The organism is Rhodobacter sp. NTK016B (genome assembly GCF_017303295.1).
In the GTDB taxonomy this organism is placed as follows: Bacteria; Pseudomonadota; Alphaproteobacteria; order Rhodobacterales; family Rhodobacteraceae; genus Pararhodobacter.
The window spans coordinates 1-164,133 of the sequence record NZ_JAFKOK010000014.1 but is presented as its reverse complement, the minus strand read 5'-3'; the positions used below and the strand labels follow the sequence as shown (position 1 = coordinate 164,133).

Sequence of the window (164,133 nt, the reverse complement as noted above, 5' to 3'; positions counted from 1 at the left end):
TATTTGGCGAAGCCAAAGAGGGGGGCAGACAGCCCCCCTCCTTCCGTTCATCCTGCAAGCCGGACGCTCAGCGCGCGGCGAGGTAGCGGCCCACGAAGGCGTTGGAATAGCCGATCGTGCCTTCGCGGAAGGGCTCGTAGCTGTCCAGCACGCGCGCGGCATCGGGGCTGGCGGCGCGCTGCTCTTCCTTGACCTCTTCCCACGCGGTCTTCATCGCCGAGACCACGTCTTCGGGGAATTCGAGGAACTCCACGCCGCTTTCCTGAAGCGACGTCATCGCGCCCACGTTCATGTAGTCGAACTGAGCCAGCGTCTCCATCGAGCACTGCATGGCAGCGGCTTCGATGATCGCTTTCAGGTCGTCGGGCAGGCCGGCAAAGGCCTCGGTATTCACCACGACCTGCAGCGCCGCGCCGGGTTCGGCATAGGCCGGCGTGTAGCACAGATTGGTGATGCGCTGCAGACCGAAGGCCTGGTCCAGAAGCGGGCCGACCCATTCGGCCGCGTCGATGGCGCCCGATTGCAGCGACTGGAAGATTTCGGTCGCGGGCATCAGGATCGCGTTCACGCCGAGCTTGCGCATCATCTCGCCGCCGAGACCGGCGATGCGCATGTTCAGGCCCTGCAGGTCATCGAGGCTTTCGATCCGGCTCTTGAACCAGCCGCCCGCCTGCGTGCCCGAATTACCCGAGTAGAAGGGCTTGAGGCTGCGTTCGGCATAGATCTCGTCCCAGACTTCTTGCCCGCCGCCCCATTTCAGCCAGGCGAAATGCTCGTTCGCGGTCAGGCCGAAGGGCACGCCGGTGAACCAATGCGCCGAGGCCGTCTTCGAGGCCGCGTAATAGGGCGTGCCATGGCCGATCTGCACGTTGCCCGCCTGCACCGCGTCTTCGACGGCGAAGGGCGGGACCAGTTCGCCCGCGCCGTAGACATTGATCACCATCCGGCCGGACGAGAGTTGCTCGACCAGTTCGGCAAAGCGGGTCGAGTTGGTGCCGACGCCGGGCGCGGCTTTCGGGAAGGACGAGGGCATGTCCCATTCGATGCGCTCTTGCGCCACAGCCGGGGCGGCAAGGCCCACTGCCGCAGCGCCACCGGCTGCGATTCCCGCGCCGCTTTTCAGGAAAGTTCTGCGTTTCATTGTGAAACTCCTCCTCAGTTGAACATCAAATTCGGCAGCCATGTTGCGAGTGCCGGAAAGGTGAAAACCAGCGCCACGGCTATGATCTGAATGAGAACAAAGGGCACCACGCCGCGGTATATGTCCATCGTCGAAATGCCCCGGGGGGCCACGGAGCGGAAATAAAACAGCGCGAAGCCGAAGGGCGGCGTCAGGAAGCTGGTTTGCAGGTTCATCGCCATCAGCACCGCGAACCACACCGGCGAGATGTCGCCCGCCAGCACCGCGGGTCCCAGAAGCGGCACGACGATATAGATGATCTCGACCGCTTCGAGGATGAAGCCCAGCAGGAACACGATCACCATGACCGCCAGAAGCGCGCCCATTTCCCCGCCGGGGAATTCGCGCATCAGGTGTTCGACCGCGTGCTCGCCACCGAAGCCCCGGAAGACGAGCGACAGCATCGAAGCGGCGATGACGATGCCGAAGACCATGCCCGAGATCTTGATGGTCTCGACCAGCGTGCCGCCCATCATCCGGCCCCGCACCAGCCGCCAGATCGCCACCACGACGCCCAGAGCCAGCAGCAGCGCCGCCGCGATGCTGACCATCTGCGCAAGGCTGCCCGCGTCGCCGCGTCCAAGGCTCATGCGGATGGCCACCAGCACGAAGGCCGCAAGACCCGCGATGCCGATGATGCTGCGCTCGAGCCGAGACTGGGTGAGCGAGAAGGCCGCCATCAGCCCCGCCCCGACGGCACCGAGGCCCGCAGCCTCGGTCGCGGTGGCGATGCCGCCAAGGATCGAACCCAGCACGGCGAGGATCAGCAGCATCGGCGGCAGGAAGGTGAACAGCACCTCGGTCATCGCCACGGGTTCGTTGCTGATCGCGACCCGGCGCGCGCGGCCCGGTCGCAGGGTGATCAGCAGCCACAGCGCGTAAAGCCCGACCAGTACCAGCCCCGGCACCATCGCGCCGGCGAAGAGATCGGCGACCGAGACCGGCATCGGCGCGAAATTCCCGGCGCGCTGCTGCGCTTCGAGATAGGTATTGCCGATCTGGTCGCCCAGAAGCACCAGCAGGATCGAGGGCGGAATGATCTGTCCCAACGTTCCCGCCGCGCAGATCAGCCCGGCGGCCTGCCGCTTGGGCACGCCCGCTTCCAGCATCGGCGTCAGGGCGATCAGCACCAGCATTACCACCGTGGCGCCGATGATGCCGGTCGATGCGGCGATGATGGCGCTGAAGGCCAGAACCGCCAGCCCCATGCCCAGCGGCGAGCCGCCCAGCAGGCGCGCCAGCACCCGCAGCATCCGCTCGGCCAGCTGCGCACGCTCAAGGAAGACGCCCATCAGCACGAAGAGCGGGACGGCCATCAGCAACGTGTTGTTCATCACCCCCAGCACTCGGGCAGGGAAGTTGCTGAGGAAGGCGAGGTTGAACAGGTCGAACTGACCGGCAATCACCGCGAGGACCAGCGGCACGCCCGAAATCGCCAGCATCGCCGGAATGCCCGACAGGATTCCGCCGAACAGGGCGAGGAACAAGACGATCAGCATCCATTCCTGTCCGCTCATGCCTCGGGCCCCCTCAGCACGGCCGCAAGGCCCTGGATAATCATCAGAACGGCCGCCACCGGCAGCGCGGTTTTCACCAGATACATGCCGCCCAGCCCGCCCGGCGTGGTGCTGCCTTCGCCAATCTGCCACGAGAAGACGATCTCGCTCCAGCCGGCCCAGACGATCAGGCCGAAGACCGGCACGAGGAACAGCGCCCATGCGGCCCAGTCGGCCAGCCACATATAGCGCGGCGACAGGCGCTCCGAGAGAACCTCGACCCGCACGTGGCCTGCGCGCGCATGGCACAGCGGCACGGCAAGGATCAGCAGCACGGAAAAGGCATAGGCCGCGAGGTCCTGCATCTTGATCGAGCCGGTGCCGAAGCCGTATCGCAGCACGACATTGAGCAGCACCATCAGCACCAGCGTGCCGCCTGCCGCCATGGCCAGCCACAGCGTCAGCCGGTCAAGGCCACGCGCAAGCGCCAGATATCCCCGGACCAAGATTTATCCCCCATCCCTGTTTTGTGCACACTACCAACGCTGTACGCGTCCGTCTGTCAAGGCGAGCGGGCTATTCGCGGGCGTGGTCAGGCCTCGGGATCGGGGGGCTTGATGGCGTTCAGGCTGGGTCGCGGGGCGGGGCGCGTCAGGATGAAAAGCGTCACCGCGCCCAGCGTTACCGCCTGTATCAGCAGCACATGGGCGGGCAGACGCATGAACACGCTCAGCGCAAAGGTCGCGCCGATGGCGATCATCGCCATGGTCTTGGCGCGCGGCGAGATCGCGCCCTCGGCCCGCCAGTCGCGGATGGGCGGGCCGAAGCGGGGATGCTCGACCAGCCACATTTCAAGCCGGGGCGAAGAGCGCGCGAAACAGAAGGCCGCCAACAGCAGCAGGGGCGTTGTCGGGACCAGCGGCAGCACGATGCCGACGATGCCCACCGCCAGCGCGAAGCCGCCCGCCACACTCCACAGGATTCTGAACATGCCGCCTCCGCGCTCTGTGCCCGTTACATAGCGCGGTCAGGCGCGCGCGACAGGGGGCGCAACGGACCTTGGCCCCTAGAACTCGGTATGGCGCATGACGTGGCGGGCATGGCCGACGATCAGCGGATCAGGCGTGCCGACAACCTCGGGGTCCTTGCCGGGATAATCGAGTGTCGTCAGGAAATGCCTCATGCAGTTCAACCGTGCGCGCTTCTTGTCCTTCGACTTGATGATGGTCCAGGGCGCATCGGCGGTGTCGGTGTAGAAGAACATCGCCTCCTTGGCGGCGGTGTATTCGTCCCACAGGTTCAGCGACGCCTTGTCGATCGGCGAGAGCTTCCAGCGCTTGAGCGGGTCGACCTCGCGCTGCGCGAAGCGGCGGCGCTGTTCGTCGGGGGTGACCGAAAACCAGAATTTGTAAAGCCGGATGCCCGAGCGCACGAGCATCCGCTCAAGCTCGGGCGCCTGCCGCATGAATTCGAGATATTCCTCGGGCGTGCAGAACCCCATCACCCGTTCGACACCCGCGCGGTTGTACCAAGAGCGGTCATAGAACACCATTTCGCCCTGCGTCGGCAGATGTTCGAGATAGCGCTGGAAATACCATTGGCCGCGTTCGGTTTCCGAGGGTTTGTTCAGCGCCACGACGCGCGCGAACCGGGGGTTCAGATGCTCGGTGAACCGCTTGATCGTGCCGCCCTTGCCGGCGGCATCGCGGCCCTCGAACAGAATGACGAATTTCTGGCCGGTTTCCTGCGCCCAGAGCTGCACTTTCAGCAATTCGGCCTGCAGGCGCGTTTTCTCAAGCTCGTAGGGCCGCCGCGCCATCTTGTGCGGATAGGGATAATGCGTGCTCTCGAAAGCGGCTCTGAGCGCCTCGGGTGAGGGCGGCGCGGTTTTGGGCTGTGGCGCGGTCTCGGTCGGGGTAATGGGCGCAGGGGGGTTCTGATCATCCATGCAATGCTCCTGAGGCTGGCAACCGCGTGCAAGAATAGACCAATACGCTGAATCCGGCCTTGATTTCGCGCAAGCCCCCCGCCATTCAGGCCTCCCCGCGACCAGCATTGGTTAACGTTAGCGCAGACACCTGCTTGTGAAATAATCTTGCGCGCGCTATCCCACGGCGGGAACGATTAGATCGGGCGGCGCCTCGCCCGGCCCTTGAAACGGAGGACCAACGTGAAGATCGGGGCACCGAAAGAAATATTCCCGGGTGAAAACCGGGTCGCCATGACGCCGGACTCGGCGCAACAACTTCAGAAACTGGGGCATAGCTGCATCATCGAAACGGGGGCGGGTGCCGCTGCCGGGTTCGAGGACGCGGCCTATGAAGCGGCGGGGGTGGAAATCGCGCCTTCGGCCGAGGCTCTCTTCGAGGCGGCGGATGTCGTCGTGAAGGTGCGCGAAGCCACCACGGACGAAATGAACCGCCTGCGCGCTGATCAAACGCTGATCGCCTTCTTCTGGCCGGCACAGAATGCCGAGATGCTGGAACTGGCCAAGGAAAAGGGCACCACCGTCGTCGCGATGGACATGGTCCCGCGTATCAGCCGCGCGCAGAAGATGGACGCGCTGTCGTCGATGGCCAATATCGCCGGCTACCGCGCGGTGATTGAGGCGGGCAACAATTTTGGCCGCTTCTTCACCGGGCAGGTGACGGCGGCGGGCAAGGTCCCGCCGGCGAAGGTGCTGGTGGTCGGTGCGGGCGTGGCCGGTCTGGCCGCGATCGGCACCTCGACCAGCCTTGGCGCGATCACGCTGGCCTTCGACGTGCGGCCCGAAGTGGCCGAACAGATCGAATCGATGGGCGCTGAGTTCGTCTATCTCGATTTCGAAGAGCAGGCTCAGGACGGCGCCGCGACCGGCGGCTATGCCGCGCCCTCGTCGCCAGAATTCCGCGAGAAACAGCTCGAGAAATTCCGCGAACTGGCGCCCGAAGTCGATATCGTCATCACCACCGCCCTGATCCCCGGCCGTCCGGCGCCCAAGCTGTGGACCGAGGACATGGTCGGCCTGATGAAGCGCGGCTCGGTCATCGTCGATCTGGCGGCGGAGAAGGGCGGCAATTGCGACCTGACCGTCAAGGACGAGAAGATCGTCACCGAGAACGGCGTGACCATCGTCGGCTATACCGACTTCCCCAGCCGGATGGGCACGCAGGCGTCGACGCTTTATTCCAACAATATCCGCCACATGCTGACGGATCTGACGCCCGGCAAGGACGGCGTCATCAACCATAACATGGAAGATGACGTGATCCGCGGCGCCACCGTGGCGCATGCGGGCGAGATCACATTCCCGCCGCCGCCGCCCAAGGTTCAGGCCATCGCCGCACAAAAGCGCGAGAAGCCGAAGGAACTGACGGCGGAAGAAAAGCGCGCGCAGGAAGTGGCCGCGTTCAAGGCACAGACCAAGCAGCAGGTGACCCTGCTGGGCGCGGGCGGCGTGCTGCTGCTGCTGGCGGGCTTCTTCGCGCCGGCCAGCTTCATGTCGCACTTCATCGTCTTCGTGCTGGCCTGCTATGTCGGCTTCCAGGTGATCTGGAGCGTCTCGCATTCGCTGCACACGCCGCTGATGGCCGTCACCAATGCGATCTCGTCGATCATCATCCTCGGTGCGCTGATGCAGATCGGTTCGGGCAGCTGGCTGGTGATGATCCTTGCCTCGCTGTCGGTCTTCATGGCTGGCATCAACATTTTCGGTGGCTTCATGGTCACCCGGCGCATGCTCGCCATGTTCCAGAAGTCGTAAGGGGAGCGGTAAGACATGGAATACGGTTTCACCACCGCCGCTTACGTCGTTGCGGCTGTTCTGTTCATTCAATCGCTGGGCGGCCTGTCCAATCAGGAAAGCGCCAAGCGCGCGGTCTGGTACGGCATCGTCGGCATGGCGCTGGCGGTTGTCGCCACGCTCATGGGCCCCGGCGCGGGCAACTGGGTGCTGTCGCTCATCCTGATCGCCATCGGCGGCGGGATTGGCTGGGTCGTGGCACAGCGCGTGCAGATGACCGAGATGCCGCAGCTTGTGGCGGCGATGCACTCGCTCGTCGGTCTGGCGGCGGTCTTCATCGGCTTCAACGCGCAATTCGAAATGGTGCGCGTTGCTGCAATGCAGGCCGCGGGTGACGCAGCTGCGCTGGACATGCTGACCGGCTTTGCCGCCAAGGTGGCCGAGAAAACGACGGCCGAGATCGCGGTCCTGAAGGTCGAGGTGTTCCTCGGCGTCTTCATCGGTGCCGTCACCTTCACCGGCTCGGTCATTGCCTATGGCAAGCTTTCGGGCAAGGTGAACTCGGCCGCGACCAAGCTGCCGGGCGGCCATATGCTCAATGCGGGCGCGGCGCTGATCTCGATCCTGCTGCTGATCCTGTACTTCCAGGGCTTCGGCACCTGGACGCTGATGCTGATGACGCTGCTGGCCTTCTTCATCGGCTATCACCTGATCATGGGCATCGGCGGCGCCGACATGCCGGTCGTGGTGTCGATGCTCAACAGCTATTCGGGCTGGGCGGCGGCGGCGATCGGCTTTTCGCTGTCCAACGACCTGCTGATCGTGGTGGGCGCGCTGGTCGGTTCGTCGGGGGCGATCCTGTCCTACATCATGTGCAAGGCGATGAACCGCTCGTTCGTCTCGGTCATTCTTGGTGGTTTCGGCGGAAGCTCGGGCCCGGCGATGGAGATCGAGGGCGAGCAGATCGCCATCGACGCCGACGGCGTGGCCTCGGCGCTGAACGAGGCCGACTCGGTCATCATCGTGCCGGGTTATGGCATGGCGGTGGCGCAGGCGCAGCAGGCTGTCAGCGAGCTGACGCGCAAGCTGCGGGCCAAGGGCAAGAATGTGCGTTTCGCGATCCACCCGGTCGCGGGGCGTCTGCCGGGGCATATGAACGTGCTGCTGGCCGAGGCCAAGGTTCCTTACGACATCGTGCTGGAAATGGACGAGATCAATGAGGACTTCCCGGAAACGGACGTGGTGATCGTCATCGGCTCGAACGACATCGTGAACCCGGCGGCGCAGGAAGATCCCAACTCGCCCATAGCCGGCATGCCGGTGCTGGAAGTCTGGAGAGCCAAGCAGGTCTTCGTGTCGAAGCGCGGGCAGGGCACGGGCTATTCGGGTATCGAAAACCCGCTGTTCTACAAGGAGAACACGCGCATGTTCTATGGCGACGCCAAGAAGTCGCTCGATGCGCTGATGCCGATGGTCGAATGATCCAGACGCAGATCGAACGCGGAAACGGGGGGCTTTGGCCCCCCGTTTTCATTTGCTGCGGGCTCGTCGTCGATGGGGCAGGCATGGGCTTCGGGGCGTCATGGAGGGTCACAGGATGCGACGGGTCAGCCCGTAGGGCAGGGCGAGCCCGGGGTCCGTGCAAGCCGTGTGCCCCCGTCGCGCCCGGCACGACGCCAGGAGCAGGCCCATCAACATACGGGAAGTTACCTCTCCGCTCGGTGCGTCATCGATGTCTGGTGAGCGACTCTGTAGCGGCACAAACGAAAACCGGCGCCCTTTCGGGCGCCGGTGAGTGTCTTGGGCAGGGATCTTGGGTCGATCCGCGATCAGCCCGGATGGGCCTGCAGATAAGCGATGATCGCGGCGCGGTCCTCGGCGTCGCGCAGGCCACGGAAGCCCATCCGCGTGCCGCGCATATAGCCGCGCGGATCTTCCAGATAGGCGTCGAGCGTCTCGGGCGTCCAGATCAACCCGCCTTCGCCTGCTTCCTGCATGACCGGCGAATAGCGGAAGCCATCGACCGAGGCGGCGTGACGACCGACCACCCCGTTCAGAACCGGGCCGGTGGCGTTGCGGGCATTGTCGCCGACCTGGTGGCAGCTGCGGCACTGGCGCCAGACGCCCTCACCGGCAGCGACCAGCTCGGGATCGGGGGCCATGTCGGCGGCGGCCTCTTGCACCGGGGCGTCTTCGGCGGGTGCCTCCTCGGTGACTGCCGCGTCTTCCGCGCCATCCTCTGTGCCGCTCGCCATCGCCGTGCGATCGGGCGGAAGGACAGTGATCACCCCTTCGGGCGTCGATTGCAGATCGGTCGAGCGCCGCGTCACGTGAACAGCCGGGCCGCAATCGCTCATGCAGGCTTCCTGCGTGAAGATCGGGAACTCGGTCTCGACACGGTCATCGACATAGAAGCCCTCGGCATTGGGCATCACCACATCGGTGAAATTCTCCCGCGTCAGGACGAAGTCGTCATCCACGATCCCGTTGGAATAGAGGATATAGGCGGTGATCGCATACGTATCGTCCGCCGACAGGATCTGCGCGTTGCCGAAGGGCATCGAACGATGGACGTAATCCCACACGGTCGACAGATAGGGCCAGTAACTGCCCACCGTCTTGACCGGACGGCGATTGGTCAGCGTGTCCTCGCCGCCGGCAATGACCGGATAGGCGCCTGCGCCCTCGCCGAAATCGCCGTGACAGGCGGCGCAATTCTCGACCCACAGATCTTCGCCGGTGAAGACATCGCCTTCGCCCTCGGGCAGGCCGGTGCCGTCGGGCTCGACCGCCACGTCCCAGGCTGCGATTTCCTCGGGCAGGGCGGCGCGGCCCAGATTGAAGGTCTGGGCGACAGCAGGAAGCGCCAGAGAGGTCAGCGCGGTTGCCGCCAGAAGCTTAAGAACCGACTTCGACATTTTCCACCGCTCCGTTTTCGTAGACAGCCCAGGTCTGGATGCCGTTGTTGTGGTAAACCGAGTTGAGCCCCCGGATCTCGCGCAGCGCGTCCTTGGTGGGCTGCACGTAACCCGTGTCGTCCATCGCGCGCGATTGCAGCAGCATGGGCGAGCCATCCCACTCGATATCGAGATAGAAGCGCGACAAGGCGTTTCGGCCGCCTTGCGTGCCGATCCGCGCGGTCTGCCAGTTGACGCCACCATCAAGCGAGATATCGACCCGTTCGATCGCGCCGCGACCCGACCAGGCAAGCCCGGTGATGACCAGCGGGCCCGCGCCGTGCAGGATGGGTTTTTGCGGCGAGGGCGAAGTAATGACCGATTTCGCATCCATGGCCCAGGTCCATTTCCGGGCGCGGCCATCGGGCATGAGGTCGGTGTATTTCGACGTCTCTTCGCGGGCCTCGACGGCGGAATGGTTGACGCCGATCCGGCGCAGCCATTTGACCCACATGTTGCCTTCCCAGCCCGGCACGACCAGACGCACGGGATAGCCATGCTCTTTGCGCAGCGCCTCGCCATTGGCGGTCATCGCGACCAGCACATCGTCCATCGCCTTTTCCAAGGGGATCGAGCGGCCGTTCGACGAGGCATCGGCGCCTTCGACAAAGATCCACTGGCCTTCGGGCTGAACGCCCGCCTCTTCCAGCAGCAGCCGCAGCGGGATGCCGGAATATTCCATGTTGTGGATCATGCCATGCGTGAACTGCGCGCCGTTCAGTTGCGCGCCCGCCCATTCCATGCCGCTATTGGCCGCGCATTCGCAGAAATAGACGTGGTTTTCGCGCGGGAAGCGCTGCAGATCTTCCCAAGTGAAGACCAGCGGCCGGTCCACCAGCCCGGTGATCATCAGCCGGTAATCGTCTTTCGACAGCTCGATCGCGCCGGAATGGTGACGCTCGAAGGCGCAACCGGCAGGCGTGATCGTGCCGTCCAGCGCGTGGATCGGCGTGAAGTTGATCGAGCTGATCGGATCGGCGGTCAGCCATGACACGGTGCGGCGCACAACGTCGTCCTCAAAGCGGATGGGCATCCCGTAGGGCGTGGCGTCCACGCCCTCGCCGGTCATCGAGGCCCAGTCCTGAACCTCGGTGATCAGCGGATCGGCCTCTTGCGCGGCGGCGGCGCCACCCAGCGCGGCCCCACCGGCGGCCAGTCCTGCGGTTCTCAGGAAACCGCGGCGGCTGACACCCCCGGTTTCGCGCCCGTCGTCACCCAGCATGTCGGTCATGACGCTTGCTCCTTTGTCTTCAGATGCCGGTCACGGTGACCGAGCCGTTGGGCTCGGCCGATACGCGGCCCAGTTTGCGGATGTGATCTTCCACGACGTCCCAGATCATCGGCCCCTCGGTCCCCTCGTTGACCGAGGCCCAGCCGCCCACCGTGTAGCTGCGCGCGGGATCCAGCGCCTCGCCGGTTCTGAGCAGGGTCAGGCCGGTGATGCGCTCGCCGATGGGTTTCGAGATGTCGATCGCATAGGCAAGCCCGCCCAGCCGCACCATGTCGCCGCCCTGTTGGTAATAGGGATCGGTGTTGAACAGGTTGTCGGCCACGTCCTCAAGGATCGTGTGGATGAATTCGCCCGTCATCTCGGTGCGGTAAACCTGTCCGTAGGTCATCGAAGTAACGTTGTGGATGTCTTCGCGCGTGATCGCGTCGCCCGGCATCAGGCTGGCCCCCCAGCGGACGCCCGGCGACATGGCGATTTCGGTGTCGCGCTCGCTCATCACCGCGTCGCAGATCAGGTTGTCCCAGGTGCCTGCGAAATTGCCCCGGCGATACAGCAGGCTGTCGGTATGGCCGACGACCTCTTCCATCTGCTCGGCATAGGGCGCGCGCTCGGTCTCGATGATCGCGGCCATGTCGGCATCGGGCGTGATGATGTCCGAGAAGATCGGGATCAGCTTGTGGCGGAAGCCCATCATCTGCCCGTCGCGCACATCCAGATCCAGACGGGTGACGAACTTGCCGTGGCTGCCCGACGCGATAAGCAGCGTCTCGCCCACCAGAAGCGGCTCGGGCAGGGCGTCGTGGGTGTGGCCGGTCAGGATCACATCGATCCCCTGCACGCGGCCTGCCATCTTGCGGTCCACGTCGAAGCCGTTATGCGACAGCACGATCACCACATCGGCGCCCTCGGCCCGGACTTCGTTCACCATCTCCTGCATACGCTCGTCGCGGATGCCGAAGCTGAATTCGGGGAACATCCAGCGCGGGTTGGCGATCGGGGTATAGGGGAAGGCCTGCCCGATCACCGCGACCTTCACGCCGCCCCGGTCGAACCACGTATAATTGGGGAAGTCGTCGTAATGCTCGTCCCATTCGGCGTCGAAGATATTCTGGCCGAGGAACGGGAAATTCAGCTGGTCGACCAGTTCCAGCACCCGGTCGGTGCCAAAGGTCCATTCCCAGTGCGAGGTCATCGCCTCGACCCCCAGCGCGTGCATGACATTGACCATGTCCTGCCCACGGCTCAGATACGAGGACATCGAGCCGTGCCACGTATCGCCGCCGTCGAGGATGATCGCCTCGGGCCGGTCGGCGCGGATCGCTTTCACCACGGTCGCGACGCGGTCCATGCCCCCCATCTTGCCGTATTCGCGGCCAAGGGCCACGAAATCGGGATAGGTCAGCGCATAGGCGTCGCGCGATTGCGGCGCGATATTGTAGAGGTTCAGGAAGTCCTGACCCGTGACATGCGGCGGCTGGCCCCGCACCTCGCCCACACCGAAATTGAATTCGGGCTCGCGAAACCAGATCGGTTTGAGCTGGGCGTGAACGTCGGTGATGTGGACCAGCGACAGGTTGCCGAACGTGTCGAACCGCAAAAGGTCATCTTGCGTCAGGGCCTGCTGCGCGGCCAGTTTCGACCAGTTGCCAAGACCGGAGGCGCCGTAGATCGCGGATGCGGCCACCGATGCCTGAAGGAATTCGCGGCGGGAAATCATGGGGCCTCCTGGGCGGGTGCAGGTTGAAGACGGGCAGGACGAGAGGGATGCCAATCTTCATAGGTGTGAATGTAGATGGCTGGTAGCACAAAAACGCCTTCGAGCCGGGGAGGGGACGGGGCCGCGTCAGGCGGCCCCGTTCGGGGATCAGGTTGGGGTATCGCGCTGCGCGTCCGGTCAGGGGCGCTGCGCGGGCCAAAGGGTCACGGACGAACCGAGACGCCTTCGATATCGAGGCCCATCCCGCGCGAGGCGACGTAAAGCTCAAGCGCGCGGAACTCTTCCGAGCCTTCGGCGAAGGTCTCGGCGCGCGTGTCGCGGATACAGCCCCGGAAGCGGTTATGGATCGACACCATGCCGGCATTTTTCAGACGGTAGGTCGGAAAGCCGGTGATCTGGCCCTGGCTGAGATGGTCGGCCCGGATGTTCAGCCCATAGCTTTCCTCGTGGCACGAGGCGCAGGACAGTTCGAGCTGGCCGAAGCGGGTATAGTAGATCTCCTGACCCTGCTCCCAATAGGGGGCAGCGGGGCCGTCGATCTGCACCGCAACAGGCATGCCGCGCGACTGAAGCGAGATGAACGAGGTCATCGAGGTCATCTCGTCGCCGCTCCAGCGCCATTCCTCGGCGCCCATCCGTTCGGTCCGGCAGTTGTTGATGTAGTTTTCCATCGACCACAATTCGCCGTTGTCGTTCACATGCGGCATCCGCGCGCGAACCCCGGCCATGCTCTCCTCGGCGTCGCCATGGCAATCCATGCAGGACTGCCCCGCGCTGCCGTCGGCCGTTTCCCACAGCTCGGCGCCGACCTCGACCGCCAGCATCGCCGGGTTCTCGAAGTCGTCCGCCTGCAGCGAACGGGTTTCGGCGCTGCGGAACAGCCAGCCGGAATACCGCTCGGGCAGATAGGGCGTCAGGCCGTCATCGCTGGGCGCGCGGACGGTGATCGGGATTTCCCCGTCGATCAGCAGCTCCGCCGTGGGGTCGGGATCGGCCATGGCCGCCCCGCTCCACAGCGCAGCCACGCAGGCCGAGGCGAGCGCCAGTGATTTGGCAGGCTTCAGGTGCTGCATAGTGTCTCCTCCCAGACTTCTGTGGCGCCGGTGTTAGCTGACTTCGAAGGCTTCGGTGGCCGTGTAGACCTCGCCGTTGTCGTCGTACCAGGTGAACAGGAACTCGCCGGATTCGGGCACGAGAGCCTCGAATTCCATATACGGATTGGCCGAGATCGCGGGCTCGAGCGCCACGTCGATCACCATCACGCCGTTATACTCGCAAGTGAAACGGTTGATGATCTGGCGCGGAATCGTCTCGCCGGCCGAATTGCGGCGCTGGCCCGATTCCATGTCGTGGTTGATCAGCGTCTTGACGACGATGGAATCCCCGGCCGAAGCCGAGCGGGGAAGGCGGATGCGGGGTCTGACAGTCATATTCTCAACTCCTGATGGGCGTTAGGGGGCGATCCGGAACCGGATCAGCCGCCGCAGCCGCCGATGGTCACTTTCACTTCGACCGCAGTCGAGGCGAAGCTGCCGTCTTCCATCTTGGCGATCGCCATCACGTCCTGCGTGCGGCCCAGACGGATGCGCGTGGCGACCATCGGTGCGCCCGAACCGGGACCGAAGGTGAAACGCCCGACATTCGGGGTGGGGTTGCCAGTGGCGATCAGGATGATCTCGGTGGCGCCAGGTGCTTCGACTGAAATCGGCACGGTGTTGCCGTTCTCGGCGATTTCGGGGGCGGTGATGGTCACGCCGCCTTCGGCCATGTCGGCACCGCCGGTATAGGCGGTAATCGCTTCTTCGGTGGTCAGGGCATAGGCGCCGGTCACCGGCAGCAACACGGCGGCCGAGGCGCCGATACCGATCGCGATGGTGTCGCGTCTTGTCAGCATGGGAAACTCCTTTTCAACGGGGACGCGCCGGATCAGTCGGTCAGCGTCATCAGATAGGCGAGAGTGTCTTCGATCTGCTGCGCACTCAGCAGCGGGCCGAAGGTCTCGGGATTGGCGGCGCGGCCGGTATAGGCGTCACCGGGACGGATGAACCCGTCGACGCGGTAAAAGGCCGGCATCCGGGTTTCGGGGAACATGTGCTTGGCATCCACAAGGATGCCGCGCAGCTCGGCCTCGGACCAGCGGCTGGCGACGCCGTCGAGCGACGGGCCGATATTGCCCTGGAACTGGACGTCCGGCAGCGAGGTGAATTCATGGCAGGCCACGCAATTGCCGCCGCCGCGATTGGCGATGATCTCGACCCCGGCCGCGGCATCACCGGCAGAGCCGGTCAGCGAGGCGGGAATGGTGACATCGTCCACCCAGGTGACATCACCCGGAGCGACTTGAGCGACCGCGGTGCCGGTCAGGGCGAGTCCGGCGATGAAGAGACCGGTCACAGCTTTCAGCTTCATGGATGTCCTCCCTAGACATTCAGCAGATGGCGCAGCGCTCTCCCAAACGCTTTTGTGAATTCAGTGTAGACGAGGCTTTGCCGACTCAGCAACAGAAAATTCATCTATGTGCATATAGAAAGAACTAATTTCTGCTTTCGCTGCAGTTGCATCCGATTCTTGCTGCGCTGCAGGGGGAAGGGCTTCCGCCCCCTGCCATGCAGGGCTCATCCACGGTCGAGATTGCGCGCGACGTAATGCTGGAAATGCTCGTCGCCCTCGTATCCCTTCTCAAGCACCCATTGCAGCATCAGCCGCGTCGTGCCGCGCTCGAACGCGCCCGGCATCACCATCACGGCGTTCTGCGCGGCGGTGCCCTGTTCGGGGATCGTATCGGGCATGAACAGCATCGTGGGCGTAAAGACCACGCCCCAGCGCACCATCATATCGCGCTCGTCCAGTTCCTCGCCGTCGAAATCGGTGACGGGAATATTGCCGAACAGGTTCATCTGCACGACGAAGAAATCGTCCCGCAGCATCTGCGCGATACGCTCGTCAGTATAGACGTGTTCGTGCATCCGCGTGCAGTAGATGCAGCCGCGCTGTTCGACCAGAACCAGCATACGCTTGCCCGCGTCCCGGGCTTCGGCAAGGTCGTCGCGCATGTCGCGGAAGGTCTCGACCAGCCAGTCGGGCTTGTGCAGCCCGTCCTCGCCCAGCGGCGGAACGGGCAGATCGGCGCGGGCCGGGCGGATCAGCGCCGGGGTGGCGAGCGCCAGCGCGGCGCCGGTCAGAAGGGTACGTCTTGTGGTCATCGTGGTCTCCTCGCGGTCAGCCGATGGCGGTCAGCCACGGCATGGTGTCGATCATCCATTGCGCGACGTAATTGAGGGTGTTGGTGGCAATCAGCACGGCGAACACGATCAGCATCGCGCCCATGACCTTCTCGACATGCTGCAGCTTGTCGCGATGCCGCCCGACCCAGCCCAGAAACGGCCGCGCGAACATCGCCGCGATCACGAAGGGCAGGGTCATCGCCAGCCCGTAGACCGCCAGCAACAGCGTGCCGCGTACAAGGTCGCCCATGCCCGAGGCGATCATCAGGATCGCCGCCAGCGCGGGGCCGACGCAGGGCGTCCAGCCAAAGCCGAAGGCCAGACCCATGACGAAACTGCCAACGATGGATTGCGGGTTGCTCGAGGTTTCGATCCGCGCCTGACGGTACAGAAAGCCGATCTTGAAGACGCCGAGAAAATGCAGCCCGAAAACCAGCAGCACGGCCGCCGCGACCCAGCGCAAGGTGTCCTTCCATTGCAGGAATGCCTGCCCCAGCGCCGTCGCGCCCAGACCCAACAGCATGAAGATCGAGGTGACCCCCAGCGCGAAGGCGATCGACGACAGCACCAGCCGCCGCTGCGCACCGGGCGCCAGACCGTTGTCGTCGCGCAACTCGGACATCGACAATCCGGCCATATAGCACAGGTAGAACGGCACCATAGGCAGGATGCAAGGGGACAGGAACGACAGGAGCCCCGCAAGAGCTGCCCCGCCGAACGAGATATCGAACATGAATTCCTCCCATCGCAGGTTGCGGCGGCGCGCAGGATCGATTCGACCGGATGCGGCCCTTGCCTGATCAACCTGAAAACATTACAATGTTGATATGTGTTTTCGATCCCGTCAACCGGGAATCGCGGCGCGCCTTGCCCGTTCAACGAGATCGGGGCAGGCTCTGCGCGCCGATTGCTGCCACGGAGACGTCCATGCCATCGCCCGAAACCCCGCGCTTTCCGATGCCCACGCCGCGCGCGCTTCCGAAGGGATTCCTGGCCCTGCTGCTGGCGTTTCTGGTTACGCTGAGCGCCCCGCAATCCGCCCGGGCGCAAGATCTGCGGCTGCTGATGATCGAGCAGGTCGGGTGCTATATCTGCGCGGCCTTCAACCGCGATGTGGCCCCTGCTTACGAGGCCTCGGCCGAGGGCGCGCGGGCGCCTTTGATCCGCGCCGATCTGCGCGGGCCGCTGCCCGAGGGCGTGACGCTCGACACCCGGCCCTTCGTGACGCCGACTTTTGTTTTGCTGGGTCCAGACGGGGCCGAGATATCTCGCCTGACCGGCTTTCCGGGCGAAGACTTTTTCTGGCCTTATATCAATGAGATGCTCGATGCGGCCGAGGCCAGCCCAGCCGGATAGCCGGTGTGTCAAAGCGGTGACAGTGCCGGGCTGCGGTCTCGCATCCCGAAACCGTGCGTGCTAGCTTCAAGCCGCATTGGTAAGGACCTGTTTCGTATGGCCATTTGGACAGGCGCGACCGGGTCGGAGGAAGCATGGCGCCGGACGGAAACAAGACTGGGAAAACCGGCGACAACGACCGTGACGAACGGTGGCGCAAAGCCGATTTCTCATGCTCGCCCGCCGCGACCCCCGAAGCCATGGCGCTCGAAGCGCGCGAGGCGGCGGATTTCCTGAAAGCGCTTGGTCATGAAGGCCGGCTGATGATGCTGTATCACCTGTGCGAGCGCGACCGCACCGTGACCGAGCTTGAGCAACTTATCATGTCGCGGCAGGCGGCGGTCAGCCAGCAGCTGGCCCGGCTGCGCCACGAGAAGCTGGTCAGCACGCGGCGCGACGGCAATCAGATCATCTATTCTCTCGCCGATGACCGCGTGCGCGAAATGGTGGCGACGATCCAGCGGCTGTTCCGCAAGCCCTGATCCAGATCAAGGCGGATATTCCTATATCGGCATATTCCCTGCGCCATCGTGTTGCGGAGGAGTTCCCGTGGAAAGTTTCATCGCCTTCGTGGAATGGATCGGCGAGGCCAGGGCCGGTGCGCTGTTTGGCCTTTTGACCGGCATGGTGTTCGGCATCGCCGCCCAACGCTCGAGCTTTTGTCTGCGCGCGGCCACGGTCGAATTCGCCCGGGGGATCATCGGCGGCAAGGTGGCGGTCTGGCTGCTGACCTTCTCGACGGCGATGGTCTGGGTGCAGGGCGCGCAATGGCTGGGCCTTTTCGAAGCCCGCGACGCGCGCATGATGGGCGTGGCGGGCAGCTGGTCGGGGGCGATCATCGGCGGGCTGATGTTCGGCGTGGGCATGGTTCTGGCGCGTGGCTGTTCGGGGCGGCTTCTGGTGCTCGCTGCGACCGGGAACCTGCGCAGCGTCGTGTCGGGGCTGATCTTCGCGGTCGTCGCGCAGATGAGCTTGCATGGCTGGCTTGCGCCGCTGCGCACATGGCTGGCGGGGCTCTGGGTCACGCCGTTCGGCCAGAACCTGAACCTGCTCACGCTGGCGGGCCTGCCCGACGAGGCGGGGCTGGTGCTGGGCCTTGTGCTGGCCGTGGTCGCCATCGTCGTGGCGATCCGCGCGAAAATCGGCGCGCGGGTGCTGATCTTCGCCTCGGGCGTCGGCTTCGCGGTGGCGATGGGCTGGGTGCTGAGCTGGTCGCTGGCCGAGGTGGCGTGGGAGCCGGTCAGCGTGACCTCTGCCACCTTCACCGGACCGTCGGCCAATACGCTGATGTTTTTCCTCGAACCGACCCCGGCGCTGAATTTCGACATCGGGCTGGTGCCCGGCGTGTTCCTTGGCGCGTTCCTGTCGGCGCTGGTGACCCGCGAATTCCGCTTTCAGGGTTTCGAGGGCGAGGCCAATATGCGCCGCTCGATGACCGGCGCGGTGCTGATGGGCTTCGGCGGAATGCTGGCAGGCGGCTGCGCGATCGGCGCGGGCGTGACCGGTGGCTCGATCTTCGTCGCGACCGCGTGGCTGGCGTTGTTTTGCTTCTGGATCGGCGCGATGCTGACCGATCTGTTGTTGGACCAGCGCGGCGCTCAGGGGGCCGCTCTGGTCTGAGGGCCCGGCCGTGGGGCGAGATCACGGGCCAGATAACGGGCGAGGGGCTTCGTCCTTGCGTCGCCCGCCTGCGGCAGGCGCCGCGCGGGCGACCCGGGGGGGGGGGGGGGGGGGGGGGGGGGGGCGGGCCCCCCGCCGGGGGGCGCTGCCCCCCGGACCCCCCGGGATATTTGTTGATTAAAGATGGGGCTTTGGCAGGGCCCGTTTCGGGCGGCTCAGGCCGGAACGAAGCGGTAACCGTCGTTCGTGCGCTCCGTGCGGCCCAGCCCGCCGGGCAGATGGAAGCCTGCGAGCAACATCTGCGACGTGGCGAGCTGATCGAGCAGCGCGGTCCGGGTCGCGGCGGCGGTGGCCGGGTCCTGATCCGAGCCCGAATCCCATTCCGGACGCTCGAAGGCGACATGGTGATTGCCGATCGCGTCGCCCACCACCATCAGGCTGTCCGAGCCGTCGCGAAGTTCGAACCCCATATGGCCAGGGGTGTGGCCAAAGGTGGCGCGGGCGGCGATGCCGGGCAGGATTTCCTGTCCGTCCTCGAAGAAGGTGATGAGATCGGCCACTTCCGCCAGCCGCCGTTCGGCGCCGACCGCGAAGGCCTGCCGCGCCGCACCGATCGTGCTGACGGTGTTGGGATCCATCCAGTAATCGAACTCGGCCCTGCCCATGAGGATCTGCGCCTCGGGCAGGAAGGGATCGCCGAAATCGTCGAGCAGGCCCCAGATGTGATCGGGATGGCCATGGGTGATCACCAGATGGGTGATATCCTCGGGCGCGAGACCCAGTTCGTCGAGCGTGTCAGGCAAAAAGCCGGCGGTGGGCTGGAATTCGGTCCCTGCGCCCACGTCGAACAGGATCACCCTGTCCTCGTGGCGCAGAAGCGTGACATTACAGGGCGGGGTCAGGCTGTCACTATCGATGCCGTAGCGCGCGAGGATCGCGTCGGCCTCGGCGGATGGCATCGGTCCGGTGATGAAGTCGCGCGGCAAAACGAGGTTGCCGTCCGACACCATGTCGATCTGCATACCGCCGATCCGGGTCGAGGCGTGCAGACGCCGGGGTATGAGGCCGGTCGAAAGCAGGGCGGCGCTGGTGGCGAGGCCGCTTTGCAGCAAGGTGCGGCGCGTAATTGTCATGTGGAACTCCCATCAAGTATTGGCCCGCAGGCTGCGCGGGCGGGGCGGAATGGCGGCGCGATGGGAGAGCGTCGACGGAGCCAGAGTACAGGGCCGCTGCGCGAAGGCAAGGGGGCTTGCGTGGGAAGCCGTGGGAGGCATGGCCGCCGATTGTATTCTTTATCTTGCATTCAGACGTCCAAACCGGGAGTCTGGCCGCCAGAATGTCAGGCGGCCAAACGGTCGGGGAGGAGCGTCGTGGAGGGGATCTCGTACGGAATGATGGCGGCCCTTGTCGGGCTTGGCGCGGGGATCGTGCTGGGCTTGTCGGCGCGGCTGGGCAATTTCTGCACGCTGGGTGCCTTGGAAATGGCCGCCTATGGGGGCGACCAGCGGCGGTTGCGGCTGTGGGGGATCGTGCTGGCCGTGGCGATTGCCGGAACTTATCTGGGCGCGCAGGCCGGGATGATCGAGATCGGCGAGACCTTTTATCACCAGATTGCATGGCTGCCGATGGCGTCGGTCGTGGGCGGGCTGATCTTTGGCTATGGCATGGCGCTGGCGGGCAATTGCGGCTTCGGGGCGCTGGTGCGCTTCGGTGGCGGCGATCTGCGCTCGCTCGTGGTCGTTGTGGTGATGGGGATTTTCGGCTTCATCACCCTGTCGGGACCGCTGGCCCCGTTGCGCGTGGCGCTGTTTCCGCAAGAACCGGCGCGCGCACCGCAGGGGATTGCCGTGACGCTGGAATCGGTGCTGGGGCTGCCGCAACTGATGACCGCGCTGATCATCGCGGCGCTGTTCCTGATCTGGGCGCTGGCCTATGGTCCGCTGCGCCGGGCGCCGCGCGACATCGCCTGGGGCGTGGTAGCTGGGCTGGCCATCGTCATGGCGCTTCTGGGAACGAGCTGGATCAATCGCGAGAGCTTCGGCGAAGTCGGGGTCGAGGGGCTGTCCTTTACCGCGCCGGTGGGGCGTACACTGATCTATCTGATGACCTCGACCGCGGGCGGGCTGAATTTCTCGGTGGGCTCGGTGATCGGTGTCATGGCGGGCGCGCTGGCCGGGTCGCTGTGGCGCGGCATGTTCCGCTGGGAAGCCTGCGAGGACCCACGCGAATTGGGCCGTCAGGTGGGCGGCGCGGCGTTGATGGGGATCGGCGGCGTGATCGCGCTGGGATGTTCGGTCGGGCAGGGCGTCAGCGCGTTTGCCACGCTGGCATGGTCGGCGCCGGTCACGCTGGCCGCGATCTGTGCGGGCGCGCTGCTGGGGCTGCGCCGTCTGATCGGTGTGGCAGCCGAATGAAAAAAGGCGCGGCCTCTGCGAAGGGCCGCGCCGATTTTCCGAAGCTAGCGGAGTGGCTTAAGGGATGATGCGCTGATAGCGCACGCCCGAGAGCGAGGCCCCGGCAATCAGCCCGGCCTGACCAAAGACAACCGCAATCACCGGCGAGAACATCGTCGTCGTCTGCACGCCCGCCGAGCCGCCATTCTCCGGCGTGGCATAGCGCAGATCGGCCGAGCCGGCCCAGCCCTCGCCCGCGCGGAAATCGGCCAGCGCCTGCGGCGTCATGAAGAACAGCACATGCGCGTATTGCTGCGCGCCGATCTGAAGGCCGGCGCTCACGCGGGTGGCCGAGTAGTAATCCACCGTCGCGTCGTTGATCCGCAGCGCCCCCTGTCCGAACGAGCCGCCGAGCATGAAGCCCGCTTCGGTCATCAGCGGCATGTAAAGGATGCCCTGCGCGTTCTGGAAGAGTGGCGTCAGTTCGTCATGGTTCTGACGCAGATAGTCGCGGGTAGCGTCGACGCGCGCGTCGAGCCGCTCGGCATTGACGCTGCCAACCGGGTTGCCGCAGGCTGCCAGAAGAGACGCCGCTGCGCCGCCCACCAGCAGGCCACGACGCGAGATCGGACGCGAAAAGCGCGTGTCTTGGGTCATGCTCGTCCTCGTATGTGACGGTCCGGGATCTTGCGCCCCGGTCACCGGAAAACCTGTGGATAATCTTATACACCGAAGCGGGAATCGTGTCACGCCCGCATCGTCCTGCGCGCAGTATTCCAGCCGATGGCGCTGTCAGCCGCGCAAGGCCTTGGCAGCCGCCGGTGCGAAATAGGTCAGCACGCCGTCGCAGCCCGCGCGTTTGAAGCCCAGCAGGCTTTCCAGCATCACCGCCTCGCTCAGCCAGCCGCGCTCGATCGCTCCCGCCAGCATCGCGTATTCGCCCGACACCTGATAGGCGAAGGTGGGCACGCCGAATTCGTCCTTCACGGCGCGGCAGATATCGAGATAGGGCAGGCCGGGTTTGACCATGACCATATCTGCCCCCTCGTCGAGATCGCGCGCGACGCAACGCAGGGCTTCGAGCCGGTTGGCGGGGTTCACCTGATAGGTTTTCTTGTCGCCGACCAGCCGCCCCGAGGCGCCGACGGCATCGCGGAACGGGCCGTAGAAGGCGCTGGCGAACTTGGCGGCGTAGGACAGGATCGCCACCTTTTGGTAGCCCGCCTTTTCGACCGAATTGCGGATCGCGCCGATCCGCCCGTCCATCATGTCGGACGGGCCCAGAATGTCGGCGCCCGCCTCGCATTGCGCGAGCGCCATCTTGACCAACGCCTCGACCGTGCGGTCGTTAACGATTTCCTCGCCTTCAACAAAGCCGTCATGGCCGTTGATGTTATAGGGGTCGAGCGCAATATCCGTCATGACCGCCATATCGGGCAGCTCGGCCTTGAGCATGCGGATCGCGCGGTTGGTCAGGTTCTCGGGGTTCCACGCCTCGGCGCAATCCTCGGTGCGCAGCTCGGCGGCGGTATAGGGGAACAGGCAGATCGCCCCCACGCCCGCCTCATGCGCCTCGGTCGCCTTGCGCATCAGCATGTCGAGTGACAGTCGGTTCACGCCGGGCATCGACGCCACGGGCTCTTCGACGCCGTCTCCCTCGCGGATGAAAACGGGCCAGATCAGATCGGCGGCGCTTACGGCATTCTCGGCCACGAGATCGCGCAGCGCGCTCGTGCGGCGCAGGCGACGAAGGCGGGCGGCGGGGAAGGGGGCGGGGCTGTGCGGGGGCATGGGTTTCTCCCTATCTGCGGGCGTATTGCCACGCTGCGCGGTCAAGCTCAAGCCTTGGACCAATCGCGTCTTGGCCCCGGCGCGAAACCCGATTAGTCAGGGGGGCGCAAAATGAGGCCCTGGTGTGAATCTGACGGACTCGCTTTTCTCCACCATCGACGTCAGGTCGTTCTCGAACCTGTGGTTCTGGCTGGTGCTCGCGGTGGCGTGGTCGAACGTCACCCATTTCGTCATGGGCGTCCCCTTCGACATGGTCCAGCGCGCGCGCAGGCAGGGCGGCGAGGCGATGAGCGAGCTCAACGCCATTGCTGCGATTCAGGCCCGCCGCCGGATCGGCATCCTGCGCAGTTCGGGTGTCTGGCTGGTGGGGTTCTGGATGGCGATCATCACTGGCCTTGGCAATCTCGGCTTTTACCACGGGTTCGAACTGGCGCAGGCGCTTTTCCTGCTCTTCGCGCCGATGTCGCTGGCGGGCTGGATCAGCCTGCGACTGGCGCAGAAGGTCGCGACCGGCACTCTGGTTGATGAGCCGCTGGTGCGCACCATCTTCTGGAATCGCGTCGTCATACAGGCGATTGGCCTTCTGGCCATTCTGGTGACGACGATGTGGGGCATGTGGCACAACCTCTCGGTCAGCGCGCTTGGCGGCTGAAAGCGACGCACGAACGGAAGAAGACACGATGACGGCTGATCGCATCCTCCTGGGCGGAGCGCCCGAAGGCTTTGACGCCGAATTGCTGCGGCGCGAGATGGCCAAGCGCAACGCGCCGGTGATCCATGTCGCGCGCGACGACAAGCGGCTCGACGCGATGCGCACGGCTCTGGGGTTCTTCGCGCCCGATCTGGTGGTGCTGACGCTGCCCGCCTGGGATTGCCTGCCCTATGACCGCGTCTCGCCCAATCCCGAGATCCTCGCCCGGCGCATGGCGACGCTCGCCGCGCTGGCGCAGGGGGTGCCGGGGAATTTCGTCCTGCTGACGACGCTCAATGCCGCGATGCAGAAGCTGCCTGCGCGCGACACCGTCTCGGCAGCCAGCTTCACCGCCTATGTGGGCGGGCAGATCGACGAAAACGCCCTGCGCCAATACCTTGCCCGCATGGGGTATTCGCCCAGCCCGACCGTCACCGAACCCGCCGATTTCGCGGTCCGGGGCGGGATCATCGACATTTTCCCCCCGGGCGATGCCGAGCCTGTGCGGCTCGATCTGTTCGGCGACGTGCTGGACGGGCTGCGTAATTTCGATCCGGCGACGCAGCGCACCACGGGCAAGCTCGACCGGCTCGAACTCGCGCCCGCCTCCGAGGTGATCCTCGATGAGGCCTCGGTCGCGCGGTTCCGTCAGACCTACCGCATCGAATTCGGCGCCGCAGGCTCCGACGATCCGCTTTACGAAGCCGTCAGCGCCCATCGTAAGCATCAGGGGATGGAGCATTGGCTGGGCTTTTTCCACGACCGGCTGGAGACGATCTTCGACTATCTGCCCGACGCCTCGGTGATGCTGGACGACCAGAGCGACGCCGTGCGCGCCGCGCGCTGGGAAACGATCGCAGACCAATACGACAACCGTGTCGAGGCGATGAAAACGAAATCCCGCGTCGATACGGTCTACAAACCCGCCTCGCCCGGTCTTCTTTATCTCGATGATGCGGGCTGGGACGCCGGACTGGCCCATCATCGCGTGGTCCAACTATCGCCGCTGCAACAGCCGCCGGGGCCCGGGGTTCTGGATGCGCAAGGCCGCGCCGGACGCTCATTCTCGCTCGAGCGCCAGCAGCCGGATGTCAATATCTTCAAAGTCTTGCGCGACCATGTTCAAGCCGAACGCAAAGCCCGCAGCGTGGTGTTGGCCTCGTGGTCCGAGGGCGCGCGCGAGCGGCTCAAAGGCCTGCTTGCCGAACACGGGCTGAATGACTCGACGGAAATCCCGGATGCGCGCGCGATCGGTGACAAGGGTCAGGTCTCGCTCGCGATCTGGCCGCTCGAAGCGGGTTTCGTCACGCCCGATCTCTGCGTCATCTCGGAACAGGACGTGCTGGGCGAACGGCTGGTGCGCGCCACGCGCAAGCGCCGCCCTGAGAACTTCCTGACCGAGACGCAAAGCCTCTCGCCCGGCGATCTGGTGGTGCATGTTGATCACGGCGTGGGCCGCTATAACGGGCTGGAAACCATCACCGCGATGGGCGCGCCGCATGAATGTCTGGCGCTGGAATATGCGGGCGGCGACAAGCTGTTCCTGCCGGTCGAGAATATCGAATTGCTCAGCCGTTACGGCCATGAGGAAGGGCTACTCGACAAGCTCGGCGGCGGCGCGTGGCAGGCCAAGAAGGCCAGACTAAAGCAGCGCATCCGCGAGATGGCCGACAAGCTCATCCGGATCGCCGCCGAGCGCGAGCTGCGCAAGGCCCCGGCGCTCAGCCCGCCCGAAGGCATGTGGGAAGCCTTTGCAGCCCGCTTCCCCTATGCCGAGACCGAGGATCAGCTGAAGGCCATCGAAGACGTCATCGACGATTTTGACCGGGGCCGTCCGATGGACCGGCTGATCGTCGGCGATGTGGGTTTCGGCAAGACCGAGGTCGCGATGCGCGCGGCCTTCGTCGCGGCGATGTCGGGTCTGCAGGTCGCCATCGTCTGCCCGACAACGCTGCTCGCGCGGCAGCATTACAACAATTTTGCCGAGCGTTTCCGGGGTTTTCCGCTTGTTGTCAGACAATTGTCGCGCTTCGTTTCGGCCAAGGATTCCAGCGCCACGCGCGCCGGTCTGACCGATGGCACGGTCGACATCGTCGTCGGCACCCACGCGCTGCTGGCCAAGCAGGTCAAGTTCCGCAATCTGGGCCTGATGATCATCGACGAAGAGCAGCATTTCGGCGTCAGCCACAAGGAACGGCTGAAGGAAATGCGCTCGGACGTCCACGTCCTCACCCTGACCGCGACGCCCATCCCGCGCACCCTGCAATTGTCGCTGACCGGCGTCCGGGACCTGTCGCTGATCTCGACCCCGCCTATCGACCGTCTGGCGATCCGCACCTATGTCTCGGAATTCGACACGGTCACCATCCGCGAAGCGCTGCTGCGCGAACGCTTCCGCGGCGGGCAGAGCTTTTATGTCGTCCCGCGCATCAAGGACCTGCCCGAGATCGAGGATTTCCTGCGCGAGCACGTTCCTGAGGTCTCGGTCCTTGTCGCGCATGGCCAGATGGCGGCGGGCGAACTCGACGACCGGATGAACGCCTTCTACGACGGCAAATACGACGTGCTGCTGGCCACGACGATTGTCGAATCCGGTCTCGACATTCCCCGCGCCAATACGATGATCGTGCACCGCGCCGACATGTTCGGCCTGTCGCAACTCTACCAGATCCGCGGCCGCGTCGGGCGCTCGAAAACTCGTGCCTATTGCTATCTGACGACGAAGCCCCGCGTGCCGCTCACCCCGCAGGCCGAGCGTCGGCTCAAGGTTCTGGGCTCTATCGACAGTCTCGGCGCCGGGTTCAACATCGCCAGTCAGGACATGGACCTGCGCGGCGCCGGCAATATCCTTGGCGAAGAACAATCGGGCCATATCAACGAGGTAGGCTACGAGCTTTACCAGAATATGCTCGAAGAAACGATCGCCAAGCTGCGCTCGGGCGAGATGGCGGATCTCTCGGACGGGCAATGGGCGCCGCAGATCAATCTGGGCGTGCCCGTGCTGATCCCGGAAGACTACGTGACCGATCTGGATGTCCGCCTCGGTCTCTATCGCCGGCTATCGACGCTGGAGAACAAGGTCGAATTCGAAGGCTTCGCCGCCGAACTGATCGACCGTTTCGGCCCGCTCCCGCGCGAGGTGAACACGCTCATGGTCGTGGTGCGCATCAAGGCGATGTGCAAGAAAGCCCATATCGCGCGTCTCGATGCCGGGCCGAAAGGCGCGACGGTGCAATTCCATCAGGACAAATTCCCCAATCCCTCGGGTCTTGTGGACTTCCTGCATGGCCAGCCGGGCGCGAAGATCCGCGACAACAAGGTCGTGTTGCCCGCCGACTGGTCTTCGGAAAAGGACAAGCTGCGCGGCGCCTTCGCCATCGCCCGCGATCTCGCCGCGCGCGCAGAACCCTGACCCACGGCTCAACTTGCCCATTCACTTTGTCCCAAATACTCTGGGGGTGAATGGGCTGCAGGCCCAGGGGGGGCAAAGCCCCCTGACGCCCTCTGACAGAAAGGCCCGACATGGCCCGCAACGGAACGCCCATCCTCGCCGTCCTCGTGGATGCCGACAACTCCTCGCCCAAATGGGCCGACGCGATTTTCGAGGAGATCGCCTCGCTGGGCGAAGCCTCGGTGCGTCGCATTTATGGCGATTTCTCGCGCCAGCAGATGTCGGGTTGGCAGGAAAAGCTGCCCGCGCTCGCGCTCGTGCCCCATCACCAGCCCGCCAATACCGTGGGCAAGAACTCGTCCGACATCGCATTGGTGATCGACGCGATGGACCTTTTGCATTCGGGCCGGTTCGACGGCTTCGTGCTGGTCTCTTCGGACAGCGATTTCACCCGCCTCGCCAGCCGGATCCGCGAGCAGGGGCTCGATGTCTACGGCATCGGCCAGCAGAAAACGCCCGAAGCTTTCCGCAAGGCCTGCAAGCGTTTCATCTTCGTCGAGAACGTGATCCGCGAGGCCGAGCCGCGTGAGACGCCTTCGACCAAGGCCCAGCCGCGCGACGCGGTGCCGCTGATCAACGCGGCGATGCAGGCGCTCGACCCTGAGGGCGAATGGTTCCCGCTGGGCCTGATCGGCCAGACGGTCCAAGCGACGCATCCCGATTTCGACAGCCGCTCGTTTGGCTGCGGCAAGCTTTCGGAACTGGTCGAGAAAGCGGGCCGCTATCAGGTGCGCCGTAACGGCGCGCAGGTCGAAGTCCGACGCCGGGACTGACGCCGGGATTGACGCGGGGCTCAGCGCTTGGGCGGGATCGCATACGTCATCGAGGCCCGGGCCAGAACATCGTCCGAGCCTTCGTTGCGGATAAGCACATCGCCCACGGCCAGCGTTTTCCCCAGCTTCAGAAGCCGGGCGGCCCCGATCAGGTCGCGCCCGGCCTCTGGTTTGCGCAGGAAGTCGATATTGGCATTCGTCGTCACGGCCAGCGAGACCGGCCCGATCATCCCCAGCAGCACGGCATACATCGCCAGATCGCCCAGCGTGAACATCGACGGCCCGCTGACCGTTCCGCCGGGCCGCAGATGGCCCTCGCCGATCAGCATCCGCACATCGGCCTCCATCGGCGCCACCCGCTCGATGCGAAAATCGCGGGCGACCTGCGGAAATTCGGCCATCATGAAGGCGTTGAGCGACGCTGCGTCCATTGCGTTGGTCATGCTTTCCTCCCACTCTCCTCGCCGCTAAGGTCAGCGAAAGCTTGGAGGAGGGCAAGATGAGCGACGCCTTGGTTAAGTGTGACGTGACGGAACGGATCGCGGTGCTGACGCTCAATCGCCCGTCCGCGCTGAATGCGCTCTCGGACGCGGTGCTCGCCGTGCTCAAGGACCAGCTGACCGCCATCGCCGGGGATGAAAACGTCAAGGTCGTGGTGATCCGCGGCGCCGGCAAAGTGTTCTGCGCGGGCCACGATCTGAAGGAAATGCAGGCGGGCCGCGCTGCGCCCGATGGCGGGGCGGCCTATTTCGCCGATCTTTTCACCCGCTGCGGCGCGGTCATGCAACTGATCCCGCAGATGCCCCAGCCAGTGATCGCGCAGGTTCACGGCATCGCCACGGCGGCGGGCTGCCAGCTCGTCGCGGCGTGCGACATGGCGGTCGCGGCCGAGGATACGCGCTTCGGGGTGAATGGGGTGAATATCGGCCTGTTCTGCTCGACCCCGATGGTGGCGCTCAGCCGCAACGTACCGCGCAAGCAGGCGTTCGAGATGCTGACCACGGGCGAGTTCATCCCCGCCACCCGCGCCCGTGAGATCGGCCTTGTCAACCGCGTCGCTTCGCCCGACCGGCTCGAAGCCGAGACGATGGCGCTCGCGCAGACCGTCGCCGCGAAGCTGGGCGTGGCGGTCCGGATCGGCAAGCGGGCCTTCTACGAACAGGCGCTGATGCCTCTGGATCAGGCTTATGACTACACCCGCAACGTGATGGTCGAGAACATGCTCGAGCGCGACACGAATGAAGGCATCAACGCCTTCATCGAGAAACGCAAACCCGACTGGCGTGACTGACCCGCGTCCGACGCCACAGTCAAAACGGGAAGGGCGCGCGTTAACCCAAAGTTAACCCGCGCCCATCTTTGTTCCTTAAATATCCTGAGGGTCCGGGGGCAAAGCCCCCGGTCCGCCTTCAGCCAAACACGCGGCGGAAGATCGTGTCGACATGCTTGGTGTGATAGTCCATGTCGAATTTCGCGCGGATCCCGTCTTCGCCCAGGGCCGCCACGACATCCTTGTCGGCCAGCAGCTGCTCCTGAAAATCCACTCGGTCTTCCCAGACTTTCAGCGCGTTACGCTGGACCATGACATAGGCATCCTCGCGCGACACGCCCGCCTGCGTCAGCGCCAGCAGCACGCGCTGCGACATGACCAGACCGGGGAACTTGTTCATGTTGTCGAGCATGTTCTGCGGATAGATGATCATCTTTTCGACCACGCCCGCCAGCCGGTTCAGCGCGAAATCCAGCGTCACGGTCGCATCCGGGCCGATGCCGCGCTCGACCGAGGAATGCGAGATGTCGCGCTCGTGCCAGAGCGCCACGTTCTCCATCGCCGGCACCACCGTCATGCGCACAAGCCGCGCAAGGCCCGTCAGGTTCTCGGTCAGCACCGGGTTCTTCTTGTGCGGCATCGCCGACGAGCCTTTCTGGCCCATCGAGAAGAATTCCGCGCCTTCCAACACCTCGGTGCGCTGCATATGGCGGATCTCGATCGCGACATTCTCGATCGACGAGGCGATGACCCCCAGCGTGGCAAAGAACATCGCGTGACGGTCGCGCGGGATCACCTGCGTCGAGATCGGCTCGGGCTTCAGCCCCAATTTGGCGCAGACATGCTCTTCGACCGCCGGGTCGATATTGGCAAACGTGCCGACCGCGCCCGAGATCGCGCCCGTCGCCACTTCGTCGCGCGCGGCGCGCAGGCGGGCAAGGTTGCGGTCGAACTCGGCATAAAAGCGCGCGAAGGTCAGACCCATTGTCGTGGGTTCGGCATGGATCCCGTGCGAGCGCCCGACGCGAACCGTGTATTTGTGCTCTTCGGCGCGTTTCTTCAGCGCGGCCAGCACTTTCTGGATATCCGCTTCCAAGATGTCGGCGGCGCGCACCAGCTGCACGTTCAGGCAGGTATCGAGCACGTCCGACGAGGTCATGCCCTGATGCACGAAGCGCGCTTCTTCCGAGCCGACATGCTCGGCCAGATGCGTCAGGAAGGCTATGACGTCATGCTTGGTGACGGCCTCGATCTCGTCGATGCGGGCCACGTCGAAATCCACATCCTTGGCTTTCCAGACGGCCTCGGCGTTTTCCTTCGGGATCACCCCCAGCGCGGCCTGCGCGTCACAGGCATGGGCCTCGATCTCGTACCAGATCTTGAACTTGGTCTCGGGCGACCAGATGGCGACCATTTCGGGGCGGGCATAGCGGGGGATCATGGGGAATCCTTCAATTCGGGCGGGGTTGCGGCCTGATAGACCCGGCTGCCCAGCCGTGCAAGTCTCGCACAGGCTTCGGGCGGCCATTGGCCCGGGAATCGGAGGACAAGCCATGCGAGTCGCGGTGATCGGTGCGGGGATATTGGGGGCGTCGGTGGCGCTGCATCTGCGCCAGGGCGGGGCCTCGGTGACGATTTTCGACGCGGGCGAGGCGCAGGCGACGCCCGGCTCTTTCGCGTGGATCAATGCAAGCTGGGGCAATGACGCGGTCTACCGCGCGCTAAGGCTGGCCTCGATGGATCTGTGGCCCGCCCTTGGCGCGGCCTTTCCCGGCGCAGGCTACCGGCGCTGTGGCGGCTTGCTGTGGGATCTGCCCGAACCGGCGCTGCGCGACTTCGCCGAAAGCGTGGGCGATTACGGGCGGCTCGTCGATCGCGCCGCGGCGGCAGATATCGAGCCGGGTCTGCGCGCGCTGCCGGATCTCGCCTTCCACGCCCCGGGCGAGGCGCAGGTCGAGCCGCTGGCCGCTGCCCGTCTGATGGCCGGCGCTGTCGAGCGGTTGCGCGTCCTTGGCATCGACACCCAACAGGGGCGGCCCGCTTTGCGCACGGAAGAAGGCGTGTCGATTTTCGACGCCGTTGTGATCGCGGCGGGCACCGGCAGTGCCGATTTGCTGGCGCCGTTGGGGCTGCAACTGGACATGAGCGCGCCCGAGGGGATGCTGGCCTGGTCCGAGCCGGTGGCGCCCGTCCTGCGCGGCTTGCTGATGATGCCCGACATGCATCTGCGCCAGAATGCCGAAGGCCGGATCGTTCTAGGCGAGGATTTCGGCGGCGGCCCGGGCGGCGAGGGGGCCGAGGAAAAGGCACGCGCTTTGCTGGCTCTGGCGGGGACGCGGCTGGGTGTGCCGCTAACGCTGGCCCGCGTCACCCGCGCCGCGCGACCGGTCCCGGGCGACGGGCGTCCCGCGCTGGGGGCACTGCCGGTTCCGGGGCTTTTCCTGGCTCTCAGTCATTCGGGCGTGACGCTGGCTCCGATTGTCGGTCGCGCGCTGGCCGCCGAAATCCTTACCGGCGCCCGCGATCCGCTGGTCACGCCCTATGCGCCCGAGCGCGTGCTTCAGTCGGCATAGACCCTGAGCGTGGCAAGCTGACCCAGCGGAAGACCCAGCGCCTGCATCGCCGGAACCGAGATCGTGCTGCCCGCCGAAGGGGCCGCGCCCGAAGGCCGCAGCTCGACATCCAGCGTGGCGCCTGACTGCGTCTCGACCCGGCCGGGCTGCGTGGCGGTGACCAGCCCGGTCTCGACCCAGTTGCCCGGCCCACCGGTCGCGCCGATCCCCGCCAGCGTCTCGCCCAGAAGACCGTCCGCGCCCGGCTCGGGCGGCGCGGCAACGCGGCCATCTTCCCCCATGCCGGGGGCGAGGCCCGGCTCAGCGCCCTGTATGCCGGGCCGGCCCTGCGGGCGCATGACCTCGCTGCCGGGGCTTTCGGTGACGGCGACATCGGTCCGGTCGCCGCCGCCGAAGGGGAGCGAAGAACAGGCGGCAAGCAGCGGGGCCAGAGCAAGGGCGAGGGGGATGAAACGCATGCCCGAAGGGTAGCGCTGCCCCCCTCACGCGGCAAGCGCGCGGCGCGTGGAAATCGACGCGCCAGCCTATTCCTTCGTCGACCTTGTCGGGCGCAAGCCGGGAGATTACGTTTCGGTGCCGAGGAGACCCATGTGACCCAGACCGCCCCGCTCATCGACCCCTTCGCGCGCGCGATCCAGTATCTGCGCGTCTCCGTGACCGACCGTTGCGATTTCCGCTGCACCTATTGCATGGCCGAGCACATGACCTTCCTGCCGAAGAAAGAGCTTCTGACGCTGGAAGAACTCGACCGGCTGTGCACGACGTTCATCGGCATGGGGGTGGAAAAGCTGCGCGTCACCGGCGGCGAGCCGCTGGTACGCCGCGGCATCATGACCTTCTTCGAAGGGATGGGGCGCCACCTGTCGTCGGGCAGACTTAAGGAACTGACGCTGACCACCAACGGCTCGCAACTGGCCCGCTTCGCCCAGCCGCTCGCCGATGCCGGGGTGCGGCGCGTCAATGTCTCGCTCGACACGCTCGACGACGACAAATTCGCCGCGATCACTCGCTGGGGCCGGCTGCCGCAGGTGCTCAAAGGCATCGACGCGGCAAAGGCTGCCGGGCTTCGGATCAAGATCAACGTGGTCGCCCTTAAGGGCTTCAACGAAGACGAGCTTTTCCCGATCGTGACATGGTGCGCGGATCAGGATCTGGACCTGACCTTCATCGAAGTCATGCCGATGGGGGACATGTCCGAGGAGGCGCGGCTTGATCAGTATTGGCCGCTCGCCGACCTGCGCACCCGGCTGGCCGAGCGCTACACGCTCACCGAGCTCGCCGAACGCACCGGCGGCCCCGCACGCTATGTCCGGCTCGAAGAAACTGGCCAGAAGATCGGCTTCATCACGCCGCTCACGCATAATTTCTGCGAAAGTTGCAACCGCGTGCGCCTGACCTGCACCGGTGAGCTGTTCATGTGCCTGGGGCAGGAAGACGTGGCAGACCTGCGCGCGCCTTTGCGCGCGTCCGAGGATCCGGAGCTTCTGGAACAGGCGATCCGCGACGCGATCGCGCGCAAGCCCAAAGGCCACGATTTCGACTATTCCCGCCAGAAGGTCGCAGGACAGGTCAGCCGCCACATGAGCCATACCGGCGGCTGACCCCAACCGCGGCGCTTGTATTTCCGTCGAAAAGGGGGGCTGTCTGCCCCCCTCGGCCTTCGGCCTCACCCCCCGAGGATATTTTCGGATTAAAGATGCGCAAGTTTTCTTAAAATTGCGCTGCTCTGTGTCCTGTTCATCTTTAATCCACAAATATCCCGGGGGTCCGGGGGCTGGCCCCCGAGGGCGGAGGCGGGCGCAGCGCCATTATGGGGCGGCTTGATCGCGGGGTTTTCTTCGCCTGTTCAGTAAACTAGGGTCGCGCTCGTCGTGTTGAGGCCGGGAAGGGCGGGACATGGATTTTCTGATGCAATCGACGGTGTTCCACTCACCGGCGATGATCTGGGTGACAATCTTGTCTGTCGGGCTTGTGGGCCTGTCCAAAGGCGGTCTCGGCGGGGCCTTTGCGCTGATGGGCGTGCCCGTGATGTCGCTGGTCATGCCACCGGTCATGGCGGCGGCGGTTCTGTTGCCTGTCTTGCTGACGATGGATGCCGCTAGCCTCTGGATCTGGCGGCATTGGCGCGATGGCGAGGTTTTGCGCGTGATGCTGCCCGCGGCGATGTTCGGCATCGCGGCAGGATGGGCAGCGGCGGCGGTAACGTCCGAGGCCGTGGTGCGCCTTATCGTCGGCTTTGTGGCTTTAGGATTCACCGCGCGGGCCCTGTTGGCGCGTTTCATCGGCACGGCGCCCCGATACGTGCCCGCGATGGGCTGGTTATGGGGCACGATTGCCGGGTTCACCTCGTTCGTGGCGCATGCCGGCGGGCCGCTGTTTCAGATCCAGGTCCTGCCCAAGCGTCTGGATCCCAAGCTTTATACCGGCACGTCGGTCCTGTTCTTCGCGGTGGTCAACGTCGTGAAGGTCGTGCCCTACGCCGCATTGGGCCTGTTCGAGCGCGAGGTGCTTGTCTCGGCCTTGTTGATGCTGCCACTCGCGGTGATCTCGGTGCGCATCGGCGCCGCTGTGATCAAGCGCATGAGCCCCGAGGTTTTCTATCCCTTCACCTATACGATGGTGGCGATCGTCGGCGTCAAGCTGGTCTGGGACGGGCTGTCGGGCTTGTTCTGACCGCGCCCTGTGCAAGCCGTCGCGATCAACCGCCCAGGCCCGCGCGTTGGCGCGCGCGCTCGATCGCGGCAAGCACAGCATCAAGCCGCGTGTGCTGGATCATGTGGCCCGCGCCGGGCAGGGTGACGAGATGCGCGCTGGGAACGCGCTCGGCGAAGGGACGCGCGTGAATGTCGATGCCGACGATCTGGTCGTCTTCGCCGTGGAGCATCTCGATGGGCAGGGTCAGCGTATCGTAGCTTTCGCTCATCTCGACGATATTGGGTAGCAGGTCATTGATTTGCCGGTTATTCGCCGCCTGCGAGTCGCGGCGCAGCGAGAGGACGGCACCGAAGGCCTCGGCGTAGTTCTCCGGCGGGTCCTCGGGCTCGAAAACCTTGGCGATCGGCGCATCGATTGCCGCTTCGGGGGTGAAGGCCGACAAGGCGGCGCGCACGGGCTCGCCCAGAGAGGTCTGGTTCAGGTCATACCAGAAGCTCAGCGTGCCGTCCCAAGGTTCGAGCGCCGCCGCAAGCAGCACCAGCGCGGCGGTTTCGTCCTGCGCTTGCAGGGCCCAGGCGGTGGCGACTGCCCCGCCATAGGAATGGCCCAGCACGATGGGGCGATTCAGGCCGATCTGTTCGGCCGCCTCGCGCAGCACGCGGGCCTGCAGGCGCGGGTCGCTGTCGGCCGGGCCCCAGCTTTCGGAATAGCCAAGCCCGGGGCGGTCGAGAGCGATCACCCGGTAATCGTCTTCGAGCCGCTCCACGAGGTCGATGGTGAAGTCGCGCACATTGCCGTTGGCGCCGTGGATGAGCACGATATCGGGGGCGGTGCCCCGCGGCTGGCCTCGTTCGATAAGGTGAACCCGGTGGCCTTCGACCTCGACGAAACGCCCGATCGGCGGATAGTCGGCCTCCCATTCCGCTTCGCGACTGTCGGCGCGTTCATCGACGAGCGGCCCACAACAGGTCAGCAAGGCCAGCGTACCAAGGATCGGCATCAGGCGGGAAAAGCGCGGGCGTTTGGGGGTGCGGGGCATCGGGCAAAGGATCCGGCAGCGTGTTTCTGGGGTGCGCATTTCAATTAGCCCGGCGCAGGATCGGGTCCAGTCCATGAACGCTGGCGGGTGTCGGCTTGGGGCAAATGCCCCTCGCCTTCGTCAGTTCGCAAGGCCCGTATTGCGACCGGCGCGCCCGCCCCGGCGCCGCGCGGCGCTGAGGGCCGGGGCGCTGGCTGCGGCGAGAAGCGCAGTCATCGGGTGGTCGTCCGAACGCGGGGCCCGGTCTGCGAGGCGCGCCGCCGTCTGCGCGTAATCGGCGCCGGCGGGCAGGCTCAGCGCCCAATCGACAAGGATCGAACGGCATTCCGTTTCGCTAATCCCGTCGAGCTTGTAGGCCTCGCGGATCAGCCCCTTGGGATCGTCGGGATCTTGCTCGGGTTTGGCCATCATGCCTCCAACGCGGCGACGCCGGGCAGGGTCTTGCCTTCCATCCATTCGAGGAAAGCGCCGCCGGCAGTCGAGATATAGGTGAAATCCTTGGCCGCGCCTGCGCGGTTGAGCGCAGCCACGGTATCGCCGCCGCCCGCAACCGAGACCAGCGTGCCGTCCCGGGTCAATTGGGCGGCTTCGGCTGCGGCGGAATTCGTCGCTTTGTCAAAGGGTTCTATCTCGAAGGCACCGAGGGGGCCGTTCCAGATAAGGGTGCGCGAGGTTTTGAAGACATCGACGATCTGCGCCACGCTTTCGGGACCTGCATCGAGGATCATCGCATCGTCGGGGCAGTCGGTGACGATTTCGCTGGGCGCGTTGGCCTTGAACTCGCGCGCGACAACGAGGTCGGTGGGCAGGATCAGACGGCAGCCCAGCGCGCGGGCCTTGTCCATGACCGTGCGCGCGGTATCGGCAAGGTCGTGTTCGCACAGCGATTTCCCCACCGCTTGGCCCTGAGCCGCCAGAAAGGTATTGGCCATGCCGCCACCGATCACCAATGCATCGACTTTCTCGATCAGATTGCCGAGCAGGTCGAGCTTTGTCGAGACCTTGGCGCCGCCGACCACTGCGACAACCGGGCGGGCGGGATTGCCGAGCGCGGCGTCGAGGGCTTTGAGCTCGGCTTCCATGAGGCGACCGGCGCAAGACGGCAGGAGACGCGCGATACCCTCGGTCGAGGCATGGGCGCGGTGCGCGGCCGAAAAGGCGTCGTTGACATAGATGTCACCCAAGGCGGCGAGCGAGGCGGCCATCATCGGGTCGTTCTTTTCTTCGCCGGGATGGAAGCGGGTATTTTCGAGCAGCAGAACATCGCCCGGTTTCATCGCGGATACCGCGTCCTTGGCGGGTTTGCCGATGCAATCCTCGGCGAAGGCCACCGGTTTTCCGAGCCGGGCCTCCAGCGCCGGGCGCACCTGAGCGAGCGACATCTCCGGGACGACCTTTCCCTTAGGCCGGCCGAAATGGGCGAGCAGGACCGCCTTGCCACCGGCCGCGACGATATCGTTGATCGTTGGCAGGATGGCATCGATGCGGGTGAAGTCGCTGACGGCGCCGTTCTCGAATGGCACGTTGATGTCAACGCGAATGAGTGCGGTCTTGTCGGTGACGTCCATCGCGTCCAGGGTCTTGAAGTCCATCTGCTGCTCCTCAGGCGGGTACCCGGGTTTGATGCCCCCGGAGCCGAGGCGCGTCAACCTTGCCCGCCGATCTGCGTCGGATGGTTGCGCAATTCATGGCACCCCGATTGAAAAGAGGCGACCGGTAGAGGGCAGAACGCGGCACGGTCGGTCCAAGCAACCCCGGCGGCTTGGTGCTGAGCAGCGTTACGGCAAACAAGGGCAGGGCGGCGGCGCAAGGCCGTCGCCCCTTTTTCCCGATGTCTCAGGTCAGATGGGCGACCCAGCACCCGAACCCGCCCATAAAGGCCGGAGCCGGGCGCTCGTCGTCACGCGCGTCAAGCGACGTAGCGCGACGACGTGTCACCGCCGGCATGGGCAGTTCCAGTGCGGAATTCGGCCAGGACTTCGGCCAGATCCAGCGATTGCTGGCGCAATTCGTGGATCGCCACGGTGGTTTCCTGCACCATGGCCGCGTTCTGCTGCGTCACGGTGTCGAGCTGGCCCACACCCACGTTGATCTCGGTCACGCTGTGCGCCTGATCGTCTGCAGCCTGCGCCACGGTGGTCATCAGGCTGGCGATTTCGTCGACCTGGATTGCGAATTCCGACAGGGCCGAGCCTGAGCGCCGGACCAGTTCAACGCCATGATTGACCTGTTCGGCGCTGCCGGTGACGAGTTCCTTTATCTCGCGCGCGGCATCCGACGAGCGTTGCGCAAGGCCGCGCACTTCGGAGGCGACGACGGCGAAGCCGCGACCGGCTTCGCCTGCGCGTGCGGCCTCGACCCCGGCATTGAGCGCCAGCAGGTTGGTCTGGAACGAGATATCGTCGATCATCGTGATGATCTGCGAGATTTGCGACGAGCGGTGCTGGATCGCGGCCATGGCATCGATGGCCTCGCGCACGATCGGTTCGCTGACCTGCGCCTTTTCCTGCGCGCCGCGGGCGATGCGTTCGGCTTCGCGCGCGTTGGTGGCGGTTTCGGTGACGCGGGTGCTGATCTGCTGGATCGCTGCTGCCGTCTCTTCCAGCGTGGCGGCCTGCGTTTCGGTGCGTTTCGACAGGTTGTCGGCCGAGCGGGTCATGTCATCGGCGCCCTGACGCATGCGCGAGACGGAGTCGATCACGATATTGATCGTGTCCCGCAGCGAGATCACGGTCTGATTGAAATCCTCGCGCAGCGTTTCGTAACGCTCGCCGAACGGGGTGTCGAACGAGACACCGAGATTGCGGCTGGCAAGGGCAGTCAGGCCGTCGCGCAGGGTCGCGACCACGCGCAACTGCTCTTTGTGGTCGGCTTCGCGCGCCAGCTCGTCTTCATGCGCGATGCGAAGCCGGTCGCGCAGGTCCGAGATATGCCGGGAGAAGTCGCCGATTTCGTCGCCGCGGGTCAGCGACGGGATGTCGCCGTCATAATTGCCCGCTCCGATCTGCGCCAGCGAGTCGGCCAGCCTGCGCATCGGAAGAGAGATGAGTTGGCGCATGATCAGCATCGTCAGCGGGACCATGATGGCAACGACCAGCCCTGCGAGGCCGAGAGAGAACCAGGTGTCGGCATGCGCGCGTTCAAGCGCGGGTTCGGTCGTCCAGAGCGACATAACCCGACCAATCGGTTCTTCCGCATTGCTCGTGACGATCGGCGTCTCCATCATGAAACGGCCATCGCCAAGATCAAAGCGGGTCATTTGCCCGGCTTCGGTTCCCGAGGCGTCGGCAGCGGCGGTCCGAGCGCTTTGCAAAGCCGCCGCGTCGCCGTGAGAGATGAGCGTGTTGCCCGCCTGGTCGGTGACCGTCAGGCCGAGGAGGGAGCTGGCGTCGATTTGCGAGAAGCTCTGGACGAATTCCTCCAGCCGGCCGGTATCGTTGAAGCGCACCGGTGCCGCCGTCTGTTCGGACAGATCGTCGAGCCGCAGCTCGGTGACGTAGTGCATGTTCTCGATCGCATTCCGGCTGGCCGTACCATAGGAGATGGTGAAGCTGGCCGTTTCGACCAAGAGCATCGCGACAACGACGACCGCCGAAATCTTGATGAAGAGCGACAGACGGAAGTTGGTCGCGTCGAGACGCGGCAAGGTCTGGAGAAGTCGCATCGTCGGATCCTTATCCTGTCGCGATCACATCAGTTGCTCGGCATCGACACCGACAGTCATGGCGCCGATCAGGCTGCCCGTATCGGGATCGACCAGCGGGAACGAGATCTGCCCCTGATAGCGGCCGGTCGATTCGTCGAGTTCGATGTCGCTCAGATGCAGGGCGCCGGGGCCCGCGCCGTAGGTTTCGGTGAATTTCGCTTCATCCCCCTGCCAGTAATCCGACGTGGCCGCAGAGACAGCGACATTGAGGCCGACCGCGTCCATCACGATGATTTCGGTGATACGCCCGCGCGAGGCTTCAACTTCGCTGCGCAGATGGTCGGACAGGGCATTGCCCAGAACGGGGGTGATGGTGGGCATGTCGGCCTGGCCCAGTTCAGCCTGCCAGGTGCGGTCGAGCGCGGCGATGCGGTCGCCGTCATAGGACGACGTCACCGCGTTCTGTGCGCGCACGGCGTCGAGGATCGCGGGGTCGCTGCCGAGCGCGCTGAGTTCCGAATTGTAATAGCCTTCGAGCGCCGGGCCGAAATCCTGGGCGAAACCGGCGCTGGCGGTGAGGGTGGCGATCGCGGCGAGAGTGGCCAGTTTCATGTCTTGGTCCCCTGAGAAAACACGCCCAAAAGCCGGACGCGATTCGCACCTTAGGACCGAAGGTTTTAGCGGGCGTTAATTTCGCCCGCCCCCCGAATGACGCCCGGCGACGCGCCGGAACCCGGCCCTCGCGCCGGTCGTCGGGCGCGGGATCGGCGCTGGCGGGATGCCTGCGCAGAGGGCGTTTTGTCGTCGGATTGATGGAAATTCGGGCGGTTTTTGACCCGCGAGCGTTAACAGTACCATCATCTCTTACCATTGCCGAGCGCGCCGGATCGACTACACTTAAGGTGAACAGGGACGGTGGCATGATAAATTATTTCAACGAAATGATGGAAAACGGCGCGGTTAGAGCGCCTTACGCGCATCTGCAGGGCTGGGTCGATCAGATGCCCGCAGAATTGCGCAATCTGAAACAAGCCGAAGCCGAAGCCCTTTTCCGACGGATCGGGATCACCTTCGCGGTTTATGGCGAAGGCGGCGATCCCGACCGGCTGATCCCGTTCGACATGTTCCCGCGGGTGTTCAGCGGACGCGAATGGACGCGGCTCGAGCGCGGTATCAAACAGCGGGCGCGGGCGCTGAATGCGTTCCTTGCCGATGTCTACGATCGCGGTGAAATCGTGCGGGCAGGGCGGATCCCGGCCAAGCTGGTTTATCTCAACGACGCCTATGAGAAAGTCGTGGCGGGCATCAAGCCACCCAAAGGGGTCTACAGCCATATCGTCGGCATCGATCTTGTGCGGACCGGGCCCGACGATTTCTTCGTGCTGGAAGACAATTGCCGCACACCCTCGGGGGTCAGCTACATGCTGGAAAACCGGGAAATCATGATGCGGATGTTCCCCGAACTCTTCAGCACCAACCATATCCAGCCGGTCGAGGCCTATCCCGAGATCCTGCGCCAGACCCTTGCCTCGGTCGCGCCCGAAAAATGCGACCGCGAGCCCAATGTGGTGATCCTGACGCCCGGCCATTTCAACAGCGCGTATTACGAGCATTCCTTCCTTGCCGACATGATGGGGGTCGAGCTGGTCGAGGGGCAGGATCTGTTCGTCGAGGGCGAATTCGTCTGGATGCGCACGACCGAAGGCCCGCGTAAGGTGGATGTGATCTATCGCCGGATCGATGACGCGTTTCTGGACCCGTTGTGTTTCCGGCCGGATTCGATGCTGGGCGTGCCGGGGCTGATGGATGTCTATCGCTCGGGCGGGGTCAGCATCTGCTCGGCCCCCGGTGCCGGGGTCGCGGATGACAAGGCGGTCTACACCTTCGTGCCGGAAATGGTGCGCTTTTATCTGGGCGAAGAGCCGATCCTGAACAACGTGCCGACATGGCAATGCGCCAAGGAGGACGAGTGCAAATACGTGCTCGACAATCTGGGCGAGCTGGTCGTCAAGGAGGTCCATGGCTCGGGCGGATACGGGATGCTGGTGGGGCCCAAATCCACCAAGGAGCAGATCGAGATCTTCCGCGCCAAGATCGAGGCCGATCCCGACAATTACATCGCCCAGCCGACGCTGGCCCTGTCGACCGTGCCCAGCTTCGTCGAGGAAGGCGTGGCGCCGCGGCACGTCGATTTGCGGCCCTATTGCCTTGTGGGCGAGCGGATCGCGCTGGTCCCGGGGGGCCTGACGCGCGTCGCGCTGCGCGAGGGGTCGCTCGTCGTGAACTCGTCGCAGGGCGGCGGGGTCAAGGATACCTGGGTGTTGGCGGAGTAACAGATATGTTGAGTAGAACCGCCGATAACCTGTTCTGGCTGGCCCGCTACATGGAGCGCGCTGAAACCGCTGCCCGGCTTCTGGAAGTGGGGGCGCGGATCGCCATGCTGCCCAATTCCGAACAGGGCTACCGCAACGAATGGGAGGCGCTGCTGCATGCCAATGGCACGCACGACACCTTCATGAAGAAATACGGCGACCCGGTGCAGCGCAACATCGAGAGCCATCTGTTCTTCGACCGCGAGAATCCGTCTTCGGTCATATCCTGCATCACCGCTGCGCGCGAAAACGGGCGCATCGTGCGCACGGCGCTGACGACGCAGATGTGGGACGCGCTGAACACCGCGTTTCAGGAAATGCGCCAGATCGAGCGCGAGCCGCGCTCGGATCAGTCGCTCAACCGTCTGACCGACTGGACGCGGCGGCACTGCGCAATGGTGCGCGGCGCGATGGATACGACCCATCTGCGCAACGATGGCTGGGATTTCCTGAATATCGGCTACTATCTTGAGCGTGCCGACAGCACGGCGCGGCTGCTCGACGTGAAATACTGGGTCCTGCTGCCGCATGCCGATTTCGTGGGTTCGGGGCTGGACAATTACCAATGGCGCACGCTGTTGCGGGCGATGTCGCTGCACCGCGCCTTTCACTGGGCCTATGGCGGCGAGATCACCGCGCGCAAGATCGCCCATTTCCTGATCCTGAACCCGCAGACCCCGCGCGGCCTCGTGCCCTGCGTCGAGGCGCTCAACCTGCATCTCGACCGGCTCGCGCGCTATTACCGCCGCCCGACCGAGGCCCAGAGCGCCGCGCGCAACATGATGGCGCGGATGTTCGAGACCTCGACCGAGACGATCTTTGAAGAGGGGCTGCACGAATTCCTCATGCGCTTTATCTCCGAGATCGGCGATCTCGGCGGGCGGGTCCATGCGGCTTATCTCAATGGGGATGTGCGATGAAACTGACGGTCGAACACGTCACCACCTATATCTACGACCAGCCGGTACGTGGCGTGGTGCAAAGCCACCGCCTGCTGCCGACCCAATGCCTGAACCAGAGCGTGCAAAGCTGGAACGTGACGGTTTCCGACGGCATGATGGGCGGCAGTTTCCGTGACGGTGCGGGCGATTACGTGCAGGGCTGGACGGTTACCGGCCCGGTCGACCGGATCGAGGTCCGCGTCACCGGCAGCGTCACGACGACCGACTGCGCGGGCGTTCTGCGCGGCAATCGCGAATTGCTCTCGCCCATCGCGTGGCTGGGCGAGACCGGCCCGACCATCGCCGATGGCGGACTGAAGGCGCTGGCGGCCAAGGCGTCGGGCGAAACCGGACTGGCGCTGGCGCATGATCTGTCGGCCAAGGTATCGGGTGCGATCGCCTATACGCCGGGCGCGACCGATGCCCATACCACCGCCGCCGAGGCGCTGGAGCAGGGGCAGGGCGTCTGTCAGGACCATGCCCATGCCCTTATCGCCTGCGCGCGGGCGCGCGGAATGCCGGCGCGCTACGTCTCGGGCTATCTGTTTACCGATTCGGACGGCAAGTCGCACGAGGCCGCGCATGCCTGGGCCGAGATCTGGATCGACGGGCTCGGCTGGGTCGGCTTCGACCCCGCCAATGAATGCTGCCCCGATGAGCGGTATATCCGGCTGGGCTGCGGCGCCGATGCCGAGGGCGCGGCCCCGATCCGGGGCATCGCCCGTGGGCCGGGCTCGGAAACCATGGAGATTGCCGTTGCGATCGCGTCGGCGCAACAGTAAGCACGGGCGTTCGCAGGCCCCGGCTGGCGGGGCGCGGCGGGGCTGAGAGGGCCGGTGTAACGTGACCTATTGCGTGGGATTGCTGCTGAAGGCCGGGATGGTTCTGCTGTCTGACACCCGCACCAATGCGGGGCTCGACAATATCGCCACCTACCGCAAGATGTTCACCTTCGAGGAATCGGGCGAGCGCTGCATCGTCATCCTCACGGCGGGCAGCCTGTCGGTCACGCAGACCACGCTGGCCCAGCTCCGCGACGGGATCGAGCATCCCGAGACCGAGGACACGCCCTCGATCATGCAGGCCAACACGATGCTGGAAGTGGCCGAGATCGTCGGCAACACGCTGGCCTCTGTGCGTCAGGATATCGACGCCAAGATGCAGGCCTCGAAGGTTTCGACCGCCGCCTCGATGATCGTCGCAGGCCAGCGCAAGGGGGGGACAATGCGGATGTTCCTCATCTATCCCGAGGGCAATTTCATCGAATCGACCGAAGACACGCCCTATCTTCAGATCGGCGAGCACAAATACGGCAAGCCGATCCTCGACCGCGTGGTCTCGCCCGACACCTCGCTGGAAGACGCGCGCAAGGCGGTCTTCCTGTCGATGGATTCGACACTGCGTTCGAATCTCTCGGTGGGGATGCCGCTCGATTTCGCGGTGATCGAGAAAGACGCCTGCCGCGTCACCCGCAGCGAGCGGATCGAGGCCGAGAACGAATCCTTCCGCGCGATGTCGCAGGCATGGTCCAACGCCCTGCGCGACGGTTTCCAGAAAATCGAGATCTGAGCGGGCGTTCCAGGCGTCGCACCGTCGGTGTGCGGCCCTGCCTTGCCTTGCAAGGGGCATATCTTCTTTCGAACATATCCGAAACAACCGGTGACGGCTTCGTCCGCCGCCGCAACTGGCCAAGCCGCCGGTTTGACCGGCGCAAATGCCGTCAGGATTCGGCATCATATCTTGTGAGATGGCTGGGGCGGTAGGATTCGAACCTACGGTACACGGTACCAAAAACCGTTGCCTTACCACTTGGCTACGCCCCAACTGCGGCGGTGTTTATCCCGCTGAATCGGCCGCCGCAAGAGGGCGCGGGCAAAAAATTAGCGATCATGTTCATGGCCATGACCCGAGCCCTTCGCGCGCTTGCCAGAAGGGCAGCGGACTGCCATCCTGTCTGCACATCGCGGTTGATTGGGGAGCGTCTTGTACCGTCTGGATCGGGAACCGGGAGCGCCAGCGGACGAGAGCCGCGCCCAGGCCGAGGCCGTCGAGCGCCGGCTGACCAAGATTGCCGCCACATTTGAGCACCTTGACGCCGATCATCCTCACCGGGCTTACGGTGATTTCGCCGCCCTCTATCTCAGCACCACGCGGCACTGGCTTGCACGGCTCGCACCATCGCCCGAATCGGTGTTTCCGCTGCATGTCATGCCGCCTTTCTACGCGCTCTATGCCCAGCATGTCGTCGCCCGGATCGACGCCCCACTGAGCCGGATCGCACCGCATTGGCGGGCTTATCATCGGCGCACGCGGTCGTTGCGGCCCGTCTCGGCGCCGCTGGCGCGGTTCCTCGCTCTGGCCAGCGGCATCCGGGCGCATTCGCATGCCGATATGGGCGCGGCGATTCTCGCAGCCGAGCGCAGCAGCGGCATGCGCCTCGATGACCATGCGCGCCATCATATGTTCGATGCGGTCGCGACGCGGGCCTTTGCCGAGGGGGCGCAGGCGGCGCTTGGCTGTTCCCCGATGCTCGAGGTGACGCGGCCGATCTGGCTGCCGGTCTTGCACCATTGGCGCGCCAGCGGCTATCGCCGACAGTGGCGCGACCGCGGGGTTTCGCAGGGCGCGCAGGCAGTGTAGCAGCGCGGGCGACACGCAGGGCATCAGGCAGGAGGTCGGGCATGTGGGATGTGATCGTGCTCGGCGCGGGGGCCGCCGGGCTGATGGCGGGGATCGAAGCCGCGCGCCGGGGCCGCCGCGTGCTGGTGCTCGACCATGCCAAGGCGCCGGGCGAGAAGATCCGCATCTCTGGCGGCGGGCGGTGCAACTTCACCAACCTGCAGATCGCGCCCGAACGATTCCTCAGCCAGAACCCGCGCTTCGCGCTCTCGGCGCTCAGACGCTACACGCAGCACGATTTCATCGCCCGGATCGATCGCGCCGGGATCGCGTGGCACGAAAAGACGCTGGGCCAGCTGTTTTGCGACGGTTCGGCGCGGCAGGTCGTGGACATGCTGTTGCGCGATCTGGCCGAGGCCGGGGGCGAGTTGCGCCTCGGCATCGAGGTCAAGCGCGTGCTCCCGGGTTTCACGGTCGAGACCCGGGATGGCCCGCTCAGGGCCAAGGTCGTGGTGGTGGCGACCGGGGGCAAGTCGATCCCAAAGATGGGCGCGACGGGGCTGGGCTATGACATTGCGCGCGCCTTCGGTCTCGACCTGATCGAGCCGCGCCCGGGCCTTGTGCCGCTGACATTCTCGGATGCGCAGCGCGACGCTATCCAGACGCTGGCGGGGGTCAGCGTGCAGGCGCGCGTGGGGCTCAAGGGCGCGAAGATCGCCTTTGACGAAGGGTTGCTCTTTACCCATCGCGGTTTGTCCGGGCCCTCAATCCTGCAGATTTCCAGCTATTGGCGCGAAGGGCAGGCGATCGAAGTCGACCTAGCCGCCGGCCGCGATATCGCGCAAGAGGCCCAGTCGGCCCGCGCCGAAAGGGGCGCGCGCGAGCTCGCGAATGCGCTCGATCTGCCCGAGAAACTCGCGCGCTCGATCACCGGCCGCGCGGGCCTATCGGGCAAGCTCGCCACCCAGTCGAAAGCGGCGCTGCAAAATCTCGGCGACGCCGTGCATCGCTGGCAGCTCGTGCCCAACGGGACCGAGGGCTGGCGCACTGCCGAAGTGACGCTGGGCGGTGTCGATACCAGGGCACTCGACGCGAAGACGATGCAGGCACGCGCCGTGCCCGGTCTCTATTTCGTGGGCGAGGTGGTCGATGTCACCGGCTGGCTCGGCGGCTATAACTTCCAATGGGCCTGGTCCTCGGGCTGGGCTGCCGGGCAAGCCGCCTGAGCGTTCTTTCACTTTGTCTCAAATAATCAAAAATGGCGGCCCTCACCCGTGAGCCGCCCCGATAAAGGTACATCGGTCCCGTTTGTCCTGCCGGGCCAAAGGCCCGGCCGCGCGGCGCGGGGGCTCGATGCCCCCTTCAGAACCCCCTTCAGAACCCGTTTCAGAACCCGTTTCAGAACCCGTTTCAGAGCCCTTGTCAGAGCCGGTAAAGGTCGCTGAATTTCGCCTCCAGATAATCCATCAGCGGGGCTTCCGACGGCTCGAAACCACTGGCATGGGCGATCGTGTCGCGTGGCTCGCGCAGGCCGCCATGGCGTTGCAGCTTTTCGGTCAGCCATTCGGTCGCGACGGTAGGCCGGCCCTCCGCCAGCGCGGTGTCGATCCCCACCAGATCCTTGCGCAACGCCTTCATCAGGCAGCCCGCATAGACATTGCCCAAAGCATAGGTCGGGAAATAGCCGAACAGACCCACAGACCAGTGCACATCCTGCAGCATTCCGTGCGACGGGCGGTCCACTGCGACACCGAAATCCTTGAGGAACCGGTCGTTCCACGCCGCTTCCAGATCGGCGGGTTTCAGATCGCCCGAGATCAGCGCGCGTTCCAGATCGAAGCGCATCATGATGTGCAGGTTGTAATGCACCTCGTCGCTCTCGGTGCGGATATAGCCCGGCTGCACCCGGTTGACCGCGCCGAAAAACGCCTCGGGATCCAGACCCAGATCGCCGAATTCGTGGCGCATCTGCCCATGCAGCCAGCCCGTGAAGGCGCGCGAACGGCCAACCTGGTTCTCGTAGATCCGGCTCTGGCTTTCATGCACGCCCATCGACACGCCTTCGCCCAACGGCGAATAGCGGTAATCCGGGGCGATATTCTGCTCGTAGCAGGCATGGCCCACTTCGTGGATCGTCGAATAAAGGCAGTTGAACGGATCGCTTTCGGCCACCCTTGTGGTGATGCGCGCATCCGCGCCCGACCCTGATGAAAAGGGATGGACGGCCAGATCGAGCCGCCCATGGGCGAAATCGTAGCCAAAGGTCTCGGCCAGCAGGCGGCTCAGACGCAGCTGCCCTTCGCGCGGGAATTCGCCTTTCAGCGGCGCGGGTTGATACTCCGCGCCCAGCACCTTCTCGCGCAGCGAGACCAGCCGTGTGCGCATCCGCGCGAAGATCTCCGCGACCTCGTCGCCAGTGATGCCGGGTTCGTAATCGTTGAGCAGCGCGTCATAGAGCGCGCCATTCTCGGCCAGCGCCGAGGCTTCCTCGCGCCGCAACTCGATCACCCGCGTGAGGGTGGGCAGGAAATGCGGCACGTCATCGCGTGCGCGGGCCTCGGCCCAGACACCCTGCGCGACCGAGGTCACGCGGGCGATTTCCGAGGCAAGCGCGGCGGGCACGCGGGTATTGCGGGTGTACGAGCGGCGGACATGGCGCAGGATCGCCTCGCCTTTCGCATCGGGGGCGGTGGCCGCTTCCAGCCACTCGCCAAGGCGCGGATCGGTGCGCCGCGCGTGCAGCACTTCCTCCATCGCCGCCATTTCCTCGCCGCGCTGCTCGGCGGCGCCGCGCGGCATGACGGTTTCCTGATCCCAGCCCAGGCGACCCATCACCTGCGACAGGGCCCAGCTGGTGCGCTCATGCGCGACGATTTCGTCGAATGCGGTCATGGTTTATCCCCGGATGGTTCCGCCCAGCGGATACTGGGCCAGATAGCGGGCGCGAATGATCAGCACCCACAGGATGACGGCCATGAACTGGTGCGCGATGCCCAGCTCCAGCGGTGCGCCATGCATCACGGTGACGATGCCCAGCACGATCTGCGCGGTCAGTGCGCCCAGAACCCAGTGGAAGGCCATGCGCGTGCGCGCATAGCTCGACCGGCGGCCCCGGTTCCACGCGATCACGCCGAAGACGAACAGCAGATAGCCCGAGACGCGGTGGATGAACTGCACCGTGCCGTCATTCTCGAAAAGGTTGCGCCAGACAGGGCTCAACTCCCACATCGCCGGCGGCAGTACCGAGCCACCCATCAGCGGCCAGTCGGTATAGCCGCGTCCGGCATCGATCCCTGCGACCAGTGCGCCCAGAATGATCTGCAGGAAAGCGAAATGCATGAGCCCCGTGCCCAGTGAGAACAGTTTCGCCTCGCGCGAGCGTCGGGCCTGGAGCAGCTGCGCCTCGGGCCGGCCCAGCAGGAACATATACCACGCGATGACGCCAAGGATGACGAAAGCCAGCCCCAGATGGGTGGCCAGCCGGTAGCTTGCCACCGTGGTCACGCCTTCGCCCTGCGTCACCCCCGATGAGACCATCCACCAGCCGATCGCCCCCTGAACACCGCCCAGAATACCCGGCACCAGTAGCCGTCCGGTCCACCCCGCCGGGATCTTGCGCAAGGCCAGAAAGGCCAGAAAACCCAGCGCCCAGACCACGCCCACCGCGCGGCCAAGCTGACGATGCGACCATTCCCACCAATAGATCGACTTGAATTCCGACAGCGTCATGTCGGCATTCATCAGGTGGAACTGGTCGATCTGCTGATAGAGGTCGAACTCGGCCTGCCAGTCGGCATCGTTCATCGGCGGCAGGGCGCCGGTCAGCGGCTTCCACTCGGTGATCGACAGACCGGAATCGGTGAGCCGCGTCAGCCCGCCCACGGCGATCATCGCCATGACCATGACGAACAGCACCCCCAGCCAGAGCCGGATCGCGCGCCGCGCGCCCGACGGGGCTTCGATCCCGCCGCTCCGTGCGGGACGGGAGCCGGTCTGTGGTCCTGCCTGGGCGGCGGCTTTGGGCGCTGCGGCGTCCTCGAAGATCGGGCGTTTCGCCATCGGCACACTCCTGTTCTGGCGGCGTCAAGCTATTGCGGGGGTGGGGCGGTATCAAGAGCGCCCGGACCCACCGGTCAGTCTTTGGCGCGCACCAATTGCCGCAGCGCGCCGTGCAGCGTTTGCACTTCCGAACGCGTCATGCCCCAGCGACCCCACATGTTGCGCAGATTGCGCTTCATATGCGGTGCCTTCTCGGGCGGGTGAAAGAACCCGGCCTCTTGCAGACGCCCCTCGAAATGATCGCCCAGCTTCTCGATCTCGACCTGCGTGGCAAGGTCGGTGCCCGCCAGTTCCAGCCGAGCGCCTTCGACCTCCGAGGTCTGGCGCATCCATTCATAAGCCGTCAGCAACACGCATTGCGCGAGGTTGAGCGAATAAAAACCCGGATTGACCGGCACGGTGATGATCGCATTGGCATGGGCCACGTCGTCGTTTTCCAGCCCCGCGCGCTCGGGGCCGAACAACACCGCCACCCGCTTGCCAGCGCCGATCATCGCGCGCGCCTCGGCCATCGCGGTTTCGGGCGTCAGGACGGGCTTCACCAATCCACGCCCGCGCGCGGTGGTGGCGTAGACGTAATCGCAATCGGCGATCGCCCCGGCCACATCGGGAAAGACGGCGGCGTTGTCGAGCACACTCGACGCGCCCGAAGCCATGGCGATTGCCTTGGGATTGGGCCAGCCGTCGCGCGGCGCGATCAGGCGCATGTGCTCGACGCCGAAATTCAGCATCGCCCGCGCCGCGGCGCCGATATTCTCGCCCATCTGCGGACGGGTAAGCACCATCAGGGGGGCGGTGCCGAGGTCGGTGGAAAGCGCGCGCATGATCGGGATCCTTTCGCCCGCCCGATTAACGACCGGCGCCGTGCTTGGCAACCGCAAGCCGTCGGGGGCTCTGCCCCCCGCCACACCGGCTGACGCCGCCGCGCCTCCCCCGGGGATATTTGCAGAGCAAAGATGCGCGGTTAAGGACCTGTTAAGGCCCATCTTTGATCCACAAATATCCTCGGGGGGTGAATTTGCCGCAAGGCAAAGAGGGGGGCAGACAGCCCCCCTCACTTGGTTTCAGCAGCGATAGTGCCGCGTTCAGTGTGCGGCACCGACCGCGCGGCGGGTCATCACGCCCACCAGATGCGCGCGGTATTCGGGCGTGCCGTGCAGATCGCCGATCATCTGATCGGCCGAGGCCGCCAGTCCGTTGAGCGCGTCGGCCGAGAAGTTCGACGACAGCGCCGTTTCGGCCTCGCTCCAGCGGAACACGCCGTTTTCCGATGCTCCGGTGATCGCCACCCGCGCCCCGTCCGCATATTGCGCGACGAAGGCCCCGGTCAGCGCGAAGCGCGACGCGGGCTGGGCGAATTTGGCATAGGCTGCTTTCTGCGGGATCGGGAACTTCACCGAGGTGATGATCTCGCCCTCGTCGAGCGCGGTGGCGAACATGCCCTGGAAGAACTCTTCCGCCGCGATCTCGCGCTTGTCGGTGACGATGGTCGCGCCCGAGGCCAGCGCTGCCGCCGGGTAGCAGGCCGAGGGGTCGTTATTGGCCAGCGAGCCGCCGATCGTGCCGCGGTTGCGCACCATCGGGTCGCCGATCTGGCCTGCCAGTTCCGCCAGCGCCGGGTAATCGGCGGCGGCGTCGCGCGCCACGACCGCGTGCGGCGTGGCGGCGCCGATGACCAGCATGTCGCCGTCGCGGCACACGCCTTTCAGCGCGTCGATCCCGGTCAGCGACACAAGCGTCGCGGGCGCGTTCAGGCGCTGTTTCATCGAGGGCAGCAGGGTCATGCCGCCCGAAAGCGGCTGCGCCTCGTCCCCGGACAGGGCGGCGACCGCATCCTCGACCGAGGCGGGTTTGACGAAGTCGAAATTGTACATTCGGACCTCCTTTACTTGGCGTTCATCGCGGCCCAGACGCGCGAGGGCGAAGCGGGCATGTCGATATGGGTGACGTGGGAATGGCCGCCGCGCTGAAGCGCGTCGATGACCGCGTTGATGACGGCAGGCGGGCTGCCGATGGCGCCGGCCTCGCCGCAGCCCTTCACGCCCAGCGGGTTGTGGGTGCAGGGCGTGACGCAGGAATGGTCGACCGTGTAGTTCGGCACATTGTCCGCGCGCGGCATGGCGTAGTCCATATACGAGCCCGAGACGAGCTGTCCGTCCGCGTCATAGACACAGCGCTCGAGCAAAGCCTGACCGATACCCTGTGCCAGACCGCCATGGACCTGACCCTCGACGATCATCGGGTTCACGACGTTGCCGAAATCGTCGGCGGCGGTGAAGCCGATGATCTCGACCTCGCCGGTATCAGGATCGACCTCGACCTCGCAGCCATAGGCGCCCGAGGGATAGGTGAAGTTGGACGGATCGTAGAACGCCGTCTCTTCCAGCCCCGGTTCCATCGATTCCAGCGGGTAGTTATGCGGCACATAGGCGGCCAGCGTCACGCCCGCCCAGTCCACCGACTTGTCGGTGCCCGCGACGGTGAACTTGCCGTCAGCCAGCTCGATATCCGCTTCCGAAGCTTCGAGCAGGTGGGCGGCAATCTTCTTGGCCTTGTTGATCACCTTGTTGGTGGCCTTGACCAGCGCCGAGCCGCCCACGGCCAGCGAGCGCGAGCCATAGGTGCCCATGCCCATCGGCGTGTTGGCGGTGTCGCCGTGGTTGATCTCGACCTGTCCCGCATCGATGCCGATCATGTCGGCCACGACCTGGGCAAAGGTGGTCTCGTGCCCCTGACCGTGCGAATGCGAGCCGGTATAGATCGAGATCGAGCCGGTCGCGTTCACCCGCACGGTGGCGGATTCGTAAAGACCGGCGCGGGCGCCCAGTTGCCCGACGAGGTTCGACGGCGCGATGCCGCAGGCCTCGATGTAATGGGCGATGCCGAAGCCGCGCAGCTTGCCGCGTTTCTTTGACTCCTCGGCGCGCGCAGCGAAGCCCGCGTAATCCGAAAGCTCGAGCATCTTGTCCATCGTCGCGTCGTAATTCCCGGTGTCGTACTCGACCGCCACGGGGGTGGCATAGGGGAATTGATCGGCCTTGATGAAGTTCTGACGCCGCAGCTCGACCGGATCGACGCCCAGCTCGCGCGCGGCCTTGTCGACGACACGCTCAAGCTGGAACGTGGCCTCGGGGCGGCCTGCGCCGCGATAGGCGTCGACCGGCACGGTGTTGGTGAACACGGCCTTCACGTTCACATAGATAAGCGGCGTGCGGTAATTGCCTGCCATCAGCGTGCCGTGCAGCCAGGTCGGGACCGAGGGCGCGAAGGTCGAGAGATAGGCGCCCATATTGGCATAGGTTTCGGTGCGGATCGCGGTGAAGTTGTTCTCGGCATCGAGCGCGAGCTCGATCTTCGTGACATGGTCGCGGCCATGCGCATCCGACATGAAGGCTTCCGAGCGCGACGAGGTCCATTTCACCGGCCGCTTCAGCTGACGTGCGGCGAAGGTACAGAAGGCTTCCTCGGCATAGTGGAAGATCTTCGCGCCGAAGCCGCCGCCCACATCGGGCGCGACGACACGCAGCTTGTGCTCGGGGATGCCCAGCACGAAGGCGCCCATCAACAGACGGATCACATGCGGGTTCTGCGAGGTGGTGTAGAGCGTGGAATTGTCGTTCCACGGATCGTAATCGCCCACCGCCACGCGCGGCTCCATCGGATTGGCGATGAGCCTCTGGTTGACCAGTTCCAGCGATGTGACATGCGCGGCACTGGCGAAGGCCTCGTCCACGGCGGCCTTGTTTTCCTCGACGAAGCCCCAGTCGTAGCACAGATTCGAGCTCAGCTCGTCATGCACCTTGGGCGCGTCGGCGGACAAAGCGGCCTTCATGTCGACAACGGCGGGCAGGTCCTCGATATCGAGATCGATCGCCTCGGCGGCGTCGCGGGCCTGGTCCAGCGTCTCGGCGATGACCACGGCGATGGGGTCGCCCACATGGCGCACCTTGCCCTCGGCCAGTACCGGGTGCTTGGGTTCCTGCATGGGCTGGCCGTGCTTGTCGGTGATCAGCCAGCCGCAGGGCACGCCGCCCACGCCTTCGAAATCCTTGGCGGTGAAGATGCGGATCACGCCGTCCATCGCCTCGGCGGCGCTGGTGTCGATCGTGTTGATCTTGCCGTGGGCGACCTGCGAGCGCAGGAAAAAGGCATGCGCCTGTCCGCGCAGGTTGATGTCGTCCGTGTAGCGTCCGTTCCCGGTAAGGAAACGAACGTCCTCGCGCCGCTTTGTGCTGGCGCCGATTCCGCCGTCCTTGGGCATGGAATCCCTCCCTGATGTCGATGAATGGTGCGTGAAATCACGCACCCTACAAGTCCTGAGATCCGGCGGGCGACCCGCCAGGGCCCGTCCTTATTCAGCGGCGACCGTGTCGCTCACATCCTGACCCGAGGCCGCCATCACCGCCTTGACGATGTTGTGGTAACCCGTGCAGCGGCAGATATTGCCTTCAAGGTAATGGCGCACCTCGGCCTCGGTGGGTTTGGGGTTCTCGGCCAGAAGCGACGAGGCCGCCATCACCATGCCCGGCGTGCAGAAGCCGCATTGCAGGCCGTGATGGTCCTGAAACGCCTGTTGCAGCGTGTTCAGCGAGCCATCGGCATTCGCCATGCCCTCGATCGTGGTGACGTTGGCGCCCTCGACATCCTGCGCCAGCACCGTGCAGCTTTTCACCGCCTGTCCGTCCACATGCACGACGCAAGCGCCGCACTGGCTGGTATCGCAGCCGACATGGGTACCGGTCAGACCCAGCTCTTCGCGCAGGAACGACGACAGAAGCGTGCGTCCCTCGGCCTGTCCCGACATGGACCGGCCGTTCACGGTCAGTGTAACCTTGGTCATGTATCCCTCCCTTGGATGGCTGCATGAAAGCACGCGCAGGCGAGGGGCGAAATGCCACCTTAGGCGTATTTTGCCCAAAACCGCGATTTTGCGCCGCGACCGGACGGGCAGGGGGCCGATTCCCCCCTTTCTTTGCCTGCCGCATCGCAGTAATGGGGGCGCATCCAATCCCGCCTGCCAATATCGGAGCCGCGCATGAAAGCCGCCGTGATCACCTTCCCGGGTTCCAATTGCGACCGTGACCTTGCCGTGGCCTTCGAAGAGGCCGGCGCCGATGTCACCCGCGTCTGGCACAAGGACGCGACGCTGCCCGAAGGCACCGACATCGTCGGCGTGCCGGGCGGCTTCAGCTTTGGCGATTACCTGCGCTGCGGCGCGATCGCTGCGCGCTCGCCCATCGCCAAGGCCGTCATCGCCCATGCCGAGCGCGGCGGTTACGTGCTGGGCGTGTGCAACGGCTTTCAGGTTCTGTGCGAAACCGGGCTGCTGCCGGGCGTGCTGATGCGCAATGCAGGGCTGAAATTCGTCTGCAAGCCGGTCGCGTTGCGGGTCGAGACCACGGCAAGCGCCTTTACCTCGGCCTATCAGGCGGGCGCCGAGCCGATCATTCCGATCGCCCATCACGACGGCAATTATCAGGCCGACGAGGATACGCTTGCCGCGCTGGAAGGCGAGGGGCGCGTGGCGTTCCGTTATGTCGTCAATCCCAACGGCTCGCGCAACGATATCGCGGGCATTCTGTCGGCCAACCGGCGGGTGCTGGGCATGATGCCCCATCCCGAACGCGCGGTCAGCGCCCAGCATGGCGGCACCGATGGCCGTGCGCTGTTCGACGGCGTGATGGGCGCGTTGGCGCTTACCTGAGGCGTGACGCGGACGCTGTTGCTTGAGCCGCTCGCGGCACCTGCGTAAGTTGCGCCCATGAGCACCGACCCGTCGCACTCGCAATCCGTATCGGTCCTGAGAACAGGGATGCCCGCCTGGGGCAAGGCCCTGATCGGGGCACTGCTGGTCGTAGCGGTGGCGGTGGTCTGGGTGATGGACGACTGGCTGAGCGAAAGTTTCACCGTCGATACCCGCACCCGCGCCGAGTTGCGGCTGGTGCTTTATGCCGGGAATATCGAAGCCGAATTGCAGCGCACGCAGGTGGTGCCGATCCTTCTGGCGCGCGACCCTGTGCTGCGCGAGGCGCTGCAGAATTCGAATTATGCCTCGATCTCGCAATTGCTGATCGGCTTGCAGAGCGAAGTCGGCGCCGCCTCGATCGAGCTGCTGGATACGTCGGGGCGGGTGGTTGCCGCGACCGACCGCAACCGGCTGGGCAGCGTGCGTGGGAGCGAGCCGCTGTTCATCGAAGCCCGGCGTGCCAATGACACGATTTTCAATGTCCGCCAGCGTGATTCGGGCGGCTACGGCTTTGCCTATGCCCGTGCGATCCGCGCGGGCAGTCAGGTGCTGGGCGTGGTCACGGTCGAGGTCGATCTGGCCAAGTTCGAGCGCGCGTGGTCGGGATTTTCGGATGCGGTGGCGGTGCTCGACAGCGAAGGGCGGATCGTTCTGGCGACCGAGCCGCGCTGGCGGGGCCGGACCGAGGCCGAGGCGCTGGCAATGCGCGACGCGCCGACCGCCATCGAATGGGCGCTGCGCTATACCGCCGATCTGGCCGGGCGCGGACCCGATGCCTTCCTGTCGAACGAGGCCGTCCTGCGCTCGGAAACCCGGGTGCAGCACAGGGGCTGGCGGATCATCAGCTTTACGACCTATGACGGCGTGCGCGAGAAGGTGAACGGCGTTCTGGCGCTGATCATCATGGCCTTCGCGCTGCTTCTGGCGATGGTGTTCTACCTGTTTTCCCGCCGGGCCTATTCGCAATCGGCGCTGTTCGAGCAGGAATCGGTCGAGCTGCGTCAGCTCAACCTGCGCCTTCAGCGCGAGATCGCCGCGCGCGAGAAGGTGCAAAAAGAGCTGACCGTGGCCGAGCAGACGCTGGCGCAATCGTCGAAACTGGCGGTTCTGGGCGAAATGTCGGCCGCCGTTAGCCACGAGCTGAACCAGCCGCTCGCGGCGATGAAGACTTATCTGGCGGGCGCGCGGCTGTTGATGACGCGGCGGCGCACCGAAGAGGCGCTGGTCAGCTTCCAGCGCATCGACGACCTGATCGACCGGATGGGTGCGATCACCCGTCAGTTGAAAAGCTTCGCGCGCAAGGGCGGCGATGCCTTTGCCGCGATCGACATCCGCGACTGCGTGACCGAGGCGCTGACGATGATGGAACCCCGCCTGCGCGAGCGCCGGGTTCTGGTTGTACGCACACTGCCCAAGGACCCGGTGCGGGTGATGGGCGACCGGCTGCGGATTGAACAGGTGCTCATCAACCTGATGCGCAACGCGGTCGATGCCACGCAGAACGTCAACGCGCCGCAGATCGACCTGATCCTGACGCAGGGCGATACGGTGACGCTGACGATCAAGGATAACGGGACTGGCATCCGCGATATCGACAAGATCTTCGAACCCTTCCACACTTCGAAAGGGGCGGGCGACGGCGTCGGGCTGGGGCTGGCCATTTCCTCGGGTATCGTGGCCGACCATGGCGGACGGCTGACCGCGCGCAACCTGCCCGAAGGCGGCGCCGCGTTCGAGATCGCTTTGCCGGTTCTGGCCGAGGCGGGGCAGGACAGGGTGGGACAATCCTCTGTGTAGCGTGTCGCGGCGGGATTGGGCCTGCCGCGTTTTCGGCTTATGTTAACGTCTGAATGGATCAGGAGATTGCTGCATGAATGCGGGCAACACCGCTGCACCGGCCGAAAAGGCCACGACTTCGGCACCCAGAACCCCGACGCGGGTGATCGTGATCGATGACGAGCAGGACATGCGCGCCTCGATCAGCCAATGGCTGTCGCTGTCGGGCTTCGAGCCCGAAACCTATGCCGGCGCGGAAGAGGCGCTGGCGCAGATCGGCGTGGATTTCCCCGGTATCGTCGTGACGGATATCCGCATGCCCGGCATGGACGGCATGGCCTTGCTGAAGCGTTTGATGGGGATGGATGCCTCGCTGCCCGTGATCCTGATCACCGGCCATGGCGACGTGCCGATGGCGGTCGAGGCGATGCGACTGGGCGCCTATGATTTCCTTGAGAAGCCCTTCGACCCCGAGCGGATGGCCGATCTGGCCCGCGCGGCGCTGAAAGCGCGCGCGATGGCGCTGGAAAGCCGGGCGCTGCGTCACGAGCTGGCCGATGGTGGGGCGATTATGCACCGGCTTGTCGGTGGCTCGAACGAGATGGTGCGCCTGCGCGAGGATATTCTCGATTACGGGCAGGCCGATGGCCACGTGCTGATCGACGGCGAAACCGGCACCGGCAAGACGCTGGTGGCGCATGCGCTGCACGCCGTGGGGCCGCGCGCCGGGCGCAAATTCGTCAGCGTCTCCTGCGCGGGGATCGAGGACGAGGCGCTGTCGGCCCGTCTGTTCGGTCCGGTGGAATCGGGCGGCCTGCCGCTGGTCGAGGAAGCGCGGGGCGGCACGCTGTGTCTGGAGGATATCGAGGCGATGAGCCCGGTCCTGCAGGGCCGCCTGCTGACCTTCATCAACGACCAGCCCGCGCCGCCGCATACGCGGATCGTGGCGATCTGCAACGATCACAAACCCGGTCGCACGCTGGAAGACGTGTTGCGCCCGGATCTGTACTACCGTCTGGCCGCGATGAAGCTGACCCTGCCGCCGCTCCGGACGCGGGGCGAGGATATTCTGGCCTTGTTCAAGAGCTATGCCACGGATTACGCCGAGGAATACGGCTGCCCCGCCCCGGATCTGAGCGCGCAGGACGCGGCCTATCTGCTGCAGGCGCCGTGGCCGGGCAATATCCGCCAGCTGATCTCGATCGCCGAGCAATCGGTGCTGCAGAGCCGTCGCGGCTCAGGATCGGTCGTGTCGCTGGTGATGGCCGAGAACGAAGCCTCGGGCGGGGCGCTGACGACCGAGGGCAAACCGCTGAAGGACTACGTGGAAGCCTTTGAAAAGACGCTGATCGACAACACGATGCGGCGCCATAAGGGGTCGATCGTCGCGGTGATGGAAGAGCTCTGTCTGCCGCGCCGGACGCTTAACGAAAAGATGGCGAAATACGGGTTGAGCCGGACGGATTACGTCTGACATTCAGCCAAAGGGCAGGGCGGGTTCGCGCAACAGCGGGACCCGCCCTTTCATTTGACGCGAAAGCCGCGTAAAGGGGCGCCGGAAGGCGTCGAATTTCGAAGAATTCGAAACTTTCTTGCGCCGACGTTTCGCGTGCGCATTTTCCATATTGAATAGGACGGGTGTTCCCCCCTATGTTTGTGACAGCTTTGCGATTGGCGCAAAGCCCGAAATTCACAGCCTTACTCTCCCTTCGGGTGAGAAGACGGCGGGATCGGCCCACGGGCCGTAGAACTGCCCGGAGCGGCGCCGCCGCGAGGGCCTGTCATGGACGCAACGCTAGCCGGATGCGTCGGAGCCTGAAACCGTGATGCCACTTGGCGCATCAGCTTTGACTGAGACCGGGACGCGCGAAGGCGCCGCCCGCCGTCGGCTGACGCATGGCATTGCCCATAATTCCCCAAACGACTCTCTGCCGCGCGGCCCTTCGGGGCCGGGTGACGGATTGCGGGGGACACGTGAGAGACTATGGGAAAGAAACTACTTATTGACGCGACACATGCGGAAGAGACCCGCGTTGTCGTTCTGGATGGCAACAAGGTCGAGGAATTCGATTTCGAAACCATCCACAAGCGCCAGCTGGCTGGCAACATCTACCTTGCCAAAGTAACGCGGGTCGAACCCTCGCTGCAGGCCGCTTTCGTCGATTACGGCGGTAACCGGCACGGATTCCTCGCTTTTGCCGAGATTCACCCCGATTATTACCAGATCCCCGTCGCCGACCGTCAGGCGCTCTTGGAAGAAGAGCGCGCGCTGGCCCGCGATCAGGAGGAAGAAACCACCCGCCGCACGCGTCGCCGCCGGGGCGACAAGAACGAGAAGGGTGGCAAGAACGCCAAGGATGACGCCCGCGACGACAATTCCGACGACGAGGCCAGCACGGCCGAAGCGGCGGTGACCGAGACGCAGGGCGCGGAAGCGCCGCAAACGCCGGTCGACGCGCCTGTCGAAGCCGCCACCGAAGCGCCGGTTGCGGATAGCGCCGTCACGGAGACCCCCGTCACGGAGACCGCTGTCGAGGACGTCACGCCCGAGGTTTCGGAAGAGACCGCGCCGGCGATTGAGGCCGAAACCGCCCAGCCGGACGCCGAAGAGGCTCCTGTTGCGGAGGCCGCACCGGAAGAGGCCAAAGCCGAAGACGCCCAGTCTGACGAAACGGCACGCGCCGAAGCGCAGCCCGAAACGGCGTCGGACGAGAGCCCGGATGAAGGCGCGGATGACAAGCCTGCGCCGCGCGCGCCGATGGCCGCCAATTCCGAAGGCATGGAGCATCGCACCTATGGCGCGATGGATATCGTCGAGCTCGACGAAGACGACAGCGCCGAGGCCGATCAGGACGACGCGCATGGCGACGATCACGATCACGCCGACGACAAGGACGACAAGAAACCCTATCGCGCTGCCGATCACGCGGCCGATAACGACAGCGACATCGAATCCGTCGCTGACGAGGACGTTTCCGACGAAGTGCGCCCGCCGCGCCGCTCGCGCGCGCGCCGCTACAAGATTCAGGAAGTGATCAAGGTCCGGCAGATCATGCTGGTCCAGGTCGTCAAGGAAGAGCGCGGCAACAAGGGTGCGGCGCTGACCACCTACCTGTCGCTGGCCGGTCGTTACTGCGTGCTCATGCCCAACACGGCACGGGGCGGCGGCATCAGCCGCAAGATCACCAACGCCGCCGACCGCAAGAAACTCAAGGACATCGCGTCCGAGTTCGACGTGCCGGAAGGCGCGGGGCTGATCATCCGCACGGCGGGGGCCAACCGGACCAAATCCGAGATCAAGCGCGACTATGAATACCTGTTCCGCGTCTGGGAGCAGATCCGCGAGCTGACGCTGAAATCCATCGCGCCCGCGCCGATCTACGAAGAGGGCAACCTCATCAAGCGGTCGATCCGCGATCTGTACAACAAGGATATCGACGAGGTTCTGGTCGAAGGCGAAGCGGGCTACCGCACCGCCAAGGACTTCATGAAGATGATCATGCCGTCCCACGCCAAGAACGTGAAGCTCTATGGCGAGGGTCTGCCGCTCTTCGCGCGCTTTCAGGTCGAGAGCTATCTGGGCCAGATGTTCAACCCGACGGTTCAGCTGAAATCGGGCGGCTACATCGTCATCGGTGTGACCGAAGCGCTGGTCGCCATCGACGTGAACTCGGGCAAGTCGACGCGTGAAGGCTCGATCGAAGACACCGCGCTGAAGACCAACCTCGAAGCCGCTGACGAGGTGGCCCGCCAGTTGCGCCTGCGCGACCTTGCCGGTCTGATCGTGATCGACTTCATCGACATGGAAGAGCGCAAGAACAACGCGGCGGTGGAAAAGCGCCTGAAAGACGCTCTGCGCACCGATCGCGCGCGCATTCAGGTTGGCCGTATCTCGGCCTTCGGCCTTCTCGAGATGAGCCGCCAGCGTCTGCGCCCCGGCATGATCGAGGCGACGACGCAGCCCTGCCAGCATTGCCACGGTACGGGCCTGATCCGCTCGGATAACTCGCTGGCGCTGCAGATCCTGCGCTCGCTGGAAGAAGAAGGGACGCGCAACCGCTCGAAAGAGGTGCTGGTCAAGGCGCCGATCGGGATCGTCAATTACCTGTTCAACACCAAGCGCGAGCATCTGCAGCAGATCGAACTGCGCTATGGCATGGCGATCCGGATCGAAGCGGATCCCTCGTTGATCAGCCCCGATTACTCGATCGAGAAATTCAAGACCGCGACGCGGATCGTGACGGCGCCGACGACTCCGGTCGTGTCGCTGGACGCGAAGACGATGTCCGAACTTGATGATTACGACGTCGAGGATGAAGACGACACCGACGCCGAGGCCGAGGCCGAGGACACCACCGAGGCGAAAGCCGACGAGTCCGGCGAAACCGAGGCCAAGGGCGACGGAAACGAGGATGGCAACGGCGAAGGGGGCAAGCGCAAGCGCCGCCGTCGTCGGCGTCGGCGGGGTGGCCAGTCGAATGGCAACCGCAACGACGGTGACTCCGACGGCGACGATTCATCCGACGATGACAACGGGTCCGAGGACGCGCCTGAGGCCGAACCCGCTGCCGAGCCGGTCGCACAGGCCCCGGCCGAGGCCGTTGCCGAAACCGCCGAGGCTGCACCCACGCCGGTCGAAGAGCCCAAGCCCGCACGGCGTCGCCGGTCGCGTCGCAAGAGCACGGACGCCGAGGGCGAGGCCGCCAAGGACGACGCCAAGCAGGAGGCTTCTGCGGAACCCGTGAGCGAAGCGCCTGCGGAAGCCGCCACCGAGGTCGAGGTCGAAAAGCCCAAACGTCGCCGCGCGCCGCGCCGCAAGAAGGCCGAGATCGAGGCCGAAAAAGCCGCCAAGGCCGAGGAAGCTGCGAAAGCTGCCGAGCCGGTCGCCGCTGCGGGCACAGAAGTGCCGGGCGAGACGCCGAGCGAAGCGCCGGTGGAGACCCCGGTCGAAGCCCCGGTCCCCTCGACGCCCGAGGACGCGCCGGTCACCCCGGTCGAGGCCCCGGACGAGCAGCCCGCCGAAATCCCGGTCGAGGCCCCGGCTGAAACGCCTGCCGAAACCCCGGATGACCGGGCAGCCGAGGCTCCGCTTGACGCGCCCGCGTCGGAAAAGGCGCCGCAGCCTGTGACGCGTGCACAGACCGAGACGGCTCCGGCGCCCGAGACCGCGCCCGAAACGGCCCCTGAGGCGGAACCGGAAGCCGAACCCGCGCCGTCGCGGCCTCGCCGCGCGGGCTGGTGGTCGCGCAAGAGCTGACCACTGAGCGCCTTGGGCGCGGGGCAAGACCTCCGCGACCCGAGGTCGCAATACCAAGAACGTGAGCGCGCCCCCCGTGACGAACGGGGGGCGCTTCGCTATCAGGGGCAGGGGTCCGCATCCGGATCGCGCCCTCAAGACACAGCCGGGAGACGCCACGCCATGTTCGGGATCGACCTGTTCGACGCAGCCTTGCTGCCCGCCCTGATCGTGGCTCTGGCGGCGGGGCTGCTGTCCTTTCTCAGCCCCTGCGTGCTGCCCATCGTGCCGCCCTATCTGGCCTATATGTCGGGTATCTCGATGCGCGACCTGACCGAAAGCCGTGGCATGAGCCCGGCGACGATCCCGGCTTTGTTCTTCGTCATGGGGCTGAGCACGGTGTTCCTGTTTCTGGGCTTCACCGCCTCGTCGCTGGGGCGGCTTTTTCTGGCCTACCGACAGGAATTCGCCATGGCCGCGGGCGTCGTCGTCATGGTGATGGGCCTGCATTTCCTCGGTTTGTTCCGGCTGTCATTCCTGATGCGCGAAGCCCGGTTCGAAGGGGGCAAGGGCGGCTCGGCCTTCGGCGCCTATATGCTGGGACTGGCCTTTGCCTTTGGCTGGACGCCGTGCATCGGGCCTATTCTGGGCATGATCATCACGCTGGCCGCGACCGAAGGGTCGGTGGCGCGCGGCACCGGGCTGCTGGCGGCCTATGCGGTGGGGCTGGGCCTGCCCTTCCTGCTGGCCGCGATCTTCATCACCCGCGCGATGGGCGTGATGAATCGCATCAAGCCGTGGATGGGCGTGGTCGAAAAGGTGATGGGCGCGTTGCTGGTGCTGGTCGGGCTCGCGCTGATCACCGGCTGGCTGGCCGATTTCTCGTTCTGGCTGCTCGACATCTTCCCGGCGCTGGGGCGGATCGGCTGAGGTCGTCTGAGTCTTTGCGACAAGGTGACGGGGCGGGTTTGCGCGCCTTTCGTTTTCGCGTAGCGTGTTGAAAACGCGTGAGGGTAGCATGGGTGACGGGCAGGTAAGGGTGCGCAAGCGGCGGGTGTTCTACGTGCCCGGCTATGACCCGTTCCCGCCCCGGCGCTACCGCGAGTTCTATCGCAAGGAAGGCGCGGCGCAGGCCGATATCTCGGGCTATTCGCTGTCGATGGAAGCCGAGACGGGCAGCGGGCTTTACGTCTGGAAAGTGCGCACCCGGATCGACGGGGCCGAGACCGAGGCGCGTGTGCGCGTGCTGGTCTGGTCGGACCTTGTGCAGGCCTCGATGCGGCGCGGAATTCTGGCCACCTATCTGCTGATGGTGCGGACGCTGTGGATCTTCTTCTCGACCGGCGCACTGAAGGCGATGATCCGGTTGCGGCCCGGCCCGATGCTGACGGGTGCGTGGCCCGTGGGAATGCTGAGCGCGCAGATGCTGGTGGCCCTGCTGGGCTTTGGCGCGGTGTGGTGGGCTGCCCACGCGCTGATCGGCGGATGGGTGGGGCATCTGGTGGGGGTCGCTCTGGGTGCGGGCGCCATGGCGGCGATCCTGATCGGGTTTCGCAGGCTCGATACCAAGTTCTTTGCCTATTACATGCTCTATGATTTCGCGCAGGTGGCGGCGCATCGCGGCGGCTATGGCGCGGATCTGTCCGAACGGCTCGAGGCTTTCGCGGACGAGGTCTCGGCGGCCCTGCGCGACGGCAATGATGAGGTGCTGATCGTCGGCCATTCCTCGGGCGCGGCGCTGGCGGTGACGCTGGCGGCGGCGGTCGAGCGGAGGGGCTTGCCCGAGGACGGTGCGCGGCTGGCGCTGCTGACATTGGGGCAGGCGATCCCGATGCAGGGGTTCCTGCCCGAGGCCACGCGGCTGCGCGCCGATCTCAATCAGCTGGCGCAAAGCGAGTCCGTGACATGGGTCGATGTCACGGCAAGGGGCGACGGCGTGTGTTTCTGGCTGACCGATCCGCCCGCTGTTTGCGGCGTGGCGCCCGAAACCCCGGTCAATCCGCTTGTCTTCAGCGCGGCGTTTTCCGAGACCGTCTCGCCCGAGAAATGGCGGCAGATACGGCGGCAATTCTTCCGCCTGCATATCCAGTATCTCGCCTGTTTCGAACGTCCGCGTGATTACGATTATTTCCAGATCACCGCCGGTCCTTTGTTGCTGGCCGACCGATACCGCGGGCGCATGGCCTCGCCGCAGGTCGAACGGCGGGTCTATTCGCCGCATCGGAGCGTGATGTGAGCCCGATCCTGCCGCCCAAACCCGCCTCGCGCGACGGGCGGTTTGCCTTCTGGCGCTATCTGCGGGCGTTTCGGCGCGACATTCTCAGCGCCAATCCCGAACGGCTTTACCGGGCCAAGATGGCCGAGTTCCGGCTGCCCTTTCTGCACACGTTCCTGACCAACGAACCCGCGCTCTGGCGCCGGGTGCTGATCGAGGACCCTGCGGATTTCCCCAAATCGCCGCGTATGGCGGCGGGGCTTGAGCCGTTGCTGGGGCAGGGGGTGTTTCTGAGCAACGGCGCGCTCTGGCAGCGTCAGCGGCGGATCATCGACCCGGCTTTCGAGGGCGGGCGGTTGCGCGACACCTTTCCGGCAATGCTGGCGGCGGGGCAGGCGGCGGTCGCCCGACTCGGGGCGCTGGCGGGCGACACCCCTGTCGAGATCGAGGCGCAGATGAGCCACGCGACGGCGGATGTGATCTTCCGCACGCTGTTCTCGGTGCCCATTGAGGACGCGGTTGCCAGCGGGGTCTACGCGGCTTTTCGCGACTACCAGCGCACGCAGCCCTTGCTGAACCTCGCGGCCTTTCTACCGCTGCCGCGCTGGATGCCGCGCTTTCACCGGCGCACGACGCGGCGGGCGGCGCGGCGGATCCGCGACCAGATCCGCCAGTTGGTCAAGGCGCGCAGGATCGCCATCGCGGAAGGGCGTGCGCCCGACGATCTGGCGACCAAGATCATGACGATGGCCGATCCCTTGGATGGGCGGGGCTTCGATGATGACGAGATGGTCGATCAGGTGGCGGTGTTTTTCCTTGCCGGGCACGAGACCTCGGCCTCGGTTCTGGGCTGGGCTCTGTACCTGCTGGCGCTCGATCCCGAACTGCAGGAAGCGGTCGCTCAAGAGGCCGCGAGCGTGCTGGGCGCGGCACCCGATTTCGGCGCGGTGAGCCGGTTGAAACAAGCGCGCGACGTGTTCCGCGAGGCGCTGCGGCTGTATCCGCCCGTGCCGATGATGGTGCGCGAGGCGGGTTGCCCGGTGACGTTCCGGGGCCGACGGGTCGGGAAGGGGGCGCAGGTGGTGATCTCGCCTTGGCATCTGGGACGGCATCAGGACATCTGGGACGCGCCCGATGCGTTCTGTCCCGCGCGTTGGCAAAGCGCCGAGGGGCGCGCGGCGGCGCGTGACGGGTTCATTCCGTTTTCGGCTGGACCAAGGGCCTGCCCGGGGGCGGGCTTCGCGATGATCGAGGGGCCGCTGATGCTGGCACAGATCGCGCGGGCCTTCCGGATCACGCCGGCGCCGGGCCCCGCGCCGGTGCCCGTGGCGCAGCTGACGGTGCGTGCGCGCGACGGGATCAGGCTGACGCTTGCGCTGCGCGATCGCTGAGCAATCGTGTGAAACGATTTGCAAAATTGCCAGTTGGTAAGAGTTTTTCTTGGACAGATTGGTAAGATTATTTTACCTCTTGAGGCAGTGACGAAGAATCTGTGAACGGGGCAAGGGCGCGGCGCGCTGCAAAACCCGTCTGACTTGGCACTTCGTCATGGTTCGAGAGAAGAAAAGGCGGCCGGGGAAAAGGGGAGTTTTCCACGGGATTTCCGTCAACAGGGAGAGAGACATGAAAAAAATTCTGACCACCACGGCGCTGGTCGCCGGTATGTTTGCGGGCGGCGCACAGGCGCAGCAAAGCTGGAACCTGCAATCGACCTATCCCGGCTCGCTGCCGCAGCTTGGCACGCTGGGCCAGCGCATCGCCGACCAGATCACCCGCATCACCGGCGGCGAAATCGAAGTGACGTTCCAGAATCCCGGTGGTGTCGTGCCGGCGCTGGAAGTGTTCGACGCGGTGGGGTCGGGCGCGGTCGAGGCCGGCTGGTCGACGCCGGGCTATTGGGCGGGTCGCGTTCCCGCGCTGCAGCTTCTGGCCGCCGTCCCGTTCGGTCCGCAGGCGGGTGAATACCTCGCCTGGCTGAAATTCGGCGGCGGCGAGGAATTCCTCGAAGAGCTTTACGAGCCGCACAACATCAAGTCGATCATCTGCGCCGTCATCGCGCCCGAGGCCTCTGGCTGGTTCCGCGAAGAGATCAACTCGGTCGAGGATTTGCGCGGCCTGTCGATGCGCTTCTTCGGTCTGGGCGCCAAGGTCATGGAGCGTATGGGCGTGTCGACCCAGCTTCTGGCTGGCGGTGACATCTTCCCGGCGCTGGAACTGGGCACGATCGACGCGACCGAGTTCTCGATGCCCGCCATCGACCTCAATCTGGGCTTCTATCAGGTCGCCAGCTATTACTATTTCCCCGGCTGGCACCAGCAATCGACCTTCTTCGACCTGATGATCAACCTTGATCTGTGGGAAGAGCTGGACGAGGACACGCAATTCGCCATCGAGACCGTCTGCGACGCCAATATCGCCTATGGTCTGGCCGAGGGCGAGGCGCTGCAATTCGACGCGCTGCGTGAGCTGGAAGAAGAGCATGGCGTGAATATCCGCCAGTGGTCGGACGAAGATCTGGCCGCGCTGGAAGCCGCCTGGGACGAGGTTGCCGCCGAGCTGGTGGCCGAGGACGAGGATTTCGCGCGCGTCTACGAGAGCTACTCGACCTTCCGGCAGAACTATGCCCGGTGGCGCGAGATCGGCTATCTGGACTGATCGTCTGACGTCCTGAGACTTTGGGGCATCCCGCGTGCGGGATGCCCCTTTCTTGGCACTTTCCTTGCAAACATCGAGAGGCTGCACCGTCATGGGTACGCTTTTGTCGATCATCACCATCGCGGCCTCGGCTGTCATCGTCGTGGTCGATCCAACCTCGCTTTGGGTCTTCTATGCGCTGGGGGCCATCCTTGTGTCGCATCTGGGCGCGTGGCTTCTGCGCGCGCAGCCCGGCTGGTTCTCGGCCGCGACGCTTCTGGGCTGGGCCTCGGTCATGGTGGCCACGCCGCTGGCGCTGCAACGCTCGGATATACGCGCGCTCGAACGCATCGTCCGGCGCGAGCGCGACGGCTGGGAAGAGGCGCAGCGCACGCTCGATTTCTTCGCGCCGCTGGTCGATTACGCGATGCCTCTGTTGATTGCCGTGACGATCTTCTTCGCGGTCATCGCGATTCTGGCGCTTCGCGGCGCGCGCGAGGGATGGGCGCAATACCTGCTCGATGCCTCGAACCAACTGGCGCGCGCCTGCACCATGGTCGGCAAGACCGCTGCGCTGCTGTTCATCCCGATGATGATCATCATCCTCTATGACGTCGCGCAGCGGAAATATCTGGGCTGGAGCCCGGATTTCACGCAGACCGACTGGTACCGGATGTTCACCTCGACCCGGCTGCAAGAGATGGAATGGCATCTGCATGCGGCGCTGTTCCTGTTCGCGCTGGGGTTTGGCTATGTCCGCGATGCGCATGTTCGCATCGAACTGGTGCGCGACATGATGCGGCCCCGGATGCGCGCGTGGATCGAGCTGCTCGGGGCGATGCTGTTCATGGTGCCCTATTGCTACGTGGTCATGGAATACGGCGTCGAGAACGCGATGCGGGCCTACAATATCGGCGAAGGCTCGGACGCGCTGACGGGCCTGCCGCACCGCTTCATCGTCAAGGGAATGCTGCCTGCGGGCTTCGTCTTCGTGGCGCTGGCCGCGCTGTCGGCAGCGTTCAAATGCGTCGTTTATCTGTTCGGGCCGATGCGCCTGCGGCTGCAGGCCGGGCAATATGCCGGCGATACTGAAACCAACGGCCAGACGGCCGAGGCCTGATCGGAAACAAGAGCATGGATACTCTCATTCACTACATGCCGCTGATCATGTTCGCGGTGCTCGCCGTGGTGCTGTTCACCGGCTATCCCGTGGCCTTCATTCTGGGCGGCATCGCGCTGGTCTTCGCCGTTCTGGGCGACTGGGCGGGCGTGTTCAGGCTGGATCAGATCCAGCTGATCCCGCTCAGGATCTATGGCGGGACGATGGCGTCGCTGGTGTTGGTGGCGATCCCGATGTTCACCTTCATGGGCACGATGCTGGAGAAATCCGGCGTCGCCACGGATCTGCTGGAAGCGCTGCAGGTGCTGCTGCGCCGGGTGCCCGGTGGGCTTGCACTGTCGGTCACGCTGATGGGCACGATCATGGCCGCGACCACGGGGATCATCGGCGCGTCGGTCGTGATGATGACGCTGATGGCGCTGCCGGTGATGATGAAGGCGAATTACTCGATCCCACTGGCCACCGGCACGATTGCCGCTTCGGGGACGCTGGGCATCCTGATCCCGCCGTCGATCATGCTGGTCATCATGTCGGACCTGCTGTCGGTGCCGGTGGGGACGGTCTTCATCGCCGCCATCGTGCCGGGGCTGCTTCTGGCGCTGCTCTACACGTTCTACATCTTCTTCCTGTGCCGCTGGAAACCGCATCTGGCACCGCCCATGGCCGAGGATATCGGCCCCTCGACGCGGGCAGAGTTCTGGCGGATGATCTTCCGTTCATTCCTGCCGCCGATCCTGCTGATCGTGGCGGTGCTGGGCTCGATCTTCGCGGGGATCGCCACCCCGACCGAGGCGTCGGGCGTGGGGGCTGCGGGCTCGGTCGTGCTGGCCGCGTTCAACCGCCGCCTGAACTGGGCGACGCTGATGGATGTCTGCGTGCGCTCGGCGCTGACCGGTGCCATGCTGTTCGGCATCTTCGTCGGCGCTACCGCGTTCAGTTTCGTGTTCAAGTCGATCGGCGGGGAAGAGCTGATCATCGAGTTCATCGAAAGCTCGTCGGCGGGTCCGTGGTCGATCCTGTTCGTGCTGATGGCGATGGTTTTCGCGCTGGGGTTCTTCTTCGACTGGATCGAGATCACCCTGATCGTGCTGCCGATCTTCGCGCCGATCGTCGCGCTTCTGGATTTCGGCGGCCATGTCGGCGTCTGGGACGGTGTGTCGACGCCCATCGTGATCTGGTTCCTGATCCTTGTCGCGGTGAACCTGCAAACCAGCTTCCTGACACCGCCCTTCGGGTTTGCGCTGTTCTATCTGAAGGGCGTGGCGCCGCCCGAGGTGAAAATCCAGCAGATCTATGCGGGCATCATCCCCTTCGTGCTGCTGCAGGTGCTGGGTCTGGCGCTGTGCGTCTTCTTCCCTGCGCTGGTTCTGTGGTTGCCAAGCTTCGCTCTGGGCGGCTAGAACCGGCAGACCGGATCATCCGGGCGGGCGGCGGGAATACCGCCGCCCGTTCTCGTTTAGGGACTGCGCCATGCTGCATCTTTTCTTCGATCCGCTGCTTTACGGTTTCGTGTTTCTGGGCCTGTTCACACCCGGACCGAACGTCATCATGCTGACCGCATCGGGCGCGCGCTTCGGTTTCTGGCGCACATTGCCGCATCTGTTCGGCGTGGTGGTGGGCGTGGGCATCACCGCCGGCGTCACGGCGATGGGCGTGGGGGCTGCGGTGCAGGCCTCATCGCTTTTGAACCTGATCCTGCGGCTGGGCGCGGGGGGCTTCATCCTGTGGATGGCGTGGGGGCTGTGGCGCGCCTCGGGCCGGCCCCGCGCGGCGGATGGCCCCGATGCGAAGCCGCTCAGCTTCAGGGGCGCGGTGCTTTTCCAATGGATCAACCCCAAGGTCTGGGCCGTGGCTTTCGCCGCTTCGGCGGGCTACGGCGCGGGGCAAGTGGCGTGGTTCGAAGCCGCACGGCTGGCCACGGCGTTTTCGTCGCTCAACCTGCTCGTCTGCCTGTTCTGGACCGGCGCCGGCACCTTGCTGACCGCACTACTGGCCGCGCCACGCGCGTGGAAGGTGTTCCTGCGGATCATGGCGGTGCTTCTGGGCTTCACCGCGCTTCTGGTTTTCCGGTAACGCGGTTTTTTCTTGAGGCGCCGGGCTGTCCGTGGCCCGATGCGCCCATGAGCGACGACAGACGAGATCCCAAGGCCGAGAAAGAGCGCGACCGCAAACGTCAGCGCAAGATTGCCGCGAATTCCTCGGACAAGGCCGCGCGCAAAAACGCGCCGCGGATCAAGGCGATGGCGAACCGGCAGGTCCGTCGCGCCGACCGGCAGGCGCTGGCCGATCAGCCCGAAGATGCAGCAAGCCAACCCGAAGGTCTTCAGACCCGGCCGCGCCACTGGGGGACTGAGAACGCGGCCGAGCGCCGGGCCGAACGGCAGGCCGAGCGCGCATGGCTCGATGACAATCCAGTCGAAGATCGCAAGGGCCGGGGGCGCGCGCAGCACCGCCCGTGGCGGTCGCAATAGGGTCAGCCGCAGCGTCACGAAGCGCGGACACGGTTTTTCATTTGACCGAATCCCGCTCTCCGGGTTTATTGAACGAGTGTTCAATTCGGGGAGGAGAGGGCATGTTTGCCGCATCCATGACGTTCGATCTGGGCGAGGACGTGAACGCATTGCGCGACACGGTCCATCGCTGGGCGCAGGACCGCGTGAAGCCGATGGCGGCGGATATCGACCGCACCAACGCGTTCCCCAACGAGCTGTGGCCCGAAATGGGCGAGCTGGGGCTTCTGGGGATCACCGTCTCCGAGGAATATGGCGGGGCGGGAATGGGCTATCTGGCCCATGCCGTCGCGGTGGAGGAAATCGCGCGCGCCTCGGCCTCGGTCAGTCTGAGCTACGGCGCGCATTCCAACCTGTGCGTCAACCAGATCAAGCTGAACGGCTCGCCCGAGCAGAAGGCGAAATACCTGCCCGGTCTGGTCAGCGGTCAGGCCATCGGCGCGCTGGCGATGTCCGAAGCGGGCGCGGGGTCGGACGTGGTGTCGATGACGCTGCGGGCCGAGAAGAAGAACGACCGCTTCGTCCTGAACGGGACGAAATACTGGATCACCAACGGCCCCGATGCCGACACGCTGGTGGTCTATGCCAAGACCGACCCGCAGGCGGGATCGAAGGGGATCACGGCGTTCCTTATCGAAAAGAGCATGGCGGGTTTCTCGACCTCGCCGCATTTCGACAAGCTGGGGATGCGCGGCTCGAACACCGCCGAACTGGTCTTCGAGAATGTCGAAGTTCCTTATGAGAATATCCTCGGCGAAGAGGGCAAGGGCGTTCGTGTCCTGATGTCGGGCCTCGATTACGAGCGCGTGGTGCTGGCGGCCATCGGGCCGGGGATCATCGCCGCCTGCCTCGACGAGGTCATGCCTTATATGAAAGAGCGCAAGCAGTTCGGGCAGCCCATCGGGAATTTCCAGCTCATGCAGGGCAAGATCGCCGATATGTACACGGCGATGAACTCGTCGCGCGCCTATGTCTACGAGGTCGCCAAGGCCTGCGACCGGGGCGAGGTGACGCGCGCCGATGCCGCCGCCTGCTGCCTTTATGCCAGCGAACAGGCGATGGTGCAGGCACATCAGGCGGTTCAGGCCATGGGCGGCGCGGGTTTCATGAACGATTCAGCGGTCTCGCGGCTGTTCCGCGACGCAAAGTTGATGGAGATCGGCGCCGGCACCAGCGAAATCCGGCGTATGCTGGTCGGGCGCGAGTTGATGGCGGCGATGTAAGCCGTCCGCTTGCCCGACATGAAGGAGCGATGCCAATGACCCGATCTGTCCCTATCCGCCCGATCCTGGGGGTGCTAGCGACCCTAGCCCTCGGCGGTCCCGCGCAGGCCGAGGCGCCCTATGACAGCTACATGGGCCGTGTCTCGGATTGCGTTGTCAGCGCCGCCTCGCTCGAGGATGCGCGCGCGTGTATCGGCATCGGCACGCAGGCCTGCATGGAGGGTGCGCCCGACGGCCAGACCACGGTCGGCATGATGCAATGCGCACAGGCCGAGGCCGCCGCTTGGGACGTGCTGCTGAACGCGGAGTACCAGCGCGCCCGCGACGTTGCGCGGCAGGGCGACACGGCCGAGACGCAGCCGGAGTTCCAGCGCGCGGCCGAAACCCTGTTGGAAGCGCAGCGGGCGTGGATTGCCTATCGCGACGCCAATTGCGCGATGGAATACGCCCAATGGGGATCGGGCTCGATGCGGATGACGGCGGGGTCGTCGTGTCTTCTGGACATGACCGCCGAGCGTACGCTGGATCTGCGCGCCTATGCCGGGGGCTTCGGCAACCGATGACCCGCCCGATGCTGGCCGCGACCGGGGATCATGAAAGTCTGCGCCGGGACTTCCGCTGGGCCTTGCCCGCACGGCTGAATATGGCGGCGCAGATTTGCGACGACTGGGTCGAACGCGACCCCGAGCGGCTGGCGATTATCGACCTGACGCAGGGCGCGCGGCGCGATGTCAGCTATGGCGACTTGCAGACCCTGTCGCTGCGCGCCGAGGCCGCGCTTCATGCGCATGGCGTCGGGCAGGGGGACCGGGTGGGTGTGCTGCTCAGCCAGTCGCCATGGACAGCGGCGGTCCATATTGCCTGTTGGCGGATCGGCGCAATCTCGGTGCCGTTGTTCACGCTGTTCCGGCACGACGCGCTGGCGGTCCGGATCGAGGATTCCGGCGCGGCGCTGGTCGTCACGGATGACGAAGGCGGGCCCTTGCTGAACGGGCTGGGCGTGGAGGTTCTGCACCTGTCGGACATGCCGGTCAGCGTGGCCGGGCGCCATCCCGGCGCGCAGACCGGACCCGAAGACCCGGCGGTATTGATCTACACTTCGGGCACAACGGGCGCACCCAAGGGCGCACTGCACGGACATCGCGTGCTGACCGGCCATCTGCCGGGTGTCGAGATCAGCCATGACCGGCTGGGTCAGCCCGGCGACGTGCTTTGGACGCCCGCTGACTGGGCGTGGATCGGCGGTCTGTTCGACGTGCTGATGCCGGGGCTGGCGCTGGGGGTGCCGGTGGTCGCGGCGCGGTTGGCGAAATTCACGCCCGAGGCCGCGCGCGACGTGATCCGCGCGGGCACGGTGCGCAACGTGTTCTTCCCGCCGACTGCTTTGCGGATGCTCAGGGCCTCGGACATGGCGCTGCCGGGCCTGCGCTCGGTCGCCTCAGGAGGTGAGCCCTTGGGCGCCGAAATGCTCGACTGGGGCCAGCGGGCTTTTGGGCTGACGATCAACGAATTCTACGGCCAGACCGAATGCAACATGGTGGCGTCGTCTGCCGCCTCCCTTTTCGCGCCGCGTCCGGGCTGCATCGGCAAGCCGGTGCCGGGGTTCGATCTGGCGGTGCTGGGGCCGGACGGGCCCATCGACCGGGGCGAGGGGGATATCGCCATCCGGCGGGGCGCGGCCTCATTGTTTCTGGCCTACTGGAACCGGGCCGAGGCCACGGCCGAAAAATTTCGCGGCGAGTGGATGCTCACCGGCGACCGGGGCGCGTGGGAAGCGGGTTATCTGCGCTTTGTCGGGCGCGAGGATGACGTCATCACTTCGGCCGGCTACCGGATCGGCCCCGCCGAGATCGAGGATTGCCTGCTGCGCCACGCCGCTGTTGCGTCGGCTGCGGTGATTGGCGTGCCCGATGCCGAGCGGACCGAGAGGGTGCGGGCCTATGTTGTGCTCAAGGACGGAGCCGAGGCCGATGAGGAAGCGCTTCGCGCCCATGTCCGCGAGCATCTCTCGGCCCATCTGGTCCCGCGCGAGATCCGGTTTGAGGCGGCGCTGCCGATGACCGTCACGGGCAAGATCATCCGCAAGGAACTGAAACGACGGGCGCTGGAGGGCGACGCATGAAACTGACATCCCAAATCCTCACCGGCTCGGACGCGTTCAAATCCAACCGCGCCGCGCATCTCGACGCGCTGGAACAGGTGGCGCAGGCGGCCGCTCTGGCGGCCGAGGGCGGTGGCGAGAAAGCCCGCGCACGGCATGTGTCGCGCGGCAAGATGCCCCCGCGCGAGCGTGTGGCGAACCTGCTCGATCCCGGTTCGCCCTTTCTGGAAGTGGGCGCAGTCGCGGCGCATGGGATGTATGACGGCGCGGCCCCCGGGGCGGGGGCGATTGCGGGGATCGGGCTGGTGCATGGCCAAGAGGTCATGGTCGTGTGCAACGACGCCACCGTGAAGGGCGGCACCTATTACCCGATGACCGTCAAGAAACACCTGCGCGCGCAGGAAATCGCGGCGGAAAACAACCTGCCCTGCATCTATCTGGTCGATAGCGGTGGCGCTAACCTGCCCAATCAGGACGAGGTCTTTCCCGACCGCGATCATTTCGGGCGCATCTTCTACAATCAGGCCAACATGTCGGCGCGCGGCATCCCGCAGATCGCCGTGGTGATGGGGTCGTGTACCGCCGGCGGCGCCTATGTGCCCGCGATGTCGGATGTGACGATCATCGTGCGCGATCAGGGCACGATCTTTCTGGCCGGGCCGCCGCTGGTCAAGGCCGCGACCGGCGAGGTGGTCAGCGCCGAGGATCTGGGCGGCGGCAAGGTGCATACGCGGCTGTCGGGCGTCGCGGATTATCTGGCCGAGGACGACGCCCATGCGCTGGCGCTGGCACGGCGCGCGGTGGCGCAGCTCAACCGCCGCAAGCCACAAAGCGTGCTGATGCAGGCGCCCGAAGATCCCGCCTATGACCCCGACGAGATCCTCGGCGCCGTGCCCGCCGACCTGCGCACGCCCTATGATATCCGCGAGGTGATCGCGCGGGTGGTGGACGGGTCTTATTTCGACGAGTTCAAGCCGCGCTTCGGCGAGACGCTGGTCACGGGCTTTGCGCATGTGATGGGTTACCCGGTGGGCATCGTCGCCAATAACGGCGTGCTGTTCTCGGAAGCCGCGATCAAGGGCGCGCATTTCGTCGAACTGTGTTCGCAGCGCAAGATCCCCTTGGTTTTCTTGCAGAATATCACCGGCTTCATGGTCGGGCGGAAATACGAGAACGAAGGCATCGCGCGTCACGGGGCGAAGATGGTGACGGCGGTGGCGACGACCTCGGTGCCGAAGATCACGATGCTCGTGGGCGGCTCGTTCGGGGCGGGGAATTACGGCATGGCGGGCCGGGCCTATCAGCCGCGCTTCCTGTGGACCTGGCCCAATAGCCGGATCTCGGTCATGGGGGGCGCGCAGGCGGCGGGCGTTTTGGCCACCGTCAAGCGCGACGGGATCGAGCGCGCGGGGGGAACATGGTCGGCCGAGGACGAGGCCGAGTTCAAACGCCCCACGATCGAGATGTTCGAGCGCCAGTCGCATCCGCTCTATGCCTCGGCCCGGTTGTGGGACGACGGCATCGTCGATCCGCGCAAGACCCGGCAGGTTCTGGCGCTGTCGCTTTCGGCGGCATTGAACGCTCCGATCGAGGACACGCGGTTCGGCGTGTTCCGGATGTGAGGAGGGCGATCATGTCCGGGCTCGGCAGAGACGAATCAGCGCGGCGACCAGAGCGCGGGGACGCTAACCACTTTTTCCCGTTTCGCATGGCGGAACGGGAGCGTTTTCGCAACTTGCTGCCGGGCATGGCTGTCGCGCGTGCCAAACGCCCCCTTGGACGCGCTAAACCCCAACAATACAAGGCTTTCGGCACGGAAACGGGCATCTTTCGCCGCATTCCCGCCTTGATTTCTGGTGATTCTGATCACCATGAACGCACCCGCCTCATCCCGCCGATTTTCCTCGATGCGACATTGCCCGTCGCAAGAGGATCTGAACGGCCTGCGCCGCAGCATGACACGCGAATTCCGCAAGAAGCGGAAGCGCAAGGATTCGCTGGTGCGCCATATCGCGGCGGTGCTTCTGGTCATCATGGTCGTGCCCGTCGCTGCCGCCTTTGCCGGAGCTTCGCGCGAGGCCGAGGGCTGCGCGCTGGTGCAGGTCGTGGATGGCGACACGGTGCAACTGTCCTGCCCGGGCGAAGGGGTTCTGCCGCATCAAGTGATGGGGCTGAGCTCGCCGCCGTTTCTGGGCGCGTCCTGTCTGACCGAAGCTTGGTGGGGCCTGCGTTCGCGCGTGGCGCTGCGGGCGCGGCTATGGCAGGCGTCGCAGGTGCGGTTCGTGACCGAGCCGCGCGCGCGATTGACGGTGATCTATCTCGACGATCGACCCATTCACCGGGTCATAGCACCGGTGCCCGCCAATCTCTGCACGTAAGCGCGGGCGGATTTTCCGACCTTCCTAGCCGTCTGTCCCCTCGCACCGACGCGGGTGGTGAATGGCGTTTGCCCTGTCCTTCAACCGGCCGCGTTTCGCGCGCCGGTTTTTCCTGTCTGACCGGAGAGAGTGATGTTTGACACGATCCTGATTGCCAATCGTGGCGAGATCGCCTGCCGCGTGATCAAGACCGCACAATCGATGGGGCTGCGCTGCGTCGCCGTCTATTCCGAGGCCGATACACAGGCCGCGCATGTTGCGATGGCCGACAGCGCCGTGTGTCTGGGCGGGCCGCGTCCGGCGGACAGCTACCTGCGGGGCGACGCGATCATCGAGGCCGCACGCGCCACTGGCGCGCAGGCGATCCATCCGGGCTATGGCTTCCTGTCCGAAAACCCCGATTTCGTCGACGCGGTCGAAGCGGCGGGCCTTGTGTTCATCGGTCCGTCGGCAAAGGCGATCCGCGCGATGGGGCTCAAGGACGCGGCCAAGGCGCTGATGGAGAAGGCGGGTGTACCCATCGTCCCGGGCTATATGGGCGAGGATCAGGATCCCGCGCATCTGCAAGAGCAGGCCGACGCCATCGGCTATCCGGTGCTGATCAAGGCCGTGGCGGGCGGCGGCGGCAAGGGGATGCGGCTGGTTGAGCGGGCGGGCGATTTCGCCGATGCGCTGGCCTCGGCGCAGGGCGAGGCCGCGACGGCCTTCGGCAACCCGGCGGTCCTGATCGAGAAATACATCGAGCAGCCGCGCCATATCGAGGTGCAGGTCTTCGGTGACGGCACCAAAGCGGTGCATCTGTTCGAGCGCGATTGCTCGCTGCAGCGTCGGCACCAGAAGGTGATCGAAGAAGCGCCCGCGCCCGGCATGACGGAAGACATGCGCGCGGCGATGGGGCAGGCGGCGGTGCGCGCGGCCGAGGCCATCGGCTATAAAGGGGCGGGGACGGTCGAGTTCATCGTCGATGGCTCGCAGGGCCTGCGCCCCGACGGCTTCTGGTTCATGGAGATGAACACCCGCCTGCAGGTCGAACATCCGGTCACAGAGCTGATCACCGGCGTCGATCTGGTCGAATGGCAGTTGCGCGTGGCGGCGGGCGAGAGCCTGCCTTGCGCGCAAGAGGATCTGACCATCTCCGGCCACGCGTTTGAGGCCCGGCTTTATGCCGAGGACGTGCCCGCAGGCTTCCTGCCCGCGACCGGAACCCTGACGCGGCTGGCTTTCCCCGACGGCGCGCGCATCGATTCCGGCGTGCGTCAGGGCGATACGATCAGCCCGTGGTACGATCCGATGATCGCCAAGGTGATCACACATGGCCCGACCCGCGCGGTGGCGCTGTCGCGGCTGAGCGCGGCCTTGTCGGGCACGCAGGTGGCGGGATCGGTGACCAATCTTGAATTCCTCGGCGCGTTGACGCGGCATGAAGGGTTCCGGGCGGGCGACGTGGATACCGGCCTGATCGGGCGCGATATCGACGCTCTGACAGCACAGGAGCCGGTGACATCCCTGCAGGTGGCAAGCGCGGCTCTGGCGGCCTTTGATCCGCGCGACGATGCGTTGACCGGCTTCACGCTCTGGGCGCCGCTGACGCAGGCGCTTGACTTGGTGCAGGGCGATGATCGCTACGCGGTGCGGATGTCGCGGGCGGGTGCGGGCTGGCAGGTGGCCGTTGGCGACGAGACGCTTCAGGCCGAGCGGCGTGCGGATGCGTGGTGGATCGACGGCGCGCGGGCGCCCGAGGCGGCGCGTACGGGCCCGGTCTCGGTCAGCGTCTTCGGTGCGCGCACGCTGCACTTCACCATCCCCGACCCGCTGAGCGTGGCTGAAGTCGCGGGCGCGGGGGCGGGCGTTGTCCTGGCACCGATGCCGGGGCTGGTGAAGGCGGTGTTTGTCTCGGCGGGCGATATGGTGGAAAAGGGCGCGCGTCTGGCGATTCTGGAAGCCATGAAGATGGAACACACGTTGAGTGCCGGGCGCGACGGAAAAGTGGCCGAGATTTTGGCGCAGGCGGGCGATCAGGTCGAGGCCGGCGCTGCGCTGATCGCGCTGGAGGATGAATGACAGACTTGCCCCCGCAACCCCCTGCGGAACTGCCCTCAACCCTTGCCGAATGCGCGGTGGCGGTTCTGAACACGGCCGACGGGCGCGCGAAAACCGCGCTGTCGAAACGCTGTGCTGAGGCATGGTTCGAGGGGCGCAAGGCGGGCCAACCGATGCCGGTCGGGCAGGGCACACCCCCCGATACGCCCGCGCGGCCCGACAAGCCCGAGCTTCTGAATCCGCGCGACATGCCCCGGCGCAGGCCGGGCTCGCCCGCCGGGCGGATCGCGCTTTTGCACGCCGTCGCGCATATCGAACTGAACGCCGTGGACCTGCACTGGGACATCATCGCGCGCTTCACCGATGTGACGATGCCCATCGGGTTCTATGACGACTGGGTCAAGTCGGCGGCGGAAGAATCCAAGCATTTCAACCTTGTCTGCGATGTTCTGGAAAGCATGGGGTCGTCCTACGGCGCCTTGCCCGCCCATGCGTTCATGTGGCGCGCGGCGCTGGACACCAAGGACGATTTCCTGGGCCGGTTGGCGGTCGTGCCGATGGTGCTGGAAGCGCGCGGGCTCGACGTGACGCCGGGTATGATCGAGCTCTTTCGCAAGGCCGGGGTCGAGGATGCGGTCGCGGCGCTGGAGACGATCTATGCCGAAGAAGTGGGCCATGTCGCCTATGGCTCGAAATGGTTTCACTTCCTCTGCGGGCGTCATGACGAGGACCCGAAAGACGCGTTTCACCGGCTGGTGCAGCGCTATTTCCACGGCGCGCTGAAACCACCCTTCAACGAGGAAAAGCGCGCCGAGGCCGGGATCCCGCCCGATTTCTACTGGCCGCTGACGGAAGAACATCGCGAGAACACTCAGCGTTTCGACGCAAACGCGTAAGTGATTCAAACTCGGCGGTTTTTTGCCGAATGCGCCAAGACCCGCCTATGGGGGCGATTCGACATGGGCAAAACGGTTGCTAGGCAAAGGTCTGGCGATTAACAGAGTTCAAGGTTTCGCGTTGACGCGTCGAAGAGGCGTTAAATCGCCCGGATAAAGTGAGGGGAACCCGTGGGGGCCTGGATCGATACTCTGAACGCCGCGCTTGAGCGCTATCTTCCTGAACGCCGTCTGTTTCTCCGCTCGGAGACGACCACTCGTTTCGTCCGGCTGAAACCCACGGCGCAGGCGGTGATCCTGACAGGCACCGTCGCCTACATGGCCTGGAGCCTTGTCGCGACCTCGATCCTGTTCTTCGAAATACTCGGCTCGAACGACCTGCGCGAGAATACCCGCCGCGAGCAGACCTATTTCGAAACCCGGCTCAACGACATGGCCGCGCAACGCGACCGCGCGCTGGCTGAAGCCCAGCAATCGCATGCCCGTTTCGGCGAAGCGATGGACCGCGTGGCGCATATGCAGGCCACGGTGATGGCGGGCGAGCAGCGCAATGCGGAACTGGCGCGCGGTATCGACGCGCTGCAGGCGACGCTGAGCACGGCGCTCGATGAACGCGACGACGCGCTGACGCGGGTGGCCGAACTGGAAGCGCTCGACGCCAATGCCCAGCTTGCCGATGCGAACGAGAATCTGGGTGAGGTTCAGCAGACGCTGGACTTCGTGCTGACCGCCTTGGACCGCACCGCCGCCGAGCGCGAAATGATCCGCGGCATGGCCGAGGGCGCCACGCGCGAAGCGCAGCATCTGGCGCTGGAATACCGGCTGATTCAGGACCGCAACACGCGCATCTTCACCCAGCTTGAACAGGCGGTCGAAGCGTCGATCCAGCCGATCGAGCGGATGTTCAACGCGGCGGGCCTGTCGAGCGAGACGTTGCTGCGGCAGGTGCGCGCGGGTTATCAGTCGCAATCGGCCTCGCTGCAGCCGATCTCGATCTCGACCTCGGGCACGCTGGACCCGGCGAGCGACGAGGTGCGCGCCAATTCGGTTCTGGCCGCGCTGGAAGAAATCGACATGTATCGCATCGCGCTGGCCCGCACGCCCTTCGCATTGCCAGTCAACGGGGCGCGGATGACCTCGCCTTTCGGCTACCGCACCGACCCGATCAATGGCGGGCGTCGCCTTCATGCCGGGCAGGATTGGGGCGGCTCGCGCGGGACCGCGATCCATGCCACGGCGGATGGCGTCGTGACGTTCGCCGGTCGCCAGAGCGGCTATGGCAACATGATCACGATCCGCCATGACTTCGGGTTCGAAACGCGTTATGCGCATTTGAGTAGTATCGCCGTGAGCGAGGGCCAAAGAGTCTCGCGCGGGGAGCGTATCGGTGGTATGGGCTCGACAGGCCGCTCCACCGGGACGCATCTGCACTACGAAATCCGTGTCGGCGGCGATCCCATCAATCCCATGACCTACATAAGGGCAGCACAGAATGTTTTCTAAGAGCAGGATCAACGAGACCGCCGCTCGTCCTGAAGCGGCGCGTCCGACCGAATCGTCTTCGCCCGCGCAACCCTCTTCCGCGTCGCGCCCCAACATGGACTTCGGCGGCTCTGCCGCGCCCGGCGGGGCTCCGAAAAGCAAGCCGGCTGCCTCGGTCCTGTCGGCCGATCTGCAGATCTCGGGCAACCTGCGCACCTCGGGTGATGTGGTCATCGAGGGTGTCGTCGACGGCGATATCCGCGCGCATCTGCTCACCGTGGGTGAAAGCGCCACAATCCGCGGCGAGATCGTCGCCGACGACATCGTCATCAACGGCCGCGTCATCGGTCGGGTTCGCGGGCTGAAAGTGCGCCTGACCTCGACCGCGCGTGTCGAAGGCGACATCATCCACAAGACCATCGCCATTGAATCGGGCGCCCATTTCGAGGGATCGGTTCAGCGTCAGGACGATCCGCTGGCGCAGGCCTCGCAGTCGGCGCCGAGCGCCAGCTCGGGCAATGCGCAGCCGCAGGCCTCGTCCTCGCCGCGCCCGGCGCAAAGCCCGGCTCCGGCCGCCGCTGCCGCGCGCCCTGCTTCGGCCCCGTCCGGTGCGTCTTCGTCGGCGCCCAAAGCGCCTGTCGACAGCAAAGCCGGCGGCAAGTAAGCCGTCATACGGGTTATGTGAATTTGAACGGGGGGCCACAGAGGCCCCCCGTTTTTCGTTTCTGGCCTCAGCGCGTCAGCTTGGGGGCAGAAGGCGCCGATACAGGTGCCATGTCGCGTGGCCGAAAACCGGCAGGACGACGAAAAGGCCCAGAAACAGCGGCACCATGCCGACAAACAACGCCACGGCGATCAGCGCGGCCCAGCCGATCATCGCCGCCGGATTGCGCGTCACGCAGCCAAAGCTGGTGATCATGGCGGTGATGAAATCGACCTCGCGGTCCAGAAGCAGCGGCAGGCTGACCACCGTCAGCGCGTAGAACATCGCCGCCATCACGCCGCCGATGACCGATCCGACCAAGAGCATCATCAACCCATTGGCGCTGAGCAGCATCGACAGGGTCGAGCCGGTGATCGGCGTCAGCCCGAAGAACAGCGCGAAGATGGTGTGGGCGATGAACACCCAGAACATGAAGACCAGCAGGATGAACATCGCCATCGACGGCACCTGCCGGTCCTTCTGCGCGAAGACGATGGCAAAGACCGAGCGCAGGCTCAGCGGCTCGCCCGTCTCCAACCGGCGGCTGACCTCGTACAGGCCGGTCGCGGCGAAGGGGGCGAGGATCGGGAACCCCACGGCAATCGGGATGAACCAGTATTCGGCAGCGGCAGCCGAGAAAATCGCATACATGATCAGCCCGCCCAGCACATAGACCGCGCTGAAGACGAGGCCGTAGAGCGGCGCGCGCGTGAAGTCGCGCCAGCCAAGCGCCAGAACCTGTCTCAAATCTGCGGGCGCGAGGGATTGAGGCTCGGGTATGGGGGATGGCTGTGACGCCAGCCCCGGCGGCGGGTCGGGTTGGATCTCGGTCAAGGTGGTCGCCTCCCAATGCTCGTTCGCGCAAGGGAAGGCTACCTAGCTTGCAAGACCGGATCAATCGCGCCGAACGCGCATGCCCGCGTTCAGTAGCGGTAACCGGCCGTCCGCAGACATTGCGCGTTGTAAAGCGCGTCGCCCGCCGTGGTGGTGTAGCGGCAGCGCCCCGGCAGATTGCGGAAGCCCGCATCGCGCAGGCAATCGGCCCAGTAGCCATCGCGGTGGCCGTCGCCCTGCCGGTAGGTCATGGCGCAATGGGCAGGCAGGGGATCGGCGTATTCGGCGGGCGGATGACCGACGGGCGGGCGGAAACCGGGCCACCACGGATGCACCGGGCGCACGGGATGCCGGGGCGGACGGATGTCGCCGCAATTGCGACCAGCAGGGCAGGGCCTGCCGCAATACAGGTCGAAACAGCGGGTCGGATCATTGATCGCGAAGCCGGGGCCATTGGCGAAAGCGGTGCCCGGGCTGGTCATCGTCACGGCAGCGGCAAGGGCGAGAAGCGGAAGGGTACGGGACATGGGAACTCTCCGAGCGCGGGGTCAAGAGAAGGCTCTTCCCATCATGCCAAGCCGAAGGGGTTCTGGATAGGGCAACACACGCAGAGTTGACGCTACCCGGCACCCGGCAACCTCAGGGGTAGCGCTGTTTCGGGCAGAACGGCCCCCCCGAAAGCCACTGAAAGAATATTTCGCATTCGTGTCCGGGAAAAAATGAACCTTTGGAGGGTTTCAATCGTTCTTACGGTAACACCGCCCACAAAAGGGCGCAGAAATCCGGAGACCGATCCATGAACCGCACCCAGACGAACCGTCCCGCTCTCGATATCTACGACGACCTGATGGCGATCTCGCGTATCGAGGCGTCGATGGCCGTGAAGACCCGCCGCAAGGCTCAGCCCGCCAAGGATTTCAGCCGTCTTGGCGCTTACCTGCCGGGCATCAAGCTGTAACACTTACCCCTGATCGGCCCGGTGCCCGTGGTAACAAGCCCGGGCGCCCGGCCTGAGGGAGAGGGGGGCGCCCTCGGTTATTCTTCGCCCTGGGCGTCGGCGCGGCTTTTACCCGAGACCTGCATGGCCAGCGTGGCAGCCATGAATCCGTCCAGATCCCCGTCCAGAACGCCCTGCGTATCCGAGGTTTCGTGCTGCGTGCGCAGGTCTTTGACCATCTGATAGGGCTGCAGGACGTAGCTGCGGATCTGGTTGCCCCAGCCCGCGCTGCCCTTATTTTCATGCGCCTCGTTGATCGCCGCGTTCCGCTTGTCCAGCTCCATCTGATACAGCCGCGATTTCAGCGCTTTCATGGCGATATCGCGGTTCTGGTGCTGGGACTTTTCCGACGACGTGACCACGATCCCGGTCGGGTGGTGGGTGATCCGCACCGCCGAGTCGGTGGTGTTGACGTGCTGACCACCGGCCCCGGACGAGCGGTAGGTGTCGATGCGGATATCGGCGGGATTGACCTCGATATCGATATTGTCGTCGACCACCGGGTAAACCCAGACCGACGCAAAGGACGTCTCGCGCGTGCCCTTGCCGAAAGGCGAGATTCGCACCAGCCGGTGCACGCCCGATTCCGATTTCAGCCAGCCATAGGCATTCGGGCCGCTGATCTTGTAGGCGCAGGATTTGATCCCGGCCTCGGCACCGCCTTCTTCCGATTGCAGTTCGACCTTGTAGCCGGCTTTCTCGGCCCAGCGGACATACATCCGCTGCAGCATCGACGCCCAGTCGCAGGCCTCGGTCCCGCCGGCGCCGGCGTTGATCTCAAGGAAGGTATCATTGCCGTCGGCCTCGCCGTCGAGCAGCGCTTCCAGTTCCTTGGCGGCGGCTTTTTCTTTCAGCGCGTTGATGGCTTGTTCGGCCTCGGCCACGACTTCGGCGTCGTCTTCCATCTCGCCCAACTCGATCAGCTCGACATTGTCGTTCAGATCGCGGCTGATCGCGTCATAGGTGCCCATCGCGTCCATCAACTGCTGACGCTCGCGCATCAGTTTCTGCGCGCGGACGGGATCGTTCCACAGGTTTGGATCCTCGATCATCGCGTCGAATTCTTCCAGCCGGTGGGCGGCGGTCTCGCGATCCATGCGCTGTGCGAGCAGGGCCAGCGATTTCTTGATCGCTTCGACGCTGTTCTGGGTTTCTGCGCGCATTCAGGTCACCTGTGTCAGCAAAAAGGGATATCGCCAAAGGCGAGGGGGCCGCGATGGCCCCCGGGAAGTCTTCGGACTGATATAATGCCGCGCGCGGGCAGGCAAGGGCAGGGCAGAGATCCGCGCTTACTCGATCTGCTGCATCTCGTGCACGGCGGCGAGCACCTCTTCGGCATGGCCCTTGACGCTGACCTTGGGCCAGATCCGCGCGATATTGCCCTGACCGTCGATCAGGAACGTGGCGCGGGTGATGCCCATGAAGGTCTTGCCATACATCTTCTTTTCGCCCCAGACGCCGTAGCGTTCGCAGATATCGCCTTCGGCATCCGAGACCAGCGTGACGCCCAGATCGTATTTCAGCCCGAACTTTTCCAGCTTGGCGGGCGCGTCTTTGCTGACGCCGATCACCTTGGCGCCGAGTTTCTTGAAGTCGTGGCCCAGCTCGGTGAAATCCTTGGCCTCTTGCGTGCAGCCCGGCGTGTCGGCCTTGGGGTAGAAATACAGCACCACGGGCTGGCCGCGGAATTCCGACAGGGTGATCGTGGCGCCATCCTGCATGGGGGCGGTGAAATCGGGGGCTTGGTCGTCGATGTCCATGGGAGACTCCTTCGTCGTCTCCTAAGTTGTAGTCGAAGTGCCGCGGCGTTAAAGGGCGGCAAGCGGAAATTTGCGGAGAGACCGCATGAAACTGAGCGATTTCGACTTCGACCTGCCCGAAGAGCTGATTGCCACGCGGCCTGTGAAGCCGCGCCCGGCGGCGCGGCTGCTGCTGGCCGAGGGGGAGGCGATCGCCGACCGGCATGTCCGGGATCTTACCGAGATCCTGCAACCGGGCGACCGGCTGGTTCTGAACAATACACGCGTGATCCCCGCTCGGCTGTTCGGCACGCGGACGCGGGCGACGAAAGACGGCTCGGGCGTGGCGCGGATCGAGGCTACTCTTCTGAACCCCGAGCCCGCAGGTGGCTGGCGCGTACTGGCCCGGCCGTTGCGCAAGCTGGCGCTCGGTGACCGCGTCGATTTCGGCGCGGGCCTGACCGCCACCGTCAGCGCGCGCGACGAGACCGAGGCCGTGCTGGATTTCGACCTGAAGGGCCCTGACTTCGACGCCGCGCTCGACGCGGCGGGGCGGATGCCGCTACCCCCCTATATCGAAAGCCGCCGCCCCGCCGATGCGCAGGATGCCGAGGATTACCAGACCGTCTTTGCCCGCGCCCGTGGCGCCGTCGCGGCCCCGACCGCCAGCCTGCATTTCGACGCATCCTTGCTCGACGCGCTCAGGGAAAAAGGCGTCGCGTTTACCGAAGTTACGCTGCATGTCGGCGCGGGGACTTTCCTGCCCGTGAAGGTCGAGGATGTGACAACCCACCGGATGCATGCCGAGTGGGGCGAGGTCACGCCCGAAGCCGCCGACGCGATCAACGCCACAAAGGCCGCAGGCGGCCGGGTGATCCCGGTCGGCACGACGGCGCTGCGCCTGATTGAAAGCGCGGCACGCTCGGGCCGCGTCGAGCCCTGGCGCGGTGAGACGGATATTTTCATCTATCCCGGCTTCGAGTTCCACGCGACAGACGGGTTGATGACCAATTTCCACCTGCCCAAATCGACGCTGCTGATGCTCGTCTCGGCCCTGATGGGCAAGGAGCGGATTGACGCGATCTATGCCCATGCCGTGGTTTCTGGCTACCGTTTCTTCAGCTACGGCGACGCCTCGCTTCTGTTGCCCCGGCGCGACTGAGTATTTGTGGCAGAATGAAAGAGGCGGGCCGGGCTAGACCACCGTATCGCGGTCGGTTTCGGTCAGCAGCCAGTCCTTGAAATGGGCTGTGGCGGGCTTGGGCGTGGCATCGGGTTCGACGAACCAATAGCCGAAGCCCGTCGATGTCTCGGGGCCCAGCGGCACCAGCGCGCCGCTGTCGAGCTCGGGCCGGATCAGGAAAGCGGGCATCAGCGCGACACCCATTCCCGCCGCCGCCGCCTGCGCCAGCGTTGCCACCTGTTCAAGCCGCATCGACGGCGCGGGCAACGCGCCGCGCTGCCCGCTATGCGCCCACCAGTCGGGCCAGGCCTGCGGCCGCGTCGCCAGCGCCAGAAGCGGCTGCCCCGCGACGCCGGGCGTGCCGGGCGCGGCGACCGGGATCACGCGCTCTTCCATCAGCAGCGTCAGTCTCGCGCCGGGCCAGTCTCCGCGCCCCGAATGGATGGCCGCATCAATGCCAGCACCGGCAAGATCGAACTGACCGATCCGCGTGGTGACATGCAGCGTGATCTCGGGGTGGCGGCGCACGAAGCGGGGGATGCGCGGCATCAGCCAGCGGGTGCCGAAGGTGGGCAGGATCGCCAGATGCAGTCCGGGTTCGGGCGTCTGGCCAAGCGCCTCCATCGCGCCCTGTCCCAGCGTGTCGAGGGCCGAGCGCACGGCGCGGGCATAGGCGGCGCCGGCCTCGGTGAGCCGCGCGGCGCGCGCGCCGCGCGTGACCAGCGCCACGCCCAGCTGTCCTTCAAGCTGCGCCACCTGCCGCGAGACCGCGCCCTGCGTCTGCCCCAGATCGCGCGCGGCAGCGGTAAAATTCCCGGTCCGCGCGACAGCGTCAAAGGCCAGAAGCGCGGGCGTATTGGGCAGAAGGCGGCGTTGAAGCATTCCATTCCCTCATAGTTCTATGCCGATTTATCCGTTTTTCGCGCCGCTGTCTCATGGTATTTCGACCCATCCCCAAAACTGAGAGGCCCCCATGTCCGATCGCCCCAAGCTGAAGCCCAAAGACGCCCCCGACCTCGCCCGGTTCCAATGGGACGATGCCCTGCGTCTCGATACCCAGCTGACCGAGGACGAGCGCATGCTGCGCGATGCCGCGCGCGATTTCGCGCAAACGGTGCTGCAGCCGCGCGTGATCAAGGCGTTCCGCGAGGAAACCTCGGACCCGTCGCTGTTCCCGCTGATGGGCGAGGCCGGGCTTCTGGGCGTCACCGTGCCTGAGGAATATGGCGGGCTGGGCGCTGGCTACGTGACCTATGGTCTGGTCGCGCGCGAGATCGAGCGCGTCGATAGCGGCTATCGCTCGATGATGTCGGTGCAAAGCTCGCTGGTGATGTACCCGATCTACGCCTATGGCTCGGAAGAGCAGCGGCAGAAATATCTGCCCGGGCTGGCCTCGGGTCAGCTGATCGGCTGTTTCGGTCTGACCGAACCCGATGCCGGTTCGGACCCGGCGGGGATGAAGACCCGTGCGGTGAAGACCGAGACCGGCTACCGCCTGAACGGCTCGAAAATGTGGATCTCGAACGCGCCCTTCGCCGATGTTTTCGTGGTTTGGGCCAAGTCCGAAGCGCATGGCGGACGCATCCGCGGCTTCGTGCTGGAAAAGGGGATGCAGGGGCTCAGCGCGCCCACGATTGAAGGCAAGCTCAGCTTGCGCGCCTCGACCACCGGCGAAATCGTGATGAACAATGTCGAGGTGGGCGAAGACGCCTTGCTACCCTATGTCGAGGGGCTCAAAGGTCCGTTCGGTTGCCTCAACCGCGCGCGCTACGGCATCGCCTGGGGCGTGATGGGCGCAGCCGAATTCTGCTGGCACGCGGCGCGCCAATACGGGCTCGACCGCAAGCAGTTCGACAAGCCGATCGCAGGCACGCAGCTGTTCCAGAAAAAGCTCGCCGATATGCAGACCGAGATCACCCTGGGCCTGCAGGCGGCGCTTCAGGTCGGACGCCTCCTGGACGAGGCGCAGGGCGCACCCGAGATGATCAGCCTGATCAAACGCAACAATTGCGGCAAGGCGCTGGATATCGCCCGCGTCGCGCGCGACATGCATGGTGGCAACGGAATTTCCGAGGAATTCCAGGTCATCCGCCATATGGTGAACTTGGAAACCGTCAACACCTATGAGGGTACGCATGACGTCCATGCGCTAATCCTCGGCCGCGCGCAGACGGGATTGCAGGCGTTCTTCTGACGCTCGGCTTTTCATTCTGCCCGAAATACTCTCGGGGGGTGAATTTGCCAGATGGCAAAGAGGGGGGCGGAAAGCCCCCCTTCCTCACTCCGCAGCCCGGCGCCGCTGTTTGAGCAAGGGCGCAAGATAATGGCCGGTATGGCTGCCCGCGACCTTGACCACCTCTTCCGGCGTCCCTTCGGCCACGATCTGACCGCCGCCATCACCGCCCTCAGGCCCGATATCGATGATCCAGTCGGCGGTTTTGATGACGTCGAGATTGTGCTCGATCACCACAACGGTATTCCCCTGCTCGACCAGCTCATGCAGCACTTCCAGCAGCTTGCGCACGTCTTCGAAATGCAGGCCGGTGGTTGGTTCATCGAGGATATACAGCGTCTTGCCGGTCGACCGGCGGGCCAGTTCCTTCGACAGCTTGACGCGCTGCGCCTCGCCGCCCGACAGCGTCGTCGCCTGCTGGCCCACCTTGATATAGCCCAGCCCCACGCGCATCAGCGCGTCCATCTTCTCGCGGATCGACGGCACGGCGGTGAAGAAATCCTGTGCTTCCTCGACCGTCATTTCCAGCACGTCGGAAATTGATTTACCCTTGAACAATACCTCGAGCGTCTCGCGATTGTACCGCTTGCCCTTGCAGGTTTCGCAGGTGACATAGACGTCGGGCAGGAAGTTCATTTCGATCTTCAGCACGCCGTCGCCCTGACAGGCCTCGCAACGCCCGCCCTTGACGTTGAACGAAAACCGCCCCGGCTTGTAGCCGCGCGCCTTGGCTTCGGGCAGCCCCGCGAACCAGTCACGGATGGGACCGAAGGCGCCGGTATAAGTGGCCGGGTTCGAGCGCGGCGTGCGGCCGATGGGGCGCTGGTCGATATCGATGACCTTGTCCAGGTGTTGAAGCCCCTGAACGGTTTCGCAGGGCGCGGGAGTCTGGCGCGCACCGTTCAGCCGCATGGAGGCGGTCTTGAACAGCGTCTCGATGGTCAGAGTCGACTTGCCGCCGCCAGACACGCCCGCAACGCAGACGAACTTGCCCAGCGGGAAATCCACCGTCACGTCGCGCAGGTTGTTGCCGTTGGCCTTGACCACGCGGATATGCTTGCCGTTGCCCTCGCGCCGAGTGGCGGGCACGGCGATCTCTCGCGCGCCCGACAGGTATTGCCCGGTCAGGCTGACGGGATCGGCGGCGATTTCTTCGGGCGTACCCTGACTGACGATGCGCCCGCCATGGACGCCCGCGCCGGGGCCGATATCCAGCACGAAATCGGCGGTACGGATCGCGTCCTCGTCATGTTCGACCACAAGCACCGTGTTGCCCTGATCGCGCAGGTTTCTGAGCGTGGTCAGTAGCCGGTCGTTGTCGCGCTGGTGCAGGCCGATGGACGGCTCGTCCAGCACGTAAAGCACGCCGGTCAGCCCCGAGCCGATCTGGCTGGCCAGACGGATCCGCTGGCTTTCACCGCCCGACAACGTCCCCGCCGCGCGGCTCAGCGTCAGGTAATCGAGGCCCACATTCACAAGGAACCCAAGACGTTCGCGGATCTCCTTAAGGATCGCGGTAGCAATCTGGTTTTTCTGCTTCGACAGGTGGTTGGGCGCGTCCTCGATCCAGGTCAGCGCGTCGCGGATCGACATTTCCGAAACCTGGCTGATATGCAGCCCGGCGATCTTGACCGCCAAGGCTTCGGGCTTGAGACGCGCGCCGCCGCAGGCCGAGCAGGGGCGGTTGTTTTGATACCGCTCGAATTCCTCGCGGATATAAGCGGAATCCGTCTCGCGCCAGCGGCGTTCCATGTTGGGAATGACGCCTTCGAAAGCGCGGCTGACCTTGTAGACGCGGCCGGAATCGTCGTAGCGGAAGGCGATCTCTTCGCCGCCCGAGCCATGCAGCAGCACCTCTTTCGCCGCGTCCGGCAGGTCGCGCCACGGCTTCTTGGCGTTGAATTTGTAGTGTTTTGCCAGCGCCTCGATGGTTTGCAGGAAATAGGGCGTCTTGCCCTTGCGCCACGGTGCGATGGCGCCGTCTTCCAGCCGCAGCATCGCATCGGGCACGACAAGCCGTTCGTCGAAAAACAGCTCGACGCCGAGCCCGTCACAGGCGGGGCAGGCGCCGAAGGGCGCGTTGAACGAAAACAGGCGCGGCTCGATCTCGGGGATGGTGAAGCCGCTGACCGGGCAGGCGAAATTCTCGGAGAAGGTGATGCGTTCGGGGTCTTCGCCCTCGGGGGCCGAGGCCATTTCCAGCACGGCGATCCCGTCAGCCAGATCCAGCGCGGTGCGGAAACTGTCGGCCAGCCGCGTTTCGATCCCCTGACGCACGACGATCCGGTCGACCACGACGTCTATATCGTGGCGGAATTTCTTGTCCAACTCGGGCGGGGTGTCGAGCTCGTAGAAGGTGCCGTCGACTTTCACGCGCTGGAAACCCTGCTTGCGCAGTTCCAGCATTTCCTTGCGGTACTCGCCCTTACGGTCGCGCACGATGGGCGCCAGCAGATAGGCGCGGGTGCCGTCTTCCATCTGCAGCACGCGGTCGACCATGTCCTGCACCTGCTGCGCCTCGATGGGCAGGCCGGTGGCGGGCGAATAGGGGGTGCCGGCGCGCGCGAACAACAGGCGCAGGTAATCGTGGATCTCGGTCACCGTGCCGACGGTCGAACGCGGGTTCTTCGAGGTCGTCTTCTGCTCGATGGAAATCGCCGGGCTGAGGCCAGCGATATGATCGACATCGGGCTTTTGCATCATGTCGAGGAACTGACGCGCATAGGCCGACAGCGATTCCACGTAGCGACGCTGACCTTCGGCATAGATCGTGTCGAAGGCGAGCGAGGATTTTCCCGAGCCCGACAGCCCGGTCATCACCACCAGTTTGTCACGCGGGATATCGACATCGACTCCCTTGAGATTGTGTTCGCGCGCGCCGCGGATTTCGATGAACTTCTGTTCCGCCATGTTTTTTCGCTTCCGGCTCGTGTCGTGTTGCGGCCCTCAGCGCGAGCCTTCGGCGCGAAGATAGTGCACGCGCGGCGAGTCTCCAATGGGCCGCAGTGAACAAATAGTAAACTTTGACGGTTCCAGCAGGCGCCCGGACAGATTTTTCCGCCCTGCAGCGAAAGACAAATTCCGTATCTTGAATATTTTCGCCCGGCTTGCTATCTCACACTCAACCGATCCTGTTCATCCCTGCGGAGCCTGACGATGTTCAACCTGTTTTCCTCGCTTATGGGCGGCGCGTCCGCTGTCGATCCCGCCGAGGCCGTCAACGCGGCGAGCGCCAATCGCGCGCTGATCATCGATGTGCGCGAAGAGGCCGAGACGCGGTCGGGCAAAGCCCAGGGCGCGCTGAACCTGCCGCTGAACCGCCTGCACCTGACGGCCGACCCGGCGTCTGGTCATTTCGACAAGCGGCTGGCGGCGGCGCGCAAGGCCGGACATCCGCTGTATCTGTATTGCGCCTCGGGCGCGCGGTCGGGCCGGGCTGCGGGGATCCTGAAGCGGCACGGCTTTGTAGAGGTGTATAACCTCGGCAATCTGGGCGCATGGCAGCGGGGCGGCGGCAAGGTCGTGCGCTGATCTCCGCCTGACCCGACCGGGATCGAAGGATCCTGTTGACGAGCGTGCCGATCATCTGGTTTAGGCGGGACTTCGTTTGCACGGTTCGGGCAAAGCGTTGCCGAGATGCCGCTTTTCAGCCTTCACGTTACTGTAACTGTGCTAGGTGAGAAACGCTTGGACAGACCGGAGCGCCCCAATGCTAAAAGTTCTCGGATCGACTTGGCCCCTGTTGTTCGGGCTGATGCTGCTGATGCTGGGCAACGGCATGCAGGGGACGCTTCTGGGTATCCGCGGCGGGATCGAGGATTTCTCGACCACGCAGATGTCGGTCGTTATGTCGTGCTATTTCGTGGGCTTCCTGTTCGGCTCGCGGCTGGCGCCCGAAATGATCCGCCGGGTCGGGCATGTCCGCGTTTACGCGGCGCTCGGCTCGCTGATTTCGGCGGTGCTGATCCTCTACGCGGCGGCGCCCAACTGGATCGCGTGGTCGGTCATGCGGGTGCTGATTGGCTTCTCGTTTTCGGGCGTCTACATCACTGCCGAGAGCTGGCTCAACAACGCCTCGACCAACGAGACGCGGGGGCAGGCGCTGTCGCTGTACCTGATCGTGCAGATGATCGGCATCATCGCCGCGCAGGCGTTGCTGAATTTCGGCGATCCGTCGGGTTATATCCTGTTCGTCATCCCTTCGGTTCTGGTGTCGCTGTCCTTCACGCCGATCCTGCTGTCGATCTCGCCTGCGCCGGCCTTTGACACGACCAAGCGTCTGAGCTTCAAGGCTCTCTATGAGGCGTCGCCGCTGGGTTGCGTGGGCATGTTCCTGCTGGGCGGCGTGTTCTCGGCGCAATTCGGCATGGCCTCGGTATGGGGCACGCAGGCGGGGCTGAATATCCGTGATCTGTCGATCTTCATCGCCTCGATCTATGTGGGCGGGCTGTTTCTGCAATTTCCCATCGGCATGCTCAGCGACCGGACCGACCGGCGCCTGCTGATCCTTGCGCTGGCGATTGCGGGCAGCGTGGTGCTGATGGTGCCGGTCTTGTTCGACGTGCCCTTCGTGATGATGATCGGCATCGGCGTGCTGATGGGCGGGATCTCGAACCCGCTCTATTCGCTGCTGCTGGCTTATGTGAACGACTATCTCGACAACAGCGACATGGCGGCGGCCTCGGCCGGGTTGATGTTCATCAACGGGATCGGCGCGATTTCGGGCCCGATCGTTACCGGCTGGCTGATGGGCGCCATCGGGCCGTCGGGCTTCTTCCTGTATATGGGCATCATCTTCATGCTGCTCGCAGCCTATGCCGGCTGGCGGATGACGCAGCGCCGCTCGACGCCCGATGCGCAGGGCAGCTACACGGCGATTTCGCCCACGGCATCGGTGGTGACCATCGAAGCGGCGCTCGAACAGACCGAGGCCGAGTCGCAGTCATCCTGAGCGCAAAGACGGGCAGGGGCCGCTTTTGCGCGGCTCTCGCCAACGGGTGATCGATGGCGGGCTTGACCGCCACCCTGCGCTCGGCGCAGGCTGGCGAAAAAGGAGCCCGCCATGACGACCACCGCCCGCGCCGACGCGATCCTCGATTACTGGAACGATCTGGGGCCCGATGGCTGGTATGCCGGAGGTGAGGCGCTGGATGCAGAGATCCGGTCGCGTTTCGAAGAGGACTGGAACACCGCCAATGCCGGCGGGCTGCGCAACTGGATGTCCTGCCCGGACGGGATGCTGGCCTATCTGCTGCTGACCGATCAGTTTCCGCGCAACATGTTCCGGGGTCAGGGCAAGGCCTTTGCCACCGATTTCAAGGCGCGGCGGGTGTCGCATTACATGTGGCTCAACAATTCCGATATGAAGATCCCCGAGCCGCTGCGGCAATTCTGTTACATGCCGCTCATGCATTCGGAAAGCCCGTTCGATCAGGATCGCTGCGTGGCGCTGATGCTTGCCCGGCTGCCCGAAACCGGCGGACCCAATATCGTTCATGCGCGCGCGCATCGGGACATCATCCGCCGCTTTCGCCGCTTCCCCTTCCGCAACGAGGCGCTCGGACGCGAGACCACGGCTGCCGAGGCCGCGTGGCTTGCCGAGGGCGGCTATGGCGCTACCGTTCGCGGGCTTGAAGCGGCTTGATCCCGGACCGCGCGGCGTCATTGGGCTTTTCGGTCCATGCAGGGCGGCTATTCGCCCGGCGCCGCCGGCTCCTGGACCAGCGCTGTTGCATGCGCCTGAGAAATAGTTTAGTGCTAAACCATATTCCATGCGGGAGGGATCCATGGCAGAGCAGAGCTTTGATGTCGTCGTGATCGGGGCGGGCCCCGGCGGCTATGTGGCGGCGATCCGCGCCGCCCAGCTTGGCAAGAAGGTTGCCATTGTCGAGCGCGAGCATCTGGGCGGCATCTGCCTGAACTGGGGCTGCATTCCGACCAAGGCGCTGCTGCGCTCAGCCGAGGTCTTCCACCTGATGCACCGCGCCAAGGATTTTGGCCTGAGCGCGGACAAGATCGACTTTGATCTGTCCGCCGTGGTCAAACGCTCGCGCGGGGTGGCCGGGCAGCTTTCGGGCGGCATCGGCCATCTGATGAAGAAGAACAAGATCACCGTCTTCATGGGCAAGGCCACGATCCCGGCCGCGGGCAAGGTCTCGGTCAAGGGCGACAAGGGTGAGGAGACGCTCAAGGCGCCCGACATCATCCTTGCCACCGGCGCGCGCGCGCGCGAATTGCCGGGGCTGGAAGCCGATGGCGATCTGGTCTGGACCTACAAGCACGCGCTCGACCCCAAGCGGATGCCCAAGAAGCTGCTGGTCATCGGCTCGGGCGCGATCGGTATCGAATTTGCCAGCTTCTTCAACACGCTGGGCGCCGATACCACGGTGGTCGAAGTGATGGACCGGGTGCTGCCGGTGGAAGATGCCGAGATCTCGGCCTTCGCCAAGAAGCAGTTCACCAAGCAGGGCATGAAGATCAAGGAAAAGACCACGGTCAAGAAACTCGACCGCGGCAACGGCAAGGTCACCGCGCATCTGGAAGCGGGCGGCAAGACCACGACCGAGGATTTCGACACGGTGATTTCGGCGGTCGGCATCGTCGGCAATGTCGAAGGGCTGGGCCTGGAAGAACTGGGCGTGAAGATCGACCGCACGCATGTCGTGGTCGACGAGTATTGCCGCACCGGGGTCAAGGGTCTGTGGGCGATCGGCGATATCGCCGGGGCGCCGTGGCTGGCGCATAAGGCCAGCCACGAAGGCGTCATCGTCGCCGAGATGATCGCGGGCCAGCATCCGCATCCGATTAAGCCCAACACCATCGCCGGCTGCACCTATTGCCATCCGCAGGTTGCAAGCGTCGGCCTGACCGAGGCTAAAGCGAAGGAAGCGGGTTACGACATCAAGGTCGGGCGTTTCCCCTTCATCGGTAACGGCAAGGCGATTGCCCTGGGCGAGCCCGAAGGCATGGTGAAGACGATTTTCGACGCCAAGACCGGCGAGCTTCTGGGCGCGCATATGATCGGCGCGGAAGTGACCGAGCTTATCCAGGGCTATGTCATCGGCCGCACGCTGGAAACGACCGAGGAAGACCTGATGCACACGGTCTTCCCGCATCCGACGCTGAGCGAGATGATGCATGAAAGCGTGCTCGACGCATACGGCCGGGCGATTCATTATTGAGACGGGAAGGGGCCTTCGGGCCCCTTTTTCGTGGCCCGGAATGGTGCGTGCAGAGCACGCCCCCTACAGCGTCAGGCTGCCGTCATTCAGCGCGGCGCCCAGCCTGTCGACGGCGCCGGCGAGCTTTTGATCCACCACATGCAGGTATTCCTGCCAGTCATGCAGGCCGGTGAGTTCTGCCTTGCCGTCCGAGATGCCGCGCAGGGCGATCAGCGGCACCTCGGCCAGCATGCAGGCGCGCAGGATGGCAAAGGTTTCCATATCCACCATGTCCTGCGCGATGCCGTCATATCCGGTGCCCGAGACGATATTCGCCCCGGTCGACAGGGTCGCCCGCTCAAGCCCGGGAATGGCGTGACCCAATTCCAGGATCGCGGGCAGGTCGAGAAAGGGCGTCGTACCGCGCTCGAACCCAAGCGCCGAGGCGTCGATATCGCGCCACGCGACATGGCTTGCCTGATAGAGCCCGCAATGATCGAGCCGCGCGGACCCGGCCGAGCCGAGCGACACGACGAGCGCGGGTTTGCGCCCTTCGGCTTCCAGAAGGGTCAGCGCCCGGCTCGTCTGGATCGCCGCCTCAACCGGCCCCACGCCGCAGATCAGCGGGGTGATGCGGGCCTGCAGATGGGGGCCGAACTCGGCGCGCGCGGCCATGACGAACAGCACGTCATGCCCGGCAATCAGGGTGAGCGGGATCATGCGGGTCTCAGTATCCGGGTTGCCAGCCCCGAGACTGCGGCAAGCAGCAGGGTGAGCGCAAGGGCGATCAGCGTCACGCGGTTCCGGTGTTCCGGACCGGTGGGCCAGTACGCGACGCGCGGGGGATTGCCTTGGGTGACGGCGACATCGACCGTGGCCCCGGGCCAGATCTCGGTCACCGAGACGGGCGGGTGGTCGGTTGCGATTGTGAAGGTGCCCAGATGCCGGTCCGAGATAAAGAGCCGCACGCGCCCTTCGTACCACGGTTCGGTCTGGGTGGGCGGGCGCAGATCGACGGTCAGGACCGAGGCCTCGACCCGTGTGCCCGCGGGGCGCGCGCGCATCAGGCTCAGGGTCTGAACCGTCGCCACCGCGGTCAGGACCAGCGCCGCCGCAAGGGCCGCGCCGGTGAGAAAGGGCAGCGCCTTCAGAAACAGGGCGCGGCGCTCAGGCCGCACCGCCACGCGCCAGAGCCGCGACGCCCGTGCGCGCGATCTCGCACAGGCCCAGAGGACGCATCAGATCGGCGAAGGCGTCGATCTTCGACGGCGCGCCGGTCATTTCGAACACGAAGCTTTCCAGCGTAGAATCGACCACATTGGCGCGGAAGATCTCGGCCAGACGCAGGGCCTCGATCCGGGCATCGCCCTTACCTTCGACCTTCAAAAGCGCCAGCTCACGCTCGACCGAGGCGCCCTCGACCGTCAGGTCATGGACCTCGTGCACCGGTACGATACGGCCAAGCTGCGCCTTGATCTGCTCGATTACCTGCGGCGTGCCCACCGTGACGATGGTGATGCGCGAGCGATGGCCTTTGTGGTCGGTCTCGGCGACGGTGAGGCTTTCGATGTTATAGCCGCGTCCCGAAAACAGGCCGATGACCCGGGCCAGAACGCCCGGTTCGTTGGCGACGATGACGGCGAGCGTATGGCGTTCGAGAACCTCGGAATTCGGGTCGCGAAGCTCGTAGGCCGAATGCTTGGACGAGCCTTGCTGGATGTGAAGCGGGGACATCAATTTCTTCCTTACACCAAGGGCTTACACAAGCGCCGCGCCAGCGCCAGTAATGGCGCGGACATCGTCGGACGGCAGCAGCATGTCGTTGTGCGCATTGCCCGACGGGATCATCGGCAGGCAGTTTTCGTGCTTTTCGACGAGGCAGTCGAAGATCACCGGGCCGTCGTAATTGATCATCTCCATGATCGCGTCGTCCAGCTGATCGGGGTGATCGACCTTGATCCCCTTGCAGCCGAACGCTTCGGCCAGTTTCACGAAATCGGGCAGCGATTCAGACCAGGAATGCGAATACCGCTCGCCATGCAGCAATTGCTGCCACTGGCGCACCATGCCCAGACGCTCGTTGTTCAGGATGAACTGCTTCACGGGCGCGCGGAATTGCACCGCGGTGCCCATTTCCTGCATGTTCATCAGCCACGAGGCCTCGCCGGCGACGTTGATCACCAGCGCGTCGGGATGGGCCACCTGCACCCCGATCGAGGCGGGCAGGCCGTAGCCCATCGTGCCCAGACCGCCCGAGGTCATCCAGCGGTTGGGCGCGTCGAAATGCAGGAACTGCGCGGCCCACATCTGGTGTTGACCCACTTCGGTGGTGATGTAGCGGTCGCGACCCTTGGTCAGCGCTTCCAGCCTTTGCAGCGCGTATTGCGGCTTGATGATGCTGTCCGAGCCCTTGTAGGCGAGGCAATTGACCGCTTTCCACTCTTCGATCTGGCGCCACCACTTGGCGAGGCTTTCTTTGTTGGTCTTGCGGCCGCGCGATTTCCAGATCCGCAGCAGGTCTTCCAGCACATGGCCGACATCGCCGATGATCGGCAGATCCACGCGGATCACCTTGTTGACCGAAGACGGATCAATATCGATATGCGCCTTGAACGAATTCGGGCTGAAGGCGTTCACGCGGCCGGTGATCCGGTCATCGAACCGCGCGCCGATATTGATCATCAGATCGCAATCATGCATCGCCATGTTGGCCTCGTAGAGGCCATGCATGCCCAGCATCCCCAGCCAGCTTTTGCCCGATGCCGGATAGGCGCCCAGACCCATCAGGGTCGAGGTGACGGGAAAGCCGGTGCTGTCGGCCAGTTCGCCCAGCAGCTGGCACGCGCCGGGACCCGAATTGATCACGCCGCCGCCGGTATAGAAGACCGGGCGCTCGGCCTGTTCGATCAGCTCGACCAGTGCGGTGATCGCCTCGATATCGCCCTTCACGCGGGGCTGATAATGGTCGACCTTCGCCATTTTCGGCGCGGTATAGGTGCCGTCGGCGAATTGCACATCCTTGGGGATATCGACCAGAACCGGGCCGGGACGGCCGGTCGTGGCGACGTGGAAAGCCTGATGGATCGTCTCGGCCAGATTGTCGGGATCCTTCACCAGCCAGTTGTTCTTGGTGCAGGGGCGGGTGATGCCCACGGTGTCGGCTTCCTGAAAGCCGTCGGTGCCGATCAGGAAGGTGGGCACCTGACCCGAGATCACGACAAGCGGGATCGAATCCATCAGCGCGTCGGTCAGGCCGGTCACCGCGTTTGTGGCGCCGGGACCCGAGGTCACCAGCACCACGCCGGGCTTGCCGGTCGAGCGGGCATAGCCTTCGGCCATATGCGTCGCGCCCTGTTCGTGCCGCACGAGAACGTGGCGGATTTCGTTCTGTTGGAACAATTCGTCATAGATCGGCAGCACCGCGCCGCCGGGATAGCCGAACACGACTTCGACACCCTGGTCCTTGAGCGCCTGAACGACCATCTTAGCGCCCGTCATTTGCGCTGCGTTCGTCTGCTGGGACATGACTTTCTCCACCTTAGGATCTCGCTTCGGATCTTGTGCCAGCCTTTGCCCCAGGCCAGCCGATAGGGCAACAAAAAACCCCCGGTCAAGGGGGGCGCATGGGGAACGATCGGTGTCGGCCTTATGCCGATCCGGTACGATCCCCTGAACTGATAAGTACGACGGACATCCGTCTCTCCTGTAGCGTTCGGCGGGACATTACGGCCGCTGCAGGGCAGCGTCAAGCGCCCTTGACATCGGTTTGCGTCGAAAATGACCGAAAATCTTTCCGGATATTACGTTTTTCCCCCTGTTTGCGCATGAAACGAAAACCAGCACTGTCGATTCGAGTGAATCATCGTGCGGACACCCGGTTTTCGCGGGGGTGCACGGGGCAAAAACGCAAAACGCCGCGCTTTCGGGCGCGGCGTGATACGGAATAAGAAAGGGGAAACCTCAGCCGTTATGCGACCCGCGAGAGGGCGTCGCCGGGGGCAGGCTGATCGCGGCGACCTGTTCGGTGATCGGGCGCACAGACAACGGATGCGGCTGGCGGCCATATTCCTCGGGGTCGCCCAATTCGTGCCAGTCGCCGTCGCGATAGACCTCAAGCCCGCTGAACTTGGCCTTGTAGGCCATCTTCGCGCTGCCCGGCACCCAATAGCCAAGATAGACGTAAGGCAGACCCACCTGCCGCGCCAGCGCCACATGATCAAGGATCATATAGGTGCCCAGCCCGTCCTTGATCCGATCGGGGTCATAGAAGGAATAGACAAGGCTCAGCCCGTCATCGAGCACATCGGTCAGGCAGACCGCCGACAGATGCCGACCTGAGCCACGCCGGTTCTCGACCGGGGCCTTGGGCTTTTCGGTATATTCGATCACGCGCGAGCGCACCGGCGTCTCTTCGATCATCGCGGCGAATTCGAAGATGTCCATGTCGGCCATGCCGCCATCGGCGTGGCGACTGTCGAGATAGCGGCGAAACAGCGTGAACTGCTCATCCGTGGCCCAGGGGCTGGTCGCTTCGCGGTGCAGATGCTGATTGCGCTTGATGTTGCGCCGCTGGCTGCGCGAGGGCTCGAAATCCGCCACCCGGATCCGCGCCGAAAGGCAGGCCGCGCATTCCGAGCAGGCCGGGCGATACAGCACATTCTGTGAGCGACGGAAGCCCTGCTTGGACAGCGTGTCGTTAAGCGCACGCGCGCCTTCGCCGGTCAGAGCCGTGAACAGCTTGCGCTCGCTCTGACCCGGCAGATAGGGGCAGGGCTGCGGAGCCGTGACATAGAATTGCGGCGCTATGGGCAGCGAGTGGCGCATGGGGGCGCACTTCCTTCAAGCGGGGCGGTGAAGACCTTCGGCGTGGCTATCGGTACTCAACGATGCGTGCACTCAGGCACGCCTGTGATCAACCTAGCAACGGTTTTCGGGTCCGCCAAGGGCCATGGCGCATCCGTGTTCCAGAACGCGCCGACGTTTCAATCCTCAGTGTTCGAGATAGCGGTTGACGATCGTGGTGCCGAGGATCCAGTCGTTCAGCCCCTGTCGGTACGGCGTGACCATCATCAACGCGACCGAGGCGATCTGCGGGATCACGAACCCCATCGACGCGGTGTAGATCACCGAATGCCACAGCGCCACGGTCTGATCGGGGCGGGTGGCGTCAAGCCGCACCCAGCGGACCGAGGCAACCATCATCCCCAGCGTCGCGCCGTAGCGGGTCAGCGTAACCGTGCGATAGGCGATGGCGATGGCCGACCAGACGAAGGGCAGGATGACAATCGCCAGAAAACCGGTCAGGGCCAAGACCACAAGCACGATCACCAGCGTGATCAGCAGGTCGATCACCCACGCCAGGAACCGCTTGATCATCAGGTGATCGTAGAATTCCGGCGCGTCGAGGGGATGGGGCAGGCTCATTGCGTGAACTCGGCCTCGGTGGCGTCGCAAGCGGCAAACAGCGCGCCGGGGGCGACGGAAAAGACGTGGTCCGGCGTGCCTGCGGCGGCATAGACCGTTCCGAAATCCCGCAGCCGGGGATCGGCGAAGATGCGCGGCGCGGTGAGGTGACCGATCGGGGCGACGCCGCCGATGGCAAAGCCCGTCACCTTGCGTACCGTGTTGGCATCGGCGCGCAGCAAGGCTTCACCGGCGACGCTGGCGCCTTTCTCCGCGTCGAGGCGGTTGCCACCCGCCGTCAGGAACAGATAGATCTGGCCGCTTTCACCCTGAAAAATCAGCGATTTCACAATCTGGTCGATCTCGCAACCACAGGCCTTGGCCGCGTCTTCGGCGGTGCGGCTCTGGCCAGGATGCAGGATCTCGGCATCCAGACCGATCTCTTCGATGGCTTTGCGCACGCGCGCCAATGACTTGCTCATGAAATTCTCGGGTCTGCTTTCGTCTGGCCCAGAACATGAGGGCTCGGCCAGCCGGGAACAACCCCGAACCCGGCAAGACACATGCCTTTTGTCGGCCAGAAAGCAGTAAGGCGGCGCAATGCGCCGCCCTCAAAGCCCGTGTCCGGTGTCAATATCCGCCGGCTACTTGCGGAACTTGTCGAGGCTCACGACCTCGCCCGCTTTCTGCGGCTCGGGTTCGGAATGCATCATCGGCGCTTCCTCGTCCTCAAACTCGTCATCTTCCTCGTCGTCGTCATCGGCGTGGGTTTCGAATTTCAGGCCGAATTCGACAGACGGGTCCACGAAGGTCGTGATCGCGTCGTAGGGGATATAAAGCGGCTCGGGCTGATTGCCGAAATTCAGAGTGATCGCAAAGCCTTGGTCGTCGACATTGAGATTTTCGAACCAGTGCTGGATGACGATGGTGATCTCGTCGGGATAGCGCGCATGAAGCCAGTCGGCCATCTGGACGCCGGGATTGCGGGTGTTCAGCGTGATGAAGAAATGGTGTTCACCGGGCAGGCCGTTCTCGGCGATTCCGGTCAGAACCTCGCGGATCAGGCCGCGCATGGCCTGGTGCATGAGGTTTCCATAATCGATTCCGCGCGCCATTGTCGTCCTCTTGAAGTCCCCCGGTCGCGGGGGTTGTCTTACCGGTACCATAGGGCTTTCAGGCGTGATGAAAACCCTTCACCGCGTGCGCGTCGGCAGAAAGATGGCGAGCGCGGCGAATTCGGGCCCGGGTGACGGGGATCGCGGCAGGGGTGCCGGCAGGCTGGCCATCGGTGCGACCAGCTCGCGCAGCATCTTCTCGCGCATCGCGCGGGCGAAATCTTCGTGCTGGCGCGCGGTGATAACGAAGCCGCCGGGCGTAACCACATGGCGGCGATAGAAATTCGTGATCGACTGCGCCTGTCCGGCGGCCTCGATCGCCAGCCCGTTGATCTGGATGCCGCGCCGATAAGCAGTGACGCGTTCGGTCCCCAGCGTGAAGCTCTCATTCTCATCGCCGTCGCCGGAGACATCGATCACCCAGCGCGCGCAATCGCGCACCTGATCGAGCAACGCGGCCGAGACATGGATCGCTTCGCCCACGGCCGTATTGCCGCCGGCATGGGCACGCGGCATGACCTGCACGCGGGTGGCAACCGCTTGGGCATCGGCAGGTTCGGTGATCCGGGTCCAGGGCAGGGTGACGGTCTGTTCCAGCGCGCCCGACCATTGCACGATGGCCAGCGACGCACGGCCATGGACCAGCGCCTCCTGCACCTGCGGGTCGCGGATCGCCTGAGCGATGCCATGTGCCTGCAGGCTGTATTCATAGGCATCGACCGAGCCCGACACATCCATCGCCAGCACCAGCGCCACGTCGCACGCGTCCGCACGCTGTGGCGCGAGAGCAAGGCAGAGGCTTGCGGCAAGAGTGATATGGCTGAAAACGCGGCGCACGCTCATGCGATATGGTTGCACGCACCCGCCATGGTTGAGATCACGAATCCGTGAGCGCGCGCCATAGGCCCGCCAAGCGAAAATACAGAAGAGGGGAAAGTGCAGGTTTCTGTTGCCAGGTACCTGCGAACCCCGCCTTACGCGGCTAAGCGCAAGGGCTTAAGATCGGTTTTGGTCAACTGCTTACGCAGCGACGGCCACCGGAGCACGGTTGTCATTGGCAACTGTACGTTTCGGACCGATAACGGTGGTACCTCACCGGGACAAAGCAAACCCCTTTAAACGTTCGTCGATCCTGTTTCGGCCCCATTCGCCCCCAATGAGGGAAGTTTGGTGGAGCCGCCGGGTACCGCCCCCGGGTCCGAGCCGCGTATTACGAGCGCGTTTATGTCCATAGTCCCCGTTGCCGGGAACAGAGCTTATATAGGGCCAGGCGCGGCGCGGCTCAAGGGGGGCTTGCGGGAAACGGCGATCAGTCGCGCCGATGCCGGCGTTCTTCACGCGACTGGCGCATCGCATCCGAAAACGCGCCTGCCAGCAGGCCGGTCGGAAGCGCGATAAAGCCGATCCCGCACAGCGCCGTCAGCGCGGCAAGAAACCGGCCGAGCGGTGTGATCGGCACGACATCGCCGTAGCCCACGGTGGTCAGGGTCTCGACCGCCCACCAAAGCGCGCGGGGGATCGAGCCGAAGGCGTCGGGCTGGACATCGCCTTCGACGATGTAGAGCAGCGTCGAGGAGGCGAGCATCAGCGACAACGCCATCACCATGCTCAGCCACAGCTCGGTCGAGCGCGAGCGCAACGCGTCATAAAGCAGGTTCATCCCGCGCGAATAGCGGCCCAGCCGCGCCAGCCGCAGGATGCGCAGCAATTGCAGCAGCCGGAACACCGTCGCTTCGAGCCCCAGAAAGGGCGAGGCGAGGGTCACCAACACGGCGAGATCCAGCAGCGCGCTGGGGCTGAACGCGTAATGCCAGACATTGCGGATGCGCGGATTGAGCGGCGCAACCCACAGCCTGAGCCCATATTCCACAAGGAAAAAGACGAAGAGCGCGGCCTTCGTGACCTCGAGCACGCCGCCGAAACGGCGGATCACATGCACCTCGGTTTCCAGTACGCCGACGAGGATCAGCAGCAGGATGCCGGTCACCGCCAGCCGGTTGAAGGGCGAAAGGCCGTCATCCTCGCGCATTTCGGGATCGACGGCCAGCGACAGGCGGTGCCGCAACGACGGCTGCATGGCGCGCGCTTACTCGGACAAGGGCTGGTCCGGCAGCGGCGTGAGCCGCTGCACCGGGGGCAGGCGCAGGTCGCGCATCCGCGGCGGGCGCTCGACCGGCTGGGCATCGTCCGCCTCGCCGCTCGCGCGATCGGCCTCGAAGCTCCACAATTCCATGATCGCCGCGCGCGTATCGTCGCCGCGTAGGCCGGCAATGCCGTTGGCGATGCGTACGTGATAGGACAGGAAGCGCGCGCGAACGCGGGTGGGGTAGTCGGTCTTGGGCGTGACGGCGAATTCTGCCTCGATCAGCCCCTGCGTCAGCAGCGTCATCGCATTGTTGCCCGAGGCCGAAGCCAGCGCGAGGTTCATCCGCCGCATCGAGCCCACGAAAGCCTCATCGTCGATGGCAAAATCGGATTGCAGGTCGATCTCGGCGCGCAGATCGGCGATATCGGTCTTGCGCAGGATCGCAAGCTCAGCGCAGCCCAGCATAAGCTGGATACGCGCTTCGGTCAGGAAGGGGCGATGGGCATTATCGGGCGCCCGCGTCGACAGCGCGACCAGCGCCGCGACCTGTTCGCCGGCGACTTCCGGCGTGGGCTGGGTGACGAAGGCCCCGCCGCCTGCGCCGCGCCGCGCCACGATCATCCCGCGCGCGTTGAGCCGCCCCAGCGCTTCACGCAGGGTCGGGCGCGACACCTTGAAATGCGCGCAAAGATCGGCTTCGGAGGGAAGGCGGTCGCCCGGCCCGTAGTGACCTGAAAGAATGTTGTCCTGAAGAAGCGACGCGATCGCCGACGCGCGGTCGGGTGTGCGCTTTTCCAAGGATGACCCGCTGCTCATAGCGTCAACCCACTGTGTTTTTGATGTTTTTATTGTCTGTCATTAAGATGCCAGAGGCCCCGAGTCGTGTCAATCGCATAGGTTGTTTCACGGCGCTCTTCCCGCGTTCGTCACAGCTATTGACGCCGTTTCTGCCACGCTAGATCGCCCTTTATGCAATGCGAAAGACGCCATGACCCAAAACGACCGTGCCGACACGCCCCTGATCTTGTGGTTTCGCCGCGATCTGCGGCTCGACGATCACCCGATGCTGACAGAAGCCGCTGCCACGGGCCGCCCGCTGATCCCCGTTTTCATCGCCGACCGCGCGGTGACCGGGATCGGTGCGGCTGCGCGGTGGCGTTACGGTGAGGCGATTGGCAGTTTCGCCGCGCGGCTGAAGGATCACGGCTCGCGGCTGATCTTGCGAAAAGGGGCGCCGCTGCCAATCCTTCTGGACCTTTTGCAGGAAGCCGGTGCGGGGGGCGTCTGGTGGACGCGGTTGTACGACCCGCTTTCGCGCGACCGCGACAGCGAGATTAAAGAGGTGCTGAAGGGCAAGGGTTTCAACGCGCGCTCGTTCTCCGGCCACACGCTGATCGAACCGTGGGAGATCGCGACGAAGGCGGGCGATCCGTACAAGGTTTACACGCCGTTCTTTCGCGCGCTCGATGACATGGGGGTGGCGAAGCCCTGCGATGCCCCCGATACGCTGCACACCCCGGATCACTGGCCGGACAGCGAGGGCCTTGACGACTGGGCGCTTGGCGCGGCGATGAACCGAGGGGCGGCCATCGTCGCAAAGCACGCGGTGGTGGGTGAGGCTGCTGCGCTGGCGCGGATGGAGACGTTTCTCGACGGGCCAGTGCTGGACTACAAGGACGACCGCGATTTCCCCGCAAAGCCCGCAGTTTCAGGCCTGTCCGAGAACCTGACCTATGGCGAGATCGGCGCGCGGCGCGTCTGGCACGCGGCCAAGGTGCATACAGGGCAGGGCGGCACGCATTTTCGCAAAGAACTGGCATGGCGCGACTTTGCCCATCACCTGATGTTCCATTTCCCCCATCTTTTGGAGAGCAACTGGCGCGAGGAATGGGACGATTTCCCGTGGCGCGAGGACAACAAGGACGCCGAACGCTGGCGCCGGGGCATGACCGGCGAGCCCTTCGTCGATGCGGGCCTGCGCGAGATGTATGTGACCGGGACGATGCACAACCGGGTGCGTATGGTGGTGGCCAGCTATCTGACCAAGCATCTGACGACGCACTGGAAAGTGGGCATGGACTGGTTCGCCGATTGCTTGATCGACTGGGACCCGGCCTCGAACGCGATGGGGTGGCAATGGGTGGCAGGGTCCGGCCCCGACGCAGCGCCGTATTTTCGCGTGTTCAACCCCGAGACGCAGGCAGAAAAATTCGATAAGTCAGGGGATTATCGTAAGGCCTTCATCGCGGAACTCAGCAAGGATCCGGGCGAAGAGGCGCAGGACTATTTCAACGCCGTCCCGCGCGCTTGGCAGCTGGACCCGAAGGCGGATTACCCCGACCGCGTTATCGCGCTGTCCGAGGGGCGTGAGGCGGCGCTCGAAGCCTATGACAGGCTTAAGAAATCGTAAAGAAACGGGATTGCGTATACATCCAACCGCCTTAATCTTTCGTACAACAAAAAAGACAGACGACAGGGAAGCGGATGGACATCATTACCAGCACCGAAGGGCAATCCGATCTGCCCCGATATTTCAAACCCGTCTTCGCGCAACTTCAGCGCATGAATTACGGCCGTCTGGACCTGATCCTTCCCGACGGACGCCGTGTCCGCGCACAGGGCACCGAGCCGGGTCTTGCCGCCGAGATCACGATCCACAACCCCGATGCCTTTGCCCGGCTTATCCGCGAGGGGGAGCTGGGCTTTGCCGACGCCTATATCGAAGGCTGGTGGACGACGCCTGATCTGCAGGATCTGATGGACATCATCTTCAAGGACAACCCCGCGCTTCTGGACGATTTCACCGGCATGGCGCTGGTGCGGGCCTATGAGCGGGTGCGCCACTGGCTGCGGGGCAATTCCAAGCAGCAGGCGAAGAAGAACATCTCGTATCACTACGATCTGGGCAACGATTTCTACGCCCTGTGGCTCGACGATTCGATGACCTATTCCTCGGCGCTGTTCAAGACCGGGCAGGAAAGCCTCGAGCGTGCGCAAGAGCAGAAATACGCGGCCCTTGTCGACTCGCTGGGGCTGAAGCCGGGCGACCATGTGCTGGAGATCGGCTGCGGCTGGGGCGGGTTCGCGGAATACGCGGCGGGGCAGCGCGGGCTCAAAGTCACCGGACTGACGATCTCGAAGGCGCAGCACGATTTCGCGGTGGCGCGGATGGCGCGCGCCGGGCTGTCGGACAAGGTCGAGATCAAGATGCAGGATTACCGCGACGAGCGCGGCACCTATGACGGCATCGCCTCGATCGAGATGTTCGAAGCGGTGGGCGAAAGCTATTGGCCGGCCTATTTCGAAACTGTCCGCGACCGACTGAAGGAAGGCGCCAAGGCAACCATTCAGGTCATCACCGTGCCCAACGAGCGGTTTCCGACCTACCGAAAGAATGTCGATTTCATCCAGAAGTACATCTTTCCCGGCGGGATGCTGATCTCGCCCGCGCGTTTCGCGCAAGAGGCGCAGAAAGCGGGGCTTGGCTGGTTGTCGTCCATCGAGTTCGGCGAAAGCTATTCGCTGACGCTGCGGCGCTGGCATGAAAGCTTTACCAATGCGTGGGACCGTATCCAGACGATGGGCTACGATACACGCTTCAAGCGCATGTGGGACTTCTACCTCACCTCTTGCGCGGGGGCGTTTCACACGGGTATCTGTGACGTGACTCAGATCACGGTGCGCCGTCCGGCCTGACCTGCGGGTCGGGTGCGGTGCCTTCCGTCCTGAGCGCCCGACGCAGACAGCCGATGGAGACGCCATGTTCACGTTGATCCGGCCGATTGCCGCGATCCTCCTTGGGGTCTTCGGCTATTTCGCCGCCAAAGGGTACGAGCCGCTTTACGACCCGCTTGCGCGGATGGGGGCCTTTGCCGTCTGGACGGCAGGGATCAGCGCTCTGATCGGCTGGCTTTTCGTCGGCGGGCGGATCGGACGGGCGCTTTGGTACTCAGTCTATATCGTCGCGCAGGGGATCGTGCTTTCGGCGCTTGTCACCGCTATGGTGATGGGCGTGCGCGAGGTTTTCATCCTTGGGTTCCGCCGCCGCTATGGCGAGGTTACCGAGGCCCTGACGGGGTATATCGACATCATCATGGGCTGGCTGAAAAAGGCGCTGGTGCAGGAATACCTGATCTTTCTGGGCGTCGGCGCGCTGGTGATCGGGATTGTGCTGCACGTCATCTGGCGGATGATGGAGAGGCGCCGCAATGAGCGTTAAGCCGCTCTTTCTATTCGGAACCCTGCGCTACGCACCGTTGCTCGACGCGGTCGCCGGCTCCACCTTGGCGACAGAACCCGCGACACTGGCCGATCACGCCGTGACATGGGCCGTCGATGCCGGGGGATCCGAGCGCCGCTTTCCGCTTTGTGCGCCCGAGACCGGCGCATCGGCCGAGGGTGTGCTAGTGCGCCCGGATGAGCCCGCCATGGCGCGGCTTGATGCCTATGAGCAGCTTTGGGATTACCGGCCCGAACCGGTTTCGGTTCAGGTCGCGGGCCGAAGCGTCGAGGCCCTGATTTACCGCCCCCGTGCCGGGCTGTTCACACCCGACGCGCCTTGGTCGCTGTCGGATTGGGTCGCGTCTGAGGGGCGGCTGCGGACCGAGGTCGCTCATGCGCTGATGCTGCTTGTCGACCGGCTTCCGCCCGCCATCGTCGCGGAACGCTACCCGCTGCTGGCGGGCTACGTGGCCAGCCGCCTGCGCGCCGCGGACGAAAATGCTCCCGCGACGCTGCGCCATGACGCGATGCCCGAGGATGTCGCGCTTCTGGCCCGCGAGGAACCCTATGCTCGCTTCTTTGCGGTGATCGAGGATCGCTTGCGGCACCGGCGCTTCGGCGGCGGGATGAGCGAGACGGTGCTGCGCGCGGCCTTCCTGATGTCGGATGCCGTGACCGTGCTTCCCTATGATCCGGTGCGCGACCGCGTGATGGTGGTCGAGCAATTCCGCGCCGGTCCGTTTGCGCGCGGCGACCGCAACCCGTGGTCTATCGAGGCAATCGCCGGTCGCATCGACGCGGGCGAAGCGCCCGAGACGGCGGCGCGGCGCGAGGCGCACGAAGAAGCGGCATTGGACGTGGCAACGCTGCATTCCGCCGGGCGTTATTATCCTAGCCCCGGCGCGGTGACGGAATTTCTGTATAATTACATCGGAATTGCGGCGTTGCCCGACGATGCGGCGGGCATACACGGCCTTGAAGCCGAGGCCGAGGATATCCGATCGCATGTGCTGCCGTTCGAAAAACTGATGGACCTGATCCAGTCGGGCGAGGTCACGAACGGCCCGCTGATCACCAGTGCCTACTGGCTGGCGCTGAACCGCGAGCGGTTGCGCCAGCCATCGGGCTAGGTGCGTCTCAATCGTCGCTGAAGCGGCGCGCCCAGAGCATGAAGCCCGACGCGCACAGGATGCAAAACAGCACCCCGGCAGCCAGCGGCACGGGTGTGCCGTCTCCCAGCGTCGCGATCCCGGTTGCGATCAACGCCGACAGCACCGTCGAGACCCCACCGATGACCGACGCCGCCATCCCGGCAACATGGCCCATCGGTTCCAGCGCCAGCGCGTTCAGGTTCCCCACGAGGAAGCCGATCGCGAAGAACTGGGTGAACATGAAGATCATGAAGAACGGGAAGCCCGCAAAGGGCAGGTCCAGCGCGAAGACCAGAAGCGTCGCGGTGATGACAACGATCTGCACGCTCAGCGCGGTGCCGACCATCCGCCGCATCCCCAGCTTGACCACCACGCGGGCATTGATCAGGCTGGCGGGGGCCGAGAACAGCGCAACCATCGCGAACCAGACGGGGAATTGTTCGAGCCGACCGAAGCTTTCGTCGAAGATCCGCGCGACCGAGCTCAGCCATGTCAGCATGGTCGAGAAGTTGAAAGTCAGCGCCATCAGATAAAGCCGCACGCGCGGATGGGCCAGCACGGTTTTCAGCGCCTCCCAAAGCGGCACGACGGCCAGCTTGCGGCGGTTTTCGGGCGCCAGCGTTTCGGGCTGACGCAGGCCCAGCCACAGGATCGTCACGAAACCGAAGCCCACGAAGCTCCAGAAAATCGCGCGCCAATGGAACAAAGCGGCGAGCTCGGCGCCCATGAAGGGGGCGATGGCCGGAAACAGCGTGAACACGGTCATGCCGAAGGAAATCACCCGCGCCATCATCCGGCCCGAATACAGGTCGCGCACCATGGCCTGCGCGACGATGCGCGGCGCGGCGGCGCCGAAGCCGTGCAGAAAGCGGGTGATCAGCAGTGTCGTCAGGTCGCCCGACACGGCGGCGATCCCGGCGGCGATCATGTAAAGCGCGGTGCCGCCCAGAATGACCGTCTTGCGCCCGAACGCATCCGAGAGCGGCCCCATGATGAAGGTGCCCAGCCCAAGGCCCACCATGAACACGGTGATCACAAGCTGCGCGCTTTCGGGTGATTGCGGTGACAATTCGTCCCCGATGATGCCGATAAGCGGCAGCATCGCGTCGACAGAATAGGCGACGGTGGCCATCAACAGCGCCAGAAGCGCGATGAATTCCACGAAAGACAGCGGTTTCGAGGGCCCGGTCACGCAGAAGCCGCCGCAAGCTGGTCGATGATATCGAGCCACGTTTCGACTGGTTGCGCGCCGTTGATGACGTATTGGCGCCCCAGAATGAAGCCGGGGACGCCGCGCAGCCCGCGTTCGCGGATCTCGGCGTCGCGGGCGCGGATCTCGCTCACGTCGGCCTCGCTGTCGAGAAGCCGCGCGGTCATATCGCGGTCGAGCCCGGCTTTTTCGGCGATGTCGAGCAGCGTGTCACGGTCGCCGATATCGCGCCCCTCGGCGAAATTCGCGCGAAAGAGGCCGTTGACCACGGCGCTCTGACGGCCCTCAAGCCCCGCCCAGTGGATCAGCCGGTGCGCGTTCAGCGTCGAGGGCTGATAATGCATCTTTTCCAGCTCGAAAGGCAGGCCCAGTTCCTCGCAGGCTTCGACAATCGGGACGTGGACCCGCACGACCTCGTCGGGCGGACCGAACTTGGCCTGCAGGTATTCGCGCCGGTCCATGCCTTCGGGCGGCATGGTCGGGTTCAGCATGTAGGGGTGCCATTCGATCACCAGCGGATGATCGGGGCGCTGCTCCATCGCGCGGTCGAGCCGGGCCTTGCCGATATAGCACCACGGGCAGACGGGGTCGGAGAAGATATCGAGTTTGGTGCTCATGCGGTCACATATCCCTGCCGCAACGCGCGGCGGTTGATCTTGTTGTTGGCGCCCTTGGGCAGGGCATCGATGGCGATGAACTGGCGCGGTTGCTTGTAGCGGGCAAGGGTCCGGCGCGCATGGTCTTCAAGGATGGCGTCTTCCGGCGCATCGCCTTCGGGCACGTAATAGAGCGCGACGATGCTGGTGGTCGCGTTGATCCGGGCCTCGATCGCGGCGGATTCGTGCACGGCAGGATGGGTGTTCATGGCGCTTTCGACCTCGAGCGGCGAAACGCGGTAACCGCCCGCGTTCATCATGTCATCGTCGCGGCCCAGATAATGGATGGCGCCGTCGTCGTCCATGCGCACCGTGTCGCCGGTGACAAACCACGGGCCGCGGAACTTGGCGGCGGTTTCCTCGGGCTGGTCCCAATAGCCCAGAAACAGGCCCGGATCACCGCGCGCCACCGCCATCACGCCCGGCTCGCCGCGCGCGACAGGCTGGCCGTCATCGCTCAGCACCGCGACGCTGCGGCCGGGTTGCGGATAGCCCGAGCCGCCGCCCGTCGCCGGGCGCGCGGGTGAGGCCGAGACATAGGTCGAGACTTCGGACATGCCGAGCGCCTCATAGACCGGGGTGCCCGTCGCCTGCTCCCAGAGCGCGCGGGTTTCATCGGGCAGTTTCTCGCCCGCCGACAGCCCGTGACGCAGGCGCGGCATCGGCGCCATGGGCTGGCGCAGAATCTGCCGATAGACGCCGGGCGCTGCGGCGAAGATCGTCGTGTCGAACCGCTTGAGCAGCAGCGGCAATTGCGCCACGCCTACGCCCGCGGCCGGGATCAGCGCGGTGGCGCCTATGGCCCAAGGGTCCATCAGCCCGGTGCCCAGCGTATAGGTCCAGTTGAACGCGCCCGCGTGCAAAAGCCGGTCGTCGGGCCCGAGCCCGTACCAACCGTCCCACATCATCCGCCGCGCCCAGACCGCGCGATGGGCATGCATCACCGCGCGCGGCTTGCCAGAGGTGCCCGAGGTGAAGATGAGGTAAGCCAGCCTGTCCGGGTCGCCCATCTGCCACTCGCAAGGTGCAAGCGCGCGAAAGCCATGCAAGGTCTCGGTGGTGATGACCGGACTGTCGCTGTCGGGCAGCGCGATATCGGGGGCGGCGATGATCGCGGCGGGGCTGACCTGTTTCGACATTGCGGTAATCTCGGCCCCGGTCAGCTGCGACGAGGTCGGGATCGGCACCAACCCCACGGCGCAGGCGCCCAAAAAAGCCAGCGGGAAATCCACATCGTTGCCCAGCCGCAGAAGCACGCGGTCGCCGGGCGTCAGGCCCGCTTGCAGCAACCCGGTACCGATGCCGCGCACGGCCTCTTCCAGCGCGCGGTAAGACCAGCGCTCGGCCCCGGTCAGGCGCAGGATCTGCAGCGCGATCTTATCGGGCGTCGTCAGGCCCTGCGCGAGCACATAGGCGGCCAAGTTGAACGGCGCGGGGCAGGGCGGAAAAGGCGCGGATTCGATTAACGCGTGCATGAATTTGAGCTAATCCGCAAGGGCCTCAAGGGCAAGAGCGGATTGGCTCAGCACCCGGCTGCGACGGTGCAAAGCCTCGACAAGCCCGACGCGATGGCGCAAAAGAGCGTCCTGCCCTGACCCTCGCAGCGAAGACCCGATGAGCGACCTGTCCAATCCCAGCATTATCCGCATTGCCCGTTCCGATGGTGAAGAGGCCTTGGCCACGCCCATCGATCTGGCCGACCGCGTGCGCACCTTGCGCAAGGATCGCGGCTGGACGCTCGAGCAGGCGGCACAGGCGGCGGGGCTGGCGCGCTCGACCCTGTCGAAGATCGAGAACGGGCAGATGTCGCCCACCTATGACGGGCTGAAGAAACTGGCCGAGGGGCTGGGCATCACCGTACCGCAGCTTTTCACGCCCCCGCGCAACACCGCGCCGGGCGGTCGGATGACCACCACCCGCGCGGGCGAGGGCGAGGCGCATGTCACCACGACCTATGAACACGAGCTTCTGGCGGGCGCGCTGACGCGCAAGGCGATGCTGCCGTACCGCGCCACCATTCATGCCCGCAGCTTTGACGAGTTCGACGGCTGGGTGCGCCATGACGGCGAGGAATTCCTGTATGTGTTGACCGGGCAGATCCGGCTGTTCACCGAATTCTACGCACCCATCGACATGAAGCGCGGCGACAGCGCGTATTACGATGCCTCAATGGGCCATAACGTGATCAGCCTCAGCCCCGAGGATGCGACCATCCTGTGGGTCACGTCGCTGGAATAAGGCTGCCGGGCAGGGCAACGCGGCGGGGCAGACGGGCCGGGTCAGTAGAACCAGCCGCGCACCACATTCGCGCCGCCCGAAATGTCCTGTCCCACGCCTTCGATCGTGTTGCACGCGCCAAGCGCGGACAGGGCGAGGGCAAGCAAAAGGGCGGGTCCGAAAGCGCGTTTCATTCCTGATACCACCAAGTTTCGGGCAGAAAGCCGGTCCAGTCCCCGTATATCGGCAAAGTCTCGGGGAAGTGCAAGTTTGCGTCGATTGCCATCCGGCTGACGGGCGAGAACCAGAGCGGGATCGCGTAGCGTCCGGCCATCAGCACCCGGTCGAGCGCGCGGACGGCGGCGGTGAAATCCTCGTCCGAGTCCGCCGTCAGCATCGACGCGATCATCGCCTCGACCGCCGGGTCATGCACACCGGCAAGGTTGCGCGTGCCCGGCTGCTCGACGCCCTCGGCGCCCCAGTAGAGATACTGCTCGTTTCCCGGCGACAGCGACATCAGCCGCAGAGAATGGGTCATGTCGAAATCATAGGCATTCGTGCGCTGAACGTATTGCGCTGAGTCGATGACGTTCATCCGCGCGGCGATGCCCAGTCGGCGCAGATCCTCGACATAGGCGCTGACGCTGGACTGGATTTCGGACTGGCCCTGCAAAAGCAGGATCTCGAATGAGAGCGGCGTACCCTCGGCATTGCGGATCTGGCCCTGCGCATCGGGCTCCCATCCGGCCTCGGCCAGCAGGCGCAGCGCGGTGCGGCGATTGCGCCGGGCGCTGCGCCCTTCGGTTTCGGGCAATACCTCGCCCGACAGCGCACCGGGGGGCAGGTCATCGGCAAAGGGTGCCAGCAAGTCGGCCACGCGGCCCTCGGCCGGACCGGGGCGCATGCCCAGCACCGAATTGCCGAAATAGGACGCGATGCGCGGCTCGGCGCCGCCGGTGACCAGCGTGTTGATACGGTCGAAATCGAAGGCCAGCAGCAGCGCCTCGCGTACGCGCCAGTCATCGAACGGCGCGCGACGGGTGTTGAGCCAGAGCCCCGACATCCCCGAGGGGCGCTGATGCGGGATCTCGACCTGCCGCATCCGCCCGTCATTCATCGCCGGGAAATCGTAGCTGTCTTCCCAGCGCGCGGCATTGGGTTCGCGCCAGACCGAGATGAGCCCGGCCTTGAAGCCCTCGAACGCGACGGCGAGGTCGCTGTAATATTCGTAGCGGATTTCCTGCGCGTTGTGCTGACCGGCATAGAAGGGCAGATCGTCGGCCCACCAGTCTTCGACGCGGCTGAAGGTGATCGAACGCCCGGGATCGACACCGCTGACCACGTAGGGCCCAGAGCCGATGACGGGGTCGAGCGAGCTTTCGGCGAAAGGCCGACCGCCGGAACTCACGTCGAATTGAGCGCGCTGCACGATGGGACGCAGACCCAGAATCAGCGGCAATTCGCGGTCGGGCTCGGTGAAGGTGAAGCGCAAACTCCGCGCGCCAACCCGCTCCATCGACTCAATCTTTGTCCAGGCGTTGCGGTAGCGGGGATGACCCTCGGCGCCCATCGTCTCGAATGACCAGATCACATCTTCGAGCGTGACCGGGCTGCCATCAGAGAACCGCGCGTCCTCGCGCAGCGTGAACTCGACGAAGGAACGCGCCGAATCAGTTTCCACGGACTCGGCCAGAACCGCGTACAGGGTAAACGGCTCGTCGTAAGAGCGGCCCAGAAGGCTTTGAACCGTCAACAGGTTGACTCCCCAAGGGGCCGAGCCGCGCAAAATGAACGGATTGAGGGAATCGAAGCTGCCCACTTCGGCGAAAACGAATCGGCCGCCGCGCGGCGCATCGGGATTCGCATAGGGCAGGGATACGAAATCTTGTGGCAGAGCAGGCTCGCCATACATAGCGATGCCATGTTGAGGGCCGTCCTGCGCCCCGGCACCGGACAAGCCGCCAAGCGTCGCGATAAGTGCCGCAATCGCGAAAAACGGGCTTTTCAGGGGCCTGAACAGGGGCATGATCGGGGTATTCCTTTCGTCGCAGGGCACGCACGCGACCCTCGCACGGGCGCCCTGTCGGGGTAAAGCGCCGGCTAGATGCCTGTAAACTTTACACTTGGAACGATCTGAACAAAGCGCTATAAGTATCTCACTGCTCGATAGGTTTCTTGCCTGTATGAAACCTGCCTCAACGACTGACGCCCGCCTTGTGCGGGCGTTTTTTTTTGGCCTCACGGTTTTCTGGTAATCACGCCGCGACGCTTTATGTTGCAGGTGCAGCATTTGTCGCTGCCGGATTACCAGGAGGGTACCATGACCGAAAAAACACTGAGCGGACGCCGGGCCATCGTGACCGGATCGACCTCGGGCATCGGCCACGGGGTCGCCGTGGCGCTCGCCGCTGCCGGGGCCGACGTGGTGCTGAACTCGTTCACCGACACCGAAGACGACCATAAACAGGCGGCCGATCTTGCAGCGCAATACGGCGTTTCGGTCACCTATATCAAGGCCGATATGTCGAAGCCGGACGAATGTCGCGCATTGATCGAGAAAGCGGGCGGCTGCGATATCCTGGTCAACAATGCCGGCATCCAGCACGTCGCGAAGATCGAGGATTTTCCGGTAGAGAAATGGAACGCGATCATCGCGATCAACATGTCCTCGGCCTTCCATACTACCGCCGCCGCGCTGCCGGGCATGTATGACAAGGGCTGGGGCCGGATCATCAACGTGGCCTCGGCCCACGGGCTGCGCGCCTCGCCTTTCAAGGGGGCCTATGTCGCCGCCAAGCACGGCGTGGTGGGCTTTACCAAGGTGACCGCGCTGGAAGCGGCGGGCAAGGGCGTGACGGCCAACGCGATCTGCCCGGGCTATGTGCTGACCCCGCTGGTCGAAGCGCAGATCCCCGACCAGATGAAGACCCACGACATGGACCGCGACACGGTGATCCGAGAGGTCATGCTGGACCGCCAGCCCTCGAAGGAATTCGCCACCACCGAAGAGATCGGCGGCACCGCGCTGTTTCTGTGCACCGACGCCGCCAAGCAGATCACCGGCACGACGATCAGCGTCGATGGCGGCTGGACGGCCATGTAAAGGGGCGGCGGCCAAGAGGGGCATCGAGCCCCTCTTGGCCGCCTCGGGGGGCGCTGCCCCCCGCCGGGCCTGCGGCCCGCCCCCCGGGATATTTTCGGATTAAAGATAGGAGCCCTCATGGCCGCCACGGCGCGCGAGACGAAGCGGATCAACCTGGCCCTGCAGGGGGGCGGCGCGCATGGTGCGCTGACCTGGGGGGTGCTGGACCGGCTTCTGGACGAGGAGTGGCTCGAGATCGCGGCGATCTCGGGAACATCGGCGGGGGCGCTGAACGGCGCAGCCTTCAAGGCGGGCTATGCGGCGGGCGGTCGCGAGGGCGCGCGCGAGACGCTGGCGGCGCTATGGGACACTGTCGGACGGGGGGCGTCGGATCTGGTGCCCGGTTTCGCGCAGTCGGAATGGACGCGGGCGTTTTTCTATCCGCTCGACGTGGCGATCAGCATGAGCGAGGCGCTGATGCCCTTCACGCCTGTGGATCTGGCCGCGCAGGTCTTCAGCCCCTATGACTGGGCGCCGTTTCTGGGCAATCCGCTGGAACCCGCGGTGCGGGCGCTGGATATCGACAATGTCTGCGCCGAGGGGGGACCCGCGCTGTTTGTGGCCGCGACCAACACCCATACCGGCAAGGTGCGGGTCTTCGGGGGCGCGGAGGTGACGCATCAGGCGATTCTGGCCTCGGCCTGTCTGCCGACCTTCTTCCGCGCGGTCGAAATCGATGGCGAAAGCTATTGGGATGGCGGCTACTCCGCCAATCCCGCGCTGTTCCCCCTCTACGACAAGGGTCTGCCCGACGACATCATCATCGTGTCGCTGAACCCGCTCTATCGGCCCGTCGTGCCCGAGACGTCACAGGATATTCTTAACCGGATCAACGAGATAAGCTTCAACGCGGCGTTGCTGTCGGATCTCCGCGCGATCGCTTTCGTCAAGCGGCTTCTGGCGCGGGGCGCGATCGAGCATGGCGTGATGAAGGATGTGCTGGTGCATATCATCTCGGACGACGACACGATGCGGGGATTGTCGGCGCGCACCAAGATGGCGCCGAACGCAGCGCTGCTGGAGAAACTGTTCGACGCCGGACGCACCGCCGCTGACCGGTTCCTGCGCGCCCATCGCGATGATCTGGGAACGCGCACGACGGTCGATCTGCAGGCGATGTTCCGGTAAGGGGGCCGCCCTCAGGCCCGGCGGCGCCGGTTGGTGACCTGACCCGGGCGGTCAGGATCGGGCGCCACGAGGCCTGCCGAGATGATCAGCTTGGCGGCATCCTCGACGCTCATATCGAGCATGCGCACATCGGCTTCGGGCACGAAAAGCAGAAAGCCCGATGTCGGGTTGGGCGTGGTCGGCAGGAAGACCGAGATCAGCCCCTCGCCGCCGATTTTCGTCGCCACCTCGCCGCGCGTTTCGGTCGACACGAAGGCCACCGCCCAGAGGCCGGGGCGGGGATATTCGACGAGGCACGCGCGCGAGAAGGAATTGTTGGACTGCGAGAAGATCGTCTCGGCAATCTGCTTGATCGCGTTGTAGATCGAACGGATCACCGGCATCCGCGCGACGATATCCTCGGCCCACGAGATCAGCGACCGGCCGATGAAGCCCTTGGCGACCCAGCCCACGATCAGCACGAAGAGCAACGCGATGACGACGCCGATGCCGGGGATTTCCAGTGTCGCGAGCTGCTCGGGCAGATAGCGCAAAGGGATCAGCGGCACGACGCGGCTGTCGACGAATTCGACGAATCCCGTAATCAGCCAGATCGTCAGCGCCGCTGGCGCCACGACGACCAGCCCGGTCAGGAACGAGGTTCGCAACCAGGCGAAAATTCCGCGACGAGGCGGACGGGGATTGGGCGACATGACGAGGGGCCTTGGGAAGGAGGACGAGCCCAGAGATAGGGGCCCGCAGGGCGCATCGCAAGGGTCCGCGCCCGCGCCCTGAATGTCAGGCTTTCAGGGCGCGGGCGCAGCCTTAATGTCAGACCAATTCGCAGGCAATTTTTGCCGCGAGGCGGGCATTGTTGAGCACCAGCGCGATATTGGCGGTCAGCGAGCGGCCCTCGGTCGCCTCGAACAGGCGCGAGAGCAGGAAGGGCGTGACCTCTTTCGCAGTGATGCCTTCGACCGCAGCGGCCTTGAGTGCCTCTTCCACCACCGGCATGATTTCAGCGCGGGGGATTTCGGCCTCGACCGGGATCGGGTTGGTGACAAGCTGACCGCCCGCAAGACCCAGAGCGCCCCGCAGCCGGTGGGCCGAAGCGATGGTGGCGGGGTCGTCCATCCGCAGGGGCGCTTTCAGGCCCGAGGCGCGCGACCAGAAGGCGGGCAGCTCGTCCTGACCGACCGCAATCACCGGCACGCCCAGCGTTTCAAGCACTTCGAGCGTCTTCGGCAGATCGAGGATCGCCTTCGCCCCGGCGGCCACGACGGTGACGGGGGTTTTCGACAATTCCTGCAGGTCGGCGGAGATATCGAAGCTTTCCTCGGCGCCGCGATGCACGCCGCCGATGCCGCCGGTGGCAAAGACAGCAATCCCGGCGAGATGAGCGCAGATCATCGTCGCGGCGACCGTCGTGGCCCCGGTCTTGCCCTGCGCGAGGCACACGGCCAGATCGGCGCGCGAAAGCTTCATCACGTCCTTTGCCTGACCGAGCTGATCGAGCTGCGCGTCGGTCAGGCCGACATGGATCGTGCCATCCAGAATGGCGATCGTGGCGGGCACGGCGCCATGGGCGCGGATCTCGGCTTCGACCGCGCGCGCGGTTTCGATGTTTTGCGGAAACGGCATGCCATGGGTGATGATCGTCGATTCGAGCGCGACGAGGGGCAGGCCCCTGGCGCGGGCATCGGCGACTTCGGGCGAGTAGGAGAGGGGCAGGGTCACGGGTGAAAATCCTCGAAGGCGACATAGGCGGCGGCTGCGTCCTGAGCGCGGGTCAGCGCCTGCAGGCGGTCGGCACCGCGGGTTTCGGCGAAAAGATGCGCGGCCATGAACGTGTCGCCGGCGCCGGTGACGCGGCGGGCCTGCACGGCGCGGGCGGGACGGCTGAGCGGCGGCAGGCCACGGGCGCAATCGGCGGCGGGTTGGGCGCCGTCTGTGACGAGCGCGCGGGCCGCGCCCGCCTCGACCAGCGCCTGAGCCGCGTCGAGCGCGCTGTCGGCGTCGCGGCCGGTAATCAGCCCGGCTTCCTGCCGGTTGACGTAAAGCGTGGCGCGGGCGTGGCGCATGACCGGGATCAGGCGTTCGGCCTTGCCGGGCGACGCGGGCGCGATGCGCAGATCGGCCTCGGCAAAGAGCGGCGACGCAGCGATCTGTTCCAGAAGTTCGGCGGTCAGGTTGCCATCCAGAGCGATGGGGCCGCGCCAAGGCTCTTGCGCGCGGCCAAGCCGGCCATCGCTCAGCGGCGTCAGGATCGCCTCGCCTGCCGCTTCGAGCGAATGTGCGTCGGCGATGGCGGCGATCAGGCCCGATTGATCCTCGATCGCCATGTAGCGGTCGGTGGGCAGATCGGTGCGCAAGACATAGGCGGTCGAGACACCCAGCGCATCGGTCGCGGCGATCAGATCGTCACCCTCGGGATCGGCGCCGATAGCGGTCAGCACGGCGGGTTTCAGCCCGAAACGCGCCAGCGTCATGGCAATGTTCATCGCCACGCCGCCGGGGATGCGGGTGATCCGTCCGGCGACGTCGCCGCGCGCGCGCAACGCGCCGTCGGTCCGGCCGATGATGTCCCAAAGGACGGAGCCGATGCAGAGAATGTCGGGTGGGGTCATGCCTTGCGGAACGTCACGATCTGGGCCTTGTCGGTGGCATGCGCGGGATCCTTGCCCTGCGCCGCCTGCCCGTAGATCGCTACTTCGGCACGGTCAAGCCCGGTGATCTGGCCGTCGAGCGCCGCAAAGGCCGGGCCGAACCCCTTGTCGCGCCAGACCGCGTCGTTGATGGACAGGGCGAAAAGCGCCCCGGGCCGGGCAGCGGCAAGGAGCGGGGCGAGGGCCTCGGTCCCCACATGACCATGCGTGAAGGTGCCCGAACAGACGAGGCCCGCGTAATTCGACCGGGGCAGCGGCTTGGTCACGTCGGCGGCGATCAGGTCGTGGTAGAGGCCCTTTTTACCCGCCCGCGCGAGCATCTCTTCCGACAGGTCCAGCGCATCGACCACGCCGGTGAAGCCAAAACCCCGCAAGGCCGCCGTCAGAAGTCCCGTTCCCGCGCCCACGTCCAGCACGGGCCCGTCTCGCGGGCCTGAGCGCAAGAAGGCAGCGGCAACTTCGGCAGGCAGGCGGTAATCCATCTCCTGCGCGAAATCCTGATCATAGGTATCGGCCCAGTCGGCATAGAGCCGCAGGCAGGCATCGGGTCCGTCGAGCGCGTAGGCGCCGGAAAGGTCAGGTTTTTGCATGATCCGATTGGGCCACGCACTGGGCACAGAGTCCAGCCTCGATCACCGCCAATGCGCGGCGCTGCGCTTGTGGGGGAAGGGCAGGTTGGTGGCAATGCGCGTCTCGTAATCGGGCTGGGTGAGAAACCGTATCCCCGGCGCCCCGGCGATTTTTGCCGCGTCCTGCGTGATCTGCGCGGGGCCGGAATGCCACCACGGATAGGGGGTGTCGGTAGCGTGCAGCGATGCGGCGACCCGGTCGCGGAGGGTGGCGAAAAAGGGCAGGCCCGGCTCGGCGGCAAGGAAGTTGTTGGCAATGGTCGCATGGCCTTCCTCGATCACCATCACCAGCCGCGCGTGATCCAGCCAGTCCGCGATATCGGCGCGCGGATATTCATCGAGATCGACGAAGATCCCGCCTTCGGTCGTCAGCAGTGCCAAGCGGAACAGGTCGGCGCGGGTGGCGGGGTCGGGCAGGCGGTCGAAAAGGGGGGCGAGCGCGGTGTTCGTAGCCAGCCAGTCACGCGCGCTTTTGGCATCGAACAGCCGCTGCGGATAGAGCGCGCCCCAAGCGGCCAGGCTGCGCTCGACCGCCGAGGATCGCGGGCCTTCCCAGTAATGCGCGACGCGGGGCGGGATCGGGCTATGCGAAAGCGGAGTAAAGCCGGGAATGGCGCGCGCGAAGCCCAGCGCCGCCTGTGCCGGACCGGGCGTTGCGCTGAGCGCATCGGCAACGATCCGGTCGCGCAGATCGTCGCCCGGATCCGCGCCCAGTTCGGCGGTCTTCAAGCTGCGGAAAGCGTCGAGCTGCGCTTTTGCCCCTTCGGCATCGCCCGACAGGAACGCCACCCGCGCCGCGCTGAGCCGCAGACCCATCCGCGTGGGGCTGGTGTCAAGCGCGCGGCTCAGCGTATCGCGCGCAAGGGTCAGGTCGCGCGTCGCGGCGGCGATCTCGGCCAGCCAATAGCCGTGCTCGGCCGCCATCGGGGCGGCGACAGGGGCAGGGCCCAGCGCTTGCGCCGCCGCGTCAGGCCGCCCCGCCCTGAGGAGAGCCTCGGCCCGGCGCAGCCTTGTACGCAAAGCGTCATCGGGCAGCGCGGGATCGGCAAGGGGCAGGCGCGCGAGCGCGGCTTCGGGCAGGCCCAGCCGCAACAGGCTGCGCGCGGCCATCCGGGGATCAGGATGGGTAGCGAGGTCCTTGGACAGCTGACCCCAGTCATCCGCCAGTTCCCGCGCTTGCAGGTGAAGGCCCTGCAACACCCGGTTCCGGGCAAAAAGGCGCAAGGCCCGTGTCGCGTGGTCCAGAACCGGCGCGTAATCCGGCTGCGGCCCGGCCGAGAGCGTGTCGAGCAGACAGCGCATGTGCTGGACATGGCGCTGCGCGGACCAGCGCCACGGCGCATCGGTCTCGCCCTGCGCGTCAAGCAGATGGCGGGCCTCAGCCGTGCGGCCCTGTTCCAGCGCCAGCCGGATCCGCTGCGAACGGGTTGCGGGATGGTCGGGGTGACGTGCCGCCAACTGGGCATAGGCCGCGCCCGCGCTGTCGAAATCGCGCTCGGCCACGAACGTGTCGATCAGCCACGACCAGAGCCCGGGCGCAGCGGGCAGGGCCGGGGCCTCGAGCCCCACGCGCCGTGCCAGCGCCGACGCGCCCTCGCGCCGCCAGCTTTGCAGAAGCGACAGGCGCGCGGCCTGCGGGCCCGGGGGGATATCGGCGGGCAGGTCGAGCAGGATGTGGATTTCGGCGCGCGCGGCCATATCGCCGCTGACGCTGGGCGATGCGGGGTCGAGCCGAGCCAAAGCCGCCAGCGCGCGGTCGGGATCGTCGAGCGACCAATACGCCCAGCCCAAAGCCGCGCGCCTCCGGTTCGCCCGTTCGACCGCCCGCGCCAGCGGCTCGGCGTCGTTCTCGGCCTCGACCGACAGCCGTGCAAGGTCGATCGAGCCGGGCCAGCGGGCCTGAAGCGCGCGCAGGTCAAGCGGAAGCGCCATGCGGACCAGCGTCACCGCCTCGGCCAGTGCGTCGTCGTAGGACAGCCCGTTCAACCGTTCCGACAGATCGCGCCCCGGTGCGTCCGGGTCGGGCAGCGGCGCCGTCCACAGGTCTTGCGCCAGCGTCTTCATAGCTACGCGCTCAACAGGCGCTCGCCCTCGGCAAAGCGCATGTCCAGCTCGGCCTCGCAGGCCATGCGGAACCGATAGGTCAGGCCTTGCAGGAACATCAGCGCATCGCGCTCGATGGGGAATTGCTCGGACGCCCAGACGCGCGATCCCATCAGCTTGCTCAGCCGTTCCTGATTGGCCTCAGTAATATCGAGCCCCAGATGCTCGAAGATCCGCTGCACGCTGCCGTCGCGGTCGGTATGGAAATCCTCGTAATTCAGCAAGATCAGGTCGGGATAGGCCGCGCGCCAGCGCGCGAGATTGGCGGTGAAATTCCCATGCAGACCCAGCCGCGCGTCGCGCACGAAGGAAAACAGCGTATCGTCCAGCCGCAGCGGCCGATCGTGATCCTTGCCGAAGCGCCACAGCATGTGCATCCGGATCGCTGACACCGCCCGCGCCAGCGGGTCGCGCAGGATGTAGAACACCTTGGCGCCGGGACTGAGCGCCTTGCATTCGGCGATCTGATCGGGCGTCAGAAACGCGTATTCGGGCGTGAAGTCCATCGACAGCTTGGCCGGATCTTTGGGCGTCATCAGCGTGCGATACCACTCGACCCCGCGCTTGTGGTTCCAGTCCCAGAAATGCGCTTCCTTGTTGGTCGAGGTCACGGGTCGACTGTCCGGAAAAATATGAGTGCGGGGATGGGTACTGACCACCGAATGCAGCCAGCTGGTCGAGCCTTTCTGGCAGCCGATGCACAGGATGTCAGTCACGTTCTCGCGCGTCATGCCGGGCGCTCCTGCCGGGCCTCAAGAAGAGCGCCACCCTCGGTGAAGGTGATGCCAGTCTCTTGCTTCAGGGCATCGCGCAGCGGCCACATCGCGCCGTGCAGGAAGTTCAGGCAATCAGGCGACAACGTATAGGCGGGCGTGGACCACACGCGGCGCCCGGCGCGGTCGGTCAACGTCTCGCGCGTGGCTTGCGACAGCGCGTCCCAGGCCAGCCCGCAATGATCAAGCACGCGGCGTAGCCCGGCCAGCGGATCGGCGCGCAGATCCTCGTAATTCAGGACCAGCATATCGGGATAGTACCGCCGCCACCGTGCGAGATTCCGGGCATAAGCGCCATGCTCCCACAGGCGGGCATTCTTGCAGCGGGTCAGGAAATGCGTGTCATACTCGAGGCGCACGTCCTCGGCGGCGGCGTGCTTGCTGGCCCACACCGTGTGCATCCGCACGCCCGACACCGCCCGTGCCAGCGGATCGCGCAGGATATAGATCACCCGCGCGCCGGGATTGAGGCGCTGGCACTCGGTCAGCTGCGCCTCGTTCAGAAAGGCGTATTCGGGCGTGAAATCGAGGCTCTTGAGACGCTCATCAAGGGGGCGCATCGTCACGCGGTACCAATCCGGGCCACGGTGATGGTTCCAGTCCCAGTAATGCGCTTCCTTGGTATGCGCGGTGACGGGCTGGAAATTCGGGAAGGCCCATGTGCCGGGATGAGCCGACAGGCATTGATGCAGCCATGTCGTCATCGCACGCTGAGCGCCGATGCACAGGATGTCGGCGACGTTTTCGCGAGTCATGAGGGATCCCCTGCCTCGGTCAGGTCGGCGGGTAGTTGCCAGCGCAACTTGTACCCCGTGCGGTGGCGGCTGATCGCTTCGCGGTCGCCAACAAGCCGCGCGGCTTCGATCGCCTTGCGGCGGCGGAACGGGTTGTCGCCCGCATCGACGGCGGTTTCGAAACACGAGAGGGCAAGCGCGGCGTCGCCACCGCGAAGGCAAAGATCTCCAAGCATCCGCAAGGCGTAGCCGGTCCCTCCGTGGCTGTCATCCCGAAAACCGGGCGCGGTCACGCGCTTGGCCAGCACCGGCTGGCTGAGCCGCGCCAGCGACAGGCCCAGCGTGACGCGGTTAAAATCGAGCACCGGCGCGATGGCGCTGGCCAGCGTGCCGGGTTCGGGCGGCAGGCTGGCCGGATCCCTCGCGAGCCGGGCCTCGAACCGCGTGGCGGCCAGATCGGCGACCTGCCACGCGCGGAAGAACTCGAGATACAAAAACAGCCTGAGCGGATCGCCCCCGGTCGCCGCACGCGGCCAGCCCTGCGGATCGGTGAACGAGAGCGGCTTCGCGAAGACCGATGCGTCCATCTGCTGCGCCAGCGCGGTCAGCGCCCGTTCCTTGCGCTTGGCGGCGGCGTCGAGCGGTTCGAAGGTGCCGTCCGCCCGCAGCGTGGCGATGCAGCGGAAACGCGCGCGTTTTTGGTTGGGGTCGGTGATCCGGGTGAACAGGTCGATGCCGGTTTCGCCGCGCGCCGCCACTTCGGTCGGGTCGTCTTCGAACATAGTGCGTGGGTCCTATCAGATCCGGCTGACCACGAGGTCATGGATCGCCAGACGGAAATTGCGTGCCTGACGGGGCAGGGCGATGGACAGCTTGGCGCTGCTGCCGGACCCGACGCACGCAGCAGGGAAGCGCCGCGTGACATGCGCAGCACCGCCCGCCGGACAGTTATGGACATGGCCCTCGGCGAAGCCATGCGCGCGGCGGCCCAGTCGGTCGCGGCTATCGACCGACAGCGCGGTCTCGAACAGGTAGCCGCGCATATCCGACACGATCAGATCGACGCGGACCCCTTTGAGCGCCGGATCTGCCCTGGCCCCCAGCCAGCCGTCGAGCGACAGTTCCAGCGCGGCCCACTCGCGAGTGTCGGGGATCTGCAGGATCGCCCGTTGCTGGCCCGGATCGGCATGCAGCAAAAGCCCCGGCGGGGTCTCGGCCATCGACAGGACGCAGCGGTCCAGAAACGGCGTGCCCGCGCCCAGCACGTAGCCGATAGGCTCGGCCCCGACGCTGGGCCAGAGCGACCACAGCCGGTCTTCGGCGGGCACATCGATGACATGGTCGGTCGCGCTGCCGGTCAGTGCGGCTTCGAGCCGGGAAATCCGCCCTTCGATCCCCGAGCGCGTGCCGTCGAGCTTGTGCCACAGCGCACTGGTTTCGTCGTTGAGCTCGCGCACGACCGATGCGGCGGCGGCGCGCACCAGCGCCGCGCTGGCGGCAGGTGCATCAGCGGTGCTGTCTCGCGGCGTGTTCAGCCCAATCTTGGCCAGATCCGAGAACAGGCGCCAGTCATAGGACGGGTTGTCGAGCGTATTGAGCACGACGCTGCGCGCGGTATCGTCCTTACGGCGCACGCGGCGGTGGTGAAAGGCGAGTTTCTTGTCGAGGATCGCCAAGCGCCATGTCTGCAGGAACACGGTCAGGAAGGCGCGGTCCTCCATGACGTTAAAGGCATCGGGAAAACCCCCGGCCTCGATCACCGCGTCGCGGCGCAGCATCCATTGCACTGGATAGAGATCGTGGCGATAGGTCGTATAGGCCACCGGGTCGAGGAAGAAATCCTTGCGCCCAAACGGGTTGGGCAGGCCTTCTTCACCCAGAATCCGGATCGATTCGACCCCGTTTTCGACCACCAGATCCTCGCGAATGGCGGTGACCAGCGACGCCACGCCGCCCAGATCGGCGGCAAGTGGCCGCGTACGGTCGAAGAAGCCGACGAGTTCTTCCAGAAAGGTCGGGTCCCAGGTGTCGTCATCGTCAAGGCAGCAGACGAATTCTGTCTCCAGCGCCTGCACGCCCCGGTTGAAAGCCTCGGATCGCCCGACCGAGCGTTCCAGATCCAGCCGGATCAGCGAGCCGGACGGAAAAGCAGGCGGGCTCACGATGTCCACAAGAGCGGCGTCGAGCGCCGCCGGATCGCCGCCGTCATTGATCAGGCAGACTGTCCAGCCGGTGTAGCTTTGCGCGGCGATGCTGGCGAGCGCACGCGTAACAAAGCCCGGACGGTCCTTTGTCCGGACGACCACGCCCACCCGATCCACCGATAAAACCATGTATTCCGCCGCCCCGGATGACGCATCCTGCCGATTGCGGGCAGACTAGAACAAGGGTCAATACAGGGTCCATCCCGAAATTTGTGAACACGTGATGATTGATGGAACGCAAGAATCAATCTAATGTGAAAGCGTTCATCACGGCTATTTCAGCCAATCTAATGGCAACCAACCCTTTGGGTAATTTTCAAAATCGGAGTTCCTCCATGACTATCCAGACCAGATTTCCTGGCCGGTTAAGTGCGATCAGCATGGCCGCGGCCCTTGGGATGCTGCTGTCATCCGCACCTGCCCTGGCACAGGGGATTGTGGCCTCTCCTGAAATGGGGACGTCGATATCGCGCATGAGCGATGTTCAGATCGCCGACATCATCGCCACCGCCCAGCCCGCTGATCAGGTCTTCTCTGCCGATCGCGCGTCGCCAACCGGTCGGACCATGCGCAGCGCCGCCGCCGATGCGGCCCCGGCCGAGCCGATGATCAGCCAGGGCTTCGCCGGCGTTCCGACCCGCATGATGGTCGACGAAAGCGCGCTGCGCGAGCTTCAGGCCGAGGCCGACGCAGCCGTCGCCGCCTCGGGCGGGATGTCGACCGACGATGCCGGCATCGATAATGGCAACACGATCTACCATTACAGCGATGCGCTGGTGCCGCCGCAATATTTCCAGTGGCCCTATCGCTCGATTGGTAAATACTATTTCCAAGCGTCGGACAGCAGCTGGTATTCGTGCTCGGCCTCGCTCATCCACCGCGCGATCATCGTCACCGCCGGCCACTGCGTCTATGACGGTGGGCGCGGTGATCAGTCGGGCTGGAACCTGCAGGGCTTCTTCGTACCCGGCTACAACGCCGCGAATGGCAACTCGCATCTCTATGGCGTGTGCGACATCCGCATTATGTATACCACCAATGGCTGGTACTACGAAGGCGACCTGAATGGCGGCTACGACGTGGCCTTGGCTGTCTGCGGTCGCCTGCGCGACGCGCGCTATGCCCGCAACTACAACGGCTACCTGCCGGGCGGACGTCTGGGCTATCTGGGCTTTTGCTACTTGAACTGCGCGCGCAGCTATTTCCACCTGACGCAGTTCGGCTATCCGAGCAACCTCTATGACGGCGACGTCATGACCTCGAGCGCGCACCTCTCGGTCACCGGCATGCCGCTGCCCCCGCAGCCCAGCCTGAACGGCGTCGACTATGTCTATGGCAGCAGCCATTCGAGCGGCACGTCGGGCGGCCCGCACATCGCCAATGTCGGCTACATGCAGGAGAACCCCTGGATCTCGACCTATTACGCGAACCGCAACATCGTCTTCGCGGTCAGCTCGTGGGGGTATACCAACCGGTCGATCCGGATCAGCGGTGCCTCGCCGCTCAGCGGCTACAACAACACCAACTGGTTCCGCTGGATGTTCAACCGCGCCTGCGCACAGTCGCGCACCTATTACGGCGCCTGGTCCTGCACGAATATCTGACGCTTTCCTCCCCGGCGTTTTTCGCGCCGGGGAGGGCCTGATCGCTTGACTTTCCGCCCCATTCGGGGCTATGAGCGGCCCGTGCCCCGCATCGACCCCCCGGTTGGTGCGGGGCACGTATCTTTATCATACCCGAAAGGGGCGCTGTTCGAGGCGGTGCCGGCATCCAGATGCCGGATCCTGAAACACCATGAATGCCGGGCAACCGGGGCCACAGAACGCGGAAATCGAAGGAAACAAGGACATGTTCGCAGTCCTCAAGACCGGCGGCAAACAGTACCGCGTCCAGGCGGGCGACGTTCTGCGCGTCGAACGTCTCGCGGCGGAAGCCGGTGAGAAAGTCCAGTTCAACGAGGTTCTGATGGTCGGCGGTGACTCGCTGGTCGTTGGTGCCCCGCTCGTCGCCGGTGCCGGTGTGCAGGCGGAAGTGATCGACCAGATCAAAGGCGAGAAGGTCATTCACTACGTCAAGCGTCGCCGCAAGCACAGCTCGCAGCGCACCAAAGGCCACCGTCAGCAGCTCACCCTGCTGCGCGTCACCGACATCCTCGCCGAAGGTGCGGACAAGTCGGGCGTGAAGGCCGCGATCGGCTCGGGCACCAAGGTCGAGACCTCGGAAGCCCCGGCTGCGAAGAAGCCGGCCGCCAAGAAGGCCGCCGCTCCGAAGGCCTCGGCCAAGGCCGCTGCCGAAGACGGTGCGGAAAAACCGAAACGTGCGCCGCGCAAGAAAGCGGCCGCCAAAGCTGAGGAGTAATATCCAATGGCTCACAAAAAAGCAGGCGGTTCGTCCCGCAACGGTCGCGACTCTGCGGGCCGTCGCCTTGGCGTCAAGATCTTCGGTGGCCAGGAAGCCATCGCGGGTAACATCCTCGTGCGTCAGCGCGGCACCAAGCACTGGGCCGGCGCGAATGTCGGCATGGGGCGCGATCACACGCTGTTCGCGCTGACCGACGGCAAGGTCACCTTCACCAAGGGTCTGAAGGGCCGCAGCTTCGTGTCGATCGTCCCGGTGGCCGAGGCCGCCGAGTAACGCTGTCGTCACAGTTACAAGTTACTGGGGGGCCGACAGGGAAACTGCCGGCCCCCTTTGTTTTTTCCGGTTCCTACCCCGTATCCTCAAACCGTGAGCAGACGCATGAGCTATTCCTACGGCACCATCGACGCTTCTTCCTGCCTGCAGCCGACGATTCCCGGCGAGCGGCTGGTGTTGCGACCGTTGCGTGCGCTCGATGCGCCGCTGCTGGGCGCCTATGTCGGCGACCGCCGACTGGCCGAGGGTACGCGCTCGATCCCGCATCCCTTGCCCCGGGGCGCTGCTGACGCCTTCATCGAAGCGGCGCATTCCGAGGCGCGCGACGAAGATGTCTGGGCGATCGACGGCACCGCGTTCGGATCGGCCCCGCTTCTGGGGGTTATCTCGCTCAAGGCGCTGGATCGCGGTCAAAGCCAGATCGGCTACTGGGTCGCGCCGTCCTATTGGCGGGGGGGCATCGCCTCGGCGGCGGTCCGCGCCTTGCTTGAGGCCAATCCGCACCGCAACGCCACGGTCTTTGCCGAGGTGTTTCAGGACAACCCCGCTTCGGCGCGGGTGCTGACCAATGCCGGGTTCGAATACATCGGCGATGCCGAGGCGTGGTCGGTCGCGCGCAATCGCTCGGTGCCAACCTGGACCTATCTGCGCCGCATGGGCTGACCGGCCCGCCGCGCCTTTCCATACGGCCCGCGCCCAAGCGCGGGCCTTGATCCGCCACGCGCATAGGGCTATCGCCAAGGCGACGCCGTTCTCAGATGGCCAAGACACCGCGCAAACCGGGATTCTGACATGAAATTCCTCGATCTCGCCAAGGTCACGATCCGCTCGGGCTCGGGCGGCAATGGCTGTGCCAGCTTCCGTCGCGAGAAATACATCGAATTCGGCGGCCCCGATGGCGGCGATGGCGGCACCGGCGGCGACGTCTGGGCCGAGGTCGTGCCCGCGCTGAACACGCTGATCGATTTCCGCTATCAGCAGCATTTCTTTGCCGGCAACGGCAAGCCCGGCATGGGCAAGCAGCGCACCGGCAAGGATGGCGACGACATCGTGCTGAAAGTGCCGCAGGGGACCGAGATCCTCGAAGACGACGGCGAAACGGTGATCACCGACCTGACCGAGATCGGGCAGAAGGTGCTGCTGGCCAAGGGCGGCAATGGCGGCTGGGGCAACCTGCGGTTCAAATCTTCGACCAACCAGTCGCCGCGCAAGGCCAATCCGGGTCAGCCGGGTGTCGAGCGCGAGATCTGGTTGCGGCTGAAGCTGATCGCCGATGCGGGGCTTGCGGGGCTGCCCAATGCGGGCAAGTCGACCTTCCTGTCGGCCACCTCGAACGCGCGCCCGAAGATCGCCGATTATCCCTTCACCACGCTGCACCCCAATCTGGGCGTGGTTGGCGTGGATCAGAAGGAATTCGTGCTGGCCGATATTCCCGGCCTGATCGAAGGCGCGTCCGAGGGCAGGGGGCTGGGCGACCAGTTCCTCGGCCATATCGAGCGTTGCGCCGTTCTGCTGCATCTGGTCGACGGCACCGCCGAGGATGTCGCCGAGGATTTCCGCATCATCGACCGCGAGCTCGAACTGTATTCGGATATCGTCTACGCCAAGCCGCGCATTGTGGGTCTGAACAAGATCGACGCGCTCATGGATGACGAGATCGCCGAAAAGCGCGAGGCATTGCAACAGGCGGCGGGTGCGCGGGTTTATCTGCTCTCGGCCGCGTCGGGGAAGGGCGTGACCGAGATCCTTCGCGCGCTCTGGACCGAGATTTCGGCGCAGCGGACCGAAGCCGCCGCCGAGGATGAGGACGACGCGTCGTGGCAACCCTGACCGAAAGCACGCTGTCGCTGACACAGGCGCGACGGCTGGTGATCAAGATCGGCTCGGCGCTGCTGGTCGATGCGGCGACGGGAAGCTTGAACAGCGACTGGCTGCACGCGCTGGCCGACGATGTCGCCCGCGCCAAGGCGCGCGGCGCGGATGTCGTGCTGGTCTCGTCGGGGTCGATCGCCCTGGGACGCAGCGTTCTGGGCCTGCCCAAGGGCGAACTGGCGCTGGAGCAGTCGCAGGCCGCCGCCGCCGTGGGCCAGATCCGTCTGGCGCGCGCCTATGAAGAAGCGCTCGCGCCGCATGGGATCACCACCGCTCAGGTTCTGGTCACGCTGGAAGATACCGAGGACCGGCGCCGCTATCTGAACACCCGAGCAACGATGGAGATGCTGCTGTCGCTCGGCGTCGTGCCCATCGTCAACGAAAACGATACCGTTGCCACGGACGAGATCCGCTATGGCGATAACGACCGGCTGGCCGCACAGGTGGCGATTACCATCGGCGCCGATCAACTGGCGCTGCTGTCGGATGTCGACGGTCTCTATACCGGCAACCCGCATGTCGATCCTGCCGCGCGGCGGCTCGACTTCGTTCCCGCCGTCACGCCCGAGATCGAAGCGATGGCAGGCGACCCGGTTTCAGGGGTGTCCAAGGGCGGGATGAAGACCAAGATCATGGCCGCGCGCACCGCAACGCATGGCGGTTGCGCCATGGTGATTGCCGCAGGGAATGTCAGACATCCGCTGCAGGCCATTGAAAATGGGGCAAATTGCACCTGGTTCGGGGCGTTCGACGATCCGCAGGCCGCGCGAAAGCGCTGGATCGCGGCGATGAAGCCACGCGGTACGGTGCGCATCGATGCAGGCGCCGTCGCGGCGCTGATGCAGGGCAAGTCGCTGCTGCCCGCCGGGGTGACGGCGATCGAGGGCCGGTTCGGACGGGGCGAGCCCGTGTCGATTGCCGGGCCAGAGGGCGTGATGGGCATTGGTCTCGTGCGCTACACGCAGGACGAAGCCCGCAAGATCAAGGGCAAACGGTCGGACCTGATCGCCGAAACGCTGGGCTATCCCGGCCGCGCGGCGCTGATCCACCGCGACGACATGGTACTTTGAGGGAGGGCAGCCCCATGGACGGCACCACCGAACAGATGGATATCGCAACGCTGATGACCGGCATCGGCGAGAGGGCGCGCGCGGCCTCGGCCGAGCTGGCCTTTGCCGAACCCGAACGCAAGGAAGCCGCGCTCAATGCCGCGGCCGATGCGGTCTGGGCCAAGCGCGACGCGATCCTTGCAGCCAATGCCAAGGATCTCGAATTCGGACGCGGCAAGGGTCTGAGCGACGCGATGATGGATCGCCTTGCGCTTGACGAGAGCCGCATTCAGGGCATCGTCGCGGGCTTGCGCTCGGTCGCCGGCCAAAAGGACCCGGTGGGCGAGACGATCACCGAATGGGACATGGAATCGGGCTTGCATATCCGCCGCGTACGCACGCCGCTGGGCGTGATCGGCGTGATCTATGAAAGCCGCCCCAACGTGACCGCCGATGCCGCCGCGCTGTGCCTCAAATCGGGCAACGCGGTCATCCTGCGCGGCGGCTCGGAAAGCTATCACAGCTCGACCGCGCTTTATGAATGCATCCTCGACGGCCTGCGCGCCGCCGGATTGCCCGAAGCCTCGGTGCAGATGGTGCCGACCCGCGACCGTGCCGCCGTGGCCGAGATGCTGCGCATGGTCCCGTATATCGACGTGATCGTTCCGCGCGGGGGCAAGGGGCTGGTCGGTCTGGTGCAGGCAGAGGCCCGCGTTCCGGTCTTCGCCCATCTCGAAGGCATCTGCCATATTTATGTCGATGCCGAGGCCGATCTGGAAAAGGCGCGCCGTGTGGTGATGAATGCCAAGACCCGGCGGACCGGCATCTGCGGTTCGGCCGAATGCTTGCTGATCGACCGTGGCTTCTACGAGAAGCATGGGGGCGTCCTGATCGAGGATCTGCTCAAGGCCGGTGTCGAAGTTCGGGCCGAAGGTGAATTGCTCAGCATTCCCGGCACGATAGAGGCCAAAGCTGACGATTTCGGACGCGAATTCCTCGATATGATCATCGCCGCCAAGCTGGTCGATGGTGTGGACGCGGCGATTGCCCATATCCGGCGCTACGGCTCGCAGCATACCGAGTCGATTCTGACGGAAAATCAAGCCACTGCCGACCGTTTCTTCCAGCGGCTCGACAGTGCGATCCTAATGCACAACGCCTCGACCCAGTTCGCCGATGGCGGTGAGTTCGGCATGGGCGCCGAGATCGGCATCGCCACCGGCAAGATGCATGCGCGCGGCCCGGTCGGGGCCGAGCAACTGACCAGCTTCAAGTACCTCGTGACCGGTGACGGGACGATCAGACCCTGATCGTCAGCCCTTCGGCCCCGTCCTCGATGGTGACGGGGCCGGTGCTGGCCAGAAGCGCGAATTGCACGGTATCGCTGCGCATTTCGGCAGGCGATTGCCCTGCGACAAGCGGCTCCCACAAGTCGGGGTCGATTTTCAGGCGCGGCGAGTTTCCGGTGACGCGATCGGGGGTGACGGTGATCTCGCCGCCATAAGCCAGTGCGTTTTCAAGACAAAGCGCGGCCAGCGTCAGCCGTTTCGCACAGATCCGGGGCAGGGGCTGCGTGATGGCGGCTGTGTTGACGCTCAGCCGGCCGCCCGACGACAGGCTTGTCAGGGCCTCGATGACCTCAGAGGCGCGGATATCCTGCATCTCATGCGCGCGGCCAAACGCCAGCCGGAACAGCTTGACCCGCGCCTGCGCGACGCGCACCGCGTCTTCCACCAGCGTCAACTCATCCGAGGCCCCCTGGATCATGCTCAGAAGCTCGACCCCGTTGCCGATTGCGCCCAGAGGGCTTACCAGATCATGACACAGTCGCGAGCCGACGATGGCTGCAAGGTCGTCATCGGCCATTACGCGGCCCCCGATACTGGACTGGAGATGTTCCATGGCTCAACTCCTTGAACCCGGCATGTTCGTTCGACATCCGTCGCAACCCGATTGGGGCCTTGGACAGGTCCAGTCGGTTGTCGGTGCGCGCGTGACGGTGAATTTCGAAGAAGCGGGCAAAGTGGTGGTGGATACACAGGTGATCGATCTCGAATGGGTTCCCGGAGCCTAGGTCGTTAGGGTTAACAAAATCGTAAGACACAACCGCCGCACGGGTCAAATGCCGGGGTTGTTCAAGGGAATTGTGGCATGGATCATCGCATCAGCCCGCCAGAGGGCACCCGTGACGCGAATTACGCTGTGCGTCTGGCCGCGAGCGAGGCCGATCTGCTGTCGGCGCAGCGGCTGCGTTACGCGGTGTTTGTCGAGGAACTCGGTGCGCAATGTTCGGGCGCCGATCACGTCGCGCGGTTGGAACGCGATGCTCTGGACCCGCATTTCGACCATCTGCTGCTGATCGATCGCCATGCCGACCCCCAAGAGCTGAACCACGTGGTAGGTGTCTACCGGCTGTTGCCGCAGGACCGGGCCGAGGCGCTGGGGCGGTTCTATTCCGACGCCGAATTCGACCTGACGCCCTTGCGCGCGAGCGGTCGCAAGCTGGTCGAGCTGGGGCGCAGCTGCGTGCATCCGGCGCATCGGCGCGGCGCGTCGATGGTCCATCTGTGGAACGGGCTGGCCGAATACGTGATCGCGCGCGAAATCGAGATCATGTTCGGCGTGGCCTCGTTCCACGGGGCCGACCCGCAGCGCCATGCCGAGGCGCTGAGCTGGCTCTATGCCAACCATCTGGCGCCCGAAGCCCTGCGCGTGACGCTGCGGCCGGGATCCGAGCCGCCGCTTGTTCTGCCAGACCCGGCAGGCATCGACCGCCGCGCCGCGCTGGCCGCGATCCCGCCGCTGATCCGCGCTTATCTGCGGCTTGGCGGTTTCGTGGGGCAGGGCGCTTTCATCGACCGCGATTTCAACACAACCGACGTGTGCCTTATCATGGATACGTCCGCCATGTCCGAGCGTGCCTTTGACTACTACACCCGAAAATCGCCGCGCGCCTGAGCCTGCGTCGCGTGCCGCTGACGCACCGCCATCTTGGGTCTTCAACGAGGGCGAGCCCGCGCCGGTCAGGATCGGCCCGCTGGGTTGGCTGGTCGCGGCGCTGCGATTGCCGGTGCTGGTGGTGGTCGTGTTCGGCGGGCTGCTGATCCACCTGACGATCCGTCTGTTCGAGCGCCCGCTATTCGGTTTGCGCCGTCCGGTGACGCCATTCATCACCCAAGGCGTGTGCAAGGGCGCGCTGGCGATTCTGGGGATACGGCTGAAGACCCAGGGACGCCCGATGCGGCGACGTGGCGCGGTGGTGGCCAACCATGCGAGCTGGCTCGATATTTTCGTCATGAACGCGCCTCAGCGGATCTATTTCGTCGCCAAGGACGAGATCGCCAACTGGCCCGGCATCGGCTGGCTGGCGCGGGCGACCGGGACGATCTTCATCCGCCGCTCGGCGCGCGACGCGCGTGCGCAGAAACTCACCTTCGAGGCCCGGCTGCGCGCCGGGCATCATCTGTGTTTCTTCCCCGAAGGGACCAGCTCGGACGGGATCCGTGTCCTGCCCTTCAAGCCCACGCTGTTTGCCGCGTTTTTCACCGAGGAACTCGCGGGGCTGTTGTCGATCCAGCCGGTCAGCGTGATCTATGTCGCGCCCAAGGGCCGCGACAGCCGGTTCTACGGCTGGTGGGGCGATCTGGGATTCGCGGCGCATTTCCTGCGCGTGCTGGCGCAACCCCGGCAGGGGCACGTCGAGCTGGTTTTCCACCCGCCCGTGCCAATCGCCGAGGCTGGCAACCGCAAGACGCTGGCCCGAATCTGCGAGGCGCAGGTGCGCGACGGCCTTGCCGCGCATCTGCCCGAGGGCGTCATGGCGGATTAAGGGCATCCCGTCAGGGCGCCCAATGCACCGTTGCCTTGGACAGAAGGGCCGCAATCGGCGCTTCCATCGGGGACAGCTTTTCGGCCCGTTCGATTGCCGCACGTTTCTCGTCGCCGGTGATCAGCACATGCAGCGCGAAAGCCTCGCGCAGGGTGCGCGCGCTCAGCGTGACGCGGGGTTCGGGCGCACCGGGGGCGCTGATCGGCAGGACTGCCGGCGCATCCGGGGCGAGCGCGGCCTCAAGCCCGTCGGCATCGGGAAACAGCGAGGCCGTGTGCATATCGGCCCCCATCCCCACCAAGGCCACGTCGACCGGCAGATGCGGCGCCAGTTCTTCGGCCACCATCGGCGCGCCCTCTTCGGGCGTGGGCACGTCGCGCCAGAGCGACAACAGCGTCGCCGCCGCCGCCTTGTCGCGCAACAGCCGCGCGCGGACCTGTCCGGCATTGGAACGGGGATGATCCTCGGGCAGCCAGCGCTCGTCGCCCGGCACGATATCGATCGCGGACCAGTCCATGTCGACCGCAGCCAGCATGTCGAAAACCGGGCCCGGCGTCGTACCGCCCGGCACGGCAAAAAGCGCCCGGTCACGACGGGCCAATGCCTCGCGCAGATCGCGCGACAATTGCCGCGCGAGGGAAATCATCATCATATCAGCGTCGGAATATTCGACTAAGTCCATTCAACGGATCTCGCGCCAGCTTCTATTATCCAGATGAATCAACTTAAGCGCTTCATCCGGCCCCGACGACCCCGGATCGTACATTGCCGGCTGATCGGCGGAGCCTTGCCACGCGGCGATGATCGGATCGGTCCAGGCCCAGGCCGCTTCGACCTCGTCGCCGCGCATGAAAAGCGTCTGATTGCCCCGGATCACATCCATGATCAGCCGTTCATAAGCGTCGGGAATGTGCAGATCGTCGCCCAGAGCCTCGGCAAAGGACATATCCAGCGCCACATCCTTCAGGCGCATCCCGCCGGGGCCGGGCTCCTTGATCATCACCTTCAGCGTCATGCCTTCGTCGGGCTGCAGACGGATGACCAGAAGGTTGGCCTTCCACGGCGCGTCCTCGCCGAAGATCGAATGCGGCGGGTCGCGGAAAGCCACAGCGATTTCCGACACGCGCGAGCGCAGCCGCTTGCCGGTGCGCAGGTAGAAGGGCGTGCCCTTCCAGCGCCAATTGGAAATCCCCACTTTCAGCGCGATATAGCTTTCGGTCGTGGTGCCCGGATGCTCGACCTCCTGCGCGAACGAGGCCGTTCCTGTCCCCGCCGCGTATTGGCCGCGCACCACGTCCGAGGGCGCCACCGGGTCGAGCGCGTGGATCACCTTGAGCTTTTCATCGCGCACGGCGTCGGGATCGAACTTATAGGGCGGCTCCATCGCCATCAGACACAGAAGCTGCATCAGGTGGTTTTGCACCATGTCCCGCATCGCGCCCGATTTGTCGTAATACGGGCCGCGCCCGCCGACGCCCACGGTTTCAGCAACGGTGATCTGAACATGGTCGACGAAACGCGCGTTCCAGAGCGGTTCGAAAAAGATATTGGCGAAGCGCACGGCCATCAGGTTCTGGACCGTTTCCTTGCCCAGATAATGGTCGATCCGGTAGATCTGCGTCTCGTCGAAAAACTCGGCCAGCGTTTGGTTGAGCGCGCGCGCGGTTTCCAGATCGTTGCCGAAAGGCTTCTCCACCACGATCCGCGTCTGCGGCGTGATCATGTCGAACTTGCCCAGATTGGCCGCCAGTGGGCCGAACAGCGACGGCGCGACCGAGAAGTAGAAGGCACGCACGACATCGTTGCGCATCAGCGCTGCAAGATCGCGCCAGCCGTCATCGCCCATGGCGTCGATGGCGACATAGTCCAGCCGCTCGAAGAACGCAGCGCGTTGCGCCGCGTCGGGGGCCTGCGCGCCGAGGAATTCGTCGAAGGCCTGCGAGACCATTTCGATGAACTCGTCGCGCGACATCTCGCTGCGCGCCGCACCGATGATGCGCGCGTCTTCGGGCATCTGGCCTTCGCCGAAACGGCGGCAGAGCGCCGGGAGGATCTTGCGCCGGGCAAGGTCGCCGGTGGCACCGAAGATGACGAGGTCGAACGGATCGACGGGAATGACGCGGGCGACCATGGGCAGGGCTCCTGCGGTGTTAGCGTTAACTTCGGGCCGGAATAGGCTGCCCGGCGCTCAAAGTCCAGCATAAAGCCGGCAAGTCAAGCTTCCAGTTCGGTATCCCAGTAGAGATAATCGGCCCAGCTTTCGTGCAGGTGGTTGGGCGGGAAGCGGCGGCCCTTGTCGATCAGCTCGGCTGCATGCGGCCGGCGGGCGGGACGCGCCAGCCGCAATCCCGAGGCGCGCAGGCTTTTCGACCCTTTGCGCAGATTGCAAGGCGCGCAGGCTGCGACCACGTTTTCCCAGCTTGTCACGCCGCCCATCGCGCGCGGCACCACGTGATCGAAGGTCAGATCGTGGCGCGAGCCGCAATACTGGCAGGTGAATTCGTCGCGCAGGAAAAGATTAAAGCGCGTGAAGGCCACGCGCTTTCGGGGTTTGACAAAATCTTTCAGCACGACGACCGAGGGTATTCGCATCTCGAGCTTCTGGCTGTGCACCGTCTGCTCGTATTCGGCGGCAATCGTCACGCGGTCCATCCAGACCGCCTTGACCGCTTCCTGCCACGGCCACAGCGAAAGCGGGTAATAGCTGAGCGGACGGTAATCGGCGTTCAGGACGAGTGCCGGGAAATGTTTCAAAGCCGCGGGTTCGTGCACGAAGCTTTGCCTGAAGTCGCCGTCCATTCTGCGTGTCTCCTGCCTTGGACTGGTCGGAGCGATGGTGTGCCTCGACTATATCCGGTGTTTTCCCTCTGACAAGCCCGCGAAATCGCGGGCTTGGGCCCATCTTGGCGCTGTTGCATCACACTTGTGCAACAGCGCCGTGATTGCGGGCAAAGGGGGCAGGCGGGGTGCTTAGCCCGGCAGCTTGTCCTTCAGAAAGCCAAGCGCCAGCGACAGACCTTCATTGTCGATGGAATGGCCGACACCCTTGCAGACATGGGCATAGGTTTCGAACCCTGCCTTGACCAGCGCGTCGGCGGCTTCGGGCAGGCTTTGCACCGGCACCATCGGGTCGGCATCGCCGTGGATCAGCAGGACGGGGGGCTTGCTGACGGCCTCGGCCTCCAGCGCTTCGGGCTGCAGCATCTTGCCCGAAAAGCCCACCAGCGCGGCAATCGGCCGGGCGCGACGGGGCGCGATATGCAGGCTCATCATCGTGCCTTGCGAGAACCCCACCAGCGCCAGTGCCTCGGGCGGCAGCCCCTCGGTTTCCAGCACGCCGTCGATAAAGGCGTTCAGATCCTCCGAGGCCTGCGCTTGCCCAGCCAGCGCCGCCTCTTCGGCCGAGCCGTCCAGCCACGGGATCGGAAACCACTGGAACCCGAACGGGTTGCCCTGACATTTCTCAGGGGCATCAGGGGCATAGAAGGCGGTCTTTGGCATATGCGGGGCCAGCGGATCGGCCAGCCCCAACAGATCAGCGCCATTGGCACCGTAGCCATGCACGAAGATCACAACCGAGGTCGCGTCACCCTTGGGCGCGCCCTTGCGGTCCGAGGTCAGCGGGCGAGGGGCCATGGAACGTCCTTTCCGAAATGTCAGACAACGCCTTCGCGGCGCTTTGCGTGATGGTAGTAGTGCCACAGCATCCCGGCGGCAACCGTGCGCCACGGCGCCCAGGCTTCGGCCATCTGGCGCAGCGGCGTCTCGCGCGGGCGGTCGGGCAGATCGAACAACAGCCGCGCGGCTTCCTGCAGCGCCAGATCGTTGGGCGCGAAGGTGTCGGCGCGGCCCAAGCTGAACATCACATAGATCTCGGCGGTCCAGCGGCCAATGCCGGGCACGGCGGTCAGGATTGACAAGATCTCGTCCTCGGGCGCGGTGCGAAGTGCGTCGAAATCGATAGAAGCATCGGCCAAGGCTTTGACATACCGCGCTTTCTGCCGCGAAAGGCCGTGCGCGCGCAGATGCTCTTCATCGACCGCCGCGATCCGGTCGGCGCGCAAAAGATCGGCGGCTTCCAGTTTGGCGTGGATCGCGCGGGCCGAGGCGACCGACACCTGCTGGCTGACGATTGCGCTGACAAGGCTATCGAACCCGTCGGGTCGGCGGCGCAAGGGGGGCGGGCCGCAAAGCTCCAGCGCATACGCGAAACGCGGCTCGGACCGGGCCAGCCACGCGGCGCCCTCTTCCATGCAGGCGTCGCTTTTCAGGATACGGGTGGGGGGCGAAGTCGGCGTCATGGCCGCATTGTGCGCAGGATGGCCTCGCGCGCAAGCCCGCCTGTTGCCCGAAGACGTCACAACCCAAGCGAATACCCCTCCTGCGGAGGCCGAGGGCATTTTGCTCTGGGCAAGTCATTCCCAAATTGGCATGAATGGCGGGACACAACATCTGGAACGAATTGATGACCAACTGGGCCGCATTGCGCGACCGCCTGCGCGAGGTTGCAAAGCAGCCGATCCTCGATCTCTTCGCCGACGAAAATCGCGCTCAGACCTTTTCGATCAGCCTCGAATCGCCGGAAACGGGCGAGATTTTCTTTGATTATTCAAAAACTAACATAGATCAAGTCACGCGCGACGCGCTGATCGAGCTTGCGCGCGAGACCGGCGTCGAAGCCCGGCGCGACGCGATGTTCTCGGGCGCCGCGATCAACGAAACCGAAGGCCGCGCGGTGCTGCACACGGCCCTGCGCAATCTCGATGACGAGGTCGTCGTCGATGGCACCGATGTCATGCCCGACGTGCGCGCCACGCTCGCCCGTATGGAGAGTTTTGCGCGCGATCTGCGCGACGGGCGGATCCGCGGCAGCAGCGGGCGGATCACCGATGTGGTCAATATCGGCATCGGCGGCTCGGACCTTGGGCCGGCCATGGCGGTGCAGGCGCTCAGCCCCTATTGCGACGGGCCGACCTGTCATTTCGTCTCGAACGTGGACGGCGCGCAGATCCAGCAGGTGCTCGACGGGCTGAACCCCGATACCACGCTGGTTATCGTCGCGTCGAAGACCTTCACCACGATCGAGACGATGACCAACGCGCAGACCGCCAAGGCGTGGATGGCGCGTTCGGTCGCCGATCCGGCGCGGCAATTCGTGGCGCTGTCGACCGCGCTCGACAGGACCGCGGCCTTCGGCATCGATCCGGCGCGGGTCTTTGGCTTCGCCGACTGGGTCGGCGGGCGCTATTCGATGTGGGGGCCGATCGGGCTGAGCCTGATGATCGCCATCGGGCCCGAAAATTTCCGCGCCTTCCTTGCCGGCGCCGCGCGCATGGATCAGCATTTCCGCTCGGCGCCGCTGGGTGAAAACATGCCCGCGATGCTGGCGCTGGTGGGGATCTGGCACCGGCAGGTCTGCGGTTATCCCGCCCGCGCGGTTCTGCCTTATGACCAGCGGCTGGCGCGGTTGCCGGCCTATCTGCAGCAGCTTGAGATGGAATCGAACGGCAAGCGCGTGTCGATGGACGGCACCGATCTCGAGGTGCCCTCAGGGCCCATCGTGTTTGGCGAGCCGGGCACCAACGGGCAACACGCATTTTACCAACTGATCCATCAGGGCACCGATATCGTCCCCTGCGAGTTCCTGCTGGCGGGCAAGGGGCACGAGCCCGCTCTGGCGCATCAGCACCGGCTTCTGGCTGCCAATTGTCTGGCACAAGCCGAGGCGCTGATGCGGGGCCGGTCGCTGGAAGAAGCGCGGGCGCTGATGGCCGAGGCCGGGTTTGAGGGCGACGAGCTGGAACGTCAGGCGCGCCACCGGGTGTTTCCGGGCAACCGCCCCTCGACCATGCTGATCTATCCCAAGCTGACCCCCGCCGTGCTGGGCGCGATCATCGCGCTGTACGAGCACCGCGTTTTCGTCGAGGGCGTGGTGCTGGGCATCAATTCCTTCGACCAATGGGGTGTCGAGCTGGGCAAGGTGCTGGCCGGTGAGATCCTGCCGATGCTCGAAGGTCAGGCGCCGAGCACGGCGCACGACGGCTCGACATCGGGGCTGGTGGACAAGCTGCGCGATTTCGGCATCTGAGACGCCGGGGCGGGGCAGGGGCTGGCAAATAGGAATCGGGGGCTCCGCCCCGTTTCTTAAAAGTAGGGGGGCTCTGCCCCGTTTCTCAAAAGTAGGGGGGCTCTGCCCCCCGGGCCACCCGGAGTATTTGTGACAAAGTGAAGGGGGCGCGGTTTTTCTCAGCTGAGGAAGGGCGCGTGTTTCATGGTGTCGGGGATCTCGGCGCCCAGCCGGGTCAGCACCGCAGGCGCGAGTTGGCGCTGGTCGAGAAGGGTGTCTTTGGTCGGCCCGTCGCTCGCGCCGAAGTAATAGAGCGCGAAATCCTGCTGATCCTCGCCCGCGCCGCCATGGTGGCCGCGCAGCGACTGGCCGTGATCGGCGGTGACGATCACCTCGTATCCCATCTGCCGCCATGCGGGCAGGAACTTGGCCAGAATCGCGTCGAGCAACGCACAGGCATGGTCCATCTCGTGGCATTCATGGCCGAAGCGATGGCCCATACTGTCGAGCGTGCAGGTATGCAGGATGCCGTAATCCAGCGAAAACCGCGCGCAGAGCGAGGTCAGCGTGGCAAACAGATCCACATCCGACGGCGTCGCCTGGTTTTTCAGGTCGTAGCCGGTCATGGTGTGGAAACGCCCATGGTTGATCGCGTCGCTGTTGGGCTCGTCATATTCGATGTCGCGGATATAGTCGAAAGGCGCGCGGTTGAAGAATTCCGACCACCACGAATGCGTCACCGCGCCGGTGACCAGCCCCGTCTTGCGGGCTTCGCTGAAAATGTCGGGCATGTCGACACGATGGATATGGCCGTTCGACAAAACGCCATGGACCTGCGGCGCGACGCCGGAGTGGATCGTGGCATAGCAGGGCCCCGACATCGAGGGCAGCGTCGCGCGCATTTTCCACACGCGGGCCTCGCCGCTATCGACCCAGCCTTCGAGGCAACCGAAATAGCGGCGCCAATTGGCATAGGGCACGCCGTCGAGAATGATCAGCAGAAGCTTGGACTTGCGGCTCATGGGGCACCTGTGGCAGCGATAACAGGGGCAGCCTATGCCAAGCGCGCCCGTGTCGCAATTCCTGCGTCGCATGGTCGCTCTTGTCGGGTTCCCGCTGCGTCAGCCGCGTCAACTTACCTGTGCAACCCGTTGAAAAAGGAACACTATGTCCCGTCCCAACATCCTGATCCTGATGGTCGACCAATTGACCGGCACGCTGATGGAGGACGGGCCTGCCGATTTCCTGCACGCGCCGAATCTCAGGCGGCTGGCAGAAGGCTCGGCGCGGTTCTCGCGCGCCTATTGCCCCAGCCCGCTTTGCGCGCCCGCGCGCGCCAGCGTGATGGCCGGGCAATTGCCTCGCCGCACCGGGGTCTATGACAACGCCGCCGAGTTCCGCTCGGACACGCCGTGCTACACTCACCATCTGCGGGCGCAGGGTTACCAGACCACGCTGTCGGGCAAGATGCATTTCGTCGGGCCCGATCAGCTGCACGGTTTCGAAGAGCGTCTGACGACCGATATCTATCCGGCCGATTTCGGCTGGACGCCCGATTACCGCAAACCGGGTGAGCGGATCGACTGGTGGTATCACAATCTGGGATCGGTGACCGGGGCAGGGGTCGCGGAAATCACCAACCAGCTGGAATACGACGACGATGTTGCGCATCTGGCGTGCCAGAAGCTCTATGATCTGGCGCGCGGTCAGGACGAGCGGCCCTGGTGCCTGCATGTGAGCTTCACCCATCCGCATGATCCCTTCGTGGCGCGGCGCAAATACTGGGATCTCTACGAGGGCGCGCCCGAGCTCGAACCCTCGGAACCGATCCCGTATGCGCAGCAGGATGCGCATGGCAAACGTCTGCTCGAGAGCTTCGATTATGAGAAATTCGATGCGAGCGAAGATCAGATACGCCGTGCAAAACGCGGATATTACGCGAATATTTCCTATATCGACGACAAGATCGGCGAGATCCTCGATACGCTCGATCGCACCCGGCAAGAGGCGGTGATCGTTTTCCTGTCGGATCACGGCGAGATGCTGGGCGACCGGGGGCTGTGGTTCAAAATGGCGTTCTATGAGAATTCGGGCCGCGTGCCGTTTTGGCTGGCCGGTCCCGGCATCACGCCGCAGCGCGTGGATCAGCCGGTCTCGACCCTCGATATGTTGCCCACGCTTTGCGATCTGGCGGGCTGCGACATGGGCAAGATCGGGGCATGGACGGATGGCGAAAGCCTCCTGCCGATGGTGCACGGAACCGGCGGGCGTGGACCGGTGCCAATGGAATACGCCGCCGAAGGCAGCATTGCGCCGATGGTCGGGCTGGTTGAGGGGACGTGGAAATACATCGCCTGCGAGGCCGATCCCGAATTGTTGTTCAATCTCGAAGACGATCCGGGCGAACGCCACAATCTGGCTGGCGATCCGGCCTATGGCCCGGTGCTTGAACGGTTCCGCCAGATGGCGAAAGCGCGCTGGGATCTCAAGGCCTTCGACGCCGAAGTTCGTGCAAGTCAGGCGCGGCGCTGGGTGGTTTATAACGCGCTGCGCAATGGCCGCTATACCGACTGGGATTTCCAGCCGTATCGCGATGCCAGCCAGCGCTACATGCGCAATCACATGGATCTCAACGTGCTGGAAGACAATCAGCGGTTCCCACGCGGGGAATAACGCAGGTTTGCGGCCCGCAGGCTCAGTCCTGCGGGTTGTTCAGCAACTCGACCGCAAGCTGCGGGCAGATGGCCGCGAATTCGCGGATCACCAGTTCGGCATGCGGCAACCGCCGCGACAGGGCGAAAAGATGGCCGCGATATCCCATCTCTTCCAGTGTCAGGCCCAGATCGACGACATCCCAGTCGGGCGCGATCAGCGGGGCAATGATCGCGTCGGGCTGTACCGAGGCCAGCATCGCACGGCTCAACAGGCGCTTTTGCGTCAGCACGACGCTTTGCCGGTGCGGGCGCGCGTCGAGAAAGCGCATCGCTTCCGACGCATCGACGATCAGCACGGATCGAAACGCGGCAAGCGGATGGTCGATGGGCTCGACGCCCTGATGTTGCTGTTGGGGCGCGTGGCCGAGGATCATGCGCGTTTTTCCTTCGTCACCGGAGAACAAGCCGGGGCTTGCGATGCAACAGATCCCGGATAGGTCTCAATCATTAACAACTCGTAAAGGCATGATCTCATGGGATATCCCGTTGCGCTGGAACGCCGGGAATCTCCATGAGCAGATGAGCAACCGGCGTTCGGTGGCGCGTAGTCTTCATAACTTCACACAAAAAGCAAGCATGAGCGATGTTTGCGGCTGTTTTGGGAGGCTTACGGGGCGTTTCTAAGAGACAATCCCGGCAATTCGGCGTCATCGTATACGCCCGTAAGTTACATAATACAGATTATACGACTATTGTATGGTGGTGACCCGTGCCCTTTAATCCGGTTGCGCTATCTTAGGTTCCCGCTTCGGCATCCGCGCCGTGACCCACGCGTTCAACCATGCCAGCGCGACCAGCGACAGTCCGAGCCCAAGGAACGCCCCCACGCGCATCAGGCCCGACAATCCCGAGGCGTCGATCAGAAACGCCTTGGCAGCCGCGACGCCGATCAGCGCCAGCCCCGCCACGCGGATCATGTGTCGTCCGGTCCGCAGCGCAACCGCCATGGCCACCGCGCCCGCCGCCAGAAGTGCCAGCGTATAGGCGTAGAGCTCGCCCTGCAGGAAGCCCGCGTCCAGCGTCATCCCGGCGCTGCCATGCCACAGATGCCGGATCACCGTGGCAATCCATATCCCAAGCAGCGCCAGCGCCGTCAGGCGGCCCAGCAGGCCCCGTTTTCCGCCCTGCTTGCGAAACGTCCACCACAGCAGAAGCGCGGGCGCGCCGTAGGCCAGCGCCAGATCGTTCAGGATCGGCCAGCCCGAAACCGAACTGCCAAAGCCGACAACCGGCGACAGGATTACCGCGCCGACCCACAGGCAGAATGCCGCCGCGATGCCCAGCCCCCAGCACAGGATGCGTCGCACCAACAGCATCGCTCGGCTGGATGACAGCCGCTCGGCGCGCTCTGCCTGAACCCAGGCCATCGCGATCAGCACGCTGGCCTCGATGCCCAGCCCGGCATGGGCCGAGATGCCGTCGAGAAACCGTCCGAAGATCACCATCAGAACCACCGGAACGCTTGCACTCAGCGTCGTCTCCGCAACCACACGCCCCCAGTCACGCGCGGGATGCGGTGTCAGGCTGCGGATCAGCGCAAGCGCCGCCAACGGCCCCGCCAGCACCGCGACAAAGGTCAGCCAGACATCGAGCGTAGACACCTCGCCGTCGAGCAGCGGACCAAGCCCCGGCACCAGCATCAGCCGCCAGCCCAAAGCCAGGGCACCCAGTCCCATGACCCAACCCAGCGCGGGAAGGTTGAAGCGGCGATCCATCGCGCCCGCGCTGACCAGCAGCACTGCCAGCGCCATCGACAGCGCCGCTTCCGAGATCAGCAGCGTCATCGCCAGCGCGATCATCGTATAGGTCCCGACAAGCGCCGCGCCCAGACGCGCGCCCTGCCCCTGATCGCGCCGCGCCGCCCAAATGGCGACGGCGCTCGCGGCCCCGGCATGCGCCATCACCGCAAAGGGCCATAGCAATGGCAACAGCGTCAGCGGGCGCCAGAACAGCTCGATTGCGATCGCGGTCGCGCCGGGCGTGACGATGGCAAGAATTCCCCAGTAGCTGCGCTGTGCGGGATTGTCCTCGCTGCGCCAGAGCATCGCGGCCCCGGCCAGTACAGACAGCGTCAGCGTTGTCACAACGCTCCATGTCTTGGCATTCAGCACGAAAGACAAGAACAGCGGCGTGGTCATCAGGCTTACGCCGACAGCCACCGGGATTGCGGCGGCCACCGGCAGAGCGAGGCTTGCGAAGGCCGGCGCGCGGCGGGTCCAGATCGGCAGGATCACCGCGAAGATCCCGATCGCCATGAGGCTTTCGGGCGAGCGGACGGCGCTCAGGATCGCCAGCAAGGCGCCCAGCACCGCCAAAGTCCCGGCCAACACGGCCAGCGACGGCCGCGCCTGTCGCCAGCGATGCGGCATCGGGCCCTCAGCCTGCGGGATGAGTGTCCCGCCCGGCAGCGCCAGGGCAAGCACCGCGATGCCAAGCGCCATCGCAGCCAGCGCCCATCCGGGTCCGCCGGCCTGCGCCATCAGCCAGCCTCCGCCCAGCGGCAGAAGCACGGCAAGGATCGACACCCAGCCCCAGCGCCGATAGCCGTCGATCCCCTGCCCCAACAGCGACAGGATCAGGAAATAGCCGAAGATCGGCGCGCCGGGCGCGGATCCGCCGCCCAGCAGAAATGGCGCAGCGCAGCCGCCGATCACGCCGATCGCGGCCAGAAGCGGCCCGTGGACCCATCCCAGCGCCATGGCAAAGGCGGCGATGGCGGCCAGCGCGGCAAAGGCGCCGATCTGGCCCAGCATCGCGTAAAGATGAAACGCGGCCAGAACGGCGGCGAACAGCGCGACCACGCCTGCCCCTGCGAGCGTCGCGGGGACCAGCCGGGCGCCGGTCTCGCCATCGCCCCAGCGACGGCGCAGCGCCTCGGCCCCGGCGATCAGCGCGGTCCCCAGCACGACCGCCAGAGCGATGCGCGCCGCGGGCGACAACAGGCCCTTTTCGATGGAATATTGCACCAGATAGATCGCCGCCATGATCAGCGCGGTGCCCGCCACCGGATAGATCCAGTTGGCACGCAGCCAGTCCATGGCGCGGCGCATCGCCTGCCTCAAGACCGGCAGCGCGGGCGTCGATGGCCTTGCGGGCGGGCCGCTTTCCTCGGGCCGCACCTCGTCGTCGGATCGGGCAAGCGGCCATCGCGATGCCGCGGCGGGTGTTAGCAGCGGGCCGCCCTGCTCCCGCTCGTCTGTTGCCGCTGGCGTCCTGCGCGCCTGGGCTTCGAGCGACCGCACACGGCTTTCGAGCGCGCGCAGCCGGCGAAAGGCCAGCGCCAGCGCCAATCCCAGAAGAAGGACGAAAAGGATGGTCAGGTCATCGCGCATGCAGCGCTCCTTGCTGGGCCTGCGGTTTGGTATGGACGGGCGCGCGGCGATGGCTTAGGGCACCACGCATCGACCCTGCCATACCGGAGCTATGCCTGTCATGAGTTTCCCGTCGCCGATCAAGATCGCGCCCTCGATCCTTTCCGCCGATTTCGCCGATTTCGGCCGCGAGATCCAGGCCATCGAAGCGCAGGGCGCCGATTGGGTCCATGTCGACGTGATGGATGGCCATTTCGTCCCCAACCTGACCTTCGGCCCGCCCGCCGTCGCTGCCTTCCGCAAGCATGTGAAGACGGTGATGGACGTGCATCTGATGATCGCCCCCGTCGATCCCTATATCGAGGCCTTCGCCGAGGCCGGGGCCGATATCATCACCGCCCATGTCGAGGCCGGACCGCACATTCACCGCACCCTGCAAGCCATTCGTGCAACGGGGAAAAAGGCGGGCGTGGCGCTCAACCCCGGCACCCCGGCCGAGGCGGTGGCGCATGTGCTCGACCTGACGGACCTGATCTGCGTGATGACGGTGAATCCCGGTTTCGGCGGGCAGAAATTCATCGATATGAGCGCCAAGATCCGTGCCCTGCGCAGCATGATCGGCGACCGGCCCATCCATATCGAGATCGACGGCGGCGTCACGCCCGAGACCGCGCCCAAGGTCGTGGCGGCCGGCGCGGATGTGCTGGTCGCGGGGTCGGCGGTGTTCAAGGGCGGCTCGGTGGAGAACCCCGAACCCTACGGCGCCAACATGCGGGCGATCCGGGACGCCGTGGATCGCGCGTCGGGCGCTCGCATGGCCTGACAGGCGCTCAGCCTTCGGTTGCATTTTGCAGACCTTCAGCCCGGCCCTGTCCTGCGCGACGGGGCCGTTTTCATTGGTATTGTCAAAGGGGAACCGGGTGGCCTGATGTCGCGTTGTTCCGGTCGCGGCCACGAAGCATTCCGGCGCGACCGTGAGGTCGCGCCGGACTGTCTTGCTGCATCGGGTTGGGAAAGGACACGGCAAGAATACGCATATGACGGAACAAAGCACCCGATCTGGTTGGCGAAGCGGGCACTTCCATCATTACTCATTACTGGCTCTAGACTAAGGGAATTGCGCACAGCATGTCAGTATGAAAAACCATACCCAAAGATAAAAACTCGTTTGCAAGATGCACACAGAGCCGGTTGCAATTTGCGATTTTGACGCAAAATGAGAGTCAGGCGTCCCATGCAGAGATTGTAGTCATCGTTCCATGCTCAGCCGGGCTCGCGACGAAGACCTGATTGAGGTAAGCGGCCTTGCTGATCGCGTGCGCGGTCGTTTCGACCCCCAGCGTTTCGCGGGCGAGTCGCAGGTGTTTCTCTACCGTCGAGACGGTGATTCCCATGATCATCGCGATATCCGCCGAGGTCTTGCCGTCGGCCACCCATTCCAGCACTTCGCGCTGACGCTTCGACAGCCGCCGACCGCTTTCGTGATAGGGCAGAATCGACAAGCTCTTATGCGCCACGGACGCAACCGAGAAGATCACGTCATGCAGGTCGGCCAGCAGGCGGTCGACCTCTTCCTGGGACACAACCGCAGGGGCAATGAGCGCCATGACACCCCTGCCCCGCGTCCGCTCTTTCGGGAAGCCGATACAGCAGCCATTGACCAGATCGTGCCGTGCGAAGAAATCCAGCCCTTCGGGCCGGATATCCATCTGATCGGCAAGCCCGGCTTCTTCGTAGCTCATTGACCACGACGCGATGCCGGTGTTTTCGAGCGCCCAGTGAAACGTGCAGCTCATGCGGAAATAGCCCTGCTCGACCAGTTCGGTGATGACTGCCTTGGGCATCGTGGACAGGATCAGAAAATCCTCGGGCGCGCCGAGCTTCTGACCGCGCGAATCGGGCGAGTAGCCATACAGTACCTGCTCGAAACCCAGGCTGCGGAAGAAGTCGCAGGCAAGCTTCCAGATCACCGCCTGATCCCGACTTGCCAGCATCTGCGCCAATCGGGCGGACAGCCCCTCTACAGTGAGGGTCTGCAAGGGCTTCGTGGCGACCGGAGACATGTCAGACCATGTGAAAGACGTCTGTTCAAGCATCATGCGATCCCATTAGCGCGGCGACCGCACATCACGCGCGGGCGAGTCGGGGCGTTCCGAACAAGTATGCGGTGAAACATGGTTCAAAAATGTTACAATCTTGGGAAGTTATGGCCTGAATGTGCGGTGCGGAAACAAAGAATTCAAGCGTTTACGCCAAACCCGACGCAATTGTTCGGAAGTAACAGATGCCCAAGCTACCGCATAGATTGAAGCGGCGCCCTGCGCGCTCAGGCAGTCCAGCGCAGAAACCCGCGTGACTGACGGCATGAAAAAAAGGGCGGCCCCGAAGGACCGCCCTTTCCGAAAATCGTGAAATCCGGGCTTAGCCGGCGAGCGTTTTCGCAACCTCGGCCGCGAAATCCTCTTCTTTCTTCTCGACGCCTTCGCCCACGGCGACGCGCGCGAAACCGGTGATCTCGACACCCGCTTCCTTGGCCGCCTGCTCGACGGTCAGATCGGGGTTGATCACGAAGGACTGGCCCAGAAGCGTGTTCTCGGCGAGGAACTTCTTCATGCGGCCCGGGATGATGTTGTTGTGGATCACCTGTTCGGGCTTCGGCTTGGTCGCGGTGGCGTTTTCTTCCAGCGCCTTGGCGGTCTGCACCTGCAGCTCGCGCTCGACAACTTCCTTGTCCATCGTTGCTTCCGACAGCGACATCGGCGCGGTGGCGGCGATGTGCATGGCGAATTGCTTGCCGATTTCCTGCGCTTTGTCGGCCGGACCGTTCAGCGCGACCAGCACGCCGATCTTGCCCATGCCTTCGGCGGCGGCGTTGTGCACATAGGTCACGACGGTATCGCCTTCGAGCAGGTGCATGCGGCGGAAGGTCATGTTTTCGCCGATGCGCGCGATAGCACCGTTGATGACGTTCTCGACGGTCTCGCCGTTCAGATCGGCGGCTTTGACCACTTCGACCGACTCGCCGGTCTGCAGGGCAACCTTGGCCACGTCACGCACGAGGTTCTGGAAGTCTTCGTTCTTGGCGACGAAGTCGGTTTCCGAGTTGATCTCGATCGCCACGCCACGGCCACCGTCGACGGCGACGCCGACAAGACCCTCGGCCGCCACGCGGTCCGATTTCTTCGCGGCCTTGGCCAGACCCTTGGTGCGCAGCCAGTCGATGGCGGCATCCATGTTGCCGTCGTTTTCGACGAGCGCCTTCTTGGCGTCCATCATGCCCGCGCCCGACATCTCGCGCAGTTCTTTAACCATCGCAGCAGTAATCGCCATGATCTCTCTCCTTGAATTGGGGATGCGGGCAGGGTTGCCCCTGCCCGATGTCACGCCTGTCTCAGCGGCACCCTGTTAGGGCAGCCGCGTAACGATCAGGCGTCGGCGTTTTCCGACACGGTTTCCTCGGCAGGAGCTTCTTCCAGCTCGCCAAGGTCCACACCGGCGGCGCCCAGCTGCGCCGACATGCCGTCGAGCGCGGCGCGGGCCACGAGGTCGCAATACAGCGCGATGGCGCGCGAGGCGTCATCGTTGCCGGGGATGATGTAGTCCACGCCTTCGGGCGAGCAGTTGGTATCGACCACGGCGACGACCGGAATGCCCAGCTTCCGGGCTTCCAGGATGGCCAGGTCTTCCTTGTTGACGTCGATCACGAACAGCAGGTCCGGCAGACCGCCCATTTCGCGGATCCCGCCGAGCGAGGCTTGCAGTTTCGTCTGCTCGCGCTCCATGCCCAAACGCTCTTTCTTGGTCAGGCCGGCGGCGCCGCGCTCCATGACTTCGTCGATCTGCTTCAGGCGCTGGATCGACTGCGACACGGTTTTCCAGTTGGTCAGCGTGCCGCCGAGCCAACGGTGGTTCATGTAGTACTGAGCGCATTTTTCAGCGGCTTCCGCGACCTGGCGCGAGGCCTGACGCTTGGTGCCGACGAACAGAACGCGGCCACCCTTGGCGACGGTCTCGCGGATGACGCTCAGCGCCTGATCCAGCATCGGGACGGTCTGCGTCAGGTCGATGATGTGAATGCCGTTACGGTCGCCGTAGATATACGGGCCCATGCGCGGGTTCCAGCGCTGGGTCTGGTGTCCGTAGTGAACGCCAGCTTCCAAGAGCTGACGCATGGAGAATTCGGGAAGCGCCATGTCCGTGTCCTTTCCGGTTTACGCCTTGGACGGGGCTTATGGGTCAAAACCCAACCGGTGGACCGTTGCGGGATGTCTCCCCGCAGGGCCCGACCCCGCCTGTGAAGTGCGCGCGCAATACCGCAGCCCGCAGCGCGGCGCAAGAGGCGTGACGCGCGAACCTGCGCTTACGGCGTCATTCCTGCCGTCTGGCGCAGGATTCGCAGCCGTGCGGGCGGCATCGCGGCGATATCCACGCAGGTGAAGACGTGGCAGGTGCCCAGATCCCGGTCGATCACGGCGTGATCGGATACCCAGCCGCCCATCGACAGATAGGCCCGCAAAAGCGGCGGTACCTTTGATTGCCCCTCGGGGCTGGGCTGCGGCGGAAGGGCGTCGAACGGATAGATCTCGGGCGCTTTGCGGCCGGGTGTCAGCCCGTCGGGTCCGGACGCGCGGGCTTTCAGATAGGACCATGCGGGATCGAGGGATGCCGCGTCGGTGCTGTGAAACGACGTGCAGCCCACCAGCCGCGCCGCGCCGACCCCGAAGGCCACGCGGGTCACGCCAGCCCAGAGCAGCCGCAACAGATCGCCGCCCCCTGCCCCGATCGCCGGCTCGATACAAAGCCGCCCCAGTTCCAGCGTCTCGGCGCCCGAGGCCTCGCCCGCCTGCGCCAGCGCGCGCAGGTCGTAATGCTGCGCGACATAGCCCGAAAGCAGCGCACTAGCATCGGGATGGCGCAGGATTCGCAGCGTAGCCAGAGGCGGCGCGCCGCGCGTATCGGCCCCGACCCACAGATGCAGGCAATCGCGGTCATAGGCATCGCTGTCTTCGGCGCCGCCGCGAAACGCCCGCCCGCGCAAGGCCAGCACAGCCGCCATGTCCGACGGACCGGCCAGCCGCACCATCCGCCCGCCGGTGTGGACCGGCGGGCCGAAAGGATCGGGCGTCAGGACAGGGTCAGGAAAACTGGCGTGTCTCAAAGGGGCTCCGGCAAGTTGTGCGGTCCCAATGTATCACCGTTTCATGACATTTGTCAGACGCCGCGCGACCCCCTGCCACGCGGGGCCTGACAAAGACAAAGCCCGACAAAGATAAAGGGAGTGACCCTTCGGATTACTGGAACGACCCAGCCGTGAAGTTGCCCAGCACCGCCAGAACCTGCGAGACGATGCTCGGACGCGGGCCGGCATCGGTCACGCGGCGCGACAGGGCGATGACTTCGCCATCCTGTAGGCCGAAACGTTCGATATTCGAAACCCGGTCATTGGCGTCGAAGCTGATGGCGACGACCTGACGGTCGACCTCTTCGCGGGCGCGCCAGCCGCGCTGACGCCAGTCGGATTGTACATAGAACCAGCCCGAGCCCTCCATCACGCCGCCCATGCCGGGGCGTCCGATGGTTTCGGCCACGGTTTCGCGATTGTCGCGCCCGACTTCGATCTGGGCCAGCAGGTCGTCGGTGGGGGCGTAGCCGTGATAGGTCATGATCGGCGAACAGGCGCCCACCAGCAAAGCGGCCCCCAGAAGCGGAGCGATCAGGCGGCGGGCAATACCCGCGCCGACACGTTTCTTGCCCGAAGCCAGCCTGCTCTGCGTCGCGCGATCCGTCATGCCCGTCTCCGTGCGTTCTGTCCGGTGTCCGTGTTCAGCGCTGTCCGCACCGGAGCTGACAGCGCCTCTGGGGTTACTAAAACCCAGCGCAGTGTTCAAGAAAGGAACCGGCCCGAGGATCGCTTGTGGCCCGCCCTCGCGGGAATGTGCGCCCGCCAGCGCGCCGCCTTGCCATTTCCAAAGCGACAAAACACAGGCATAGGGTGCGCATGCATACTACAGGAGGCCCCAGATGAGCGAGCAATCCAGCCCCTCCGGCCCGCTGCGCGAAAGCGACAGCCTGAAACTGACGCTGCGCCTGCGCGACCTGTCGCCCAAGACGGTGACGCGGTTCCACCTTGCGCCCAATGCCGAGGCACGCGCGGATCTGGCCCAGTCGCTGGGCGCGCAGAAAATCCGCAAGCTCGATTTCCGCGGCACGGTCGTGGCCGAGGGCAAACATGACTGGCGTCTTGACGGGATGCTTGGCGCGACTGTCGTGCAGGAATGCGTGATCACCGCCGAGCCGGTCTCGACCCGCATTGACACCCCCGTCACCCGAATCTTCGTGCGCGACATGGACGAGCCCAGCGAGACCGAGACCGAGATCCCCGAGGATGACACCCGCGAGCCGCTGGGCCCGGTGATCGACCCCGGCGTGGTGATGGCCGAAGCGCTGGCGCTCGCTTTGCCCGATTATCCGCGCATCGACGGCGCTGAACTGCCCGACTCGGCCACCGACGATCTGGGCGAGGACGAGCGCCCGAATCCCTTCGCCGCCCTCGCGGCGCTGAAAAAGGACACCGATCAGGGTTGAGCGGCGTCCAGACGCCGAAAACCTTGCAAAACAGGCGCTGAAAGCTCCGGAAGTCCCCTTGCAAGGCGCGAAAAACCTTCTATGTTCCGCGCCTCATGCACGTTAGGTCTTTCATTGCCTGCCTTGGCGGTGTAATGCCCCGTCGCAGCAAGTTTCCACAGACACGGGCCGCCCGGTCGGTCCCCTGAATAAGAGCAGAGGTTAACATGGCCGTTCAACAGAACCGCGTGACCCGTTCCCGTCGTAACATGCGTCGTTCGCACGACGCGCTCGTCGCGGGCAACCCGAACGAATGCACCAGCTGCGGTGAGCTGAAGCGCCCGCACCACGTGTGCCCGTCCTGCGGCCATTACGACAACCGTGAAGTCGTCGTGCAGGCCGAAGTCGACCTGGAAGACGACGCGGCCTGACGGTTTCGACCGGCGGGGCAATGATGCAATCCGATCAGGACCATCCGCACGCCGGTCAGCCGGTTGACACCCAGCCGGTTGAGCGGGGTACGACCGGACGGATCGTGATATCCGTAGACGCCATGGGTGGCGATCGCGGCCCCTCGGTCGTGGTTGCTGGCTGTGTCCAGTCGCTGAAAGACGATCCCGCCATCGATATTCTCCTGCACGGAGACAGCGCGGCGCTTGAGCCGCTGATCGCCCGCGAGCCTACGCTTGCGGGCCGTCTGTCATTGGTTCATGCCGACCGGGCTGTGACCATGAACGACAAGCCCAGCCACATCATGCGCCATGGCAAGGACACCTCGATGTGGTCCACCATCGCCGCGCTCAAGGACGGGCATGGGCACGCGGCGGTCAGCTGCGGCAATACCGGCGCGCTGATGGCCGTGTCGATGCTTCAGCTTCGGCGGATGGAGGGTGTGAACCGCCCTGCCATCGCCTGCCTCTGGCCCGCGCGCGGCCATCACGGCTTCAACACGATGCTCGATGTCGGCGCCGACGTGAAGGCCGAGGCCGAGGATCTGCTGGCCTATGCGATCATGGGCGTGACCTATTTCCGCAACGGATTCGGCGAGCCGCGACCGCGTGTCGGGCTGCTCAATGTCGGGACCGAAGAGCATAAGGGCCGCGCCGAGATCAAGGCCGCCCACGAGCTGATCGCGAAGCACGAAGAAACCGGGCGCTACGAATATGTGGGCTTTGTCGAAGGATCCGACATTCCGTCCGAACGCGTGGACGTCATCGTCACCGACGGCTTTACCGGCAATGTCGCGCTGAAAACCGGCGAAGGCACGGCCAAGCTGGTCTCGGGCCTGCTGCGCGAATCCCTTTCCTCGGGGCCGCTGGCGATGCTGGCCGCCCTTCTCGCTCGGGGCGCTTTGCGGCGCCTGAGCACGCGAATCGATCCGCGCCGCGTCAATGGCGGCGTGTTCCTTGGTCTCAACGGGACCGTCGTCAAATCGCACGGCTCGGCCGATGCGACCGGGGTCGCCGCCGCTATCGGGCTGGCCGCCAAGCTGGCGCAATCGGGCTATCAGGGCCGGATGGCGGAACGGCTTGTGATTGCCGCCAAGACGGCTCAGGATGCGCCCCCAAGCGGAGAGCACGAATGAGCCAGAATACCGTCACGCGCGCCGTGGTCATCGGCCATGGACATTACCTTCCCGAGCGCGTGGTCGAAAACGAAGCCTTTACCCAGACGCTGGATACTTCGGACGAGTGGATCAAGTCCCGCTCGGGGATCGAGCGTCGCCATTTCGCCGCCGAAGGCGAGATGACCTCGCATCTTGCGATCAAGGCCGCGCGCGCCGCTCTCGAGAATGCCGGTATCGATGCTGACACGCTCGATGCGATCATCGTCGCGACCTCGACGCCCGATCTGACCTTCCCGTCCGTCGCCACCATGGTGCAGGACGGAATCGATGCCAGCCGCGCCTTTGCCTTCGATGTGCAGGCGGTCTGTGCGGGTTTTGTCTATGCGCTCGGCAATGCCAGCGCGCTGATTGCCGCCGGTCAGGCGCGCCGCGTGATGGTGATCGGGGCCGAAACCTTTAGCCGGATCATGGACTGGACCGACCGCTCGACCTGCGTTCTGTTCGGCGACGGTGCCGGTGCGATCATCCTGGATGCCCAACCCGGCAACGGCACATCCGACGATCGCGGCGTGCTGTCGGTCGATCTGCATTCGGACGGCAAATTGCGCGACCTGCTCTATGTTGATGGCGGCGTCGGAACCACCGGAACCGCCGGTTACCTGCGCATGCAGGGCAATCAGGTGTTCCGACACGCCGTTGAAAAGCTTGCAGAAACCGCCAACACCGCCCTGTCGCGGGCGGGTCTGGGCGCGGGCGATGTCGACTGGGTCGTGCCGCATCAGGCGAATATCCGCATCATTCAGGGCACGGCGAAAAAGCTGGGCCTGTCGATGGAGAACGTCATCGTCACGGTGCAGGATCACGGCAATACCTCGGCCGCTTCCATCCCGCTGGCGTTGTCGGTGGGGGCGTCGGATGGCCGCATCAAGCCCGGCGATCTGATCGTCACCGAAGCGATCGGCGGCGGGCTGGCCTGGGGCGCGGTGGTGCTGCGCTGGTAAGCAGGCCCCCGCTTATCACGCAGTGCAAACAACGCGTCGCAAACCCCGCTGTTGACAGGATAATTTTCTTGGCTCATTTTCCGATAAAAGCCTGTCAATCGCCGGGGAGATCGGGATGAGCGGAAAGACTCTGACACGGATGGATCTGAGCGAGGCGGTGTTTCGCGAAGTCGGTCTGTCGCGCAACGAATCTGCGGCGCTCGTGGAATCGGTGATCCAGTACATGTCGGACGCGCTGGTCGAGGGCGAACAGGTCAAGATTTCGTCCTTCGGCACGTTCAGCGTGCGCTCGAAAGCCGAGCGACTGGGCCGCAATCCGAAGACCGGAGAAGAGGTGCCGATCAGCCCGCGCCGCGTGCTGTCCTTCCGGCCGTCGCACTTGATGAAAGATCGTGTCTCGCGCGGGAACTTGCGCGGCAAAGCATAAGCGGACCCTATGAAAAAGGCGCCCGATGCCTTTCGCACCATTAGCGAAGTGGCTGAAATCCTTGACACTCCCGCGCATGTCCTTCGCTTCTGGGAAAGCAAGTTCTATCAGATCCGGCCCGTCAAGCGCGCCGGCGGGCGGCGCTATTACCGCCCCGATGACGTTGCGCTGATCAACGGCATCAAGTCGCTGCTGCAAGAACACCATGTGACGATTCGCGGGGTTCAGCGCGTGCTGCAAGAGCAGGGCGTGAAGCATGTGGCCTCTCTCGGCGGCCCGCTGCCCGCTCTGGTGGGCGAGGATACGGTCGAAGAGCAGGAACAGGCCAAGGTGCCCGCGCCCGAGGCCGAGGCCGAGGCCGAGGTGGAAGCCGACGCCGGAGCGCCGAAACCGCTTGATGAGGTCTTCGCCACGCGTCGCACCGAAGAACCGGCAGCCCCGTCAGAAGCGCCGCGCGCAGCGGATGACGAGGCCGACGCCCCGCTTGGCACGGAAGTGGCCGATGACGAGGACACGACTGAGGCGCTCGATACCGCCCCCGACACAGCGCCGGAAAGGGTGCCTGAGCCTGCGGAAGAAACCGTCGCAGAAAGCGCCGCGGACGAGCCCGCGCCCGAACCTGCGGCGCAACGCAGCGGCGCCCCGCAGGAGACCGAGGCCGTAGACGACACCGAGCCGCCCGTTGCCGCGCGGCCCGCGCCCCGTCCCGCACCTCGTCCTGCCCCGCGCCCGGCCCCCGAAGCCGTGCCAGAAGCGGCGCCTGAAGCGGCGGACAGCGTGGTCCTCAACGAGCCGTCGGATCGTGCGCTTATCGCCCGTCGCCTGCGCGGCATGAAGCGTGGGGCTCTGGGGCCTCAGCGCGACCGCGCCGACATGCTCGCCCGGCGTATCGATTCGCTGCTCGAGCGGATGTCCGAAGCCTCGGGCGCCGGGCGCTGGTAGGCGTATCGGCCCTTTCCCAAGGTTCCACCCCGCCTTGGCGTGGCCTCTCCGGGCCGCGCCCTTTCGCACGATCTCAACGTCAGCGTAGCGGGCAGAATTTTCCCGCGCCCCGAGGCAAATTGTTGCTTGCCCCCGCCGTCAAAAGCGGTAGAAAGCGCCTCGTCGGGCTGTGGCGCAGCTTGGTTAGCGCGTCCGTCTGGGGGACGGAAGGTCGTGAGTTCGAATCTCGCCAGCCCGACCAATTCAAACCGCCCGTGACCACCCGGTCACGGGCGGTTTGCACATGAGGAGGTGTCATGCCCGCATCAGCCACGTCCGCATCCGCTGTGTCCGCTTCTGCCGGTGTCCTGCCGTCCCAAAGCCTGCGCCGGTTGATCGAACAGGGCGCCATCGCGGCGCAGCCCGCCATCCGTGCCGAGCAGATCCAGCCCGCAAGCCTCGATCTGCGGCTGGGTGACACCGCCGTGCGGCTGCGCGCCTCGTTCCTGCCCGGACGCGGCAAAAGCGTCGCCGCCCGCCTGCCGGAATTCGAGATGCACCGATTCTCGATCGAGTCGGGCATGGTGCTGGAAAAGGGCTGCGTTTATGTCGTTGAACTGGCCGAAACGCTGGCGCTTCCGCAAGACCTGAGCGCCGTGACGAATGCCAAAAGCTCGACCGGGCGGCTGGATCTTCTGGTCCGGGTCATCACCGATGACGGCGTGGAATTCGACCGCGTGCCAGCGGGTTACACCGGAAAGCTCTATGCCGAGATCTGCCCGCGCTCGTTCTCGGTGCTGGTGCGTCCGGGGATGCGGCTGAACCAGATCCGGCTGCGGCGCGGTCAGGCGGTGCTGTCGGATACCGAATTGTCGGCCCTGCACGCGCAGACCCCGCTTGTGTCGGGCGAGGCGCTGATTTCCGAGGGGCTGGGTTTCTCCGTCGATCTGAAGCCCCGAGCGGGCGATCTGGTGGGCTACCGGGCCAAGCCGCATGCAGGCGTGATCGATCTCGACCGCATCGGCGCTTACGAGACCGCCGAATTCTGGGAAGAGCTGCACACAACGACCGGGCAGCTGATCCTAGATCCCGGCGCGTTCTACATCCTTGTCAGCCGCGAGGCGGTCTGCATTCCGCCGCTCTATGCGGCTGAAATGGCGCCCTATCTGGCGATGGTGGGCGAGTTCCGGGTGCATTATGCGGGTTTCTTCGATCCGGGCTTCGGCCATGCCGCCGCCGATGGCGTGGGCTCGCGCGGAGTGCTGGAGGTGCGCTGCCACGAGGCGCCCTTCGCCTTGGAACACGGGCAAATCGTCGGGCGGCTGGTTTATGAGCGCATGAGCGCCGAGCCGGACCTTCTGTACGGCGCAGGGATTGCGTCGAATTATCAGGGACAGGGGCTGAAACTGTCCAAGCACTTCAAGTAAAAAGGGGGCCGCAAGGCCCCCGTTTCGTTAGGCAATTGCCGCGTTGGTCTTCGCGCCCAACTCGCCCTTGGCCCAGGATTTGAACACCTGGAACGCGACGAACAGGTTGAATCCGCTGGCCAGCGCGAGCAGCACAGCGCCGATCCACAGCCCCGGCTGTCCCAGCGCCAGAATGCAAGCCGCAGCGGTCGCCGCCAGCGGGAAGGTCAGCGCCCCCCATAGCGGCGAAAAACCCGACGCCAGCAACCACTTGGCAGAGGCGATGAAAGCCACGACCAAGGCCAGCGCGAACAGCGCGAAGCCCGCGCCGATCAGCGGATAGCCCAGCCAGACCGCGACGCCCCCGAAGATCGCGGCGGGCGAGGCATGGATCCCCATGAGCGGTCGCAGTGGCGCGGGCGGGTTGCGGCGCAGGAATTGCGCAAGGCTCGCCAGCCAGATCAGCACCGCGCTGACCATCGTCACCCAGAAAATCACCCGCGAAAGCCCTTCGAAACCCAGCGGGATCAGCGTCTGCGGCGCAAGGATGTAGCCCACATAGGTCAGGTGAAAGACCGGCGTGACGCCGCGCCCTTCTTTGGGGCCGGTTCCCACTTTCCACGTGATCAGCCCGCCAATCACCGCAAGCGCGGCCATGCCCAGAAAGACCAGCACCAGCGCCAGCTGCGGCGCATAGGGCCGTATTGCCGAGGCCGCCAGCACCATCGACAGGGCCAGCGCCACCATGCCCGCGCGTCCGGGCAGGATGTTGAGTTCGTCCAGCACCACCTTGGGCCGGCGGAGGGGTTTCGACAGCCACGCGATCAGCGAGAAGGCATAGAGCAGCAGCACCGCGCCCAGGATCGCCTCGCCCACCGGTTCAAGCGGCAAGAGGCCCGGCTGCAGGGCCAAGATGCGCCATGCCAGCCCCAGCCCAAACAGGCCCATGATCGCCGGGAACAAGGCGGGCGGCGTTCGGCGCCACAGGCCCGGCGTCTTTTCGACCAGCGGCGGCGGCGGCGGGAAATGGCGCGATTTCACCTGCGGAACGGGTTTGCGGCTGTCAGACATGGGGTCCTCACTGGATACGCGGTCACTCAACCGCAGCCATCCGCCCGGCGCAAGAGGACAGGGCGTCGCGCGCAGGAGCTTGCGGGCCTGCATTCGCCATAGTGCAGCCGGGCCAATCCGGCTAAGAAGAACCGATCCAAGCAAGCCCGAAGACCCCAAGCATGACAGACCGCACGCTGAAATCCTGGCCCTTTACCCCTGCCCCGCAGCTTGTCGCCGATATCGGCGGCACCAATACCCGCGTGGCTTTGGCCGATGAGGGGGTGCTGCGGCAGGGCTCGATCCGCAAGTATCCCAATGAGGGGCGCGCCTCGCTGTCCGAGATCCTGACGCAATACCTGTCCGACACCGCGACCGGCGATTGTGCGGGCGTCTGCGTGGCGGCGGCGGGGCCGGTTCGTGGCGGCGTGGCGCGGATGACCAATCTGGACTGGGAAATCACGGCCGAGGATCTGGCCCGCGTCGGCGGCACCAAGCGGGTGTCGATCCTCAATGACCTGCAGGCGCAGGGCCATGCGCTGGCCTCGCTCGACCGGCGGCATCTGCGCAGCCTGCTGCCCGGCCAGCCTGCCGAACCGGGCGCCGCCCAGCTTGTCGTCGGCGCTGGCACCGGTTTCAACGCGGCGCCGGTGCATCATCTTCCCGGCGGCACCTATGTCGCGCCATCCGAATGCGGCCATATCCACCTGCCGCGCAAAGGCGATCAGGAAGCCGCGCTTGCCCGCCATCTGGCCGAGAAACACGGCATCGCCACGATCGAAGAGGTTCTCTGCGGTCGCGGATTGGTGGCGCTGCACGAATGGGTGACGGGCCACAGCCTGTCGGGCAACGATCTGACCGCCGCCATCGTCGCGGGCGATGCCGGCGCACAGGAAACCGGCACGCTTTACGCCCGCATCATGGGCCGCGCGCTGGCCTCGCTGGCGATGGTGCATCTGCCCTTCGGCGGGATCTTCCTGATCGGCAGCGTCGCGCGCGCCATGGCCCCCTGTCTTGCGCCGCTCGGCATGGACGAGACCTTCCGCGACATGGGCCGGTTTTCGGATTTCATGGATGCCTTCCCGGTCTCGGTGGTCGAAGACGATTACGCCGCCCTTCTAGGATGCGCCGCCCAGCTCACCGCCCTGCCCGCCTGAGATACGCCTGATGAGGCTGTGACCATGCGCGCCTTGCCCAAGGCCGCACAAACCGCCATATCCAGATCATGCTGCGCTTCGCTCCGATCCTGCTCGCCGTCGGTTACGGCCTGATCTACTGGCATTTCTCGGCCTGGCGCACCAAGCGCGAGCTCGATCAAAGCTCGACGCCGCTCAAGGACCCGATGCTCGAAGCCCTGACCGCGCGTCTGGCCCGCGCGCTGGATCTCAAGCGCATTCAGGTCAATGTCTATGAAATCCCCACCATCAACGGCTTGGCCGCGCCCGATGGCCGGATCTTCCTGACGCGCGGTTTTCTCGACCGCTACAAGGCGGGCGAGGTAAGCGCGGAAGAACTTGTCTCGGTCATCGCGCATGAGCTGGGCCATGTTGCGCTCGGCCATACCCGCAAGCGGATGATCGACTTTTCCGGCCAGAACGCGGTGCGGGTGATGCTGGCCGCCGTGCTGGGCCGCCTGCTGCCGGGGATCGGGATACTCGTGGCGAATGGCCTCGTGCATCTGCTGGCCGCGGGCCTCAGCCGCAAGGATGAATACGAGGCCGACGAATACGCCGCCGCCCTGCTGACCAAGGCCGGGATCGGAACCGAGGGGCAGAAATCGCTGCTGAGCCGGCTTGAAAGCCTGACCGGCATGCGCGGCGCCCCGCCCGTCTGGCTGGCCTCGCATCCCAAGACCGCCGACCGGGTGGCCGCGATCGAAGAGCTCGAACGTCGCTGGCGAGTCACCTGAAAAAAGATGGGTGAGGCCGAAGCCCCACCCAGACGATCACTTGGTGCTCGAAAACAAGATCACCCTGCCATGCAGGCGTGACAGAGGGGTGACAATCACACCTCTTCCTTGTGCAATTCCTTCGCGTGCAGCCAGGCCGCATGCTGCGGCGCGCGCTTGGTCCGGCTCCATTCCTCCAGCATGTCCCACTTCACCGAATCGAGCCGCTTGAGCAGCGCTTCTTCCTCGGGATCCGGGCAGGCCAGTTCGATCCGGTGGCCGTTGGGGTCGAAGAAATAGATCGAGTGGAAGATCGAGTGATCGGTCACGCCCAACACGTCGACGCCCTTCGATTCCAGATGCTCCTTGAACGCCACAAGCGTGTCGCGATCTTTCACCTTGAAGGCGATATGCTGCACCCAGGCAGGCGTATTCGGATCGCGGCCCATCTCGGGCTTGGTGGGCAGCTCGAAGAAGGCAAGGATGTTGCCGTTCCCGGCATCGAGGAACAGATGCATGTAGGGATCGGGCTCATGCGTCGAGGGAACCTGATCCTCGGCGATGGCCAGCACGAAATCCATATTCAGCATCTGCGTGTACCATTCGACCGTCTCTTTCGCGTCCTTGCAGCGATAGGCGACGTGGTGCATCTGTTCGATCTTCAGAATGGGGGCGGTCATCGTTTCCTCCAGTTTCATTGCAAGTGCAATGTTATGATGCCCTCAAATCACGAATCGCCCGCACCTGTCAATATCGTTGCACTTGCAATGATGTGGCAAAGTAAAGCGGGGGCACCTGGCCCCCGCCCTGAAAACGGCCCGTGGCAATAAGCACCGGCTGTCAGCGATTCATGCGCGACATCACCCGGTCCATCATCGCCTCGGCGCGGTTGACGCCATGATCGGGCGTATGGTCCGGGATTATGCGGGGCCGGACCTCGACCCTCGGCTCGCGCGCGACGGGGGACGCGCCCCAGTTCCACGGCAGCAGGTACATGAAGAACGACAGGCGCGGATAAGGCGTTACGTCCGGCTCGTGCGTGCCGATATGCACGCGGGTCTCGGTGAAACGCAGCGGCGCGTCTTGGCGCAACACGGTGGTCCGCGCGACCGGCTCGGCATGGCGGATCACGGTGCCGCCGGGCGATTGGTGCACGAAGACCGAATTGCTGCCCGAAACGATGGTCGTGGCCCCGGCAGCCCCCGCCCCGAGGGCGGCGGTGGCGGCGAGAATCGCGGATATCTTGCGCGGATGGGTCATTGGAAATCTCCTTTCAGAAGCGGTTTCTAAGGGGTCGTGAGGAAAAGCGGTGCGGGCGCTTACCACCCGAACTGTACGGTGAGGCCTGTTTGTCCGCCGGACTGCGCGACGTGGGAGGTTGTGTTCTGTCCGAACT

The 164,133-nt window shown here is 65.0% G+C and carries 156 protein-coding genes, 2 tRNA genes, 1 other RNA gene and 1 pseudogene; 78 read left to right on the top strand and 82 right to left on the bottom strand.

The annotated features are described in order from the left end of the window. Positions 1-67 precede the first annotated feature (67 nt). The 5 genes from JI664_RS18370 to ppk2 form a co-directional block, all read right to left on the bottom strand. Complete coding sequence (locus tag JI664_RS18370; protein ID WP_207015219.1) at positions 68-1,141, bottom strand: TRAP transporter substrate-binding protein; 1,074 nt, start codon at positions 1,139-1,141, stop codon at positions 68-70. 14 nt (positions 1,142-1,155) lie between these two features. After that, on the bottom strand, positions 1,156-2,697 hold the full coding sequence (locus JI664_RS18365; RefSeq protein WP_207015218.1) for a TRAP transporter large permease: 1,542 nt from the start codon (positions 2,695-2,697) through the stop codon (positions 1,156-1,158). Then, entirely contained in the window at positions 2,694-3,182 is a 489-nt protein-coding gene (locus tag JI664_RS18360; RefSeq protein WP_286174164.1) for a TRAP transporter small permease subunit, read from the bottom strand. The genes JI664_RS18365 and JI664_RS18360 overlap by 4 nt, the downstream gene beginning before the upstream one ends. An 86-nt stretch (positions 3,183-3,268) precedes the next feature. After that, the gene (locus JI664_RS18355; protein ID WP_207015217.1) at positions 3,269-3,667 is read right to left on the bottom strand and encodes a YbaN family protein; all 399 of its coding nucleotides are present in this window, start codon (positions 3,665-3,667) and stop codon (positions 3,269-3,271) included. Between the two features lie 75 nt (positions 3,668-3,742). After that, positions 3,743-4,624: a polyphosphate kinase 2 gene (gene ppk2 / locus JI664_RS18350; RefSeq protein WP_207015216.1), complete on the bottom strand. Its 882-nt coding sequence runs from the start codon at positions 4,622-4,624 to the stop codon at positions 3,743-3,745. 222 nt (positions 4,625-4,846) lie between these two features. On the opposite strand from ppk2, the gene JI664_RS18345 reads away from it, so the two are divergent. Further along, entirely contained in the window at positions 4,847-6,418 is a 1,572-nt protein-coding gene (locus JI664_RS18345; protein WP_207015215.1) for a Re/Si-specific NAD(P)(+) transhydrogenase subunit alpha, read from the top strand. Positions 6,419-6,433: 15 nt separating this feature from the next. Then, entirely contained in the window at positions 6,434-7,879 is a 1,446-nt protein-coding gene (locus JI664_RS18340; RefSeq protein ID WP_207015214.1) for an NAD(P)(+) transhydrogenase (Re/Si-specific) subunit beta, read from the top strand. A gap of 347 nt (positions 7,880-8,226) precedes the next feature. On the opposite strand, the gene JI664_RS18335 is transcribed toward JI664_RS18340, so the two are convergent. The 9 genes from JI664_RS18335 to JI664_RS18295 form a co-directional block, all read right to left on the bottom strand. Continuing rightward, the gene (locus tag JI664_RS18335; protein ID WP_207015213.1) at positions 8,227-9,315 is read right to left on the bottom strand and encodes a c-type cytochrome; all 1,089 of its coding nucleotides are present in this window, start codon (positions 9,313-9,315) and stop codon (positions 8,227-8,229) included. Then, positions 9,296-10,576: a sulfite dehydrogenase gene (soxC, locus tag JI664_RS18330; RefSeq protein ID WP_207015232.1), complete on the bottom strand. Its 1,281-nt coding sequence runs from the start codon at positions 10,574-10,576 to the stop codon at positions 9,296-9,298. Before soxC ends, JI664_RS18335 begins: the two co-directional genes overlap by 20 nt. A 28-nt stretch (positions 10,577-10,604) precedes the next feature. Continuing rightward, positions 10,605-12,302, bottom strand: a complete 1,698-nt coding sequence (soxB, locus tag JI664_RS18325) for a thiosulfohydrolase SoxB (protein WP_207015212.1) — start codon at positions 12,300-12,302, stop codon at positions 10,605-10,607. Positions 12,303-12,505: 203 nt separating this feature from the next. After that, a complete protein-coding gene (gene soxA, locus JI664_RS18320; RefSeq protein ID WP_207015211.1) occupies positions 12,506-13,375 on the bottom strand; it encodes a sulfur oxidation c-type cytochrome SoxA in 870 nt (289 codons plus the stop codon). 33 nt (positions 13,376-13,408) lie between these two features. Beyond that, positions 13,409-13,732 carry a thiosulfate oxidation carrier complex protein SoxZ gene (gene soxZ / locus JI664_RS18315; protein ID WP_207015210.1) on the bottom strand — a complete coding sequence of 108 codons (324 nt, stop codon included), beginning with the start codon at positions 13,730-13,732 and terminating at the stop codon, positions 13,409-13,411. 44 nt (positions 13,733-13,776) lie between these two features. Further along, the gene (soxY, locus tag JI664_RS18310; protein ID WP_207015209.1) at positions 13,777-14,196 is read right to left on the bottom strand and encodes a thiosulfate oxidation carrier protein SoxY; all 420 of its coding nucleotides are present in this window, start codon (positions 14,194-14,196) and stop codon (positions 13,777-13,779) included. Between the two features lie 32 nt (positions 14,197-14,228). After that, positions 14,229-14,711, bottom strand: coding sequence for a sulfur oxidation c-type cytochrome SoxX (soxX, locus tag JI664_RS18305; RefSeq protein ID WP_207015208.1), 483 nt, complete (start codon positions 14,709-14,711; stop codon positions 14,229-14,231). Positions 14,712-14,917: 206 nt separating this feature from the next. Next, complete coding sequence (locus tag JI664_RS18300) at positions 14,918-15,505, bottom strand: thioredoxin family protein (RefSeq protein ID WP_207015207.1); 588 nt, start codon at positions 15,503-15,505, stop codon at positions 14,918-14,920. A gap of 16 nt (positions 15,506-15,521) precedes the next feature. Continuing rightward, on the bottom strand, positions 15,522-16,259 hold the full coding sequence (locus JI664_RS18295; protein WP_207015206.1) for a cytochrome c biogenesis CcdA family protein: 738 nt from the start codon (positions 16,257-16,259) through the stop codon (positions 15,522-15,524). Between the two features lie 194 nt (positions 16,260-16,453). Between JI664_RS18295 and JI664_RS18290 the strand changes: the two genes are divergently transcribed. The 3 genes from JI664_RS18290 to JI664_RS18280 all read left to right on the top strand — a co-directional run bounded on the left by JI664_RS18290 (position 16,454) and on the right by JI664_RS18280 (position 18,541). Next, on the top strand, positions 16,454-16,882 hold the full coding sequence (locus JI664_RS18290; protein WP_286174163.1) for a thioredoxin family protein: 429 nt from the start codon (positions 16,454-16,456) through the stop codon (positions 16,880-16,882). A gap of 134 nt (positions 16,883-17,016) precedes the next feature. Continuing rightward, complete coding sequence (locus tag JI664_RS18285; RefSeq protein ID WP_207015205.1) at positions 17,017-17,403, top strand: ArsR/SmtB family transcription factor; 387 nt, start codon at positions 17,017-17,019, stop codon at positions 17,401-17,403. Between the two features lie 67 nt (positions 17,404-17,470). Continuing rightward, positions 17,471-18,541 carry a YeeE/YedE family protein gene (locus JI664_RS18280; RefSeq protein WP_349768742.1) on the top strand — a complete coding sequence of 357 codons (1,071 nt, stop codon included), beginning with the start codon at positions 17,471-17,473 and terminating at the stop codon, positions 18,539-18,541. Between the two features lie 215 nt (positions 18,542-18,756). Here JI664_RS18280 and JI664_RS18275 read toward each other — a convergent pair whose 3' ends face one another. Further along, the gene (locus JI664_RS18275) at positions 18,757-19,674 is read right to left on the bottom strand and encodes an MBL fold metallo-hydrolase (RefSeq protein ID WP_207015203.1); all 918 of its coding nucleotides are present in this window, start codon (positions 19,672-19,674) and stop codon (positions 18,757-18,759) included. A 237-nt stretch (positions 19,675-19,911) separates the two neighbouring features. On the opposite strand from JI664_RS18275, the gene JI664_RS18270 reads away from it, so the two are divergent. After that, positions 19,912-20,955, top strand: coding sequence for a YeeE/YedE family protein (locus JI664_RS18270; protein ID WP_349768741.1), 1,044 nt, complete (start codon positions 19,912-19,914; stop codon positions 20,953-20,955). Positions 20,956-21,012: 57 nt separating this feature from the next. Here JI664_RS18270 and JI664_RS18265 read toward each other — a convergent pair whose 3' ends face one another. Both JI664_RS18265 and hemB read right to left on the bottom strand, forming a co-directional pair. After that, positions 21,013-21,591 (bottom strand): YSC84-related protein, encoded by a 579-nt coding sequence (locus JI664_RS18265; protein WP_207015202.1) that lies wholly within the window; start codon positions 21,589-21,591, stop codon positions 21,013-21,015. A 135-nt stretch (positions 21,592-21,726) separates the two neighbouring features. Then, on the bottom strand, positions 21,727-22,725 hold the full coding sequence (hemB, locus tag JI664_RS18260; protein WP_207015201.1) for a porphobilinogen synthase: 999 nt from the start codon (positions 22,723-22,725) through the stop codon (positions 21,727-21,729). A 124-nt stretch (positions 22,726-22,849) separates the two neighbouring features. Between hemB and JI664_RS18255 the strand changes: the two genes are divergently transcribed. From JI664_RS18255 to JI664_RS18245, 3 genes are all read left to right on the top strand, one after another. Continuing rightward, positions 22,850-23,377: a component of SufBCD complex gene (locus JI664_RS18255; RefSeq protein WP_207015200.1), complete on the top strand. Its 528-nt coding sequence runs from the start codon at positions 22,850-22,852 to the stop codon at positions 23,375-23,377. A 28-nt stretch (positions 23,378-23,405) separates the two neighbouring features. Further along, positions 23,406-26,828, top strand: a complete 3,423-nt coding sequence (gene mfd / locus JI664_RS18250; RefSeq protein WP_207015199.1) for a transcription-repair coupling factor — start codon at positions 23,406-23,408, stop codon at positions 26,826-26,828. A gap of 110 nt (positions 26,829-26,938) precedes the next feature. Further along, entirely contained in the window at positions 26,939-27,640 is a 702-nt protein-coding gene (locus tag JI664_RS18245; RefSeq protein WP_207015198.1) for an NYN domain-containing protein, read from the top strand. 20 nt (positions 27,641-27,660) lie between these two features. On the opposite strand, the gene JI664_RS18240 is transcribed toward JI664_RS18245, so the two are convergent. Beyond that, on the bottom strand, positions 27,661-28,083 hold the full coding sequence (locus JI664_RS18240) for a PaaI family thioesterase (protein WP_207015197.1): 423 nt from the start codon (positions 28,081-28,083) through the stop codon (positions 27,661-27,663). 56 nt (positions 28,084-28,139) lie between these two features. Here JI664_RS18240 and JI664_RS18235 point away from each other — a divergent pair, with 56 nt between their 5' ends. Then, complete coding sequence (locus JI664_RS18235) at positions 28,140-28,931, top strand: enoyl-CoA hydratase (protein WP_207015196.1); 792 nt, start codon at positions 28,140-28,142, stop codon at positions 28,929-28,931. Between the two features lie 118 nt (positions 28,932-29,049). Here the strand turns inward: JI664_RS18235 and purB are convergent, their stop codons facing one another. Next, positions 29,050-30,351 carry an adenylosuccinate lyase gene (purB, locus tag JI664_RS18230; protein ID WP_207015195.1) on the bottom strand — a complete coding sequence of 434 codons (1,302 nt, stop codon included), beginning with the start codon at positions 30,349-30,351 and terminating at the stop codon, positions 29,050-29,052. Positions 30,352-30,463: 112 nt separating this feature from the next. On the opposite strand from purB, the gene JI664_RS18225 reads away from it, so the two are divergent. Further along, positions 30,464-31,483: an NAD(P)/FAD-dependent oxidoreductase gene (locus JI664_RS18225; protein WP_207015194.1), complete on the top strand. Its 1,020-nt coding sequence runs from the start codon at positions 30,464-30,466 to the stop codon at positions 31,481-31,483. Here JI664_RS18225 and JI664_RS18220 read toward each other — a convergent pair. Further along, entirely contained in the window at positions 31,471-31,941 is a 471-nt protein-coding gene (locus tag JI664_RS18220; RefSeq protein ID WP_207015193.1) for a D-galactarate dehydratase, read from the bottom strand. The genes JI664_RS18225 and JI664_RS18220 overlap by 13 nt on opposite strands. 132 nt (positions 31,942-32,073) lie before the next feature. Between JI664_RS18220 and moaA the strand changes: the two genes are divergently transcribed. Together moaA and JI664_RS18210 are read left to right on the top strand one after the other, a co-directional pair. Further along, positions 32,074-33,084, top strand: a complete 1,011-nt coding sequence (gene moaA, locus JI664_RS18215; RefSeq protein ID WP_207015192.1) for a GTP 3',8-cyclase MoaA — start codon at positions 32,074-32,076, stop codon at positions 33,082-33,084. Positions 33,085-33,379: 295 nt separating this feature from the next. Beyond that, on the top strand, positions 33,380-34,156 hold the full coding sequence (locus tag JI664_RS18210) for a sulfite exporter TauE/SafE family protein (protein ID WP_207015191.1): 777 nt from the start codon (positions 33,380-33,382) through the stop codon (positions 34,154-34,156). 25 nt (positions 34,157-34,181) lie between these two features. On the opposite strand, the gene JI664_RS18205 is transcribed toward JI664_RS18210, so the two are convergent. The 5 genes from JI664_RS18205 to JI664_RS18185 form a co-directional block, all read right to left on the bottom strand. Then, the gene (locus JI664_RS18205; RefSeq protein WP_286174162.1) at positions 34,182-35,177 is read right to left on the bottom strand and encodes an alpha/beta fold hydrolase; all 996 of its coding nucleotides are present in this window, start codon (positions 35,175-35,177) and stop codon (positions 34,182-34,184) included. Between the two features lie 120 nt (positions 35,178-35,297). Next, on the bottom strand, positions 35,298-35,585 hold the full coding sequence (locus JI664_RS18200; protein WP_207015190.1) for a hypothetical protein: 288 nt from the start codon (positions 35,583-35,585) through the stop codon (positions 35,298-35,300). Further along, complete coding sequence (locus tag JI664_RS18195) at positions 35,585-36,769, bottom strand: phosphoglycerate kinase (protein WP_207015189.1); 1,185 nt, start codon at positions 36,767-36,769, stop codon at positions 35,585-35,587. The genes JI664_RS18200 and JI664_RS18195 overlap by 1 nt, the downstream gene beginning before the upstream one ends. A gap of 317 nt (positions 36,770-37,086) precedes the next feature. After that, positions 37,087-38,841 (bottom strand): methyl-accepting chemotaxis protein, encoded by a 1,755-nt coding sequence (locus tag JI664_RS18190; protein ID WP_207015188.1) that lies wholly within the window; start codon positions 38,839-38,841, stop codon positions 37,087-37,089. A 24-nt stretch (positions 38,842-38,865) separates the two neighbouring features. Continuing rightward, the gene (locus JI664_RS18185; RefSeq protein WP_207015187.1) at positions 38,866-39,435 is read right to left on the bottom strand and encodes a hypothetical protein; all 570 of its coding nucleotides are present in this window, start codon (positions 39,433-39,435) and stop codon (positions 38,866-38,868) included. A 308-nt stretch (positions 39,436-39,743) separates the two neighbouring features. On the opposite strand from JI664_RS18185, the gene JI664_RS18180 reads away from it, so the two are divergent. From JI664_RS18180 to JI664_RS18165, 4 genes are all read left to right on the top strand, one after another. After that, complete coding sequence (locus JI664_RS18180; protein WP_207015186.1) at positions 39,744-41,156, top strand: circularly permuted type 2 ATP-grasp protein; 1,413 nt, start codon at positions 39,744-39,746, stop codon at positions 41,154-41,156. Between the two features lie 5 nt (positions 41,157-41,161). After that, positions 41,162-42,115: an alpha-E domain-containing protein gene (locus JI664_RS18175; protein ID WP_207015185.1), complete on the top strand. Its 954-nt coding sequence runs from the start codon at positions 41,162-41,164 to the stop codon at positions 42,113-42,115. Further along, positions 42,112-42,918, top strand: coding sequence for a transglutaminase family protein (locus JI664_RS18170; RefSeq protein WP_207015184.1), 807 nt, complete (start codon positions 42,112-42,114; stop codon positions 42,916-42,918). The genes JI664_RS18175 and JI664_RS18170 overlap by 4 nt, the downstream gene beginning before the upstream one ends. Before the next feature lie 61 nt (positions 42,919-42,979). After that, positions 42,980-43,705, top strand: a complete 726-nt coding sequence (locus JI664_RS18165; RefSeq protein ID WP_207015183.1) for a peptidase — start codon at positions 42,980-42,982, stop codon at positions 43,703-43,705. Between the two features lie 179 nt (positions 43,706-43,884). Here JI664_RS18165 and JI664_RS18160 read toward each other — a convergent pair. Beyond that, a tRNA-Gln gene (locus JI664_RS18160) sits at positions 43,885-43,959 on the bottom strand. Positions 43,960-44,119: 160 nt separating this feature from the next. Here JI664_RS18160 and JI664_RS18155 point away from each other — a divergent pair. Both JI664_RS18155 and JI664_RS18150 read left to right on the top strand, forming a co-directional pair. Beyond that, positions 44,120-44,776 (top strand): hypothetical protein, encoded by a 657-nt coding sequence (locus tag JI664_RS18155; protein ID WP_207015182.1) that lies wholly within the window; start codon positions 44,120-44,122, stop codon positions 44,774-44,776. 41 nt (positions 44,777-44,817) lie between these two features. Continuing rightward, positions 44,818-45,981, top strand: coding sequence for an NAD(P)/FAD-dependent oxidoreductase (locus JI664_RS18150; protein WP_207015181.1), 1,164 nt, complete (start codon positions 44,818-44,820; stop codon positions 45,979-45,981). 196 nt (positions 45,982-46,177) lie between these two features. On the opposite strand, the gene JI664_RS18145 is transcribed toward JI664_RS18150, so the two are convergent. From JI664_RS18145 to JI664_RS18120, 6 genes are all read right to left on the bottom strand, one after another. Continuing rightward, positions 46,178-47,647, bottom strand: a complete 1,470-nt coding sequence (locus tag JI664_RS18145) for a carboxypeptidase M32 (RefSeq protein ID WP_207015180.1) — start codon at positions 47,645-47,647, stop codon at positions 46,178-46,180. A 3-nt stretch (positions 47,648-47,650) separates the two neighbouring features. After that, positions 47,651-48,814, bottom strand: coding sequence for a heme A synthase (gene ctaA / locus JI664_RS18140; protein ID WP_207015179.1), 1,164 nt, complete (start codon positions 48,812-48,814; stop codon positions 47,651-47,653). Positions 48,815-48,888: 74 nt separating this feature from the next. Then, positions 48,889-49,638, bottom strand: coding sequence for an RNA methyltransferase (locus tag JI664_RS18135; RefSeq protein WP_207015178.1), 750 nt, complete (start codon positions 49,636-49,638; stop codon positions 48,889-48,891). Between the two features lie 261 nt (positions 49,639-49,899). After that, entirely contained in the window at positions 49,900-50,688 is a 789-nt protein-coding gene (locus JI664_RS18130; RefSeq protein ID WP_207015177.1) for an FAD binding domain-containing protein, read from the bottom strand. Between the two features lie 11 nt (positions 50,689-50,699). Continuing rightward, positions 50,700-53,075, bottom strand: a complete 2,376-nt coding sequence (locus JI664_RS18125) for a xanthine dehydrogenase family protein molybdopterin-binding subunit (RefSeq protein WP_207015176.1) — start codon at positions 53,073-53,075, stop codon at positions 50,700-50,702. 90 nt (positions 53,076-53,165) lie between these two features. Further along, the gene (locus tag JI664_RS18120) at positions 53,166-53,654 is read right to left on the bottom strand and encodes a (2Fe-2S)-binding protein (protein ID WP_207015175.1); all 489 of its coding nucleotides are present in this window, start codon (positions 53,652-53,654) and stop codon (positions 53,166-53,168) included. Positions 53,655-53,849: 195 nt separating this feature from the next. Here JI664_RS18120 and purQ point away from each other — a divergent pair, with 195 nt between their 5' ends. The 16 genes from purQ (at position 53,850) to JI664_RS18040 (ending at position 74,997) form a co-directional block, all read left to right on the top strand. Beyond that, positions 53,850-54,518, top strand: a complete 669-nt coding sequence (gene purQ / locus JI664_RS18115; RefSeq protein WP_207015174.1) for a phosphoribosylformylglycinamidine synthase subunit PurQ — start codon at positions 53,850-53,852, stop codon at positions 54,516-54,518. 108 nt (positions 54,519-54,626) lie between these two features. After that, entirely contained in the window at positions 54,627-56,357 is a 1,731-nt protein-coding gene (locus JI664_RS18110) for a sensor histidine kinase (protein ID WP_286174168.1), read from the top strand. Between the two features lie 73 nt (positions 56,358-56,430). Continuing rightward, positions 56,431-57,810, top strand: coding sequence for a sigma-54-dependent transcriptional regulator (locus JI664_RS18105; RefSeq protein ID WP_207015172.1), 1,380 nt, complete (start codon positions 56,431-56,433; stop codon positions 57,808-57,810). Between the two features lie 510 nt (positions 57,811-58,320). Further along, positions 58,321-61,593 (top strand): Rne/Rng family ribonuclease, encoded by a 3,273-nt coding sequence (locus JI664_RS18100; protein WP_207015171.1) that lies wholly within the window; start codon positions 58,321-58,323, stop codon positions 61,591-61,593. Positions 61,594-61,755: 162 nt separating this feature from the next. After that, entirely contained in the window at positions 61,756-62,502 is a 747-nt protein-coding gene (locus JI664_RS18095; RefSeq protein WP_207015170.1) for a cytochrome c biogenesis CcdA family protein, read from the top strand. Positions 62,503-62,590: 88 nt separating this feature from the next. Continuing rightward, a complete protein-coding gene (locus JI664_RS18090) occupies positions 62,591-63,808 on the top strand; it encodes a lipase family protein (RefSeq protein ID WP_207015169.1) in 1,218 nt (405 codons plus the stop codon). A 5-nt stretch (positions 63,809-63,813) separates the two neighbouring features. After that, positions 63,814-65,178 (top strand): cytochrome P450, encoded by a 1,365-nt coding sequence (locus tag JI664_RS18085; RefSeq protein WP_207015228.1) that lies wholly within the window; start codon positions 63,814-63,816, stop codon positions 65,176-65,178. A 232-nt stretch (positions 65,179-65,410) separates the two neighbouring features. Further along, entirely contained in the window at positions 65,411-66,442 is a 1,032-nt protein-coding gene (locus JI664_RS18080; RefSeq protein ID WP_207015168.1) for a TRAP transporter substrate-binding protein, read from the top strand. Positions 66,443-66,533: 91 nt separating this feature from the next. Further along, a complete protein-coding gene (locus JI664_RS18075) occupies positions 66,534-67,541 on the top strand; it encodes a TRAP transporter small permease subunit (protein ID WP_207015167.1) in 1,008 nt (335 codons plus the stop codon). 14 nt (positions 67,542-67,555) lie between these two features. Then, positions 67,556-68,941, top strand: a complete 1,386-nt coding sequence (locus JI664_RS18070; protein WP_207015166.1) for a TRAP transporter large permease — start codon at positions 67,556-67,558, stop codon at positions 68,939-68,941. 70 nt (positions 68,942-69,011) lie between these two features. Beyond that, complete coding sequence (locus JI664_RS18065) at positions 69,012-69,614, top strand: LysE family translocator (protein WP_207015165.1); 603 nt, start codon at positions 69,012-69,014, stop codon at positions 69,612-69,614. A gap of 47 nt (positions 69,615-69,661) precedes the next feature. Then, positions 69,662-70,012 carry a hypothetical protein gene (locus JI664_RS18060; RefSeq protein ID WP_207015164.1) on the top strand — a complete coding sequence of 117 codons (351 nt, stop codon included), beginning with the start codon at positions 69,662-69,664 and terminating at the stop codon, positions 70,010-70,012. 101 nt (positions 70,013-70,113) lie between these two features. After that, positions 70,114-71,274: an isovaleryl-CoA dehydrogenase gene (locus tag JI664_RS18055; protein ID WP_207015163.1), complete on the top strand. Its 1,161-nt coding sequence runs from the start codon at positions 70,114-70,116 to the stop codon at positions 71,272-71,274. 35 nt (positions 71,275-71,309) lie between these two features. After that, a complete protein-coding gene (locus JI664_RS18050) occupies positions 71,310-71,837 on the top strand; it encodes a lysozyme inhibitor LprI family protein (protein WP_207015162.1) in 528 nt (175 codons plus the stop codon). Further along, positions 71,834-73,396 carry an AMP-binding protein gene (locus JI664_RS18045; protein WP_286174161.1) on the top strand — a complete coding sequence of 521 codons (1,563 nt, stop codon included), beginning with the start codon at positions 71,834-71,836 and terminating at the stop codon, positions 73,394-73,396. Before JI664_RS18050 ends, JI664_RS18045 begins: the two co-directional genes overlap by 4 nt. Beyond that, the gene (locus JI664_RS18040; RefSeq protein WP_207015161.1) at positions 73,393-74,997 is read left to right on the top strand and encodes a carboxyl transferase domain-containing protein; all 1,605 of its coding nucleotides are present in this window, start codon (positions 73,393-73,395) and stop codon (positions 74,995-74,997) included. The genes JI664_RS18045 and JI664_RS18040 overlap by 4 nt, the downstream gene beginning before the upstream one ends. A gap of 35 nt (positions 74,998-75,032) precedes the next feature. On the opposite strand, the gene JI664_RS18035 is transcribed toward JI664_RS18040, so the two are convergent. Further along, entirely contained in the window at positions 75,033-75,248 is a 216-nt protein-coding gene (locus tag JI664_RS18035; protein ID WP_207015160.1) for a hypothetical protein, read from the bottom strand. 34 nt (positions 75,249-75,282) lie between these two features. On the opposite strand from JI664_RS18035, the gene JI664_RS18030 reads away from it, so the two are divergent. From JI664_RS18030 to JI664_RS18010, 5 genes are all read left to right on the top strand, one after another. Next, positions 75,283-75,753 (top strand): hypothetical protein, encoded by a 471-nt coding sequence (locus JI664_RS18030; protein ID WP_207015159.1) that lies wholly within the window; start codon positions 75,283-75,285, stop codon positions 75,751-75,753. Between the two features lie 132 nt (positions 75,754-75,885). Then, positions 75,886-77,814 (top strand): acetyl-CoA carboxylase biotin carboxylase subunit, encoded by a 1,929-nt coding sequence (locus JI664_RS18025; protein WP_207015158.1) that lies wholly within the window; start codon positions 75,886-75,888, stop codon positions 77,812-77,814. Then, on the top strand, positions 77,811-78,689 hold the full coding sequence (locus tag JI664_RS18020) for a ferritin-like domain-containing protein (RefSeq protein ID WP_207015157.1): 879 nt from the start codon (positions 77,811-77,813) through the stop codon (positions 78,687-78,689). The genes JI664_RS18025 and JI664_RS18020 overlap by 4 nt, the downstream gene beginning before the upstream one ends. A 171-nt stretch (positions 78,690-78,860) precedes the next feature. After that, positions 78,861-80,192: a DUF5930 domain-containing protein gene (locus tag JI664_RS18015; protein WP_207015156.1), complete on the top strand. Its 1,332-nt coding sequence runs from the start codon at positions 78,861-78,863 to the stop codon at positions 80,190-80,192. After that, positions 80,182-80,835, top strand: coding sequence for a bactofilin family protein (locus tag JI664_RS18010; RefSeq protein WP_207015155.1), 654 nt, complete (start codon positions 80,182-80,184; stop codon positions 80,833-80,835). Before JI664_RS18015 ends, JI664_RS18010 begins: the two co-directional genes overlap by 11 nt. 75 nt (positions 80,836-80,910) lie before the next feature. Here the strand turns inward: JI664_RS18010 and JI664_RS18005 are convergent, their stop codons facing one another. Beyond that, positions 80,911-81,708 (bottom strand): DUF2189 domain-containing protein, encoded by a 798-nt coding sequence (locus JI664_RS18005; RefSeq protein WP_286174160.1) that lies wholly within the window; start codon positions 81,706-81,708, stop codon positions 80,911-80,913. 89 nt (positions 81,709-81,797) lie between these two features. Further along, positions 81,798-82,235 carry a hypothetical protein gene (locus JI664_RS18000; RefSeq protein ID WP_207015154.1) on the bottom strand — a complete coding sequence of 146 codons (438 nt, stop codon included), beginning with the start codon at positions 82,233-82,235 and terminating at the stop codon, positions 81,798-81,800. A 269-nt stretch (positions 82,236-82,504) separates the two neighbouring features. Between JI664_RS18000 and JI664_RS17995 the strand changes: the two genes are divergently transcribed. Further along, a complete protein-coding gene (locus tag JI664_RS17995; RefSeq protein WP_207015153.1) occupies positions 82,505-82,666 on the top strand; it encodes a hypothetical protein in 162 nt (53 codons plus the stop codon). Positions 82,667-82,743: 77 nt separating this feature from the next. Here the strand turns inward: JI664_RS17995 and prfB are convergent, their stop codons facing one another. Both prfB and bcp read right to left on the bottom strand, forming a co-directional pair. Further along, positions 82,744-83,868: a peptide chain release factor 2 gene (gene prfB, locus JI664_RS17990; RefSeq protein WP_207015152.1), complete on the bottom strand. Its 1,125-nt coding sequence runs from the start codon at positions 83,866-83,868 to the stop codon at positions 82,744-82,746. 126 nt (positions 83,869-83,994) lie between these two features. Next, positions 83,995-84,465 (bottom strand): thioredoxin-dependent thiol peroxidase, encoded by a 471-nt coding sequence (gene bcp, locus JI664_RS17985; protein WP_207015151.1) that lies wholly within the window; start codon positions 84,463-84,465, stop codon positions 83,995-83,997. Positions 84,466-84,550: 85 nt separating this feature from the next. On the opposite strand from bcp, the gene queA reads away from it, so the two are divergent. Beyond that, positions 84,551-85,606: a tRNA preQ1(34) S-adenosylmethionine ribosyltransferase-isomerase QueA gene (gene queA, locus JI664_RS17980; RefSeq protein WP_207015150.1), complete on the top strand. Its 1,056-nt coding sequence runs from the start codon at positions 84,551-84,553 to the stop codon at positions 85,604-85,606. A 33-nt stretch (positions 85,607-85,639) separates the two neighbouring features. On the opposite strand, the gene JI664_RS17975 is transcribed toward queA, so the two are convergent. Next, positions 85,640-86,509, bottom strand: coding sequence for a LysR substrate-binding domain-containing protein (locus tag JI664_RS17975; protein ID WP_207015149.1), 870 nt, complete (start codon positions 86,507-86,509; stop codon positions 85,640-85,642). Positions 86,510-86,600: 91 nt separating this feature from the next. Here JI664_RS17975 and JI664_RS17970 point away from each other — a divergent pair, with 91 nt between their 5' ends. Beyond that, positions 86,601-87,821 carry an acyl-CoA dehydrogenase gene (locus JI664_RS17970; protein ID WP_207015148.1) on the top strand — a complete coding sequence of 407 codons (1,221 nt, stop codon included), beginning with the start codon at positions 86,601-86,603 and terminating at the stop codon, positions 87,819-87,821. An 84-nt stretch (positions 87,822-87,905) separates the two neighbouring features. On the opposite strand, the gene uvrA is transcribed toward JI664_RS17970, so the two are convergent. Further along, a complete protein-coding gene (gene uvrA / locus JI664_RS17965) occupies positions 87,906-90,770 on the bottom strand; it encodes an excinuclease ABC subunit UvrA (protein ID WP_207015147.1) in 2,865 nt (954 codons plus the stop codon). Positions 90,771-91,016: 246 nt separating this feature from the next. On the opposite strand from uvrA, the gene JI664_RS17960 reads away from it, so the two are divergent. The 4 genes from JI664_RS17960 to lpdA all read left to right on the top strand — a co-directional run bounded on the left by JI664_RS17960 (position 91,017) and on the right by lpdA (position 95,041). Continuing rightward, a complete protein-coding gene (locus JI664_RS17960) occupies positions 91,017-91,391 on the top strand; it encodes a rhodanese-like domain-containing protein (protein WP_207015146.1) in 375 nt (124 codons plus the stop codon). Positions 91,392-91,569: 178 nt separating this feature from the next. Beyond that, a complete protein-coding gene (locus tag JI664_RS17955) occupies positions 91,570-92,811 on the top strand; it encodes an MFS transporter (protein WP_207015145.1) in 1,242 nt (413 codons plus the stop codon). A 111-nt stretch (positions 92,812-92,922) separates the two neighbouring features. Then, positions 92,923-93,504 (top strand): DUF924 family protein, encoded by a 582-nt coding sequence (locus tag JI664_RS17950; protein ID WP_207015144.1) that lies wholly within the window; start codon positions 92,923-92,925, stop codon positions 93,502-93,504. A gap of 142 nt (positions 93,505-93,646) precedes the next feature. Next, entirely contained in the window at positions 93,647-95,041 is a 1,395-nt protein-coding gene (lpdA, locus tag JI664_RS17945) for a dihydrolipoyl dehydrogenase (RefSeq protein ID WP_207015143.1), read from the top strand. A 63-nt stretch (positions 95,042-95,104) separates the two neighbouring features. Here lpdA and JI664_RS17940 read toward each other — a convergent pair whose 3' ends face one another. The 12 genes from JI664_RS17940 to JI664_RS17885 all read right to left on the bottom strand — a co-directional run bounded on the left by JI664_RS17940 (position 95,105) and on the right by JI664_RS17885 (position 104,422). Continuing rightward, on the bottom strand, positions 95,105-95,740 hold the full coding sequence (locus JI664_RS17940) for a 5'-methylthioadenosine/S-adenosylhomocysteine nucleosidase (protein WP_207015142.1): 636 nt from the start codon (positions 95,738-95,740) through the stop codon (positions 95,105-95,107). Next, a complete protein-coding gene (locus JI664_RS17935) occupies positions 95,737-96,204 on the bottom strand; it encodes a hypothetical protein (RefSeq protein WP_207015141.1) in 468 nt (155 codons plus the stop codon). The genes JI664_RS17940 and JI664_RS17935 overlap by 4 nt, the downstream gene beginning before the upstream one ends. Further along, complete coding sequence (ilvN, locus tag JI664_RS17930; protein ID WP_207015140.1) at positions 96,188-96,754, bottom strand: acetolactate synthase small subunit; 567 nt, start codon at positions 96,752-96,754, stop codon at positions 96,188-96,190. Before ilvN ends, JI664_RS17935 begins: the two co-directional genes overlap by 17 nt. 24 nt (positions 96,755-96,778) lie before the next feature. Then, entirely contained in the window at positions 96,779-98,545 is a 1,767-nt protein-coding gene (locus JI664_RS17925) for an acetolactate synthase 3 large subunit (RefSeq protein ID WP_207015139.1), read from the bottom strand. A gap of 435 nt (positions 98,546-98,980) precedes the next feature. Further along, on the bottom strand, positions 98,981-99,844 hold the full coding sequence (locus JI664_RS17920; RefSeq protein WP_207015138.1) for an arginyltransferase: 864 nt from the start codon (positions 99,842-99,844) through the stop codon (positions 98,981-98,983). 165 nt (positions 99,845-100,009) lie between these two features. Beyond that, positions 100,010-100,444, bottom strand: coding sequence for an RDD family protein (locus JI664_RS17915; RefSeq protein ID WP_207015137.1), 435 nt, complete (start codon positions 100,442-100,444; stop codon positions 100,010-100,012). After that, the gene (locus tag JI664_RS17910) at positions 100,441-100,905 is read right to left on the bottom strand and encodes a YbaK/EbsC family protein (RefSeq protein WP_207015136.1); all 465 of its coding nucleotides are present in this window, start codon (positions 100,903-100,905) and stop codon (positions 100,441-100,443) included. The genes JI664_RS17915 and JI664_RS17910 overlap by 4 nt, the downstream gene beginning before the upstream one ends. Before the next feature lie 162 nt (positions 100,906-101,067). Continuing rightward, positions 101,068-101,538, bottom strand: coding sequence for an SspB family protein (locus JI664_RS17905; RefSeq protein ID WP_207015135.1), 471 nt, complete (start codon positions 101,536-101,538; stop codon positions 101,068-101,070). Between the two features lie 78 nt (positions 101,539-101,616). After that, positions 101,617-102,381, bottom strand: coding sequence for a DUF1194 domain-containing protein (locus JI664_RS17900; protein WP_207015134.1), 765 nt, complete (start codon positions 102,379-102,381; stop codon positions 101,617-101,619). A gap of 92 nt (positions 102,382-102,473) precedes the next feature. Next, positions 102,474-102,828: a transfer-messenger RNA gene (gene ssrA / locus JI664_RS17895) on the bottom strand. 19 nt (positions 102,829-102,847) lie between these two features. Beyond that, positions 102,848-103,615: a potassium channel family protein gene (locus JI664_RS17890; protein ID WP_207015133.1), complete on the bottom strand. Its 768-nt coding sequence runs from the start codon at positions 103,613-103,615 to the stop codon at positions 102,848-102,850. Between the two features lie 9 nt (positions 103,616-103,624). After that, positions 103,625-104,422 carry a FadR/GntR family transcriptional regulator gene (locus JI664_RS17885; RefSeq protein ID WP_207015132.1) on the bottom strand — a complete coding sequence of 266 codons (798 nt, stop codon included), beginning with the start codon at positions 104,420-104,422 and terminating at the stop codon, positions 103,625-103,627. Positions 104,423-104,612: 190 nt separating this feature from the next. On the opposite strand from JI664_RS17885, the gene JI664_RS17880 reads away from it, so the two are divergent. The 4 genes from JI664_RS17880 to JI664_RS17865 all read left to right on the top strand — a co-directional run bounded on the left by JI664_RS17880 (position 104,613) and on the right by JI664_RS17865 (position 108,975). Then, positions 104,613-106,034: a cryptochrome/photolyase family protein gene (locus JI664_RS17880; protein ID WP_207015131.1), complete on the top strand. Its 1,422-nt coding sequence runs from the start codon at positions 104,613-104,615 to the stop codon at positions 106,032-106,034. Positions 106,035-106,108: 74 nt separating this feature from the next. Then, complete coding sequence (locus JI664_RS17875; RefSeq protein ID WP_207015130.1) at positions 106,109-107,320, top strand: SAM-dependent methyltransferase; 1,212 nt, start codon at positions 106,109-106,111, stop codon at positions 107,318-107,320. Between the two features lie 64 nt (positions 107,321-107,384). Beyond that, positions 107,385-107,843 carry a TrgA family protein gene (locus JI664_RS17870; protein ID WP_207015129.1) on the top strand — a complete coding sequence of 153 codons (459 nt, stop codon included), beginning with the start codon at positions 107,385-107,387 and terminating at the stop codon, positions 107,841-107,843. After that, positions 107,833-108,975, top strand: a complete 1,143-nt coding sequence (locus JI664_RS17865; protein ID WP_207015128.1) for an NUDIX domain-containing protein — start codon at positions 107,833-107,835, stop codon at positions 108,973-108,975. The genes JI664_RS17870 and JI664_RS17865 overlap by 11 nt, the downstream gene beginning before the upstream one ends. Positions 108,976-108,982: 7 nt before the next feature. Here JI664_RS17865 and JI664_RS17860 read toward each other — a convergent pair whose 3' ends face one another. From JI664_RS17860 to JI664_RS17850, 3 genes are read right to left on the bottom strand one after another with little or no spacing between them, the layout of a single operon-like run. Further along, positions 108,983-110,188 carry a multidrug effflux MFS transporter gene (locus JI664_RS17860; RefSeq protein ID WP_349768740.1) on the bottom strand — a complete coding sequence of 402 codons (1,206 nt, stop codon included), beginning with the start codon at positions 110,186-110,188 and terminating at the stop codon, positions 108,983-108,985. Then, complete coding sequence (locus JI664_RS17855) at positions 110,185-110,823, bottom strand: DsbA family oxidoreductase (RefSeq protein WP_207015127.1); 639 nt, start codon at positions 110,821-110,823, stop codon at positions 110,185-110,187. Before JI664_RS17855 ends, JI664_RS17860 begins: the two co-directional genes overlap by 4 nt. After that, on the bottom strand, positions 110,820-112,337 hold the full coding sequence (locus JI664_RS17850) for a class I adenylate-forming enzyme family protein (protein WP_207015126.1): 1,518 nt from the start codon (positions 112,335-112,337) through the stop codon (positions 110,820-110,822). Before JI664_RS17850 ends, JI664_RS17855 begins: the two co-directional genes overlap by 4 nt. Between JI664_RS17850 and JI664_RS24065 the strand changes: the two genes are divergently transcribed. Then, positions 112,332-112,457 carry a hypothetical protein gene (locus tag JI664_RS24065; RefSeq protein ID WP_286174159.1) on the top strand — a complete coding sequence of 42 codons (126 nt, stop codon included), beginning with the start codon at positions 112,332-112,334 and terminating at the stop codon, positions 112,455-112,457. The genes JI664_RS17850 and JI664_RS24065 overlap by 6 nt on opposite strands. Before the next feature lie 19 nt (positions 112,458-112,476). Beyond that, positions 112,477-113,100, top strand: a complete 624-nt coding sequence (locus tag JI664_RS17845; protein WP_207015125.1) for a helix-turn-helix domain-containing protein — start codon at positions 112,477-112,479, stop codon at positions 113,098-113,100. Between the two features lie 41 nt (positions 113,101-113,141). On the opposite strand, the gene JI664_RS17840 is transcribed toward JI664_RS17845, so the two are convergent. After that, positions 113,142-113,273 carry an entericidin EcnA/B family protein gene (locus JI664_RS17840; RefSeq protein ID WP_109532253.1) on the bottom strand — a complete coding sequence of 44 codons (132 nt, stop codon included), beginning with the start codon at positions 113,271-113,273 and terminating at the stop codon, positions 113,142-113,144. Next, on the bottom strand, positions 113,270-115,105 hold the full coding sequence (locus JI664_RS17835) for an extracellular solute-binding protein (protein WP_414707747.1): 1,836 nt from the start codon (positions 115,103-115,105) through the stop codon (positions 113,270-113,272). Before JI664_RS17835 ends, JI664_RS17840 begins: the two co-directional genes overlap by 4 nt. A 294-nt stretch (positions 115,106-115,399) precedes the next feature. Between JI664_RS17835 and JI664_RS17830 the strand changes: the two genes are divergently transcribed. Both JI664_RS17830 and JI664_RS17825 read left to right on the top strand, forming a co-directional pair. Next, entirely contained in the window at positions 115,400-116,182 is a 783-nt protein-coding gene (locus tag JI664_RS17830) for a 3-hydroxybutyrate dehydrogenase (protein WP_207015124.1), read from the top strand. A gap of 117 nt (positions 116,183-116,299) precedes the next feature. Continuing rightward, positions 116,300-117,349: a patatin-like phospholipase family protein gene (locus JI664_RS17825; protein WP_207015123.1), complete on the top strand. Its 1,050-nt coding sequence runs from the start codon at positions 116,300-116,302 to the stop codon at positions 117,347-117,349. Between the two features lie 11 nt (positions 117,350-117,360). Here the strand turns inward: JI664_RS17825 and JI664_RS17820 are convergent, their stop codons facing one another. From JI664_RS17820 to JI664_RS17780, 9 genes are all read right to left on the bottom strand, one after another. Further along, entirely contained in the window at positions 117,361-118,041 is a 681-nt protein-coding gene (locus JI664_RS17820; RefSeq protein WP_207015122.1) for a DUF502 domain-containing protein, read from the bottom strand. A 118-nt stretch (positions 118,042-118,159) separates the two neighbouring features. Next, a complete protein-coding gene (locus JI664_RS17815) occupies positions 118,160-119,065 on the bottom strand; it encodes a pseudouridine-5'-phosphate glycosidase (RefSeq protein ID WP_414707746.1) in 906 nt (301 codons plus the stop codon). After that, the gene (locus JI664_RS17810) at positions 119,062-119,955 is read right to left on the bottom strand and encodes a PfkB family carbohydrate kinase (RefSeq protein ID WP_207015121.1); all 894 of its coding nucleotides are present in this window, start codon (positions 119,953-119,955) and stop codon (positions 119,062-119,064) included. Before JI664_RS17810 ends, JI664_RS17815 begins: the two co-directional genes overlap by 4 nt. Further along, positions 119,952-120,584 (bottom strand): class I SAM-dependent DNA methyltransferase, encoded by a 633-nt coding sequence (locus tag JI664_RS17805; protein ID WP_207015120.1) that lies wholly within the window; start codon positions 120,582-120,584, stop codon positions 119,952-119,954. Before JI664_RS17805 ends, JI664_RS17810 begins: the two co-directional genes overlap by 4 nt. Before the next feature lie 42 nt (positions 120,585-120,626). After that, entirely contained in the window at positions 120,627-122,687 is a 2,061-nt protein-coding gene (locus JI664_RS17800) for a tetratricopeptide repeat protein (RefSeq protein WP_207015119.1), read from the bottom strand. A 2-nt stretch (positions 122,688-122,689) separates the two neighbouring features. Next, positions 122,690-123,457, bottom strand: coding sequence for a sulfotransferase domain-containing protein (locus tag JI664_RS17795; RefSeq protein ID WP_207015118.1), 768 nt, complete (start codon positions 123,455-123,457; stop codon positions 122,690-122,692). Then, the gene (locus tag JI664_RS17790; protein WP_207015117.1) at positions 123,454-124,254 is read right to left on the bottom strand and encodes a sulfotransferase family protein; all 801 of its coding nucleotides are present in this window, start codon (positions 124,252-124,254) and stop codon (positions 123,454-123,456) included. Before JI664_RS17790 ends, JI664_RS17795 begins: the two co-directional genes overlap by 4 nt. Continuing rightward, positions 124,251-125,015 carry a hypothetical protein gene (locus JI664_RS17785; RefSeq protein WP_207015116.1) on the bottom strand — a complete coding sequence of 255 codons (765 nt, stop codon included), beginning with the start codon at positions 125,013-125,015 and terminating at the stop codon, positions 124,251-124,253. The genes JI664_RS17790 and JI664_RS17785 overlap by 4 nt, the downstream gene beginning before the upstream one ends. 15 nt (positions 125,016-125,030) lie before the next feature. Further along, the gene (locus JI664_RS17780; RefSeq protein ID WP_207015115.1) at positions 125,031-126,566 is read right to left on the bottom strand and encodes a glycosyltransferase family 2 protein; all 1,536 of its coding nucleotides are present in this window, start codon (positions 126,564-126,566) and stop codon (positions 125,031-125,033) included. Positions 126,567-126,910: 344 nt separating this feature from the next. Between JI664_RS17780 and JI664_RS17775 the strand changes: the two genes are divergently transcribed. The 7 genes and pseudogenes from JI664_RS17775 to JI664_RS17745 all read left to right on the top strand — a co-directional run bounded on the left by JI664_RS17775 (position 126,911) and on the right by JI664_RS17745 (position 133,302). After that, positions 126,911-128,041: a trypsin-like serine peptidase gene (locus JI664_RS17775; RefSeq protein WP_207015114.1), complete on the top strand. Its 1,131-nt coding sequence runs from the start codon at positions 126,911-126,913 to the stop codon at positions 128,039-128,041. Between the two features lie 244 nt (positions 128,042-128,285). Then, a pseudogene (rplU, locus tag JI664_RS17770) lies at positions 128,286-128,756 on the top strand (50S ribosomal protein L21); the annotation flags it as partial. A gap of 45 nt (positions 128,757-128,801) precedes the next feature. Beyond that, entirely contained in the window at positions 128,802-129,071 is a 270-nt protein-coding gene (gene rpmA / locus JI664_RS17765) for a 50S ribosomal protein L27 (RefSeq protein ID WP_207015112.1), read from the top strand. A 105-nt stretch (positions 129,072-129,176) separates the two neighbouring features. Beyond that, positions 129,177-129,734, top strand: a complete 558-nt coding sequence (locus JI664_RS17760; protein ID WP_207015111.1) for a GNAT family N-acetyltransferase — start codon at positions 129,177-129,179, stop codon at positions 129,732-129,734. 129 nt (positions 129,735-129,863) lie between these two features. Next, complete coding sequence (gene obgE / locus JI664_RS17755; protein ID WP_207015110.1) at positions 129,864-130,901, top strand: GTPase ObgE; 1,038 nt, start codon at positions 129,864-129,866, stop codon at positions 130,899-130,901. Continuing rightward, positions 130,889-132,013, top strand: coding sequence for a glutamate 5-kinase (gene proB / locus JI664_RS17750; protein ID WP_414707745.1), 1,125 nt, complete (start codon positions 130,889-130,891; stop codon positions 132,011-132,013). The genes obgE and proB overlap by 13 nt, the downstream gene beginning before the upstream one ends. A gap of 14 nt (positions 132,014-132,027) precedes the next feature. Next, positions 132,028-133,302 carry a glutamate-5-semialdehyde dehydrogenase gene (locus JI664_RS17745; protein ID WP_207015109.1) on the top strand — a complete coding sequence of 425 codons (1,275 nt, stop codon included), beginning with the start codon at positions 132,028-132,030 and terminating at the stop codon, positions 133,300-133,302. Here JI664_RS17745 and JI664_RS17740 read toward each other — a convergent pair. After that, entirely contained in the window at positions 133,292-133,894 is a 603-nt protein-coding gene (locus JI664_RS17740; protein ID WP_207015108.1) for a histidine phosphotransferase family protein, read from the bottom strand. The genes JI664_RS17745 and JI664_RS17740 overlap by 11 nt on opposite strands. Here JI664_RS17740 and JI664_RS17735 point away from each other — a divergent pair. The 3 genes from JI664_RS17735 to JI664_RS17725 all read left to right on the top strand — a co-directional run bounded on the left by JI664_RS17735 (position 133,893) and on the right by JI664_RS17725 (position 135,821). Continuing rightward, positions 133,893-134,066: a DUF3553 domain-containing protein gene (locus tag JI664_RS17735; protein WP_207015107.1), complete on the top strand. Its 174-nt coding sequence runs from the start codon at positions 133,893-133,895 to the stop codon at positions 134,064-134,066. The two genes, JI664_RS17740 and JI664_RS17735, sit on opposite strands and share 2 nt — an antisense overlap. A gap of 77 nt (positions 134,067-134,143) precedes the next feature. Continuing rightward, a complete protein-coding gene (locus JI664_RS17730; protein ID WP_207015106.1) occupies positions 134,144-134,950 on the top strand; it encodes a GNAT family N-acetyltransferase in 807 nt (268 codons plus the stop codon). Positions 134,951-135,020: 70 nt separating this feature from the next. Beyond that, positions 135,021-135,821 carry a lysophospholipid acyltransferase family protein gene (locus tag JI664_RS17725; protein ID WP_207015221.1) on the top strand — a complete coding sequence of 267 codons (801 nt, stop codon included), beginning with the start codon at positions 135,021-135,023 and terminating at the stop codon, positions 135,819-135,821. A gap of 10 nt (positions 135,822-135,831) precedes the next feature. Here the strand turns inward: JI664_RS17725 and pgl are convergent, their stop codons facing one another. The 5 genes from pgl to JI664_RS17700 all read right to left on the bottom strand — a co-directional run bounded on the left by pgl (position 135,832) and on the right by JI664_RS17700 (position 140,122). Next, on the bottom strand, positions 135,832-136,503 hold the full coding sequence (pgl, locus tag JI664_RS17720) for a 6-phosphogluconolactonase (protein WP_207015105.1): 672 nt from the start codon (positions 136,501-136,503) through the stop codon (positions 135,832-135,834). Beyond that, positions 136,504-137,952, bottom strand: a complete 1,449-nt coding sequence (gene zwf, locus JI664_RS17715; RefSeq protein ID WP_207015104.1) for a glucose-6-phosphate dehydrogenase — start codon at positions 137,950-137,952, stop codon at positions 136,504-136,506. 83 nt (positions 137,953-138,035) lie between these two features. After that, the gene (locus tag JI664_RS17710; protein WP_207015103.1) at positions 138,036-138,620 is read right to left on the bottom strand and encodes an HNH endonuclease; all 585 of its coding nucleotides are present in this window, start codon (positions 138,618-138,620) and stop codon (positions 138,036-138,038) included. Between the two features lie 171 nt (positions 138,621-138,791). Then, a complete protein-coding gene (locus tag JI664_RS17705) occupies positions 138,792-139,457 on the bottom strand; it encodes an alpha/beta hydrolase (protein ID WP_207015102.1) in 666 nt (221 codons plus the stop codon). A gap of 20 nt (positions 139,458-139,477) precedes the next feature. After that, positions 139,478-140,122 (bottom strand): DNA-3-methyladenine glycosylase family protein, encoded by a 645-nt coding sequence (locus JI664_RS17700; RefSeq protein ID WP_207015101.1) that lies wholly within the window; start codon positions 140,120-140,122, stop codon positions 139,478-139,480. 164 nt (positions 140,123-140,286) lie between these two features. On the opposite strand from JI664_RS17700, the gene pgi reads away from it, so the two are divergent. Next, positions 140,287-141,909, top strand: coding sequence for a glucose-6-phosphate isomerase (gene pgi / locus JI664_RS17695; protein WP_207015100.1), 1,623 nt, complete (start codon positions 140,287-140,289; stop codon positions 141,907-141,909). Positions 141,910-142,067: 158 nt separating this feature from the next. Here pgi and JI664_RS17690 read toward each other — a convergent pair whose 3' ends face one another. Beyond that, entirely contained in the window at positions 142,068-142,910 is an 843-nt protein-coding gene (locus JI664_RS17690; protein ID WP_207015099.1) for an alkaline phosphatase family protein, read from the bottom strand. Positions 142,911-143,055: 145 nt separating this feature from the next. On the opposite strand from JI664_RS17690, the gene betC reads away from it, so the two are divergent. Continuing rightward, complete coding sequence (gene betC, locus JI664_RS17685) at positions 143,056-144,561, top strand: choline-sulfatase (RefSeq protein WP_207015098.1); 1,506 nt, start codon at positions 143,056-143,058, stop codon at positions 144,559-144,561. Positions 144,562-144,583: 22 nt separating this feature from the next. Here the strand turns inward: betC and JI664_RS17680 are convergent, their stop codons facing one another. Together JI664_RS17680 and JI664_RS17675 are read right to left on the bottom strand one after the other, a co-directional pair. After that, positions 144,584-144,976 (bottom strand): hypothetical protein, encoded by a 393-nt coding sequence (locus JI664_RS17680; protein ID WP_207015097.1) that lies wholly within the window; start codon positions 144,974-144,976, stop codon positions 144,584-144,586. Between the two features lie 342 nt (positions 144,977-145,318). After that, positions 145,319-147,934, bottom strand: coding sequence for a DUF2339 domain-containing protein (locus JI664_RS17675; RefSeq protein WP_207015096.1), 2,616 nt, complete (start codon positions 147,932-147,934; stop codon positions 145,319-145,321). 100 nt (positions 147,935-148,034) lie between these two features. Here JI664_RS17675 and rpe point away from each other — a divergent pair, with 100 nt between their 5' ends. After that, positions 148,035-148,736, top strand: a complete 702-nt coding sequence (gene rpe, locus JI664_RS17670) for a ribulose-phosphate 3-epimerase (protein ID WP_207015095.1) — start codon at positions 148,035-148,037, stop codon at positions 148,734-148,736. 400 nt (positions 148,737-149,136) lie between these two features. On the opposite strand, the gene JI664_RS17665 is transcribed toward rpe, so the two are convergent. The 5 genes from JI664_RS17665 to JI664_RS17645 form a co-directional block, all read right to left on the bottom strand. After that, positions 149,137-149,907, bottom strand: coding sequence for a helix-turn-helix transcriptional regulator (locus tag JI664_RS17665; RefSeq protein ID WP_207015094.1), 771 nt, complete (start codon positions 149,905-149,907; stop codon positions 149,137-149,139). Between the two features lie 427 nt (positions 149,908-150,334). Then, positions 150,335-151,243, bottom strand: a complete 909-nt coding sequence (gene tsf, locus JI664_RS17660) for a translation elongation factor Ts (protein ID WP_207015093.1) — start codon at positions 151,241-151,243, stop codon at positions 150,335-150,337. A 95-nt stretch (positions 151,244-151,338) separates the two neighbouring features. Further along, complete coding sequence (rpsB, locus tag JI664_RS17655) at positions 151,339-152,106, bottom strand: 30S ribosomal protein S2 (RefSeq protein WP_207015092.1); 768 nt, start codon at positions 152,104-152,106, stop codon at positions 151,339-151,341. Between the two features lie 167 nt (positions 152,107-152,273). Then, entirely contained in the window at positions 152,274-153,071 is a 798-nt protein-coding gene (locus JI664_RS17650) for a GNAT family N-acetyltransferase (protein ID WP_207015091.1), read from the bottom strand. A 133-nt stretch (positions 153,072-153,204) separates the two neighbouring features. After that, positions 153,205-153,702, bottom strand: a complete 498-nt coding sequence (locus JI664_RS17645; RefSeq protein ID WP_207015090.1) for an outer membrane protein assembly factor BamE — start codon at positions 153,700-153,702, stop codon at positions 153,205-153,207. Positions 153,703-153,934: 232 nt separating this feature from the next. On the opposite strand from JI664_RS17645, the gene JI664_RS17640 reads away from it, so the two are divergent. The 8 genes from JI664_RS17640 (at position 153,935) to JI664_RS17605 (ending at position 159,820) form a co-directional block, all read left to right on the top strand. Then, positions 153,935-154,498: a YceD family protein gene (locus tag JI664_RS17640; RefSeq protein ID WP_207015089.1), complete on the top strand. Its 564-nt coding sequence runs from the start codon at positions 153,935-153,937 to the stop codon at positions 154,496-154,498. Between the two features lie 206 nt (positions 154,499-154,704). Then, positions 154,705-154,908 (top strand): 50S ribosomal protein L32, encoded by a 204-nt coding sequence (gene rpmF, locus JI664_RS17635; RefSeq protein WP_109532220.1) that lies wholly within the window; start codon positions 154,705-154,707, stop codon positions 154,906-154,908. A 23-nt stretch (positions 154,909-154,931) separates the two neighbouring features. Further along, entirely contained in the window at positions 154,932-156,062 is a 1,131-nt protein-coding gene (gene plsX, locus JI664_RS17630) for a phosphate acyltransferase PlsX (RefSeq protein WP_207015088.1), read from the top strand. Next, entirely contained in the window at positions 156,059-157,045 is a 987-nt protein-coding gene (locus JI664_RS17625; protein WP_207015087.1) for a beta-ketoacyl-ACP synthase III, read from the top strand. The genes plsX and JI664_RS17625 overlap by 4 nt, the downstream gene beginning before the upstream one ends. A 115-nt stretch (positions 157,046-157,160) precedes the next feature. Next, complete coding sequence (gene ihfA, locus JI664_RS17620; protein WP_207015086.1) at positions 157,161-157,472, top strand: integration host factor subunit alpha; 312 nt, start codon at positions 157,161-157,163, stop codon at positions 157,470-157,472. A 9-nt stretch (positions 157,473-157,481) separates the two neighbouring features. Beyond that, positions 157,482-158,414 (top strand): MerR family transcriptional regulator, encoded by a 933-nt coding sequence (locus JI664_RS17615; protein ID WP_207015085.1) that lies wholly within the window; start codon positions 157,482-157,484, stop codon positions 158,412-158,414. A gap of 163 nt (positions 158,415-158,577) precedes the next feature. After that, positions 158,578-158,655, top strand: a tRNA-Pro gene (locus JI664_RS17610). A 55-nt stretch (positions 158,656-158,710) separates the two neighbouring features. After that, positions 158,711-159,820 (top strand): 2'-deoxycytidine 5'-triphosphate deaminase, encoded by a 1,110-nt coding sequence (locus tag JI664_RS17605; RefSeq protein WP_207015084.1) that lies wholly within the window; start codon positions 158,711-158,713, stop codon positions 159,818-159,820. A gap of 27 nt (positions 159,821-159,847) precedes the next feature. Here the strand turns inward: JI664_RS17605 and JI664_RS17600 are convergent, their stop codons facing one another. Next, positions 159,848-160,870: a tellurium resistance protein gene (locus JI664_RS17600; protein WP_207015083.1), complete on the bottom strand. Its 1,023-nt coding sequence runs from the start codon at positions 160,868-160,870 to the stop codon at positions 159,848-159,850. A gap of 161 nt (positions 160,871-161,031) precedes the next feature. Between JI664_RS17600 and JI664_RS17595 the strand changes: the two genes are divergently transcribed. Together JI664_RS17595 and JI664_RS17590 are read left to right on the top strand one after the other, a co-directional pair. After that, positions 161,032-162,006 (top strand): glucokinase, encoded by a 975-nt coding sequence (locus tag JI664_RS17595; protein WP_207015082.1) that lies wholly within the window; start codon positions 161,032-161,034, stop codon positions 162,004-162,006. Between the two features lie 68 nt (positions 162,007-162,074). Then, the gene (locus JI664_RS17590; protein ID WP_207015081.1) at positions 162,075-162,758 is read left to right on the top strand and encodes a M48 family metallopeptidase; all 684 of its coding nucleotides are present in this window, start codon (positions 162,075-162,077) and stop codon (positions 162,756-162,758) included. 95 nt (positions 162,759-162,853) lie between these two features. On the opposite strand, the gene JI664_RS17585 is transcribed toward JI664_RS17590, so the two are convergent. Together JI664_RS17585 and JI664_RS17580 are read right to left on the bottom strand one after the other, a co-directional pair. Then, the gene (locus JI664_RS17585) at positions 162,854-163,402 is read right to left on the bottom strand and encodes a VOC family protein (protein ID WP_207015220.1); all 549 of its coding nucleotides are present in this window, start codon (positions 163,400-163,402) and stop codon (positions 162,854-162,856) included. A gap of 175 nt (positions 163,403-163,577) precedes the next feature. Next, positions 163,578-163,997 (bottom strand): hypothetical protein, encoded by a 420-nt coding sequence (locus JI664_RS17580; RefSeq protein WP_207015080.1) that lies wholly within the window; start codon positions 163,995-163,997, stop codon positions 163,578-163,580. Between the last annotated feature and the right edge of the window lie 136 nt (positions 163,998-164,133).

Excerpts from the sequence above, each read along its gene's own strand:
- JI664_RS18370 (WP_207015219.1), bottom strand. The coding sequence starts at position 1,141 with ATGAAACGCAGAACTTTCCTGAAAAGCGGCGCGGGAATCGCAGCCGGT.
- JI664_RS18365 (WP_207015218.1), bottom strand. The coding sequence starts at position 2,697 with ATGAGCGGACAGGAATGGATGCTGATCGTCTTGTTCCTCGCCCTGTTC.
- JI664_RS18355 (WP_207015217.1), bottom strand. The coding sequence starts at position 3,667 with ATGTTCAGAATCCTGTGGAGTGTGGCGGGCGGCTTCGCGCTGGCGGTG.
- ppk2 (WP_207015216.1), bottom strand. The coding sequence starts at position 4,624 with ATGGATGATCAGAACCCCCCTGCGCCCATTACCCCGACCGAGACCGCG.
- JI664_RS18340 (WP_207015214.1), top strand. The coding sequence starts at position 6,434 with ATGGAATACGGTTTCACCACCGCCGCTTACGTCGTTGCGGCTGTTCTG.
- JI664_RS18335 (WP_207015213.1), bottom strand. The coding sequence starts at position 9,315 with ATGTCGAAGTCGGTTCTTAAGCTTCTGGCGGCAACCGCGCTGACCTCT.
- soxC (WP_207015232.1), bottom strand. The coding sequence starts at position 10,576 with ATGCTGGGTGACGACGGGCGCGAAACCGGGGGTGTCAGCCGCCGCGGT.
- soxB (WP_207015212.1), bottom strand. The coding sequence starts at position 12,302 with ATGATTTCCCGCCGCGAATTCCTTCAGGCATCGGTGGCCGCATCCGCG.
- soxA (WP_207015211.1), bottom strand. The coding sequence starts at position 13,375 with ATGCAGCACCTGAAGCCTGCCAAATCACTGGCGCTCGCCTCGGCCTGC.
- soxZ (WP_207015210.1), bottom strand. The coding sequence starts at position 13,732 with ATGACTGTCAGACCCCGCATCCGCCTTCCCCGCTCGGCTTCGGCCGGG.
- soxY (WP_207015209.1), bottom strand. The coding sequence starts at position 14,196 with ATGCTGACAAGACGCGACACCATCGCGATCGGTATCGGCGCCTCGGCC.
- soxX (WP_207015208.1), bottom strand. The coding sequence starts at position 14,711 with ATGAAGCTGAAAGCTGTGACCGGTCTCTTCATCGCCGGACTCGCCCTG.
- JI664_RS18300 (WP_207015207.1), bottom strand. The coding sequence starts at position 15,505 with ATGACCACAAGACGTACCCTTCTGACCGGCGCCGCGCTGGCGCTCGCC.
- JI664_RS18295 (WP_207015206.1), bottom strand. The coding sequence starts at position 16,259 with ATGTTCGATATCTCGTTCGGCGGGGCAGCTCTTGCGGGGCTCCTGTCG.
- JI664_RS18290 (WP_286174163.1), top strand. The coding sequence starts at position 16,454 with ATGCCATCGCCCGAAACCCCGCGCTTTCCGATGCCCACGCCGCGCGCG.
- JI664_RS18285 (WP_207015205.1), top strand. The coding sequence starts at position 17,017 with ATGGCGCCGGACGGAAACAAGACTGGGAAAACCGGCGACAACGACCGT.
- JI664_RS18275 (WP_207015203.1), bottom strand. The coding sequence starts at position 19,674 with ATGACAATTACGCGCCGCACCTTGCTGCAAAGCGGCCTCGCCACCAGC.
- JI664_RS18265 (WP_207015202.1), bottom strand. The coding sequence starts at position 21,591 with ATGACCCAAGACACGCGCTTTTCGCGTCCGATCTCGCGTCGTGGCCTG.
- hemB (WP_207015201.1), bottom strand. The coding sequence starts at position 22,725 with ATGCCCCCGCACAGCCCCGCCCCCTTCCCCGCCGCCCGCCTTCGTCGC.
- mfd (WP_207015199.1), top strand. The coding sequence starts at position 23,406 with ATGACGGCTGATCGCATCCTCCTGGGCGGAGCGCCCGAAGGCTTTGAC.
- JI664_RS18245 (WP_207015198.1), top strand. The coding sequence starts at position 26,939 with ATGGCCCGCAACGGAACGCCCATCCTCGCCGTCCTCGTGGATGCCGAC.
- JI664_RS18240 (WP_207015197.1), bottom strand. The coding sequence starts at position 28,083 with ATGACCAACGCAATGGACGCAGCGTCGCTCAACGCCTTCATGATGGCC.
- JI664_RS18235 (WP_207015196.1), top strand. The coding sequence starts at position 28,140 with ATGAGCGACGCCTTGGTTAAGTGTGACGTGACGGAACGGATCGCGGTG.
- purB (WP_207015195.1), bottom strand. The coding sequence starts at position 30,351 with ATGATCCCCCGCTATGCCCGCCCCGAAATGGTCGCCATCTGGTCGCCC.
- JI664_RS18225 (WP_207015194.1), top strand. The coding sequence starts at position 30,464 with ATGCGAGTCGCGGTGATCGGTGCGGGGATATTGGGGGCGTCGGTGGCG.
- JI664_RS18220 (WP_207015193.1), bottom strand. The coding sequence starts at position 31,941 with ATGCGTTTCATCCCCCTCGCCCTTGCTCTGGCCCCGCTGCTTGCCGCC.
- JI664_RS18210 (WP_207015191.1), top strand. The coding sequence starts at position 33,380 with ATGGATTTTCTGATGCAATCGACGGTGTTCCACTCACCGGCGATGATC.
- JI664_RS18205 (WP_286174162.1), bottom strand. The coding sequence starts at position 35,177 with ATGCCCCGCACCCCCAAACGCCCGCGCTTTTCCCGCCTGATGCCGATC.
- JI664_RS18200 (WP_207015190.1), bottom strand. The coding sequence starts at position 35,585 with ATGGCCAAACCCGAGCAAGATCCCGACGATCCCAAGGGGCTGATCCGC.
- JI664_RS18195 (WP_207015189.1), bottom strand. The coding sequence starts at position 36,769 with ATGGACTTCAAGACCCTGGACGCGATGGACGTCACCGACAAGACCGCA.
- JI664_RS18190 (WP_207015188.1), bottom strand. The coding sequence starts at position 38,841 with ATGCGACTTCTCCAGACCTTGCCGCGTCTCGACGCGACCAACTTCCGT.
- JI664_RS18185 (WP_207015187.1), bottom strand. The coding sequence starts at position 39,435 with ATGAAACTGGCCACTCTCGCCGCGATCGCCACCCTCACCGCCAGCGCC.
- JI664_RS18180 (WP_207015186.1), top strand. The coding sequence starts at position 39,744 with ATGATAAATTATTTCAACGAAATGATGGAAAACGGCGCGGTTAGAGCG.
- JI664_RS18175 (WP_207015185.1), top strand. The coding sequence starts at position 41,162 with ATGTTGAGTAGAACCGCCGATAACCTGTTCTGGCTGGCCCGCTACATG.
- JI664_RS18170 (WP_207015184.1), top strand. The coding sequence starts at position 42,112 with ATGAAACTGACGGTCGAACACGTCACCACCTATATCTACGACCAGCCG.
- JI664_RS18150 (WP_207015181.1), top strand. The coding sequence starts at position 44,818 with ATGTGGGATGTGATCGTGCTCGGCGCGGGGGCCGCCGGGCTGATGGCG.
- JI664_RS18145 (WP_207015180.1), bottom strand. The coding sequence starts at position 47,647 with ATGACCGCATTCGACGAAATCGTCGCGCATGAGCGCACCAGCTGGGCC.
- ctaA (WP_207015179.1), bottom strand. The coding sequence starts at position 48,814 with ATGGCGAAACGCCCGATCTTCGAGGACGCCGCAGCGCCCAAAGCCGCC.
- JI664_RS18135 (WP_207015178.1), bottom strand. The coding sequence starts at position 49,638 with ATGCGCGCGCTTTCCACCGACCTCGGCACCGCCCCCCTGATGGTGCTT.
- JI664_RS18130 (WP_207015177.1), bottom strand. The coding sequence starts at position 50,688 with ATGTACAATTTCGACTTCGTCAAACCCGCCTCGGTCGAGGATGCGGTC.
- JI664_RS18125 (WP_207015176.1), bottom strand. The coding sequence starts at position 53,075 with ATGCCCAAGGACGGCGGAATCGGCGCCAGCACAAAGCGGCGCGAGGAC.
- JI664_RS18120 (WP_207015175.1), bottom strand. The coding sequence starts at position 53,654 with ATGACCAAGGTTACACTGACCGTGAACGGCCGGTCCATGTCGGGACAG.
- purQ (WP_207015174.1), top strand. The coding sequence starts at position 53,850 with ATGAAAGCCGCCGTGATCACCTTCCCGGGTTCCAATTGCGACCGTGAC.
- JI664_RS18110 (WP_286174168.1), top strand. The coding sequence starts at position 54,627 with ATGCCCGCCTGGGGCAAGGCCCTGATCGGGGCACTGCTGGTCGTAGCG.
- JI664_RS18105 (WP_207015172.1), top strand. The coding sequence starts at position 56,431 with ATGAATGCGGGCAACACCGCTGCACCGGCCGAAAAGGCCACGACTTCG.
- JI664_RS18100 (WP_207015171.1), top strand. The coding sequence starts at position 58,321 with ATGGGAAAGAAACTACTTATTGACGCGACACATGCGGAAGAGACCCGC.
- JI664_RS18095 (WP_207015170.1), top strand. The coding sequence starts at position 61,756 with ATGTTCGGGATCGACCTGTTCGACGCAGCCTTGCTGCCCGCCCTGATC.
- JI664_RS18090 (WP_207015169.1), top strand. The coding sequence starts at position 62,591 with ATGGGTGACGGGCAGGTAAGGGTGCGCAAGCGGCGGGTGTTCTACGTG.
- JI664_RS18080 (WP_207015168.1), top strand. The coding sequence starts at position 65,411 with ATGAAAAAAATTCTGACCACCACGGCGCTGGTCGCCGGTATGTTTGCG.
- JI664_RS18075 (WP_207015167.1), top strand. The coding sequence starts at position 66,534 with ATGGGTACGCTTTTGTCGATCATCACCATCGCGGCCTCGGCTGTCATC.
- JI664_RS18070 (WP_207015166.1), top strand. The coding sequence starts at position 67,556 with ATGGATACTCTCATTCACTACATGCCGCTGATCATGTTCGCGGTGCTC.
- JI664_RS18065 (WP_207015165.1), top strand. The coding sequence starts at position 69,012 with ATGCTGCATCTTTTCTTCGATCCGCTGCTTTACGGTTTCGTGTTTCTG.
- JI664_RS18060 (WP_207015164.1), top strand. The coding sequence starts at position 69,662 with ATGAGCGACGACAGACGAGATCCCAAGGCCGAGAAAGAGCGCGACCGC.
- JI664_RS18055 (WP_207015163.1), top strand. The coding sequence starts at position 70,114 with ATGTTTGCCGCATCCATGACGTTCGATCTGGGCGAGGACGTGAACGCA.
- JI664_RS18050 (WP_207015162.1), top strand. The coding sequence starts at position 71,310 with ATGACCCGATCTGTCCCTATCCGCCCGATCCTGGGGGTGCTAGCGACC.
- JI664_RS18045 (WP_286174161.1), top strand. The coding sequence starts at position 71,834 with ATGACCCGCCCGATGCTGGCCGCGACCGGGGATCATGAAAGTCTGCGC.
- JI664_RS18040 (WP_207015161.1), top strand. The coding sequence starts at position 73,393 with ATGAAACTGACATCCCAAATCCTCACCGGCTCGGACGCGTTCAAATCC.
- JI664_RS18035 (WP_207015160.1), bottom strand. The coding sequence starts at position 75,248 with ATGGTGATCAGAATCACCAGAAATCAAGGCGGGAATGCGGCGAAAGAT.
- JI664_RS18030 (WP_207015159.1), top strand. The coding sequence starts at position 75,283 with ATGCGACATTGCCCGTCGCAAGAGGATCTGAACGGCCTGCGCCGCAGC.
- JI664_RS18025 (WP_207015158.1), top strand. The coding sequence starts at position 75,886 with ATGTTTGACACGATCCTGATTGCCAATCGTGGCGAGATCGCCTGCCGC.
- JI664_RS18020 (WP_207015157.1), top strand. The coding sequence starts at position 77,811 with ATGACAGACTTGCCCCCGCAACCCCCTGCGGAACTGCCCTCAACCCTT.
- JI664_RS18010 (WP_207015155.1), top strand. The coding sequence starts at position 80,182 with ATGTTTTCTAAGAGCAGGATCAACGAGACCGCCGCTCGTCCTGAAGCG.
- JI664_RS18000 (WP_207015154.1), bottom strand. The coding sequence starts at position 82,235 with ATGTCCCGTACCCTTCCGCTTCTCGCCCTTGCCGCTGCCGTGACGATG.
- JI664_RS17995 (WP_207015153.1), top strand. The coding sequence starts at position 82,505 with ATGAACCGCACCCAGACGAACCGTCCCGCTCTCGATATCTACGACGAC.
- prfB (WP_207015152.1), bottom strand. The coding sequence starts at position 83,868 with ATGCGCGCAGAAACCCAGAACAGCGTCGAAGCGATCAAGAAATCGCTG.
- bcp (WP_207015151.1), bottom strand. The coding sequence starts at position 84,465 with ATGGACATCGACGACCAAGCCCCCGATTTCACCGCCCCCATGCAGGAT.
- queA (WP_207015150.1), top strand. The coding sequence starts at position 84,551 with ATGAAACTGAGCGATTTCGACTTCGACCTGCCCGAAGAGCTGATTGCC.
- JI664_RS17975 (WP_207015149.1), bottom strand. The coding sequence starts at position 86,509 with ATGCTTCAACGCCGCCTTCTGCCCAATACGCCCGCGCTTCTGGCCTTT.
- JI664_RS17970 (WP_207015148.1), top strand. The coding sequence starts at position 86,601 with ATGTCCGATCGCCCCAAGCTGAAGCCCAAAGACGCCCCCGACCTCGCC.
- uvrA (WP_207015147.1), bottom strand. The coding sequence starts at position 90,770 with ATGGCGGAACAGAAGTTCATCGAAATCCGCGGCGCGCGCGAACACAAT.
- JI664_RS17960 (WP_207015146.1), top strand. The coding sequence starts at position 91,017 with ATGTTCAACCTGTTTTCCTCGCTTATGGGCGGCGCGTCCGCTGTCGAT.
- JI664_RS17955 (WP_207015145.1), top strand. The coding sequence starts at position 91,570 with ATGCTAAAAGTTCTCGGATCGACTTGGCCCCTGTTGTTCGGGCTGATG.
- JI664_RS17950 (WP_207015144.1), top strand. The coding sequence starts at position 92,923 with ATGACGACCACCGCCCGCGCCGACGCGATCCTCGATTACTGGAACGAT.
- lpdA (WP_207015143.1), top strand. The coding sequence starts at position 93,647 with ATGGCAGAGCAGAGCTTTGATGTCGTCGTGATCGGGGCGGGCCCCGGC.
- JI664_RS17940 (WP_207015142.1), bottom strand. The coding sequence starts at position 95,740 with ATGATCCCGCTCACCCTGATTGCCGGGCATGACGTGCTGTTCGTCATG.
- ilvN (WP_207015140.1), bottom strand. The coding sequence starts at position 96,754 with ATGTCCCCGCTTCACATCCAGCAAGGCTCGTCCAAGCATTCGGCCTAC.
- JI664_RS17925 (WP_207015139.1), bottom strand. The coding sequence starts at position 98,545 with ATGTCCCAGCAGACGAACGCAGCGCAAATGACGGGCGCTAAGATGGTC.
- JI664_RS17920 (WP_207015138.1), bottom strand. The coding sequence starts at position 99,844 with ATGCGCCACTCGCTGCCCATAGCGCCGCAATTCTATGTCACGGCTCCG.
- JI664_RS17915 (WP_207015137.1), bottom strand. The coding sequence starts at position 100,444 with ATGAGCCTGCCCCATCCCCTCGACGCGCCGGAATTCTACGATCACCTG.
- JI664_RS17910 (WP_207015136.1), bottom strand. The coding sequence starts at position 100,905 with ATGAGCAAGTCATTGGCGCGCGTGCGCAAAGCCATCGAAGAGATCGGT.
- JI664_RS17905 (WP_207015135.1), bottom strand. The coding sequence starts at position 101,538 with ATGGCGCGCGGAATCGATTATGGAAACCTCATGCACCAGGCCATGCGC.
- JI664_RS17900 (WP_207015134.1), bottom strand. The coding sequence starts at position 102,381 with ATGAGCGTGCGCCGCGTTTTCAGCCATATCACTCTTGCCGCAAGCCTC.
- JI664_RS17890 (WP_207015133.1), bottom strand. The coding sequence starts at position 103,615 with ATGCAGCCGTCGTTGCGGCACCGCCTGTCGCTGGCCGTCGATCCCGAA.
- JI664_RS17880 (WP_207015131.1), top strand. The coding sequence starts at position 104,613 with ATGACCCAAAACGACCGTGCCGACACGCCCCTGATCTTGTGGTTTCGC.
- JI664_RS17875 (WP_207015130.1), top strand. The coding sequence starts at position 106,109 with ATGGACATCATTACCAGCACCGAAGGGCAATCCGATCTGCCCCGATAT.
- JI664_RS17870 (WP_207015129.1), top strand. The coding sequence starts at position 107,385 with ATGTTCACGTTGATCCGGCCGATTGCCGCGATCCTCCTTGGGGTCTTC.
- JI664_RS17865 (WP_207015128.1), top strand. The coding sequence starts at position 107,833 with ATGAGCGTTAAGCCGCTCTTTCTATTCGGAACCCTGCGCTACGCACCG.
- JI664_RS17855 (WP_207015127.1), bottom strand. The coding sequence starts at position 110,823 with ATGAGCACCAAACTCGATATCTTCTCCGACCCCGTCTGCCCGTGGTGC.
- JI664_RS17850 (WP_207015126.1), bottom strand. The coding sequence starts at position 112,337 with ATGCACGCGTTAATCGAATCCGCGCCTTTTCCGCCCTGCCCCGCGCCG.
- JI664_RS17845 (WP_207015125.1), top strand. The coding sequence starts at position 112,477 with ATGAGCGACCTGTCCAATCCCAGCATTATCCGCATTGCCCGTTCCGAT.
- JI664_RS17840 (WP_109532253.1), bottom strand. The coding sequence starts at position 113,273 with ATGAAACGCGCTTTCGGACCCGCCCTTTTGCTTGCCCTCGCCCTGTCC.
- JI664_RS17835 (WP_414707747.1), bottom strand. The coding sequence starts at position 115,105 with ATGCCCCTGTTCAGGCCCCTGAAAAGCCCGTTTTTCGCGATTGCGGCA.
- JI664_RS17830 (WP_207015124.1), top strand. The coding sequence starts at position 115,400 with ATGACCGAAAAAACACTGAGCGGACGCCGGGCCATCGTGACCGGATCG.
- JI664_RS17825 (WP_207015123.1), top strand. The coding sequence starts at position 116,300 with ATGGCCGCCACGGCGCGCGAGACGAAGCGGATCAACCTGGCCCTGCAG.
- JI664_RS17820 (WP_207015122.1), bottom strand. The coding sequence starts at position 118,041 with ATGTCGCCCAATCCCCGTCCGCCTCGTCGCGGAATTTTCGCCTGGTTG.
- JI664_RS17810 (WP_207015121.1), bottom strand. The coding sequence starts at position 119,955 with ATGACCCCACCCGACATTCTCTGCATCGGCTCCGTCCTTTGGGACATC.
- JI664_RS17805 (WP_207015120.1), bottom strand. The coding sequence starts at position 120,584 with ATGCAAAAACCTGACCTTTCCGGCGCCTACGCGCTCGACGGACCCGAT.
- JI664_RS17800 (WP_207015119.1), bottom strand. The coding sequence starts at position 122,687 with ATGAAGACGCTGGCGCAAGACCTGTGGACGGCGCCGCTGCCCGACCCG.
- JI664_RS17795 (WP_207015118.1), bottom strand. The coding sequence starts at position 123,457 with ATGACGCGCGAGAACGTGACTGACATCCTGTGCATCGGCTGCCAGAAA.
- JI664_RS17790 (WP_207015117.1), bottom strand. The coding sequence starts at position 124,254 with ATGACTCGCGAAAACGTCGCCGACATCCTGTGCATCGGCGCTCAGCGT.
- JI664_RS17785 (WP_207015116.1), bottom strand. The coding sequence starts at position 125,015 with ATGTTCGAAGACGACCCGACCGAAGTGGCGGCGCGCGGCGAAACCGGC.
- JI664_RS17780 (WP_207015115.1), bottom strand. The coding sequence starts at position 126,566 with ATGGTTTTATCGGTGGATCGGGTGGGCGTGGTCGTCCGGACAAAGGAC.
- JI664_RS17775 (WP_207015114.1), top strand. The coding sequence starts at position 126,911 with ATGAGCGATGTTCAGATCGCCGACATCATCGCCACCGCCCAGCCCGCT.
- rpmA (WP_207015112.1), top strand. The coding sequence starts at position 128,802 with ATGGCTCACAAAAAAGCAGGCGGTTCGTCCCGCAACGGTCGCGACTCT.
- JI664_RS17760 (WP_207015111.1), top strand. The coding sequence starts at position 129,177 with ATGAGCTATTCCTACGGCACCATCGACGCTTCTTCCTGCCTGCAGCCG.
- obgE (WP_207015110.1), top strand. The coding sequence starts at position 129,864 with ATGAAATTCCTCGATCTCGCCAAGGTCACGATCCGCTCGGGCTCGGGC.
- JI664_RS17745 (WP_207015109.1), top strand. The coding sequence starts at position 132,028 with ATGGACGGCACCACCGAACAGATGGATATCGCAACGCTGATGACCGGC.
- JI664_RS17735 (WP_207015107.1), top strand. The coding sequence starts at position 133,893 with ATGGCTCAACTCCTTGAACCCGGCATGTTCGTTCGACATCCGTCGCAA.
- JI664_RS17740 (WP_207015108.1), bottom strand. The coding sequence starts at position 133,894 with ATGGAACATCTCCAGTCCAGTATCGGGGGCCGCGTAATGGCCGATGAC.
- JI664_RS17730 (WP_207015106.1), top strand. The coding sequence starts at position 134,144 with ATGGATCATCGCATCAGCCCGCCAGAGGGCACCCGTGACGCGAATTAC.
- pgl (WP_207015105.1), bottom strand. The coding sequence starts at position 136,503 with ATGGACTTAGTCGAATATTCCGACGCTGATATGATGATGATTTCCCTC.
- zwf (WP_207015104.1), bottom strand. The coding sequence starts at position 137,952 with ATGGTCGCCCGCGTCATTCCCGTCGATCCGTTCGACCTCGTCATCTTC.
- JI664_RS17710 (WP_207015103.1), bottom strand. The coding sequence starts at position 138,620 with ATGGACGGCGACTTCAGGCAAAGCTTCGTGCACGAACCCGCGGCTTTG.
- JI664_RS17705 (WP_207015102.1), bottom strand. The coding sequence starts at position 139,457 with ATGGCCCCTCGCCCGCTGACCTCGGACCGCAAGGGCGCGCCCAAGGGT.
- JI664_RS17700 (WP_207015101.1), bottom strand. The coding sequence starts at position 140,122 with ATGACGCCGACTTCGCCCCCCACCCGTATCCTGAAAAGCGACGCCTGC.
- pgi (WP_207015100.1), top strand. The coding sequence starts at position 140,287 with ATGACCAACTGGGCCGCATTGCGCGACCGCCTGCGCGAGGTTGCAAAG.
- JI664_RS17690 (WP_207015099.1), bottom strand. The coding sequence starts at position 142,910 with ATGAGCCGCAAGTCCAAGCTTCTGCTGATCATTCTCGACGGCGTGCCC.
- betC (WP_207015098.1), top strand. The coding sequence starts at position 143,056 with ATGTCCCGTCCCAACATCCTGATCCTGATGGTCGACCAATTGACCGGC.
- JI664_RS17680 (WP_207015097.1), bottom strand. The coding sequence starts at position 144,976 with ATGATCCTCGGCCACGCGCCCCAACAGCAACATCAGGGCGTCGAGCCC.
- JI664_RS17675 (WP_207015096.1), bottom strand. The coding sequence starts at position 147,934 with ATGCGCGATGACCTGACCATCCTTTTCGTCCTTCTTCTGGGATTGGCG.
- rpe (WP_207015095.1), top strand. The coding sequence starts at position 148,035 with ATGAGTTTCCCGTCGCCGATCAAGATCGCGCCCTCGATCCTTTCCGCC.
- JI664_RS17665 (WP_207015094.1), bottom strand. The coding sequence starts at position 149,907 with ATGCTGGCAAGTCGGGATCAGGCGGTGATCTGGAAGCTTGCCTGCGAC.
- tsf (WP_207015093.1), bottom strand. The coding sequence starts at position 151,243 with ATGGCGATTACTGCTGCGATGGTTAAAGAACTGCGCGAGATGTCGGGC.
- rpsB (WP_207015092.1), bottom strand. The coding sequence starts at position 152,106 with ATGGCGCTTCCCGAATTCTCCATGCGTCAGCTCTTGGAAGCTGGCGTT.
- JI664_RS17645 (WP_207015090.1), bottom strand. The coding sequence starts at position 153,702 with ATGACGGATCGCGCGACGCAGAGCAGGCTGGCTTCGGGCAAGAAACGT.
- JI664_RS17640 (WP_207015089.1), top strand. The coding sequence starts at position 153,935 with ATGAGCGAGCAATCCAGCCCCTCCGGCCCGCTGCGCGAAAGCGACAGC.
- rpmF (WP_109532220.1), top strand. The coding sequence starts at position 154,705 with ATGGCCGTTCAACAGAACCGCGTGACCCGTTCCCGTCGTAACATGCGT.
- plsX (WP_207015088.1), top strand. The coding sequence starts at position 154,932 with ATGCAATCCGATCAGGACCATCCGCACGCCGGTCAGCCGGTTGACACC.
- JI664_RS17625 (WP_207015087.1), top strand. The coding sequence starts at position 156,059 with ATGAGCCAGAATACCGTCACGCGCGCCGTGGTCATCGGCCATGGACAT.
- ihfA (WP_207015086.1), top strand. The coding sequence starts at position 157,161 with ATGAGCGGAAAGACTCTGACACGGATGGATCTGAGCGAGGCGGTGTTT.
- JI664_RS17615 (WP_207015085.1), top strand. The coding sequence starts at position 157,482 with ATGAAAAAGGCGCCCGATGCCTTTCGCACCATTAGCGAAGTGGCTGAA.
- JI664_RS17605 (WP_207015084.1), top strand. The coding sequence starts at position 158,711 with ATGCCCGCATCAGCCACGTCCGCATCCGCTGTGTCCGCTTCTGCCGGT.
- JI664_RS17600 (WP_207015083.1), bottom strand. The coding sequence starts at position 160,870 with ATGTCTGACAGCCGCAAACCCGTTCCGCAGGTGAAATCGCGCCATTTC.
- JI664_RS17595 (WP_207015082.1), top strand. The coding sequence starts at position 161,032 with ATGACAGACCGCACGCTGAAATCCTGGCCCTTTACCCCTGCCCCGCAG.
- JI664_RS17590 (WP_207015081.1), top strand. The coding sequence starts at position 162,075 with ATGCTGCGCTTCGCTCCGATCCTGCTCGCCGTCGGTTACGGCCTGATC.
- JI664_RS17580 (WP_207015080.1), bottom strand. The coding sequence starts at position 163,997 with ATGACCCATCCGCGCAAGATATCCGCGATTCTCGCCGCCACCGCCGCC.